The organism is Dactylosporangium sp. CS-033363 (genome assembly GCF_050942475.1).
Lineage (GTDB): Bacteria > Actinomycetota > Actinomycetes > Mycobacteriales > Micromonosporaceae > Dactylosporangium.
Map to the genome: position 1 here is coordinate 1 of NZ_CP192032.1, position 227503 is coordinate 227503.

Sequence of the window (227503 nt, forward strand, 5' to 3'; positions counted from 1 at the left end):
ACGGTGGACACCGACCTCGCAGCGATCTGGAACGCCGCGACGAACCAGCTCGCTGACGGGCTCGACTCGGCGCAGCAGCGTGCGTATCTACGCATGACGCGGCTGCGCGCGATCGTCGAGGACACCGCGCTGCTCTCCGTGCCGGACCCGTACTCGCGCGACATGATCGAGAGCCGCCTGCGCCCGGTCATCACGGAGGCGCTCTCCCGGCTGCTGGGCCGGCCGATCCAGGTGGCCGTGACGGTCCGCCCGCCCGAGGACACGCCGACGCTGCCGGCCCCGTCCGCGTCGCACTGGTCCAACGGCACCATGCGCGAGCCGCTGCCGAACCTCAACAGCGACGACCCGACCGGCGAGCGCCGGATGAGCGAGCTGCGGCCGAACGGCCAGAACGGCCAGAACGAGCACCGCGTGCCGGAACACCGCGGCGTCGCGCAGGTGCCGCAGCAGGACCACGACCGCCTCTTCGACCTCCCCGGCGACATCAAGCCGGCCGACTCGTGGCGCAACGAGCACTCCGGCACCGCCGTCGAGGCCGCCACCGACGCGAGCCGCTACGAGCAGTCGAAGTACGAGCCCTCCAAATACGAGCCCTCCAAATACGAGCCGTCCAAATACGAGCCGTCCAAGTACGAGCAGCAGTACGAACAGCAATACGAGCCGCGCGAGCGCGAGCCGCAGCGCGACGAGCTGCCGCCGCCCCGCCCCTCGACCCCCGGCACGGGCCGCGAGGACCGCCGCGCCCAGACGCCGGGCGGGGACTCCGCGGGAAACCGGCTCAACCCGAAGTACACCTTCGAGACCTTTGTCATCGGTTCCTCGAACCGCTTCGCGCACGCCGCGTCGGTCGCGGTGGCCGAGTCGCCGGCCAAGGCCTACAACCCGCTGTTCATCTACGGCGGCTCCGGGCTGGGCAAGACGCACCTGCTGCACGCCATCGGCCAGTACGCGACCATGCTCGGCAACGCGCGCTTCGTGCGGTACGTGTCGACCGAGGAGTTCACGAACGAGTTCATCAACAGCCTGCGCGACGACAAGACCCAGGCGTTCCAGCGGCGCTACCGCGACGTGGACATCCTCCTGATCGACGACATCCAGTTCCTGGAGACCCGCGAGCGGACCCAGGAGGAGTTCTTCCACACGTTCAACACGCTGCACAACGCGAACAAGCAGATCGTGATCAGCTCCGACCGCTCCCCGCGGCAGCTGGCCACGCTGGAGGACCGGCTCCGCACCCGGTTCGAGTGGGGCCTGCTCGCCGACATCCAGCCGCCGGACCTCGAGACGCGTATCGCCATCCTGCAGAAGAAGGCGGCCCAGGAGCGGCTCTTCGCCCCGCCGGACGTGCTGGAGTTCATCGCGTCGCGGATCGCCTCGTCCATCCGCGAGCTCGAGGGCGCGCTGATCCGGGTCACCGCGTTCGCCAACCTGACCCGCTCCCCGGTCGAGCTGAGCCTGGCCGAGGAGGTGCTGCGGGACTTCATCCCGGACGGCTCCGGCCCGGAGATCACGGCCGACCAGATCATGGCGTCGACGGCGGACTACTTCGGCGTGAGCCTGGAGGACCTGCGCGGGCACAGCCGCTCGCGGGTACTCGTGAACGCCCGCCAGGTGGCCATGTACCTCTGCCGCGAGCTCACCGACCTCTCGCTGCCCCGCATCGGGCAGGCGTTCGGCGGCCGCGACCACACGACCGTCATGCACGCGGACCGCAAGATTCGCCAGCAGATGGCCGAGCGGCGGTCGCTGTACAACCAGATCGCCGAGCTGACGAACCGCATCAAGCAGACGACCTGACACCAGTTATCCCCAGGGAAACCGGTATCCACGGATCTTTCGCACAGGGTGTGGACAGCAAGTTGTCCACACCCTGCTTGCTGTCCTGACCTTGTGGTAGTCGCCAAATGGCCATACGTTATCCACAGTCCGCCCACAGGTTTCCGCAGGTCATCCACAGGCAGTTAGGGTCGCAAGTTCGGTGGGTTGTCCCCAACTTCCACACGCTGTCCACAGAAATCCTGTGGATAACTCCGTTCGTGCCAATTTCGGGGCCGGAGTCACCGAACGGCTACCGATCGCACACAGGCTCCATGCACAGGCTGTGGATAACTCCTGGGGATCCCGTGTGGACGAGCTGTGGACGCATCCGGAGAGTGAGTGGACAACCGACCGAACGTGAGCGGGGTTCGGGCCCTACGATATCCACAGCCACGGGAAAACCCTGGGGATTACCGGTGGACAACCGGTGGACAAACTCTGTGGATAGTCGTTCGTCCACAATCCACAGGGCTGCACACACCGGTTCATGCACAGCTCATCCTCAGTCAGACAAGTGGGTTGACCTGGGAAAAGGGCCGTTTTCCACAGTTTCCACACCACCTACTATTACGAAGTATTTCTCTTTTATAAGGGAGAAAAAACAATCTTCGGTGTGTGGATGGAGGCCGGGCCGCCGGTCTCGGCGGGGTCGGTGCACGATCCGGCTCCGGAGGCCCTAAGGTCGATGAGCGAGTCCAGCACCGGCGACAATCGACCCCACTGCCACGTACGCCCCGGAGCGAAATCCCGGCGGCCGGGGGTCATGGCGCGCACTGAGCGGCGAACATGAAGTACCGATGACGATTGCGGGAGGACCGCGATGAAGTTCCGAGTCGAGCGCGACGCGCTCGCCGATGCCGTTGCCTGGACGGCCAAGAGCCTGCCCAGCCGCCCCTCGGTGCCAGTGCTCGCCGGCGTCCTGCTGCGCGTCGCCGACGGCCGGCTGCAGGTGTCCGGATTCGACTACGAGGTCTCCAGCCAGGTCACCGTCGAGGTGCAGGCCGACGCGGACGGCGCGACGCTCGTCTCCGGCCGCCTCCTCGCCGAGATCACCAAGGCCCTGCCGGCCAAGCCGGTCGACGTCGCCGCCGTCGGTGCGCACGTCGAGATCACCTGCGGCAGCGCGCGCTTCACGCTGCCGACCATGCCGGTCGAGGACTACCCGACCCTGCCGGAGATGCCCGAGTCGGCCGGCACCGTCGAGGCCGCCGTGTTCGCGGGGGCCGTCTCGCAGGTGGCCATCGCCGCTGGCAAGGACGACACGCTGCCGATGCTCACCGGCGTCCGGATCGAGATCGAGGGCAGCAAGCTCACGCTGCTGGCCACCGACCGGTACCGGCTGGCGGTCCGGGAACTCGAGTGGCGCCCGGACGAGCCCGACATGAGCCTGGCCGCCCTGGTGCCGGCCCGCACCCTCGACGACACCGCGAAGACCCTGGGCCCGATCGGCGGCTCCGTGTCCGTCGCGCTGTCCCGCGGCAAGATCGGCGAGGGCATGATCGGGTTCGCCGGTGGCGCCCGGCGTACCACCTCGCGCCTGCTCGACGGCGACTTCCCGAAGGTCCGTGCGCTGCTGCCGGACCACCACAACGCCCAGGCGCGGATTCCGGTCGCCGCCCTCAACGAGGTCGTCCGCCGCGTCGGCCTGGTCGCCGAGCGGCAGACCCCGGTCCGGCTGTCCTTCAGCACCGACGGGCTCGTGGTCGAGGCCAGCGGCAGCGAGGACGCCAAGGCCAGCGAGGCGATGGACTGCCAGTACGAGGGCGAACCGATGACGATCGCCTTCAATCACCAGTATCTGCTGGACGGGCTCAAGGCACTCGACGCGCCCATTGCGGTGTTGTCGTTCACTGACCCGAAGAAGCCTGCGGTCATGTCTCCGGCAAAGGATGATGGAGAAATCGTCCCTGGGTACTGGTACTTGATCATGCCGGTTCGCATCGGCAGCTGATTCGGAGGCACCAAAATGCAGCTCGGTCTCATCGGCCTGGGCCGTATGGGCTTCAACATGCGCGAGCGGCTGCGCGCCGCCGGGCACGAGGTCATCGGCTTCGACCACCACCCCGACGTCACCGACGTTTCCTCGCTCAAGGAACTGGTCGAGAAGCTCGCCGCACCGCGCGTGGTCTGGATCATGGTCCCGGTGCAGTTCACCGAGCCCACGATCGACGAGCTCGCCGGCCTGCTGCAGTCCGGCGACATCGTGATCGACGGCGGCAACTCGCGCTTCAGCAACGACCGGCCGCGGGCCGAGAAGCTGGGGACCAAGGGCATCGGCTACCTCGACGTCGGCGTGTCCGGCGGCATCTGGGGCCGCACGAACGGCTACGCGCTCATGGTGGGCGGCGACAAGCAGTACGTCGACCACTGCATGCCGATCTTCGAGGGCCTCAAGCCCGAGGGCGAGTTCGGGTTCGCGCACGCGGGCGGCCCCGGCGCCGGGCACTACGCGAAGATGGTCCACAACGGCATCGAGTACGGCATGATGCACGCCTTCGCCGAGGGTTACGAGCTGCTCGAGGCCTCGGAGTACGTCGACAACATCCCCGAGGTCATCAAGAGCTGGCGGGCCGGCTCGGTCGTGCAGTCGTGGCTGCTCGACCTGCTCGACCGCGCGCTGGACGAGGACCCGCAGCTTGCCGGGATCAAGGGCTACGCCGACGACACGGGCGAGGGCCGCTGGACGGTCGAGGAGGCCATCCGCCTCGCCGTGCCGATGAACGTCATCGCCGCCTCGCTGTTCGCCCGGTTCGCCTCGCGCCAGGAGGACTCGCCGGCGATGAAGGCCGTCGCCGCGCTGCGCAACCAGTTCGGCGGCCACGCGGTCAAGAAGGACTGAACTTGTACGTCCGGGGCCTGGAGCTCGTCGATTTCCGCAGCTATGAGCGGGTGGTCGTCGAGCTGGGCCCCGGGCCGTGCGTGCTCGTGGGACCCAACGGCGTCGGCAAGACCAACCTCGTCGAGGCCCTCGCCTACGTGGCGACCCTGGAGTCGCACCGGGTCGCCACGGACGCGCCGCTCGTGCGCTTCGGGGCCGCCCGCGCGGTGGTCCGCTGCGCGGTGGTGCACGACGAGCGGGAGCTGCTGATCGAGCTCTCGATCGAGCCCGGCCGCGCCAACAAGGCCCGCCTCGGCCGCTCGCCCGTCACCCGCACGCGGGACATTCTCGGGGCCCTGCGCCTGGTGCTCTTCGCGCCCGAGGACCTCTCGCTGATTCGCGGAGACCCTTCAGAGCGGCGACGGTACCTCGATGAGCTCCTCGTCGCCCGCCAGCCCCGCTTCGCCGGTGTGCGCTCGGACTACGACCGGGTGCTCAAGCAGCGCAACGCCCTGCTGCGCAGCTCGTACCTGGCCCGCAAGACCGGCGGCAGCCGCGGCGGCGACCTGTCCACGCTCGACGTGTGGGACACGCACCTGGCCCGCCACGGCGCGCAGCTGGTGCGGGCCCGGCTCGACCTCGTCGACGCGCTCGCGCCGCACGTCGCCAAGGCGTATGCGGCAGTGAGCGCGAGCCGGTCCGACGCGCGCATCTCGTACACCTCCTCCTTCGCGCTCGGCGAGGACCTCGAGGCGGCCCTGCTCGCCGCGCTGTCCGAGTCCCGCCCGTCCGAGGTCGAGCGGGGCGTCACGCTGGTCGGGCCGCACCGCGACGAGCTCACGCTGACCCTGGGCGAGATGCCGGCCAAGGGGTACGCCAGCCACGGCGAGTCGTGGTCCTACGCGCTCGCGCTCCGGCTGGCCGCCTTCGACCTGCTGCGCGACGACGGCGTGGAGCCCGTCCTGGTGCTCGACGACGTGTTCGCCGAGCTGGACTCCGGCCGCCGGGACCGGCTCGCCGGGCTGGTCGGCGGGGCGAGTCAGGTGATCGTGACCTGCGCGGTGGAGGATGATGTCCCGTCGACGTTGCGCGGGATGCGCTTCGAGGTCGGCGGCGGGGAGGTTCGACGTGTCTGACGACAATCCTGAGCAGTCCGGCCCGGAGCTCGCGCGGGCCGCGGTGGAGGCCGCACTGGCCAAGCACCGGGCGCAGCCGCGCCGCCGGCCGCTGGCGGACGGGCAGCAGCCGCGGCGGCGCGGGGGGTACACCGGACCGGGTCCCGACCCCCGGGATCCCCAGCCCTTCGGCTCCGTGCTCGATCGCCTGGTGAAGCAGCGCGGCTGGGCCCGGCCGACGCGCGAGGCGCGGATCTTCGGCGAGTGGGCCAAGGTCGTCGGCGAGGACATCGCCGCGCACAGCCGGCCGATCAAGCTGGAGGACGGCGAGCTGACCATCGAGGCCGAGTCGACCGCGTGGGCGACGCAGCTGAAGATGCTCGCGACCAAGCTGCTGGCCGGCATCGCGCGTGAGGTCGGTCACAACGTGGTCAAGCGGCTGCACATCCACGGGCCGAGCCAGCCGTCCTGGAGCAACGGGCCGCGGCGCATCCGGGGCCGGGGGCCCCGCGACACGTACGGCTAGAAGTCCGCGTAGACGGCGAACCCGCGGTTGGCGCAGCGCCGGTAGAACTTGGCCAGGACGTCGAGCTCGGCGATGGAGTACGACCACTGGGGCGCGTTGCCGGAGTCGTCCCGCAGCGCGTCCAGCCGGCTCTGCAGCCACCGCAGCTGCTGTTCGGCCAGGCGGGAGCCCTCGAGGGCCTTGCGCAGCACGGCGCTCACCGATTCGAACGTGATCTCGTCGCCGTACTCGCTGTGGCCGTTGACGAACCGCTCCAGCCCGCCGGCGATCCAGGCGCAGTCGTCCGGGCTGATCACCGGATCCTCGTCCTCGGCGGCCGCATCTGTGGCGAAGAGCACGCCGTTGAGTCCGAAGAGGAGGTCGACCAGCTCCGTGTACCCCGTGACGCGTACCGTTCCGGTCTTGGCCACGTGGTCGGCCAGGGCCGACGCGGGCCCGGCGTGCAGCGGCAGCTTCTCGGCCAGGTCGGCGAAGTCGACGAACTCGGCCGGCGCGACCGGGTCGTAGAACCGACCGGTGCGCGGCCACTGCACGGCGACGTTGTCCAGCCCCATCGCGCACCCCTCTGCTGCTTCCACGACGCACCCGCCCCCGCGGCGGGGAACATACGGCACGAACGGCCACTTGCGCGACCCCCGGAGGTTCCAAAAGGCCGATTCAGCGGTGGTACTGCCTGTGCCGCCCGCCACCAGGCGCGAGGACCCCTTCCGCATGGGGGGACCTTCGACCGGCACCGTTCGGGCCGCTACGGCGATTACAGGCCCGTCCCGGTGCGAAATTGTCGCCCGGACACAGTAGGATTGCACTGGCTCAGAGAACAGTCGATCACATCCCGCGTGAGCGTCACAGCGGTGGTCGGCCCGCCGAGGTCAGGGCGCTTGCCAGAGAAGCGCTGGGCCCCGGCGTGCCTGCTTCCGCCCCGGGCACCCACGCACCGACTCCGCACGAGACCCGGGACGCCCCGCGCGTGGCCGGCCAGTGCGAGAAAGCGACCAGAGGGTGGCAGCAAACAAGCCCGAACAGTCCTACGACTCCTCCTCGATCACCGTCCTCGAAGGACTCGAGGCGGTCCGCAAGCGGCCCGGTATGTACATCGGCTCCACCGGCGAGCGCGGACTGCACCACCTCGTGTGGGAGGTCGTGGACAACGCGGTCGACGAGGCCCTGGCCGGATACTGCGACACGATCGAGGTCACGCTGCTCGCCGACGGGGGCGTGCGCGTCGTGGACAACGGCCGCGGCATCCCGGTCGACATGCACCCCAAGGAGAAGCGGCCCACCGTCGAGGTCGTCCTCACCGTCCTGCACGCCGGCGGCAAGTTCGACGGCCAGGCCTACGCGGTCTCCGGCGGTCTGCACGGCGTCGGCATCTCGGTCGTCAACGCGCTGTCGACGCGCATCGACCTGAAGATCTGGAAGGACGGCTACGTCTGGACCCAGACGTACAACAACTCCAAGCCTGAGCCGCTGCAAAAGGGCGAGGAGACCGACCAGACCGGCACCAGCGTCACCTTCTGGCCCGACCCGACGATCTTCGAGACGACCGTGTTCGTCTACGAGACGCTGTACCGGCGCATCCAGGAGTACGCCTTCCTGAACCGCGGCCTGAAGATCCAGCTGCGCGACGAGCGGCCGGACACGCCGGAGGAGAAGAAGGAGGTCGTCTTCTGCTACGAGGGCGGCATCGCCGACTTCGTGCGGCACCTCAACGCCACCAAGACGCCGATCCACCGCACCGTCGTGGAGTTCGGCGCGGAGGGCGAGGGCATCGCGGTCGAGATCGCCATGCAATGGAACGAGTCGTACGGCGAGAGCGTCTACACGTTCGCCAACACGATCAACACGCATGAGGGCGGCACCCACGAGGAGGGCTTCCGCTCCGCGTTGACGTCGGTCGTGAACAAGTACGGAGCGGACAAGAAGTTCCTCAAGGGCGACGAGAAGCTCACCGGTGAGGACATCCGCGAGGGCCTGGCCGCGATCATCTCGGTGAAGCTGGCCAACCCGCAGTTCGAGGGTCAGACCAAGACCAAGCTCGGCAACACCGAGGCGCGCAGCTTCGTGCAGAAGGTGTGCAACGAGTGGCTGGTCGACTGGTTCGACCGCAACCCGGCCGAGGTCAAGACCATCATCACCAAGGCCTCGCAGGCCGCCCGGGCGCGCATCGCCGCCTCGCAGGCGCGCAAGCTGGCCCGGCGCAAGTCGCTGCTCGAGTCCGGTTCGATGCCGGGCAAGCTGGCCGACTGCCAGTCCAACGACCCGCGACTCTGCGAGGTCTTCATCGTCGAGGGCGACTCGGCCGGCGGCTCGGCCAAGCAGGGCCGCGACCCGCGGGTCCAGGCGATCCTGCCGATCCGCGGCAAGATCCTCAACGTGGAGAAGGCGCGCATCGACCGCGTGCTGAAGAACAACGAGGTCCAGGCGCTCATCACGGCGCTCGGCACCGGTATCCACGACGAGTTCGACATCGAGAAGCTGCGGTACCACAAGCTGATCCTGATGGCGGACGCCGACGTCGACGGCCAGCACATCCAGACCCTGCTGCTGACGCTGGTCTTCCGGTTCATGCGCCCCCTGATCGAGCTCGGGCACGTGTATCTGGCGGCGCCCCCGCTGTACAAGATCAAGTGGAACAAGAAGGGCGACGACGCGCAGTACGCGTACACCGACCGGGAGCGCGACGGCCTGATCGAGCTGCGGCAGCGCACCAAGCCCAACGCCAAGCCGGACGACATCCAGCGCTTCAAGGGCCTCGGGGAGATGAACTACCCGGAGCTCTGGGAGACCACGATGAACCCGGAGACCCGGATGCTCCGCCAAGTGACCTTGGACGACGCTGCAACCGCGGACGAGCTCTTCAGCGTCCTCATGGGCGAAGACGTGGAAGCTCGACGCTCGTTCATCCAGCGCAATGCCAAGGACGTCCGGTTCCTCGACATCTGATCCGTGCCGGCTAGAGAAGAAAAGGAATATCAAGCGTGACGGAACCGACTTCCACCTCTGAGAACCCGGAAGAGACTCCGGCCGAGGGTGGGTCTGCGGTCGCCAGCCGTATCGAGCCGGTCGGCATCGAAGTCGAGATGCAGCGTTCGTACCTTGACTACGCGATGAGCGTCATCGTCGGTCGAGCCCTGCCCGACGTGCGTGACGGCCTCAAGCCCGTGCACCGCAAGATCCTCTACGCGATGTTCGACGGCGGCTACCGCCCGGACCGCGGCTACGTGAAGTGCGCGCGAGTCGTCGGCGACGTGATGGGTAACTACCACCCGCACGGCGACGCCTCTATTTACGACGCGCTCGTGCGGATGGCCCAGAGCTGGTCGCTGCGATACCCGCTGATCGACGGCAACGGCAACTTCGGCTCACCCGGCAACGACCCGGCCGCGGCCATGCGGTACACCGAGGCCCGCCTCGACCCGCTGGCCATGGAGATGCTGCGGGACATCGACGAGGAGACCGTCGACTTCGTCCCCAACTACGACGGCCGGGCCCAGGAGCCCACGATCCTGCCGTCGCGTATCCCCAACCTGCTGGTCAACGGCAGCACGGGCATCGCGGTCGGCATGGCGACGAACATCCCGCCGCACAACCTGCGCGAGATCGCGGCCGCGGTGCAGTGGTGCCTCGACCACCCCGACGCGGACGAGGCCGAGACCCTCGACGAGCTGATCACGATCGTCAAGGGCCCGGACTTCCCGACCAAGGGCCTCATCGTGGGTACCGCGGGCATCATCGACGCCTACCGCACGGGTCGCGGTTCGATCCGTATGCGCGCCGTGGTCGAGGTCGAGGAGGACACCCGGGGCCGGACCATCCTCGTGGTGACCGAGCTGCCATATGCGGTAAACCCCGACAACCTGGCCGAGCGGATCGCCGACCTGGTGAAAGAGGGCAAGCTCGCCGGCATCGCCGACATCCGCGAGGAGTCCTCCGGCCGCACCGGCATGCGCCTGGTGATCGTGCTCAAGCGCGACGCCGTCGCCAAGGTGGTGCTCAACAACCTCTACAAGCACACGCAGCTGCAGGAGACGTTCGGCGCCAACATGCTGGCGCTCGTCGACGGCGTGCCCCGCACGCTCAACCTCGCGCAGTTCGTCCGGCACTACGTCGCCCACCAGGTCGACGTCATCGAGCGGCGCACACGGTACCGGCTGCGCAAGGCCGAGGAGCGCGCGCACATCCTGCGCGGCCTGGTCAAGGCCCTCGACATGCTCGACGAGGTGATCGCCCTCATCCGGCGCTCGCCGAGCGCCGAGGAGTCCAAGAACGGCCTGATGAACCTCCTGGAGATCGACGACATCCAGGCCACCGCGATCCTCGACATGCAGCTGCGCCGGCTCGCCGCGTTGGAGCGCCAGCGCATCTTCGACGAGCTGGCGAAGATCGAGATCGAGATCGCGGACTACAAGGACATCCTGGCCAAGCCCGAGCGCGTGCGTCAGATCATTTCGGAGGAACTCGCCGAGATCGTCGCCCGCCGCGGCGACGACCGCCGCACCCAGGTCATCCCGTTCGACGGCGAGGTCTCCATGGAGGACCTCATCGTCCGGGAGGACGTTGTGGTGACGATCACGCGCACCGGCTACGCGAAGCGCACCAAGGTCGACCTGTACCGCTCGCAGAAGCGCGGCGGGAAGGGTGTCTCAGGTGCGACACTCAGGCAGGACGACATCGTCAGCCACTTCTTCGTGTGCTCCACGCACGACTGGATGTTGTTCTTTACGAATAAAGGTCGGGTATACCGGGCAAAGGCCTATGAACTGCCCGAGGCGCAGCGGTCGGCAAAGGGTCAGCACGTCGCCAACCTGCTCGCCTTCCAGCCCGACGAACACATCGCGCAGGTGATCGAGATCCCGAACTACCAGGTTGCGCCGTACCTCGTGCTGGCCACGAAGGACGGCCTGGTGAAGAAGACCAAGCTGGAGGAGTTCGACTCCAACCGCTCGGGCGGCATCATCGGCATCAACCTGCGCGAAGAGGACGAGCTGGTCGGCGCCGCGCTGCTCGGCCCGGAGGACGACCTCCTCCTGGTGAGCAAGCAGGCCCAGGCGATCCGCTTCACCGCCAACGACGAGGCGCTGCGCCCGATGGGCCGCGCGACCTCCGGCGTGATCGGGATGCGCTTCGCCGAGGGCGACGAGTTGCTCGCCATGGAAGTGGTGCGCGAGGGCATGGACCTGGACGTACTGGTGGCCACCGACGGTGGTTTTGCCAAGCGGACTCCCATCGAGGAGTATCCGAGGCAAGGGCGCGGCGGCAAGGGCGTCCTCACCGCTAAAATCACGTCGCGGCGCGGTGGTCTCGTCGGCGCGGTGGTGATCAGCCCGGACGATGAGCTGTTCGCCATCACCTCCAACGGTGGCGTGATCCGGACTCCCGTGAAGCCTGTACGGCGTACGAGGGATCGGAACACAATGGGGGTCAAGCTCATGGACCTTCCTGAGGGTGTGACCATCGTCGCGATCGCCCGCAACGCCGATGAGCCCGACGAACAGGACTAGTTGATGACAGACACACAGGCGAAGTCGGGGACCGCCTCGGCAACCGAAGAGGCCAAGCAGGCCGGAGAGGCTGCCATGACGGGATCTGACTCGGGGGCGCCTGCCGCCGGTGGAGAGCCTGGCTCGGTCAACGGGGCCGGCACGTCCGGCTCCAATTCGCCGGGCTCGGGCTCCGGGAGCTCGTTCGGCTCCGGTTCGGGCGGCTCGTTCGGTTCGGGGAGCTCGTTCGGTTCGGGCGACTCGTTCGGTTCGGGCGACTACACGACCGGGGGGACGCCGAAGTTCACGCGCGCCCCGGGCATGGCCCCGCCGCCGGACTCGCTGACGGTGCCGATCCAGTCGCCGGCCGCCGGCTCGCCGCCACCGGTCTCGATTCCGGGCACGATGGGCAGCACCGCGACGGGCACGGCCAGCGTCTCGGCCATCGCCCGCGCCGCGGTGCGCACGCCCGCCGCGGCCGCGACGCAGGCCATCAACACGCCGACCCCCGCGGTCAGCGGCTCGGCCCGCGTCACCGAGGCCGTGCGCGCCGCCCGCAAGACGGTCAGCTCCGCCGTGGGCCGCGGCCCCCGCCGGGCCCGCCTGCACCTCAAGCGGATCGACCCGTGGTCGGTGATGAAGTTCGCCTTCGCCGTGAGCTTCGTGCTCTTCGTGGTCCTGATCGTCGCCACGTCGGTGCTGTACCTGGCCCTGGACGCGATGGACGTCTTCAAGAGCATCAACAAGCTCCTCGCCGACCTGGTCAGCTCGACCGGCGGCTCGGCCGACAGCACCTTCCGCATCACCGCGAAGGGCGTCATCGGCGGCGCCGCCCTCCTGGGCGTCGTGAACGTGGTCCTCTTCACGGCCCTGGCAACGCTGGGCTCGTTCATCTACAACGTGTGCGCCGACCTGGTCGGCGGCATCGAGCTCACGCTCGCCGAAAAGGACTGACCTGCGGTTATGTCTCCCCTGGCGCAGGCGCGCCGCGCCAGGGGGGAACCGGTTTGAGGCGGGCGCGTGGGGTACGGTAACCTTCTGTTCGCACCGCTCCGGTTCCGCCGGTTCGAGTGGTGTTGTGCTGGGGCTATAGCTCAGTCGGTTAGAGCGCAGAGCTGATAACTCTGAGGTCGCTGGTTCGATTCCAGCTAGCCCCACATGTGGAAAAAGGTGCTTCTGGTGGTCGCCGTCGTCGGAGCCGCCGCCTACGTCGCGAAGCGCGTCAAGTCCGCCAACGAGGAGCGCGCGCTCTGGCACGAGGCGACGACCGCCCCGGACCTGCGCTAGTCTGTAGCCCAGCCCGAGCGGGGGCGTAGCTCAACTGGCAGAGCACCGCCTTTGCAAGGCGGGGGTTAGGGGTTCGAGTCCCCTCGCTTCCACCCCTCATCGGCCGTGGCCTGCGGTTGTGTGCCCGGCAAGATCGCCCGGTAAGCCTCGGGTAAGTCTCAGCTTCTTTTTCGGCGCGCGGCCGCTAGGGCTTCGCCGAAGATTCCGCGCGCCTTGATCCGCTTCGGCCAGAAGCCGACGTAGGTCCCGAGCGTCAGGCTCAGCGACTTGTGCCGGAGCGCCCGCTGTACCTCCTGCGGCTCGGCCCCGTTGGTGATGAGCACGGTGGCGAAGAAGTGCCGTAGCGCGTGGAACCCGGCGTGCTCGATGTTCGGCCAGCCGGCCGCCTCCCGCCACTTGCCCCACTCCCGGGACCAGATTCGATCGGTCAGCGGATTGCCGTGTCGGGAAGTGAACAGCAGCGGCACCGTCCGCCGGACCATTTCGTCGTCCGTGATGTCGGGCAGGTTGATCTCCACCGGCGGAAATTCCGCCACGTGCCAGGCGACGTGCTCCGCCACCAGGGCGTCGAGGTCCACGGTCCCGGAAGAGCCGGCCTTCGGCTCGGTCAGGTAGAACCCGCCGTACTCCTTCGGTGAGTACCGGAGCTGTTGCACGACGTGCAACTCAGCCTCTGCCGGGTCGATGCACCGGGGACCGTCCTCCATCCCCAGCGCCTCACCGAAGCGCAGCCCCTCCCCGGCTCCGAGCCAGCCGGCCGCTCGGTACCTCGGCGGCATGGTGTCCAACATCCGCCATACCTGGTCCGCAGTCGGCACCCACTTCGGAGCCGACGCCATGCCACCGAGCGTCTTCGCGAGCCGGATCCCCTCGCAGGGGTTGTCGTCGCGCTTCTTGTCACGAACCATTGCCGCGCAGATGGCGTCGAGCAGTTCGAAGTACAGCTTGATCGAGGACCGTGCGTGACCGTTCCTGCGCAACGCGCTGAGCCACTCCAGAACGCTGGTCTCCGTGATGTCGCCCAGCGCCTCACCCCCGAACACCGGGATGAGATGGACCTTCAGGTTCGACACCACACGCTCGCGCGTCTCGATTTGCCAGCCCATCTCCCGAGCGAGCCGCCAACGTTCCGCGTACTCGGCGAACGTCGAAGCAGTTGCCGAGAGAACTACACGCTTTGGTGACTGCGGCAGCTCGCCCTTGATCGCCTGACGCTCCCACTCCTCCGCGTCGGTCTTCCGGTGGAACGCCTTGGTCTCCTCCACGCCGCCCGGGTGAACGAACACCGCCCGCCAGCGCTTCCCGCGGCCATACCGCGCGGTCTTCACCTTCTCCTTGTTCGGCCCCAGCTTGGACGAGATCCACAAGTCGTAGACCGGCATGGTCAGGCCGCCTCCTGGTCGCGGAACCACGCCTGCACATCAGCCCGGTCATAGCGCAGGTGCCGGCCGACCTTCCTCGCCCTCGGCCCCTTCCGATGTGACCGCCACTGATACAGCGTCCCTTTGGGCACCCGCAGCAGCGCGGCCACCTCGTCGATCGACATGAACGGTTCCACCTCAGCCCCTCTCCCCGTGATCGCTGGTCGCCTGTTCCGAGGCGGCACCATATTGGGCCGCGCGATCCCGGGCGGCAGTGAGCGCGTTGCGCCACTGGATGCGCTGGGCGAGCGCTTTCAGGAGGCGGTGCCGCATGGGCAGGAGGTCAGGGTCATTGGGCCGGGCGAGTTCCCAGGCGACCGGGGCCGTGGACTCGGGTTCCGGCGCGTCGACGCCGAGCAGCGACCGGACCCACGCCTTCGCGTCGTATCGGTGGTCGGCGAGGGTCTTCCCAGACCAGTCCCGCGAGACGAGAATCCGCCGGCCACCGATGCCGAGGGTCGAGCGCTGGTGGACGCGGCCTTTGCAGTTGCCGGGACGGAGCCGGGCGTGGGCCTTCTTGGGCTGGATGCCGTAGAGCAGCCAGTTCGCGCACCGGTCCGAGCAGGGGGTGATGCGGAGCTCCCGCCAGAACCGTTCGAGGTGGTCCCGCTGGCGGTCAGTGGTGATGGCGTGGCAGTCCGCGGCGGACTTGGTGATGTACTTCGTGATGTAGCCGATTGCTCGCTCAGCGTCTTGGCCGTTCGCGTTGACGCCCTCAGCACGCAGCTGGACGCCAAACCGGATTACGTGCGCCGGTTCGTCCTCGATCGCGTCCAGTGCCTCATCCCAGGTGACCAGCGGCCGACCCGCCACGTCGCACCACGCCTCAGCGTCGGCGTTCCACAGTGGACGGCAGGTCGGTTCCTCGACCTTCGGCCACCACACCTGGTGGTAGGTCGCCGCCGCCACCTCGCGGAGGACCGTGCGGGGGATGGTGCCTCGGATCGCGAAGTGGGCGTGGGGAGCCAGACGACGTTGCGGCTCAACGCATCCGGCGTACTGGACGTTCCAGCCGACGCAGCGGCGCAGGTTCTGCCAGAACCGGTCGAGCAGGCGGGGGAAGGCGATCGCATCCCAGGCCGCCCGTCGATAGTCGTATGTGGACGGATCGACCGGTGAACCGTCAGACCGTACGGCACCGTACGAGTCGAGGGTGACCGTCAGCCACATCGACGGCCGGTACTCGGTGCCGTCCGGGGCGGCGTAGGTGCGGCCGATGGTGCGCGGGTCGACCTTCTGCCGGGGTAGCGCGGGTGCGTCCTGGCGTCGCTTGGTGGTCCGTTGTCGCTTTGGCTCTGCCGGCTTCTGGTGCGCTGGTGCCACGCTGCCCCGCAGTCCTTCGGCCGCGATCGCTTCTTCCACGTTGCGGATCGCGGTGTCGATCTGCTCGACCAGATCCCAGGCGGACGTGCGGACCGCTTCGTCGCGGGCGTGCTCCAGCTGGGCCCGTTCACCGATAAGCCTCCGCTGCCCATCCGTGGCCGGCACAGGACCGGGCGCCGGTTCGTCGGTGCGGTGCCAGCCCTCCCGGATCTGGACCTTGCGCAGCCGACGAGCCCGTTCCGCGCACGGCGGGCATTTGTCGTCCCGGGTGGCGCCGCAGGGCACGTCGATGATCTCGGTTTTGCCGGTCTGCAGGTCGGTGCGGCGCAGCCCGACCGGGCGCAGGCACACCCCGTACTCGGCCGCCATGTCTTTGACGACGTCGGCCGCCAAAGGGATGAGCATCCGGGCGGCGCGCGAGCCGGGCCGGGGCTGCTGCTCCTCGGGTTCGAGGCCGGGCAGTGCGGTGACGGTCACCGGTGCCCACATCCCCGGCAGTGCGTGTCGCGGTTGCCGACCATCAGCGCGGCGACGACGAGGACCAGGGCGATGGTGCCGCAGATGACGAGCCAGTGCGTCATCACCCAGGTCACGAGCAGCCACACGCCCCAGCCGATCCCGCCGACGAGGGCGAGCCCGCCGAGGACGACCGCGACCTGTGCTGCGCGGCGCCGGCCTTTCCGCTCGGGGACGGGCTCGAGGAGTGTCACATCGATAGCGAACCGGCCGTTGCCGAGCGGTTGCGGACGTCCGTAGCGGACGAGGTGTCCCCGGGCGTGGGCCGAGCGCAGGACGTTGGCGAGCTGGTCCGCCGGGCCGGTCAGGTAGTGGTCCACGGGCTGCAGTTCGCCGGTCATCGCACGACTCCTGACGGGATGGCGCCGTTGATGCGGGGCGCCGGTGCGATGACGTGGATTTCCTTGACCGGCAACGGTTCCGGGTCCGCGACGGCGTCCGGGGATGACGGTTTGTGGTCGCTGGACGCGAGCAGCGCGGTGGCCGCCATGACCATCAGCCCGTCGACGGCGGCCGGGCCGAACATCGAGGTGAGGCCGTCTTCGCCGTAGTGGCGGATCAGCGCCGAGAGGTGGCGGTACGAGACCACCGCGGCCACGGCCGCCACGATGAGGACCCCGCCGTACCGGGCCAGCCACCACCATTTCCCCGCCGGCCACTCGGTCCGGATGAGGATTTCCACGGCGACGAACAGGGCGATGGGCCAGAACATCGCTGTCGCGACCGCGCCAACCTCCGGGCTCCAGCCCAGCGGGGCACCGACGGGGGCGACGTAGCAGTGCGCGACGTTCGCAGCGAGCGAGGCGACTCCGCCGAAGATGGTGCCGATGTAGGCCCAGGTGCGACCGTTCATGAGGACCACCCGAAGCCGTCGATGTCCTCGGCGTGGGTGCGGGCGTGGCGGCGACGAGCGGCGTTGATGATGTCGGCCTGGTCGTCGCGGGCGCTGGTGCAGTACGGGCAGGGCAGGTCGGGGTTGCGGTGGGCGGTGTCGGGACAGCGCCGGTGCTGGCGTCGCATGAGAGGGGTCTCCTTCGCGAGCGGGCGGTCAGCGAGGCTTGGGGGTGATCGGGACGCGAATCCAGTCCGGTGGGGTGCCGGTGGAGGCGACCGCTTCGGACAGGCAGCGCCACAGCGCCCACGCCTCGTCCGGGGTCAGGTACATGCGGCGCCGGCCGGGGCCGACCGCGACGTACAGGTCTTCGCCCTCGGTGACTCGGACGGTTACCGGCGAGGTGCCACGCTCGACATCCGGGGCGCGGAGCCGGTAGAAGCGCCTCATGCCGCCGCCTCCCCGCCGAGGAGGTCCGCGAGGCTGTCGGGGAGCAGTGGCCCGGGCCGGTACCGGTGCGACGCAGGTTGCGAGCGGTGCTTCGCAGGTGCCGGGGCCGGTCGCGGTGCTACGACGAGCGGTGCGGCGTACAACTCGGCCATGGCCCGGATCTCGTCGTCGGTGACGTAGCCGAACCGCACCCGCAGCGGCTCCGGCCGGTCATCGAGCACGACGTAACCGATCCCGCGCAGACTCGGGTCTGCCGACAGCTGGTCTGCGAGGGCGCCACGGGCGCGGGAGCCGTCGCCGAGGATGAGGTCGACGTGGTTGCGTTCGTTGACCCGCAAGGCGATCCGGGCCGGGAAGAAGTCCCGCAGTTCCACGACCTCTTTGCGCGGGTCCTGAGTGAACGCGACCGCGAGGACGCCGAGGCCGCCGCCCTGGGTGAGGATCAGGCCGAGCGCGGCCCGGCTGCGGGCCCGCAGGTCCGGGTCCAGCAGCAACGCGACCAGCGCGAGGATTTCGTCCACGACGAGCACGTACAACGGCTCATCCACGGTCGGCGTGTGGAACCGGACGTGGCCCTGCATCCGGGCTTGCCGTTCGCGCATCTTCGCCACGAGCTCTTCGAGCATCTCGACCATGGCAGCCGGGTCGCTGAACTCGTACCGAGCGAACAGTTCACGGCCGAGCGACAGTTCGACGCCGCCCTTGGGGTCGATGCCCCACAGCTGCACCAGCCCTGTCGGAATGCCGGCCACGAGCGCCCGGACGAGCGACCACAGGACCGAGCCTTTCCCCGACCGGGTCGCGCCGACGACCAGCACATGCGTTGCGAGCAGCCGAAGCGCGAACGTCCGCAGGTCTTCACCCAGCCCGAGCGGCAGTCGTTCGAAGTCCGGTTCATCCGCGACCGGGAACGCGGGAACGATGTGCCGCAGCGGGTCACGGCGCGGAAATACCAGCCAGACCAGGCGCGGCCGGTCCCGATCCATCAGGCGCAGCAGGGGCGCCCAGCGGCCCTTTCTGACGGGCGGGGTGGTGCGGCGGCCGGTGTAGACGCGGCACTCGCGGGCGTTGAACGAGTACGCCAGGTTCGCCGAGGCCGCGTGGTACAGGTCCGGGTTCTGCCCGCGCGGCATCCGCAACAGCACCTCGTCCGCCGCAGCGGTGCACCGGACCCGCAGCAGCTTCGGCATGATCCGTGCACCGTCGAACCGCTCGGCGAGCTTGCACAGTGTCAAAGCCTCACGCCAATGCAGCTGGTACAAGCTGATCCGCCGCCACCACGCCAGCAGCGGCAGCAGCACCAACCGCTGACACGAGGGTCGCCAGCGCCACCACCACAGACCGACCGCGCCGGCTACGGCGATGAGGACCAGGACGAGCCAGCCGTGGCGGTACCAGAGCCAGATCCCGCCGAATGCCAGGCTCAGCGAGCACCAGTTGCGCCGGACGATCGGCAGGAGCCGGATTAGCGCGCGGGCCGCGTGCCACGCCAGGACCGGCACGACGACCCAGATCAGCAGCCACCAAGGCAGCGGCACGGACAGCCGCCGGAAGTTGACCAGCGGAGCGTTGTTTTTCACTTCGACCCTCCCCAGGGATCCCGGGGTTCAGCCGGCGGCCGTGAGGGTGGCGAACCGGCCGCGGTTGTCGCGGCGGAAGGCCAGGAATTCGAACGGCATGCCGGTGAACCAGCGGGTGAACCGCCCGGACGCATCACGCGCCACGGGCATCAGCAGCGGCACTTGGTTGGAGCAAGTGCGCAGGTCAGGCTGGAATGGGGAGCGGGATTTGGGCATGATGAAACCCGCCTTCCTCTGCCGCCCAGAAACACATGCCGGGGAAGAAGGGGGCGGTCTGTGTGCCGTCGGAAGCCGGACCGCCCCATCCCTCAAAGGTTGTTCAGGCCGCCGCCGGCAGGATGTCGTCCGCCTCGTGCAGCACCGCGAACACCCGCGCCAGCGCCGGACCGTCGAGGAACACCGCGACGTCGCCGGTCGCCTCGCCGATCTGCAGCCACACGCCCGCGTGTTCGGTCGAGCGGTGCAGCCGCAGCCGGGTACCGCTGCCGACGTGGACGTTCACCGAGACCACGGCGGCGCCGGTGCTCACTTGCTGGCCCTGCCCGCCGCCACCGGCACGCGGAACCCGGTCGCGCGCAGCGAGTAGGTCAGCCGCCCGGTGGTGTCCGGCACGTACGGCGTGACCGTCATGCCCTCGAACTCCACCGGCGAGAACGGCACCGACGACTCCGGTACCGGCCGCACCGGGGCCGTGATCTTCACCGCCACCTCGCGGGAACGGCCGGCGAGGTCGGGGTCCATGTCCATGACCCGTACCGTCCACACCCGCTCACCGGTGAGCTTGTCCACGGCCGGGGTCCGCGAACGGGTCTTCTCGTTGAAGTCCTGCGCCTCGACGATCGAGTCCGGGACCAGCACACAGCCGGCCGGAAACACGTCCTCGAACCGCACCGAAAACCTGGTCCCACCCTTCAGAGCCATTGCGTCTTCGCTCCCTCAAGCCGTCCTGGCTACTTGACTAACCAAGTAAGCCAAGCGTGACATGACCAACATGGCTAGTCAAGTAGGCAGCGAAGATCCTTTATGTGAGCCGGAACCGGGAAGTCAGTTCAACCGCCTCCCGAGCGACGAGGGCATCCACGACGACGAGCGGCCGCCCATCGGCGTCGAGGACGGACAGAAGGATGGACGGCAGGCAGTGTCGGCGGTCCGTGTCGAGGGCGGTCGCCTCGAACAGAGACGGAATACGGGCGCCGACCTGCTCCACCACGTACGTGGCGACGACCGTCCGTCGCCGTTCCAGGTACTGGATCAGGTCGTCGGCCCCGGGCGCGTCGGTGTGCAGCTGCACCTCTTCGGCCAACGGCGCATCGATGTATGCGGAGGTGAGTCCCACCGGCCGACCACTGGCGGGCGTGAGGAGGTACCGCCTCGTCACGAGTTTGATGCCGTGCCGCCGACCTAGGATCGCCGCAATGGCGGGCGGTGCCGCCGTTCGGCCGGACGTCAGCAGCGCGGCATCCGCGAACATGCCGGGCCGCAGCAGGTGCCGAGCACGCCGAGGCAGCGAGGCGAGCGTAGGGGCGGGCCGGCCGAGTACGAACCGTCCTTTGCCTTGCTGGCCTTCAACCCAGCGCTGTTGCCGCAGGTATTCGAGCGCCCGGACCACCGTCGAGCGCGACACCCTGAACTCGCGCACCAGCTGCGCCTCGCTCGGCAGCATCTCGCCGATCGGGTAGGTCCCGTCAGTCATCTGCGCTTGGAGGGTGGAGATGATCGCGGCGTACTTCGGCTGACTGGAATCGGTGGGCACGGTCGGCTACCTCGCGCCGGCGGACACGGCCAGGAGGTGGGACACGTTCGTGACGAGTTCGAGTGCCTGCACCTCAGTCAGGTCGGCGCCCTCGTCCGTGCCGTCCGCGAATTCGAGCAGGAGGTTGGTCGGGCCGTCTTCGAGCATCCATAGCGAGGCCGACACCGCAGTACCGGTGTCGGGATCGTTGGTGCCGTTGACCGACCGCGACCTGTGGATTGCGTACTTGCCGCTCACCCGCCCGACCGGACACCGTTCTCGATCGCACCAGTGCGGGTGAAACACTTCGCTCATCGCAGCCTCCGATCGTCAATTCAAATTTGGCTAGCTTGGCTAGTCAAATATGACGATAGATGGACCACGGATCCCGCACAAGAAACAGGCGGGTGGATATTTCTAGCCTGGCTAGCCAGGTCGTAGGCTGATCGCGTGAACGGCGTAGTCGAGAGTCTCGACGGACTGGACCCGGACGACCCGCGGCCCGCTTCGCAGCAGATTGCGAACGTGCTGCGAGCCGCGATTCTCACGCGCCGATTCCAGCCAGGCGAACGGCTCCCGTCACAGAACGAGCTAGCCGACCGCTACGGCGTCGCCCGCGAGACCGTCAAGGTCGCGTTGCGCGTGCTGCGCGAGGAACGGCTGATTGTGAGCCGCCAGGGGAGCGGCGCGTTCGTTCGCGCGCAGACCGAGCGCCCCGTTGGCCTTCGCCCACACATCGAAGCCGCGTTCGAGCGCCAGCACGTGTCCATCGACTTCGCCGGCTTCTCCAGCGAGACCCTGCACGGCGCGCTCACGGAACCGCTGGACAAGATTCGCGCGGGTCGCCTCACGCCGGAGTCCATTGCCGTGCGCATCCTGGTGCCGGACCACTCTCAGCCGGCCGCCGTTCCGTCTGCGATCGACGGACCGGAGAACGACAAGGCCGTGCGCGACCGCGCCACGAGGATCAGCCGCCGCCACAGCGAGGCGATCGTCGACTCGGTGCGCGAGCTGGGGGAGTTGGGTCTGGTTCGGTCCGCGACTGCCGAGGTGCGCACCCACGGGACCGCCGCCCTGTTCAAGGTCTACGTGCTGAACAACAGCGAAGCGTTCTTCGGCTTCTACCCGGTGGTTCGCCACACGGTGACCATCGCCCAGGAGCCGGTACCCATCTTCGACGTGATGGGCAAGGACATACCGCTGTTCCAGTTCGCCGTAGGCGACGAAGAGGACCTGGCCACGCAGTACGTGCAGCAGGCCCGAGCCTGGTTCGACAGTGTGTGGACCACCATCGCGCATGAGCAGCAGCCGTGACGAAGACGCTTGTGGATGTCGTTCGGACCGCACGCGTGCTGTTGCTGGACTTCGACGGGCCGGTGGCCAACCTCTTCGCCGGCTGCCCGGCCGCAGCCATCAGTGAGCAGCTGCGTGAGCTTGCGGCATCCCAAGGCTACGACTTAGCCGCGAGCGACATGCTGGCACTCCTGCGCGAGGCAGCGTCCCACGGCGACGAGCAGCTGACCCGGCTAATCACCGACGCCGCGCGGGACGCCGAAGCGCAAGCGGCTGAGTCCGCGACGCCGACACCTGGCGTGGTTGACGTCCTGGCAGCAGCGCGCACGTCAGGCCGTCCGGTCGCCATCGCCAGCAACAACGCCACCGAGGCTGTCGAGGCCTACTTGCGCCGCCTGGACCTCGGCGGCGCCGTCGACCTGATTGTGGGCCGGTACGACGGCATGGACCCGGTGCTGCTGAAGCCGCATCCACACCTAGTACGTCGAGCCATTGAGGGCGTAAACGCTAGGCCGGAAAGCCTGCTGTTCGTGGGTGACTCACCCAGTGACATTGAGGCTGGCCGTGCGGCAGGCACGACGACCGTGGGGTACGCCAACAAGCCTGGCAAGCGGGAGCGCTTGAAGGGCGCGGGCGCTGGCTTTGTCATCGGCGACATGAGCGAACTCGCCGACGCCCTGCGCCTGGCGCCTCTATCCATGCGTTGACGTGACTTGCTCCTCCGACCTCCCATCCTTGCCCAGGAGCACCGATGACCGATTGGCTAGCCGTTCCGGACAACGTGGTTGATGGCGTTCGTGAGCGCTGGCCCGATCGTGCCGAACCGTGGTTGTCCACCGCAGGTGAGGCTTTGGCCGAGCTGTGCGCTGAGTTCAACGGCCGCCCCCGCGATGTCCTACACGCTCGATACGGCTATGTCGTAACTGTCGACACCCCCGATGGTGGCCTGGTTATTCGGTCCAGTCCGGACCCTGATGGCCCGATACAGGCCAAGGTTTCGGAGGCGATGGCGGCGCTGAACGTCGCGCCAGCTATCCACCGCGTCGTCGTCACTAAATTAGCCACCTGGACGGTGATGGACGAGATTCAGCCTGGATTGCCATTTGCATTGACAGATCGTTCCGTAGCCGACCTCGAAGCCCTTGCCGCGCCCCTAGCCGTTCTGCGTGACGAGCCGGCACCAATCGTGGGAATGATGTCCCTGGCTTCGTGGATTCGAGGACGGCTCGAGGATGACTACCTGACCGACATGCCCGTCTGGCAGGTTCCGGCATCTGATTCCGAGCGGAGTGCAGCGCTGGATCTACTCGTGGATCTGGACCGCGGTACGGAGATTCGTTTGTGTCACGGTGACGCTTCGACATGGAATCTGCTGCTGTCCAGCGCGAACAGTTGGGTTTTGATCGATCCACGAGGAATCTCCGGCGAGGTGGCGTATGACTTAGCCGTATTAGCGATGAAGGTCAGAGGAAGACATACCGCAGCCGAGGTTTGTCGACGATTCGCGGCCGTGGCTGGGATAGACAGGGAGCGGGTCGTCGCCTGGATGAAGGTTGCGATTGCAGCTCGCGTCTAGGTTGGCTTTGGAAGACGATCCAATTGACCAGAGAACTTGCCTGTCTAGAAGCCTAAGTCAACGATCGACGATTGCTTGTTCGCAAGCTCTTCGGCAAGACGGCTCGGCTGGGCCTTAAACAGAAGGCTAAGAGCGAGCTCTTGCTCATCCTTCGTATCGAGATCGACACTAACGACAAAGCCCGAACGGTCGACGCGCCCCTTAAGTTCACCACGGTTGAGAGTGCTAAAGATAATCGACGCTATCCTCGTGCGCAACGCGTCTACGTCGCTGTTGTCGCGCCACCTGGTCGAAACGTTGAATGTCGCCTGCTTTAATGCATCGGTGGCGTCGATATAGACGCAATCGGGTGTGACCGCTAAACCGATCACATGCATGCAGTAGATGAGCACCCGCTCCGTCAGTAAGCGGAGGCAGTAGTCCTTCTCGTCGGCGTCTTGGTTCTCTGCAGCCGACGGATCATACGGGATAATGTATATGGGTCGGGCTTCGTCCGGGTTGCCTTCGGTTATTAGTCGTCTTCCTCTAATTTCACCAAGCTTCTCCTCGCCTGCACCTCTCGCGACATTGAGCACGGCATAGAGGCCGTCATCCTCGATGGTGAGCCCAATGACAGCTGGCACCGCTGACGGCAATTCGAGCACCCTCAGCTCCTCGGTGAGAGCCTCGAGGGTGCTTAGAAGCCATAGTGCGTCGTCATCAGAGGTGACATAAACAACGAACGCTTCCCCGGGTGAACCAAGCGCATTGTCGGCATCCGCGCAGGCAATCAAGATCTTACGAGCCTGTTTGGCCGTGGACGATGACGTTGTAAAGCCGGAAGCCTTACATTCGAGCACTAGATGGTGGCCATCATTAGCGTTTCGAAACAGCAAGTCAGGAACCGGAGGCTCTGGCGTCAGAGCGGCAGCTTTGAACGACAGCCGAGTTGCTGGTGATACGCCGAGCTTTTTGGCGAGAGCGCGCACCACATAGCCGGCCTTCCCATAGGAAGACTCCGGATTTGACTGGCCGCTATTCGGTTTTAACACCAGCCACAAGCATGCGTTAACTTGAAAAACCGGATCCTTCGTGAGGTCATGAAGCGACACGGTCCACGTCCGGCCGCGGAACAAGGTCCGAGTAGTTTACGCCCCCAACGTACGCTGTCACATTCGGATCGACAAATCGCTGGATATTTGATACCAGCCTGTTGATGGTATTACCGCATGTGCCTTTGGGGAGGACCGCCACAACACGTTGAGGTGTTAGCTCCAGCAACAGCGGCTGCCAAAGGTGTAGATCGATGGCGTTGGCCTGTACCTTACGTTCGCTCAACCAGTTCGGAAAGCCACCGATCCTGAATCTGTTATTTCGCTTATTGAAAAGTGTCATGACCCAGCGGCGGAATGTCGGCTCCGGCAGAGGTTGACCGAAAATAAGCTCCGCTACGGCTCCGTTTAGCTCAAGGTCACCGACGCCATTTGTTGAGTCGGCAAACCAGAGCCGATCTTCGACATCCGCTGTCAGTTGAGAATATACGTCAACAACATATTTGAGTGCGCCGCGGTGGTCCAGGAAAGAGTCGCTCCGATTGGTTATCTTCCCATCAAAATATAGGTCATGACCTCCGCGTGACGCCGCTGGAATGCGGAGATGGGTTATTGAATGTAATGGCGCATACATCTCCTGTAATGGAACCATGCGCGCTGCGATAACATCGAGCTTGTCAACCATCGTGAACCGCGATGTGCGTCGCTCGGAGTCTATGCCATCACTCTCCGACTCTTCGATGTCGAAAAGTGACTCGTGTTCGAAGGTGAGTCTGCCGTACCGTTTACCGGTGTTGACTGAACGCACATAGTCCCAAAGTGCGCCGAATGTCTGAGAAGAGATCCAAAGATGGTCGAGCATGGGGTTAGTCAAGACTGCTTTGCCAACTAGGCCGTCCGACTGGCGCGAAGGAAGCAGTGTATACAAGGCTAGGTATCGACTCCCGAATCGCTCGGCGAGGGCAATTCCCTGTCGCTTGTCATCGACGATTCGGAAAACTGTTTCTTCATCCCCAATTGCCTCGCCGAACAGACCACTTCTCCGAAGAATTCTCTCGAATTCTTCAGGCTCCGCCGAAGGGCCTACCGTTTCCAGAAGGTATGACTTCAAGAGGCCGCCTGGCAATTTCTTTCTAGAGGCGGCGTCGGGAACTTCACTCGTGAACCCATCGAAGAGATCAAAGTACTCTTCCTGGGTCTCTAGATGCGGTATGTACGCATTGCGCGGTGTGGCCATCTGCCCTCCGATCCCGACGCAGCGCGCCTACAGCATCACATGTGGTCATCACCCAGGACATCGTAGCTGCTGTGACTAGTGGAGGGCCATGTCGGATCGCCAGCTGAGAAGCGGCTGAGGACTAGGGCAAGAGGTCGCAGGGAGCGCAGATCGGGCAACCCGAACTGGCGGAGGAATAGGAACCTCGACACGGTCGTCGCAAGGCTGTCCTGCGCGGGTGGTGACCAGCCTTCGCAGCGCGAAGCGCGCTCGGATCATGTCAACGCGAGGCCCCTCGGCGGTATTGCTGGCGATATCGTCGAAGGGGGTATGAACTGCTGAATTTGGCTGTACTAGATCAAGGCGCCTACGGCGCAGCCCGCACGCGGTCACCAGGTCGGTGGGCAAGCGGCGCCCGCGCTCCGCGCCGGCGCCGGAAACCCGCCGGCCGGGAAGCCGCGTACGGGCCACGCCGGGTCCTGGAAGAGCGTCGATCAGGGCCAGACCGTCACCGGTCCAGCAGCTTCGGCCCCATGTCCGTCGGGCGGTCGACCGTTGCTCCCGCGGACACCGGTCGCTGGCGCTCCCTGCCGACTGATCGGTTAGTCGCGCTCTTTGCCTCCGGCGGGGCCTCCAGCCGGGGGCCTCAGGGTTCCGGTGGGCGCCCCTCCGCACCCCCGCCGTCCAGACAAGCCAACGGGCCGACGACGGGGGCCGCCGAGCGTGGTCGCGGAGGTCGCGGTCCGTACTCACGCGGGCAGCCCCCGCCGTCGGCCCGTTCCCCAAAGGGTGGACGACGGGTATACGGAGGGGCTGGAGTGGCTATCGCTGCCGGGAATTGAGCACACCTGGTGTAGGCGCTGCTAGCCTCCCTGCCGGTTTCAGCCGCCGCCGAATCCCATCGCGATCTCGGGCAGCGTCGCGGGCATCGTGCTTGCCCCACGCCGGACGTAGAACCTCGGTTCTTGCAGGCCGCAGGCGTGCCACTGCGTATCGGCAACAACTTCAATCGCCAGAACGTGGCGACCTTCGTGCTCAATCCAACGCATGGCGTAGGGCGGTTCTGGAGTTACGTTGGTCCGGATCGCGTTGGTGATGGCCACGGCGACCTTGTCTCTGTCTGCGGGTGGGATGCCGACGACCGAGCCCTCATCGTTGACTCCTACCAAGATGGTGCCGGAGTTCCAGGACGCGAACGCCGCAACAGTACGCATCGCCTTCCGTCTCGTGGACTCCTCGCGAAGGCTTTCCTTGAACTCCACGTGCTGACCTTCACCACCTGCGATGAGTAGTTCAAGTTCAGCTCCGGGTTGTTCCCACTCTATGGAGTCGTCGCGCGTACCGGGCGTGAGGTCACCGAAGTAGCGGTAGTCGAGCCACCGATCACTCGTCCGCAGGCACAGTATCGTGTGGGCAGGCAAGCTCTCGCGTAGCCGGAACGTCGCTGTGCCTTGCTTGCCGATCGGACGCTGCTCATGCGACGTCGGGCTGGAAAGTTCGATGGATGTTCCTGCAAGGCCACTACCCTTCACGCGCACGACAAGCTTCGTCGGCGTGATCTTTACGCGATGTATCCATGCTTTCTGCTCGTGCCGAACGATCCGCCAGGCCGGCCGGGAGCTCACCATCCGGGAAGCAGCTGCGTCGAAGAAGGCACTTACGGCCGCATCCGCGCTGAGGAAGGTCGGACCATCGCCAACGAGAAGACCTTGCTGAGCGGTTGCGGGCGTTTGGAGGTGGCTAATCCGCCATTCGGTACGTGGCCAGGGAGTCACTAGGTCATGACGGCGCTGCTGGCCCGGAAGGCGCTCGGCGAGCGCGTTGGACGTCGTCTTTGGTGGGAGGACTGTGACTCCGTCGACATCCTCCTGTTTGCCACCCACCAGCAGCGCCGCAATTGGGCCAGGAACCTCGCGTTCGATGTAGAGGTTGCTGGCGTATCGCCAGGTCCGGAATGCCGTCTTCTCTGGGCGGTCGATAACGACCTCACCCCATGCAACTTCCCAGTCCAGGTCGCGGGAGACCAGAGCCAGCCGAAGGGACACGGTTGGAACCTCTGCGATCATGAACGCGAGGTCTGCAACGTCGATGGAATCATGATCGACCACGTGGATCTCCCTTCGAGTCGCTTGCGAACGAGCTTGGCAAGCTGCAGGACGGCCAGGGCCCACGTTTAACAACGAGTAGCAGGTCGAGCATGTTCCCGGACGGAAAGTACAGCAACCGATCGCACCGAGTCCGTCCATGCCGAAGCTGAAACTGTTGTACAGCAACCAATCCGGCTTCACGAACTGCGTCGCCATTAATCCCTTGCCAGTGGACATGAAAGCCGGGTTAGCTCAAGGTGGACCCCACACGGACAACTGGTTCTCGTTCGGGCGCCTCAAGTCTGCCGCCCGACCATAAGGCGCGGTGAGTGTTGGATACGGTTTGAAACACTTAAACGGGCTTACTCGCCCTATTCCTAGGCGCTTTGGATGCCATACGTAGCTAGTCCATATCCGTCGCCCTTGTTGTGGACGGTCGGGTAGACGTCCGTACCGCGAACCTCATATACAGGTAGACCGAAGCTATCGCGCTTGTTGTGGACGGTCGGGTAGACGTCCGTACCGCGAATCTCATATACAGGTAGACCGAAGCTATCGCGCTTGTTGTGGACGGTCGGGTAGACGTCCGTACCGCGAATCTCATATACGGGAAGACCCAAGCTATCGCGCTTGTTGTGGACGGTCGGATACCAGACGGTCATTCTGCATGCCTTCTTCCATTGATGGTGCTAGTGCTTGGGTCGCCGCAGGGTGATCTGAGGTTCGTTGCGGTTACTATCGGATGGCCGCACCGTAGCCCGGAGAGTACTACAGCGCTATGATCTGGTGTTGATGTGTTGAGCTACCGCGAGGTCGTCGTAGTTTCGACCGTTGCCGTTTCGCCTCCGCCGGGGAAACTTAGACTCCGTGCACTGCGACCGAACGGCGATTGCTCGGGTGTGCGCAACCCGGCTTGCTTGGTCGTTATTGAGCACGCCATGCTGGGCTGCTTCGATCATGTCGTAAAAGTCTCACTACAGGAGTGCCGGACCGTGACTCGCTCAAGATCGTCCGGTAAGAATCTGGTAAGCCCGACGATGGCGACTCTCGTCAAACGTTAGCAATCGATGAGAGCGTTCGACCTGGTGGAGCGCGCGATCCGTCGGATTTGGGTGATCTTCAGCTGGCTCGGCGGGTTAGGGGTTCGAGTCCCCTCGCTTCCACCGTCGATGGGCGCACCCTGCTCACAGGGCTGCGCCCTGTTCGCCGTTGCGACGGCGGATTCCCCGCTCGCAGGCTCGCTCCCCCCGTGGGGGGTTCCCACCCCACACCCCCCATGCCTCGGCGTTCGCCATTGGCACTGGATCGCTGGCGCTCCCAGATCTATGGGGGTTGCTCCCCGTGGTGGCTTACCCGCCATCGCGCGCGGGCAGCAGTCGTGACGACGATGTTTGCTGATGTCGGTCCGCGAGTCGCTGAGGCCGTTGTCCTGTTGTGGGCGCTACGACGGCATGGAGCCGTCGCTGTTGGAGCCTGCGCCTTACTCCCTCCGTCACGGGTCCAGGTAGTCCTCGTCGGAGACGCCGGCGATGGCGGCCAGGTCTGCCGCCGGTACGCCCAGTGCTTCGGCGAGGTGTTTGATGAGGTCGGGGTGGGGTCTGCGGCCACTGGAGCGCAATCCGTGGACGGTCGACGTCGACAGGCCTGCTCCTCGGGCCAGGTCGTGCACCGTGTTCTGGCGGTTGGCCATCAAGGCGTGCAGCAGCGGGCCGAACGGATGCGGGTCCGGGAGTCGGGGTTCCACCACGGCAGGTCGTCCAGCAGCTCGTTGAGGAACGGGATCAAGGGCGTCAGGTCGGCCCGCTCCGGGTGCTGGCCGATGCTGGGCCAGTCGGTGAGTGCCGCGAGCACTGCGGGGCTCAGCACCCGGCCGTCGGACTTCATCAGGTGAGTCTCCCTGTGAACCCTCGGCGTCGAGCGCGCCGATCGCCTTGATCGTTAAGAGAATCGTGAGCTGGGTAACAGATCAGCATCGAAGGTCGGGAGGTCTTGGCGATGACGATGCAGACAGTCCGGGATGTGATGACCACCAACGTGGTCTACCTGCCGAGTGAGACCACGCTCGCCGAGGCGGCGCGCACCATGCGCGAGCAGGATATCGGGGATGTGGTCGTGGCGGACGGGCCGGAACTCAGCGGGCTCGTGACGGACCGGGACATCGTTGTGCGCGCGGTTGCCGAGCGGTGCGACCCCGCGGCCACGACGATCGGGGAGATTCTCACCAAGGATCTGGTCACGGTGCGGCCGGAGGACTCGATCCACTCGGCGGCGCTGCTCATGCGGGATCAGGCCGTACGACGGGTGCTGGTCTGCGATGACAACAACGGGCTCGTGGGGATCGTGTCGATCGGTGACCTCGCGGAGGAGATCGATCCCGACTCGGTCCTGGGTGGGATCAGCAAGGCTCAGCCCAACAACTGAAGCAAGGCTCAGCCCAACAACTGAAGCAAGGCTCAGCCCAACAACTGAAGACAGGCTCAGCCCAACAACTGAAGACAGCGCAAAAAGCAACAGCAACAGCACGCGCGCCTTGGCTCAGTCAGAGTCGAGGCGCGCGTGTACGTGCATGTCGTGCCACCCGTCCGCGTGCAGCAGCGACGCCCGCTGGACGCCCTCGAACAAAAAGCCGGCGGCGGCAGCGACGCGGCACGAGGCGGGGTTCTCCACCGAGTGCCGGACCTCGAGCCGGTGCAGGCCCAGCGTTCCGAACGCCCACGTCGACATGGCAGCGAGAGCCCGCGGGGCGATGCGCCGGCCGCGGAAGGCGGGCAGCACCCAGTACGAAACCTCGGCCTGTCCATCGATGAGTTGCAGGGAACGCAGCGAGATCTGTCCCGCCACCTCCTCGCCGTCCGTGGTGATGGCCCAGCCGGCGCGCGATTCGGTGCGCCAATGTTCCGGCCAGGTCGCGAGCCAGGCGGCGGCCTCGTCGTCGGTCATCGCGCGGCAGTGCCAGCGCTGGATGGCCGGGTCGGAGTAGCCGGCGACGACGGCGGGGTGATCGGCCAGCCGCCAGGGGCGCAGGACCAGCCCGTCGTCGGCGGCGAGGGTGGGCTGCGACAGGGCGGCGAGGCTGCCGGGGGCAAGCACGTCCGAGATCAGTTTCGGCACAGCGGGTACGTTAGCAACGTGGAGATGCCTGGCAAGCTGGCCGCGATCGTGGAGGAGTTCGCCTCCGCGCCGCGGGACGTGGTGCTCGAGATGCTGCTGGAATTTTCCGACGCGGTGCCGCCGCTGCCGGCCGAGTTCGCCGAGCACGCGGGCATGGAGCAGGTGCCGGAGTGCCAGACGCCGTTCTTCCTCAAGGCCGAGGTTTCGCAGCAGAAGACCGTTCGCCTGTACTTCGACTGCCCGCCCGAGTCGCCCACGACGCGCGCGTTCGCGGGGATTCTGAGTGAGGGGCTCGAGGGGGCGACGGTCGACGAGGTGCTGGCCGTACCGAATGATCTGTATCAGCGCATGGGACTGGCGCAGGCGATCAGCCCGTTGCGGGTGCGGGGCGGCACGGCGATCCTGGCGCGGCTCAAGCGTCAGGTGTCAGAGGGCTAGCCAGGCCCTCGACGACCGTGGCCCCGGGCAGTGCGGCGAGCACCGAACCGGGCAGCACGATCTTGCTGCCGCGGATGCCGCTGCCGATCACCGCGGCGTCCACGGACGGCACGCGCGCGTCGATGTAGATCGGCCAGTCGGCGGGCAGGCCGATCGGGGTGATGCCGCCGTACTCCATCCCGGAAATGCCCACCGCGTCGTCCATCGGCGCGAAGCTCGCCTTGCGCGTGCCCAGCAGCCGTCGCACGGCTCCGTTCACGTCGGCGCGGGTGGTCGCCAGGATCACGCACGCGGCATAGACGCCGGCCGGCTTGCCCACGACGATCACGCAGTTGGCCGACTGCTCCAGGGTCACGTCATAGGCCGCGCAGAAGGCCGCCGTGTCCGCCAGTTCAGGATCAATTGCCGCCACTTGTACCGTCTGAGCTCCGTCGAGGGCCGCCAGTGCGGCGCGGACGGGCGGGGCGAGCAGCGCGGGCGCGTCGAGCGCCGGCGTGAGATCGAGTTTCAAGATCAGCGTCCGTCGTCCAGGGCCAGGGCCTTCATGAAGATCTCCCCGATCTTGGAGGGGTCGGGGGCGATGAAGACCGCGCCGCCGGTCGCGTCGACGATGCGCTGCATCTCGTTCTGGTTCACCTCGGAGCCGACGCCGATGACGATGATCTGCACCGGCTGGTCCTGGCGCTCGGCCTCGCCCAGCGCGCTGACCAGCGCGTCGAGCGACAGCCCGCTCGGGTCGTTGTTCCGTCCTCCGGTGACCACCACGACCGAGTTGCCGCGCCCGGAGTCCCAGCCCTGCTGCACCTTCTGGTAGGCGGCGAGGATCGTGTCGTACAAGCCGCTCCCGCCCTTGGGGTTCGGCTTGAGGCCTCCGAGCGCGCCGCGTAACTGGTCGCGCTGGGTCGTGAGCGGGCCGATCGGGACCAGTTCCTGGTAGTCGTGGCCGCCGGCCATGGCCGTGGAGAAGCACCACAGCCCGACGGCCCACGAGTCGGGCAACAGGTCCAGGCCACCCTGGGCGGCCTGGACGGCGACCTGCTCCTTGGTCAGCCCGCCGGCGGTGGGCACCGGCGTCTTCATCGCCGCCGACACGTCCACCACCGCGAGCATGCGTGACGGCTGCGTGATCTCGACCCACATCTGCAGGGCCTTGGAGATCACCTGCGGGTCCGGCACCGGGGTGACCTGCCCGCCGGGCGGCGCGCTCGGGCTCAGCGTCATGCCGGTCCCGACCGTGCCGTCGTTGGCGCGCAGCTGGTGCTGGGCCAGGAGATTGCGGAACGAGGCCCCGGTGAGCTGCTGGCGGAACGCGTCGGCGGCGGCCTCGCGGTCCGGGGCCAGCCGGGGCATCGCCGCGTACGGGAAGTCCAGGGCGATCGGGGCCGGATCCGGGTACACCGCGATGAGCGGCACGGCCGGTCCGGCGGCGTTGTAGGCGTGCAGGGCCTGCTCCGACAGCGGCGCCAGGGTCACCGCGGTGGACAGGGTCTTGGGGTCGGCGTCCCGGGGGAAGCGCCCGATCAGGCCGGACTGCTGCTCGGTCTTGCCGGACATCAGCGACTTCACGGCGCCGACGGTGAGCGAGTCGCCCGACGGTCCGAACTGGTCGCGCACGGAGGCCATCGCGACCAGCGTCGAGACGCCGACGGAGTCGCGCTGGGGGTCGACGACCCCGGGTACGACCTGGGAGTTGCCGACGATCTGCTCGAGCACCTGCTTCCAGGTGACCTTGTTCTCCACCCAGCCGAGCTGCTTCGCGGTCGGCTCGGGCACGGCCAGCACGATGGGGCTGCGGGCCAGGGAGGGCGAGGCCAGCGTGACCAGGTCCTCGCGGGCGGCGCGCATGCGCTGGATCCAGATGGACGAGTCGGGGATCCAGACCTGCGGCACCTGCGTCTTGCCGTCGGCCTGGCCCACGCCGGGCACGGTGGCCCCGCTCTCGCCGGCGATGGCCGCGGCGACCTCGCTGGAGGCGACCGGGACCACGTCGACCGAGACACACTCGTCGTTGACGCGCGGCTCGGTCTTGGTCCACCGGGCGGCGACGTCCTTGATGACCGGCGCGATCTCCGGGCTGGCGGCGATGGACAGGCGCACCGTCCCCGCGCAGCCCGCCGTCGACATGGCGCGGTACCCGCCGTAGACGGCACCGATGGCGACGAGGGGAAGGATCATGCCGGCCGCGAGGGCGACGAACCCGTTGCTCCTCAGGTCCGCAGCCCGATGCCGTCCTCTCACAGCTACCAATATTCCCTAGTTAACCGGTTTTTGGGTCACGCGTTCGGCCAATCGTGAAGGTGTTTCGCGGGCGACGAATACGGTCTGCTTTTGTGCGATTACCTTGGGTTGGAAACTCTGTGGGTTTGCTTTAGAGACTCTTAGTAAGCGCGGCGATCAAATTCCGCCGTTGTGCATTCCCACCGTCCGGCCGCCAGGTGCAGGCGACGTCGAGCCCGGCCACGCGCCCGGTCGCGACCAGGCTCTGCACCGCGGCGAGCAGCGCGCTCGCCGTCGGTCCCCCATCGACCGGATACATCAACCCGGGCAGCTCCGCGGGGTCCACCACGTCCAGATCCACGTGGACCAGAAACTTACCGTCCGGGGGTCGAATTGTATTGATGTCGTACCGCGAGAGCCTAGCTCCGGCGAGATATTCGACCTCGGCGGGATCGAGGTCCCGCGCGCCGGCGAGCACCGCCCGTTCCTCGGCCACGGCGCGCAGTCCGAGCCGGGTGGCGATCAGCTCGGGCCGGTACCCGACCAGCAGGCGCAACGGCATCCCGCCGATGTACCCGGACGTCGTCGTCTCCAGCGTCTGCACATCGCCGTGCGCGTCGAACCACACCACCCCGACGTCCTGCCCGGCCCGCTGCAGCCCGGCCACGCTCGCCAGCGAGACCGTGCAGTCGCCGGACACCACGACCGGCTTGTCCGTTGCCGCGACCGCGTCGGCGACGTTGTCGTACAGGGCGGCCAGCCGCGCCCAGATGTCCCCGTCGGGCAGCTGTGCGGTGATGGTGACGTCCGGCTCGGCGGAAAGGTCGGCCTCCAGCCCCACGAGCCGCTCGTCGAGGTGGTACGGCACGAACAGCATGGGCCAGAGATTAGCTCTGTACACAGCTTTATCCACAAGTCCACAGGGGCTGGTGAGAAGTGTGGTGTGGAGCAAAGTCGCTTTCCCCCGTGCAGGGCCCCTGACAGGATGCGAAACGGGCAGAACAACGGGGAGGACAGACACTGTGGGGCAGTGGGCAAGTTTCGTGGCGGTCGGTGACAGTTTCACCGAGGGACTGGACGATCCGCGGCCGGACGGCAAGGGCTACCGCGGCTGGGCTGACCTGGTCGCCGGCGTGCTGGCGGCGGACCAGCCGGACTTCAAGTACGCGAACCTGGCCGTACGCGGCCGCCTCTTCGACAACATCGCCGCCGAGCAGGTCCCCCTGGCCGTCGCCATGAAGCCGGACCTGATCAGCTTCGCCGGCGGCGGCAACGACGCGCTGCGCCGCAACTGGGAACACGACGCGCTGATCGACCGCTTCGACCGGACAATCGCAAAGTTGCGCGCGACGGGCGCCGACCTGGTGATGTTCCGCTGGGCCGACATGACCGGCCGCATGCCGGGCGGCAAGATGCTCCGCCCCCGCGTCGACCTGTTCAACAACGCCATCGAGTCGGTGGGCCAGAAGCACGGCGCGCACGTGGTGAGCCTGTGGGACGACCCGGAGTTCGCGAACCCCCGACTGTGGGGCATCGACCGCCTGCACCTCTCACCGTCCGGCCACAAGCGCGTGGCGGCGCACGTCCTGACCAAGCTGGGCGTCACGTGCGACGCCGATTGGCTGGCGGCGCCGGCGCCGCCGGAGGAGCTGTCCTGGGTCTCCCGCAAGGCCGCGGACGCCATGTGGGCCACACACCACTTGGCCCCATGGGTGAAGCGCCGCCTGACCGGCAAGTCCTCCGGCGACATGGTCACCGCGAAGCGACCGGAGCTGGCCCCACTGACGGACTGACGCTCGGCGAGCTGCTGCTCCACGGGAGGCCGGCGGGCCAGGCAGGTACCAAGCCGGGAGAACGCCCTGACAGCCCCTCACAGCAAGGCGTCCCCGCGTAGCCTCAATATGCCGCGGTCAAGGTGACCAGCGGGGCTTGAAATCCCTGTCAGGCGGGTTCGATTCCCGTGCGGTCCACGGAGCTGGCCCCGTTCTCGACGGGGCCAGCTTCTTGATCTGGTACAGCCAAATTCGGCAACGGGCTGCGCGTCCACTGTGCACACCCGACACGGGAATCCATTCACGGATCGGACGTGGTCCCGCGAGTGGGGGAAATGGCGGGAGAAGGCCAACTGGCCGAACAGCGAGGATGCCGGTTTCCACGCGCTGCGGCACATCGCCGGCCCCCGACCGCGCTACGCGCGACACCGGGCAGGCACGACCGTGCGCAAGGTTCGGCGCGGTCGGGCCAGCATTCGCGATGATGGTCCACACGCTGACGCAGCGCATCGGCGAGGCAGGGGCTTGGCGTGCGAATGATGCCGGCATGACGAGCACCCGAAAGGAACATGGGGCGTAGGTCCTCCGCGGCCGTGCGGGCCGCTGGGCCGTATCCGCGACTGGAGCGGCCCGTCCGGATGTTGCCCGGCCTCTCGCCCCGAGGTGTGGCCGCCGTCGTCCGAATCGGGCGCGAGCGACTCTGGCCCGGCGCCGTCCGTGGAGTGGTCGACGCCTGGGCGGTGTTCCTGCGTGATCCGTACCACCGGCTCTTCGACAACAGCTGCGGGTGTGGCCGGCTCGAGCGCTGCCCCGACCCCGCAGAGCTGCGCTGCCTAGGGATGATGCGCGGAAGTTGAGCCGGCGGCTGAGCATCCTCGACGAGCAATGGTGATCTCGGTGGGCGGGCTAGGGTCGGAACTATGGCTGTTGCATCCGATCCAGCGCCGGATCTCGAGGCGTACGCGCACCCGGAGCGGCTCGTCACCACCGCGTGGCTGGCTGAGCATCTCGGTGACGCCGGGCTCGTCGTGGTCGAGTCCGACGAGGACGTGCTGCTGTACGACACCGGGCACATTCCCGGGGCGATCAAGGTCGACTGGCACACCGAGCTCAACGACCAGGTCACCCGCGACTACCTCGACGCCGAAGGCTTTGCCGCGCTGTGTGGCGCCAAGGGCATCGGCGCCGATGACACGATCGTGTTCTACGGGGACAACTTCAACTGGTGGGCCACCTACGCGCTGTGGGTGTTCTCCCTGTTCGGGCACCGGGACGTGCGCATTCTCGACGGCGGGCGGGCCAAGTGGGTCGCCGAGGGGCGGGACATGACCCGTGAGGCGCCGAAGCGCGAGACCACCGACTACCCGGTGGTGGATCGCGACGACACGCGCATCCGGGCGTTCCGGGAGGACGTGCTCGAGCACATCAAGGCGGGGCGGCCGCTGGTGGATGTGCGGTCGCCGGGGGAGTACTCGGGCGAGCTGCTGCACATGCCGGACTACCCGCAGGAGGGGGCGCTCCGCGGCGGGCACATCCCGGGGGCGGTCAGCAAGCCGTGGAAGCAGGCGGCCCGCGATGACGGGTCGTTCAAGCCGGCCGACGAGCTGCGCAAGATCTACGCGGGCGAACTCAAGCTCAGTACCGACGACGACATCGTGGCGTACTGCCGGATCGGGGAGCGGTCGTCGCACACCTGGTTCGTGCTGACGCACCTGCTGGGCTACGAGCACGTGCGCAACTACGACGGGTCGTGGACCGAGTGGGGCAACCTCGTGCGGGTGCCCGTGGTCAAGGGCACTTCCCCAAAGTAAGCGAAGAGGGGGCCCGCGAGCGGGCCCCCTCCAGCAACAGCTACTCGTCCTCGGGTGGCAGCGAGACCAGGTAGTCGACGACCTCCGAGAACCGGGCGCTCGCCATCGCCACGGTGAGGTCGGCCGCGCCGTAGTACATGCGCAGCTCGTCGCGCGCCTCGTCGTGGACGAGGCCGGTCGGGAAGACCACGTTGGGGACGTCGCCCACCCGTTCGTAGTCGGCGTCCGGGCCGAGGACCCAGCTCGGGGTACGACGGATGACCTTGGTCGGGTCGTCCAGGTCGAGCATGACCAGGCCGACCCGGTAGATCGACGTCGCGACCATCTGCTTCACGCCGTGGTACACCACGAGCCAGCCGTGCGGGGTCTCGATCGGCGGCGGGCCCATGCCGATCCGGGTGGCGTCCCACCAGGGGCCGGAGCGCGACTGCATCACCGGTTCTGGTGTCGTCCAGGAGCGCAGGTCCTTGGACTTGGACAGCCACACGTCGGCCCGGGCGGAGAGCACCGAGACGGGCCGGTGGAAGAGCACGAAGTCGTCGCCGATCCGGCGTGGCAGCAGCGACGCGTTCTTGTCCTCCGGCGGCATGACGACGCCGAGGGACTCGACGGTCTGGAAGTCCTCGGTCCTGGCCAGGGCCACGCAGGGGCCGCCGGGCCCGTACGCCGTGTAGGCGATCACGTAGCCCCCGAGCTCCTCGACGTAGGTGACCCGCGGGTCCTCCACGCCCCAGCAGCTGTGGGCGTCGGTCGGGTCGTCGGCGATGAGCGGCTTGCCCTCGACGACCCAGTCGGTGCGCCCGTTCTTGCTCCGGGCGACGGTCAGGTGGGAGATGCCCCGGCGGTCCTCGATCCGGCAGAGCAGGACCGTGTCGCCGTTGTGCATGGCGGCACCGGGGTTGAAGACACTGTTGATCGGATACGGCCAGTCCCCGGCGCCGAGCAGGGGATTGGTGGGTTCCCGGTGGAACAGCTCCGCATCAAAGTGCATCGGAATGGTCCTCCGTGTTGCGCAGGCGGGGCGGTGAGGCGGTCGCGCTGAAGCCGGCCGACGCCCGCCCGACCACTCGGCCCTTGTTGGTGGGCTTGGTGAGCGTGGTCGTGGGCAGGGAGGTCGGGACCGGAGCCGTGGGCTGCACAGGGTGCGGCAGCGCGGCCAGACCGGCCCTGAGGAGGCTGAGGAGCGCTTGGTAATAGGCTAGCGTGGACTCGGCCCCTTGGTTCCCATTTGGCTCAGTGGCAGACAAACCGTCATGGCAGGCCCCGGTGGCGTCGACGTACATCCGGGCACCGGCCCGGTTGCGCCCGAGGAACCAGGCGTAGGCCCAGCCGGCCAGCCGCGCGTGGTGCGGGTCGGCCGTGTGCTGCCAGGCGTCCACGAGCGCCTCGGTCACCGCGGCGGCGTCCAGCGGCTGCTCGTCGCCGTCGTCGGCCACCCACATCGCCGTGGGCTCGCCCTGGTGGTGCCACTTGTTGCCCACGCAGCGCAGGGTGCCGTCGGCCAGGCCCACGTGCTGGACGTACCAGTCGAGGGCGGCCAGGGCCCGCGTGGCCACGGCGTCGTCCTCCAGCAGGGCCGCGCCCAGGAGCATGGCCTGTGGGAGACGGGCGTTGTCGTACGTCAGTTCCGTCTCGAACCAGCGCCAGGCCGGGTCGGTCGCCGAGGTCTCGGTGAGCGCCTCGTCCAGCCGGGTGAGCAGCGGGGCGGCCTGGTCGGTGCGGCCGGCGCGGGCCAGGCCGATGAGGGCGTACGCCGCGGAGCGCAGCCCGAGGCCGGCCAGTGATTCAGTGCGCGGGCCGAGCTCGTCCAGCAGGGCGGCGGCCGGGCGGCGGATGTCGTCCGGAACCGCCGGGGTGCCGACGAGCACGCCGAGCGCCCACACGGTACGGCCGACGTGATCGCCCATGTGCGGCCAGTCCTGCCAGGTCCCGCCGTAGCTCAGCACGTTGTGCATGGCCCCGGAGGGATCGTAGGCGGCGGTCAGGAACCGGATCGACTGCCGCAGCCAGCGGGTCGCCGCCGCGGTCTGCTTCGTGTCCGTGCCGACCGCGAGCAGGTCGGCCGCGACGATGGCCAGCCGGGCCACGTCGTCGACGCAGTAGCCGGAGGTCGCGTCCGGGTTCGGGCCGCGGGCGAACTGGATGATCCCGATCTCGTCGGTGAGGCGGATGAGGTGATCGAGGTTGAGCGGCGGCGCGGCGGCCGTCGCGTGGCCCGGGCGGGCGGTGGCCGCCTCGGCCTGGCGCACGACGTCGGCGACGAGGTCGGCCTCGCGCGCCGCGACCGCCGGCCAGGGCAGCCAGGACGCGCACGCCTCGGCGACCGCCTTGGCCGCGGCGAGGGCCCGGTTGTCGCTGAGCAGGTCGATGATCTCGGCCGCGAGGGCGGCCCCGTCGCCGATCGGCACCACGCGCCCGGCCCCGCCGGCCAGCATGTCCTCGGCGTAGCTGTACGCCGTGGAGACCGCGGGCAGGCCGGCGCCCAGGGCGAAGGTGAGCGCGCCGGAGCAGATCTGCTCGGGCTGGCGGTACGGCGTCACGAACAGCGTGCTCGCGTGCAGGATCGCGGACAGCTCGTCGAGGGCCAGGAAGGCGTCGACGAAGTGCACGTTGTCGGCCAGGCCGAGCTGGCGGACCTGCTCGTGCAGGCTGTCGCGGTAGATCTCGCCCTCCTGGCGCTTGATCTCCGGGTGGGTGGTGCCGGCCACGATGTACTGCGCGTCCGGATGCTTGCGCACCACCTCGGCGAGCGAGTCGATCGCGATGTCGATGCCCTTGCCCTTGCCCAGCAGCCCGAAGGTCGTGAGCGTCGGCTTGCCCCGCACCTTGTCCAGCAGCTCGCGCAGCTCGGGCCGCAGCGTGGCCACCTCGGGCGGGCGGCGCATCGCGTCCGGGGCGCCGTGCGGGACCACCACGAGCTGGTGGCCGGCGGCGATGCCGGTGCGGATGGCGACGCGGCGCGCGGTCTCGGTGAAGACCGTGACGCGGGCGGCCCGGGCGCACAGGGCGCGCAGCGTGGCGGCCTGGCCGGGCGACGGGTGCGGGAGCACGGTGTGCAGCGTCAGCAGGTACGGGATGCCGCACGCGTTGAGCGCGCGGGTGAGCTCCAGCAGGTGCGAGCCGTCCGGCCCGCCGAAGATCCCGTACTCGTGCTGGATCAGCACGACCTGGACGCCCTCCTCGCGCAGGACGCGGGCCGCCGACGAGTAGTCCTCGATGCGGTCCTGGGTGATGGTGGCGACGACCTCGTCGCCGTAGGTGAGCCCGTCACGGTCGATGGCCACGACGACTGATTCCAGATCGTCGGTGGCGACACCCAGTGCCTCGCGCAGGTCCGCGGTGTAGGTCGCGAGACCGCATTGGCGGGGCAGATAGGTCGACACGATACCGAGTCGATAGGTCGCGGCAGGGTGTGGCATGAGCACATTGTTACCCCGGGCGAGTCCGAAAAACCTTCATTCGCCGGGATGAGGGACCCCCTGGTCGAACGTCCCGCTGCAGCTCATGCCCGATTTCACCCGTGCGGTGTCAGCGACAATGGTCAATCTGTTGCATTTGCCTGCGCAACAGCCTATTGCTCACGTACTGTGACTATGGACTCTGAAACCAATCTGGCAGCGGTTCACGGGCGACGATCCATTCGGCAGGAATGCCACCGGTACCGGTCCGGGCCGCCACGATCCCGCCGGCGATCGCGCACAGCGTGTCGACGTCGCCGCCGGCCAGTACACAGGCCTCCAGCGCCTTCGGGTAGTCCTCCAGATGCCCCGCCGCGACCCACAGCGCGAACGGCACCGTGTCCTGCGCGAGCGCGTGCGAGCCGTTGCCGAGCTCGGCGGCGGCCGCCCGCGGGTCGGTCTCCGGCGCGATCCGGGTGGCCCGGCCGATCCCGTCGCGCACGTCGGACGGCGGCAGGTGGTGCAGCACCAGGCGGAGCAGGCCGGTCGGGCTCGGGTCGGCGGCGGCGTACGCGGCGGCCAGGGCGACCGCGACCGCGCCGGCCACGCCCTCGGGGTGCCGGTGGGTCACCTCGGCCGACAGCACCGCCTGGCGGGCGGCGAGATCCGGATCGGCGGAGAAGAAGGCGCCCAGCGGCGCGACCCGCATCGCGGCCCCGTTGCCGGCCGAACCGCGCCCGGAGAACAGCGCCCCCGCGGCCGAGCGCCACGGCACCCCGTCGGCGATGCTCGTGAGCAACGTGCGAGCGCCGCGGCCGTACCCGCGGTCGGCGCTCCAGCGCCGCGCGAACGCGAGGGCCAGCTGGCCCTGGTCGACCTCGCCGTCGCGATGGAGCGCCTGCAGCAGCGTGCAGGCCATCTCCGTGTCGTCGGTCCAGCGCCACGGCCCGGGCCGAAGGGCGAAGACAGGATCCTGCTGCATCTCGTACGGGGCACCGAGCGCGTCCCCGACGGAGAGGCCGGTCAGGCTCGCGGCGGCGGCGTCACGATTCACCGCCAGAATGTACCGGGCGCACTGAAGTCGATCACCGTGGTGGAAACCGGGGCGGGAAATGTCGTACCCACGCGGTAGGTTGCCCGCGTGGATCGGACGTTCCAAGTAGACCTCCGCGGCATCGTCGACCTGCTCAGCCATCACCTCTACGCGAGCCCCCGGGTCTATGTCCGGGAGCTGCTGCAGAACGCCGTCGACGCGATCACGGCCCGGCGCGCCGCCGACCCGACGGCGCCCGCGGCGATCAGCGTCGAGCCGCCCGACGTGACCGGCGACGGCACGCTGCGGGTCACCGACACCGGCATCGGCCTCACCGAGGACCAGGTGCACCAGTTCCTCGCCACCATCGGGCGCAGCTCGAAGCGGGACGACCTCGGCTTCGCCCGGCACGACTTTCTCGGGCAGTTCGGCATCGGGCTGCTCTCCTGCTTCCTCGTCGCCGACGAGATCCGGGTGCTGACCCGGGCGGAGAACGGGCCGGCCGTGCTGTGGCGCGGCTACGCCGACGGGCGCTACAGCGTCGAGACCGGCGGGCACCACCGCGCCCAGGTCGGCACGACGGTGACGCTCGTGCCGCGCCGCGACGCCGAGGACTGGCTGCAGCGCCGGACCGTGGCCGGGCTGGCGTCGCTCTACGGCTCGCTGCTGCCCTTCCGGGTCGAGGTCGGCGGGGTGCCGATCAGCGGCGAGGGGCTGCCTTGGGCGCCGGGGGGAGCGGCGCGGCGGGAGAGGCTCAGCGAGTACTGCCGAGAGCTCTTCGGCTTTGTGCCCTTCGACGTGATCGACCTGGCGGTGCCGGAATCCGGGCTCACCGGGGTCGCGTTCGTGCTGCCCACGCCGGCCAACCCGGCGGCGCGGGCCGGGCACCGGGTCTATCTCAAGCGGATGCTGCTGGCGGAGGGGGCCGAGGGGGTCCTGCCGCCGTGGGCGTTCTTCGCGCGCGTCGTGATCGACGCCGGCGAGCTGCGCCCGACCGCGAGCCGGGAGGCGCTCTACGAGGACTCGCTGCTGGAGGCGACCCGCGAGGCCCTCGGCGACCAGCTGCGCGGCTGGCTGATGCAGCTGGCCGGGCGCAACCCGCGGCGGCTGGGCGAGTTCCTCGACGTGCACCACCTCGGGGTCAAGGCGCTGGCGCTGCACGACGACGAGATGCTGCGGCTGGTCGACCGCTGGTGGCCGATGGAGACCAACACGGGCCGGATGACGCTCGCGGACTTCCGGGCGCAACACGGCCTGATCCGGTACTCCTCCCAGCTCGACGAGTTCCGCCAGATCGGCGCGGTCGCGGCGGCGCAGGGGCTGCCGCTGGTCAACGCCGGCTACATCTACGACACCGAGATCATCGAGCGGCTCCCGCAGGTCGAGCCGGGCGCGCTGATCGAAAAGGTCGAGCCGGGCGACCTGACCACCGCCTTCGACGCCCTCGAGCCGGAGGTGGAGCTGGCCAAGCGGCCGTTCCTGCAGCTGGCCCAGCGGGCGCTGGACCGCCTCGGCTGCGAGGTGGTGCTGCGGGCCTACGATCCGGCCGCGGTGCCCGCGATGTACCTGACCAGCCGGTCGGCCGCGTTCGCGGCCGAGCTGCGGGCCACCCGCGAGCGGGTCGACGACGTGTGGGCCGACGTGCTCGACGCCCTCGCCCGCACCGACGAGCAGGACCGCTCCCAGCTGGTGCTGAACTACCGCAACCCGCTCGTGCGGCGGGTCACCGAGATCCCCGACGCGGACCTGGTCCGGCTCGCCGTCGAGGGCCTCTACGGCCAGGCCCTGCTGCTGGGTCACCATCCGCTGCGGCCGGCCGACGCCGCGCTGCTCAACGGCTCGTTCCTGGGCCTGCTCAACAAGGCGGTCGGACATGAAGAGTGAAGAGGAGCTGTGGTCGCTGCTCCGCGAGGCGTACCACATGCCCTACGGCGGCGCCCAGATCGCGCTGGTCGAGCAGGTCATGCAGCACGCCGACGCGGGCGGCCACCAGGAGCTGCAGCTGGCCTCGCGGCTGTTCGCGACCACGGCCTACGTGCACGGCGGCGAGACGGCGAAGTCGTTCGTCACGTTCTCGTGGTGCCGCTCGGAGTACGACGCGCACCCGGAGCGCTTCGACGAGCAGGACGAGCACATGCTGCTCTGGCACTTCAAGTACATGGTGAACGGCCTGCTGAAGTTCCCGGCCGTGCCGCTCGGGCGCACCTATGACGTGCTCGACGACATGGAGCGCCGGTTCCGGGCGGGCGGGCACAGCCTGCACGCCGTCTACGCGTACCGCTACCAGGTCGCCGCGCACGTGGGCGACGAGTCGGCCGACGAGTGGTACGCGAAATGGAGCGCCGAGCCCCGCGACCAGAACTCCGACTGCGCCGGCTGCGACCCGGGCGAGAAGGTCGACCACCTGGTCAGCCGGGGCCGCGACGAGGAGGCGGTGGCGATGGCCGCGCCGGTCCTGGCCGGCCGGCTGACCTGCGTCGAGCAGCCGCAGTCGATCCTGACCTCGCTGATGGTGCCCTACGTGCGGACCGGGCGGCTGAGCGAGGCGGCCGACGCGCACCGGCAGGCCTACCGGCGGCTGCGCGGCAACCTCGCCGACATGCAGAGCATCGCCGACCACATCGAGTTCTGCGCGCGGACCGGCAACGAGACCCGCGGGCTGGAGATCGTCCAGCGGCACCTGCCGTGGCTGGAGCGCTCGCCCAACCCGCAGGCGGAGATGTGGTTCGCGGCCGCGTCGGCGCTGCTGCTCGGCCGGCTCGACCCGGCCCTGCCGCTGGGCGCCACGACCGCGGGTGAGCTCGCCGGCCGGCTGGCCGCGCGGGCCCGCGAGTGGGCGGCCAAGTTCGACGAGCGCAACGGCTCCGACGCGATCTCGGCGCGGATCGAGGCGCTGCTGGCCGCGCCGCCGCTGGCCGAGCACCTGCCGCTGAGCGCGGTCGCCCGGCGCACCCAGGCCGCGACCCCGTCCGGCGCGCCCGGGACCGTGCCGGCGGCCGAGCTGCCGACCGAGGCCGGGGCGCTGATGGATCGGGCGTGGGAGCTGTACGACGAGCACCGGGTCGACGCCGTTGAGGCCGCGTTCGCCCGGTTCGACGAGCTGTTCCCGGAGCCGCCGGCCGAGCTGGCCGTGCGCCGCCTCGACGGGCAGGCCCGGCTCACCGCCATCCGCAACGACGGCGGGCCCGACGCCGAGGCCCTGTTCCGGCAGACCGCGGAGCTGCACCGGGCCCTCGGCCACGAGGTCAAGGCCCTGGCCGCGGAGTCCCGCAGCGTGCTGGCCCGCGAGGCCGACGACGACATGCTGGCCGAGCTCGACGCGCTGACCCGGCGCATCGTGGCCCACCCGGACGCCGACCCCGACCTGCGGGCCGAGGCGCGGCTGCGGGCCGAGGGCGCGCTCATGCGGCTGGACCGGCCCGAGGACGCGCTGCTCGCGATCGACGCGGCCCTCGCCGAGCAGCCGGCCAAGCCCACCCTGCTGGCCGAGCTGGCCTCCCGCCGCTCCCGGGCGCTGCTGGTGATGGAGCGCTACGACGAGGCGGTGGTCGCGGCGGAGGACTCGCTGGCGCAGTACGCGGTGCTGGGCACCCCGCCGGCCGCCGGGATCCCGGCCCTGATCCGCGCCCACGCGCTGGGCAACCTGGAGCGCTTCGACGACGCCACGGCCGGCTTCGACCAGGCCCTGGTGCTGGCCTCGGACCGCAGCTACCGGCTCTCGGCGCTGGTCGGCCGGGCCCGCTCCCGGCTGGCCGCCGACCGCGCGACGGACGCCATCGACGACCTGGTCGAGGCGGTGGCCGACCACGTGGCCCACGGCGAGGACCTGCCGGCCGCGCTGCTGCGCTACGACCTGGCCACGGCGTACCACGCGGCGGGCCAGCCGACCGACGCCGCCGAGGCCGCGGAGAGCTCGCTGGACGCCCTGGACCGCGCGGGCGCCCAGGACCAGGCCGACCAGACCCGCTACCTGCTCTCCCGGGTCTACCGCGAGCTGGGCGAGCTCGACCTGGCCCTGGGCCTGCTGGAGACCCTGGCCACCAACCTGGACGGCTTCGACAACCTGCCGGCCCGCGGCCGCATGCTGCAGGAGGCGGGGCAGCTGCTCTACGAGGCCGACCGCGACGGCCAGGCCGCCGAGCGCTTCCTGGCGGCGGCGGACGCGTACCGGGCGGCCCGCGCGGACGGCGCGGACCTGGCGCTGATCCAGGCCGAGATGTACACCCGACGGCTGCGGGCGCTGTCGCTGCGCTGGGCGGGGGAGATCGAGCCCGCGCTGTCGGCCCTGGCCGAGGCCGACGCGCTGGCCGCTTCCCTGGACGGCCTGGCCGACCCGGCCGAGCCCTGGGTGATCTGGCAGCGCGCCATGCTGAACTGCGACGCCGCCCGGATCTACATCGGGGCCGCCCGGCTGGACGAGGCGGCGACCCGCTCGTCGGCCGCGGCGGACGCCCTGCGCTCGATCGGCTCGCTGAGCGACGCGCTGGACGCCGACTTCCTGCACGCGGAGACGCTGATGCGCGCGGGCGACCCGGCGGCGGCCGAGGCGCGGCTCCGGTCGGTGCTGGGCGCGGTGCCGCGGGGGTCGCAGCTGGAGCAGAACTCGGCCTGGATGCTGGCCGAGTCGCTCGAGGCGCAGGGCCGCTCCGAGGAGGCCGAGCAGATCCGGGGGCGCTACCTGGCATGACGCAGGAGCAGCCAGGCTTCTCGGTACCCATTTTTCGCTCGACAGGTCACAAATAGGACGGGTCGTGAGGGGGAGGCGGAGGGTGACCCCGTGTGGAGAACGGCGGCCGGGCGTGCTTAGCTTAACGAGCGTTCAGTGGCAGGCTTGACACGAGGATAGGCTTTTGGCATGACGCTGGAACGGCAAGCCGTACGACCGCCCGCTCAGTCCCGCGGGGCCGGGCCCGCAGGTCAGCAGCCTCGGCGGCGTTCGCGGCGGGACGAGATTCTCGAGATCGCCGTCGGGCTGTTCGCCGCGCGGGGCTATCACGGTGTGTCCATGGACGACATCGGGGCGGCGGCCGGCGTGACCGGGCCGGCGCTGTACCACCACTTCGCCGGCAAGGAGGCCATGCTCGCCGCGGCGCTGATCCCGGTCAGCGAGCAGCTGCTGGCGGGCGGCAAGGCGCACATCGCCGACGCCGGTCAGGACCCCCGGGCCGCGCTCGCCGCGCTGGTCGACTTCCACGTCGAGTTCGCGCTGGCCAATCCGGCCGTCATCGCGCTGCACCTGCACGAGCTCGACCGGCTGCCCGAGGAGCCGCGCCGGCAGATCCGCCGGCTGCAGCGGCTCTACGTCGAGGAGTGGGTCAGCACGCTGACCACGCTGCGCAGCGAGCTCAACGACGGGGAGGCCCGCGTCCTCGCGCACGCCGCGTTCGGTCTCATGAACTCGACGCCGTTCCTCGGCGGCGAGGTCGACCGCACCCGCCGGGCCGAGCTGCTGCGCGCCGCGACCCTCTCAGCGCTGCAGGGATGATCGCGGCGCTACGAAGAAGTGAACGCCGGACGAACCGGCGGCCAAGCTAGGCAGTGATGGCCGTCACCGTGGTGAGCTGGGAAAACAAAGTTATCCACAGGCCCTCAGCATTCCTTTCCACAGAGTTGTCCACAGGAGAAAATCCTCAATGTTGAGGTCGTTGCTCGTTGCCAACCGCGGTGAGATCGCGCGCCGGGTCATCAGGACCGCTCGGCGGCTGAACATCAGGACCATCGCGGTGTACTCCGAGGCCGATGCGCTCCTGCCGTACGTCGCCGAGGCCGACGAGGCCGTGGCCATCGGGCCCGCCAACCCGGTGCAGTCGTACCGCAACACCGAGGCCATCCTCACCGCCGCGAAGTCGACCGGCGCCGAGGCGATCCACCCGGGGTACGGGTTCCTGTCGGAGAACGCCGCCTTCGCCCGCGCGGTTGTGGACAACGGCCTGATCTGGGTCGGCCCCGGCGCCGACGCGATCGCGGCCATGGGCGACAAGATCAACGCGCGCAACCTGATGGCGGCGGCCGGGGTCCCGGTGGCGCCCGGCACGACCGACCCGGCGACCAGTGCCGATGCGGCCCTGCAGGCGGCGGCGGAGATCGGCTTCCCGGTCATGGTCAAGGCGGCGGCCGGCGGCGGGGGCATGGGCATGGCGGTCGCCGACGACGCCGACGGGCTGCGCGCCGAGTACGACAAGGTGCGCGCCTTCGCCGAGCGCATGTTCGGCGACGGTTCCGTGCTGATCGAGCGCTACTTCCCGCGGGTCAGGCACATCGAAGTACAAATTCTGGGGTTGGCCGACGGGCGGGTCGTGGCGCTGGGTGAGCGGGAGTGCTCCGTGCAGCGCCGCAACCAGAAGCTCGTCGAGGAGACCCCCTCACCGGCGCTCACCCCGCAGCAGCGGGCGGACCTGCTCGGCGCGGCCGTGCGGGCCGGGGAGGCGGTCGGCTATCGCAACGCCGGCACCGTCGAGTGCCTGTTCGACCCGACCACCGGCCAGTTCTTCTTCCTGGAGATGAACACGCGGCTGCAGGTCGAGCACCCGATCACCGAGGCCGTCTTCGGCGTCGACCTGGTCGAGCAGCAGCTGCGGGTGGCCTCCGGGCTGGCCCCGACGTTCGACCCGGACGCGCTCACGGTCACCGGGCACGCGATCGAGGTGCGGGTCAACGCCGAGGACCCCAAGCGCTTCCTGCCGGGGCCGGGCGCGATCACGACCTGGACCGAGCCGACGGGCGACGGGGTGCGGGTCGACGCGGGGTACACGAACGGGAACACGGTCACCCCCAGCTACGACTCGCTCATGGCCAAGCTGGTCGTGCACGGCACCGATCGGGCCGATGCCATCGCGCGGCTGCGGCGGGCGGTCGCGGACTTCCAGATCGTCGGGCCGAAGGTGAACCTGCCGTTCTTCACCGAGCTGCTGGACAACCCCGAGTTCCTGTCCGGCGACTACGACACGGGGATCGTGGGCCGCATGCGGGAGGTCAAGCGATGACGTTCCTGTCCATCCGCGAGGTCGGGCCGCGCGACGGCCTGCAGAACGAGGACCCGGTCCCGGCCGACGACAAGGTCCGGCTGCTCGACGCGCTCTCCGGCACCGGGGTCGGCCGGATCGAGGCGGTCTCGTTCGTCCACCCGAAGGCGATCCCGCAGATGGCCGACGCCGGCGAGGTGTGGGAGCGGGCCAAGAAGAACCCCGCCGTCCGGTACAGCGCGCTGGTGCCCAACACCAAGGGCGCCGAACGCGCGCTCGCCGCCGGGTTCACCGAGATCGAGGTCGTCGTCTCCGCGTCCGACACCCACAACCGGCGCAACGTGAACCGGTCCACCGACGAGTCCCTCGACGACATCGCCGGCCTGATCGACCTGCTGCACCGGGGCGGGGCGAGCGCCGAGGTGATCATCGCGACCAGCTTCGGCTGCCCGTTCGAGGGCGACATCGACCCGGCCCGGGTCGCGGGGATCGTCGACCGGGTGGTGGCCGACGGCGCCGACCGGGTCGCGTTCGGCGACACCACCGGGATGGGCACGCCGCGGCGGGTCGAGGACGTGGTCGGGCCGGTCCGCGAGCGCCACCCGGACCTGCCGCTGCTGCTGCACTTCCACAACACCCGCGGTACCGCCCTGGCCAACATCCTCACCGCGCTGCGCCTCGGGGTGACGGAGTTCGACGCCAGCATCGGCGGGCTGGGCGGGTGCCCGTACGCGCCGGGGGCCACCGGGAACGTGGCCACCGAGGAGGTCGTGCACATGCTGCACGACATGGGGTACGAGACCGGAATCGACCTGGGGGAGCTGCTGGAGGCCGGTCGCCTCGCCCAGCAGATCGTGGGCCGGGAGCTGCCGTCGGGGGTCCTGAAAGCGGGCCCGAGAGTCCCGCTGGCAAAAAGCTGAGAATCCACCTCTGAGGCTTGTGTCCGATTCGCCCGGTGTTGTGGCGTGTCCCCGGCCAGGGCGGTTCGTTGCTCAGTACGGAAAGAGTCACATGTGGGGCGTATGCCCGACATGAACCGTACTGAGGGGGTGACATGGCCCGGTCGACCAATGAGCGCAAGGCCGTGTCGCGCTGCGCCAAGTTCGCCGTTCGTGGCCTCATCGTCGCCGGGTTCGCCGGCGTCGCCTGGCTGCTGTCGGCGTCCGCGGCGCACGCCTCTGGTGCGGACGGCTCCGACCGGCCCACGCTGCTCGCCCCGGTGACCAACCTGCTCATCGGCGACGGCGGCGCGCGGCACTCCGGCATGAGCGGCGACCAGCCACAGGTCCTCCAGCACCGGCCGGCCCGGCCTCAACCGGGTCCGGACCACCGCGGTGGGCTGCTGACCAGCACCGTGCTGACGGTGCTGAGCCCGGTGGCGAAGGTCGCCGCACCCGTGACCGGTACGGTCACCGGGGCCGTGACCGGGACCGTTCACCGGACGGTGACACTCACGAAGGCGCCGGTCCAAACCGTGGACCGCGCGGCCCATCCGGCGGCGGCAAACGCGCCGGATGCCAAGCACGCGAGCACCAAGAGGCCGGCAAAGGCCGGCATCACCCGGACCCACCACAAGCGGACGCAGGAGCCGGCCGTCCAGGCCGAGCCGGTCCGCACCGGGTCCACCGGCGACCTGACCGCCGCGGCGACCGGCACCTCCCGTGCCGGCGTCGACTCGGTCACCGCCGCGCGTGCCGCCGACCGCCTCCGCGCCCTGCGGGGCGCCGAGGCACTGGACGGCGCGCACGCCATGCCGGTCGAGGACCGGAACGTTGCGCAGGGTACGCACCACGTGCCCCTGTTGCCCCGCCCGGCGCCCATTCCGGCGCCGCCGGCGGCCGGTCTCGCCCCAGGGGTGCCGAGCTCCGGCTCGGGCCTCAACCACGGGAACGGTGCCGCCGCCGTGCTGCCCGCCGCACCGGCCGGCACGAAGGTGCTGACCTTCCGGCCGGACGCGGTCGAGGACGTCGAATTGCGGCTGCTAACAGCCGAGAAGCCGACAGTCTCACCCGACTGAGGCAGTTCCGGCCAGCCGACGCGATGCGAAGCGGGCCAACGGAACGTCTGCCTCAGGTCCAGCGGACCCGCATCGACCACATCGCGGCATCTGTAACACGCAATACGCACCACACCGGGCGCACGTCGACAGGGCGGAGCCGGTCCGATCCTGCCCGCACGCAGGTTCACGGGCACCGTTCCGCGCCCACTTTTGCAGTACCGATGATCGATATCTACCGAAGGGTCTCACTTCCACATGAAGACGTGGGTTCGTAAGTCGCTCAATGTGGGCGTGCTTTCCGCGGGCTTCCTGCTCGTCTCGGGCGGGGCCGCGCACGCCGACTGGACGACGGGCTACAACGCCGGCCTGCTGAACGGCAACCAGTTCGACACGACGCTGCAGGTGCCCGTCAACGTCTGCGGCAACTCGATCGCCGTGCTCGGCTTCGCCGACGCGAACTGCGGCGGCGGCGCCACCGCGATCAAGACCGAGAGCGCCAGCGCCACCGAGAGCGCCACCACCGAGGACTGGACGTCCGGCTACAACGCCGGCGTGGCCAACGGCAACCAGCTCGACACCACGCTGCAGGTGCCGGTCAACGTGAGTGGCAACGCCATCTCCGTGCTCGGCTTCTCCAGCGCCTCCTCGGCCGGCGGCGCGACCGCGGTCAAGGGCGACATCGCCTCGGACAACGGCCGTGGCCACGACAACGGCGGCTGGGACAACGGCGGCCGTCGTCACCGTCACCACAACGGTGGCGGGGACGGCCAGGGCAACAGCAACGGTGGCGACTACAACGCCGCCCAGAACAACTCGTACCCGGGCGCCAACGCCGCGGGTGACTACACCGAGAGCGCCGCGAACCGCACCGAGGACTGGACCTCGGGCTACAACGCGGGCCTGCTCAACGGCAACCAGTTCGACAGCACCCTGCAGGTGCCGGTCAACCTGTCCGGCAACGCGATCGCGCTGCTGGGCTTCGCGGGCGCGTCCAGCCAGGGCGGCGCGTGGGCGGTCAAGGGCGAGAGCGCCCAGACCGAGAGCGCGACCACCGAGGCGAGCCACACGACCGGTTACAACGCCGGCCTGCTCAACGGCAACCAGCTCGACACCACGCTGCAGCTGCCGATCAACCTCTGCGGCAACTCGATTGCCATCCTCGGCTTCTCGTCCGCCAGCTGCGGCGGCGGCGCGGTCGCCTACAAGGGTGACGGCGGCATGGACAACGGCGGTCGCGGCCACGGCCACGGCCACGACAACGGCGGCTGGGACAACGGCGACGACGACGGCGGCTGGGGCGGTGGCCACGGCCACGGTCACGGCAACGGCAACGGCGACGGGAACGGCAACAGCAACGGCGGCTACGGCGGCCAGGGCAACAGCAACGGTGGCGACGGCTACGGCGGCCAGGGCAACAGCAACGGTGGGTACGGCAACAACAACGCCGCCCCGACCGGTGCCTACGCCAACGCGGCCGGCGACGCCAGCGACACCGGCGCGAACGCCAACAGCAACGCTTCGCACATGCACAAGGCGAGCAAGAAGACGAACAAGTCGATCGACCTCGGCGAGCACGCGAAGACCAAGAACAAGAAGCACCACGACGGCAACGGGGCCGGCCTGGCCGCGGCCAGCGACAACGGCTACGGCGGCGCGCAGGCGGCCGGCGACAACGGCTACGGCGGTGCGCAGGCGGCCGGCGACAACGGCGACGACAACGGTGGCTGGGACAACGGCGACGACAACGGCGGCTGGGACAACGGCGGCCGTCGTCACCACCGTCACCACGACGGCCGGGGCAACGGCAACGGCGGCATGGGCGGCGGCGCGACCGCGGTCCGCGGCGGCTGCGGCGACTGGACCACCGGGTTCAACGCCGGCCTGCTGAACGGCAACCAGTTCGACACCACGCTCCAGGTGCCGGTCAACATCAGCGGCAACGCCGTCTCGCTGCTGGGCTTCTCGCAGGCCCAGAGCTCGGGCGGGGCGCTGGCCTACTCCTGCTGACGCGGTAGCGGTACCCCCTGATCCGCAGGGGGTACCCGGACCGCAAGGCACACGCCGACCCGTGTCCCAAGTTGGTCCGTCGCGAAGTTGGAACTTCACCTCCGCGTCGGCTAACCTGAACGATCGTTAGACATGAACGATCGTTCAGGCGGCCGACGCGGAGGTTGCTCCATGGATGGCGACACCCTCGACCAGGGCCTCGACCAGACGCGCAAGCGCGTCGAGGCCGGCGGCGCGGAGAAGTACCACGCGGCCAACGCCGCGCGGGGCAAGCTGTTCGCCCGCGAGCGGGTGGCCCTGCTGGTCGACGAGGGCTCGTTCGTCGAGGACGGGCTGTTCGCCAACGCGCTGGCCGACGGGCTGCCGGCCGACGGGGTGGTCACCGGCGCGGCGACCGTCGACGGGCGGCCGATCTGCCTCATGGCCAACGACTCCACGGTCAAGGCCGGTTCCTGGGGCGCCCGGACGGTCGAGAAGATCATCCGGATCATCGAGCGGGCCTACGAGTCCGGGGTGCCGATGGTGTACCTCGTCGACTCCGCCGGCGCCCGCATCACCGACCAGGTCGAGCTGTTCCCCGGCCGCCGCGGCGCCGGCAAGATCTTCCACACCCAGGTCCGGGCCAGCGGCAGCATCCCGCAGGCCTGCGCGCTCTTCGGCCCCTCCGCGGCGGGCGGCGCCTACATCCCGGCCTTCTGCGACGTCGTGGCGATGGTCGAGGGCAACGCCTCGATGTACCTCGGATCCGACCGCATGGTCGAGATGGTCACCGGCGAGAAGACCACCCTCGAGGCCATGGGCGGGGCCCGGGTGCACTGCGCCGAGAGCGGCGTCGGGCACTTCCTGTGCAAGACCGAGCAGGACGCGATCGACACGATCCGGCGGTACCTGTCCTACCTCCCGTCGAACTGGACCGCCCAGCCCCCGGCCGCCGAGCCGCGCGCCGAGACCGGCCTGCCCGCGATCCCGGCCAGCGAGCGGCAGGCCTTCGACATGCGCAAGGTCGTCAAGGGCCTGCTCGACGAGGGCTCCTTCTTCGAGATCCAGGCGCTGTGGGCGCGTGAGCTCACCGTCGGCTTCGGCCGCCTCGACGGGCGCGTGGTCGGCGTGGTCGCCAACAACTCGATGTTCAAGGGCGGCGTGCTCTTCGTTGACTCGGCCGACAAGGCCACCCGCTTCGTCCAGCTCTGCGACGCGTTCAACGTGCCGCTGCTGTTCCTGGCCGACGTGCCCGGCTTCATGGTCGGCTCGGCGGTGGAGAAGCAGGGCATCATCCGGCACGGGGCCAAGATGATCACCGCGATCTCCGAGGCCACGGTGCCCAAGATCTGCGTGGTGCTGCGCAAGGCCTACGGCGCCGGGCTCTACGCGATGGCCGGCCCGGGGTTCGAGCCCGACGCCACGATCGCGCTGCCCACCGCCAAGATCGCGGTGATGGGGGCCGAGGCGGCCGTCAACGCGGTCTACGCCAACAAGATCGCCGCGATCGAGGACGAGGCCGAGCGGGCCGCGTTCGTCGCGGACAAGCGCGCCGACTACGAGCGCGACATCGACATCATGCGGCTGGCCAGCGAGCTCGTCATCGACGCCGTCGTGCAGCCGGCGGCGCTGCGGGCCGAGCTGGTGCGCCGCTTCGCCGCGGCCCAGTCCAAGGACCGCACGTTCTCCCGTCGCCGTCACGGCGTGACACCGGTTTAAGGGGCCCTGCCATGGTCGACTTCACCCTGACCGAGGAGCTCGAGGCGCTGCGCGAGAGCGTGCGCGAGTTCGCGCGCGACGCCGTCGCCCCGGTCATCGGCGACTACTACGAGCGCCACGCGTTCCCCTACGACCTGGTCCGGCAGATGGGCAAGATGGGCCTGTTCGGCCTGCCGTTCCCGGAGGAGCACGGCGGGATGGGCGGCGACTACTTCGCGCTGTGCATCGCGCTGGAGGAGCTGGCCCGCGTCGACTCCTCGATCGCGGTCACGCTGGAGGCCGGCATCTCGCTAGGTGCCATGCCCATTTATCGGTACGGCACGCCGGCCCAAAAAGACCGCTGGCTGCCCCGGCTCACCTCCGGCGAGGCCCTCGCCGCGTTCGGCCTGACCGAGCCCGGCGCGGGCAGCGACGCCTCCGGCACCCTGACCCGGGCCGTGCTCGACGAGGCGGCCGGCGAGTGGGTGATCAACGGCTCGAAGGCCTTCATCACCAATTCCGGCACCGACATCACCGCGCTGGTCACGGTCACCGCGGTCACCGGGGTCAACCCCGACGGCAGCAAGGAGCTCTCGGCCATCATCGTGCCGAGCGGGACGCCGGGATTCACCGTCCAGCCCGGCTACTCCAAGGTCGGCTGGTGCGCCTCCGACACCCACGAGCTGAGCTTCGACGACGTGCGGGTGCCGGCCGAGAACCTGCTCGGCGAGCGCGGCCGCGGCTACGCCCAGTTCCTGCGCATCCTCGACGAGGGCCGGGTCGCGTTCGCCGCGCTCGGGGTCGGGCTGGCCCAGGGCTGCGTGGACGAGTCGGTCAGCTACGCCCGGCAGCGGCGCGCGTTCGGCAAGGCGATCGGGGAGTACCAGGCGATCCAGTTCAAGATCGCCGACATGGAGAGCCGGGCCCACACCGCGCGGCTGGCCTACTACGACGCGGCGAGCCGGCTGGTCAACGGGCGCGACTTCAAGCGCCAGGCCGCGATCGCCAAGCTCGCGTCCAGCGACGCCGCGATGGTCAACGCCCGCGAGGCCACGCAGGTGCACGGCGGCTACGGCTTCATGAACGAGACGCCGGTCGGCCGCATGTACCGCGACGCCAAGATCCTGGAGATCGGCGAGGGCACCTCCGAGGTCCAGCGCATGATCATCTCAAGGTCTATGGGGCTCTAGACCGGCCAGGTGTGGACGGGCACGTTTTCGTGCAGGCCTTCGGCGTACCGGCGGAGCATGAGTTGCAGGGCCTCGGGCCGGCTGTGGCCGCGGTCCTCGAGGTCCTGTACGACGCGGATCTGCCAGGCGGCGCCGTTGCGACCGGTGCGGCACCGGCCCTCGATCACGCCCAGCAGGCGGTCGCGGATCGACCCGTCCACGCCGAAGCGGTCCAGTCCGGCTGAGGCCATCGGCAGGAGCTCACCCAGTACCAGATCAGGCACTGGAACTTCGCCCAGGTCGGGCCACCAGACCTGGGCGTCGAGCCCCTCGCGGGCGGCGGTGTGGAAGTTCTCCTCGGCCGCCGAGAACGACATCTGCGTCCACAGTGGCCGGTCCTGCTCGCACAGCTCCCGCACCAGCCCGAAGTAGAAGGCGGCGTTGGCCAGCTGGTCGACGACGGTCGGGCCGGCCGGCAGGCAGCGGTTCTCGACGCGCAGGTGCGGGCGGCCGTTCATGATGTCGTACACCGGCCGGTTCCAGCGATAGATCGTGCCGTTGTGCAGGCGGAGCTCGCCGAGGCGGGGCACGCCGCCGGCCTCCAGCACCGCCACCGGGTCCTCGTCCTCGGTGATCGGCAGCAGCGGCGGGAAGTACCGGACGTTCTCCTCGAACAGGTCGAAGATCGAGGTGATCCAGCGCTCGCCGAACCAGACCCGGGGCCGCACGCCCTGGGCCTTGAGCTCCTCCGGGCGCGTGTCGGTGGCCTGCTCGAACAGCGCGATGCGGGTCTCGGCCCACAGCCGCTTGCCGAACAGGAACGGCGAGTTGGCCCCGACCGCGACCTGCACCCCGGCGATGGCCTGGGACGCGTTCCAGTGCTGGGCGAACGCCTCGGGCGCGACCTGCAGGTGGAACTGCACGCTGGTGCACGCCGACTCGCCGGCGATCGAGTCGGACTGGGCCTCCAGCCGCTCGTGGCCGCGGATGTCGAGCGCGATGTCCTCGCCGCGGGCGTTGATGATCTGGTCGTTGAGCAGCCGGTACCGCGGATCGTCCGACATGTTCGCCAGCACCAGGTGCTCGGGGCGCAGCGTCGGGAGGATGCCGATCAGCACCAGGCGGGCGTCGGACTTGTGGGCCCGCTCGTCGGCGTGCACGAGGCTGGCCAGGACCTCCCGCTCGTACACGTCCAGGCCGTCGCCCTCGATGAGCCGGGGCGCGACGTTGATCTCGAGGTTGAACTGGCCGAGTTCGGTCTGGAACGACGGGTCGGCCAGGTCGGCGAGCACCTCGGCGTTGCGCATGGCGGGCTGCGCGTCCGGGTCGATCAGGTTCACCTCGATCTCCAGTCCGGTCATCGGCCGGTCGGAGTCGAAGCGGAAATCGTTGAGCATCAGTGCGAAGACGTCGAGGCAGCGACGGACCTTGCGTCGGTAGCGAGCGCGGTCCTCACGCGAGAAGGCTCCCCGTGTGACGTCCTGGCCCATGCATGCCCCTCCGGCCTCTTGGACCACCCACGTTAGGAGTAGTCCAGATGTACCGCTAGGGACAAAACGGACAGGATGGCAGCCGAGGGTGAGCGGAACCTTGCAGAGGGTGGGAGATTTCGCCCACCCTCTGCACGATGGCCAAACTCCGGCCTAGCCGTGCAAATCAGGCATACCGGAGGCGATCGCCTCAGGCCTGACGGACGGCCTCGGCGCCGATCTCGATCTTGACCTTCTTGCCGACGAGCACGCCGCCGGTCTCGAGGGCCTGGTTCCACGTGATGCCGAACTCCTCGCGGTCGATCTCGGTCGTCGCGGAGAAGCCGATGACCTCCTGGCCCCACGGGCTCTTGGCGTGGCCCTCGAACTCCACGTCCAGCTCGACCTCGCGGGTCGTGTCGCGGATGGTGAGGTCGCCGACCAGGCGGAACTCGTTGCCGGACAGGCCGACCACGCGCTTGCTCTTGAAGGTCAGGTTCGGCCACTGCTCCACGTGCAGGAAGTCGGGGCTGCGCAGGTGGCCGTCACGGTCGGCGACGCCGGTGTCGATGCTGGCGGCGTCGATGGTGACCTCGACGCTGGACTCCAGCGGGTCCTCGGCGACCACGATGCTGCCGGAGGCGCTCGTGAAGCCGCCGCGCACCTTGCTGACCATCATGTGCCGGGCGACGAAGCTGACCCGGGTGTGCGCCGGGTCGATCTCGAACTTGCCGGCGGTCGGGATGGTCAGACCGTTGTACTCGCGGGTGTTGGCGGGTGCCGTCATGATGACTCCCTCAGTTGTGCGGTGATGAAGAAGATTGCCGCCGCAAATATACACACGGCAGACTCTCGTCCGTCAAGCTCTCTCCTGTTAGACTTCCACCGTGACCGACGAATTGCTGGAAGATCCGCGAATCACCGCCATGGGCCTGTTCGTGGAGGCCTTCACCGGGGTGAACGCGCGGCTCAACGTCCAGCTGGCCGAGCACGGGCTCGGCAACGTCGACTTCGAGGTGCTGGTGCGCCTGGCCCGCTCGCCGGGCGGGGAGTTGCGGATGACCGACCTCGCCGCGCAGACCGGCCTGTCCACGAGCGGCGTGACGCGGGTGGTCGACCGGCTGGAGCGCGACGGGCTGGCCGCGCGCCGCGCGTGCCCGACCGACCGGCGCGGCTCGTTCACCGTGATCAGCGCGGCCGGCCTGGCCAAGATGCGCGAGGTCCTGCCCGGGCATGTGGCGCTCATCGAGCAGTGGTTCACCGGGCGGCTGTCGCCGGAGGAGCTGGAGAGCCTGCTGGGCTCGCTGCGCACGGTCCGCGACGCGGTCCGGCCGGAGGCCACCTCGGGCGTGCCGTCGATGCGCACGGCCGCCTGACGTTCGGAAGGGCGTGCCGTCGATGCGCACGGCCGCCTGAGTCACGCTTTCAGCCTTACCGCTGTCGATGCACCTGGCAAATCGGCTACCGGCAGAACCACCGGCAGGTCCCGGGAGCACCGCCAGTACAAATCCGAAATGTCGGAAATCGTGGGACTGACCAGCGATTAACCTCGCCGGGCACGGGCGAAGTTAGGTGGGCAGGCGTGTCAACGCACCCAGGGGGTCTTCGTCCGTGCCCCCCGCCCGCTCCAGCAGCCGATGCTCCCGCGGCAGCAGCCGCATCCGGGCCCGCTCCCGCAGCCCCGCGAGGTCGGCCAGCGCCCGCTCCCGGACCGGCGACTCGGCCGCGACGGCCAGCCCGACCAGGGCCTCGAGCACGTCGCGAATGTCGTCCCGGCCGGCCAGCAGGTTCGCCGCCGCCTCGAACGCGGCCGCCGCGGCCCGGCGATCCCCGCGCGACAGGGCCAGATAGCCGTTGACCAGCGCGGCCGTGCCGGCGCTGCGGGGGACCGCGGCCAGCTCGGCCAGCACCGCCGAGGCCTCGCCCGGCTGCCCCGCCTCGGCGAAGGCCTGGCCCAGCGTGCCCAGCACCCGCACCCGGTGCGCCGGGTCACCGACCTCGGCGATCGTGGTCGCGGCCCGCCGGGCCAGCGCGATCGCCTCGTCGAAGCGGCCGTCCAGCCGGGCGATCTCGGCCAGGTTGGCGTCGGTCAGCGCGCGCAGCCGCGGGTCGCCGACCTCGGCCGCCCGCCGACCGGCGCCCTCGATCCGCCGCGCCGCCGTGTGCAGGTCGCCGACGAGCACGTCGTGCCACGCGAGGTTGTTCTGCACGACCGCGATCTCGCGCGCCCGCCCGGCCCGCACGGCCACGCCCAGCGCGGCCTCGTTGTGCCGGCGCGCCTCGTCCGTGCCGCCGAGGGCCTGCCAGACCCCGGCCAGCAGGGCCCGCGCGGTCAGCTCGCCGGTCACGTCGCCGCGCGCGACGAGCACCAGCAGGGCCGCCTCGGTCGCGCACAGCTCCTCGAAGCCGCGGCCGTGCGCCGCGGCCAGCATCGCCGCGCCGACCTGGGCCGCGGCCCGGGCCGCGGGGTCGCAGTCCCGCGTGCGGCGATCGTCGAGCAGGCGGCGCAGCAGGTGGTACCCCTCGACGTCCCGCCCCCGCAGCCGGCACCAGCGCGGGATGGCCGCCGCGAGCCGGAGCGCGGTCTCCGGGTCGCGCACCGCGGTGTACCGCAGCGCCGTGCGGATGTCGCTGATCAGGTAGTCCAGCCGCAGCATGGCCGCCGCCCCGCCGGGCCCGGTCAGCTCGGCCGAACTGCGCACGGCGTAGCGGGTGATGACCTCGGCGTGCCGCAGCCGCGCGGCGCGCAGCTCCCCGGCCCCGGCGCAGCGCTCGGCGGCGAAGTCGAAGACCACGTCGAGCAGCCGGAAGCGCAGGTCGCCCGGGCCGCGCACGCTCACCAGCCCGAGCCCGACCAGCCGGTCGAGCACCGCCTCGACGTCCTCCACCACCCCGGCGAGCAGCGCCTCGGCCAGCTCCACCGACCACTTCCCGCGGAACGCGGACAGCCGGCGCAGCGCCGCCTGCTCGTGCGGGGCCAGCAGCTGATAACTGTCCGCGACCGCATCCCGCAGCCGCCGGCCCGCCGGATCCGTGGCGGCAAGATCCAAGATCCTGTTCTGGTACCGCCTGAGCAACTCCGAGAGCTCCAGCACCCTCCCCCGGGCCGCGGCGAGCTCGATGGCCAGCGGCAGCCCGTCGAGCCGGCGGACCAGCTCGGCGATGGTCGGCACCTCGTCGTCGCGGGCCGGCGCGCGGCGCACCGCCCGCAGCCGCTCCACGAACAGCGCGACCGCCGGCACCTCCCGCAGCGCCGCGATGTCCGGCGGCCGCCCGACCGGCACCTCCAGCGGCTGCACCTGCCAGTCCACGACGCCGGGCAGGTCGGCGGCGAGCGGGCGGCGGCTGGTGAGCAGCATGCGTACGGCCGGCACCCGGGCCCGCAGCCAGGCGATCGCCTCCATCGCGGCGCGGGGCGCGCGGTCCACGCCGTCGAGCACGAGCAGGGCGGGCGGGGCGGCGGGGTCGCCGTACCGCTCGATCAGCTCCTCCGCCCGCGCCACCCCGAACACCGCGGCGACGGCGGAGAAGATGTCCCGGGGCTGCGTGATGTCGATGACCGTCACCGAGACGGCGGTCCATCCGCCGGCCGCCGTCTCGTGGGCGACGGCGTGGGCGAGCCCGGTCTTGCCCACCCCGGCCATCCCGATCAGCGCGATGACCTCGGCCGACCGGGCGCCGAGCAGGCCCAGCAGCTCGTTGACGTCGGCGTCCCGGCCGACCAGGGGCGGCATGGTGGGCAGCGGCAGCGGGGTGCGCGCGGCGCCGTCCGGGGCCGGCGGGCGATCGTCGCCGGGTTCCGGCCGCGGTACCGCCCCGGGCCCCGGCCCGTTGCCGGCCCGCCCGCGCCGGGCGACGCTGTCGTGCCCGGCGATCAGGTGCGGCCCGCCGTTCGCCGCGGCCGCCGCCGGCCGGTTGGTCGCCGAGGTGAGGAACGCCTCGCGGTCCGGGCCGGTGAGGTCGAGCGCGTCGGCCAGCAGGGCCAGGGTGTTGCGCTGCGGCCGGGCCACCCGGCCGCGCTCGAGCTCGCGGAGCGTGCGCACGCCGAGCCCGGACCGCGCGGCCAGCTCGTCCTGCGTCAGTCCCCGCGCGAGCCGGTTGGCCCGCAGCGCCGCGGCGAACGCCGCCCCGGCATTGCGCGGATCATGATCCGCAACGGGAGACATGTTGTGGAAGGGTACTGAGCGCGGCGCCGCCGCAGTAGCCGGGCGTCGGAACCACGACCGTTATCAATATTTGATAGAAGCGGGCGCGCGCCGGCGCAGTTTCGGGGCCCACCAGTTCCAGCGGTCGAGCATGCCCATGAGCGCCGGCAGCAGCAGCCCGCGCACGATCGTCACGTCGATCAGGATGGCCACCGCCATGCCGACGCCGATCTCCTTCACCGCGACCAGCCCGCCGGCCGCGAAGCCCAGGAACACGATCCCGATGCAGATCGCGGCGGCGGTGACGACCGGGCCGGACCGGGCGATGCCGCGCAGCACGGCGCGGTCGGTGTCGGGCCGGGCGTCGTACTCCTCCTTGATCCGCGCGAGCAGGAACACCTCGTAGTCCATCGACAGCCCGAAGATGAACACGAACAGCAGGACCGGCGTGGTCAGGTCCAGCCCGCCCCACGAGTCGAAGAAGAGCGGGACCTGGCCCCAGCCCCACTGGAACAGCACGATCAGCACGCCCAGGGTCGCGGCCAGGGTCAGCAGGTTCATGAGCACGGCCTTGATCGGGATGAGCACCGACCGGGTCAGCGCGAACAGCAGCGCCATGGTGACCAGCAGGACCACCAGCGCGGCGGCCGGCAGGCGCCCGGCCAGCGAGGCGCGGTAGTCCACCACCTCGGCCGCCGGGCCGGTCACCCACTTCGGGAACGGGGTGGCCAGCGCCCGGACGCGGCGCACGAGGTCGTAGCCCTCCGAGCCGCCGACGCCGCCCTTCGGGGTCAGGTCGAGGATCGTCCAGCCCGCGGGCACGTCGGCGCGCACGTCCTGGCGCACCAGCTCGGACCGCAGGTCGGCGGCGATGCGGTTCATCAGGTCGCGCACCTCGGCCCGGTCCGCGCCCGCCTGCAGCAGCACCGAGACCGCCGGGGCCGCGTTGTTCTGGAATTTCGCCTCCATGACGTCGTACGCCCGGCGGGCCTCGTTCGAACTCGGCAGCGCCCGGGCGTCGGAGTTGGCCAGGTTGGCCCCGAGCAGCGGCGCCGCGAGCACCAGCAGCGCGACGGTGGCGAGCAGGGCCACCCGCGCCGGTTCCCGCTGGGCCCGCTTCGCCAGCCGGGCCAGCAGCCCGCCCCACCGGACCCGCGCGGCCGGCTTGATCCGATCCCCGGAAAGGGCGATCAGCGCCGGTACCAGCGTCAGCGCGGCCAGCGTCGCCAGCGCCACGACCGCGGCGCCACCCAGCGCGACCGCGGCCAGCAGCGGCTCGGCGAACGCGGTCAGCCCGGCCAGCGTCAGCGTCACCGCGAGGCCCGAGATCACCACTGCGCGGCCGGCCCGGCGCATCGCCACGTCGAGCGCCTCGGCGGGCTCGCGGCGGAGCCGCTCCTCGCGGTACCGGGCCACGATGAGCAGCGAGTAGTCGACCGCCAGGCCGATGCCGAGCAGGGTCACCACGTTGAGCGAGTACTCGCTGACCTTGGTCACGTGGCTCAGCCCGAGCAGGACCAGCAGCGAGCCGGTCACGCTCGCGACCGTCACCGCGATCGGCAGGGCGGCGGCGAGGAAACCGCCGAAGAAGAGGTACAGCGCGACGAGCAGGAACGCGAACGCCACGCTCTCGCCGATGGCCAGGTCGTGCACGGACTGGTCGGCGAACGCACGCTCGGCCAGCTTGGTCCCGCCGACCAGCACGCTCGGCGCCTGGATCTGCTTGAGCCGGTCCCGGACCCGGTCCTCGAGGGCCTCGCGCGGCGCCTCGGCCATTCCCGGGTCGAGCTCGACCCGGACGCTGACGCTGCGGTTGTCCGCCCCGATCCCGCCGCCGACCCCGGTGTAGAGGTCGTTGACCTCCTTGACCCCGGGCATCGCGCGGATCTCGGCGGCCGCCGCGCTCACGGTCGCGATGAGCCGGGGGTCGTACGGCTCGAAGCCCTCGACCACCGCGAAGACCATCGAGCCGCTGGGCGCGAGCTCGTCGATGCGGGCCTGGCCGACGGCGGACTCGCTGTCGGCGCGGTTGGTGCCGGTGGTGGCGAGGCGGTCGAACAGCCCGCCGCCGAACACCGCCCCCGCGATGGTCACAACCAGCCAGAACCCGACGATCGCCCACCGATGCTTCGCGAACACCGGAGTATGCAAGCACGACTCACGTATGGGCGATATCGGCCGTACGCGCGGGCTCGCCTATTCGGACGGTTTGCCCCGTCCGCGGCCCCGTCCGCGCCCGGACTTGTTCGCCGGCGAGTCCTCGGTCTTGGTGTCCTCCGGCCACAGCGGCGCCACCGCCGCGCGGCCGGTCGAGGTGGTCGACGCGGTGCTGCTGCCGGTGCTGGAGGTCGGGACCGGGTCCTCGTCGACGGTGTCCTCGGCGTAGGCGCGCTTGGAGGCGTCGGAGGAGTACGTGCGGCCGGTGGACTCGACGCTGCTCGAGCCGTAGGCCCGCGACGGGGCGTAGGCGTCGGACTCCAGGTCGGTGGCCGAGTCCAGCTCCGGCGCGGCCCCGACGGCGACCGGCTCCTTGGTCCACGCGTCGCTCGCCACGGGCTCGGGGTCCTTGTCGCGGCGGCGGGCGTCGGCCTCGTCGACCTCGGCGAGCGCGGCGGCCCAGTCGGAGTACTCGGCGGCCGAGCGGGCGTCCCGGTCGTCGGCGGCGGCGCGGCGGGCGGCCCGGGCCTGGGCGCGGGAGCCGCGGGGGCCGATGGAGGAGACGATGACCGAGCCGGCCAGGCCCGCCAGCACGGCGTACGGCGCGATGAGGAACGCCGACAGGTGCTGGTCGTGCTCGCCGAGGGCGGGCTCGGAGAGGAAGTAGGCGAGGGCCACCAGCAGCGGCCCCGCGGCGCCGGCCAGGGCCACGCCGACCCGGTTGTCGTTGCGGCGGCCGGCGGGCCAGGCGGCCAGCACCCCGATGACCAGCGCGACCACGATCATCAACAGCGTCCCGGGCAGGTTGATCATGCCGTTGATCCAGGTCGCGTCGGTGAACTGCCAGGTGCCGAGCTGGGCCGCGGTGGTGGTGTCGCCGTCGGAGTGCACGACGTCGGCCACGGCGACCACGGCCAGGGTCCACAGCCAGGCGGACGAGGCGATGATGTTCGCCGCGATGGCCCGGGCGGTGAGTGCCCCGATGGCCATGAGCAGGCCGATGATGATGCCGGCGATCGCGTAGCCGCCGACGGTGAAGTAGGGCGCGGCGTTGTCCGGCCGGGGCAGGCGCGACGGGATGGCGACCAGCGGCACGATGATCAGCGAGCCGACCGCCGCGGCCAGCGCGATGACCACCCGCCAGGCCACCAGCAGGGCCTGCCCGGCGACGCTGTCCGGGTTGGCCGGGACGGGCGCCCCGGTGCCGGCGAGCCGGTCGGCGCAGATCGCCCCGATGACCGTCGAGGACGCGGCGAGCCAGGTCACCCAGGCGAGGCTGCTCACCCAGACGGTGGCGCTGTTGCCGGTCGGCTGCCAGGAGATGATGCCCAGCCCGTAGCCGAGCCCGAGCTGCGCGGCACCGGCGCCGGCCGCTACGCCGATCGCCGTGAATATTGAGGTCGCCCAGCTTCTCGCCGCCATGCCGCGCAGCATAAGCCCAGCGGTCCACCTCGGCGAGTCCTTGTCGTGGGTACGTCAAGACCCCCGCGGGCGAGGAAGGCGGGTGGCCGCACGGCGGCGATCCAGCGGACAAGTCGGACATGGTGGTGAACTGGAGGTATGGCGAACGAGCCCGACGACGAATCCGCGACGCAGCCGTTCCGTCCTTACGACGGGGACACGGATCCGGATGCCACGCGCAGTCGGGGTCCGGCCGACCCCGATGCCACCCGTGTTCAGGGTCCCGCCGACCCGGACGCGACCCGGCAGGTCCGGCCGACGGCCCGCATCGAAGAAGAACAAGGCGGCGACGGTACCCGCATGCAGCCGCCGATCGAGGAGCGCGAGCGATGGTCGGCGCGCGCCGGGGTGCCCGCGCCCGGCGACCCGTCCCTGCGCCGGCCGGCTCCCGAGGAGTGGGTCGAGGAGGAGGACCCGTACCAGGGGCGCTCGTGGCTGATGCCGGTGGTCGTCGGCATCGTCGCGCTGGTCCTGGCGGGGGCGATCGCCGTCGGCCTGTACCTCATCTACCGCGCGACCGCCGACGGCAAGAACGTCCCGGGCGGCATCGAGTCGAGCTCGGCCTCGCCGGTGACCACCTCGGCGGCCCCGAGCGAGGCGCCGCCGCCCTCGGCCCCGCCGTCGTCAGAAGCCCCGCCGAGCGAGCAGCCCGGTCCGGTCGCGATCCCGCCACTGCGGGGCGACTCGCTGGCCGAGGCCACCGTCAAGCTGCAGGGTCTGGGCCTCAACGTGCAGGTCGAGCGGACGCCGGACGACTCGCTGCCGCCGGGCGAGGTGCTCTCCTCCCGCCCGGGCGAGGGCGCGACCGTGCTGCCTGGGGAAACGATCACCCTGTACGTCGCGGTGGAGCCGGCGCCGACGACGACCCGCGCGCAGCCGAGCGCCTCCGCGAGCCGGTGACCCCGGCGCGGAGGCGCGATTGCCGTGCTGAGACCTAACCGACCGGGACCGCGGCGCCGGTGCGCGCGGGGGCGGGAGCGGACGCCGAGCGCTGGTTGCGGGCTACGAAACCCGGCTGCAGGCCCTGTAGCTGCACGAAGATCGAGCGGCGCTCGACGGCGTCGCCCGAGGCGTTGAGCTGGTAGCCGTCCAGCCAGGCCCAGCCGTCGTAGGTCTGCCACTCGTGCACGCGGATCACCCGGAACAGCATGGGCTGCGTGAACTGCACACTCGCGGTCTTCGTCACGCGCAGCACGTCACCGGTCCTCGGTAACACCGTGAACTCCCGTCCGTCGGCTTGTGGGGAAGGTCGGTCCGGGGGCCCTTCGCGGGGGGTTGTCCCGTAACCGCCGATCGGTTCGATCGTTTGTCCTGCGTCCACCGGAGCCGGACCGTTCGTCTTCATGAACAATCCGTGACTCCAGCCACACGGACAGGTTGCACTACTACGATGATCAATGCAACTTGCAACCGGAAGTTTCCACCGCAGGTATGAGTCACAGATTGTTGTGCCGAGTCGCCTTGCGCGGCTTTACGATGTTGCGCTGATCTATACGTAAGTGACTTACGTAGGTCTCGCGGCGTGGAGGTGCGACAACGTGGCAAGTCGACGAGGCAGCCCGACCCTCCGGCGCCGGCAGTTGGGCATGGAGCTGCGCCGGCTGCGCGAGGCCGCCCACGTCACCATCGACCAGGTCGCCGAGCGGCTCGAGTGCTCGGGTTCCAAGATCTCCCGCATCGAGACGGGCCAGACCGGCGTCACCCCGCGCGACGTTCGCGACATGCTCGACATTTACGGCGTCGACCCCGAATACGCCGACCAATTGCTCAAGATCGCCCGAGAGGCGCGGCAGAAGGGTTGGTGGCAGCTGTACGGCGACGTGCTCACGAGTGCCTACGTGGGACTCGAGGCCGCCGCCGACCACATCCGCTCCTACGAGGCGCTCGTCGTACCCGGACTCCTGCAGACCGAGGAGTACGCGCAGGCCATGATCCACGCCGCCCGCCCCGACATCGGCGCCACGGATGTCGAGAAACGCGTGCGTGTCCGAATGGGCCGACAGTCGTTACTCACTCAGGATGACCCGATCGATCTCTGGGTGGTGCTGGACGAAGCCGTTCTGCGCCGCCCGGTCGGTGGGAGGGCGGTCATGCGTCGCCAGCTCGAGCACTTGTGCTTGGCGGCGAGTTGGCCGAACGTGACCCTGCAGGTCCTGCCCTTCTCCGCCGGCTCGCACGCCGGGATGGACGGGGCTTTCACGATGTTGCTGTATGACGAGTCTGCCGCGCAGAACTTCGTGTTCGCGTCGAACGCGGCCGGCGGCCTCTTTCTCGAGAAGGACGACGAGCTTCAGCGCTACGGGTTCATCTTTGACTATCTGCGCGCCAATGCGCTCCGTCCGGACGAGTCAGTGTCGATGTTCGTCAAGCTGACCAAGGAGCTGTAGTGGAGAAAGAAGCCAAGGGCTTCAGCGTCAACCTCGACAATGCCGCGTGGCGCAAAAGTACCCGCAGTGGTCCGTACTCGGACAACTGCGTCGAGGTGGCGTTCGTCGGCGGGGCGGTGGCCCTGCGCGACTCGAAGGACAAGACGGGTCCGGTGCTGCTGTTCACGCCGGAGGAGTGGCTGGCCTTCGTGGGTGGCACGAAGGACGGGGAGTTCGACCTGGCGTGACGCACGCCGGTCCGATCTGCACCGGCCCGTTCCGCGGATTCACCCGCGGGGCGGGCCGGTCGTTCTTTTGGGTCGTTTTTTCGCCTGCTGAATAGTGCCGGTCGCTTTTCGTACCGCTTGCTGTCACTCACACGGGCCAAGCGGGATCGGCGGCGCGCCACGCCGAGCGCGGGCTCGGAGCTTTTTCACAGTGAGCGTCGCCGTTCCAGCAGCAACGTCGTTGTAGGTATGAGTGCCGCGAATCGCACCGATTGCGACACTTCCCCCCGAGTGAGATAAGGCTTCCTACCGTGAACATTGGCCCCGAAAACTTCGGCAACGGATCGTCGAAGACCGACGACCGTTTCTCCGGGCAACTGGGTAGCTACCGTCCGGGCGGGCGCCGGGACGGCATCGGCGACGGGCCGCTCGACGACCTGTCCCCCCGCAACGGCTCGCCGCTGGACCGGGCGTCGATGCCGCTGGACATGACGCCGCCCAAGCTTCCCGAGTCCTCGCTCGTCGCGGACCTCGGCCCGATGACCGGGGGCTCGCTCGGTGGCAGCTCGCTGAGCGGTGGCTCGCTCGGCGGTGGCTCGCTGAGCGGCAGCGGCTCGCTGGGTGGCGGCCCGCTGACCGAGCCGATGTTCGGCCGCGACTCCTGGCTGGACACGCCGACCGGCTCGATGGCCGACCACCCGCTGCTGCGCGGGCTGCTCATGGAGCTTCCACCGAAGGGCACCATGCCGCAGCAGGACTGGCTCGACCGCTGGTTCGAGGCCGCCCGCAGCATCCTGGAGCTCATCTACTCGCAGGAGTCCCGCCAGCTGAAGTAGGGCCGCTCGCGCGCACCAGCTCGTCTATCGACAGGCCGATCACCACCCTGTAGAAACGCAGGGAGGACTCGACCTGGGGAGGTCGGACGGGCTCCGGGGTGCGCCGGCCGCGCGGCTCGGAGCCCGTCGTGATCCGCCCGCCGCGCGCCCTGTGTCGTTCTTCCGGCTTGCTCAATCACGGCCGCGCCGCCCTCGTCCACGGCCCCGCACGGACGGTCGGCCGGTCGGCCGCGGCGGCACCTGGATCGGCGGAAAATCCCAGGTGAAAGCCGCTCAAGAGGGCCGGGCAGCGGCCGATCCAAAGTGGTGTACAAGATCAGTCATATCGGCCGAATGTCCGATTGGTCGTGCCACGTTCGGGCCAGCGGGCGTGTCGCAAAGTTGATGGTCGATCTTGAAATGTCCGCTTAGCTTGGGTCGGAGTTTGCCGCACAACGGGGCAGCGCAAGGAGGAACGACGTGACCGATCTGATCTTCGCCTTCGTCAGCGGCTTCGGCCTGCTGGCCCTGAGCGTCGGCGCTTTCGGCGTGCTGGACGCCTTCCACAAGCGCGGCGTCGGCGAGAGGCGAGTCGACCTGCTGATCGGTCTGTACGCCGTCGGCGTCATCGCGAACATCGTCGCGTACGTGATGCTCGACCGGTGGTACATCGCCGCGCCGCTCGCCCTGATGCTCTGGCCGGCCGAGGCCGCGTTCAGCAAGCGGGGGACGTTCAAGCGCCGGGCCGTCAAGGTGGACGCGATCACCGGGCGGTAGGACCGTTTGGGTGTGACATATCCCAAATTTTGCTGACCGGGCGCCCTAGTGGGCGCCCATCGGCGTTTCCGGGACCGGTTCGAGGCCGCTTCGGGACCGGTTCGAGGCCGCTTCGGGACCGGTTCGAGGCCGCTCTCTCACGTCGGCCTCACGGCGGCCTCAGACCGCGAAGTCCTTCAGGGGCTCCGTCGCGGGGGCCGGCGGGGCCGCGCGCCACACACGGGCCTTCTGAGCGCCCAGGCGGGCCAGGTAGTTCGGGTTGAGCAGGATGTACCGGCGCCAGAGCCGCTTGGGCTCCAGGCCGAGCCGCCACAGCCACTCCAGGGCGTAGCGCTGCATCCAGGCCGGCGGGTTCTTCAGGCCGCCCGCGTGGTAGTCGAACGCCGCCCCGACCGCCAGCATCGGCGCGTCGACCAGGTGCTTCATCGCGTAGACGAAGACCTCCTGGCGCGGGCAGCCCAGGCCGACCATCACCACGCGCGCGCCGGAGGCCTTGATCCGGGCCGCGATCTGCTCCGGCTCGCCCTCGGCCGCCTTGCGGAACTTCGACGGCTCCATCCCGGCGATCTTCAGCGCGGGGAAGCGCTCGTGCAGCTTCGCGGCCAGGCGGTCCAGCGTCTCCTGGGTGGAGCCGTAGAAGTACACCGGAAGGCCTTCTTCGGCGCTGGCGGCGAGCACCTTGAGGGTCAGGTCGGGCCCGTAGACGCGGTCGGCGAGCTGGGCGTGGTGGAGCAGGTTCAGCGCCCACCGCACCGGCTGCCCGTCGGGCGTGACCAGGTCGAACGAGTTGAGCCGGGCGCCGTGGGCCTTGTCCTGCACGCCCGTCATCACGCCGTGCACGGCGAGGGCGGTGACGGCCAGCGGGCGGCCCTCGCGGGCGGCGCTCATGACCTTGTCGACGGCGCTGTCGTAGTCGACGGCGCTGACCTCGACGCCGAGGACGTTCCGCTTGCCTGCGTCAATCACTGCCGATCACTCTCAGGCTTCCGGCGTCCACTTGTCGACGTTGGCCTCGTAGATCTCCTGGCAGATCATGGGCACGTCGTAGACCTGCTTCCAGTCCGGGTAGTCGAGCTGGAAGCGCTCGTTGGAGCCGATCCACCACTGGTGGTCGCCGACCCGGTTGGCCTCGTGGTACTCGGTGCTCATCTCGTTGCCGGTGATCTGCTGGGCCAGCGCGAAGACCTCGAGGTGCGAGGTGTTGGAGTGCCGGCCGCCGCCGAGGTTGTACACCGCGGCCGAGCGCGGGTTGCGGAAGAAGGCCTCGAACGCGGCGACCACGTCGTGCGAGTGGATCGCGTCGCGGACCATCTTGCCCTTGTAGCCGAAGATCTTGTACGTCCGGCGCTCCATGTTGCACCGCATGACGTAGCCGAGGAATCCGTGCAGCTCGGTGGCGGAGTGCGCCGGGCCGGTCAGCGTGCCGCCCCGGAAGCAGGCGGTCTTCATGCCGAAGTAGCGCCCGTACTCCTGCACCATCACGTCCGCGGCCACCTTGGAGGCGCCGAAGACGGAGTGCAGGCAGGCGTCGATCGACATGTCCTCCTTGATGCCGCCCTCGTACTCGTGGCCGGGCTCGATCTCCCACCGGGTCTCGAGCTCGCGCAGCGGCAGGGAGTTGGGGCGGTCGCCGTACACCTTGTTGGTCGAGCAGTGGATGAACGGCGCCTCGATGCAGTGCTCGCGGACGTTCTGCAGCAGGTTGAGGGTGCCGCCGGCGTTGACGTCGAAGTCGGTGAAGGGGTCGCGGACCGCCCAGTCGTGCGACGGCTGGGCCGCGGTGTGCACGACGACCGCGATGTCCTTGCCGTACTTCTTGAAGATGCTCGCGAGCGCGTCCCGGTCGCGGATGTCCACGTCGTGGTGGGTGTACGCCTCGCCGAGGTCACTCGTAAGACGGACCACGTTCCAGGCGGTGGAGGCCTCGGCGCCGAAGAACCGCTTGCGCATGTCGTTGTCGATGCCGACGACGTCCAGCCCAAGCGACGCGAAATGGCGTACGGCTTCCGATCCGATGAGTCCGGCCGACCCGGTGACTAGTGCAACGCTCACGACTCGGCAGCATACCCGTGGCCCGGCGTTCGCCCCTTGTACCCACTGCTGGCCCAGCCTGAGTCAAGATTTTGACCGATGTCCAGCCACCGGCCGGGGGGTTTGGGCGGGCAGAGCCCCCCAATGGGGAGCGAGCTTGCTCGCGCGAGGAATCCCGCCGCTGAACGGCGAAAGCGGCCCCTGCCGATGAGCAGGAGCCGCTTACAGTGGTGGGGAAGGGGGGAGTTGAACCCCCACGCCCTTTCGGGCACACGGACCTGAACCGTGCGCGTCTGCCATTCCGCCACTTCCCCTTGGACCAGTGGAGACGAGCTCCCTCGGTCCGGCGCGTCAGAGCATAACTCAAGCCCCACTCGGCAGAATCACCGGGTAGGCACTAGGCTTCCCTGGGCGCCACGGAAGAGTAGCACGGGCCGACCGGTCAGCCTGCATACGGGCGTGCGACGTCCGGATACCATCATGACCTCGGAACCCGAGGAGGAACCGGTGAGTGTGCTGCAGCGCTTCGAGAAGCGCCTAGAGGGCCTGGTCGAGGGGGCCTTCGCCAAGGTCTTCAAGGGGGTCGTCCACCCCGTGGAGATCCTCAACGCCATGCAACGGGAGGCGGAAGCCCACAAGGCGATTCTGGCCGGCGGGCGCACGCTCGTGCCGAATCGCTACGTGATCGACCTGTCGCCGTACGACCACAGTCGGCTGGCGCCCTATGCCGCCGCGCTCGCCCAGGAGCTGGCCCAGTCGCAGGCCGAGTTCATCGGTGAGCAGGGCTGGACGGTCTACGGCGACGTGATCGTCGAGATCGAGCGGGGCGACGGGCTGGACACCGGCATGTTCCGGGTGACCGCTGAGGTCTACACCGGCGCCGACGTCGCGCCCCCGCCGACCCCGGACCCCTACGGCGGCTACAACCAGCAGGCGGCCGGCGGCTACGGCCCCCCGCCCGGCGGCCCCGGCGGGCCGGCGCGGAACGTCCGACTGGTGTCCGGCGACGGGCGAAGCTACCCTCTGTCGATCGGTTCGACCGTGATCGGCCGGGGCGACCAGGCCAACATGCGGCTCCCAGACGTCGGGATCTCGCGTCGCCACGCGCGGCTCGACTTCGACGGGGCCCAGGTCGTGCTGACGGATCTCGGTTCCACCAACGGCACGATGGTCAACGGTCAGCGCGTCTCTGCCGTCGCGTTGAATCCGGGTGACATGATCCAGCTCGGCACGACCACGCTGACCTACCGCGTGGATGGATGACCGTACTTCACGTAGGCGGATCTGAATGAGCGCGTCGTAGATGGAATTCGTCATCACGGTCGCCCGGTACGGGCTGCTCGTGCTGCTGTGGATCTTCGTGTTCACGGTGGTGGGAGTGATCCGCCGGGACCTGTTCGCTGGCTCGCGTTCGAGCCGGATCGTCGCCGCACCCCGGGGGGTTGGTGCGGTGACGGCTCCCGGCCGTCCGGCGAAGGTGAAGCGGGGCAAGACCGCCAACCAGCTCTTCGTGACCGCCGGCGCGCTGGCGGGAACGCGTATCACCCTCGGTGAGGCGCCGATCACGATCGGCCGCGCCGAGGACTCGACGCTGGTGATCACCGACGACTACGCCTCGTCGAAGCACGCCCGGCTCGTACCGCGCGCCGGCCAGTGGTATCTCGAGGACCTGGGCTCGACCAACGGGACCTACCTCGACAAGACCAAGGTCAGCGCGCCTACCCCCGTCCCCCTCGGCGTGCCGATTCGCATCGGCCGCACTTCTCTCGAGTTACGGCCATGACCCTCACCTTGCGCTATGCGGCACGCAGTGACCGCGGTCTGATCCGAAGCGGAAACCAGGATTCCGTCTACGCCGGACCGCGGCTGCTCGCCGTGGCCGACGGCATGGGCGGCATGGCCGCCGGTGACGTCGCCAGCAACATCGTCATCGCCACCATGGCGCCACTCGACGAGGACGTGCCGGGCAACGCCATGATCGACACCCTGCGGGGTGCCGTCGATCTGGCGAACCAGCAGATCCGGGACGCCGTCGAGGAGAACCCGGCCATGGAGGGCATGGGCACGACCCTGACCGCCATGCTGTTCTCCGGCTCGAAGATGGGCATGGTGCACATCGGCGACTCCCGCGCGTACCTCGTGCGCGACGGCGAGTTCGCCCAGATCACCAAGGACGACACCTACGTCCAGATGCTCGTCGACGAGGGCCGGATCAGCCTCGAGGAGGCCAACAGCCACCCGCAGCGCTCCCTGCTGACCCGGGCGCTGGACGGCCGCGACGCCGATCCCGAGTACTCGGTCCGCCAGGTCAAGACGGGCGACCGGTACCTGCTGTGCAGCGACGGCCTCTCCGGCGTCGTGAGCGCGGAGACGATCGAGTCCACGCTGCGCGAGTACGTCGACCCCGACCAGTGCGCGGGCCGGCTCATCGAGCTCGCCCTGCGCGGCGGCGGCCCCGACAACATCACCGTGATCGTCGCCGACGTCACCGACGAGGACATCGTCGAGGAGCGGCCGATCGTGGGCGGGGCGGCGGCCCAGGACCGCGGCATGGCCACCTCGGCCGACCAGTCGATGTCCTCGGCCCGCGGCGCCGCGCTCTCCGCGCCGCGCCCGCCGGTCCCCGAGGACCCGGCGACCGCGCACCGCAACGCGAATCGCGACGACGACGAGGAGCCGCGCTCCCGCCGCCACCCGGTGCGCACCGCGATCCTCCTCGTGGTCCTGCTGGGCCTGCTCGGCGGCGGTCTCTGGTACGGCTGGAGCGTGACCCAGTCGCGCTACTACGTCGGCGCCACGGACGCCGGCCGGATCGCGATCTTCAAGGGCGTGCCCGGCAAGATCGCCTGGCTGAACCTCTCCGAGGTCTACATGGAGAGCCCGACGCTGACGCTGGACGACCTCACGCCGGCCGCCCAGGGCACCGTCAAGCAGGGCATCCAGGTCGACACGCTGGCCCAGGCGCAGGACAAGCTGTCCCAGCTGGAGGACCCGGACAACCCGAACCGCAAGCAGGCCTGCCCGACGGCGCAACCTTCCGACTCCACCTCGGCGTCTCTTTCCGTGTCGGCCTCCGTGGATCCCAATGCCAGCGCGACGACGCCGGCCCTGGATCCCGCGGTCCCGCCGTCGCCGACCACCGAGCCGTCCTCCACGCCGACCCCGACCCCCGGCGCCAGCTGCTGACGTGTTGAGGCGAAAAGGAAGACAGTCGTGACCGCCACCGCCATCCCGGCTCCGTCGCCCATGGGCGGCGGGGCTGGCAGCTCGTCGCCCGCCCGCCCGCGCACCCGGCGCAACGTCGAACTGGCGCTGCTGATCTTCGTGATCGCGATCCTCGCCATCTACGCGGCGGTGGTCGAGGGCAACGCGATCGGCGAGGTCACGGGGGACTTCTGGGTCCAGACCGCGATCATCGCGATCATCTTCCTGGCCGCCCACGTCGCGGTCCGCTTCCTGGCGCCCTTCGCCGACCCGGTGATCCTGCCGTCGGTGGCGCTCATCAACGGCATCGGCGTGGGCTTCCTGCGCCGGCTCGACCTGGCCACCACCAAGGCGGTCGACCGGCCCGAGCTCAACGTCTTCGGCGGCGACGGCTTCCGCCAGCTCGGCTGGACGGCCGCGGCGGTGGTCGGGGCGATCGCGCTGCTGGCGATCGTGCGCGATCACCGGTCGCTTTCGCGGTACGCCTACACGCTCGGCCTCGTCGGCATCGTGCTGGTCCTGATCCCGGCGGTGCTGCCGGCGAAGTACTCGGCGATCCACGGCGCCAAGCTCTGGATCAAGCTGCCGGGCTTCACGATCCAGCCGGGCGAGTTCGCCAAGATCGCGCTGCTGGTCTTCTTCGCCTATTACCTGGTGCGCAAGCGCGAGGTGCTGTCCCTGGCGAGCAAGCGGTTCCTCGGCATCGACTTCCCGCGCGGGCGCGACCTCGGCCCGGTCGTCGGCGTCTGGCTGATGTCGCTGATGGTCCTCGTGTTCGAGAAGGACCTCGGCACCTCGCTCATGTACTTCGGCCTGTTCGTGGTGACCCTCTACGTCGCCACCGAGCGGGTGTCCTGGCTGATCATCGGTCTCGGGCTGTTCCTCGGCGGCGCGTTCCTGGCGTACTTCCTGGGCAAGACCGTCGGCGGCCCGTTCCTCAACTTCTCCGAGCGCGCGACCACCTGGCTCGACCCGTTCGCGGACGCGGACGACAAGGGCTACCAGTTGGTCCAGTCGCTGCTCGGGCTGGGCACCGGCGGGCTCACCGGCACCGGCCCCGGCGCCGGTCAGCCGACCAAGGTGCCCGAGGTCTGGACGGACTTCATCTTCTCCGGCCTCGGCGAGGAGATCGGCCTCTTCGGGCTCACCGCGCTGCTGGTGACCTACCTGCTGCTGGTCGAGCGCGGCCTGCGCGCGGCCATCAACGTCCGGGACTCGTTCGGCAAGCTGTTCGCCGGTGGCCTGGCGTTCACGCTGGGGTTGCAGGTGTTCGTCATCGTTGGTGGCATCAGCCAGCTCATCCCGCTGACCGGGCAGACCACGCCGTTCCTCTCGGCCGGTGGCTCGTCGCTGGTGGCCAACTGGCTGCTGATCGGCCTGCTGCTGCGCATCTCCGACGCGTCGCGCCGGCCCGCCGGGGGTGCTCCCTCGGCCGGGCTCGGCGGCACGGCGCCCGGCGGGGGCGGCGGCGCTCCGGTCCAGATCAAAGAGATGCCCACGGAGGTCGTGCGATGAACGCCCCGCTGCGCCGGGTCGGGGTCGTGGTCATGGTGCTGTTCGCCATGCTCTTCCTGAACCTGAACTACCGGCAGGTGGTCAAGGCCGACGACTACCGCACCAGCTCGCGCAACGCGCGCGTGCAGTCGACGGAGTACGAGCGGCCCCGCGGCAAGATCGTCGACGACAAGGGCAACGTGCTCGCCGACGCGTCGGTGACCCAGGACTCGCTGAAGTACCTGCGGACGTATCCGCTCAAGGACGAGTACGCCTCGGTCCTGGGCTACAAGCCGGTCAACCTGGGCGCGACCAAGCTCGAGAAGCTCAACAACGACTTCCTGATCGGGACCTCGGACAAGCAGGCGGCCGACCGGATCGCCGGGATGTTCACCGGCAAGGAGCCCGCCGGCGGCAACGTGCTGCTGACCCTGTCCAAGGGCACCCAGGACACCGCCTACCAGGCGCTGGGGACCAACAAGCTCGGCATCAAGAAGGGCGCGGCGATCGCGCTCGACCCGGCCACCGGCAAGATCCTGGCCGAGGTCTCCATGCCCAGCTACGACCCCAACCTGCTCAGCACGCACGACACCAACGCGGCGCTGGCGAACTACAACACCCTCAACAAGGACCCGAACAAGCCGCTGCTGAACCGGGCGACTTCCGAGGTGTACCCGCCGGGCTCGACCTTCAAGATCGTCACGTCGGCCGCGGCGATGTCCGCCGACTCCGGCCTCACGCCCGACTCGGTCGTGCAGGGTGGCGAGTTCTACCAGCCGCCGGAGACCTCGACGTTCCGCATCAAGAACTCGCACGAGGGCATCTGCCCGGACAACATCACGATGAAGCAGGCGCTGACCGTCTCGTGCAACACGGTCTTCGCCCGCATCGGCGTCGAGCGGGTGGGTGCCGACAAGCTCAAGTCGATGGCCCAGGCCTTCGGCTTCGAGCAGGAGCCCCGCCTCATCGAGGACCAGGACAAGAACTACTGCGGCATCGTGGCCAGCCACACCGGCCCCATGACCGCCGGCACCGACAACCGCGTCGACCCGCCCGCCGTTGCTCAGTCGAGCATCGGACAGCGCGAGGTGAAGATGTCGCCGCTGCAAGGCGCCATGATTGCGGCGACGGTTGCCAACGGCGGAAAGCAGATGCAGCCCTACATTGTCGACCGTCTGCAGAACGCCGACCTGTCGATCGCCGACCACACCGAACCGAAGGTCCTGCGCACGCCCATCAACGGCACCGTCGCGCAGGAGCTGCAGACCATGATGTTCAGCGTCGTCACCTCCAACGACGGCACCGGTCGCAGCGCTCGCATCTCCGGTTTGGACGTGGGTGGTAAGACCGGTACGGCGGAGAACGGCGAGGAGTCCGAGGACCACGGCTGGTTCATCGGCTTCGCGCTCAAGGACGGCAAGCCGATCATCTCGGTCGCGGTTTTCCTCGAGAACGCTGGCAAGGGCGGCAGCGGCGAGGCGGCTCGGATTGCCGGTCTGATCATGAAGGCTTACGCGGACGAAAAGGGCATTCGATAATGAGGTGCGCGAGATGTTGAGCGCCGGCACCACCCTCGGCGGCCGATACCGCCTGGACGAACGCATCGCCGGCGGCGGCATGGGCGACGTGTGGCGCGGCACCGACGAGGTGCTCGGCCGCACGGTGGCCATCAAGGTGCTGCTCTCCGCGCTGATGGAGGAGCCCGGCTTCGCCGAGCGGTTCCGCGGCGAGGCCCGCACCATGGCGACGATCAACCACCCCGGCGTCGTGGACATCTACGACTACGGCAGCGAGAACGGCACCGCCTTCCTGATCATGGAGTACGTGGAGGGCGACGCGCTCTCCCGCACCCTGTCCCGGGTCGGCCGGCTGACCCCGGCGCGGGCCATGGCGCTGATCGCCCAGGCCGCCGACGCGCTGCACGCCGCGCACGAGAAGGGCATCGTCCACCGCGACGTCAAGCCCGGCAACCTGCTCGTGCGCCCCAACGGCACGCTGGTGCTCACCGACTTCGGCATCGCCCGTTCCGCCGCCGTCGCGCAGCTCACCGCGGCCGGCTCGGTGCTCGGCACCGCCTCCTACATCTCGCCCGAGCAGGCCTCGGGCGCCCAGGCCACCCCGCTGTCCGACGTGTACGCGCTCGGCGTCGTGGCCTACCAGTGCCTCTCCGGCGCGCGCCCGTTCGAGGGCGAGAACCCGCTCGAGATCGCGATGCGCCACGTCCGCGACATGCCGCCGCCGCTGCCGGCCGACATCCCGCCGCCGGTGGCCCAGCTCGTCGAGCGGGCCATGGCCAAGGACCCGGCCGCCCGCTGGCCCAGTGCCGCCGCGCTGGCCCAGGCCGCCCGGCGCGTCTCGGGGCAGCTCTCCGGCGGCACGGCCACCGGCCCCGCGGTCGCGCCGATGGGCGCCCCGATGGGCCCGCCCGGCTCGCCGGTGGGCCGCAACCCCGTCTCCGGCGGCCCGGTCTCCGGCTCGCCCGTCTCGCCCGGCTACGGCAACCCGCCGATGTCCGGCGCCCCGATGTCCGGCCCGCCCACCTCGGGCGCGGGCGGCACCCGGATCATGCCGGGCGCGGTGCCCGGCGCCGCGGCCGGTGCGGCCGCGGGCCTCGGCGGCCACCAGGCGCGCGGCGCGGCCGGCGTGCCCCCGCCGCCGTCGAACGAGACCGCGACCTTCCTCGGCTCGACCGGCGGCTACCAGGGCGGTTACCAGGGCGGCGGCGGCACCATGGCGCCGGCCAACCCCAACCGGGGCACCTCGGGCGGCGGCAGGAAGAACAACAACCTGATCATCATCGGCGTGGCCGCGGTGGTGCTGCTGGTGCTGGTCGGCGTCGGCGGCCTCTACCTGGCCAACAAGAGCGACGAGCAGAAGCCGAGCGGCGTGGGCGACAACCCCACGACGACCGCGCCGACCCAGGCGGCGACCACCGCCAAGGCGACCGGCAAGCCGGTCAGCGTCTCGTGCAAGCCGCTCGGCCAGACCGGCGAGCAGTTCAAGAAGGAGCTCGAGCGCCGGGGCATGACCGTCAACCTGGTGGCCGAGCCGACCAGGAACGCGTTCCCGAACCAGGTCACCAAGGTCGAGCCGTGCGGCACCAACATCCCGGAGGGCACCACGATCACGGTGACCGTGAACCAGGGCACGGTCGACGACAATGACGACAAGACCAACGCCCCGTCCAACGGTCCCGGCAACACGGCGTCCAACCCGGCGCCGGGTAGCAGTGTGACCTGCGAGAAGCCGAAGATTCTGATCAACGGCGTCTGCGTCGGGTAGTGACCGGCACAACCGTCGGACAAGCTGGAATGTGACCTCGTCGGCAGACGTGGCAAGGTAGATAGTCGATGACCGAAGGACGACACGACATGACCGCCCAGCCACGCCTCCTCGGCGGCCGCTACCAGGTCGGGGAGTTGCTCGGCTATGGCGGAATGGCCGAGGTCCATCGCGGTCGCGACCTGCGGCTCGGCCGGGACGTCGCGATCAAGACGCTGCGCACCGACCTCGCCCGCGACGCCACATTCCAGCTGCGGTTCCGCAGGGAGGCGCAGAACGCCGCCTCCCTGAACCACCCGGCCATCGTCGCCGTCTACGACACCGGCGAGGAGCGCGGCCCGGCGGGCGAGGAACTCCCGTACATCGTCATGGAGTTCGTCAACGGCCGCACCCTCAAAGAGGTGCTGGCGGCCGAGGGCCGGCTGATGCCGCGGCGGGCGCTGGAGATCACGGCGGACATCTGTGCCGCCCTGGAGTTCAGCCACCGGCACGGGATCATCCACCGCGACATCAAGCCGGGCAACGTGATGCTCACGCAGACCGGCCAGGTCAAGGTGATGGACTTCGGCATCGCCCGGGCGCTGGCCAGCGGGGCCACGACGATGACGCAGACGTCGGCGGTGATCGGCACCGCGCAGTACCTCTCCCCGGAGCAGGCCCGCGGCGAGCCCGTCGACGCCCGCAGCGACGTCTACGCGAGCGGCTGCGTGCTGTTCGAGCTGCTCTGCGGCCATCCGCCGTTCGTCGGGGACAACCCGGTCTCCGTCGCGTACCAGCACGTGCGGGAGGACCCGCGCCCGCCGAGCTCGAGCAATCGCGACGTGACGCCCGAGATCGACGCGGTCGTGCTCAAGGCGCTGGCCAAGAACCCGCTCAACCGCTACCAGTCGGCGGGCGAGATGCGGGCCGACGTCATGCGCGCCGCCGCCGGCCGCCCGGTCTCGGCGCCGCCGGTGATGAGCGCGGACGAGATGGCCGCGGTCATGGCCGAGCAGCAGACCACGCAGTACCGCCCGCCGCCCGCCTCGCGCCAGCCGGCCCGGGCCAACCAGCGGCAGAAGCGCAAGAGCTCCACCGGCGTCGTGGTGCTGATCACCGTGCTGACGCTGATGGCGGTGGCCGCGCTGTCGATCGGGCTGTACCTGGCCAACCAGGACCCGGACGTGCGGGTCCCGCAGATCACCGGGCAGAAGCAGTCCGAGGCCGACAACGCCCTGCGCCAGTCCGGCCTGACCGGCGATCCGCGCCCCGGCTCGACGGAGAACTGCCAGGAGGGCGTCGTCACCCTGCAGAACCCGACGCCGGGCGTCCAGGTCAAGTCGGGCTCGCAGGTCGACTACGAGGTCTGTGGCGCGCCCACGCTGGTCAACGTGCCGCAGCTGCAGCACCTGACCAAGCAGGAGGCGGTCGCGCAGCTGCAGACGCTCAAGCTGCAGCCACAGATCCAGGAGCGCGACGGCGTCGAGGCCAAGGACGAGGTCCAGGCCTCCGAGCCGGCGGCCGGCACCCAGGTCAAGCCGAACGCGACGGTCACCATCTTCGTGTCGAAGGGCAACCAGGCGATCATGCCCAACGTGCTGGACAAGAACCCGAACGAGGCGCAGGGCATGCTCCAGCAGGCCGGCTTCACCAGCATCACCACGCAGAACGTGACGACCACGGACGACTCCAAGGTCGGGCTCGTGATCAGCACCAAGCAGGTGGCCGGCAAGACCTACCTCAAGACCGAGCAGATCGTCCTGAGGATCGGCCAGAGCGACAACGCGTCGGCACCGCCGTCCGCGAACCCGAGCAAGAGCGCTGGCGGCTGACGCCACTTGTCAACACCCTGTGGATAACTCGGCAGTTATCCACAGGGTTGTGCACAAGCCCTGCAGGGTGAGGCGCAGCTTTTGTACTAGGCGAAGGCGGCGATCCGCCGCGCCTCCACCTCGGCGACGAGCTCGGGGGCCCGCTCCAACGCGCCGGGCAGCCCGCACACCGCGAGCCAGTTGGCGAGCATCTGGTGACCGCCCTGAGTCAGTACAGACTCGGGGTGGAACTGGACGCCCTCGATGGGCAACTCGCGGTGCCGCATGGCCATCACGACGCCCGACTCGGTGCGGCCGGTCACCTCGATCTCGGGCGGGAGCGTCGACTCGACGACGGCCAGCGAGTGGTAGCGCGTGGCGATGAACGGGTCGGGCAGCCCGGCGAGCACGCCCTGGCCGGTGTGCGAGACGAGCGAGGTCTTGCCGTGCAGCAACTCCGGCGCGCGGGTCACGGTGGCCCCGAAGGCCGCGCCGAAGGCCTGGTGGCCCAGGCAGACGCCGAAGATCGGCACCTGGCCGGCCAGCTCCTCGATCACCGACATGCAGATCCCGGCGCGCTCCGGGGTGCCCGGGCCGGGGGACAGCAGGACGCCGGCCGGGTTCACCGCGGCCACCTCGGCCACGGTGATCTCGTCGTTGCGGCGAACCTCGCACTCGACGCCCAGCTGGCCCAGGTACTGCACCAGGTTGAAGACGAACGAGTCGTAGTTGTCGATGACCAGGACGCGCACGCTGATTCCTTAGCTGGGGAGGACCACCGGGGGAGCCGGGCTCGTCGCGCCCGTCTTGGCCGGCGTCGGTGCCGTCGACGGTGCGGGACTCTCGACCGTGATGTCCGCGCCGGGGTCGTTGGTCTCCACCTGCACGTCGTCGAACGGCAGGATGGGCTCCACGGCCGGGAAGACCTGATACCAGAGCAGCGCGCCGACGCCGAGCGCGAGCACGGTCGAGACGAGCGCCTTGAGCTGCCACTGCTTGAACGGGATGTGACGCCAGAGCCAGGAGTACACGCGCTCAGCCCTTCAGCTCGGCGGGATCGCCGTCGGCGACGGGCTGCGAGCGGGTGAGTTCGGCGTGCACGACGTACCGCTGATAGTTGTTGAACTTGGGGTTGCAGGTGGTCATCGTCAGCATCGCCTTGGTCGGCACCTCGCCCGGCTTGTCGGGCACCGGCGCGACGACCTGCACCGCGGTGGGCAGCACGATCTCGTGGCCGGTGACGGTGTAGACGAACCAGGTCTCGGCCGTCTTGATCACCACCGAGTCGCCCGGCTTGAGCTTGTCGAGGTCCCACCAGATGGCGGGCGTGCGGTGCCCGGCCATCGAGAAGTTGCCGACCTGGCCGGGCAGCGCCGTGTCCGGGTAGTGCCCGGGGGCGTAGCGGATGTCGGCCGGGGTCACGCCCTGCACGACGGCCCACTTCTTGTTCAGCCGCGGGATGTGCACGGAGGCGATGACGGCGCCGTTGGCCGGCTTGACCACGGCGGGCGACGGGCCCGCGCTCGGCCCGACGGTCGGCTGCTGGGCCCACTGCTGCTCGAGTTGGTGGTTCAGCTCGTCCTGGTGGGCGTCGACGATCGCCGACTTGCCCCAGACCTCGTAGCCCGCGAACAGCAGCACGATGAGGCCGAAGGTGATCAGCACCTCGCCCGTGCCGCGGCTGATGGCGCGGGCCACCGAGCCGAACGACGTCCTCGTGTATTCGGAGTACACGCTCCGGTACCCTTCCTCGGTTCGGACCGGGCGCAGCGGTACCACGGTGACGCCCTTGGGCGTCTCGGGTGCGGCCGGCCGGTCGTCGTCCTCGGGGGTGGACGGAGTCGGTGGAAGTTTCGCGGCGGCGGCCGGAGGGACGGCCGCACCGGTGTCACTGAGTTTCGGAATATAGGCCGTTTCGGAGGCGTCCGTGCCGGATTCGGGGAAATCCGGGGTGATTTTCGGGATGATCGCGGTCGCGTCAGCCTCGGCGGGAGCTTGCGCCTGCGGCTCGGCGGGCACGCGCGGCAGGACGGTCGTGGCAGTGTCGTCGGCCTTGGGCTCCGGCGGGAGCCGCGGAATGATGGTCGTGGCGATGTCGTCCTGGTCGAGCGCGCGGTGGCGGGGACGGTGCTCCGTCGGCGACGGGCCGGTCACGACCCGGCCTGCGCGGCGCGTAGGGCGGTCGAACCGTTGTAGGCCGGGGCCGGGACGTCGGCCTGGACCTTGACCTGGTAGCCGAGCCCGAAGGTCTCGGCGGCCTCGCTGAACAACCGGACCCCCTCGGAGGCGTCGAGCGCACGCTGCATCGCCGCCTGATCGCCGATGGCGGCGACCTCGAAGGGTGGCGAGTAGACCTGCCCGTCGAGCAGCAGCGTGTTTCCCACGCAGCGTACCGCGCTCGTCGCGATCACCCGGACGCCCATCAACGTCATCGCCTCCGCGCCGCCGGCCCACAGCGCGTTGACCACCGCCTGCACGTCCTGCTGGTGAACGACCAGGTCATCGGGGGTGGCGCCGGCCGGGCGGGTGCCGTCGGCGCGGCGCGGGGCATCGTTGAGGCTGACCGTCAGGCCGGGTCCGTGCAGGGCGGTCAGCCCGGCGGCGGCCTGCTGGGCGTCGCCCCGCTGCCGCTGCGCGTCGACCTGTCCGTCCGCGCCGGCCTGGGTCTTCTGCTGCTTGTCGATCTCGGCCCGCAGCCGGGCCGACCGATCCCGGGCGTCGGCGATTTCTTTTTTCCGCTCGGCGATGAGGTTGGTCAATTCGGGCCGGCGGTCGTCGCGCAGGTCGGTCCCCTTGGCCGTGGCGGCGCTCAGCGAGAACAGCATCCCGGCCACCAGGAGGATCACCGGAGTCAGCACTGACCAGCCGAAACCCTGCTTCTGTGGGCGGCGTGGCAGCATAGCGCGACCGAGTCGTCGCAGCGCGTGGGTCCATGAGGAGCCGCCTGATGTGTACTCCACCACGACCCCTCCCCGCACGCGCGTGCCGACTTGACTACGCTAGTCGGAGAACATTATTCAGGCCGACGCTGGCGGAGGTGGCGGCGTCACGTGGATAGTGTTGGCCAGACGACCCCTCCAGGAGAGCGCCGTGCCGAAGTCGACAGTTCGTAAGAAGAAGGTCTACACCGCTCCGTCGGAGCTCAGGCCGCAGGAGACTGCGACCGCGAGGCGCCGTCCGAGTCCGGTGTGGGTGCCCGCGCTCGCCGTCGCGCTGGTGGTGATCGGCATCGCCTGGCTCGTGTCGTATTACCTGACCCAGGGCTTCTTCGACGTCAGCTGGCTCTCGACGCTCGCCGATCTGAAGTACTGGAACCTGGCCATCGGCTTCGGGTTCCTGGTCGCTTCGCTCGCCGTGTTCTCCAAGTGGCGCTGATCGATTGACCTGCTCGCCCCCTCGGCCACGCCGAGGGGGCGAACGTGTCAGAACCCCGCGGTGTCATACCGTGAGCTGCGACAAACTTCACGTTACCCATTGGTAACAAGAGGGACTAAGGTCCATCTGGAGTGGTTCCGGCCCGGACCGTGGGAGGCTTCGGCATGGGTGCAGTGCAGATCGTGACGACCTGCGTCGCCGCGGCGATCACCGTCGTGGCGGCGGTCCTCGTCGTGCGGACGGTCCGGCGCATGCTCGCCGTGATCCGGCTGGGTCAGCCCGACCCGACCCGCGGCGACAACAAGGGTCTGCGGCTGCGCACCATGCTCGCCGAGACGCTCGGCCACACCCGCATGCTGCGCTGGACCGTGGTCGGCGCCGCGCACTGGTTCGTCATGATCGCGTTCATCGCGCTGTCGCTGCTGGTGATCGAGGCGTACTTCGAGGTCGTCAAGCCCGGCCTCGGGCTGCCGCTGATCGGCGCCTGGAACATCTACGGGCTGGTCACCGAGTGGATCGGGGTGCTCGGCTTCATCGGCATCCTGGTCCTGATGGGCATCCGGCTGCGGAACCTGCCGAGCAAGCCGGGGCGGCGGTCGCGATTCACGGGTTCGACGATGTGGCAGGCGTACTACGTCGAGTACACCATCCTCGGCGTTCTGCTCTGTGGCTTCTTCATCCGCGGCTTCAAGGCGGCCAACGACGAGCTGGAGTGGCCGGCCTGGGCCGCGCCCGTGAGCCACGCGCTGGGCTCGGTCCTGCCCGCCTGGCCCGCCGCGGTCAGCCTGGTGGCGATGGTGAAGATCATCATCTCGATGGCCTGGGTCATCGTGATCGCCAGCAACGTGACCATGGGCGTGGCCTGGCACCGCTTCCTGGCCTTCTTCAACATCTTCTTCAAGCGCGCCCCGGGCCGGAAGGGCTCCGGCCTCGGCGCCCTGCGCCCGATGACCAGCCAGGGCAAGCCGCTGGACTTCGAGGAGGCCGACCCCGACAAGGACCAGTTCGGCGTCGCGACCGTCGAGCAGTTCAGCTGGAAGGGCATGCTCGACTTCACCACCTGCACCGAGTGCGGGCGGTGCCAGTCGCAGTGCCCGGCCTGGAACACCGGCAAGCCGCTCTCGCCGAAGCTGCTCATCCTCAACCTGCGCGACCACGCCTACGCCAAGGCGCCGTACCTGCTCGCCGGTGAGGACCACTCGAACGTCAACGCGCTGGCGCTGGCGGAGCAGGCGCGGCCGCTCATCGGTACCGCCGAGCAGAACGGCATCATCGACCCCGACGTGCTGTGGTCGTGCACCACCTGCGGCGCGTGCGTCGAGCAGTGCCCGGTGGACATCGAGCACGTGGACCACATCGTCGACATGCGCCGCTATCAGGTGCTGATCGAGTCGAACTTCCCGACCGAGGCCGGCGTGATGCTGCGCAACCTCGAGAACAAGGGCAACCCCTGGGGCGCGGCGCAGTCCACCCGCGACGACTGGACCAAGGGGCTCGGCTTCGAGGTCCCCAACGTGGCCACCGTCGAGGAGGGCGAGTTCGAGTACCTGTTCTGGGTCGGCTGCGCCGGCGCCTTCGAGGACCGGGCCAAGAAGACCACCCGGGCGGTGGCGACGCTGCTGAACGAGGCCGGGGTCAAGTTCGCCATCCTCGGCCAGGGCGAGACCTGCACCGGCGACCCGGCGCGGCGCATCGGCAACGAGTTCGTCTTCCAGATGCTGGCCCAGCAGAACGTCGAGACCCTCAACGAGGCCGGCGTGAAGAAGATCGTGGCGACCTGCCCGCACTGCTTCAACACGCTGTCCAACGAGTACGGGCAGCTCGGCGGGCACTACGAGGTCATCCACCACACGCAGCTGCTGGCTCAGCTCGTCGCGGCCGGCAAGCTCACGCCGGTCCAGCCGCTCGACGGCTCGGTCACCTACCACGACCCCTGCTACCTCGGCCGGCACAACCGGGTCTTCGCCCCGCCGCGCGAGGTGCTGGGCGCCGTGGCCGGCCCGGCCCGCGAGGACTCCGGGCTGGTCGAGATGGACCGGTTCGCGGAGCGCTCGTTCTGCTGCGGCGCCGGCGGCGCGCGCATGTGGATGGAGGAGCGGATCGGCAAGCGGATCAACGTCGAGCGGGTCGAGGAGGCGCTGTCGACCGGCGCCAAGACCGTCGCCGTGGCCTGCCCGTTCTGCCTGACCATGCTCGGCGACGGGGTCACCGGGAAGAAGGCGGCGGGGGCCGCGCCCGAGGAGGTCGAGGTCGTCGACGTGGCGTCCGTGCTGCTCCGGGCGGTGCAGAAGTAGGGCCCTGATCACCGCTGGCCGATGACGTTCATGGCCAGACCGAGCGCGATCAGTACGGCGGCCGCGGTGGCGATGATCCGCAGGCCCTTGAGGCCCTCGGCGATGGCCGCCTTGCGGGCGCCGGGGACGAGCGCCTTGGTGCGCACGTAGTCCAGCCTGGCCCGCTTCGCCTTCGCGCCGGCGTTGCCCACCGCGATGCCGGCCGCGAGCGCGATACACGCGCCGATCAGCGCCGCTCCCATCTCAGTCCCCCTCGATGCTTGCCGTGACCCCCGCTGGCATCAGCATCGGGGCTGCTCAGTGCGCGGCAAAGTCCCCGAAAGAGGGAGGGTGATCTACGTATCTCGATCCTCGGGTGGCTCGTTCTCCACGGTTCGCCGGGGCGGCTTCGGCGGACTTTGGGTTCACGTGGAACAATCGGTGCACACCTGAAGGGATCATCGCGCGAGCGTGTTGACAACACTGTTGCCCCTGCTGGCGTTCGCGCTGCTCACCGCGGCGAACGCAGCCTTCGTGGCCGCCGAGTTCTCCCTCGTCACCGTCGACCGCGCCGAGATCGAGCAGCGGGCGAACGCGGGCGACAAGAAGGCCCGTACCGTCCGCCAGGCCCTCCGCGAGCTGTCGTTCCAGCTCTCCGGCGCCCAGCTCGGCATCACCCTCGCGGGTCTGTTGACGGGCTACCTGGCCGAGCCGGCGCTCTCCCGCCTCTTCGAGCCGGCCCTGCACCCGATCTTCGGCTCGGTGACCGAGACCGCCGCCCACGTGTGCGGCCTGATCGTGGCCACCCTGATCTCGATGCTCTTCGGCGAGCTGGTGCCCAAGAACGCCGCCCTGGCCAAGCCGATGCCGCTGGCCCGCGCCACGGCCGGCCCGCAGCGCGGCTTCTCCAAGTTCTTCTCCTGGCTGATCACGCTGCTCAACGGCACCGCCAACTGGGTCGTGCGGCGCTTCGGCATCGAGCCCCAGGAGGAGCTGGCCAGCGCCCGCTCCCCGGAGGAGCTCGGCCTACTCGCCGCGATCTCGGCCCGGGCCGGCGCGCTGCCCAAGGAGACCGCGGTGCTGCTGCAGCGCACCATCCGCTTCGGCGACAAGCGCGCCGCGGAGGCGATGACCCCGCGGGTCGACGTGGTCTCGCTGCGGGCCGACGCCACCGTGGCCGACCTGCTGGCCACCTCGGTGCAGACCGGCTACAGCCGCTTCCCGATCTACGAGCAGACGCTCGACCAGGTCACCGGGGTCGTCACGGTCACCGACGCGCTCGGCGTGCCGCCGGTGCGCCGCCCCACCACCCGCGTGAGCGCGGTGGCCCGGGAGCCGCTGTTCGTGCCGGAGAGCCTGGACCTCGACGGCGTCCTCGAGGCGCTGCGCAAGGGCAACTCCGACGTGGCGATCGTGGTCGACGAGTACGGCGGCACCGACGGCGTCGTGACCGTCGAGGACCTGGTCGAGGAGCTGGTCGGAGAGATCGCCGACGAGCACGACATCGACGACGAGCCGGCCAGCGCGCACGGCATGCCCGACCTGACCGCCCCCGGCGCCGAGCGGACCGTGCTGGTCGACGGGGTGCTCCGCGAGGACGAGCTGGCCGAGCTCACGGGCTTCCATGTGCCGCCGGGGCCGTACGAGACGCTGGCGGGCTTCCTGATGGCGCGCCTGGGCCGCATCCCGACCGTGGGCGAGACCTGGAACGAGGACGGCTGGGAGTTCACCGTGGTGGAGGTGGAGCGCCGCCGGATCGAGCAGGTCCGCGTGGTGCGCCCGGAGGTGCCCGAGGATGACTGAGCTGCTGATCACGGTCTTCCTGCTGCTCGGCAACGGCTTCTTCGTGGCGGCCGAGTTCTCGCTGATCGCCTCGCGCCGCACGGTCATCGAGCCGATGGCGGCCACCTCCCGCCGCGCGCGGACCGCCCTGCGCGCCATGAACGAGATCCCGCTCATGATCGCCGGGGCCCAGCTGGGCGTGACGATCTGCACGCTGGGCCTGGGCGCGCTGGCCGAGCCGGCGCTGGCCCACGGCCTGCACGGGCCGTTCGAGGCGCTGCACATCCCGGAGAACCTGGTCCACCCGGTCGCCTTCGCCCTGGCCCTGGCGGTCGTGGTGTTCGCGCACACGGTGGCCGGCGAGATGGTGCCCAAGAACCTGACCCTGGCCAACCCCGAGCGGGCGGTGCTGTGGCTCGGGCCGCCGATGTACGCCTTCTGCATGGCCACGAAGCCGCTGCTGGTGGCCATGAAGTGGGCGTCGCGGACGATCCTGTCGCTGTGGCGGATCGAGGCCACCGGCTCCGTGAAGACCGTCTTCACCGCCGAGGAGCTGGCCGGGCTGGCGGCGCAGGCGACGACCGAGGGGCTGCTGGCGCCGGAGGAGCACGCGCGCATCACCGGGGCGCTGGCCCTGTCGCGGCGCACGGCCCGGGACGCGCTGCGGCCGTGGTCGGAGGTGACGACGATCGCCGAGGACGTGTCGCCGGCGTCGCTGGAGGTGCTGGCCACCCGTACCAATCGATCGCGGTTCCCGGTCGTCGAGCGCGCCTCGCGCCGGGTGCTCGGGTTCGTGCACGTCAAGGATGTGCTGGGCTTCGTCGGGCCGCAGCGGCGGGCGCCGATTCCGGCCGACCTGATCCGGCCGCTGGGGATCGTGCCGCCGACGCGGACGCTGGCCGAGCTGCTGCTGGCGATGCGGCGGGAGCGGCAGCACATCGTGCTGGTGAGCGACGGGCGGGTGCCGCTCGGCGTGGTGACCCTTGATGACGTGCTGACCGCTGTGGTCGGCGAGCCGGTGGTCTCGGCTTAGCACTGGCCGTACAAGATGGCGCCTGGCTTTGGGGTTTCCGGGCTTATGAGGAGCTGGGCCTCGACGGTGAAGCCGGCCGCGCGCATCCAGGCCGCCACGCGCTCGGGTGGGCGGACGTGGACGTGGACGCGCATGGGGTGGCCGCCGTAGCCCTCGGTCTTCAGCGTGGTCCGGTCGCCGACGTGGAAGCCGAGCGCCAGGATGCCGCCCGGTCGCAGGACCCGTTTGAGCTGGTCGAGGACGGTGGGGACGAGGTCGTCCGGGATGTGGATCAGCGACCAGAACGCGATCACGCCGGCCATTTCCTTGATGTCGGCTCGGAGGTCGGTCATGTCGCCGACCTCGAAGCGCACGGATGGGTTTTCGCGGCGGGCCAGTTCGATCATGGCGGGGGACAGGTCGATGCCGATCGCGTCCAAGCCGAGCCGGTGCAGGTGGGCGGTCACGTGGCCGGGGCCGCAGCCTATGTCGGCGACGGGCGCTCCCGGGCCCACCAGGTCTGCGAACAGGGCGAGGGCGGCGCGCAGGTACGGGTCTTGTCGTAGCGCGGGGCGCACCAGGTCGGCGTAGCTCTCGGCGACGGTGTCGTACGAGGTGCGGGTGTCCTTCAGCCAGTCCACGCCGCGACCCTAACGGTTGATGCGGTTGCCGTTCGGGCGCGCGCTATGACGGGTTCGGGGCATCATGTCCGGTTATGCGCCGCCCCCGCCGGTTGATGCTGTGTGCCCTTGTCGTGGGCCTCGTCGTCGGCGCCGGGCTGTTGGTGCGGCGTTCTTTCGAGGATCAGGCGGCCTCGCCGTTGACTGGCGCCTCGTTCGGGATGGGGAGCGCGCCGGGCGTGTCGTCGCCGCCGTCGCCATCTGCTGCCGCATCAGGCCATAAGGCCAATTCGGTCCGCTTCACCTTCGACGGCGGACTGGGTGAGCCGGTGGGTGATGCGTCGGGCCGGCTCGGATTGCACACTCGGAAGGCAGAAGGCGGACAGCTATCGGTCGTTCCGCACGATGGCGGACTCGCGGTACGTTTTCCTCCGCGCTGTGAGCATTACGGTGCGGAAAGTTGCGCACGCGCGATCCTGCAGAGCGGACCCGCCGGGTTTCTCAATCCCGGCCGGGGATCCTTTACGTACGGCGCCACGGTGCAGGTTCATCCAAATGAGACTTCCAAGGGCGCCAATGTCGTCCAAAAGGGGTTCTCGGTCGGTGACAGTCAGTTCAAGCTGCAGGTCGACGGGGACGCCGGCCAGCCCAGCTGTGTGATTGTCGGCACACATTCCGACACCATTTACGTGGCCCTGGCATCGCGGTCCGTCGCTGACGGGCGGTGGCACCGGATCGCGTGTTCGCGCGGTAACTCCCTGCTCACCGTGGTTGTCGACGGGGTCGAGGCGGGCCGCGCGAGCATTCCGTCGTCACTGTCCATAGCGAACGAGGATCCGCTCTGTATTGGTGGCAAGGGGACCAGCGCGAACAACGATCAGTTCGTGGGTGCAATCGATGATGTGTTCGTCACTCGAATCGCCTGACCTTCGGGACAAATCGGACAAGAATCGCGCAGGACTTGTACCTGGGAACCCGGCCCCCTTAACGTGAATTCGCGTCGGCTGGATGTCCGCGCCCACCACGGGCGCGCCAGGCGGCACCGCCGAGTCGATTTCGAGCCGGGGACCCAAGCGTTCCATCGGGGTGAATCCGCGCAGTTCGCGCGGTAGGGCGACCTTCCCGCCCGAACCCGTCAGCTAACCCGGTAGGCGGCCATGGAAGAAGGAGTAACTCCTCGGTGGAGACCCATCTGAGGTGGACGGGACGGGCCGGCCGTCTGACCCGGCTCCTCGTCGCCACCCTCGGCGGTCTGACCCTCGCACTCGGCATCACCGGCGGCGCCCACGCGGACCCGACGCCCGGCGAGATCGAGAAGCAGATCGACGACAAGTGGAACACGATCGAGCCGGTCATCGAGCAGCACAACCAGCTCAACGCCGAACTCGCCGCCAACAAGACCAAGCAGAAGCAGCTCGAGGCCCAGATCGCCCCGCTGCGCGCGCAGGTGGACGCCGCCTTCGACAAGGTGAGCGCGTTCGCGGTGCTGCAGTACAAGAACGGGCGCGTCTCGAAGCTCGACGCGATGCTCACCACCGGGTCCCCGGACACGTTCATCGACCAGATGACGCTGCTCAACATGGTGGCCAAGGACGAGCAGGCGCGGATCAAGGACGTCCTCGTCGCCAAGCAGCAGTACGACGCCCAGAAGGGCCCCCTCGACGAGCTGATCGCCAAGCAGGCCGAGCAGGAGGCCGCCCTGGCGAAGCAGCAGACCCAGATCGAGGGCGACATCAAGAACCTGCAGGACATGCGCCTGAAGGCCTACGGCAGCGGCACCGGCACGGGCTCGCTGAAGCCGGTCGCCTGCCCGCAGCAGTACGACGGCTCGCCGGGCAGCAAGGCGGCCCAGATCGGCTGCCAGCAGATCGGCAAGAAGTACGTGTGGGCGACCGAGGGTCCGAACACCTTCGACTGCTCGGGCCTGACCATGTACTCCTGGAAGCAGGTCGGCGTGACCTACCTGCGGCACTACACGATGTGGCAGTACCAGGACACCAAGCGCGTGGCACGAGCCGACCTGCGCGCCGGCGACCTCGTCTTCTTCTACCCCGACAAGCACCACGTCGGGCTGTACGTCGGCAACGGCTGGATGGTGCACGCACCCAATCCCAGCGAGCCGGTGCAGATGAAGAAGATCGACTCGGAGCCGATATCCGGGTACGGCCGGGTGGCTTAACTTTTCAGGGCGGGCCCTTCTGGGCCCGCCCTTTTGTTACTTTGTGGGCCAGGTCCGCCAGTTCTGCCAGGAACGGCTCGGCGTAGGCCCGCGCTGCCCCTGATACCGCGACCCGTACACCGCGGACCCATACGGGTGCTCAGACGGCGAGGACAGCCGGAAAATGCACAGCTGCCCGATCTTCATCCCGGGCCACAGCCGGATCGGCAGGTTCGCCACGTTCGACAGCTCCAGCGTCACGTGCCCGGAGAAACCCGGATCGATGAACCCGGCCGTCGAGTGCGTCAGCAGCCCGAGCCGGCCCAGGCTGGACTTCCCCTCGAGCCGCCCCGCGAGCTGATCCCCGAGCGTGATCACCTCGAGCGTGGACGCGAGCACGAACTCACCCGGGTGCAGGACGAAGGACTCGTTCTCCTCGACCTCCACCATGGACGTCAGATCGTCCTGCTGCACCGCCGGATCGATATGCGTGTACAGATGGTTGTTGAACACCCGAAACCACCGATCGAGCCGCACGTCGATGCTGGACGGCTGGACCAGCGCCTGATCGAACGGCTCGAGGCGCAGCTGGCCGCCTTCGAGCTCCTTGCTGAGGTCACGGTCGGATAGCAGCACCCTCTGAGGTTACGTTGGCCTCATCGGCCGCTCTTGCAGTGGCCTCCAGGGCCTGTTTGATCACTTGGTTGGTGGCGTCTATCTGCGCCGGTGTGAACTGCTCCAAAGCCGCCCTCATGTGTACGCCCAGCGGCGCGAAAAACTCCGCCGCCAGCGCCCGGGCCTTGGGCTGGATGTCGAGGTTGATCCGCCGCCGATCGGTGGGGTCGGGCCGGCGCTCGACGTGCCCGGCCCGTTCGAGGCGCACCAGCAGGGCCGTGGTGGCCGCGGGGCTCAGCGAGAGCCGCCGGGCCAGCTCCCCGGGGGTGAGCGGCTCCTGGTCCTCAGCGGCCCGCCAGATGTGCGCGATGGCGTTCATGTCCGTCCGATGCAGCCCATGCGCCCGCGCGAACACGTCAACGAACCGGTCCGCCTCAACGTTGAACCGCCGCAGCAGGTCGATGAGCTCGTCCGTCACCGCTTCATCTTGCCCCGTTCGGGGAAAACGGCAATGATCGTACAGGTGTTCGAGTAAATTTGGGTTATGGCATCGTGGGCTGACTTCGCCGCCGCCGACCCTTCACTGGCGGCGGCCATCCAAACGCTCGTCTGCCAGTACGGCCCGGGCCTGGGCTACCTGGCAACCGTCCGCCCTGACGGCGGCCCGCGCATCCACCCGGTCTCCCCGGTGATCACCGCTTCCGGCTTGTACTGCTTCGTCCTGCCGTCCCCGAAGCGCCACGACCTGGACCGGGACGGCCGCTACTCCTTGCACAGCTTCCCGTCGGACTCCTCGGACGACGAGGCCTACCTCTCGGGGCGGGCTGTGCTGGTGTCGGATTCAGACCTCGTGGCCCGGTTGGCCCTGCTGATGCGGGCGGCGCCGGGGATCGATTGGAAGCTCTACGAGTTGTCGATCGACCTGGCGATGTACGTCTCACATGGGGGCTCGACGCCTTCTGGCCGCACCGTGTGGAAGGACCGGGCGGGGCATGTTCCACGGGCACGGCATAATGGTCCGTGCGCTGAGGCCGTGGATTCGGTACAGTAGGCGTCGCTCGCGGGTGTAGTTCAATGGCAGAACATCAGCTTCCCAAGCTGACAGTGAGGGTTCGATTCCCTTCACCCGCTCTCTTCCAGCCTGGGGCTCGAGCCCCAGACCCCACGATCGATGGCCCTCGCCGTCGTGGTTGCTACGCACCAAACACCTTCACTGCCTCCCCGCTGGCGCGTCTCCAACGACGAGCAGTCGTCCCTTGGAAACTCTCCGAGCCCGCTCGTCGGTCAATGGCGTGTCTCGCCCATGCTGAGGAACTGCAGATGTGGCTTGACGGGCCGACGTTGTTGAGGCTCTGGCCTGATCTCGTGCTGCCACCGCAGGTTCGACAACTTTGGGAAGCGCACTTCCCCGATCTCGCCACCACGCGGCGGCCTGCTGCCTAGTGATGCACGACAAGGCACCGACGCACCGACGGCTCGCGGAGATCGGACTACGCGCTGGCGGCCAGCATGGGTTCGCTTTGGCCGGCGGTCACGCCGTGGCCGCCCACGGCATCCTGCAGCGCCCAAGCGAGGACGTCGATCTCTTCGCCGACTGGCAGCGACGGGCCGACTTTCCCGCCGCGGTCGAGGTCGTCATCGCCGCCTATATGGCAGCCGGCTACGAGGTTGAGATCGACCATCGTACGGATACCTTCGCCCGGCTCTACCTCACAGACCCGGCAGAGCCAAGCGAGCACCACCGCGTCGAGCTGGTCGCCAACTGGCGCTTGCAGCCGCCGGTACAGATGGACATCGGCCCGGTGCTGCATGCCGACGACGTCATGGCCGGCAAGGTGGACGCGCTCTACAACCGCGCCGCCGCACGCGACTTCCTCGACATCGACGCTGCAATCACGAGCTCCAGGCCGCCCAGCGATCGCTTGACCTGGAGAATCAGGCGTCTGACCTGGGCGACCTGTACGGTTCCCAAGCTGACAGTTAGGGTTCGATTCCCTTCACCCGCTCAATCCCGGGATCCCCCTGTTCGCGCCAGAGCGCGAACAGGGGGATTTCGCATAATCCCTGGGGCCCGAGCCCCAGACCCCACGATCTGTGGTCGCCCTCCGCCGTGGTCGGCCGTACTTGGCCCCTCCAATTGCCAAGGCCAAGCTCAGGACGTGAAGCCAGAGCCGGGCCTTTGATCGTTCCGGGGTCTGGCCGATTTCTCGGGCGATTGACGGGCTACAAGCGTCCGTCGCCAGAACCCCGCGGCAGCATCGTTGGTCGCGGCCCTTTCAGTAGCCGTACTGGCCAGGCTGGTAGCTGCCGCCTTGCATGCGGGTGATGACGCCGAGGCGGTTGTTGGCGTTGATGATGGCGATCAGGGTGACGAGTGCGGCGAGCTGTGCCTCGTCGTAGTGATTGGCGGCGTTTGTCCAGGCTTCGTCGGTGACGCCACCGGAGGAGTCGGCGAGGCGGGTGCCCTGTTCGGACAGTTCGAGGGCGGCGCGTTCGGCGTCGGTGAAGACGGTCGCCTCGCGCCAGGCGGCGACGAGGTTGACACGGGTCGTGTCCTGGCCGGCGGCGAGGAGGTCCTTGCCGTGGACGTCGGTGCAGTGGGCGCAGCCGTTGATCTGGCTGGCGCGCAGCAGCACCAGGTCGCGGGTGACAGCGGGCAGCGTCGACTCCTTGATGAGGACCATGCTGGCCGAGCCGAAGTGCTTCATCGCCTTGGCGACCGTTGGGGTGTCGAGCAGGTTCAGACGAGCGCTCATGATGAGCTCCTCACACGGTGTGGGTGGTGATGCCACCCATCGTGCTTCCGGCCGACAAAGCGGATCAACGGTGAAGATCGCTATGCTGCGGTAAGCCAGAGTTACCGCCGGGGGGTTGCAGTGGAGCTCCGCGACATCGAGATCTTTCTGACGCTGGCCGAGGAGCTGCACTTCGGACGGACCGCCGAGCGGTTGCACCTCACCTCGGCCAGGGTCAGTCAGGCGATCCAGAAACAGGAACGGGCCATCGGCGCCCGGCTGTTCGAGCGCACCAGCCGGGTGGTCCTGCTCACCGCCGCGGGCGAGCGACTCCGCGACGATCTGCTCCCCGCCCACCGGGATCTCAGCGAGGCGATCGAGCGCGCCAAACTTCATGCCCGGGGCAAGCACCACGTCCTGCGCGTGGGGCTGATCCCGGCCAACGTCCGGGAACTACGCCCGTACTTCGACGCCTTCACCGCTCGTCACCCGCACTGCGAACTTCGCCTGCGCCACAACCCCTTCGTGGACGCGTTCGGGCCGTTGCGTCGCGGCGAGATCGACGTTCTGGTCTCCTGGCTTCCGGTTGAGGAGCACGATCTGACCGTCGGCCCCGTGATCTTCACCGAATCGCGAGTCCTCGCGGTGGCGGCCGATCACGCGCTTCTCGGGGCTGTCTCCATGGAGGCGCTTGGAGACCACAGGTACGCCACCGACCCTCACCAGCCCGAATACTGGCAGGACTCCTTTCTTCCCTTCCGCACCCCTCGCGGACGCCCCCTCACCCGGGCCGGCGCCGTCACGACCATGGACGAACTCAACACCCTGATCGGCACGGGAAACAGCGCCGCCCTGCTCGGACGGCACGCCGCCCGCTACTACGCCCGTCCCGACATCTCGTATGTTCCGGTCTCCGACGCCCCGACCCTCCGTTGGGGTCTCGTCTGGCGCCGCGACGCCGAAACCGCCCCCCTCCGCGACTTCGCGCAGACCGTCCAGGCCATCGGCCCCCGCCCCCTCTGACACACCCAATGCCTTGAACGTCTTTCGCCCATCGAGCCCTTGTCGCGCCGGGCGGTTCAACGAACCGGCTCACCATCTGGCTCCGTGCCATTGGCGTGCCATTACGGCAGGCTCAGTGAGGTCGCTCCAGGCCGGTCGATGCCGTGTGGTTGAGCACCTGGCCTGGGAGAGCCGGGCTGATCTGTGCAGTTCCCAAGCTGACAGTGAGGGTTCGATTCCCTTCACCCGCTCCAACGTTCAGACCCTGGTCAGGACATAAGTCCAGCCCAGGGTCTTTCGCGTCCGACCACTCGAAACGCTTGGCGGGCCATCAGGAGACTGTCGGCCTCATCGGGTCGGCAGGCTTGGTCATGACGTGTGGCGCGGGAGTCGCTGCATCTGCGTCGTCCGTCCTGACGACGGCGAACAAGCCAGCGTGAAAGATGCGGACAGCATGCTCGAGGAAACTCGCTCGGAGCTGGGCAGACGTGATTTGTCTGCCGCCGCGACGGTGACACCGTAGTGATACTGCGCGTGGAGGGCCGCCACGGCGCCCCTTCCGGCTGGATGGTGGGGTGGCATACAGGGCGGCCGCCGGGGTTGTAAATCCTGCCGCTTCAGGCCGCGGCTTCGCGATGGGGCCGGAAGGTGATGTCGAGCTCCGCGTCGAGTGCTGCTGCGAGTCGGGTCAGCAGGGGCACGGTGGGTGTGGCACCACCCGACTCCAGGCGTGACAGTTGCGGCTGGGTCATGCCGGCGCGCTCGGCCAACTCGCCCTGGGTGAGTCCGAGTTCGGTGCGTCGGTCGTAGACCATCTGGCCGAGCAGGAGCGATGCCCGGGCCTCCTCGTAGGCGGCGTTGTGCTGCTCGGCGCCGGTGCGCTCCCAGCTAGAGTGGCGTGCCGTCATAGTCCTTCCGCCTTTCCGCTGTGCTTCATTGCCATTTTCGCTCGAAGGTCACGCTGGCCGGCGCGTGTTCCTCGTGGCCTAACTCGCAGGTCTGCTGGGCGGCGACGGCTCGCATGACCTCGGCGCGTTCGACTCGGCGGGACTTGCGGAATACGGTCAGCAGCACCACCCGAGTCTGCGGCGCAAGCCAGTAGCCAATGCGAACGGCCGACCGGTCCAGGTGGAACCGCAACTCACGCGTCTTGCCACCAAGATGGCGCGAGTACGGCTCGCCGAGAGTCTCGGCGTGGTCGGCAAGGATGTCGGCCATCGCCTCGACCTTGGCGTATTCCGTGAGTCGCAAGGTTTCGAGCCAGTCCCGCACCTCTGGCTCCAACTCGATGACTTTCTCCCTCGCCAGACGATATACCGTTCGTGGTATGTCGCCAAGCAGGAGTTCGGCCCATGAGTGGGCCATCAGACCGGGCGAAGTCTGACCGCGCCAGGCCGCCCACCGCCAGTGGCGACCTGCTTCCCTTCACCCGCTGGGGCCCGAGCCCAGACCCCACGTTCCCCGGTGATCGCCGCGAGCGCCGTGCGGGCTGAGACGATGCGCACACCGTTCAGCCGGTTGGCCCTGAACCGCAACCATTTGCGGGCTCGGATCCGTCTTCAGAGGCGGAACTCGGACGTGGGCTGCGGGGGTATGTGGTGAAGCGAAAGAAGCGGGACCCGTTGTGGGCGCGCCTGTCCCTGGTAGGCGGCGCCTTCCTGGTGCTCCTCAGCGGCGGCACGCTAGTAGGCGGCAACCTGTTGCTGCAGCACTACAGCGACCAGATCGCCCACGACGGCGGACTCGGAGAGGCGGCCGCCGCCGGGGCCACCATCGACGGGCCCATCAATCTGCTCCTCGTCGGTATCGACGAGCGGGTCAACAAGGAGGAGATGGGCGCGCGAGCCGACTCGATCATCGTCGCCCACGTGCCGGCCTCGCATGACGCGCTCTACCTGATGTCGATTCCCCGGGATACCAAGGCGGCGATCCCGGCGAACAAGAAGACGAAGTACAACGGGGGCACGGACAAGATCAATGCCGCGTTCCAGTTCGGCTATCAGAACGGCGGCGGGCGGGATGGCGGGCTGGAGCTGCTCGCCAGGACGGTGAGCAATCTGGCCGGCGGCTCGCTGAAGTTCAACGGGGCCGCGATCGTGAACTTTGATGGGTTCAGTGGGCTGGTCAACGCGCTCGGCGGGGTTGACATGTGTGTCGACGAGAAGGTCACGTCGGTCCACACCGGGTGGAACACGAAGACCAAGGCTGAGGGCGTGCCGTACAACTTCAATGCGGACGGCATCCCGACCAGCCTCAAGCCGAACATGCAGCCCATGGTCTACGAGGTCGGCTGCCGGCACTTCGCGGCTTGGGAGGCCCTCGACTACGTGCGGCAGCGGGACAAGCTGGCGAACAACGACGGGGACTACGGCCGGCAGCGGCACCAGCAGCAGTTCATCAAGGCCATGGCCAAGAAGGCGATGAGCGCCGGCGTGCTGGCCAACCCGATCAAGGGGACCGAGGTTCTCGGGCAGGTCGGCAAGGCCGTTTCGTTCTACAACAACAACGTCTCCCTGACCGACTGGATGTTCACGCTCAAGGGCGTCAACCCCGACGGCATGATGACGCTGCGCACGAACAACGGGCAGTTCAAGAGCGAGACCATCAACGGCCAGTCGTTCGAGGTGCTCGATCAGAACGCGCTCGATCTGCTCCAGGCGTTCAGCACGGACAACGTCGGCGCGTTCGTCGCCGGGCACCCGGAGATGGTGGCCAACGACGCCGCCACACCAGCGACCGCCCCATCAAAGAACTAGCGCGTCCGATCGCCCGGCCGCCAGGCGGGACCACTGGGCGATCGGGCGTCCGTCTGGTCGCGCCACATGAAGTACGCGATCAGCTGCCGGCGGCCCTCGAAGACGTCCAGCAGGGGGACGGGGCCGTCGGGGACACGTGGACCTCGAAGTGACTTTGCTCTAAGGAAGGGCGAGCCATATGGTCAAACTCCGGTAAGCGTGCCAGGAGGAACCTGTGGCTGAGATTCGCGTGCGTGCCTTTCCCGTGCACGATCAGGAGGCCCGGGAGCGGTCGGAGGCCGATATGGCCAAATGGATCGAGGCAGGCTATCGGATCGTCGGCACCAACCTTCACGAGCACATGGTCATGCTGATGGTGACGTTCCAGAAGGACTGACGCGGCGCACCCGTCGGCAGGGGAGCGTCAGTTACGACGATGCAACGCCCGCGCCGCCGATTTCCCAGCTCGGGACCTGGGCCTGGGGTTTCACGCCCTGGTATTCGACCAGGACCAGCGCGATGTCGTCGTCCAACCGGCCGCGCACCCAGTCCAGCAGGGCGCTCTCCAGCGATTTCAGACCATCCGCGACGGTACCGTGCCCAAGCAGCCGCTGCGCCCGCTCCGCCGTCGGGAAGAACTGGCCGTCGCGGCGCGCCTCGGCCAGGCCGTCGGTGAAGAACAGCAGGCGGTCGCCGGGCTCCAGGCGTTCGACCCGCGGCTTGACCACCGGCATGAAGCCGAGCGGCGGGGCGTTGGCCGGCGGCTCCAGCGGAATGACCCGCCCGCGGCGCAGCAGCAGCGGGGCCGGGTGGCCGCAGTTCACGATGGTCAGGGTGCCGCCGCGCTCCTCGATCAGCGCCGCCGTCACGAAGTCCTCGTCGCCCAGCGAGCGGGCCACCGCGCGATCCAGGTCGGCCACGATGGCGCGCAGGTCGGCTCGTTCGAAGGCGACGTGGCGGTACGAGCCCAGGACGATGCTGGCCAGGCGGACGGCGTCCAGGCCCTTGCCGCGGACGTCGCCGATGATCATGCGGACGCCGTAGGGGGTGTCCAGCGCCTCGTACAGGTCGCCGCCGATGTCCGCCGCCGCGCTCGCCGAGATGTAGCGGGCCGCGACCGTCAGCGGGCCTACCTGAGGGCCCAGCGGGCGCAGGACGGCACCCTGGGCGACCTGCGCGAGGTGGGACAGCTCGGCGTACCGCGCGATCTGCCGCTGCCGGATCGCTCCCACGGCCGACGCGATGCCGCTGGCGACCACGACGCCGCCGAGGTTGAGCATCAGCACGAGCATGCGGTCGCGGGTGTGCATGAGCTCGATCGAGCAGAAGACGAAGGCGAGCAGGGTCGAGGCGCTGCCGACCGCCAGGACCTCCGGCCACGAGGCGAACGCGGCGGCCAGGAAGGGGGCGGCGGCGAGCAGGCCCACGTAGTCGGCCCGGAACCCGTCGGCGACCTCGGCGGTCAGGACGAGTGCGAGCAGCACGAAGGCCGCGCCGACTCCGGCGCGGGCTTCGGGAAGCAACTGACGTTTCATAGGTCCGGCCAACAGCATGCCACCAACCGACCGCCGGGCCGTTCCATCAAACGGCCGGGTCTGTCTTACTTCAGTACCTCATACTTCGCGTCGATCACGCCGGCGCTCACCGAAGCGATCTTCACGAAGGCGCCCTTGGCGAGGTCGAGACAGCGTCCCGCCACGAAGGGACCCCGATCGTTGATCCGCACATCGACGGATTTGCCGTTGGCCAGGTTCGTGACCCGGACGATCGTGCCGAACTTCAGCGTCTTGTGAGCCGCGGTCAGCCCGTTGGGATCGAAGTTCTCGCCGTTGGCGGTCTTCTGCCCATCAGCGTAGTACGAGACCTCGCAGGTGCCACTGCTCGCCACCTCGGCCGGGGCCTTGGTGGTCGGGCTCTTGGTCGGGGTCTTGGACTTGCTCGGCGTCTTCGACGGCGTCGGCGACGCGGAAGTGCTGGTCAGGCCCGATTCGACGCCCTGGGCGGGGTCCAGGCTGGGCTGCGCCGAGGGCGACGGGCGCTCACCGCGGTCGGCCCGGTCCTGCGGGCTGCGCTGGGCGTCGACCGCGGCGGCGGACTTCGGGTCGTCGCCGCCCATGTTCATGGTCGCCACCGCGCCACCGACGAGCGCGACGACGGCTGCGACCCCGGCGATCATTGGGATGAGGTGACGGCGACTGACAAGAGAATGTCGGCCGGACAACGTCTGCACCCTTCGTCGACAGCAAGGCCGTGACGCAACGTATCGGCCCCTCCTGGCGGCCAGTCAAACCGAAGAGTCTTTCATGTGGTGATTTGCCCGCATACTTCTGACCGTTCGGCCGACCCGCCAAGGAGCCGATCGGCCGAACCCGGCAGCGTTATGCGCGAACCGCCGCAACCACGGCTTCGGCGGCGGTTTCGGCGGGGAGTTCCGTTTTGTCGCCGGTCTTGCGGTCGCGCAGCTCGACCACGCCGTCGGCCAGGCGCTTGCCGACCACCACGATCGTCGGCACGCCGATGAGCTCGGAGTCGTTGAACTTCACGCCCGGCGAGACGTCCTTGCGGTCGTCGAGCAGCACGGTCAGCCCGGCCGCCTCGAGGTCGGCGGCGAGCTTGGCCGCGCCGTCGCGGATCTCCTCGGTCTTGCCCGCCGCGACCACGTGCACGTCGGCCGGGGCCAGCTCGCGGGGCCAGCACAGGCCGCGCTCGTCGGCCGTCTGCTCGGCGACCACGGCGACCGCGCGGGTCACCCCGATGCCGTAGGAGCCCATGGTCACGACCTGCGACTTGCCGTTCTGGTCGAGCACGGAGAGACCGAGGGCCTGCGCGTACTTCCGGCCGAGCTGGAAGATGTGCCCGATCTCGATGCCGCGGGCCTGCTCGAGCCGGCCGCCGTCGACCGGGCAGATGTCGCCGTCGACGATCTTGACCGCCTCGATGGTGCCGTCGGGGGTGAAGTCCCGGCCGGCGACGAGGTGCATGACGTGCTTGCCGGGCTCGTCGGCGCCCGTGATCCAGGCGGTGCCGTCGACCACGCGGGGGTCCACGAGGTACCGGATGCCCGACGAGTTCTTCTCGCCCAGCACACCGGGCCCGATGTACCCCTTGACCAGCGCCGGATGCTGCGCGAACTCGGCCTCGGTCATCGGCGTGACCTCGGCCGGCGACACGACGGCCTCGACGCGGCGCAGGTCGACCTCGCGGTCCCCGGGCACGCCGACGGCCAGCGGCTCGCGCTTCCCGCTGGGCAGGGTCAGCATCAGCATGACGTTCTTGAGCGTGTCGCCCGCGGTCCAGGCCCGGTCCGCGCGCCTGAGGTCCTCGCGCGCGTTGAACAGGTCGACCAGCGTCTCGATCGTCGGCGTCTCGGGCGTGTCGGCGACCTGGGCCGCCGGCTGGCCCTCGATGGGCAGGGCGGCGGGCGGAGGCGTCACGACCGCCTCGACGTTGGCCGCGTAGTCGCCGTTCACGCAGCGCACGAACGTGTCCTCGCCGATCTCGCAGTTGGCGAGGAACTCCTCCGAGGCGCTGCCGCCCATCGCGCCGCTCATCGCGGAGCAGATGACGTAGTCCAGGCCGAGCCGGTCGAAGATCTTGATGTAGGCCTCGCGGTGCCGCCCGTACGCGGCGCGCAGGCCGTCGTCGTCGACGTCGAAGGAGTAGGAGTCCTTCATGACGAACTCGCGGCCGCGCAGGATGCCGGCGCGCGGACGGGCCTCGTCGCGGAACTTCGACTGGATTTGGTACAGCGTGAGCGGCAGATCCTTGTACGAGGAGTACAGGTCCTTCACGGTGAGCGTGAACATCTCCTCGTGCGTGGGGCCGAGCAGGTAGTCGCCCTGGCGCCGGTCCTTGAGGCGGAAGAGGTTCGCGCCGTACTCGGTCCAGCGCCCGGTCGCCTCGTAGGGCTCGCGGGGCAGCAGGGCGGGGAACACCAGCTCCTGGCCGCCCATCGCGTCCATCTCCTCGCGGATCACCCGCTCGATGTTGCGCAGCACCCGCAGGCCCATCGGCAGCATGGTGAAGATGCCCGGCGCGACGCGTCGCACGTATCCGGCGCGGACCAGCAGCCGGTGGCTGGTCACCTCGGCGTCGGCGGGATCCTCGCGCAGTGTCCGCAGGAACAGCGAGGACATCTTCAGGACCATCTGAGTCCACCTTCTTGTGGCCGTTTCCGTCACATTGGACGATACCGAACCTGTCTTCCTGGTTTTCCTCCCTGTCACGCACTGGAGTCGCACCCGGCTTCCACCCGCCCCGCGGCCGGGCGCGCCGATCTCCGGTCCATGCGCCGACTCCTCGCCACCCTGCTGGCCGCCACCGCCGCCGTCCTGGCCGCTGCGACTCCCGCGGCCGCCGCCACGCCTGCGCACTGGCGGCCCACCGTCGGGCTGACCTGGCAGATGCAGTTTTCCGGCAAGCTCGACACAAGCATCCAGGCCCAGGTGTACGACATCGACGGCGCCGACTCCACGCGAGCCCAGGTGGCGGCGCTGCACAAGCAGGGCCGGAAGGTCGTCTGCTACGTGGACGCCGGCTCGTACGAGAACTGGCGCGCCGACGCCGCCAAGTTCCCGGCCGCGGTGCGCGGCAAGGCGCTGGACGGCTGGCCCGGCGAGCAGTGGCTGGACGTGCGCAACTGGGCCGCCCTGCGCCCGATCCTCGCCGCGCGCTTCGCCGACTGCGCGGCCAAGGGCTTCGACGCGGTCGACCCGGACAACATGGACGGCTACAGCAACGACTCCGGCTTCCCGCTGACCGCGGCCGACCAGCTCACGTTCAACCGCCGGGTGGCCGACCTCGCGCACTCCCTCGGCCTGGCGGTCGGCCTCAAGAACGACCTGGACCAGGTCAAGGCGCTCCAGCCGGCGTTCGACTTCGCGGTGAACGAGTCCTGCCGGCAGTACGCCGAGTGCGGGCAGCTCACCCCGTTCATCGCGGCCGGCAAGCCGGTCTTCCACGTCGAGTACAGCGCGGCGCAGTGCCCGACCCCGGCTACGCTGCGTTTCAGCAATATCCGCAAGCGGGTGAACCTGGACGCCTACCGCGCCGCCTGCTAGCGCTCTGAGCTGGGAATTCTTGACCTGTCATACCCCTCGCCTACACTGCACCGGGTGAGATTCCGGGTGCCGGCCAAGGCCGTCGACACGTTGGTGATGCTGGGTTATGTCCTCGGCGCCATGTACGTGCTGGGCCGCCTGTGGGTGGATCCCAACGGGCGCTACCTGACGCTGAACTTCCAGGACAGCTTCACGTTCGAGTGGTTCCTGACCCACGCGACCGAGCTGTTCGCGCACGGCGAGACGCCGTTCTTCTCCGACGACGTGAACTCGCCGCTCGGCGTGAACCTGATGGCGAACACGTCGGTGCTGACCCTCGCGCTGCCGCTGACCCCGGTGACGCTCTGGCTCGGCGCCGGCGTGACCTTCGCGCTGATCTCCACCCTGGCCCTGGCCGGCACCGCCATCGCCTGGTACTGGGTGCTCACCCGCCACTTCGGCCGCTCGCGCCTCGCCGCCGCGGTCGGCGCCGCCTTCCTGGGCTTCGCGCCGGCCATGATGTCGCAGATCGCCGGCCACCCGAACATCGCCGGGCAGTACTTCATCCCGCTGATCATCGCCGCCGTCTTCCGGATGCGGCACCCGGGCCACGTGTGGCGGCAGGGCGCCTGGCTCGCCGTGCTCGTCGTCCTGCAGGCCGGCATCAACGAGGAGATGCTGTTCTTCACGGCGATGGCGCTGTTCGTGTTCATCCTGTCCTACGTGCCGTGGAAGCAGCTGCCCGGCTTCGCCAAGGTGATGCTGCCCAAGTGCGGCGTGACGCTGCTGGTCGCCGGGGCGGTGCTGGCCTACCCGCTGTACTTCCAGTTCTTCGGCCCGCAGCACTACAGCGGCCTGGACGACGGGGTGCGCGGCATCAACCTGGACGCGACCTCGTACGTCACGTTCGGCCGCTACTCGATCGCCGGCGACGTCGACACCGCGGCGACGCTGAACAAGGGCAACGCCAGCGAGGAGAACAGCTTCTTCGGCTGGCCGCTCGCCCTGTTCCTGGTGGCCGGCGCGGTCGCGCTGTGGCGCAACCGGCTCTCCCGGGCACTGTTCACCACCGCCTTCGTCTTCGCGGTCTTCTCGCTGGGCGACGTGATCCGCTTCAACGGCATCGACCGCACCAACTTCCACGGCCCCTGGAAGTGGATCGCCAAGCTGCCGCTGTTCGACTCGGTGGTGCCGACCCGGCTCGGCCTGATCGTCACCGTCTGCGTCGGCGTCGGCATCGCGCTGCTGGTCGACAAGCTGGTGGTCGAGAAGCTGCGGCCGGCCGAGGTTCCGGCCGAGGTCCCGGCGCCCGCGACCGAGGTGCCCGCGCGGGAACCCGAGCCCGCGCTGGTCGGTTCCGGCGGGTCGGGCGACGCGCCGATCGGCGGCGACGAGCCCGAGTCCCCGGAGCCGCCGCGCCCGCCCGCCCGCACCGGCGGCGAACAACGCAGCCCGCGGACCGCGCTGATCTGGGGCGTCGCCCTGCTGGCCGCGCTCATCCCGCTGTTCCCGACCCCGCAGCCGGCCAACGGCCGCCCGAAGCTGCCCGCCCTGTTCACCAACGGCAACTGGCGCACCGAGCTGCCCCCGAACCCGGTGGTGGCCCCGCTGCCGGGCGGCTGGGTCGACAACATCAAGATGATGCGCTGGTCGACCGAGACGAACTTCGAGGTCAAGCTGACCGGCGGCTACTTCCTCGGCCCGAACGACACCAACCCGGACGACAAGTTCGCGCACTTCGGCCCCGGCTACCGCGACACGGTCATCTTCCTGAACACGGTCGCCGCGATGAAGACGTCGCCGGCCGTGACCGAGACCCAGCGCGCCGCCATCCGGGCCGACATCAAGCACTGGAAGGCCACCACGCTGGTCATGCCGGTCGGGTACGCGAACGAGAAGGTCCTGCGCGAGACGATCGACAAGCTCGTCGCGCCGGACGCGGCCCCCTACCGAATCGTCGGCGGGGTCTACCTGTGGGACGTCCGCTCGATCAGCGGCACCGGCTGAGCACCAGCTCCGCGGCTCGGCGGGGATGCATCTCCGGGATCCAGTGGCGCACGCCGCGCAGGATTTCGAAGGTGTACTCCCCGTCGACCCACTGACCGCACCGGCGCGCCAGGCGCTCCGTGACGTATTCGTCCCCGTCGCCCCACGCGAAGAGCGTCGGCACCGGCACGCGCGGGGTGGGCGTGCGGGGTTTGGCGAGGATTGCGCGGTACCAGTGCAGGGCTCGGCGGTTTTCGGCGAAGGCGTATCGGTGCGCGTGCTCCGGCCCGAGCCCGCTGGCCAGGAGCCGGCGTTCGAGGAACCGGGGCGTCAGGATCAGCTCGGGCAGCACCGGTAGCTGGAAGAACCCGATGTAGGCCGACCGGCGCAGCTGCTGCGCGCCGGCGTTGGCCCAGGCCGCGGGGTGCGGCACCGAGAACGCGGTCAGCGTCCGGACGCGCCGCGGGTGCCGGCCGGCGACGTGGAACGCGAGCGCCGAACCCCAGTCGTGCCCGGCCAGATCGAACCGGTCCACCCCGGCCTCGTCCGCGAGCGCGAGCACATCGGTGGCGAGGACTTCCAGGGTGTACCGGCGCCGCTGTTTGGGTCTTGCGAGCTCGGCATAGCCGCGCAGTTCCGGCACGAGCACCCGCCGGCCGGCCGCGACGAGCTCGCGGGCGACGCCGGACCAGGCCGCGCGGTCCTGCGGAAAGCCGTGCAGCAGGATGATCGCGGGCGCCGCCGGGTCGCCGAGATCGTCGACCTCGAACTCGAGCCCGTCGTTGCGGAACCGCTCGATCATCCCGCCATTCAAGCATCAGTCCAGCGCGGTCATGAACGACCAGAAGCCGCCCTCGGGGTCGCGCACGCTGTATTCGCGCACGCCGTAGGGCATGTCCTCGGGCGGGTAGACGATCGCGGCCCCGGCGCCGGCGACCCGGGCGTGGTGCGCGTCGACGTCGTCCACCATCACCGACACACCCGCGGTGGCGACCCCCACGGTCCGCGGCGAGGCGAGGCCGAACCGCTCCGACACCCGGTGCAGCCAGATCACCCCGTCGCCGGCCTCCACTTCGGCATGAAAGACGGTTCCGTCGGTACCCCGCTCGAGGCGACCGGCGCCGAGCCCGAACACTTCCACGAGGTACCGGTGCATGCCTTCCAGGTCTTCATAGACCAACCCGATGATCCGGCGTTGGATCGTCCCCTGCAGCATGGTCATCTCCTCCACGGTCTTGAGCATTGCCTGCGCGTCCAGCGGCCCGTCCACCCCGAGCGTGTCGACCATCCCCTGCAGCCCCGACCGCAGCCGATGCGCCGCGGCGACCTGCCGATCCACCTCGTCGAGGTGCCGGTGGACGGCCGCGCCCAGGCTCCAGGCGGGATCGTCGAGCGCCCGGGCGATCTGCTCCAGGGGCACGCCGAGGCGGCGGAGGAGGCAGATGCGGTACAGGCGCTGGATGTCCTCGCTGTTGTAGAGGCGGTGCCCGCCGGAGCTGCGCTGCCCGGGGCTGAGCAGGCCGATCTCGTCGTAGTAGTGCAGCGTGCGGACCGTGAGGCCGGTGGCCCTGGCCAGTTCCCCGACGCGCATCGCTTGCTCGCTTCCTGCCACGCCTCCTGACGCTATTGCCTGACGTGCCGTGAGGTTCAAGGGTGCTCTTGCGCAAATCGGTTTGGAATGCAAACCTATTGGCATGACTTCAGATGCGGTGCCGGCCGGCGGCGACCCCCGCCGGGTCCTGGCCGACGTACGCGAAATGGCCCGCCGGGTCCGCCTGGCCCAGCGGGTGACCTGGCTGCCGCTGCTGCTCCTGGGCCTGGTCACCCTCGGGGCGATCCTGGTCTACCGGTTCAGCCACCCCGTCCTGAGCGACTGCCGGACCGTTGCGGACGGCCAGATCTGCAAGGCCTGGTTCCGGGCGGCCCAGATCTACTGGCTGTCCGCCCTGGTCCTGGCCTACCTGGCGATCGCCGCCGGCTACATGCTCGTGGCGCGCTCGCGGGGCCTGGGCGCCCGCGTGCGCCCGTACGTCCTCACCGGCCTGGGCCTGCTGGTCCTGTCGGCCGCCGCGTCCGCGACCTGGGGCGCGCTCGGCTCCCCGGGCTTCCCCGACGAGGCCCCGTCGCCGTTCGTCCAGTTCCTGTTCCGCGTGGTCGACCCGGCGGGCATCATCGGCCTGGCCCTGCTGGTGCTGGCCTGGCTGGAACGGCACGTTGCGCTGCTGGCCTTCACGCTGGTGTACCTGGTGGTCGTACTCGTCCCGATCAACTTCGGCTGGGGCGAGGGCTGGGGTCCGAACTGGCAGTTCGCACCCCAACTCGTCATCAACGGCGGTCTGCTCCTGCTGGGCGCGCTCGGTTTCGCCGTCGCCGGGCGGCGGTCCCGATGACTTCTGATCCGCACCCGGTGACAGGCCTGGACGACGTGGTCCACCAGCGGGTCCGCCTGGGCATCCTGACCATCGCCCACGAGGCCCGCCGCGTCGAGTTCGGCTTCCTGCGCACCCAGCTGGCCCTGACCGCCGGCAACCTCTCCCAGCACCTCGGCGTCCTGGAGTCGGCCGGCCTGGTCGAGGTCGAGAAGGGCTACGAGGGCAAGCGCGGCCGGACCTGGATCATCCTGACCGCGGCCGGGAACACCGCGCTGGCCGAGGAGATCGGACGCCTGAAGCAGCTCATCGCCCGCTTCGAACCCCCGGAGGACCGATGATCACCCGTCGCTCGCTGCTCGCCGCCGGCGCCCTGCTCCCCGTCGTGCTCGCCCCCGGCCCGGCCTGGGGCGCCACGACTCCGCGGCTGACCCTGCCCGCTCCGACCGGGCGGTACAAGATCGGCACCTCGTCCTTCCGGCTGATCGACCGGTCCCGCCGCCGGGAGCTGATGAGCCAGATCTGGTACCCCGCGACGGTCACTCGCCAGCCGGCCGCCCCGTGGATGCGCGAGGCCCCGCTGCAGGCCCTGCTGTCATCCGCGGGCTTCGACCCCGCCACATCTCCGGTGACGTCGGCCCATGAGGACGCGCCACCCCTGCGTTCCCTGGGCCCGATGCCGATCATCCTGTACTCCCACGGTGCCGGCGGCCACCGCTCGGAGGCGACGATCGTGGTGCAGGAGTTGGCGAGCCACGGGTACGCGGTGCTCGCCGTGGACCACACCGGCGACGCGTACACCGAGTTCCCCGACGGCCGCCTGAGCGTTCCGGCCGGCTCCTCCACCCCGTGGGACCACGCCTTCGACATGCTCTTCGTGCTGGACCGGCTCGCGCAGCTGCCGCTGCCCCTGAACCTTCGGCGCATCGGCATGTTCGGCTGGTCCAAGGGCGCGACCGCCACGGCCCTGGTCATGAACTCCGACCGGCGCGTGCGGGCGGGCCTGAGCCTCGACGGCCCGATGGAGTCCCAGCCGCGGCCGGCCTCCATCGACCGGCCGTTCATGCTGATGACGGCGGAGTACACCCGCGACGCCCCCGACTCGCCCGTCGCCGATTTCTGGGCATTGCTGCGCGGATGGCGGCGCGACCTCCGGGTCGAGGGCGCGCCGCACTCGGGGTTCGTCGACCATCAGTGGCTGATTCCCCAGCTGGGCCTGGACGAGGAGGAGCTCGCGGGCTGGATCGGCACGCTCGACCCGGCCCGCGCCGTGCGCATGCAGCAGGTGTACCCGCTGGCCTTCTTCGACCAGCACCTGCGCCTTTAGCGAGTATCTGCGCCTTCAGCGGATCGGCGACCGGCGTCGACTCACAGGCGGTCGAGGGCGGCTTCGAGCGCCGGCGCGTCGAAGCTGCCCATCGGCATGGTCGCGGTGAGGCGGTAGGTCTCCCGGCCGTTCGCGTCGAACAGCAGCGTGCCGCTGTGTTGCATGACCAGGGTTCGGTTCAGGCCCACGGACCGGTGTGCGACCACCCCGTCCGAGGACACGACGGTGAGGCCGCCCGCGATCCGGCGCACCTTGGCAGCCTCGGCCGGGCCACCCGGCACCACCACGGCGCCGGCCACGCCGCGGGTGGCGAGGCCCAGGTTGTCCAGGCTCTTCACGTGGCGCAGGCACACCGGGCAGTTCGCGGCCCGGATGAAGTACAGGACCAGGCCCTTGCCGTCGCCCCGCAGTCCGTCGATGTCGATGCTCATGACCCACTCCTTCAGTAGGTAACTCGGTTACCATCATTAGATACGTAACCGAGTTACCCAGTCAAGGATTGAGTAGGGTTTTGGCATGACCGCTGAGCCGGATCTGGACCTGGGCGTGCTGCTGGCCGCCGCCTGCGAGCGCATCGTGCGCGAGATCCTGGGCGCGGCCGCGGCGGCCGGGTATCCGCACCTCACCCCGTCGCAGTCGCTCGCCGTGCTCTTCATCGGCGACGGCCTGGACACGGTCACCCAGCTGGCCGAGCGCCTGGGCATGACGACGCAGGCGATCAGCAAGATCTGCGCCACGCTCGCCGTGGAGGGCCTGCTGGAACGCCAGCCGAACGAGGTCGACGCGCGCAGCCGCCGCCTGGCCCTCACCCCGTCCGGCGCCAAGGCCGTCGAACGCATGCGCGAGGCCGGCGCCGCCGCGGAGCGGTCCTGGATCGACCTCGTGGGGGCCGAGACGCTCGCCGTCGTCAAGCACGCGCTGGCCGCGTTCGCCTTCGCGCCGCGTACCGGATCCGCGAGCCCTGTTCGGATTCGCTTCTCCTGAGCCGCATAATGCGCGCGTGCGCAATCGATTCGTGGCCGGTCTCACGACGACGTTCGTGGCGGCCGGTCTCGTCTTGCTGTCGGGCGTTCACCCCGCCGCCGCGGCAGCCCCCGTCGAGCTCCTCTACGCCACCGCCGTCAATATGCCGACGACGTTCATCGTCGATCCGGCGCTCGGCAAGTACGTCAGCACCACCGAGGCCGGGAGCGGGGCCGGCGAGGTGGCCATCGCCTCCGACGCCGGAATCGCCGTCATCGCGGACACGACCAACAATGCCGTTGTCGTGGCCGGGCTCAGCCGCGGCGCCATTCAGCGCCGGATTCCCGTCGGCCGATCCCCGCGCGGGGTCGCGATCGCGCCCGACCGCCGGCACGCCTATGTCGTCAACTACGGCGACAACTCGGTCTCCGTCATCGACCTCGGCACCTTCGCCGTCACCGCGACCATTGCCGTCGGCCGCGGTCCCGAAGACGTTGCCATAACCCCGAACAACCGTCGCTTGTACGTCACGACGGTCGACGGCATCAGCGTGCTCGACGCCACCACCAACACCGTCGCCGGCACCGTTCCCGCCGGACGGAACCCGGGCGGCGTGGCGGTCACCCCGGACGGCAGGCACGCCTACGTCGTCAACCGGGCGGCGAGCACGGTGTCGGTCCTCGACACCGCGACGGACACCGTCACGGCCACCGTGGGCGTGGGCACGTCGCCGCAGTTCGTGGACGTCACGCCGGACGGCGCGCGGGCCTACGTCACCAACGGGAACGACCGCACCGTGTCGGTGCTCGACACCGCCACCAACGCCGTCGTCTCGACCATTCCGCTCGGCTTCAGCCCGGTCGCCGTCGCCATCGCGCCGGACGGCAGGCGCGTCTATGTTTCAGGATCCGACGGTACCGTGGCGACGATCGACGCCGCCGCAAGCGCCGTGACGTCCTCGTTCGTCGCGTGGGGCGGCGGCTTCGGCCTCGGGCTGGCGGTCGGTACGGTGAACCCGGTCGCGCCCGTCGCGAGCCTCACCCTGAACCCGGTCGTCGACCTCGGCGCCTTCAACAGCGACACCTCGGGCTCGCTGCCGGGCACCGGGGGCTTCGCGAAGTCCACCTGGGACTTCGGCGACGGCATCGTCGAGACGGTCGCGGGCTGGAACAACGGCCACATCTACCGGCACGGCGGCCACTACACCGTGACGCTCACCATCACCGACCACTACGGCGCCTCCAGCACCGTCACCCGGCAGATCTCGGCCTACCCCAAGCTCAGGCCGATCTCGCTGCTGGGGAGCAACCTTCGGTACGTCACCGCGGACGCCGGTGGCAGCCAGCCCCTGGTCTCCAACCGCACCGCCGTCGGCGGCACCTGGGAGCGCTTCGACCTCGTCGACGTGGGCGGCGATGTCGGCCTGCGCTCGCTCGCCAACGGCAAGTACGTGACGGTCGACCCGTCCACGGGCCGCCTGACCGCGAACGGCACGGACGCCGACGCCTTCGAGATGGTGCCCATCGACCACGGCGCCTTCGGGCTGCGTTCCCGGCGCACCGGCAAGTACCTCAGCAGCAACAACGGCGCCGCCCCGCTGACCGCCGACCGCACCGGGATCGGCGCGTGGGAACGCTTCTACCAGCTGACCGGCGAGCTCAGCGCGAACAACCGCGTCCGCGCCCTGGTCAACAACCGGTACGTCAGCGCGGAGAACGGCGGTACCAAGCCGCTGATCGCCAACCGCGACGCGACCGGCTCCTGGGAGCAGTTCGACCTCATCGACGCGGGCGACGGCTGGGTGGCGCTGTTCTCCCACGCCAACTACCAGTTCGTCACCGCGGAGGCGGGCGGCAACCAGCCGCTGATCGCCAACCGGGCGACCGTCGGCGACTGGGAGCGGTTCAGGGTCGACCACAAGATGTACATCAACGGCGACCTGCTGCTGGCCGGCGCGAACGGCAAGTACGTCAGCGCCGAGGCGGGCGGCAACCAGCCGCTCATCGCCAACCGCACGACGCCGGGCGCGTGGGAGCAGTTCTTCGTGTCCTGATGGCAGGGTCCGCTTCTCCAGCGGACCCTGCCACTTTTTCTTCTACCGGTTGAACTTCTCCCAGGCGCCGATCGACGTGCGGTTCGCGATCAGCGGGGAGTTGCCGCCGTTCTCGGCCGTGACGTACCGGCCGTTGGCGTTCGCCTGCAGGCTCATGCTGCCGTCGGCGTTGGTGATGACCTTGAACTTCTCCCACGCGCCGATGGTGGCCCGATTGGCGATGAGCGGCTGGTTGCCGCCCGCCTCCGCGGTCACGAAGAGCCCGTTGGCGCGCGAGTAGAGCGCGACCCAGCCGCCGCCCGCGTCGACCAGGTCGAACTGCTCCCAGGAGCCGATCGCGGTGCGGTTGGCGATGAGCGGCTTGGCACCGCCGTTGTCGGCGCTGACGTACCGGCCGTTGATCTGCGCCTTCAGGGAGACGGTGGCGTTGGCCGCGTCGACCGGGCTGAACTCCTCCCACGGGCCGATCGAGGCGCGGTCGGCGGTCATCTGGCTGCCGCCGTTGCTGCTCAGGTACTTCCCGTTGACCGACGAGCGCAGGCTGACCGTACCGTCGGCGTTGTTCGTGATCGTGAACCACGTGTCGAGGTCGTTCGTCGACGGCTCCCAGGCACCCACGACGTTCGACCCGGCGGGCACGTCCGGGCCGACGAGCACCCGGAAGTACTGGCCGTTGACGCGGGACCGCAGCGCGTACGTCTCGGTGGCGACCTCCACGACCTCGAACAGCTCCGAGGCGCCGATAGCGGGCTGGTACGCCCGCATCTGCATGTTGCCGCCCTCGGTGGCGCTGACGTACCGGTTGCTCTCGTGCGCCAGCAGCGCGAACGTCCGCTTCGCCGGCCACAGCGAGATGAACTGCTGGTCGCTGCCGCTGAAGCCGTTCACGTCGACGGCCGTGACCGAGATCGAGTACGTCCCCGGCGTCGCGTAGTGGTGCGCGGCAACGGGCGACGCCTGCGTCACCGCGCTGGTCGAGTCACCGAAGTCGAAGCGGTACGTGGCGATGGGCACGTACCCGAGAATCGTGTGCGACGCGTCGACCGTGACCGAGTTGCCGGCCTGGTCCGCCGCGACGGTCACGAGCGGGCTCGGCCCCGGGACGATCTCGGAGTTCCCGCGGTCGGCGTAGGTGACCGGCCCGGCGCCGGTGTTGGGCTGCGCCGGGTTGTCCTCGCGCGGCTTCCCGGAGGAGTCGGTGCTCTGGTACCCGGGCGCGGCCGAGTTCGCCGAGTCCTCGATGTGCGCCTGGTCGACGTTGTCGGTGTCGTGCGCGCCCTGCCCGGAGGCGGCCCGGAACCCGGCGAGCGCCAGTGGGCCGTTCCACCAGTACTGCCCGGAGACGGCGTTGTAGTCGACCACCGTGCTTCCGGCCGCCGCGTCGTACAGCCCGATCGCGGGCACCTTGGCCCCGCCCGGCACGCAGGCGTCGCCGCTGACGACGTTGTTCTGCACCGACACGCCACTGGAGGCGCCGGCCACGCGGATGCCCCCGAGGCAGTTGAAGTCGAGCGAGTTGTTGGTGATCGCGGTGCCGGTGGCCCCGTCGTTGAGAATCCCGACCCCGTTACTGATCACCACGTAGCTGTTGGCGACCGTGTTGCCCGCCGCCCCGGCCCGCACCGCGATGCCCGCGACGGCCCCGCCGCTGACCCGGCTGTTGACGACCGTGTTGCTGGACCCGGCGACGTCGATCCCGGCACTGCCGGCCGCGGTGCCGAGGCTGACGTGCAGCCCCTTGAACAGGGTCCGGGACGTGCCGGCATCCACCGCGACCCCGGCCGCCGTCGAGTAGCCCCCGACCTCGACCCCGTTGAGCACGGAGTCCGTCACGCCGGAGAGCTTGATCGCCGGTACCGTCGCCTGGCTCGCCATGGACGCGCCGCCGTCGACGATCGAGACCCGCGCACTGTTGCTGATCGCGAACGCCGGCGCACTCGCGACGTTCTGCACGTCGATGCCGATGATGGCCACGTCATGCTGCCCGTCGACGGTGAACCCGGCGTTGGGCCCGGACACCCGCGCGTTCCCGGATGCCTGCAGGACGACGCCGGACTTGTTGACGTTGACGCGCTCGTTGAACACCCCGGTGATCTGCGCCGTCTGCCCATCGCCCAGTTTCGCGACGGCAGCGGTGATCGTGCAGAAGGGCCTGCTCTGACTGCCTTCGCCAGCATCCGAGCAGGCGGCACTACCGGTGTTGTCGACGTACAACGGGGTGGTTGCTGCGTATGCGGCGCCGGCCCCCGCGACCAGCCCCACACCGGCGGCCACCACGACAATCGTGAGGCCGGAAAGCACAGACTTACCCACGCTGCTCCTCGTGAAGGGCACTCGGCGGGATTCATAAGCCGCTGATAGTGCAGCGGCGCGCGCCGATTATGCGCGGCCCATCGACCCCGAACAACCCCGTTACAGCCGAGCGGCGCCTTACCCGGCGCGGCCGCTCTGGGCTATACGTCGACCATCTGCCGCAGCACGGTCTTCACTGCCGAAACCTCGTCGTCGGTGAGCACCCAGGCCGGCCGCTGCCCCTGCAGCCGCGACCGGGCGATCGTCCGCAGTTGCTCGGTGACGACGAACCCGGTTGGACGATCAGCGGGGTGTACCGAAACGCGGTGCAGCCAACCCGGGCGCTCCCGCGTCGTTACCGGCAGCACACTCACCAGCGCCTCCCCGGTCAGCCGGAGATGGAACGCGCTGGAGACCACCAGCACGGGACGGCGTCCTGCCTGCTCGCGGCCTTCGGTCGGATCGAGGTCGGCCCACCAGACCTGCCACGGCCGGATGACGGTCACGCAGCCTCGTCCCAAGGGTCGGCCGTAGGCGCGGAGGACCTGTCCTCGTGGTCGGCGTCGGCTGCGTACTCTGCCCAACCCTCGGGATCGTTCGCCCGGTATGCGTCAAGGGCGGCGATGGCCTTCATCTGCCAGTGCTCGGCCAACAGCCGACGGATCGCCTCGTCCGCCGAGGCGCCACCGAGGTCTTCGCCGGCGACACGGGTCAGCTCGTCGCGCGTGGACTCGTCCACGCGAATCATCACGCTACCCATTCCCCAACGATAGCTGTTCGACGACACCAACGTCTACGTCACCGTATACAAGCCTGTATGCGCCGATGGAGCGCGGTGTCGGCGGGCTGGCGGCGATAACCCGGATACGTGGCGGCCCGGTGCGGGGCACCGGGCCGAGACGTCGGTCTGCCGCCCGTCGACCAGGCGCGGTCGTAAGGGCGTGGGCGGAGTGGAGGGAGCTAGAGCGCCTCGATCTCCACGCCGCGCTGGCGGGGGATCAGGCGGCGCATCGGGGCGCGGTGGCGGCCCGTGTAGAAGCGGGGGTACTTCGGGGCGAAGAGCGTGCCCATGAGACGGACGATCATCGCGGCGGCCCTCCTTCTGACTGGGAGTAACCGGTCAACGACTGCGTCACCCGGGGGTGACGGCGTGTCTGCTACTCAACTGCTCCTCATGGGTACTCACTCACCTTTTCTGTGGTCATGTTCACTCGCAGGGGCCACTGTTCCTCGTTACTAGCGAGTAATAAGATGGCTGTTACCGGCTGGTAACCCCAGTCGGCCATGCTTTTCCGCACCAGCGGCGCGATCACAGAGACGGGGGCCACTCCGCGATGACCCATTACAAGAGCAACCTGCGGGACCTCGAGTTCAACCTCTTCGAGGTGTTCGGGGTGGACCGGGTTCTGGGGCAGGGCCCCTACGGCGACATCGACGTGGACACCGCCAAGGACATTCTGGGCGAGGTCGACCGGCTGGCCCGTGAGGACCTGGCCGCGAGCTACGTCGACGGGGACCGCAATCCGCCCGTCTACGACCCGGCGACGTTCTCGGTGACCATGCCCGAGAAGTTCAAGCAGTCCTACAGCGCCTTCATGGCGGCCGAGTTCTGGCGGCTCGACCTGCCGAGCGAGCTCGACGGGACGGCGGCGCCCCGCGCGCTGTGGTGGTCCCTGGCCGAGCTGGTGCTGGGGTCCAACGCGCCGATCTGGATGTACGCCTCCGGGCCCTCGTTCGCCAACACGCTGCGGATCGAAGGTACCGAGGAGCAGAAGAAGTGGGCCAAGCTCTTCGTCGAGAAGCAGTGGGGCTCCACGATGGTGCTGACCGAGCCGGACGCCGGCTCCGACGTCGGCGCGGGCCGGACCAAGGCGGTGCCGCAGGCTGACGGGTCCTGGCACATCGAGGGCGTCAAGCGCTTCATCACCAGCGCCGAGCACGACATGGCCGAGAACATCGTGCACTACGTGCTGGCGCGGCCGGTCGACACGCCCGGGGCCGGTGGGCCGGGGACCAAGGGGCTCTCGCTCTTCGTGGTGCCGAAGTTCCACTTCGACGGGGACAGCGGCGAGCTCAAGGACCGCAACGGCGTCTTCGTGACCAACGTCGAGCACAAGATGGGGCTCAAGGTCTCCACGACGTGCGAGGTGACGTTCGGCGGGCACGGCGTTCCGGCCAAGGGCTGGCTGCTCGGCGACGTGCACGAGGGCATCCGGCAGATGTTCCTGATCATCGAGTACGCCCGGATGATGGTCGGCACCAAGGCCATCGCGACGCTGTCGACGGGGTACCTCAACGCGCTCGAGTACGCCAAGAGCCGCGTGCAGGGTGCCGACCTGGTGTCCACGGACAAGGCGGCCCCGCGGGTCGCGATCATCAACCACCCGGACGTGCGGCGCTCGCTGCTGATGCAGAAGTCGTACGCCGAGGGGCTGCGCGCGCTGGTCTGCTACACGGCGACCTGGCAGGACAAGGTGGCGCTGGCCGAGGCGGCCGGCGACGAGAAGGCGTCCAAGATCGCGAAGCGGGTCAACGACCTGCTGCTGCCGCTGGTCAAGGGGGTCGGCTCCGAGCGCGCGTACGAGCTGCTGGGCCACGAGTCGCTGCAGACCTTCGGCGGATCGGGCTTCCTGCAGGACTACCCGCTCGAGCAGTACGTGCGCGACTCGAAGATCGACACGCTGTACGAGGGTACGACCGCGATTCAGAGCCTCGACCTGGTGTTCCGCAAGATCGTGCGGGACCAGGGGAAGGCGCTGCTCACGGTGGCGGCCGAGATCCAGCAGTTCCTGGAGTCCGAGGGCGGCAACGGGCAGCTCAAGGTCGAGCGGGCCGCACTTGGCAAGGGCCTTGCGGAGGTACAGCAGATCCTCGGCATCTTCACCGGCTGGCTCGGCGAGGCGCAGGGCGGCGACCCGCAGGCGCTGTACAAGGTCGGCCTCAACAGCCGGCGCTTCCTGCTCGACCTCGGCGACATCGTGGTCGGCTGGCTCCTGCAGCGGCAGGCCGAGGTGGCCCTGAAGGCGCTGGCCAGCGACGTGTCCCCGGCCGACAAGGCGTTCTACGAGGGCAAGGTGGCGGCGGCCAAGTTCTTCGCGCACGAGGTGCTCCCGCGCGTCGGCGCCGACCGCCGGGTCATCGAGTCGACGACGCTGGACGCGATGCAGCTGTCCGAGGACAGCTTCTAAAGAGCTGGGGAGGGCAACGGCGCCCTCCCCAATCTTTCAGCCGCGGGCCGTGTGTTCCGAAACGAGCGGCGCGTCGGCCAGGCTTGCCCACGTGCCCTCGAACCGGTGCACCGCGATCCCGGAAGTGGCCATACCCCGGTCGGCAAGCGCGTTCGGCGCCAGCTCGTGCGACACGTCGGAGATCGTCGGGTTGTGCCCGACCAGCAGCAGGGTCGCCACGTCCGCGCCGACCTGGCGGATCAGGTCCAGCGTGTCGAAGGCCGGCCCGGTGTAGATGCGGTGCTCGAACAGCGCCGGCGCCTCGACCCCGGTGTCGGCGAGCGTCTCGCGGGTGCGGACGGCGGTCGAGCACAGTACCGCGTCGGCTTGCAGGTTTTGCTCCTTGAGCCAGGCCCCGGCGGCGGCCGCGTCGCGGTGCCCGCGCGCGGTGAGCGGCCGCTCGATGTCGGTGGCGTAGTCGTCCGGGTCGGCCGCCTTGGCGTGCCGGAGAAGGATGAGCGTGCGCACGGTCATGCGCACAAGCCTGCCCGATTGAAGAACGTCGTGCGTGGGTAACCCGGACCACAGACAGTTACCCAACATTCGGCTCGGGAGGCCTTCGATGGGTATCGGCGGAAGCATCCTTTTGATCGTCGTCGGTGCGATCATGACGTTCGGACTGGACGACACGGACGTCGGGCCGTTCAACCTGGACACGATCGGCTGGATCCTCCAGCTCGCCGGGCTCGTCGGCCTGGTCCTGACCCTGTACTTCTGGAACTCGCGCCGTCGCACGGTGGTCTCAGCGGCCCCGCCGCCGCCCCCGCCGGCCGCCGGCACCGTGATTCCGCCCTCGGCCGACGAGGTCATCGAGCGGCGCACGCGCCGCTACTGAGCACAACAAAACGGCCCGGCGGGAGATGATCTCCCGCCGGGCCATTAGCGCATGTATCAGCGGTCGAACGACTCCCACGCCCCGACAGCGGTCCTGTTGGCGATGAGCGGGGAGTTGCCGCCGTTGTCGGCGGTGACGTACTTGCCGTTGACGCTCGCCTGCAGCGCGGTACTCCCGTCGGCGTTCTTCACGATTTTGAACTTCTCCCACGCGCCGATGGTGGTGCGGTTGGCGATCAGCGCCGCGTTCCCGCCGTTCTCCGCGGTCACGAACCGGCCGTTGGCGTGCGAGTACAGCCCGACGTAGCCGTTGCCCGCATCCACCAGGTCGAACGTCTCCCACTGGCCGGTCGCGGTCCGGTTGGCGATGAGCGGGGAGTTCCCGCCGTTGTCGGCGGTCACAAAGCGACCGTTGGCGTGCGCGTGCAGCGTGACGTTCGCGCCGGCCTGGTCGACCACGCCGAACTGCTCCCACGGCCCGACCGCGGTCCGGTCCGCGGCCAGGATGCGACCGTTGCCGCTGTTGCCGCTGACGTAGCCGAGCGTGAAGACCGACCGCAGGCTGACGCCGGCGTCGGCGTTGGTGACGAGGTCGAACATGGCCGTCTCGTCCGTGACGAGCCCGTCGGCCGCCAGGTACTGCGACGAGCCCCGCACGTGGACGTACTGCCCGTTGACCCGCGACCGCAGCGCCACGTGCCCGTTGCCGGGGTCCACCACGTCGAAGAGCGCGGCGGCGGTGCCGTTGACGGTCAGGGCGTCGTAGCCGGAGGTTCCGCCGCTGACGAAGCCGGCGTTGTTCTCGCGGCCGAGCAGCGCGATCGTGCGCACCGCGGGCCAGACCGACACGCCCGCAGTGTTGCTGCCGGTGTACCCGTGGGAGTCCGTCGCCGTGACCGTGACCGTGTAGGTGCCGGGCTTGGCGTAGTGGTGCGACGCGACCGCCGAGGCCTGGCTCGCGGCGGGGGTGCCGTCGCCGAAGTCGAACGAGTAGGACGTGATCGGCAGGTAGCCGGGGATGGTGCCCGACGCGTCCGCGGTGACCGTGCTCGCGGCCTGGTCCGCCCGCAGTGCCACCGCTGCCTGGGGCCGGCGGACGATCTCGAAGGCGCCGCGGTCGGAGTACGGGACCGGGCCGGCCCCGGTGTTCGCCAGGCCGGGGTTGTCCTCGCGCGGGTTGCCGTCGTGGTCGGTGCTCTGCCAGCCGGGCGCGGCCGAGTTCGCCGCGTCCTCCCGGTCGGCGGTGTAGGCGGTCTCGCGGTCGTGGGCGCCCTGACCGGACGCCGTACGGAAGGCCGGGAGCCCCATCGCGGTGCCGTTCCACAGATAGGCGTCCGGGGACCCGGGGGCGCCGCCGTGGTAGACGTTGTTGTAGTCGATCACCGTGCTGCCCACCGCGCCGCCGGAGATCGCGAACTCGGCCCCGCCCGAGTTCGTGCAGTACTGGCTGTTGAGCCAGCCCAGGTTGTTGATCATGTCGTTGTTCTGCACGGACACGCCGGTGGACGGGCCGGCCACGCGAATGCCGGCCACGCAGTTGTCCTGGACCGTGTTGTTCGTGATCGCCGTGCCGCGGGCGCCGGTGCTGTCGATGCCCGCGTCGGTGTTCCCGAACACGTTGTTGTTCGCGATGACGTTGTCGGCCGCCCCGGCCCCGACGGCGATCCCGATGGCGTTGGCCTGGACGTCGGTGCTGATCACGCTGTTGCCCGAGCCGAGGATCTCGATGCCGCGGCTGCCCGGCGCCATCCCGCCGGCCGCCCGCGCCCGCTCGATGCGCACGCCGGACGTGGCCGCGTCGAGCGCGATGCCGACGGTCGACTTGGAGCCGCCCGCGATCACGCCCGACAGCGTCGAGGCGGTCACGCCCTTGAGCGTGATGGCCGGGATCGCCGCCGCCGCGGCCGTCTGCACGCGGAGGCCCTGCAGGGTGATCCGCGCCGAGTTGCTGACGGCGTAGCCGGGACCGGTGGTCGCGTTGATGACGCTGATGTCGGAGATCACGATGTCGTGCTGTCCGTCGATGGTGAACCCGACGTCCGGCCCGCCCTGAAGCCGGCCGATGGGGTGCCCCGGCGTCCGATCGCCCTTGATGGTGATGGGGTTTCCGCTGGTACCGGACCTGCTGATCGTCACGTGCTCGTTGAACGCCCCGCCGACGAGGAGGGTCTGGCCCGCCGACACCGCCGCAACCCCGGCGGCCAGGGTGCAGAAGGGCTGGGCCTGCGTTCCGGAGCCGCCGTCGGAGCAGTTGGCGGCGACATCGTTGTTGACGTAGAGCACCGGCACGTCCGCATGCGCGGTCCCGGCGACCGCGAACACCGCGGCGCCGGTGGTGGCCAGCACGGTGAGGATGGCGCGTTTAGCCACGGTCGAATTCCTCCCACGGGCCGATGGCGGTCCGGTTGGCGATGAGGGGTGCGTTGCCGCCGTTGTCGGCGGTGACGTACTTGCCGTTGATTCCCGCCTGCAGCGAGGTACTGCCGTCGGCGTTCTTGATGACCTTGAACTTCTCCCACGCGCCGATTGCGGTGCGGTTGGCGATCAGGGCCGCGTTGCCGCCGTTCTCCGCGGTCACGTACTTGCCGTTGGCGTGCGAGTAGAGCGCCACCCAGCCGTTGCCCGCGTCCACCAGGTCGAAGGTCTCCCACTGGCCGGTCGCGGTGCGGTTGGCGATGAGCGGGGCGTTGCCGCCGTTGTCCGCCGTCACGAACCTGGTGTTGGCGTGCGCGCGCAGGGTCACGGTCGCGTTGCCGGCGTCGATCAGGTGGAACTTCTCCCACGGCCCGACGGCGGCGCGGTCGGCGGTCAGCACCTTGCCGCTGTTGCTGCTGACGTACGCGTTGGTCCCCGCCGACAGGAGGGCCACGCTGCCGTCCGGCTGCGGCTGGAACACGAACGAGGAGCTGTTGCCGTAGCCGAGCGTCGCATCGGAGGCGCGGGCCGCGAGCTGCGTGTCGGTGGCGCTGAGGTTGGCGACGTAGCGGCCGTTGACCTTGGAGCGCAGCGCCACGCAGCAGGAGCCGTCGGCGGTGACCAGTTCGAACAGCTCGCCGGGGCCGACGGTCGTGCTGCCCGCGCGCAGCGGCTGGTTGCCGTCGGCGCCGGCGCTGACGTAGGTGCCGTTGTCGGCCAGGATGGCGACCGTCCGGCTCGCGGGCCACAGCGACACGGGCGCGATGGTCCGCGCGTCGGGGTACTGGCCGTTGGTGTCGGTGACCTTGACGTACACCTCGAAATAGCCCGGCCGCTCGTAGTGGTGGCTCGCGATCGGCGCGGTCTGTGTGACGACCGGCGTGCCGTCGCCCCAGTCGAAGCTGTAGGAGGCGATCGGCACCCACCCGGGCGTGGAGGCCGACGCGTCCACGGTGGCCGTCATCGTGCTCAGGTCGGACCGGGCCGCCGCCTTCCCGTCCGGGCCCTTGACCGTCTCCAGCGCGCCGCGGTCGGCGTAGCTGACGGGGCCGGCGCCGGTGTTCGGGCGGTCCGGGTTGTCCTCGCGCTGCCGGCCGGCCTTGTCGGTGGGCTGATAGCCGGGCGCGGCCGAGTTCGCCGAGTCCTGCTGGGTCGTCGCGTACGGCCCCTCGAGGTCGTGCGCGGCCTGACCCGAGGCCGTGCGGAAGGCGTCCAGGCCCAGGGCCGTGCCGTTCCACGAGTACGTCCCCGCGGCCGGCACCCCGTCCGGGGCGTGGGCGACGCTGTTGTAGTCGACCACGGTGGTGCCGGCGGCGCCGTCGAAGAGGCCGATCTCGGCCGTGCCCTTCGGCGCGGTGCCGCAGTCGATGGTGGTGGCGGCGCCGTTGAACGCCACGACGTTGTTCTGCACCGAGACGCCGGAGGAGGCGCCGGCCACGCGGATCCCCATGGCGCAGTTGTTCAGCAGGTTGTTGTTGGTGATGGCGGTGCCGGTCGCGCCGTCGTTGTCGATGCCGATCCCGCGGCTGCCGGCGACCTGGTTGTTGATCAGCGCGTTGCCGGTCGTCCCCGGTGCGACGACGATCCCGCCCGAAAGGGTCTGGGAGCCGAGGATCGTGTTGTGCGAGCCGAGGATCTCGATGCTGCGCGTGCCGGCCACGGCCGCCGCCCGCATCGTCGAGGACTTCACCACGACGCCGGACGTGGCGGCGTCGAGGGTGAGGGCGGTGGGCGTGCCGAGCCCCGCGCCGAAGACGCTGGTCAGCGTCGAGTCGGTCACGCCGGCCAGCCGGACGACCGGGACGGTGGCGGTGTTCGTGAGCGTGAGGGTGAGGTTGTCGACGGCGATCCGGGTGGAGTCGCGCATGGCGAGCGCGGGCGCGTCGACCACGTTGTTGACATAGAAGTGGCTGATGGCGACGTCGTGCTGGCCGTCGACGGTGAACCCGGCGCCCGGTCCGTTCAGCATCGGCATCGGCAGGCCGAACCCCTGCACCGTGATGCCGGACTTGGCGATGGTGACGTGTTCGCTGTACGTACCGGTGACGTTCACCTTCTGGCCCGGCGCGGCCGCGGCGATGCCGGCGGCGATGGTGCAGTACGGCTGGGTCTGGGTGCCGGCGCCCGCGTCGGAGCAGCCGGCGGCGTTGTTGACGTAGCGGTCGGGGGTGTCCGCATTTGCAGGTCCGGCCCCCGCGACCAGAGCTGCACCGGCAACGATCGAGACGATCGCGAGGCCGGATAGGGGGAATCTGCCCACGCTGTTCCTCCGCACGAAGCGACGGATGATCGAGATTGGCGCGGGCAGATTATTGCGGAAGGGTCAGACGCTTACCACCCCGTTTGGATCAACGCGCATAAAGCGCGAAATAGATCGCAATGTGGTGGCAGATGGCGGCCACGAGCGTGCAGGCGTGGAAGAACTCGTGGTGGCCGAAGACGGTCGGCCAGGGGTTGGGGCGGCGCAGCGCGTAGAAGACCGCGCCCACCGTGTAGAAGGCGCCGCCGGCCAGGGTCAGCACCAGCGCGGCGACGCCGCCGGTGTGCAGGATGTCGGGCAGGACGGCGACGGCGACCCAGCCCAGCGCGATGTACAGCGGCGCCGACAGCCACCGGTACCGGCTCATCGCGGTGAACTGCTTCGAGGCCACGCCGAGCACCGCGCCGGTCCACACCGTGGCCAGGATCGCGATCCGGGTGTTGCCGCCGAGCAGCAGGACGCTGAACGGCGTGTACGTGCCGGCGATGAACACAAAGATCATCGAGTGGTCGAGGCGCCGCATGACCTTGTAGCCGCGCTCGGACCAGACGCGGCGGTGGTACAGCGCGCTGGTGCCGAACAGGGCGACGACGGTGAGGCTGTAGATCGCGCAGCTCACGAACGGGCCCCAGCCAGGGCGGGCGGCGGCCAGCGAGCACAGCACGATGCCGCAGATCACGGCCACGACCGCCGCGTAGGCGTGCAACCAGCCGCGCATCCGCGGCTTGCCGAGGTCGACCGGGCGCAGACGGGTTTCGGATGTCACGGTCACGCCTCCAGGTTACGGTACCGTAGGTTACTCGCAAGTAGCAGCGATGTGACGTCTATCGTGACGAGGTGCAACTTCGCCCGGTCGGCGCCGACGCGCTGTTGATAGAGGTCGACTCCCCGCTGGACTGGTTCGCCGCGCTCGACGCCGAGCGGGCGGCCGGCCGGCTGCCGGTGATCGACATCGTGCCTGGTGCGCGCACGGTCCTGCTGGACGGGGTGGCCGATCCGGCGGGGCTCGCGGCCCGGCTGTCCGGCTGGCAATTCGATCCCGCTTCGGTACCCCCAGCGCCCCCACTGACCGTCGACGTCCACTTCGACGGGGTGGACCTGCCGTTCGTCGCCGAGCTGGCCGGGCTGGACATCGACGGCGTGGTGGACGTGCTCACGGGCACGGAGCTCACGGTCGCATTCTGCGGGTTCGCGCCGGGGTTCGCGTACCTCGCCGGCCTGCCCTGGAACGTCCCGCGCCTCGGCACCCCGCGCACCCGCGTGCCGGCCGGCTCGGTCGCGCTGGCCGCCGAGTTCGCCGGCATCTACCCCACGCCGTCGCCGGGCGGCTGGCGGATCGTCGGGCACAGCACCGCCGAGCTGTTCGACGTGGCCCGCACGCCGCCCGCGCTGATGACGCCGGGCCGCACCGTGCGGTTCCGGGCCGCGTGAGCGCCGGGCTGCGGGTCGAGAGCGCGGGCCCGCTCACGACGGTGCAGGATCTCGGCCGGCCCGGGTACGCGCACCTCGGCGTGCCCCGCTCCGGCGCGCTCGACCGCCCCGCGCTGGAGCTCGGCAACCGCCTGGTCGGCAACCCGGCGGGCGCGGCCGGGCTGGAGATCCTGCTCGGGCCGTTCGCGGCGGTCGCGAGCCGGGCCGGGACCGTGGCGCTCACCGGGGCCGCGGCGCCGCTGCGGGTCGGCGGGCGGCCGGCCCCGCTCAATGCGCCGGTGCCGGTGCGGGCCGGAGAGCGGATCGAGGTCGGGCGGGCCGTTTTCGGGCTTCGGGTGTACCTCACGATCTCCGGCGGTGTCGCGCCCGAACCCGTGCTGGGAAGCCGGTCCACGGACACGCTGTCGCTCCTCGGGCCGGCCGTGCTGCGGGACGGGGACCGGCTCCCGCTCGGCCCCGCGTCCGGCGCACCGTCCTCAGTGGACGTGGCGCCCCGGGCCGCGCTCGGCGGGCCGATCGCGCTGCGGATCGCGTGGGGGCCGCGGAACGACCGGTTCGCGGATGCGGGATTGCTGGGCACCGGGGAGTACAAGATCCGCAGTGAAAGCAACCGGGTGGGGGCCAGGCTGGACGGTCCGGCGCTGACCCGCGCGGACGCCGGCGAACTGCCCAGCGAGGGGATCGTGCTCGGGGCGGTGCAGGTGCCGGCGGACGGGCACCCGCTGGTGTTCCTGGCCGACCACCCCACCACGGGCGGCTATCCGGTGGTCGCGGTCGTGCACCCCGCCGATCTGCCGCTGCTCGCCCAGGCCCGGCCGGGGGATAGCGTTCGTTTCTGTGGACCTCAACAGTGACCTCGGCGAGGGCTTCGGCGTCTGGCGCCTCGGCGACGACGACGCCCTGCTGACCATCGTGACCAGCGCGAACGTCGCCTGCGGCTTCCACGCGGGCGATCCGCCGACCATGCGGCGGGTGAGCTCGCTCGCCGGGGAGCGGGGCGTGCGGGTGGGCGCGCAGGTGAGCTACCGCGACCTCGCGGGCTTCGGCCGGCGCCGGATCGACGTGCCGGGGGCCGAGCTGGTGGACGAGCTGCGGTACCAGATCGGGGCTCTCGGCGCGTTCGGGCCGGTCGCCTACGTCAAGCCGCACGGCGCGCTCTACAACACGGCGGCCGTCGATCCCGGGCACGCGTCGGCGGTGGTCATGGCGGCCGCCCTGTGCGGTGAGCTGCCGGTGCTGTGCCAGCCGGGCTCGGTGCTGGCCGGGCTGGCGGCCGAGCGCGGGCTGCGGGTGGTGGCGGAGGGGTTCGCCGACCGCGGGTACCTGCCGGACGGGCGGCTCGTCCCGCGCTCCGAGCCGGGCGCGCTCGTCACCGACGTGGCCGCGGTGACCGCCCGGGCCGTGCGGATGGCGGTCGACGGCGTGGTGGAGGCGGTCGACGGGACGGTGATCCCGATGCCGATCGAGTCGCTGTGCGTGCACGGCGACACCCCGGGAGCGGTCGACATGGCCCGCGCGGTGCGGGCCGCCCTCACCGACGCCGGGGTGCCCGTGGCGGCCTTCGTTTAGGCGTCGTCCATGCCCCGCAGGATCAGGGGCAGGCGGGTCGCGCCGTCGGCGACCACGCGGATCGGCACGCCCCAGTCCTGGCGGGTCAGGTGACACGCGGGGAACTCGGCGTCGATGTCGCAGGTGGCGGCCTGGGCGACCACTTGCAGTACACCGGAAGCGACGTCGGGGGAGAGGACCAGGCGGCGGCGCAGGTCCGTGGTCACGCCCGCGCCCTCGAGCAGCAGCTCCGGCGGCGAGGCGGAGACCTCGAGCCGGGTCGACGGGCCGAACTGCTCGTCGAGCTTCTGGCCGGGCGCGGGCTCGAAGATCAGGTCGAGCGCGACCTCGCCGGGGGCCAGCATGGTCGGCGGGCGCTCGGTGCGGTGGCGTACGCCGGAGACGTCGATGCCGGCCGCGGCGAGCGTGCCCGCGCCCAGGCGGACCAGGCGGTGCGCGCCGGACTCGACCACGACGATGTCGCCGCCGGCGGTCAGCACCAGGTCGCTCGGCTCGGACAGGCCGTCGAGGACGGTGGAGACGCGCCCGTCGGCGAGCCGGCGTACGGCGCCGTTGTACGTGTCCGCCACCAGCACGCTGCCGTCGGCCAGCGCCAGCACGCCCAGCGGGTGCTGCAGCAGCGCCTGGCCGGCCGGGCCGTCGACGTGGCCGAAGTCGAACAGGCCCTGGCCGACCGCGGTGTGCATGGCGCCGTCCTCGATCCAGCGCAGGGCCGAGGACTCGCTGTCGGCGATCCACAGCCGGCGTCCGTCGGGCGAGGCGGACAGGCCGGACGGCTGGGCCATCCAGACCTCGTGCAGCGGGCCGTCCTTGAGCGCCTCGACGGTGGTCCCGGCGTACATGCCGGCCGTGCGCTTGATCGGGTCGAACCACCACAGCTGGTGGATGCCGGCCATGGCGATCACGACGCGGTCGTCGTACCAGGCGACGTCCCACGGCGAGGACAGGTCCACGACCAGCGAGTCGTGCTGGTCGAAGTCGACGGTGCCGCGCCACTGCTTCCCGCTGCCGGCGACCGTGCTGACCTCGCCGGTGCGCAGGTTCAGCCCGCGCAGCAGGTGGTTGACGGTGTCGGCGACGACGACGTCATAGCCCGCGATCTCGGCCGCGTGCGGCGGGAGCAGGCACAACCCGCCCGGCTCGGAGAACTCGGGCTCGGTGCCGTCCTTGCGCCCGCGCTTGCCGGTCCCGAACCTCCGCACCAGCGTCTCGTTGGCGGCGTCGAGCTCGACGATCGACTGATGCGTGGAGTCGGAGACCAGGAAGTGCCCGTCCGGCAGCGCCAGCGCCTTGCCGGGAAACCGCAAAAGCGTCAGATCACTGTTTTGTACCGCATGTGCCGCGTTCCCTCGCCGCAGCGTCCCCTTGGCCTCGTGTGTGGCGATCAGGTCCTCGATCAGCTTGGCCAGCCCCTCGGCATGGCCCTCGCCGGCCATGTTGGCCACGACGTAGCCCTCGGGGTCGACGACCGTGAGGGTGGGCCAGGCCTTCGCGGCGTACTGCTGCCACATGCCCAGCTCCGGGTCGTCCAGCACCGGGTGGTCGACGCCGTAGCGCTCGACGGCCTGGGCGAGCGCGTCCGGGTCCTTCTCGTGCTCGAACTTCGGGCTGTGTACGCCGATCGTCACCAGGACGTCGCCGAAGCGCTCCTCGAGCGGGCGCAGCTCGTCGAGGACGTGCAGGCAGTTGATGCAGCAGAAGGTCCAGAAGTCGAGCAGCACGATCTTGCCGCGCAGGTCTTCCTTGAGGCTGAGCGGCTGCGTGTTGAGCCAGCCGCGGCCCTTGAGCTCCGGCGCGCGGACGCGGACGTTCTTTTCGGACATTTCGCCTATTTCTGGCTAGCTGGGCGGAGGCAGAGGACCTGGTCCTTCTCGCCCTTGTGCTGGAGCACGACGTACGGCTGACTGGCGTCCGAGCAGCTCTCCGGCTTGTCCACCTTCGAGACGATCTTGAACGCGTCCTTGCTGGAGCAGTCGACCCCGCTGGCGGTGTCCCCGTCCTGCTTGACACAGGAGTTGACCGCGAAACTGGTCCCGCCGGCCCCGGTGATCTTCACGATGATCGCGGTCCCGGCGACGGCGACGAGGAAGACGGCGGCCACGATGAGCAGCCCGACGAGCAGGCCGCGCTTGCTCTTGACCGGCGGCTCGGGCGTCGGGATCGGCTCCCCGTCGACGCCGTACGTCTCGGGCGGGTTCTCGCCGGGCATGGTGACGAGGTCGCTGTACCTGGGCGCCCCGGAGCTGGGGAACTGGCCGGTCGCGGGCGGGGCGGAGGTCTGGTACGTGCCGCCTGCGGCGGGCGGCGCCGACGCTTGATAGAGCCCGGCCCCGCTGACGGGCGCGGCTCCGGCGGGCGCCCCGCTGAACGGCTGCGCGGGGAAGGGCGGCGCACTGGAGGGCGCTTCATTTCCGAACGGCGGCGCGCTGGACGGCTGCGTTCCGTAGGTCTGCGGCCCGGCTTGGCTCCCGTACGGCGCGGCTTCGTTTCCGAACGGCGGGGCGCTGGAGGGCTGGGTCCCGTAGGTCTGTGGCCCGGCCTGGCTCCCGAAGGCCGCGGCGTCGTTCCCGAACGGCGGCGCGCTGGACGGTTGGCTTCCGTATGGCGCGGCGTCATTCCCGAACGGCGGGGCGCTGGAGGGCTGGGTCCCGTAGGTCTGGGCGCCGGCCTGGTTTCCGTATGGCTGGGCGCCGGCTTCGTTGCCGAACGGGGGCGCGCTCGACGGCTGCGTTCCGAACGGCGGGGCGGAGGTGGGGGTGACCTGGGCGCGGGCGCCGTACGTGCGCGGGCCGGGCTCGGGCGGGATCTGACCGAGGTTGACCGGTGCGGGCACCTCGGGCGCGGGCGGGACCTGGGCGCTGCCGCTCGGAACCTGCGCGCTGCCCGTGGGGACCTGAGCCGAGCCGGTAGGAACTTGCGCGGAGCCGGTCGGGACGTGCGCTGAACCGGTCGGCACCTGCGCGGAGCCCGTGGGGACCTGCGCGGAGCCCGTGGGGACCTGCGCGGAGCCCGTGGGGACCTGGGCTGAGCCGGTCGGGACCTGGGCGCTGCCGGTCGGTACCTGGGCCGATCCGGTGGGAACCTGAGCCGATCCGGTGGGAACCTGCGCGCTGCCGGTGGAGGCGGCGCCGGAGGTGGGCACGCGGGGACTGGTCGGGATGCGCACCGGACCGGACTCACCGAGAGCACCGGCACCCGACGAGGGCGCAGCCGACGGCGGCGCGGGGGCCCAGGGGCTCGCTTCGGCGGCGGGCTCGTCCTGATCCCCGGAGCCCTGACCGGCGGGCATGAAGCCGGGGAAGCTGCCGGCCGGTCCGGGGATGGGGGCGTTCTGGCTGGAACTCTGCCCGTACGTGGCGGGCTGGCCATACGTCGCCGGAACGCTCGCCGACCCGTAGGTGGTGGGCACGCTGGCCGATCCGCGCGGCACGCTGGCCGACCCGCTCGCACCCGACCCACCGGGCGGCGCCGACGTGGGCTGAGCGGGACCGCCGGAGCTGGGCCAGACCGGCGGCGTCGCACCCGGGAACGGTCCGGCGGCATCGGCGGCACCCGCCTGCTGCGGCACGGACGCCGATCCGGTGGGCGATCCAGGAACCGAGGCAGACCCGGCCGCCCCGCCGAACGCGGGCGGGCCGGACACCGACGCCGACCCGGTGGGCGCGCCGGAAACGGAGGCGGACCCGGTCGGCGCGCCGTAAGAGGGCTGACCCGACGTGGGGCCGTATGCGGGCGGCGGAACAGAGGCCGAGCCAGGACCGTACTCGGATGGCGGACCGGATACAGAACCGGACGCGGCACCGTATGCAGGCGGCCCTGAGGCAGGTGAACCGTAGGCGGGCGGCGCCGAGGCGGGTCCTCCCGTGGGCGAGCCGTAAGCGGGCGGGCCTGAGGCGGGTCCGCCAGTAGGTGAGCCGTAGGCGGGCGGCGGTGGGACGGACGCGGAGCCTGCTGCCGGCGCGCCGGGGCCGTAGGTGGCCGGGGCGGGGGAGCTCGACGCGGAGCCGTAGGTGGCGGGGCCGGGGCCGTACTCGGACGGGGGGCCGGAGACGGAGCCAGCAGCGGCGCCGTAAGCGGGGGGCGGTGGGACGGAGGCGGTGCCGTAGGTCTGCGGGGCCGGGTTGCCGTAGTTGGGTGGGGCCGTGGGGCCCGACGGCGGGAAGGGGCCGGGGCGGTCGGCGTCTTCCGGGGAGGGGGCCGGCGGAGGGGAGGACGGCACGGGGACCGAGGCCTTGGCGCGGACGGCCGGGGGGCGGCCGGGCGGTGGGGGCGTGCTCGACGCAGCCTCGTCCGGCTGCTCGGACGGGTGCTGATCGGACGTCATGCGTGCCTCCTGTTGGTCAGACCCCGACCGTAGTCGAACGGGGTGTGACATCCCAGTGCCAGGTACCGAGGTTCGTCGGTTCGGATGTCAGCAAACCAGTAGTGGGCAACGAACGCGCAACCGCCCCGGTCCGGGGAGGGTCGGACCGGGGCGGTTCGGGCGGTGCGGGGTGGTGTCCTGGCTAACTGCGGTTGATCATGGCGTAGAGCTCATCGCGGAGGGCGGCGGAGGGGTTCTTGGCGATGGCGCGCTCGATGGCGTCCATGCGGCGGGCGGCGTTGCGGCGGGCCTTGATGCGCTCGAACAGGGTGCTCACGGCGGGCTCCTTGGGGAGTGTGTAAGGGATGTACTTGGTTCACATCCATTACACGCCCAAAGCGAGATCCAGAGCCAGCGAATACTAGGTGACGCGGCCCACGCGCCGATGATTCGTAGGCTTGCATCCTGCGTAAACGCCCTGTTCGTCGGCCATGTGACAGTGGGAGGGCTCCCGCGCGGGAGCCACCGCGCGCGGATTGGCCTGCACAAAGCAGCGGCCCCGGCGCCGGAGCGCGGGGGCCGCTGTGCGAAGCAAAACGCAGGTCAGCTCCAGGCGAGCAGGGCGCCCTCGGGGTCCTCCAGGAACGCGCCGATGTCGCGCAGGAACTTCGAGCCCAGTTCGCCGTCGATGATGCGGTGATCGAACGACAGGCCCAGCGTGGTCACGTGCCGGATCTTGATCTTGCCCTTGTGAACCCAGGGCTGCTCGCGTACCGCGCCGAAGCACAGGATCGCCGATTCGCCCGGCGGCAGGATCGGGGTGCCGGTGTCGACGCCGAAGACGCCGACGCTCGTGATCGTGAAGGTGCCGCCGGTCATGTCGGACGGCGGGGTCTTGCCCTCGCGGGCGGTGCCGACCAGGGCGGTCATCGCGTCCGCGAGCTCGCGGGTGGTCAGGTCCTGGGCGTCCTTGATGTTCGGCACGATCAGGCCGCGCTGGGTGGCGGCCGCGATCCCCAGGTTGACGTAGTGCTTGACCACGATCGCGTCGCCGGCCCAGGTCGAGTTGACCATCGGGTACCGGCGCAGCGCCAGCAGGCACGCCTTCGCCACGATCAGCAGCGGCGAGATCCGCGCGTCCTTCCAGTCGCGGTGCGCCTTGAGCCGCTCGATCGCCTTCATCGAGCGGGTCATGTCGACCGTCAGGAACTCGGTCACGTGCGGGGCCGTGAACGCGCTGGCCACCATGTTCTCGGCGGTCAGCTTGCGCACGCCCTTGACCGGGATGCGCTCCTCGCGCTCGCCCGGGGCCCGGGCCGGGGCGGCGGCCGCGGCGGCCGACGGTGCCCCGGCGCCGGCCTGGGCGCTCAGCACGTCGTCGCGGCTGATCGAGCCCGAGGGGCCGGTGCCGGTGATCGTGGTCAGGTCGACGCCGAGGTCCCGGGCCAGCTTGCGGACCGGGGGCTTGGCGAGCACCGAACCGCTGCGGGCCGGAGCCGGGGTCAGCGCCGCCGGTACCGCGGGCGCGGGCTCGGCCACCGGTGCCGGCGGGGCGGGTTCCGGCGTGGTCGATGCAGGCACATCCGGTACAACTGCGGCGTTTGAAGAAACCCGGGGACGGCGCTTGGCGGCGGTCGTGCGAGGGCCGTAGCCCACGAGGACCGCGGTGCGGCCGCCGGGCGCGGGACCGCCGATCAGGCCGGGCTCCACCGGGCCCTCGCCCGCCACTTCGACCGCGGCCAGCGACGCGGCCGAGGGCTGGGGCAGGTCGGCGGGCAGGTCGCCCGCGCCGGGATCGGTGTCGATGGCGATGATCGGCGAGCCGACCTCGACCATGGTGCCCTCGGGGTGGTGGATCTTGACGACCTTGCCGGCCCACTTCGCCGGGATCTCGACGGCGGCCTTGGCCGTCTCCACCTCGACGATCGGCTGGTTGAGGATGATCGTGTCGCCCTCGGCCACCAGCCACTTGAGGATCTCGCCCTCGGTGAGGCCCTCGCCCAGGTCGGGCAGGTTGAACTCCTTGACCCTGGTCATCTGCGCGCGGCCCCCTAGAACCCGAACGAGCGGTCGACGGCGTCGAGCACCCGGTCGAGGTCCGGAAGGTACTCCTCCTCCAGGCGCGCGGCCGGGTAGGGGGTGTCGAAGCCGGTGACGCGCAGGACCGGGGCCTCGAGGGAGTAGAAGCACTCCTCCGTGATCCGGGCCGAGACCTCCGAGCCGAGGCCCAGGTTGCCGGGCGCCTCGTGGACGACGACGGCGCGGCCGGTGCGGCGCACCGAGTCGTACACCGGCTTCATGTCCAGCGGGGAGAGCGTGCGCAGGTCGATGACCTCGAGCGAGCGCCCGTCCTCCTCGGCCGCGGTGGCGGCGTCCAGCGCGGTGCGCACCATCGGGCCGTAGGCGATCACGGTGACGTCGGTGCCGGCCCGGGCGACGCGCGAGGCGTGCAGCGGCAGGCTGGCCGAGTCGACGTTGACCTCGCCCTTCTCCCAGTAGCGGCGCTTGGGCTCCATGAACACGATCGGGTCGTCGGACTCGATCGACTGCTGCATCATCCAGTACGCGTCGTCGGGGGTCGCGCAGGAGACGACCTTCAGCCCGGCGGTGTGGGCGAAGTAGGCCTCGGGGGACTCCGAGTGGTGCTCGACCGCGCCGATGCCGCCGCCGAACGGGATGCGGATGACGATCGGCAGGCTGAGCCGGCCGCCCGAGCGGTAGTGCATCTTCGCGACCTGCGAGACGATCTGGTCGTACGCGGGGTACACGAAGCCGTCGAACTGGATCTCGCAGACCGGCCGGTAGCCGCGGATGGCCAGGCCCACCGCGGTGCCGATGATGCCGGACTCGGCCAGCGGGGTGTCGATCACCCGGTCCTCGCCGAAGTCCTTCTGCAGCCCGTCGGTGATGCGGAAGACGCCGCCCAGCTTGCCGACGTCCTCGCCCATGATCAGGACCTTGTCGTCGCGCTCCATGGCGCGGCGCAGCCCGGTGTTGAGCGCCTTGCCGATCGAGAGGTTCTCGGTGGCGGCCATCAGTGCCCACTCCCCTCGAAGGACGCGAGGTACTTGGCGAACTGTTCCTTCTGCTGCGCGAGCTCTTCGGAGCCGTGCGGGTACACGTGATCGAACAGCGTCATCGGATCGGGATCCGGCATGGAGAGCACCCGCTCCCGCAGGCTGACCGCGGCCACCCGGGCCTCCTCGTCGACGGCGTCGAAGTAGTCGTCCTTCGCCATCTTCTGCTTGGTCAGGAACCCGCGGAGCCGCTTGATCGGATCCTTGGCCTGCCAGGCCTCGACCTCGCTCGCGATGCGGTAGCGGGTCGGGTCGTCGGAGGTGGTGTGCGCACCCATGCGGTACGTGTACGCCTCGATCAGCGACGGGCCCTGGCCGTGCCGGGCGTCGTCCAGCGCCTTGCGGGTGACCGCATAGCAGGCGAGCACGTCGTTGCCGTCCACCCGCAGGCCGGGGAAGCCGAAGCCGCTGGCCCGGTGGTACAGCGGAACGCGGGTCTGGCGCTCCAGGGGCTCGGAGATCGCGTACTGGTTGTTCTGGCAGAAGAACACCAGCGGCGCGTTGAAGACCGACGCCCAGATGAAGGCCTCGTTGACGTCGCCCTGGCTGGTGGCGCCGTCGCCGAAGTACGCGATGACCGCCTCGCCGTCGTCGGAGCCGACCTTGCCGTCCTTGGTGATGCCCATGGCGTAGCCGGTCGCGTGCAGCGTCTGCGCGCCGATGACGATCGTGTACATGTTGAACTTGCACTCGTTGGGGTCCCAGGCACCCTGGTCGACCCCGCGGAAGAGGCTCAGCGGCATGATCGGGTCGATGCCGCGGGTGTAGAGCACGCCGTGCTCGCGGTAGGTCGGGAACGCCATGTCCTGCGCGCGCAGGGCCCGGCCGGAGCCGACCTGGGCCGCCTCCTGGCCCAGCAGGCTCGCCCAGATGCCCAGCTCGCCCTGGCGCTGCAGCGCGGTGGCCTCGGCGTCGAGCTTCCTGACCACGACGAGGTCGTGGTAGAGCGAGCGGTACTCCTCGTCGGTGAAGTCGACCGTGTAGTCGGGGTGTTCGACTCGGTCGCCCTCGGGGGTGAGCAGCTGCACGAACGCGGGTTCCGGCGCGGCCCGTGTCCCTGACGCCCGGGCCTTGACTTCGCCCTTCGCCATCCGTTTTCTCCCTGTCGTCTCTCGCGTCGGCAGCGGGGGTTGACCCTGCCGCGCGGCGGGGGTGTCTGCCACGCGGCGACCCGGTGGGGTCGGCGCGCCGCGTTGGACATGACGGGCAGTCATGTCCGGGAGCCGACCCCGGGGCTCTGCCTCGCAGGGTATGCGGAGGCTACGGCCCCGTTGCCGGTGTGTGTCCAGCATCGCAGAAGGCGTGTGGATCGACACTATGGAGTCCTGCTAACTCCGTGTCTTTGCCGGGTTGCGTGCAGTTAGTCCGATTGACCCCGCTAGGTTTGGAGTTCTGGTGTCTTCGGACGTGCGACATCACCGGCTGTTCTCGCCCAACCGGCGGCCGTTGCTGATCTCCGCGCTGCTTGTCCTGCTCACGTCGGTGCCGACCATGATCGTCGTGGTCGCCGGCAGCGCCACCCTGGACAGCGCGCCGCAGACCCGGGCCCCCATCGTCGCCGCACCGCAGCCGGGGCCGGGCGTGCTGAGCTCCGGACCGACGTCGGGTCTGCACGCCTCGGGGCCGGCGGCCCGGCACTCGCTCGGCGCCGTGCCGACCGCACCTCAGCCACCATTACGCCCTCATGTCGCGCCGCGGGCGTCCCACGACTCGGGTGGTTCAGGCGGCGGGGGTACTCCGAGCAGGACCCGCCGGCCCGCGGAAGTCTCGCCACCCGGCGTGCTTTCGCCTCCTGCGGAGGAGGGCCCGCCGATCCAGGATCGGGCGTGGCCGGGGTGGGACGACAACATCAAAGAAACGGGTATCCATCAGGGTCGGTCGATCGGACATTTCCGGTCGGCCGATTCGGCGTCGGGGAGGCTACCGTCCGGCTCGCGTGTTCGAGTTGCGCGTCACGACCGCCCATGCCGTGGCGAACGGCTTGCATGGCCACTGCGGGCACCCCGCGGTGCAGCCCTTGGCGTGCCGGCCGGCCAGGGGCTGGTGGCGCTCGACGCGGCGGCGGGCATCGGTGATGGCGTGGTCGTAGATGACGGACATTGATGCTCCTCAGACGCCCTGCACCGCGGGCGCCGTCCAGAGCAGGCGCGCGGCGTAGAGCTGCTGTGCCGTGGCCAGCGCGGCCTCGGCGGAACGGAACACGGCGATCTCGGTCTGCCCGTTGCTCAGGCGCCAGGTCAGCACTGCCTGGTCGGGCAGCTCGTGCCCCCAGGCGACAACCTGCGGATGATCGTCATCGAGTGGATCAGCGACAATGCCGAAGAGCCGTGGCGCGCCTTCGAGCAGCAGCGTATCGTCCTCGAACACCGCTGATCTCCCTCCGGCCGAGGTGCGATCCGACGCGTCCAGAATGCACGTGCAGGTTTCCCGCGGCAATACGGACTTGCGAAGTTGAGTAGAGCAAGGCAATCGCTTACCCAACCCGCGCTTGCGCAGTACCCCGGTAACGGACACACTCGTCTTGAGTAATGGAGGTGAGCGGTGTCCAGCGCCCACAGCCCCACGTTCCCCCGATTCCAGTTGGGCAAGCAACTTCGCGAGTTGCGCGAGAAGGCCCGGCTCACCACGGAGGACGTCGGCCTGCAACTGGACTGCTCGCCGAGCACCATCAGCCGGATGGAAGGCGGCAAGGTCGGAATCCGGCGCAGCACGCTGGAGCGCCTGCTCGAGATTTACGAAGTTACTGATCAAGAACAGATCGACACATTGGTCGTACTCGCGCGGCAGGGCAAGACGCGGGGCTGGTTCGCCCGCTACGGCGATCTGCCGTCGAGCTACTCCCGCTACATCGGGCTCGAGTCCAGCGCGATCGAGATGCGTGACTACGAGGCGCTCGTGGTGCCGGGGATGCTCCAGACCGAGGAGTACACCCGCGCCCTGCTGGCCGCCTCGCCCGGTGAGTCGGAGGACGCCGTCGAGGCGCACGTGAAGGCGCGCCGCGACCGGCAGAACCTGCTCAGCCGCACTGAAGCACCCCTGCAGCTCATAGCGGTCCTCGATGAGAGCGTCATCCGGCGCAGCATCGGCGGGCCTGACGTCATGCGGTCGCAGCTCAAGCACCTGGCCGACATGGGCCGGGCGAGAAACGTGACGGTCCAGATCCTGCCCTTCTCCGGAGGGGCATATGCCGGCATGGCTGGATCGTTCGCGATTCTCAAGTTCCAAGATGCACCAAGCGTCGTGTACGCCGAGGCCATGACCGGCGACATCTACCCGGCCGCCGATGATGTCCAGCGGTACGCCGACGTGTTCGAGAATCTGCGAGCTGCCGCGCTCAGCCCGTTGGAGTCGATCAACATGATCGAGGATTCTGCGAACTGAGTTCGGCCTTGACCCGAAGGAGTGCGCAGATGGCTGCGCTGAACGAGCAGTGGCACAAGCCCACACGAAGCGGTAACAACGGACAGTGCGTCGAAGCGCGGTTCGTCGACGGCGTCGTCGAGGTCCGCAACTCCAACTCCCCCGACGCGGGCTCGGTGCTTTTCACCCGCGCGGAATGGGACACCTTCATCGCCGCGGTCGACCAGGACGGCGAATTCCGCCTTCCGTAACGTGATCTCCCGCCCTTCTGTCGGGGCGGTGGCACCAGGTGCAAGGAAAACAGCGAAGGGACGACCCCCGACCGGGTCGTCCCTTCGTCGTAGCTGCGAGCCATTTTTGATGTTAACGCAAGGGCCCTACCAGGGACATCTCGTGATGTGCGGTCCGCGCGATGCAGCAAAAGTGGCGAATCGGGCCGGGTAGCAATCCTGCGATGTGGGTGTCGCGATCCGGCCCGGGTGCTTTCCCGGACCGGGTAGCAATCCTGCGATGTGGGTGTCGCGATCCGGCCCGGCGGAGTAACTATGAGTTATGAGCACTCAGGTGTCGTCGGCGACGCAGGTGTCCGCGCTCACGATCCGGTCGTACCGTCCGACCGACCATCGCGAGTGCCGCCAGCTCTGGGCCGAGATGACCGCGGCTGACGCGGGTCTCTACGGGGCCACGTCCGACGACGACTCCGGGGCGGCCTTCGAGGAGTACCTCACCCGGCTGGATCTTTCCGGGATGTGGGTGGCCTCTGATGTCGGCGGCGGGGTCGTCGGGATGGTGGGTCTCCTGCTGGACGGGCGCGGGGGTGAGGTCGAGCCGCTGGTGGTCTCGTCGTCCCGGCGGGGCGAGGGGATCGGGCGGACGCTTCTCTCCCACGTGGCTGATCAGGGGCGGCGGCGGGGGCTCGGGCGGTTGAGCATCTCGCCTTCGGCTCGGAATCTTGATGCGATTCGGTGCTTGCATGCGGCCGGGTATGACGCGCTGGCTCGGCTGACGTTGTCGATCGATCTGCAGTCTTCCCGGGAGTCGGTGTTCCGGGACGGGGTCGATTTGTATGACCTTCGGTTTCGTTACTGACGCTCTCTGTATATAGATATGTCGGGCGCTGCGCGCCACGACATATCTCCTATATCATCATTTTTTGGGGTTCGTCCGTTTTGGGCGACTATGCCGATGTGGTTGCCCGGTTTTCGTAACGTTCGCAAGGCCTGTGGACAGCGGCGGGGTGGTTATCCACAGGCGAAAACTCGGTCTTCCGGGGCGGGGCGGGCGGGACGAGGCTCGTGGGCATGGCTTCCCGAATGCGCCTGCGCGGACCCGTCGAACTCCTCTCGGCCATGCCCTACCTGCTGGGCTTCCACCCCACCGACAGCCTGGTCGCGCTCGGCCTGCGCGGCAGCGGGCTGCACCTGCAGCTGCGCGGCGACCTGCCCCACGACCACGACGCCGCGGTGGTGCTGGCAGACCACTACGGCCGGCTGTTCCGCCGCAACGGCATAGACGGCGCCCTGCTGGTGGGCTACGGACCGCCGGCGCGAGCGGAGCCCTTCCTCGAGGCCGTACAGGCGGCGATGACGGCCCGGGGCATCACCATCCTGGACGTGCTGCGAACGCACGAGGGCCGCTTCTGGTCGCTGCTGTGCATGATCCCGGGCTGCTGTCCGGCGGAGGGCCGCCCGTTCGACCCGTCCACCACGGTCATCGCGGCCGAGGCGACCCTCGCGGGGATGGTCGCCCTGCCCTCGCGAGGGGCGGTGGCGGCCTCGTTCGCCGGCCCGGTCGGCCCGGCCCTGGTGGCCATGGAGGAGGCGGGCAACCGATCCAACCTGCGCATGATCAGGCTCGTTACAGGCCAGGACCCGTCTCGTGTACGCGCAGCCGCCGTCGCCGCCGGCCGCGCCGCCCTCGAAGCGGCGCTCACCACCTACGGCGCGGGCGGACGCCTGACCGACGACGAGATCGCGTGGCTACAGGTGCTCCTGCTGATCGTGGACTTCCGAGACCGCGCGTGGGAGCGATTGGACCGCGACACACGCAACGGCTCGACGACGGAGGGCCACCTGCGGCTGTGGACCGACATGGTGCGCCGCTGCGAGCCGGCGGCCTGCGCGCCTTCGGCGGTGCTGCTGTCCTACCTGTCCTGGCGGCTCGGGAACGGGTTGCACGCGACGCTGGCCTTGGACCGCGCGTTAGACGCCGACCCGGGGTACTCGGCGGCCGGCCTGATGGCCGAAATCCTGGGGCGGGGGTTGTCGCCGGAGCAGGTACCGCCGATCGGACGGTCCCGCCGAAGGCGCCGCAAGCCCCGCCGGGTTTCGGCGCGGGCCTTGACCTTCGCCCACACCGGCACGCCCCCGACTGCCGCTACAGGTGACGGCGCGACCTCGGCCGATGGCGCGAACGGCTCGAACGCCGGCCCGGCGGGCGGCATCGGCGGTTCGAGCCTCGGCGCGGCGCGCGGTGTCGGCGGTTCGAGCCTCGGCGCGGCGGGCGGTGTCGGCGGTTCGAGCGTTGGGGCGGCGGGCGGTGTCGGCGGTCCGAGCGTTGGGGCGGCGGGCGGTGTCGGCGGTCCGAGCGTTGGGGCGGCGCGCGGTGTCGGCGGTCCGAGCGTTGGGGCGGCGGGCGGTGTCGGCGGTCCGAGCGTTGGGGCGGCGCGCGGTGTCGGCGGTCCGAGCCTCGGCGCGGGACCTTCGGGCGGCTCGAGCGTCGGTCCGGGCGGTCCGAACGTCGGCACGGGACCTTCGGGCGGTGCTGGCGGTGCGGGCAGCGGTGCTGGCGGTGCGGGCAGCGGAGCGGGCGGTGCGGGTGTCGGCGCAGGAGCCTCGGGCGGTGCGAGCGTCGGTTCGAGTGTTGGGCGTGGGGCGGGGCCTCGCTCCCGAATGCGGCCCCGATCGCGAGCAGGCGTCTGTTCCATGGCGGACGGCGCGGAGTCGTTGGCCGACGGTGTCGAGGGGCAACCGACGTGAGCTGACGAGGTGAGCGCTCCAGACGCGGGCGACGGGCTGGTCGAGGGGCGGCGGGCGCGGGCTGACGAGGTGAGCGCTTCAGAGGCGGCGCGACGGACTGATCGAAGGGCAACCGACGTGGGCTGACGAGGTGAGCGCTCCAGAGGCGGGGCGACGGGCTGATCGAGGGGTGGCGGGGCGTGGGCTGACGAGGCGTGGTCGGCCCACGTCACCCGGCGTGCGATGAAGGAACGGCGGCTCGAGCTGACGAGGGGGAGGGCCTTCGGCATCGGCTGATGAGGTGCGGCGGTGAGCTCGGCGGGCGGCCAGCGCGTGGACTGACCAGGTGCCGTGGCGGGTGACGCCGGCGGGGCGGAGGTTGGTTCACGTGAAACGGTCGGGCTCGTTGAGGACGGCAGGCGCGGGCCGATGCCGCGCGGCGGAGTGCTCGGCGGGCAGCGCCGACGTGGGACCTTGCGCGGCGTGGGACCTTGCGCGGCGTGGGACCTTGCGCGGCGTGGGACCTTGCGCGGCGTGGGACCTTGCGCGGCGTGGGACCTTGCGCGCGTTGGGCTTGCATGGGCGTGGGACCTTGCGCGGCGGGGGGCTTGCGAGGGCGTGGCCTGACTAGGCGTCGGCTCGCGGGGTGTGGCCTGACGCGGTGTGGCTTGCGCGGTGGGGCCGGTCGGACGGAGGGCTGGGGGGGGGTGGGTTGGTGCGGCTAGTGGTGTGCGGGAAGGGGTGGGACGCCGGTCAGGCGGTGGGCGGCGGCGTAGACGTTGAAGGTTGGGCCGCGTAGGAAGCCGATCAAGGTCAGGCCGGCCTCGGTGGCCAGGTCCACGGCGAGGGTGCTGGGGGCGGACACCGCGGCGAGCAGGGGGATGCCGGCCATCCAGGCCTTTTGGCAGAGTTCGAAGCTGGCTCGGCCGCTGACCATCAGGAGGTGGTTGGAGAGGGGGAGGCGTTCCTGGCGTACGGCCCAGCCGATGACCTTGTCGACCGCGTTGTGGCGGCCGATGTCCTCGCGTAGGCAGACCAGGTCGCCGTCCGGGGTGAACAGGCCGGCGGCGTGTAGGCCGCCTGTTGTTTCGAAGGCTCGTTGGCGTTTGCGTAGGGCGTCCGGCAAGGCGGACACGACCTCCGGTGTGACGGTCAGGGGGTCGGCGGCGACGTTGAAGGGTGAGCGGGTGCGGACTGCGTCGATGCTGGCTTTGCCGCATACGCCGCAGGAGGACGTGGTGTAGAAGTTGCGGGCGGCCGCCTGCGTGAGCGGGACGGGTACGTCGGGGCTCAGGCGGATGTCCACCACGTTGTACGTGTTCGGCTCCTCGTCGCCGGCGCACAACTTGGCGGTCACCACGTCCGAAGCCTTCCGGATGACGCCCTCGGTCAGCAGGAAACCGATGGCCAGGTCCAGGTCGTCGCCGGGGGTGCGCATGGTTACCGCCAGCGGGGAACCGTCTACGCGGATCTCCAGGGGTTCCTCGGCCGCGAGGGTGTCCGGGGCCAGGCGGGCCTCGACCTGGACGGAAGTCGCGACGGCCGAGGTGGGCTCAGGGGCGGGCAAGTGGACGCGGACTATGGTGCGGCGTTGCGTTACGCGGCCCATGTGGGCGGCCCCCTTGGCTGAGCGGCGGTGGCGTTTCGGGGTTCTCGTCCGACGGTAAGTTCTCGTTGTGCTTGAGGGGAACGTACCGCTGGCTGCGGTGATTTTGGCCGGTGGCCGGGCGGCCCGGCTCGGGGGGCGGGACAAGCCGATGGTCGCCGTCGGTGGGGTGCCCATGCTGGTGCGGGTCGTGAACGCCGTGCGTGAAGTGGGGGCCTCGCCCGTCGTTGTGGTCGGGCCCGATCGTGAAGGGCTGCCGCCCGGGATCACGGTTGTACGAGAAGAGCCAGCCGGGGGAGGGCCCGTGGCGGCGGCCGCCGTCGGAGTGGCCGCGGTGGCGGAAAACGAGAAGGTCGCGCTGCTGGCGTCTGATTTGCCGCTTTTGTCGGCAGAGGCGATTCGCGTACTCCTGCGTGGGCTCGGGGCGAAAGACGGGGCACTGTTTGTCGATGGGGAAGGGCGGCGGCAACTGCTCTGCGGGGTCTGGCGAGTCCGGGCGCTGCGGCGGGCCATCCAGCAGTTCGGGGAGCCCGGCGGCGGGTCGCTGCGGCGGCTGCTGCAGCACCTCGAGGTCAATGAGGTGCGGTGGGAGGGGGAGCGGGCGCCGTACGTGGACTGCGATACCGAAGAGGACCTGGGCAAGGCGAGAAGGGCAGTGCAGTGAGCGAGAACGTGCTCGGGGAGTGGCTGGCGCAAGCGGCAGAGGCGTTGGGGGTCGACGCGCCCGACGACGGGGTGCGGGACGCCGTGCTCGATCTTGCTAGAGACGTGGCGCACAACGTGGCGAGACCCGGGGCGCCGCTCACGGCGTTTCTGCTCGGGGTGGCGGTTGGGCAGGGGGCGGATGTGCAGGCCACCAGTGCCGAGTTGAGTCGGCTGGCCACCCGCGCCGAGTGAGCGATCGACTCTGGATAGGGTGAGGGCGCGGGAGAGGGAGGCGATCATGGCTGGTGAGTCCGGCAATGCGCTGTTCGACGACGAGGACCCGGCGGGTGGCAACCTCAAGGAGAAGGTGGCCGAGGCCTGGCGGGAGTTTGCGCGGCAACTGGTGGACGGGCTGCGCGGGCTCGAACCGGGAACCACGCTCGACGTGACGCTCGATCCAACGGCCTCCGGGACCGGGGACGCGGTGTACTCGGTGCAGGTCACCGGGGAAGAGGACGATCAGCTTGCGGCCACGGCCGTCAGCAATGCCGATCTGCCTCCGGCGTACCGGCTCGACCGTACCGTCATCGCGGAAATCGTGGCATTGGGCTGGTCGCCGCCCGGAGTTGTGCCGGGGTCGGGCGAGTCGTTCGGGCTGCGGGTCGGCAAGGGCGAGGCGCAGCAGCTGAGCCGGCTGATCACGCGCACGCTGCGGGACAGCTATGGGGCGCCGCATCCCGCGTTTTTGACGTACTTGGCGCATGACGCCGAGGGGCGGGTCGCGCCGGTGCCGGCGCTCGGGGTGGCGCGGTCGATCGCCTCGATCGCGGACGCGGACGGCGACGGGGTCGTCGACGTGGTGCGGGCCGGTGCGGGGAGCCTCGCCGAGCTGGCCGACCAGACCGAGGACCTGCCGCTGTACGACAAGGTGACGACCGTCGTCGCGAAGCTCATGAAGACCACGCCCGAGGAGTTGCCGATCGATCCCGACGGGGACATCGGCATCCGGTCGGGGTCGGCGATGGTGTTCGTGCGGGTGCGCGACAACCCGCCGCTGGTCGACGTGTTCTCGCCGATCCTCACCGAGGTGGAGCCGACCGAGCGGCTCTACGTGAAGCTCTCGGAGCTGACCAACCGGATGCCGATCGGCCGCCTGTACTGCACGAACGACACCGTGTGGGCCAGCGTTCCGGTCTTCGGGCGCGACTTCCAGGCCACCCACCTCATGCTCGCCGTGCAGGTGATGACCGGGCTCGCGGACGAGCTGGACGACCGCCTGCACGGCGAGTTCGGCGGCAAGCGCTTCTTCGGCGAGGGCGACAAGCCGAAGCAGACGCAGGCGATCGCCGGCGAGAGCGAACGAACCGGGATGTATCTGTAAGCGAAGCTAGTCGAGCTGGATCCACGCCTGCTGGGCGAGCGTCGCGAGATCGTTCGCCTGCAGGCCGTGGTTGGAGACGGTCCACAGCGTGCCGCCGATCACCAGCGACCTGGTGATGTAGCTGTACTGCCCCGGGTGCACGATCGAGCCCGCCTTCGTGACCTGGTTGTCGTGGACCGTCAGCACCAGGGCGGCCGGCTGCTGACCGTTCATTGGCAGTACCAAGGAACCCGTCGCGGGCCAGAAGAGGAAGGCGTGCGGGTCGAATTCGGCCTCCGAGCCGGTGCCGGGGACCTGGAACTGGGCCAGCCGGGCCGGTTCGGCGAGATTGTGCACGTCGAACAGGGAGACCTGCAGGCCCTGCACCCGCCCCTGCTGGCTGGCCTCCTGGCCGACGCCGAGCAGCCGGCCGTCGCCTGCGGGGTGCAGGTAGGCCGAGTAGCCGGTGATCTTGAGTTCGCCCAGGACGCGGGGGGCGGCGGGGTTGCTCAGGTCGAGCGTGTAGAGCGGGTCGGTCTGCTTGAAGGTGACGACGTACCCCGTGGTGCCGATGAAGCGCACCGAGTAGATCCGCTCGCCCTTGCCCAGGCCGCCGACCTTGCCGGCCTCGGCGAGCGCGCCGCCGCGCTGTTCGAGCACGTACACGGTCGAGGCGTCGTTCGCGGTCGTCGCGACCCGCAGGCGGCCGTCCCACTCGGACAGCGCGTACTGGTTGATCAGCCAGCCCGGGACCTCGCCGGCCGCCACGTACCTGGGCTTGGCGGTACCCGCGATCGTGAACTTGAACAGCTGGGTCTTCGGGTCCGGCGCCGGGCCGGCCCGCTTGACCATCACGCCGGGGGACGTGCGCCAGCGCTGGTCGTTCGCGACGTACAGGCTGGGGCCGTTGGCGTAGACGGTGCCGCCGTCGGCCGCGACCGTGACGGGGTCGCCGGAGCCGAGGCCGGCCGCGCCGAGGTCGAAGCTGGTCACGGTGAGCAGCGAGGTTCCCGAATACGTCTCCGGCAGCTGTACCGCACCGCAGCCGACCTGCCCGTCGGTCTTCCTGCCCGCGGCGTCGGTCGAGCTGTACCGCGGCAGCCAGGCCTCGACGGGCGCGGCCGCGATCACGGCCCGGTTGGCCGCCACCCGCTCGTCGTCGCTCTTGGTCTGCCGGCCCTTGACCGAGTCCGGGAACTCGATGCGCGGCGCGGAGCGGATCACGACCCGGGCCATGGTGCCGACCTGGCGGGCGTCGACGAAGGCGCCGTCGATGCGGTACGAGCCGAGGATCTTGGGAGCTCCGGCGAGGTCGACGAGGGTCAGCAGCACCCCGCCGCCGGCCCGCGGGTCGGAGTAGTCGTAGCCGATCACCAGCGCGCGGTCGCCTGACAGCAGCAGCTGGCTGGCGCCGACGGCCCCCTTGTCGGCCGCACTGGCGTCGCCGAGCGCGAGGGTGCCGCTGATCTTGCGGGTGGCGGCGTCGATCACGACCAGGCTGCCGACGGTGAGGGTGACGATCCGCTTGCCGTCGGTCTTGACGAAGTCGGGCTCGTCGACGCCGGCCTCGTGCGTGTTGGTGCCCGAAAAGTCCTTTTCGGCGCCGGACCCGGCGGCGGGCACCGCGGACTTCGCATCCGGGACGGCCCCGTTGAGCGTCGTCCGCATGCCGCCGGGAAGGTTGCCGAACCCCCACGGGCCGACGGCCTCGGCGGCCGCCGTGCGCAGGCCCTTGAGCAACTCCCCACAGTCGTCGTACGCGACGAGCTTCAGAGAAGGTGCAGCCGACGAAGACGACACACCCGATAAATCGGACTCGACGGTACATCCAGTAAGAGCCAGGCAAATAGCGCTCAGCACAAGAGCGGCGCGTCTCATGGCTCTACGACGGCGCCGGCCCGCCCACGGTTCCCGGGTCCGCCGCGATTCGTGGCGCGAGCGTCTCCACCAGCCGCGACAGCACGATCATGCTCCGCGTCGAGGTCACGAACGGCTCGGCCCGCAGCTTCTCCAGCGCCTCCTCGAGCCCGGCCATGTCCATGGCGCGCAGGTGGACGAGCGCGTCCGCCTCACCCGAGATGGTGTACGCCCCGACGACCGCCGGATGCCGCTGCGCCGCCGCCTTGAGCTGGGCCGGCGAGGTGCGCCCGGTGCAGAAGAGCTCGACGAACGCCTCGGTGGTCCAGCCGACCGCGCCCGGGTCGATCATGGCCGTATAGCCGCGGATCACTCCGCTGGATCGGAGCCGGTCGACGCGCCGTTTGACGGCCGGGGCGGACAGTGCCACCCGGTCGCCGATGTCGGCATACGATGAGCGGGCGTCCTCCTGCAGCAGCGCAATGATTCGCTGGTCGATCGGGTCGAGACGCAATGAATCCCCTCTCGAAAGCAACTTTTCTCGCTACTTTGTGAAACACGGCGACTCTACCGTTTGATCTCGTGACGCGGTCGTATCTCATGTCGCCACCCGAGCACTTCGTGGTGGAATACGCGATCAATCCCTGGATGGACACCACCGCCCCGGTCGACACCGAGCTGGCCGTGAAGCAGTGGGAGGGCCTGCGCGAGGCGCTGGTCCGCCTGGGCCACGAGGTGCACGTCCTGGCGCCGGAGATCGGCCTGCCGGACATGGTCTACGCGGCCAACGGCGCGTTCTCGGTCGACGGCGTCGTCTACGGCGCGAAGTTCAAGTACCCGCAGCGCAGCGCCGAGGCGGACGCGCACCGGCGGTTCTACGACACGCTCGGCTGGCGGTACGTGATGCCGTCGGAGACCAACGAGGGCGAGGGTGACTTCACCTATCTGCCCGCGGCGCACGGCGGCCTGGTGCTCGCCGGGCACGGCTTCCGGACCGAGGTCGCCGCGCACGCGGAGGCCCAGGAGGCGCTCGGCCGGCCGGTGGTCTCGCTGCGCCTGGTCGATCCGCGCATGTACCACCTCGACGTGGCGCTGCAGCCGCTCGACGACGCCAACGTCGTGTACTACCCGGGGGCCTTCTCCGAGTCGTCGCGGCGGGTGCTCGCCCAGCTCTTCCCGGACGCGGTGGTGGCTACCGAGGAGGACGCGCTCGCGTTCGGCCTCAACCTCGTCTCCGACGGGCGCAATGTGGTGCTCAACAGCGAGGCCACCGGGCTGGCGGCACGGCTGCGCGAGGCCGGGTACGTCCCCGTCCCGGTCGAGCTGAGCGAGCTCAAGAAGGGCGGCGGCAGCGTGAAGTGCTGCATCGCCGAACTGCGGGCCTGAAGCCCGGCTTCACAACACCGTAAAACCGGGCTCCAGCATCAGGACGCGCCGGGCGCGGGTGCGTTGGTCATCAGGCCCGGCGGCGTCATCGGCGTGTCGGGTGAGGGCTGTTCGCTGGTCGTGTCGGCCCCGCGCACGACGACCCACTTCGCGGTCCACGTGGTCGCGGTGGCCGAGCCGGCCGTGCCCGCGACGGTCACCTGCATGCCCGGCTGAATGCCGTTGGTCTGCAGCGTGTGCCGCTTGTCGTACACCTTCAGGTCGGCCGGCAGCTGCCAGGAGCGCGTGAAGCCGTCCGACGAGCGGACCGTCGCCGTCGTCCGGGTCACCGTCGTCGCCTCGCCGTTCTGCAGCGCGACGCGGACCGGGCCGTCCTTCGTCTCCACGGTCCCCTCGCCGTGCAGCACGTTCTTGAGCATGTCGTGGTGCTGCCCGTGCCGGGGCGGGCCGGCTGAGCCGGGCGCGCTGGGCTCGGGCGTGGGCTGCGCCGTCGCGGTCGCGGGGGGCAGGGTGCCGATCACGGTCAGCACCGCCGCGCTGCAGAGCAGGCCTATCCGCGAGCGTTTCATCGGGGTACCTCCTCGGAGTCTGGCCGAGTAGGTTGGCTACCTCGGATCCCGCGCCGCAAACCTGACATATGGGGTGCCGAGTGTGCGGAACCCGTCGCCGGGGCGCTCGTGGCCGTCCGTCGAGTGGCCGAGGGCGTCGGCCGGGTCCTGGCACATGAGCACGTGCGAGGCCTGCGCCCCCAGCGCCGCGATGGGCCAGAACAGCAGGTGGACGAGCAGCCCCAGGATCTTGATGGCGATCACGTCGCCGACGCGGTGGCCGGTGTACTCGTGGCGGTACCAGCTGAGCACGAGCTGCCGGTAGCGCAGCCGGGCGACGTCGGCGCCGTCACGGTCGACGACGGGACCGTGCTCGTAGCCGACGCCGCGCACGATCACCGTGATGGCCCGCAGATTGAGCAGCCGGCGCACCGGCACCGACAGGACGGTGACCACGCCGCCGAGCCACCAGCCGGGCTGGTCCAGCCGGGTCAGCAGCAGGAACAGGACGATGTGCAGGACCGCGAGCGGCACCCCGACCCAGCGCAGCGCGACGCCCTGCGTGAAGATCCCGACCGGATCGGTGCCGACCCGCCGCAGCCGCTGCCAGAAGAGCACCTGGACCAGCAGGATGCCGAGCGACGCGCCGGCGCCGCTGAGCCCGAGGACCACCCACCAGGTGTGCATAGACCGCCATCATGACACGGACCGCAACGGGAAGGTGACCGTGAATTTCGCGCCGCCCTCGGGCGCGTGCCCGGCGTCGATGTGCGCACCGAGCCGGTGCGAGAGCTTGGCGGCCAGGGCCAGCCCGAGCCCGCTGCCGACCTTGCGCACGCCCTGATAGCGCCGCGACAGGGCGCCCCGCTCGAACGCCACCGCAAGGTCCTCGTCCGTGAAGCCCGGGCCGCCGTCCCGCACCTCGATTCGGGCCGCCGACGGTCCCGTGTGCAAAGCCAAAACCAGAGGAGCCTGCTCCGGTACCACCCGAAGGGCGTTTTCCAGCAGCCCGTCCAGGATCTGCCGGATCCGCCCGGGGTCCGTGATCACCGGCACCGCGAACGGCGGCAGCTCGGTGCGCAGGACCAGCCCGGCCGCGGCGACCCGCCCGCCCCACGCCTCGGCGGTCGTGGCGAGCAGCTGCGTGAGGTCCACCTCGACGACCTCGATCGGCAGGTCGGCCGCCTCCAGCCGGGCCAGCACGAGCAGGTCGGCGATCAGCCGGTCGAGCCGCTCGGCCTCGTCGAGCACGGTCTGCCCGGCCCGCTGGGCGCCCTCCGCGCCGACCACCCCGTCGGCCAGCGCCTCGGCGTACCCGCGGATCGTGGTCAGCGGCGTGCGCAGCTCGTGCGAGACGGACAGCAGGAACTCCCGCTCCCGCCCCTCGCTGGTGGCCAGCGCGGCGGTCAGCCCGTTCACGGCGTGCGCGAGCTCGGCGACCTCGGTCGGCCCGTCGGGCGCGATCCGCACCGTGCGGTCCCCGGCGCTCAGCCGCTTCGCCGCCGTCGCCACGGTGCGGATCGGCCGCGAGATCCGCCGCGCGAGCAGCGGCCCGGCGATGAGCCCGGCCGCGAGCCCGGCCAGCAGCGCGATCCAGAGCTGCCCGGCGAAGCGCGCCAGGGCCCCGCCCGGCGGCTGCTCGGCCAGCACGACCCCGTTGCCGTCCTTGCCGATCGCCCGCCCGGCCACGAGCCGGATCGTCCCGCCGACGACCGCCCGCCGCACGTCGACGTTCTGGCCGGCCGCGATCAGCTTGACCACGCCGGGCGGCAGGCCCTCGCGGTCGGGCTTTCCGGCGCGGATGAGGTACACGTCGATGCCCTGATCGGCCAGCCGCTTGGCCACGGTCGCCTCGTCGGCGGGGTTGCGCGGGGTGTTGGTGAAGCGGGGGCGCATCAGCTCGGCGGTGAGCTTGGTGTCGTCCGCGAGCCGCTCGCGGGCGGCCTTGTTGGCCTGGGTGGCGGTCAGCGGAATGCCGACGGCCGCGGTGACGAGCACCGACATCACCGCCACGACGCAGGTGACGAGCGCGGTGCGGGCGGCCAGGCTCTTAAGCATCGGCGGTGTACCCGACGCCGCGGACGGTCCGGATCACGGAGGCCGCCTCGCCGAGCTTGCCGCGGACCTGGGCGACGTGGACGTCGACGGTACGGGTGCCGCTGTGCGCGGCGTACCCCCAGACCGACCCCAGCAGCTCCTCGCGCGTGAACACCCGCCCCGGCCGCCCCATCAGGTGCGCCAGCAGGGAGAACTCGGTGGACGTGAGCGTCACGGGGGCGCCGTCGACGCGGCACTCCCGGCGCGCGGGGTCGATGCTGATCGGCCCGACGGTGCGCACCTGCTCGACGTCCGGCGGCCCCTGCGTGCGGCGCAGCACGGCCTTCACGCGCGAGACCAGTTCCCGCGGGCTGAACGGCTTGGTGATGTAGTCGTCCCCGCCGAGCTCGAGCCCGAGGATGCGATCGACCTCGTCGTCGCGGGCGGTCAGGAACAGCACCGGGGTCCAGTCCCCGGCCTCGCGCAGCCGCCGGCAGACCTCGGTCCCGTCCATGCCGGGCAGCGCGATGTCGAGCACGCAGGCCACCGGCCGGAGCTTCCGCGCGGCCGCGAGCCCGCCGGGCCCGTCGTGCTCGACGTGCACCCCGAAGCCCTCGCGGGCGAGGTACATCCGCAGCAGGTCGGCGATCGGCTTCTCGTCCTCGACGACGACCACGAGGCCCTTGCCCTGATCCACCGCCCCATTCTGCCGGTTCGGGGGCTCCGCCACTGTTCGAGAGATGTTTGGGACCGCCCGATCGCGGCTATGAGTCAGAGCGATCGGCCCACTTGAAGCGGCAGCCAGCGCCCGCTTTGAGTCGGGCCGATCCACTGCCGTTCATCGATGCACTAGGCGAGCCGGAGCTCCGCGCGCGGCTTGGCCGTCGCGGCCGCCGGGGCCTTGGCGGTGGCCGCGCGGGCGGGCTCGATGACGCCCCACGGCGTGCGGAACGCCTGCTTCAGGGCCTCGTCCAGTCGCCACATCTCGGCCTTCGAGCCGAGGCGGATCCAGAAGTTCTCGCGTACCCCGTCGATGGCCGTCACGCCGAGCTGGATGCCGGCCCGGGCGGGCTCCGGGGTCCAGGCGACGTCGGCCAGCTGGTGCAGGTCGGCGTTGAGGTGCAGGGAGACGCGGCGCAGCACCGCGGACTCGCTCGTCACCACGAGGCGGTTGCGGGTCAGCATCAGCACGTTGCGACGGCTGCGATCGGTGGTGCAGCGCGCGATCACGGCGACCGCGTCGCGGTCCCCGGCGCAGTGGCGCAGCACCTGGACGTGGCGCGCGACGGTGGCGCCCGGCAGCTTGGCCAGCGCGGTGGCCGGCAGGAACGTCCGAGAGAAGGTGTCCAGCGCTTCCATACCGTGCGCAACGACCGGCCACCGGCACCGACACGCGAAATGAGCGCCGATCTCGCGGTCGCGGCGTCCGGACACTCCCACGATGTCCGGAACGACCGTTTGTGACCGCGAGACCGGCGCACAGCGGGTGCGACGCCGACGCACCCTTGAATTGAAGTCAGGCGGGTCGACCCGCTCGGCCGAAAGCCGGGCGCAGTGACTCGGCGACAAGGGGTCGTCGAGTCCGGCGATCGGCCGAGCGGGTGGTCAGAGGGTCAGGACGCGGCCGGGGCCGGCTTCAGCGGCGCGCAGGCCTGCACGGCCGCCGCGACCTTCGGGTCCGAGGTGTCGAGCTGGTCGACCGAGCCGGTGACGGTCACGTTGTGCTCGGACAGGCAGTTGCGGTACGCCGCGTCCCGTCCGTTGCCACCGTTCCCGCCGCCGCGGTTGCCGAAGTTGCCGCCGCTGGGGAAGGCGGTCGGGCGCAGCGACTCGCACGCCTTCTGGGCCTTCTCCCAGGTCTGCTGGTCCACGCCGTTCGGCGCCGCGGTGCCGCCGAAGAAGCCGCCGCCGCCACCGTTGCGGAAGCCCGCGCTGCCGGACGGGCGCGGCTCGCCCGAGGGGCGGGCCTGGCCGGACGGGCGCGCGGTCGGCATGCCCGAGGGGCGCGCGGTGGGCCGGCTGGACGCGTTGAACTGCGGGAGGTCGACGCCGTTGTTGCGCAGGCACGTCTGGTAGTCCGTGCCGCCCGACGCGCCCGCGGCGGCCGGTGCAGTGTCGTCGGAGGAGCCGCAGGCGGCGGCGAAGAACGCCACCGCGGCGAGCGCCAGGGCGGCGCCGCCGATCCGCTTGTTCATCACCCGTGTGATGGAACGTCGCCAAGCTCGGTACGAAGTCGACCGAACCTCAAAGTTCCCTCATAGCGGCTCTCCCAGCCAACTTTGAGGTCGGCCCGAGCTATCCGGGAGGGAGACCGGCTGAACTACGTTCCCATGAAGGTCTGGTGGCTGGCCGGAGGGGTCGCCGTGCTCGCGGCCGCGGCCGTGACGACCGTCGTGCTCACGAGTCACGACGAGAAGGCTCCGGTGCAGGTCAGCACCGCGAAAGTGAGTCGCGGGGCGGTGCGCAGCACGGTGTCCGCGTCGGGCACGGTGCAGGCCCAGGCCACCCGCAGCCTCGGCTTCACCACCAGCGGCACGCTCACCGAGCTCAACGTCAAGGCCGGCGACACGGTGGCCGAGGGCGCGGTCCTGGCGAAGATCGACGCCTCGTCGGCCCAGGACGCGGTCGACCAGGCCACGGAGAGCGTCTCCAACGCCCAGGACTCGCTGGACAAGGCCGAGACCGCGCACGACACGGCACTGGCGTTGCCCACGTCCAACCCCACGACCGCGGCGGCCAACCCGTCCTCGTCCGCGCGGGCGGGCGGCGGCACCGGCAGTGGCGGTGGCACCGGCGGACAAACTGGACAAACAACCCAGGGTGGCACGCAGCAGAACGCCGCACAGACCCGCGCCAACCAGGTGCAGCAGACCAGCGACAACCTGATGAGCGCCCAACAGCGGCTCAACAACGCCAAGCTCAGCCTGACCCAGGCCCAGACCAAGCTGGCCGGCACGGTGATCACCGCGCCGGTCGGCGGCAAGATCCTCGCGGTCAGCGGCTCGGTCGGCAGCCAGTCCGGCTCGAACGTCATCACGCTCGCCGGCACCGGCGACGCCGTCGTCAAGGCCCAGTTCACCGAGGCCGAGGTGGCCGCGCTCAAGGTCGGCCAGACCTCGTCGATCACGCTGCCGGACAACGCCACCGAGAAGTACGCCGGCAAGGTCCTGCAGATCGACCCGGCCGGCACGGTGTCGAACCGCCTGGTGCGGTACGCCGCCCTGATCTCCTTCGACAAGGTGCCCGACACGCTGCTGTACGGGCAGAGCGCTACTGTCGCTGTAGTCACCGCGTCCGTGGACGACGTCCTGTCCGTTCCCTCGACCGCCGTGCACGACGGGTTCGTCACCGTCCGCGTCAACGGCAAGGACGAGCGGCGGTCCGTCGAGACGGGGCTGCGCGGCGACGTCAACACCGAGATCAAGAGCGGACTTGCCCAAGGCGACGAGATCCTGACGGCGGGTCAGTGACGATGGAGCCGATGCCGATCAGCGCCGTGCAGGCGACCGAACGCCAGCCCAAGGTCCTCGTGGTCGACGACGAGGCCAGCATCCGCGCCCTGTTGTCGGCCACGTTGCGGCTGACCGGGTTCGAGGTGCGCGTGGCCTCCGGCGGCAACGAGGCCCTGGCCGCCGCCGCGGAGTACGCGCCGGATCTGGTCGTCCTCGACGTCATGATGCCCGACCTGGACGGCTTCGAGGTCGCCCAGCGGCTGCGCACCAGCGGCCGGCCGGTGCCGGTGCTGTTCCTGACCGCGCGCGACTCGGTCGAGGACCGCATCTCCGGGCTGACCGTCGGGGCCGACGACTACGTGGCCAAGCCGTTCAGCCTCGAGGAGGTCGTGCTGCGGATCCGCGCGATCCTGCGCCGCAGCCTGGGTGAGCAGCAGCAGCTCGTCGACGGCGGCGTCCTGCGCTACGCCGACCTGGAGATGGACGAGGACGCCCACGAGGTGCGCCGGGGCGGCAACCGCGTCGACCTGTCCCCGACCGAGTTCAATCTGCTCCGGTACCTGCTGACGAACGCCGGTCGCGTGGTGTCCAAGGCGCAGATCCTGGACCGCGTCTGGAACTACGACTTCGGCGGCGACGGACGCATCGTGGAGAGCTACGTCTACTACCTGCGCCGCAAGATCGACAAGTGGGATCCGCCGCTGATCCACACCGTGCGCGGCGTCGGGTACGCGCTGAGACTGCCGAGAACCGAGGCGTGAACCTGCGGCCGTGGCGGCACTGGACGGTCCGGACCCGGATCGTCGTCTCGGTCGTGTCCATCGCCGCGGTCGCCCTGATCACCGCGAACGTGATCGGGGTGCTGTTCCTCAACTGGTACCTCATGGATCGCGTCGACCAGCAGCTCGCCGGTCCGTTTCGGGGCAGCCGTCCACCGAACAACACGACCCAGAACAAGCGCCCCGAGGGCCAGTTCTCGCCCGGCCCGGACTTCCAGATCTACCGCTTCGACTCGACCGGCAAGCTCGACAGTACGGGCGAGACGCCGCTGGTCGACCCGAAGCTGTTCGGCGACATCCCGGCCCGGGCACAGGACGGCCGGCCGTTCACCGTGGACACTCCGGGCGCGCAGTGGCGGGTGCGGGTCTTCCCGGCGACCTGGAACAGCTCGGCGGGGGGCTACGGGGCGTTCGCGATCTCGCTCAAGGACGTGGCGGCGACGCGCGACCAGATGGTGCAGTACACGTCGGGGGTCAGTCTCTTTCTGCTCGTGCTGACCGGCGTGGCGACCGCGGCCCTGGTGCGGGTCGGCCTGGCCCCGCTGACGCGCATGGAGGAGGCGGCGGCCGACATCGCCGGCGGCAACCTGTCGCGGCGCATCGACGACGCCGACGCGCACACCGAGTCGGGCCGGCTGGGCATCGCGCTCAACACGATGATGACCCGGATCGAGGGCGCGGTCGACGAGAGCGCGGCGTCGGAGCGGCGGCTGCGGCAGTTCCTGGCCGACGCCGCGCACGAGCTGCGCACGCCGCTGACCAGCGTGCAGGGGTTCGCCGAGCTGTACCGGCGCGGCGGCGCCCCGCCCGGCCCGGCCCTCGACGAGGCGATGGAGTGCATCGAGCTCGAGGTCGGCCGGATGCGCCTGCTCGTCAACGACCTGCTCACGCTGGCCCGCCTCGACGAGGAGCGCCCGCTGCAGCAGCACCCGGTCGACCTGCTCGCCGTCGCCGCCGACACGGTCCGCGACGCGCACGTGCGGGTGCCGACCCGGTTCGTGCAGCTCGCCGCGCTGGACGAGCGCTCGGCCACGTTCGAGCCGATCACGGTGGAGGGCGACGAGGCCCGGCTGCGCCAGGTGATCGCCAACCTGGTCAGCAACGCGCTGCAGCACACGCCGGAGGACACCCGCATCGTGGTCCGGGTCGGGCGCGCCGGGCCGCCGAAGATGCTGCCGATCGCGACCGTCGGGGCGGCCCTGCCCGAGGGGACGGCGCTGGGCTGCATCGAGGTCAGCGACACGGGCCCGGGGATGAAGCCGGAGGACGCGGTTCGCGTGTTCGAGCGGCTGTACCGCGCCGAGGGCTCCCGCTCCCGCCGGACCGGCGGCGCCGGCCTCGGCCTGTCGATCGTCGCCTCGATCGTGCAGGCGCACGGCGGCCGCGTCGAGCTGTGGACCGCGCCGGGCCAGGGCGCGACGTTCCGGGTCCTGCTGCCGGCTCTCGATCTTCCCGACGACTTTGCCGACATCGATTTGGACGAATCGGCGGAAATGCCCGCAACCGGATTCCGAGGCAACTCCGAGGTTCGCTGAGGTTTGCTCCGAGCGACCTCGCTCAGGATTCCCCTCATGCGTTTGTCGCTGCCTTCCTTGGGCAAGCCACGGCTCAACTCCGTGACCCTCGTGAACTCCGTGCTCGTGCTCGCCGCGGTGGGCGGGGCGTTCTGGGCGTACCAGATCGTCAGCGGGCCGGCCGCGAGCGCCGACACGGGACAGAGCACCACCCGGACCCGGCTCGTGGCGGTCACCCAGGGCACGGTCTCCCAGACGGTCTCCGCGACCGGCTCGGTGGCCAGCGCCGCCACCGCGAACGCCAACTTCACCGCCTCGGGCACGGTCACCGAGGTCGACGTGAAGGTCGGCGACGTGGTCACCAAGGGCCAGACGCTGGCCAAGGTCGACCCGACCGCGGCCCAGGCCGCGCTGGACACCGCGAAGGCGAACCTGACCGCGGCCAAGGCGGCGCTGACCCGCGACGAGAACAACAGCGCGGACGACGCCACCATCGCGTCGGCCGAGGCGCAGGTGGCGACCGCGCAGGCCAACGTGACGTCGGCCCAGGCCACGGTCAACGGGACGGTGCTCACCGCGCCGATCGCCGGGACGGTCACCGCGGTCAGTGGCGCGGTCGGCTCGTCCTCCGGCGGATCGTCCTCTTCCAGCGGTTCTGGTGGCGGCGGTACCGGCACGACGAGCTCCAGTTCGAGCTCGTCCAGTTCGGGCAGCGGCTTCGTACAACTGGCGGATCTTTCGAAGCTGCAGGTGAACGCCAGCTTCGCCGAGGCGGACGCGACCAAGCTCAAGGCCGGTCAGACCGCCAACATCACCTGGAGCGCGCTGTCCGGCACGCGGGCCACGGGCAAGGTCGCGACCATCTCACCGACCGCCACGACCAGCAACAACGTGAACTCCTACGCGGTGGCGATCTCGCTCGACTCGCTGCCCGAAGGGGTCCGGCTGGGGCAGAGCACGACCGCGGTGGTCACGATCGCCGAGGCCCAGAACGCGCTGCGCATCCCGAGCACCGCCCTGCGCACGGCCGGCGGCCAGCGCACGGTGCAGGTCTCGGTGAACGGCGCGACCGAGGAGCGCCAGGTCGAGGTGGGCATCACCGGCGGCGGCTTCGTCGAGGTCAAGTCCGGCCTGCAGGCGGGCGAGCAGGTCGTGATCACCACCACGACGACCAGCTCGACCACCGGCACCAACAACCAGCAGCAGTTCCCGGGCCTCACGGGTGGCGGCGGGAACTTCGGCGGCGGCGGTGGCAACTTCGGCGGCGGCGGTGCCGGCCGCGGGGGGAACTGACATGACGCTCACCGAGACGCCAGTCGCCACGAAGCCGGTCCTCGACATCCAGGACGTCAAGAAGATCTACGGGCAGGGCGAGACCGAGGTGCACGCGCTGCGGGGCGTGTCGCTGACCGTCGAGCGCGGCGACTACATCGCGATCATGGGCTCGTCGGGCTCCGGCAAGTCGACGCTCATGAACATCCTGGGCTGCCTGGACATCCCGACGACGGGGCAGTACCTGCTCGACGGGGTCGACGTCAGCCGGCTCAACGACCGCCAGCTCGCCCTGGTGCGCAACCGGCGGATCGGCTTCGTGTTCCAGTCGTTCAACCTGATCGCCCGTACGACGGCGCTGGCCAACGTGGAGCTCCCGCTCGCGTACGCCGGGGTCAAGGCGGCCGAGCGCCGCCGCCGCGCCCGCGCCGCCCTGGCCATGGTCGGCCTGGCCGATCGCGAGGACCACGAGCCCAACCAGCTCTCCGGCGGCCAGCAGCAGCGCGTCGCGGTGGCCCGGGCGCTGGTCACGGCGCCGGCCCTGGTGCTCGCCGACGAGCCGACGGGCAACCTCGACACCCAGTCCACCAACGACGTGCTCGGCGTCTTCGACCGGCTCAACCGGTCGGGCCGCACCATCGTGCTGATCACTCACGAGCCGGACGTCGCCGAGCACGCCAAGCGGCTGATCCGGCTGGTCGACGGACGCATCGTCCAGGATGTGCGGCAGAAGTGAACATCTTCGAGACCATCCGCTTCGCGCTGCGCGCGATCACCGCCAACAAGCTGCGCTCCAGCCTCACCGTGCTGGGCATCCTGATCGGCGTCGCGGCGGTCATCCTGCTCGTGGCGGTCGGCAACGGCTCCGCCCAGGCGGTGCAGAACCAGATCGAGTCGCTGGGCACCAACACGCTCACCGTGACGGCCGGAGCCGGCGGCGGCGCGCGCGGGGCGGCCTCGACCCAGAACACCGCGCTGAACATGGACCTCGTCCCGGCCCTGGAGAACAAGGACGACGCCCCGCACGTGAAGAGCGTCTCGCCCGTGGTGAGCGGCTCGCAGGCGGCGACCTACGAGGGCACGGACCACACCATCACGCAGTTCGTGGGTACCTATCCCGGCTACGTGGCGGCGTCGAACTTCAAGCTCGCCAAGGGCGCCCTCTTCACCGACGACGACGTCAAGGACTCGCGCAAGGTGGTGGTGCTCGGCTCGACCGTCGCCGAGGAGCTCTTCGGCACCGTCGACCCGCTCTCCAAGCAGATCACCGTGTCGGGCAAGCTCTTCACGGTCATCGGGGTGCTCGCGGCGAAGGGCGGCAGCGGCTTCAACGACCCGAACGACGTGGCCATGGCGCCGGTGAGCGCGGTGCAGGAGTCGCTGACCGGGTACGGCTCGCTCAACCAGCTCCTCGTCCAGGCCACCTCCCCGGACGCGGTGAGCGAGGCGCAGTCCGAGATCACCGCGATCCTCAACGAGAAGCTGAACGTGAGCGGGACGTCGTCGACTTCGGCGTACCGGATCCTGAACCAGTCACAGCTGCTGGAGACCCGCGCCAACACGGCGGAGACCTTCACCCTGCTCCTCGGCGCGGTGGCCGGCATCAGCCTGCTGGTCGGCGGCATCGGCATCACGAACATCATGATGGTGACGGTCACCGAGCGGACCCGGGAAATCGGCATCCGCAAGGCCCTGGGCGCGCCCAAGCGCACCATCCTCACCCAGTTCCTGGTCGAGGCGACGGTGCTGTCGCTCATCGGCGGCCTGCTCGGCGTGGCCGCGGCGGTGATCGGCAGCCAGTTCACCATCGTGAGCATCAAGCCCGTCATCGTGCCCAGCTCGGTCGCGCTGGCCCTCGGCTTCTCGGTCGCGATCGGCCTGTTCTTCGGCAGCTACCCGGCCTCGCGGGCGGCGGGCCTGCGGCCGATCGAGGCGCTTCGGTACGAGTAAGTCCTTCTTTCCCGCGCGGGTCGGTCCCGGTTGCGGTGCCAAACCCCCCGCGGGCATCGCAACCTGGTCCCATCCGCACGGCTTCTTCGCTGAGGAGTATTCGTGAGTCACGCCGCTTCGCCCTTTCGCCGTCCGGATGCTTTGCCCTATGAGCCCTCTTCTGATGACACTGAGCTCCTGCCGCTTGTCACTTCGGATGATGAACCGGATTTGCTCGCCGAGCCGCCGCTGGACGACGACCTGAACGAGCGCATCGCCAAGGCCGCCCCGCGCCGCTTGGCCAACCGCGCCACGTACGCGCTGGCCGGCGTGGCCCTGCTGGTGGTCGGCTTCGTAGGCGGCGCCCAGGTCCAGAAGAGCTACGGCACCGCACCCGCCGCGTCGGGCCCGGCCGGTGGCGCCAACCCGGCCGCGTTGGCCAGCGCCTTCGCGGGCCGCGGCAACTTCGGCGGCGGCCAGGGCACCGGCGGCGGCACCGGCACTGGCACCGGGAACGGCGGCACCGGTGCGGGCGCCCGCAGTGGCGTCACGGGCACGGTCAAGCTGGTCGACGGCACCACGGTGTACGTGGAGACCGCCGACGGCCAGACGGTGATCGTGAAGACGAGCGACAAGACCACGGTCTCCGCCCCGGGCGCCCTGAAGGACCTGACGGCGGGCTCGACGGTCACCGTCCAGGGCCAGTCCGCTGACGGCTCCGTGACAGCAACCTCGATCACCAAGACCAAGTAGCTACCCTCGGGCGGCGTGGAGCCCGCCTACCAGGAAACCGTCCGCCGCCTGATGTTCTACGACTTCCCCTGGGACGTCCGCATGGCGGGCCGGCTCATGATCTGGCACCTGTACGCCTGGCCGCCGACCGCCGTGGTCGTGGGCTCGACGTCGAGCCTGTTCACCCGCTCCGAGGTCACGTCGCTGACCTTCGGCGACCTGGTTGAGCACGGCCTGGATTCGCCGCGGGGCCGCGAGATTCTGCGCTTCGTGAACCGGGGCCATCGCGGTGGTCTGGTGACGGCGGAGCACAACCGCTTCGCCCTGGTCGCCCTGCCGGTGACGCTGATCCGCTGGCTGGACTCGTACGGCCACCGCCCGTTGACCGCTGTCGAGCGCGCGGCGCTGTTCACCTTCTACGCGGAGTTGGGCCGGCGCATGGGCGTCCGCGACTTCCCCGCGGACCCATTCGACTATCTGGCCGCTCGCGAGTCGGAGTTCGCCTTCTCCGACGCGGGCCGCCTGTGCAGCGAACGCACGCTGGCAATGGCCCGCGAACGGGTGCATGCCTGGCTGCGCTGGCTGGTCCGCCCCGTCATCGGCACCCTGTTGATGCCCGGGGTCCGTTCGGCGGTGGGCCTGCCGCCACCCCCTGCCGCCGTCCGAGCGCTGGTGGCTGCCGTGCTACGGGTGCGGCGCCTGGTCGTGCGCTGCCTACCGGCGCGCACGACCCCGACCACTCCCCGAACCCGCCGGCCGGGGACGCTGCGTCAGACGCCGGCGTAGGAGTGCAGGCCGTTGGCGACCAGGTTGACGCCGAAGAGGTTGATCAGCATGGTTGCCCAGCCGACCACGGCGATCCACGACGTGACCCGCCGCGAGATGCTCGGGGTCGAGCGGGCGTGGAGGTAGCAGGCGTACACGACCCAGGCGATGAAGGACCAGATCTCCTTCGGGTCCCAGTTCCAGTAGCGGCCCCAGGCGGCTTCCGCCCAGATCGCGCCCGAGATGACGCCGAAGGTCCAGATCGGGAAGGCGAAGGCGTGGACGCGGAACGTGACGCGCTCCAGCACGGCCGGGTCCGGGAGGCGCTCGCCCAGGGAGTACGGGAAGCGGGTCTTGCCGGCGTCGTAGCCCATGCGGATCAGGTGCATCGCGGCGGCGACGAAGCCGACCAGGAAGATGCCCGAGGCGGTCGAGGCCGCGCCCACGTGGATGACCAGCCAGTACGAGTGCAGGGCGGGCACCAGGGGGCCGACCGGGACGTACAGGCTCATGCCCGCGACCGACAGCAGGATCGCCGCCACCAGAGTGACGAACAGGCCCAGGTGGCGCAGGTGGGACCAGCGGGCCATGACGACCAGCCAGGCGGTCATCCCGACCGCGGTGGCCATCATCACGAACTCGTACATGTTGCCCCAGGGGGCGCGGTCCGCGGCGATGCCCCGGGTCACCAGGGCGCCTACGTGGGCCAGGTAGCCGAGGAGCATCAGGGCGATCGCGGCTATGCCGGCCCTGCGGGCGCCCTTGGAAGGTGCGGCGGCAACCGCCTCGGACGGGATGTCCGAAATGTCGGACCCACCGCCAACGAGCGCGGGCTGGCGCACCGCCTGGCGGGCCACGACGCCGCGGCCGCCGAAGGCGTACTCGATGGCGTACGCCATCATCGCCAGCACGTAGCAAAAGATCGTGACGACCAACAGCTGGTTCGACAACCCGCCCATCACACAACCTCCTCGACGTTGTCAGTCTGCGCCACCTGCTCCGGCACCGAAGCAGTGGGGGCAGCCGCGCGCACCAGATCGGCGAATTCCTCGGCGAAACCGGGGTGGTCGCTGCGCGGCAGGCCGCCCGCCGTGATGCCGGTCGGGGCGATGCGGAAGAAGACCCGGCGGCGCTTGCCGGTCAGCGAGCCGAGCAGGCCGGCCAGCAGGGCGATCGCCCCGCCCAGCACGATCGGCTGGCCCGGGTCGTGGCGGACCGAGATGCTGATCCACTGGGCGGTGCCGACGAACTGCACGGAGGTGCCGTCGGGGAGCTTGCCCGTCTCGCCGGGCTTGAGCATCAGGGGGTCGCCGAACTTCTCGAGGCGGCCGGCGTCGATCTGGCGCGTGTCGAGGGTGTACACCGACAGCGGGGCGCCGGCGTCGAAGCCGAGCACACCGCGGTACGGCTGCAGCATGAGTCTTGGATCGTTCTCGGCCGGGAAGGCGCTGGAGTTGACCGACGGGTCGGCCGGGACGGTCGGCAGGTAGATGCCGGAGAAGCCGATCTGCGCCTTGTCGTCGCGGGTGCCGGTCTGCGGGTTGATGTTCACGTCCGGGAACGTCGACACGCCCTGGCTGGTGAGCAGGCCGTCCTGGGGGAGGAACGAGGAGACGTCCTCGGAGACCTTCCCGTACTTGTCGGTGTAGCGCAGGATCGGCGCGTAGCCGTGGCCCAGCAGCGAGACGTTCGCCCCGTCGAGCCGCAGCGGGTCGTTGACCTGCAGGAGCTGCTCGCCCGACGTGCCGTTCTGGGTCACGTTGACGTCCGCTTTGTACGTCACCGGCTGGCCGTTGTCGAGGTAGGTCGCGTTGAACTTGTCCAGCCGCAGGCAGAAGCGGGGCAGGTCGTTCTCGCCGACCTGGGCGCCCAGCGCGTGCTCGTCGTAGTTCAGCAGCGTGTTGCAGAAGGCGAAGTCGTCGCCCTGGACCAGGATGCGGTTGCCGTGCCAGCCGAACCACGAGCCGTACGCGACGCCGAAGAGCAGCGAGAGCAGGGCGAAGTGGAAGACCAGGTTGCCGGTCTCCTTCAGGTAGCCCTTCTCGGCCGAGATCTCGATGACGTCGCCGTCCCGGCGCACCGCGGTGCGGAAGCGGCGCTTGCGCAGCATGGCGCGGATGCGGTCGGCGTCGGCGGGGGCGCCGGACTCGGAGAGCGTGGCGTGCTGCGGCAGCCGCTCAAAACGTGCCGGAGCCTTCGGGGGTACCTTCACCAGCGCCGAAATATGCCCGCGGAACCGGGGCACGAGGCAGCCGACCAGCGAGACGAACAGCAGCAGGTAGATCGCCGAGAACCAGGGCGAGCCGTACACGTCGAAGAACGAGAGCCGGTCGAGCGTCGGCCCCCACTGCCGGTGCGTGTCGAGGTAGGTCTCGACCTTCTCCGGCGACACGTTGCGCTGCGGCAGCACCGAGCCCGGGATCGCGGCCACGGCCAGCAGGAACAGCAGGACGAGGGCCGTGCGCATGCTGGTCAGCTGGCGCCAGGCGCGGCGGGCCACGGACACGGTGGTGTGGTAGACCCAGCGCATCAGATCGGCACCGTTCCGGCCGGGCCGATGTTGGCCTGCAGGGCGGTCATGAGGGAGCTCCAGACGCCGGTGACCAGGGCGAGGCCGATCAGCACGAGCAGGCCCCCGCCGATGCGGGTGACCCATTGACTGTTGCGGCGGATGAACTTCACGACCCCGATGAGCCGCTGGAAGCCCAGCCCCATGGCGATGAAGGGGATGCCGATGCCCAGCGAGTACGCGACCGCGAGCGTGATCGCGCGGGCCTGCGAGCCGCTGGTGGAGCCGAGCGCGATCATGGCGCCCAGGGTGGGGCCGGTGCACGGGGCCCAGGACAGCGCGAAGACGACGCCGAGGACCGGGGCGCCGACCAGGCCCGCCGACGGGAGCCGCTGGATCCGCCATTGCCGCTCCAGGCCCGGGACCAGGCCGATGAACGCCAGGCCGAGCACGATCACGGCCGCGCCGACGATCACCTCGATCAGCCGGCGGTGCACGACCAGCGTCATCGCGGCCCGGGTGGCCAGGATGATCAGGCCGATGAAGACCGCGGAGAAGCCGGCGATGAACAGCCCGACGCCGGCCAGCACCCTGCCGCGCCGCTTGCCCGAGTCCAGGTCGGCCCCGGCCAGCCCGGTGACGTACGACAGGTAGCCCGGCACCAGCGGCAGGATGCACGGCGACAGGAAGCTGACCAGCCCGGCCAGCGCCGCCACGCCGACGGCGAGCAGCAGGGGGCCGCTTTCCGCGACCGTGCCGGCGTCCATGTCAGGCCTGCTCGGCCAGCAGGTCGCGGACGATCGGCTCCAGCAGGGCCTGGTCGACCTCGGAGCGCATGACCGCGGCGATCCGGCCGGCCTTGTCGACCACCAGCGTGGCCGGGATCGAGTTCGGCGGCACGTCGAAGTTCAGGGCGAGCGCGGCGGAGGGGTCGAAGATGCTGCCGTACGTCGGCTTGACGTCGGACAGGTAGGCCTCGGCCTTGCCGCGCTGGTCGCGCACATTGACGCCGATGAACGTGACGCCGTCGGCCTTGGTCGCCGCGAGCACCTTCTCCAGCTCGGGCGCCTCGGAGCGGCACGGCGGGCAGTAGGAGGCCCAGAAGTTCACGACCACCACCTGGCCCTTGTGCTGGGCCAGCTCGAACCGGCCCGAGCCGTCCATCAGCTCGCCGCCCATCGTGGGGGCGGCGACCCGGTCGGCCACCGCGATCTTGCGGCTGCCGAGGGCATTCTTGGGTGTACTGCTACTGCACGCCGCCAGCGCGAGCACCAGCATCAGCACCAGGGCGCGCCGCATCTCAGGCACCCTTGGCGTTGCGGGCCGAGGCGGACAGGGCGATCAGGTGCGCGGCCGGCTCGCTGTACGCGATCCCGACGATCTTGGTGTCCTCGAAGTGGAAGCTGGTGAGGCTGGCCAGCTGGCACTCGCGGCGCCGCGGGTCGTGCCACAGCCGCTTCTTCTCCACGCTGCGGCGCAGCGTCCAGATGGGCAGCTGGTGCGAGACGCACACGGCCTCGTGCCCCTCGGCCGCCTCGCGGGCGGCGAGCAGCGCCTGGTACATCCGGCCCGCGATCACGTTGTACGGCTCGCCCCACGAGGGGGTCACCGGGTCGCGCAGCACCCACCAGTTGCGCGGGTCCTTGAGCGAGCCGTCGCCCACCCCGACCCGCTTGCCCTCGAAGAAGTTCGCGCTCTCGATCAGCCGCTCGTCGACCGCGACCGGCAGCCCGAGCTGCTCGGCGAACGGCTCGGCGGTCTGCTGCGCGCGCTCCAGCGGGCTGGCGACCAGGTGCGTGATGTCGCGCCCGGCCAGCGACTCGGCCGCGGCCTTGGCCATCTGCACGCCGAGTTCGGACAGCCGGTAGCCGGGCAGCCGGCCGTAGAGGATCTTGTCCGGGTTGTAGACCTCGCCGTGGCGCAGCACGTGGACGATGGTTTTCACGCCGCCACCACCTGCGCCGCCGCCCGGGCCGCGTGCGGCAGGGCCGCCTCGAGCACGCCCAGCGCCTCGTCGTCGATCGCGGTGGAGACGAACCAGGACTCGTACGCGCTCGGCGGCAGGTAGACGCCCCGCTCGAGCATCGCGTGGAAGAAGGCCCGGAACGCGGCCACGTCCTGAGTCTGCGCCTCGGCGAACGAGTGCACCGGCCGGTCCGTGAAGAAGATCGAGAACATGTTGCCGGCGGTGGACAGCACGTGCGGTACACCGGCGGAACCAAGGGCGTCGGAGGCCAGCTTCGAGATCGTCGCGGCCGTCGCGTCCAGGCGCGCGTAGACCTCGGGGGTCGCGAGGCGCAGCGTGGTCAGGCCCGCCGCGCAGGCCAGCGGGTTTCCGGAGAGGGTCCCGGCCTGGTACACCGGTCCGGCCGGGGCCAGCCGCGCCATGATCTCGGCCCGCCCGCCGAACGCCGCGGCCGGCATGCCACCGCCCATGACCTTGCCGAAGGTGTACAGGTCCGCGTCCACCGGCTCCAGCCCGGCCCAGCCGCCGCGGCTGACCCGGAAGCCGGTCATGACCTCGTCCAGGATCAGCAGGGCACCGTGGCGGTGCGCGAGCTCCGCGAGCCGCGCGTTGAACCCGTCGCGGGGCGCGACCACGCCCATGTTCCCGGCCGCGGCCTCGGTGATCACGGCGGCGATCTGGTCGCCGTGCGCCTCGAAGGCGGCCTCGAGCGCGGGGACGTCGTTGTACGGCAGCACGAGCGTGTCGCCCGCCGCCGCCCCGGTGACGCCCGGCGAGTCCGGCAGCGCCAGCGTGGCCACCCCGGACCCGGCCGCGACCAGCAGCGCGTCGACGTGCCCGTGGTAGCAGCCGGCGAACTTGACCACCTTCGGCCGGCCGGTGAACCCGCGCGCGAGGCGCAGGGCGCTCATCGTGGCCTCGGTGCCGGAGTTGACCAGGCGGACCTGGTCGACCGCGGTCCGGGCGACGATCTCCTCGGCCAGGTCGACCTCGCCCGGGGTCGGGGTGCCGAAGCTGGTGCCACGGGCGGCGGCCGCGGTGATCGCGGCGACGACCTCGGGGTGGGCGTGGCCGAGGATCAGCGGCCCCCACGAGCAGACGAGGTCCAGGTAGCGCCGGCCGTCGGCGTCGGTGAGCCAGCAGCCGGAGCCGCCGACGATGAAGCGCGGGGTGCCCCCGACCGCCCGGAAGGCCCGGACAGGTGAATTCACCCCACCCGGCACGATGGCCCGGGCGCGGTCGAACAGGGTCTGCGAGGCCGGTGCGTCGCCCGCGTACGGGCCGAGACCGGCGGTGTCAATATCGGTCACAGCCTGCCCATTCTGACAGCCGTTCACGAACGGCGGCGCGCGACCCTCGGCGCCGTGTGCCCGACACCACTGTGGCCGCTGATCAGATATACCCTGGTGTCGTGGATCGCCCCGATCTCTCCGTCGCCGTGCGCCGAGCACCGAGCGAGACCGTCGTGTCGCTGACCGGCGAGATCGACATGTCGACCGTCCCCCGGCTGGCCGCGGCGGTCGATGAGGTGCTCAACGAGCCGCCGGCCCGCGTGGTGCTCGACATGGCGGGCGTCACATTCTGTGACTCGCAGGGCCTGGGCACGCTCGTGGTGCTCAGCCGCAAGGCCGCGCTCGCGCAGAGCTACCTGGTGCTGGTGAACGTGGGCGCGTTCCTGATCCGGGTGCTGGACATCACCGGGCTGCGCAACGCGCTCATGATCCAAGAGGTCTAGAGCTTCGCCCTGGCCTTCGCCAGCGCCGCCATCGCCTTCTCGACCTGCTCCCGGCCCAGCTCGCCGTCGGCCGCCAGGCCGCCCTTGAGCAGGGCGGTCGCCTCGTCCACGGCCACCCCGACCGCGCGCAGTTCGGCATCGCGCCGCCGGACGAGCTCCGACTGGGCCGCCAGCTGCTGGGTCATCGTCCACAGTTCGACGAAGACGGAGACCTTGGCGCGCAGTACCCACGGGTCGAACGGCTTGGTGAGGTAGTCCACCGCGCCGGCCGCATAGCCGCGCAGGGCCAGGTGCGAGTCCCGGTCGGCGGCCGTCAGGAAGATGATCGGCACATGCCGGGTCTTCTCCCGGCGCTTGATGTGCCGGGCCGTCTCGAACCCATCCATGGTCGGCATTTGGGCATCGAGCAGGATGAGCGCGAAGTCGTCCACGAGCAGCCGCTTCAGCGCGTCCTCGCCGCTGTCGGCGCCGACCGTCTGGACCGGCAGGCCCTGCAGGATCGCCTCGAGGGCGAGCAGGTTGTCCCGCCGGTCGTCCACGAGCAGCACCTTGGCGGGCCGATCCGGTCCAGTCACCAAAGCAATCTATACCTGGTTAGACCGCCCTGCCTTCTCCGTTCACCCAGGCTGCCATCACATCGAGCAACTCGTCGAGGTCGACCGGCTTGGTGATGTAGTCGCTGGCCCCGGCGGCCAGCGAGGACTCCCGGTCGCCGGGCATCGCCTTGGCGGTCAGGAACACCACCGGCAGCTCGGCGAAGCGCCGGTTGCGCCGGATCGCTCGGGTCGTCTCGTTGCCGTCCAGGTCGGGCATCATCGCGTCCATCAGCACGATGTCGACGTCCGGGTGCTCGGAGAGGATGCGGACCCCGTCGGAGCCGTTGTCGGCGTACAGCACCGTCATCCCGTGCAGCTCCAGCGCGCTGGTGAGCGCGAAGACGTTGCGCACGTCGTCGTCGACGATGAGCACCGTGGCCCCGTCGAGCTCGTGGGCGGCGGCGGTCGAGCGGCGCTCGGCCGAGGGCACCGAGCGCAGCATCGGCGGCGCGGCGGGCAACGGCCGGTTGACCGGCAGCGCCGGCGGCTGCATCGGCAGGGCCGGCAGCGCCGGGTGCAGGGCGGGCGTGACCTCGGTGGCGATGACGTCCGGGAGGTACAGCGTGAACGTCGCCCCGTGCCCGACCTCGGAGGTGACCCCGATCGCGCCGCCGAGCAGGCGGGCCAGCTCGCGGCTGATCGACAGCCCGAGGCCGGTTCCGCCGTACTTCCGGCTGGTCGTCCCGTCCGCCTGCTGGAACGCCTCGAAGATGAGGGCCACCTTGTCGTCCGAGATGCCGATGCCGGTGTCGGAGACGGCGAACTGGATCACCCGGCGGGCCCCGGCCAGTGTCGGCGCGGTGAAGTCCAGGCCGGCCGGCGCGACGCCGATGTGCAGCGTCACCCCGCCGTGGTCGGTGAACTTGACCGCGTTGGAGACCAGGTTGCGCAGGATCTGCTGGAGCCGCTGGGGGTCGGTGACGATCGCCGGCGGCAGCGCCATGTCGGCCACCACCGTGAACTCCAGGCCCTTGTCCTCGGCCTGCGGGGCGAACGCCTGCTCGACGTAGGCCCGGATCTCCTCGAACGAGACCTCGCCCGGCTCGACGTCCATCCGGCCCGCCTCGATCTTGGACAGGTCGAGGATGTCGTCGATGAGCGCCAGCAGGTCGGAGCCGGCGTTGTGGATCGTCGCCGCGAACTCGATCTGCCGGGCGGTCAGGTTGGTGTCCGGGTTGTCGGCCAGCAGGCGGGACAGCAGCAGCATCGAGTTGAGCGGCGTCCGCAGCTCGTGGCTCATGTTGGCCAGGAACTCCGACTTGTACTGCGAGGCCTGCGCCAGCTGCTGCGCCTTCTCCTCCAGGCCGAGCCGGGCCATCTCGATCTCGCGGTTCTGCTTCTCGATGTTGCCCTTCTGCTCCGACAGCAGCGTCGCCTTCTCCTCCAGCTCGGCGTTGGTGCGCTGCAGCTCCGCCGACTGGTCCTGCAGCTCCTCGGTGAGCCGCTGGGACTGGGAGAGCAGCTCCTCCGTGCGCCGGTTGGCCAGGATCGTCTTGAGCGCCACGCCGATGGTGACCACCAGCCGGTCGAGGAAGGACAGGTGCAGCTCGCTGAACGGCGACACGGTCCCGAACTCGATCACGCCCAGCGGCTCGCCCTCGAAGAGCACCGGCAGCACGACCAGATCGGCCGGCGCGGTCTCGGTGACGCCGGAGCGCACCCGCATCCGGGCGGCGGGGTCGGCCTGCACGCGGATCGCCCGGCGGGACAGCGACGCCTGGCCGATCAGGCCCTCGCCGGGGGCGAAGCTGATGTCAGTGCCGGGGGCCACGTACCCGTACGACGCCTCCAGCCGCAGCCGCAGCCCGCTGTCCGGGTCGGCGCCCGACAGGAAGAACGCCCCGATCTGGGCGTCGACCAGCGGGGTCACCTCGGCCATGATCATGCGGCAGACCTCGCCGAGGTCGCGCTGGCCCTGCAGCAGGCCGCCGACCCGGGCCAGGTTGGAGTCCAGCCAGCCCTGCTCGGCGTTCTTCTTCGTGGTCTCGCGCAGGGTGACGATCATCTGGTTGATGTTGTCCTTGAGCTCGGCCACCTCGCCGAGCGCCTCGACCGCGATCCGCTGGGTCAGGTCGCCGCGGGTCACCGCCGTTGACACCTGGGAGATGGCGCGCAGCTGGGTGGTCAGCGTCGAGGCGAGCTGGTTCACGTTCTCGGTCAGGTCCCGCCAGGTGCCGGAGACGCCCTTCACCTGGGCCTGACCGCCGAGCTTGCCCTCCGAGCCGACCTCGCGGGCCACCCGGGTGACCTCGTCGGCGAACGAGGAGAGCTGGTCGACCATCGTGTTGACGGTGCTCTTGAGCTCCAGGATCTCGCCGTGCGCGTCGACCGTGATCTTCTGCGACAGGTCGCCCTTGGCCACTGCGGTGGTGACCTGGGCGATGTTGCGGACCTGGCTGGTCAGGTTGGACGCCATCGAGTTCACGTTGTCGGTGAGGTCGCGCCAGGTGCCGGAGACGCCCTTCACCTGCGCCTGGCCGCCCAGCTTGCCCTCGGTGCCGACCTCGCGGGCGACCCGCGTGACCTCGTCGGCGAACGACGAGAGCTGGCCGACCATCGTGTTGACGGTGGACTTCAGGGCCAGGATCTCGCCCTGGGCGTCGACGGTGATCTTCTGCGAGAGGTCGCCGCGGGCCACGGCCGTCGCGACCTGCGAGATGTTGCGGACCTGGGCCGTGAGGTTCGAGGCCATGAAGTTCACGTTGTCGGTCAGGTCGCGCCACGTGCCGGCGACCCCGCGGACCTGCGCCTGGCCGCCGAGCTTGCCCTCGGTGCCGACCTCGCGGGCGACGCGGGTCACCTCGTCGGCGAACGAGGAGAGCTGGTCGACCATGGTGTTGACCGTGCTCTTGAGCTCCAGGATCTCGCCGCGGGCGTCGACCGTGATCTTCTGCGAGAGGTCGCCCCGGGCCACGGCCGTGGCGACCTGGGCGATGTTGCGGACCTGGCTGGTGAGGTTCGAGGCCATGAAGTTCACGTTGTCGGTGAGGTCGCGCCAGGTGCCGGCGACGCCGGTGACCTGGGCCTGGCCGCCGAGCTTGCCTTCCGTGCCGACCTCGCGGGCGACGCGGGTCACCTCGTCGGCGAACGAGGAGAGCTGGTCGACCATCGTGTTGACGGTCGATTTCAGCTCCAGGATCTCGCCGCGGGCGTCGACGGTGATCTTCTGCGACAGGTCGCCCCGGGCCACGGCCGTGGACACCTGGGCGATGTTGCGGACCTGGCTGGTGAGGTTCGAGGCCATGAAGTTGACGCTGTCGGTGAGGTCGCGCCAGGTGCCGGCGACGCCGGTGACCTGGGCCTGGCCGCCCAGCTTGCCCTCGGTGCCGACCTCGCGGGCCACCCGGGTCACCTCGTCGGCGAACGACGAGAGCTGGTCCACCATCGTGTTCACGGTGTCCTTGAGCTCCAGGATCTCGCCCTGGGCGGCCACCGTGATCTTCTGCGACAGGTCGCCCCGGGCCACGGCGGTGGCGACCTGGGCGATGTTGCGGACCTGGCTGGTCAGGTTGGACGCCATCGAGTTGACGTTGTCCGTGAGGTCCTTCCAGGTGCCGGCCACGCCCGGCACCTCGGCCTGGCCGCCGAGGTTGCCCTCGGTGCCGACCTCGCGGGCCACCCGGGTCACCTGCTCGGCGAAGATCCGCAGCGTGTCGACGAGCGAGTTGATCGTCTCGGACAGCTCGGCGATCTCGCCCTTGGCGCTCACCGTGATCTTCTGCGACAGGTCGCCGCGGGCCACCGCCGTCGCCGCCGTGGAGATCGACCGCACCTGGCCGGTGAGGTTGGCGGCCATCGAGTTCACCGAGTCGGTGAGGTCGCGCCAGGTGCCGGCGACGCCGGTGACCTGGGCCTGGCCGCCGAGCTTGCCTTCCGTGCCGACCTCGCGGGCCACGCGGGTCACCTCGTCGGCGAAGGACGAGAGCTGGTCGACCATCGTGTTGACCGTACGGCCGATGGTCAGGAACTCGCCGCGCAGCGGCCGCCCGTCGATCTCCAGCGCCAGCTTCTGGGACAGGTCGCCCTCGGCCACGGCCACGATCACGCGGGCGATCTCCGTGGTCGGGCGGCCAAGATCGTCGATGAGGGAGTTCACCGCGTGGACGCGGTCGAGCCAGGCCCCCTCGAAGCCCTCCTCGTCGAGCCGCTCGGTCATCCGGCCCTCGCGGCCGACGACCCGGCTGATGCGCAGCAGCTCGCGCGTCTGGTGCTGGTTGATCTCGGCGAGCCGGTTGAAGCGCTCGACGACCTCGCCCGGCAGTCCGTCGCGACGGGTCAATCTGATCTTCAGGTCGCCGGACAGCAACCGGTCCAGCGCCCCGGACAGCTCCTCGAGGAGCATCGTCTCCGGACTCTTCTGGGTGACTTCGTCGACTGTGGTCATGGCGTCTCCACCGGTCTCGGGGGCAGGCGGTGTCCACCCATCGTCGTCCTTCAGGTTGGATTGTTACCACCGTTCAGTGGAGACTGCGATATGTGACAACCCAGACCGTCCGGAGGCTCAGGCTCCCGGCCGACCATAGCTCTCCCGGTCTGGCCCGCGAGGCGATCCGGACGATCGCGCACGAACGGGACCTCCTCCCCGTCCTCGACGAGGCCCTCCTCCTCGTCACCGAGCTCACGACCAACAGCGTCGTGCACGCCGGCACCGAGTTCGACCTGGAGATCACGGTCGGCGACGGCTCGATCACGGTCGCCGTGCTCGACTTCCGCCCGGGCACCATCGCACCGAGCTTTCCCGAGACCACCGGCGAGCTTCCCGAGCGCGGGCGCGGCCTGCTCCTCGTCGAGCAGCTTGCCACGGCTTGGGGCACGCTGCACTTCAACGGGGGCAAGGGCGTCTGGTTCCGGCTCGACGTGACCCCGCAGGAGCGCCCCGATGTGCCGAGTTTCGACCTGCCCTCGGCGGTCGACGCGCTGATCTGGTCCGGCCGCGGCGCCTCGCTGGAGGAGCTGGCCGAGGAGCTGCTGCAGCGGCTGTGCCGGGCCATCGGGGCCCAGGGCGCCGCGCTGACCGTGGACGAGGGCGAGGGGCCGCACACGGTCTCCGCGTACGGCCGCCTGGGCGAGAGTGTGGACACCGGTCGAAGGGTGCCGCTGCGCGTGACCCGCCCGTGGCGCGCCGAGCTGCTCGTGGCCGGCGGGGGGTCCAGCCCGTACGCGCGGCCGCTGACCGCCCTGGCCGCCGACCGGCTCACGCTGCTGGTCGAGAACCACCGCCTGCGCCGCGCCGACGCCGAGCGCCGGACCTGGCTGACCTTCCTGGCCGACGCCAGCGAGCTGCTCGCCCAGTCCCTCGACGTCGAGCTCACGCTGGCCCTGATCCCGCGGCTGGTCGTGCCGCGGCTCGGCCAGTGGTGCGCGATCCACTCCGCCGACGCGGGCGGCGAGCTGCGCCTGGCCGCCGCCACGCACGCCGACGAGTCCAAGGTCGCCGATCTCCTCGACGCGCTGGCCCAGGCCGCCCCGCAGCTCAAGGAGGCGATGGGAACCGACGCGGTGGTACCGCTGGGAGCCCCCCTGGAGGGCTACATCGTCGCGCTGATCGCCCGCAACCAGCACCTCGGCACCCTGGCCGTCGGCGGCAGCGGGGACACCTGGCAGCGCGCCGAGGAGGTGGCCGTCGTCGAGGACGTGGCCCGCCGCGCCGCGCTCGCCATCGACAACGCCAACATCCACGCGGAGCGCCGGCGCGTCGCGCAGACCCTGCAGCGCTCGCTGCTGCCGCCCCAGCTGCCCAGGGCCGAGGGGATCGAGTTCGGCGCCGAGTACGTGCCCACCGGCGAGGGCGTCGAGGTCGGCGGCGACTTCTACGACGTGCTCCCGCTGTCCGGCCGGCGCTGGCTCGTCGTGGTGGGCGACGTCTCCGGCAAGGGCGTGCAGGCGGCGACCGTGACCGGGCTCGTCCGCGACGTGACCCGGGTGCTGGTCCGCGACGGGCGGCCGCTGCCCGAGGTGCTGCTGCGCCTCAACGAGACCCTGCTCGAGCGCGGCGGCGGGCGGTTCTGCACCCTCTGCCTGGCCCAGATCCTGCGCCGCCAGGACGGCCGCCTCGACGTGACGCTCCATCTCGCCGGGCACGATCAGCCGGTTCTGCTGCGCGCAGACGGTTCCACCGAACTCGTCGGCGCCTGTGGTACCGCGCTGGGCCTCCTCGACACCATCAACACCCCGCGCACGCAGGTCCTGCTCGACCCGGGCGACACGCTGATCTTCTTCACCGACGGGGTGACCGAGCGGCGCCGGGGCATCGACCTGTTCGGCGTGGAGCGGCTGCGCGAGGAGGCGGCGCTGCTCAACGGCTTCCCGGCCGACGTGGTGGCGGCCCGGCTGCGCGCGCGGACGCTGAGCTTCTCGCCGGAGGTGCCGCGGGACGACATCGCGATCTTCGCGGTCCGCAACGACTCTTAGGCTCTATGCCACCCAGCCGGCGTGCAGGAAGTGGGCGGCGAGCACGCCCTGAGTCGTCAGGAAGACGGCGAGCACCGTGCGGTCGACCCAGGGGCGCCTTCCCAGGACGCCGAGCGCCATGAACGCCGGGAACACCTCCAGCCCGATCCGCGACGCCGAGTAGAGCGGATACGGGATATCCGTCGTGTACCGGCTGGGAAAGCTCACCATGAACGCCAGCAGCGCGATCCCCAGCAGCGGGAAGAGCGCCTGGCTGCGGGTCCGCCAGGTCAGCAGCAGCGCGCCGAGGACCAGGACGGTCGCGAGTTCGAGGACGTTGTGGGTCCAGAGCTCGGTGAAGTGCGGGCCGGCGCGCCTGAACGCGTCGATCGGCGCCTGCCAGGGCCAGGCGAGGTGGCGGCCCCAGTGCTCGGCCTGGGTGTGCGAGAACGCGAGCGGGTCGCGGTACGCGAGCTGATTGACCACCATGACCGCGGCCAGGCCCAGCGGAATGCCGATTAATGCGGATATTTCGGACCAACGCTTGGGTCGCTTGCGGAGGTACTCGAACACGAACGCGCCGACGAGCAGGATGCCGGCCGAGCGCGTGGCCGCGGCCAGCCCGCCGAGCAGGCCGGCGGCCCACCAGTGGTGGCGGCGCAGGCAGTACACGGTGGCGAGCAGCAGGGCGATGAACAGGCCCTCGTTGTAGGCCGCGCTCAGGAAGAAGCCGGTCGGGAACGCCACGAGGTAGAAGGTCGCCCGGCCGGCGGCCTTGGGGCCGAGTTCCAGATCCGTCAGCCGGTACAGCACGATCAGCGCCGCCAGCAGCGCGGCGTTGGCGACCACGAGCGCCGCGAGCCACGACTTCCCGAGACAGAGCGGCGTGGCGAGTTTGATCAGCAGCGGGTACAGCGGAAAGAACGCGGCCGGCGAGGCGTCCGGGGTCGGCTGGTAGCCGTGGTCGGCGATGGCGATGAACCACTTCGAGTCCCACTGGGCCGCCCACAGGTAGGCGACGTGGCCGATCGACTTGCCCGGGCCGGGGTCGCCGATCCACGCGAAGATCGAGATCGCGGCGAGGCCGGCGCGGCTGGCGGCGAACACCCCGAGGCCGACGATCGCCGCCCGCCGCCACGGGCGATCGACCGGTTCGATCGGAATCGGCGGACTGACCGTTCGCGGCGGCGTTTCAGTGTTCGGCGGCGTTCCGGTTGTCGGCGGAGGCGCTTGCACGCGCGGGAGTTCGCTAGTCGCGGTGTCCACTGGCGGCTCGGATTCTGGCCAGATCGACGGCGACGTCGGCCGGGCGGGCGTTCAGGTCGTAGTTGCTCAGCAGATGCAGGTTGTCGCCGGTGTCGATCTCCAGCAGCTCGCTGCGCAGCCCGGCGCGGGTCCGGGTCTCCAGCCGCACCCGCTCGATCTCGGGCCACGTCAGCCGGCGATGCCCCGCGTAGCCGGACACCACCGTCACGCCCTGCGGGTCCGCGGCCAGGCGGACCGGCGCCAGGAGGTCGCGCAGGGCGTAGGCCCCGGCGACGACCGCCGCGACGATGGCCGCGGTCAGGGCCGCCCGGTCCTCGGCGAAGAAGACCGCCGCGAGCACCAGGACGACCGCCACCGCGCACTTGAGGGCGGCGAAGCCCGGCGACACCCGCCACCGCATGGTCGTCGGCGCGGGGCCGGACGGCTCATCGGCGGCGGGCTGCTCGGAGAAGGCACCGCTGCGCATCTGCACACCCCTACGATTACGCGACCCAGCCGCCCCGCACGAAGTAAGCGGCCAGAATCGCCTGCAGCATGAAGAAGAGGGCGACCACGATCCGATCGACCCACGGCCGCGCCCCGATGCGCGCCAGGATCATGAACGCCGGAAAGACCTCGAGCCCGAACCGCGACGCCGAGTACAGCGGATACGGCAGGTGCGACGAGGGAAAACTGATCATGAGCAGGGTCAGCCCGATCCCGACCAGGGGCAGCACCCACTGGTCGCGGCGCAGCTTCCACGGCCCGACGAAACACAGCACGAGCGCCGCGATGCACATCAGCGCCGTCGCCAGCTCGAGCAGGTTGTGCACCCACAGGTCGCTGAACCCGAACCGCAGCCCGTGGCTGGTGACCAGCGACTTGCCGCCCCGCAGCACGGGCATCCAGGGCCAGTCCAGGTGCCGGCCCCAGTACCGCTGCGCCTTGAGGAACGCGAACGGCTCCCCGTACGCGTTGATCGAGAACGCCGCCACGCCCGCCACGCCGACCGGGATGAGCAGGATCGCCAGCGCGCTTCGCTTGAGCCGGAACCGGTTGACCCGCACGTACTCCCACACGAACGCCCCGGCCAGCAGGATCCCGGCCGACCGCGTGAACACCGCGAGCCCGCCGAACGCCCCGGCCCACCACCAGTGCTGCTGGCGCAGGCAGTACAGCGTGGCCAGCATCAGCCCGATGAACAGGCCCTCGTTGTAGGCGGCGGTCAGGAAGAACGCGGTCGGGAACGCCACCAGGTAGAACACCGTCCGCCCGGCGATCACCCGGTCGAACTCGCGCTCGGTCAGCCGGTACAGCACGACCAGCGCCCCGAACGCCGCCAGGTTCGCCACGAGCAGCGCGGCGACCCAGGGCTTGCCGAAGCAGATCGGCGTCAGCCCGCGGATCAGCATCGGGTACATCGGGAAGAACGCGGCCGGCGCCTTGTCCGGCTCCGGGTAGTAGCCCCGCTGCGCGATGTCCACGAACCACTTGGAGTCCCACTGCGACGCCCACTGCGCGGCCAGGTAGGTCGCGGTCACGTTGGGCCGCTTCTCCCCGATCCACGCGAACGCCGTCACCACCGCCAGCGCGATCTTGCTGGCCGCGAAGATGCCGAACCCGACGAGCAACGCCCGCCGCCACGGCCGATCGCCCGCTGTCTGGCTGCCGACCTCGCCGCTCCCAGTCGCCGGTCCAGCCGCCGCCGCAGTCCCGGACCCGGCCGCGCGATCCGCCACGGCGGTCGTGTCGTCGGCGGTCGCGCGTGTGCGCGCGGCGGTGGCGTCCGGTCCAGCCGCCGCCGCTGTTCCGGTGGCGTCGCCGTCCGCCGCCGCGGTCCCTGGCCCGGCCGCGCGATCCGCCACGGCGGTCGTGTCGTCGGCGGTCGCGCGTGTGCGCGCGGCGGCGGTGTCCCCGGCGGTCGGGCGTGCGTCCGCGGCCGGCGGGCGTGCGTTCGCGTCCGCGGCCGGCGCGTCCGCGGTCGCTTTGCCCGCGCCGCGGTCTCCGGGGTCGTCGGCGTCCATCTGCGGCATCGTAGAGGCGCTCATCCCTACGGCCGCAGCCCGCCGCGGATCACCAGGTCGAGCAGGGCGAACACGAACAGGGCGATCCCCACGAAGCCGTTGGCCGTGAAGAACGCGCGGTTGACCCGGGACAGGTCGGTCGGGCGGACGATCGCGTGCTCGTAGACGAACGCGACCGCGGTCACCGCGAGGCCGATCCACCAGAGCCAGCCCAGGTGGACCAGCTGGCCGAACCAGACGAACAGGGCGAACGTCACGACGTGGGCGATGGTGGACAGGCGGAGCGCGAACGGTACGCCGAAGCGGGCCGGCACCGAGTGCACGCCGATCTCGCGGTCGATCTCGGTGTCCTGGCAGGCGTAGATCAGGTCGAAGCCGCCGATCCACAGGCCGACCGCGACGCCGAGGACCCAGGCCGGGCCGGAGCCGCGCAGGTCGCCGGTGATCGCCAGCCAGGCGCCGACCGGCCCGACCAGCTGCGCGATGCCCAGGATGGCGTGCGGCCAGTTGGTGAAGCGCTTGCCGTACGGGTACACGATCAACGGCACGACGGCCAGCGGGGCCAGGGCCAGGCAGAGCGGGTTGAGCAGGGCCGCGGCGCCGAGGAACACGACGATGGCGACCAGCGCGCCGGTCCACGCCGTGCGCACGCTCACCGCGCCGGTCACGAGCTCGCGCTTGGCCGTGCGCGGGTTCCGGGCGTCGATCTGCCGGTCGATGATCCGGTTGGCGGCCATGGCGAAGGTGCGGGCGCCGACCATGGCGATCGTCACCAGCAGCAGGTCGAGCCAGCCGACGTGCGGGTGCTCGCCGCCGGTGGTGGTCATCACGGTCAGGGCGGCCAGGTAGGCGAACGGCAGCGCGAACACCGAGTGCTCGATCGCGACCAGCCGCAGGAACGCCTTGACCCGGCTCGGGGGTGCCTCAGCAGTGAGTGTCACTTGAATCCGTACTCTCTCCAGCGCTTGTCCACCCGCGCCACGACCTCGGGCGACATGACCATCTCTTCCGGCCAGCCGCGATGGTAGCCCTCGGCCGCCGTCTTCCGCGTGGCGTCCAGCCCCGCCTTGCCGCCCCAGAACTGCTGGTAGGACGAGTGGTCGAGGTGGTCGACCGGGCCCTCGGTCAGCAGCAGGTCGTGCTTGTAGTCGACGTTGCCGAAGGCGCGGAACGCGACCTCGGCGTAGTCGTGGACGTCGCAGTCCTCGTCGACGACCACGATCAGCTTGGCCAGCGACAGCAGGTGGGCGCCCCAGACGGCGCTCATGACCTTCTGCGCGTGCTTCGGGTACCGCTTGCGGATCGACACGATCACGCAGTTGTGGAACACCCCGGCGGCCGGCAGGTCGTAGTCCACGATGTCCGGAATGAGCAGCTTGAGCAGCGGCAGGAAGATCCGCTCGGTCGCCTTGCCCAGGCCGTGGTCCTCCTGCGGCGGCTTCGACGTGATGATCGAGTGGTAGATCGGCTGCTTGCGCGTGGTCATGCAGGTCACGTGCAGCACCGGGAAGTCCTCGACCGGGGTGTAGAAGCCGGTGTGGTCGCCGAACGGGCCCTCGGGCAGCCGTTCGCCGGGCTCGAGGTAGCCCTCCAGCACGATCTGCGCGTTGGCCGGCACCTGCAGCGGCACCGTGAGGCAGTCGACCATCTCGACGCGCTCGCCGCGCAGGAAGCCCGCGAACAGGTACTCGTCGATGTCGGACGGCAGCGGGGCGCTCGCCGTGTAGCAGACCACGGGGTCGGCGCCGATCGCGACCGCCACGGGGAGCCGCTGGCCGAGCCGCTCCGCGACCGCGTGATGCGCCGTGGAGTCCTTGTGGATCTGCCAGTGCATCCCGATCGTGTTGTGGCTGTGCTGCTGCAGACGGTACAAGCCGAGGTTTCTCTTGCCTGTCTCCGGATGCCTCGTGTGCGTCAGGCCGAAGTTGTGGTAGATGCCGCCATCGTCCGGCCAGACCTGCAGGCCCGGCAGGAGGTTGAGGTCGACCTGGTCGTCCTTGTAGACGACCTCCTGGCAGGGCGCGCTCTTGACGTGCTTGGGCGGAACCGACTTGAGCTGCATGAGCTTGCCGATGCCGTCGCGGATGCCGGCCCAGCCGACCGGCAGCTCGGGCTTGACCAGCTCCCCGATGCGCGCCCCGACCTCGTCGAGGCTCTCGACGCCGAGGGCCATGGCGGTGCGCCGCTCGGTGCCGAACAGGTTGATGGCCACCGGCATGTCGCCCCTGGTCGGCCGGTCGAAGAGCAGGGCGGGGCCGCCGGCCCGCACGGTGCGGGTGACGATCTCGCTGATCTCCAGGTGCGGGTCGACCGGCGCGGCCACCCGATGCAGCTCGCCCGCCTTCTGCAGGGCAGCCAGGAAGTCGTTGAGGTCTGCATAGGGAAATCCGCGAGCCATGCCTGCATCCTGCCAACCGGGTACGACATTTTCTGCAGCACCCTCGCCCGGTGTGACCGTGGCAGAGTTGATCCGTGGATCAGCGCAGGCCGTGGGTGGTCGGAGTCTCCGGGGCGTCGGGCACGCCGTACGCGGCGGCCGTGATCCGGGCGTTGTTCGACGCCGGCGAGGCCGTCGACCTCGTGGTGTCGCGCGCGGCTCGGCTCACGATCCTCGACGAGACCGGTGTGTCCTTCCGTGACGCGCACTGGAAGGACGACCTCGCCGCGTGGCTCGACCGGCCGCTGGATGCCGCCGACGTCGCCTACTGGCCGGCCGGCGATCTGGCCGCCGGTCCGAGCAGTGGTTCATACCCGGCCAAGGGCATGATGGTGGTGCCGGCGAGCACGGCCGCATGTGCCGGCATCGCCATCGGACTTTCCAAGGACCTCCTTCAGCGCGCCGCCGAGGTGAACCTCAAGGAACGCCGCCCGGTCGTGGTCGTGCCACGCGAGACCCCGGTGACCCGCAGTCACCTGGAGCACCTCATCGCACTACACGACGCGGGTGCGGTGATCCTGCCCGCGAGCCCCGGCTTCTATGCCGCCGGCGCCGCGGCCACGGCCGCTCAACTGGTCGATTTCGTCGCCGGCAAAGTTCTCGACGCCGTCGCCGTATCGCACAGCCTGTTCACTCGTTGGTCGGGTGAGCTCGGCCATTCCCGTTAGAGGTGTCATCAAGCGCGTCGTCCCCTTCGAGCAACGCCCTCACCTCGGATTCCCGGAACCGCCGGTGTCCCCCCGGGGTTCGGATACTGCTGATACGGCCGGCCGCGGCCCAACGCGTCACCGTCTTCGGATCGACGCGAAACAAGGCAGCGACCTCACCGGGCGTCAGCAGACGATCTCCCGTCTCCACGGCCCCTCCTTTACCCTGGGTGGCTCGCCGGGCTCGCGCACCCCCATGCTGCGAAGCTGAAAGCGCGAGTCATCCTGGGATGTACGCCCATTACAGCACCGCTCACGTGCCGTGTCCGGGAAACGAGGAAAACGCACTTCTGGGTATTTAGCTGTGTTAAAAGACGGACCGTTAGGCTTGTCCCGATGGATGCGATCGATCGACAGCTCATCGACCTTCTCCGGGACAACGCCCGCCTTCCATACGCGGAGCTCGCCCGCAAGGTCGGACTCTCCGCCCCGGCCGTGCACGAACGCGTCGGCAAGCTCGAATCCTCCGGCGTCATCCGCGGGTACCGCGCCGAGGTCGAGCCCGAGACGCTGGGACTTCCGCTCACCGCGGTGATCGGCATCGTGCAGGACAGCAGCGGCGACACCGATTCCGTTCTCGAGGCCCTGCGCGAGCGCGAGGAGATCGAGTCGTGCTACTTCATGGCGGGTGAGGAATCGTTTCTCTGCAAGGCGCGGGTGAAAACCATCGGCGACCTGGAACAGCTCATCGTCGACCTGAATCGGGTGAAGGGCGTGGCCCGCACACGCACTACCGTCGCGCTTTCCACGAAATGGGAAGGACGGATCCGGCCGGCCGGCTGAACCGTTCACGCGAGGGTCGCCAGCCCCGCATATTCCGCGACGTAACCGTCCTCGGTGAGGTCGATGTCGGCGGTGAAGTTCTCCGACCGGTACCGCACCCGCCGCGGCGCCAGCACCTCGTACGACTGCTCGTAGGGCAGCACGGCCAGGCTCGGCAGCAGCACCCACGCCGCCTCGATGTCGACCTTGGTGCCCGGCTCGGCCCGGTGCAGCCCCAGGCGGCGGATGGGCAGCGTGTTGGTGAGCGGGGAGTTGTACAGGTCGATGTCGAGGACGGCGTGCAGCCGGTCGGGGTCCTCGATGCCCGAGAACGGCGCGGCGGGCAGCACCCGCTCCAGGTCGCCCTGCTCGCTGGTGGTCACCCGCCAGCGCCCGGCGGCCCGCTCCATCCGCAGGGTCCGCAGCCAGCCCGCGCCCTCGACGGCCAGCTCCAGGCGGGTGCTCGCCCACGATTCGTCCGTGTGCAGTTCATAGCGGCAGGTGTACAACGCGTTGTCGGCGGCGAACGCCACCCCCTTGGCACGCAGGCCCCGCCTGTCGTCCAGGGTGACGAACTCGCCGCCGACGGTGTCGGTCCGTTGCCAGGCGAACGCCCGTGGTAGCACGGTCATCCCCGGACCGTACTCGACGGGGGACGATCGTGCGCCCCCCGTCACGCACCGTCATCGATTGCGGGGCGGCCGCCGGTCGTTGGTCCGCCGCCGCGGCCCGCCCGCGTGGTGGTTCGGGCTCGCGTTGTGCGTGATGCGCACCGGCACGCCGCTGGGCTGACGAGCGCCGGTGACCTCGGCCAGGGCCGCGTCGCCCGCGCGGACGCGCAGCTCGTTGGGGGTGACGCCGGCCTTGGCCAGCAGCGCCTGGGCCCGCCGCCGCTGCCGCGGCAGCACCAGCGTGACGACCGTCCCGGCGGCCCCGGCGCGCGCCGTGCGGCCCGCCCGGTGCAGGTAGTCCTTCTGGTCCCGGGGGAGATCGACGTGTACGACCAGGGAAACGTCGTCGATGTGAATGCCACGGGCCGCCACATCGGTCGCGACCAGCACGTCGACCGTGCCCTCGCGGAACTCGGCGAGCGTGCGGGTGCGCACCCGCTGGGTCTTCCCGCCGTGCAGCGCACCGGCCCGGACGCCGACCCGCGCGAACTGGTCGACCAGCTCGTCGACGGCCATCTGGGTCTTCACGAACAGGATCGTGCGGCCCTTGCGCGCGGCGATGGACGCGGCGATCGCGAACTTGTCGTGCGGCGGGACCAGCAGCACGTGGTGGTCCATCGACCCCACGGAGGCGGTCGGCGGCTCGATCGAGTGCGTGACCGGGTCGGTCAGGAACTTGTTGACCAGCGCGTCGACGTCCTTGTCCAGCGTGGCCGAGAACAGCAGCCGCTGCCCGGTCGCCGGGGTCTGGCCCAGCAGCTCGGTGACCTCGGGCAGGAAGCCCATGTCGGCCATCTGGTCGGCCTCGTCGAGCACGGTGATCTCGACCGCGTCGAGGCGGCAGGCGCCCCGCTTGATCAGATCGCCGAGCCGGCCCGGGGTTGCCACGAGCACGTCGACACCGCGCTCCAGGGACCAGATCTGCCGGTCGTACGGCACGCCGCCGACGGCCGTCTTGCAGAACAGGTTCAGCGCCTTGGCCAGCGGGGTCAGCGCGTCGTTGACCTGCATGGCGAGCTCGCGGGTGGGCACCAGGACGAGCGCCTTCGGGGCGTGCGGCCGCGAACGGCCGGACTCGGCGAGCCGGGCGAGCATCGGCAGGCCGAACGCGAGCGTCTTTCCCGATCCGGTACGGCCGCGACCGAGCACGTCGCGGCGGGCGAGCACATCCGGGATGGTCGCCGTCTGGATCGGGAACGGTTCGGTGATGCCCTCTTTCGCCAGCGCCCGCACGAGGCGGGTGGGCAGTCCGAGACCGTCGAAGCCAGGCTCCTCGGGCGTCTCGGGCTTCTCGTCGGCAAAGAGGGACGGGTACGTGCTGGGGTCAGCGAGCAGCAAGGAGCTGGGACCTTCCGATTGGAGAACGGTTAAGAGTATCCGATCTCGCCGGGAAGGTCCCAGTCGCCGTGTCGCGCCTCACTTCGGGGTGGACACCCCGCCGAAGACGCCGTCGATGAAGTTGTGGGCCAGCGTCACGGCGAAGTAGCCGCCGACCAGGAGTACCACCACCATCACACCGATGATGAGGAACACCCGGCCGTTGCCGGACTTGCGTGGCTCCTCGTCGTCGTCATCCGACTCCGCGGTGCCTTGACTCAGGATGTGCCCGGTCAGTGAGCCGGAGTTCTCGAGCGGACTACCTCCGCCGGTCGACGGGAGGGGCAGCGGCGAGGCGCCGTCCTTCCCGCCGTAAACGGTTCCGGCGGAGGCCCGCTCCTGGCGAGCCCACGTTCCGTAGCTGGTCTTTGCTTCGGCCTCTTCGGCCTTTGCCTCGGGCGCTTCGGACTTCTCGTCGTCCGCGTCATCCTCGGCTAATTCGCCCTCCTCATCGGGCGGCGGGATGGCTGGGGGCTGCCCGTGCTCCGGCCCGTGCTGCGAGGGCGCACCGCTGGACGGATAGACGTTGCCGGGCGCGCGGTTGGCCGGCGGCGGATAGCCCCCGCTGCCTGGCCAATTCTGCTGTTGTACCTCATGTTCGTCGCTCTCCGTTCCAGGCGCACCCGGCACCGGCGGCGGCGCCCAGGCGGGCGGCGCGGATTGGGGCTGATTCCAGCCTTGCTGCGGCTGGCCGTACTGCTGCGGTTGCTGCCCGTACTGCGGCTGGCCGCCGTACTGCTGCGGCTGCGCTCCGTACTGGGGTGGCTGGCCTCCGTGCTGCGGGGGCTGGCCACCGTGCTGCGGCGGCTGGCCTCCGTACTGGGGCGGCTGTCCGTATGGCTGGGGCGGCGGGTTCCAGCCGGGCTGCTGGGCCGGGGGAGCCGACTGCGGCGGACTCCAACCGGGCTGCTGCGCGGGCGGTCCCGACTGGGGCGGGTTCCAGCCTTGCTGCGCGGGGGGCGCGGACTGGGGCTGGTTCCAGCCTGGTTGGGGCTGGCCGTACTGCTGTGGCTGCTGGCCGTACGGCTGCGGGGGTTGCTGTTGCCCTTGCCACGGCTGCGGCTGCCCGGGTTGCCAGCCTTGGACGGGCGGCTGTCCGGGTTGCTGCCAGCCCTGCTGCTGCGGGTGCTGAACATGCGGCGGCTGCCCGTATGGCGGTTGCCCGTGCGGAGGCTGGCCGTGCGGCGGTTGCCCGTGCTGTGGCTGGCCGTGCGGCGGCTGGACGTGCTGTTGAGGGTGCGGTGGCTGCCAGCCGGGCTGTCCGGGCGGCGGCTGCTGTCCCTGCCACGGTTGCGGCTGAGGCTGAGGCTGCCCAGGCGGCGGCCCCCAGCTCTGCTGCCCGGGGAGCGGCGCAACGTACCCGGGCCGGTTCCACCCCTGCTGCACAGCCGGCGGCACAGGCGGCGGCTGCTCGGCGGAGGCCTCGTTGTGCCCCCACGGATGCTCAGCCGACGGCGTCGTGTACGCGGGCGCCGAATCACCCTTCGGCTCCGGCTCGCCGTCCCCCTTGGGCAGCGGCGGCGGCTCCTCGGAAACCAGGAACGGCGAACTCGACACCGGCGGCGGCGTGTTGGACTGCCCACCCCCGAACGGCGGCTGCGGGGTGGAGTCGGGGACGCCGTACGACTGCCCGGGACCAGGCCCGAAGGAGGACGCCGGTTGGGCGTCGGGCAGCCCGTAGGCCGGCCCACCCGACGAGGGCGCGCCGGCCCCACCGAACGATGGGCCGGGCTGCGAGTCGGGGACGCCGTAGGACGGTGCGCCGGATGACGGTGCGGCTGCTCCGCCGAACGACGGCGCGGGCTGCCCGTAGGCCGGCCCGCCCGATGACGGGGCGCTGCTGCCACCGAAGGGCGCGGCCGGGTTCGAGTCCGGAACACCGTAGGCCGGGGCATCGGGCAGCGGAGGCGGCCCGAAGGTCGGCGGCGCGGGTGGTTCCGGAGGCGTCGGCAGCCCGGGAGCGCCTGGCGTGCCGGGAGCGCTAGGCGTGCCGGGAGCCCCGGGAATGCCAGGCGCTTGGAACGGCCCAGGCGAGAACGGCGACGGTCCCGGGAACGGCGGCTGCGGTCCGGGCTGCGGGAACGGCGGCGGCCCAGGCTGCGGCGTCGGCTCGGGCTGGGGGATCGGCTCGGGTGCCGGCGCAGGCGGGTACGGCGTAGGAATCGGCTCCGGCGCAGGAGCCGGCGGGAACGGCGTCGGCTCCGGCTGCGGTACCGGCTCCGGGCTCGGGAACGGCGAGGGCGTCGGCCCCGGAATCGGCTCCTGAGGCTCATCCTCGGACGGCGAGTCGGCTCCACCGGACTGAGCACTCCAGGACGCCCCACTCCACGACGGCGCGGGCGAGTCGCTCTGGTTGCCGACCTGAGGGTTCCACGGATCGGCGGGGGCACTGCTCGGCCCACCACTCCACGACCCAACTCCGGCCCCGGCGGGCGAGTCACTCCGCTCCCCGGACTGCCCACCACTCCACGGGTCAGCGGGTGCGTTGGCCCCGGGCTGCCCACTACTCCATGGGTCAGCGGGCGCGTTGGTCCCGGCACCGGACTGCAGGCTCCAAGGGTCGGCCGGCGCGTTGGACTGCGCGCCGCCCCACGAACCACCGGGCGCGTCGGCAGCAGCGGCGGGCTGGGAACCCCAAGAACCACCGGGCGCGTCGGCGCCCGCGGCGGGCTGGGAACCCCACGAACCACCGGGCGCGTCGGCAGCAGCGGCGGGCTGGGAATCCCAAGAACCACCGGGCGCGTCGGCGCCAGCGGCGGGCTGGGAACCCCACGAACCGCCGGGCGCGTCGGCTCCGGACGGGGCGTTCCACGAACCACCAGATGCGCCGCCACCCACGCCAGGTGCGGCGAGCGAGGAACCGGCGTCGGACTGGGCGCTCCACGAGTTGGCCGGTGCGTCGGCACCGGCTGCGGCGCCGGCGTTGGCGTCGGGTTGTGCGCCCCACGAGTTGGCGGGTGCTTCGGCGCCGGCCTGGGCGGCGGGGGAGGGTGCGTCGGTGGTTGAGGCGCCACCGCGGTACACGGTGGGGGTCGCCCCACGCGCCGCCTGGGCCGCCTCCTCTGCGCTGACCGTGTGCAGGCCCGGCACGGAGGCACTGGCCCGCGCGGCCGCGATTGCAGCCCCGCCGACGGCTGCGGCACCGGCCAACCCGGCGCCGGCGAGCAGGGCGTCCGAGCCACTGCCGGCCGGCACGTCCGAGCCGCTGCGACCGGCGAGCGGTACGCCGGAGTCGCTGCTGCCCACGAGCGGTGCATCGGAACCGCTGCCGCCCGCGAACGCTGCGCCTGGGTCGCTGCTGCTCACGACTGGTGCGTTGGAACCGCTGCCGCCCGCGAACGCTGCGCCTGGGTCGCTGCTGCCCACGAGCGGTGCATCGGAATCGCCGCTGCCTGCGAACGGTGCCTCGGAATCGCCGCTGCTCACGAGCGGTGCGTCGGCGCTGGGCCCACCCGAGACTGGTGCGTCCACACCAGGCCCACCAGAGACCGGTGCGTCGGCGGCGCGGGCATCGCCTAGGTGTGCGTCGGCGTTGCTGTAGCTCGATGACGGCGCATCCGCGCTACTGGCGAATGGGGCGTCGGACCCGCTGTAGCCGGAGGGCGCGTCCGAGCTGTTTCCGACGGCGAACTGTGGGTCGGAAGCGCTGCCAACATCGGCTCGCGAGGCGTCGACGCTGTCGCCGAGCGGGTCGCTGGCGCCCGAGAACGGTGAGTCGTCGGACGGCGCGTCGGCGGGTTCCGAGGTTGCGGGGACCTGCGGCGGGCGCTGAGCGGCGAAGGGGTGGATGACGGACCCGGGCTCGTACGCGGAGGCCGACGAACCACTCACCTGCCCGAACGCGGACTCACTGGGCGATCCGTAGGAAGGCGCGGGCTCACCGGGCGGGTTGTACGACGACGCCGGCTCGCTGGCCTGGCCGTATGCCGACGCTGGCTCGCCGGGCGCCGGGTAGGACTGGCCCGCGTCGCTCGACTGGCCGTATGCGGGCGAGTAGGGCTGAGCCGACTCGTTCGCCTGGCCGTATGCCCGAGCCGGGTCGTTGGACGGGCTGTAGGCGGGCGGGTCGTACGACGGGGCCGGGTCGCTCGCCTGACCGTATGCCGGCGCGGGCTCGCTGGGCTGGCCATAGGACGGTGCCGAGTCGCCGGGCGTGCCGTACGACAACCCTGATTCACCAGGCGTGCTGTACGACGAGCCCGAGTCACCGGGCGTGCTGTAGGCCGAGCCCGAGTCACCGGGCGTGCTGTACGACGAGCCCGAGTCACCGGGCGTGCTGTACGACGAGCCCGAGTCGCCGGGCGTGCTGTAGGCCGAGCCCGAGTCACCGGGCGTGCTGTACGACGAGCCCGAGTCGCCGGGCGTGCTGTACGACGAGCCCGAGTCGCTCAGGGGGTTGTAGGACGGGGCGGGGTCGGACTGCGGGGTGTACGCGGGCGGGTCATAAGACGGAGCGCCGTAGCTCGAGGAAGCCGCAGGCGCCTGGTCGGCCGCCGGCTCGGGAGCCTTCCACGGGCGGGCGAAGGCATCCCACGAGGACTCCGGCGGGCTCTGCGGAGTACGCCGCCGGCTGGGAAGCGGTGGGGGCTCGTCGCCGGCCGGCGGGGACGACTGGGCGTCCGCGGTCGCGTAGGAGGGCTCGTCCGAGGACGAGGGAGAGGACGAGGGAGAGGGAGAGGACGCAGCGTACGAGGCGGGTTCGTCCGATCCCGTCGCTTGCCCAAGGGGGTCGCCCGAGGAGTAGGTGGTGGCTCGGTAGGTGCCGGGCTCTCGGCGTACCTCGTCGGGGGCGTAGGAGCCCTCCGGGGCCGTGATGCCTGCCACACTCGCTCGGCCGACGATGGACGGAGTGCCCGGGATGTCCGAAGAGTTCGGCTCGTCGGCCGCCGGGGCGAAGCCCTCCAGCGGGGTCGGGGCGAAGGGTGGGGCCAGGCCGTCCGAGGGCTCGTCCGCCGCTCGCGGTTCCGGGGCCGATGGAGGCGGCGGCGTCGGGTCGGTCGGGCGCGGGCCATAGACGTCCGGCGAGGGGGTCAAACTCGGCAGCTGGAACGCCGGCGGCTCATCCAAGGAAGAAGGAGCAGCCGGGGTGTCGACCGCGGCTACCGACGAGACCGGAGACGGGGCAGGAGCCGCGTCCGAGGTGTCGCCGAACGCCGCCATCATCGCGGCCAGCTCCGGGTCGTCGTCCTCCGAGGCAGCCGAAGAAGGCCCGCCGTCGAACGGGCTGGCGCCCGGCCAGAGCGCCCCCGCCACCGGCGTCGGAGGAAGTTCGAAGGCCGAATCCGGCACATCCTCCTCGGACGCCTCGGCCGGAAGGGATGCGCCCACCGGTGGGGGCGGCGGCAGCGGTGGCAGGTCAGCGCCGTCCGCCGGTGCGCCGCTCGTCGGGGCCGGGTCGCCGAACGAAGGAGCGCTGCGCGCCGCCTCGCCGCGTGTGCCGTCCCGCGTCTCCCGATCGTCCATTGCTGCCTCCATGAAGCGGGCATCATTGCGTGCCCGACGGGCTCCCCCGTCCGTCGGTCAACGGGTCCACGGTGCCACATCGAGTCACGCAGTGCTGGATCGGAGTGGGTCGGATTCTCGATCACCGGCGGGCAACGAAGGAGAAAAACCTCAGCCCGAAGCGCTCGCCGACGTCGTGGCCTGCGTGCTCGCCCCGGCCGCCGCGGACGACTCCACGACCGCCGGGGAGGACGACTGCGGGTTGGCCGAAGGACGGGGCGGCGTCTTGGAAGGCGACTCAGACGGCGAGGAGGACGGCGACGGCGGGATCGAGGTCGGCGGCAGCGTCGACGGCGACGGCGAGCCGCCCTTCGTCGGGGTCGGCGACACGTAGTCGGACGGCGACGGGCTGCCCGTGTTGCCGGGGTTGGCCGGCGGCGGGGCGGTCGTCGTCTGGCCCGGGGCCGGCACCGCGTCGAAGATCCGGGTGGCGCCGAACAGGCGCGACCAGCGGACCTCCGCGATCTTGACCTTCTGGCCGCTCGTCGGGGCGTTGACCATCTTGCCGCCGCCGATGTAGATGCCCATGTGGTAGATCGAGCGCCAGTCGCCCATGTTGGTGGCGAAGTACACCAGGTCGCCGGGGAGCAGCTGGTCGCCCGGGCTGTTCACGGTGGGGCGGATGGCGTGCGTGCCGTGGTACATGTCGGCGGCGACGCGCGGGACGGTGACGCCCACCTTGCCGTACGCCCAGTAGGCCAGGCCGGAGCAGTCGAACGTGTCGGGGCCCTCGTCGCCCCAGACGTACCAGGCGACGTTGACCTTGCTCATCGCGTAGGTCAGGGCCTGGCGGGCCCGCGGGTCGGCCTGCATGCCGTTGATGATCGGGTTGTCGACCAGGTTGGGGCTCAGCGCCTGCTCGGCGGCGTCCTGCTCGGCCTCGAGCTGGAGCACGAGCTGGTCGTTCTGCGCCCGCATGGTGACGTACTCGGTGTTCTTCGCCTGGAACTCGGTGTCGATCGGCGTGTAGGTGTTCTGCGCCGTCTGCATCGCGGTCTGGGCGTCCTGCAGCTCCTGGCGCGCGGCCGACTCGGCCTCCTGGGCGCGCAGCAGGTCGCGGGCCGCCTCCTCGCCGCCCGGCTGGCCGCCGAGGCCCGGCGCGAGCAGGCCGAACTGGTGCAGGTCGTTCGCGTACCCGTTGAGCGGCCCGAGCTGCTGCGCCCGCTTGTACGCCTCGGCCGCGGCGTCGTCGGCCTTCTGCTTCTGCTCCTGGACGCGCTGGCCCGCCTCGGTGAGCTTGACCTCGGCGTCGGCGAGCGCGTTGCGGGCGGTGTCGAGATCCGTCGACGCGCGGTTGCGTTTCTCGCCGAGCTGGGCGACGGTCAGCTCGAGCTGCGCCAGTTCAGCGGCCTTGGGGCCGCGGTTCGCGTCGGTGGTGGTGGCCGGCGGGGCGGCCGTCGCGCCGGTGGCGTTGGGCATGACGAGCTGGCCCGAGGCGATCGGCCGGGAGCCGGTGTCGGGAACGTCACCGCTCGGGTCCGCGTACGCCGGCCGCGCGATCAGGGAGCACAGCATGGTGCACACCACGATCGCGGCCTTGACCGGCCGCGAGGGCCGGAAGCGAATCCGTGGCCGCCGTTCGACAGCCGGATCGACCCGCACGACATCGACAGGCGTCGAGGCCGAATCCGGATACGCCGCCCGCAGTACCAGGCCGTTCATCGCCACCGTCCCCAGTCGGTTCGCCCCGCCAATGGTCGATCGTCACCGATCGATCAGTCGGTCTGCCGCCCGACCGTGTTTCATGACACTTTTTCTTACCGCACGAAGGCGACATGCGTCGAGTGGTGATCAATGTCAGGTTCAACAGGGGCGGGTGAATGCGGGGGTAACGGACGCCCCGACGTACGCTGGCAGCCGTGGATGCTGGTTTGAAGCGCGAACTCGAAGCCAAGGTCACCGCGGGTGAGCGGCTGAGCCGGGAGGACGGCGTCGCACTCTACGAGAGCGACGACCTCGTCTGGCTGGGTGGGCTGGCCCACCAGGTGCGCACCGAGAAAAACGGCGACCGGGTGATGTTCAACGTCAACCGGCACCTGAACCTGACGAACGTCTGCTCCGCCAGCTGCGCGTACTGCTCGTTCCAGCGCAAACCGGGCGAGAAGGACGCGTACACCATGCGCATCCACGAGGCCGTCGCCAAGGCCAAGGAGATGGAGGACGAGCAGCTCACCGAGCTGCACATCGTCAACGGGCTGCACCCGACGCTGCCGTGGAAGTACTACCCGAAGGTCCTGCGGGAGCTCAAGGGCGCGCTGCCGAACGTCAAGCTCAAGGCGTTCACCGCGACCGAGATCCAGTGGTTCGAGAAGATCTCCGGCCTGCCCGCCGACGAGATCTTCGACGAGCTGATCGACGCCGGCCTGGAGTCGCTGACCGGCGGCGGCGCGGAGATCTTCGACTGGGAGGTCCGCCAGCACATCGTGGATCACGCCACGCACTGGGAGGACTGGTCGCGCATCCACCGGCTGGCCCACAGCAAGGGGCTGCGCACGCCGTCGACCATGCTGTACGGCCACATCGAGGAGCCCCGCCACCGCGTGGACCACGTCATGCGGCTGCGCGAGCTGCAGGACGAGACCGGCGGCTTCACCGTGTTCATCCCGCTGCGCTACCAGCACGACTTCGTCGACTCGGCGGACGGCAAGATCCGCAACAAGCTGCAGGCCCGCACCAAGATGGCCTCGCCGGCCGAGAGCCTCAAGACGTTCGCGGTGTCGCGGCTGATGTTCGACAACGTCCCGCACGTCAAGTGCTTCTGGGTCATGCACGGCCTGTCGGTCGCGCAGCTGTCGCTGAACTTCGGCGTGGACGACCTGGACGGCTCGGTGGTCGAGTACAAGATCACGCACGACGCCGACAGCTACGGCACGCCGAACACCATGCACCGCGAGGACCTGCTGCACCTCATCTGGGACGCGGGCTTCCAGCCGGTCGAGCGCAACACGAAGTACGAGATCGTCAAGGAGTACGACAAGCCGACCCCGCTGGCGGAGCGCCGCTCCGAGCCCCAGCAGGTCTGGGCCTGACGTTACGCTGGGTGCACCATGTCGCCGTTTCTGAAGTACACGCTGGCCCGGTTCGGGCTGTTCGTCGTCGCCGCGCTCGTGATGCTGGTCCTGCCGCTGGACATCGACCTGCTGCTCAAGCTCATGATCGCCGTCCTGGTCTCCGCCATCCTGGCGTTCTTCCTGCTCAAGGGGCTGCGCGAGCAGGCCTCGGTGCAGGCCGTGGGCATCGCGGGGAAGCGCACGGAAAAGCGCGATCGCCTGCGTGCCGCCCTCAACGGGGATGATGATGGGGGTGAAAGCGCCACCAAAACGGACTAAACCCACTTAAGCCTTGGATGGCGCTCGGTCATTCAAGGGGGGCTTGATGGGTCGCAGGTTCGTGGTGGCGCTAGCGGTGGTCGGAGTGGTGGCTGCGGCGGCCGCCCCGGCGCACGCTGGTCCGATTTATCCGCAAAATTCGGGACAATACCGCGTCGAAGGCACGAAAAACCTTCAAGATCGAAACCGCGTCGCCGGTACCGGAGCAAGCATCGACAGCATCGCCGGCGACTCGGTCGCGGTGACGGCCACGCCCGGCGAGGCCATGCGGATCGCCAAGCTCGGCTACAAGGTCGTGCGCACCGAGACCGAGGCCTTCCCGGCCGCCGACTCGGGGTACCACGACTACGCCGAGATGCAGGCCGAGCTCGACAAGGCGGCCAAGGCGCACCCGAAGATCATGCAGAAGCTCAGCCTCGGCAAGTCGTACGAGGGCCGGGACATGCCGCTGATCAAGATCTCGGACAACGTGGCCAAGGACGAGAACGAGCCGGAGATCCTCTACGACGCGCACCAGCACGCGCGCGAGCACCTGACCGTGGAGATGGCGCTGTACCTCGTCAAGCTCTTCACGGACGGCTACGGCAAGGACGCGCGGATCACGAACCTGGTCGACAGCCGCGAGATCTGGATCGTGCCGGACATGAACCCGGACGGCGGCGAGTACGACCTCACCGGCGGGAAGTACCACAACTGGCGCAAGAACCGGCAGCCCGTCGGCAGCGGCTACAAGGGCGTGGACCTCAACCGGAACTGGTCGTACAAGTTCGCCTGCTGTGACGGGTCCTCGCCGGTGGTGTCGTCGGAGACCTACCACGGCCCGCAGGCGTTCAGCGCCACCGAGACCCAGCGGCTGCGCGACTTCGTCCTGAGCCGGCGGATCGGCGGCGTGCAGCAGATCAAGGCGGCCATCGATTTCCACACGTACTCCGAGCTGGTGCTCTGGCCGTACGGGTACACGATGAACAGCACCGCACCCGGGCTCGGCGCCGACGCGCAGAAGACGTTCGCCGCGCTCGGCCGCACGTTCGCCAAGAGCAACGGCTACACCGCCGAGCAGTCCAGCAGCCTGTACATCACCGACGGCTCGATCATCGACTGGCTCTGGGCCACGCAGGGCGTCTGGGCGTTCACGTTCGAGATGTACCCGAACTCGCCGAGCAAGGGCGGCTTCTACCCACCGGCGAGCGTGATCACCGCCCAGACGGCCCGCAACAAGGACGCGAGCCTCACCCTGGCCGAGTACGCCGACTGCACGTACAAGATCATCGGTAAGGCTCAGCTCTGCTCTACAGCATCCAGTCCTCGGTGAACTCGATCACCGCGAAGTGCCCGCCGGTCGGATCGGCCAGCCGGGCGTAGAAGCCGGCCGACGCCGGTTCGACCCCACGGGCCACCGAGCCGCCGAGCTCGGTGGCCCGTTCGCATGCGGCGGCCGCGCTGTCGACCATGAAGCAGACCGTCCAGTGATCGGGCACGCCCGGCGGGAACCGGCCGTCGATCGGCACCAGGCCGCCGACGGTGTCGTTGTGGTGGTGCAGCTCGAAGTACGGCTGGCCCTCGCTGTCGGCCTCGACCGTGTGCCAGCCGAAGACCTCCTTGTAGAAGGCGCCGGTGCGGTCGAGGTCGTGGGTGGCCAGCTCGTACCAGCAGATCGCCCCCGGCTCGAAGGAGACCTGGGCGCCGACGAACCGGCTGCGCAGCCACGTGCCGAAGAGTGCCCCGCCGGGATCGGCGAGGACCGCGGCGGTACCGAGATCGCGCACACTGGCCGGCGCGACCCGCACGGCGCCGCCGGAGCGCACGACGGCGTCCGCGGTCCCGGCCGGATCATCGGTGGAGATCGAGATCATCCAGGCCGCGTTGCGGTCCGGGCGCCCGGCGCGCAGGCCGGCCGCGGCCCGCCCACCCAGCGTGAAGTGTCCGTCGTCGTTGCGGCTCCAGCCGAACAGGTCCCCGTAGAACCGCTCGGCCCGGGCCGGATCAGGGCTGACCAGCTCCGCCCAGCACGGCGTGCCCGGTGCATAACCCCGCACTCGCATTTGCCTGTCCTCCGCTCGTCGTGCAGACCGCGATCCTGCCACCCCTGCCCCGCGTCACGACAGCCCCTGGAGCGCGTCTGGCAAGGGGTGCGAATGTAGGACATCGAGCCGGGAAACGGCACGGGTCAGCACCACGAACAACCGGTTGAGCCCACGTGACTCGGCGGCGACGATGTCGGCCGGCTCCACCACGATCACGTGGTCGTACTCGAGGCCCTTGGCGAGGCTCGCGGGCAGTACCGTCACCCTGGCGCCGGCGTCGGGATCGGCCGGATCGGCGAGGTCGACCCCGCCCTCGCGCAGCGCCGCGACCAGCCCGTCGACCGCCGTGTCGGCCGCGATCACGCCGACCGAGCCGGGGAATTCGAGCGCGGAGCGCGCTGCCGCCACGACCGCAAGTGCAACCGCCGCGGTTGTACTGACTGTGAGCGCGCCATCCGTGCGCAGCGAACGCGCCTCCGGGACGTCGACCCCGAGGGCCGGCAGCAGCCGGTTGGCCAGCGCCACCACGGCCGCGGGGACCCGGAAGCCGGTGGTCAGCGGCACCACCCGGGCCTCGGGCTTGCCCAGGTGGCCCAGCAGCACCCGCCAGTCCCGCGCGGCCCACGGCGCCGTGCCCTGCGCCAGGTCGCCGAGCAGCGTGATCGACCCGTGCTCGCTGCGCCGGGCGATGACCCGGGCCTGCATCGGCGAGAGATCCTGGGCCTCGTCGACGACCACGTGCCCGAACGAGGCGACCCGGTCGATCAGTCCCGCGGCCTCGTCGATGAGCACCGCGTCGGCCGTGCTCCAGCGGGCCGATTTTGCGGTCTTGGGCGGCTTTGCCCAGGTGAGGGCGGCCTGCTCGGCCTCGTCCAGCAGCTCGTCGGCCGGGTCGAGCAGGACCTCGAACACCAGCTGCTCGGGCGTCACGGCGGGCCAGACGTGATCGAGCACCGCGGTCACGGGCGCCGCCCTGCCCATCCGCCGCTGCCAGCCCTCGCTCGGCGAGTCCCCGCGGCGCGCCTCGGACTGCAACATCAGCAGGTTCACGATCCGCGCCCGCACCCGCTCGCGCCCGATCCCGTACGGCGGCGCCTCCCGCCGCACATCGTCGACGATCCGCCGGACCTGCTCGACCGAGATCCTCCAGCGATACGACCCGTCGGAGACCGTCACCGGCTCCTCGGGCCGCTGGATCTTGCTGAGCAGCCGTCGTTGCAGTACCAGAGCCATCTTTTCGTGGTTTTTGATCTCGGCCGCTTCCGCGGAGTCCGTCGCGCGGACGGGCGTGCTCAGGAGCCCGTCGATCGTGGACTGGCGGACCTCGAGCTCCCCGAGCGTCGGCAGCACGCTGGCGATGTAGTGCAGGAACGCCGAGTTGGGCCCCACGATCAACACCCCGGCGCGCCGCAGCCGCTCCCGGTGCAAGTAGAGGAGGTAGGCCGCCCGATGCAGCCCGACGGCGGTCTTCCCGGTCCCGGGCGCCCCCTGGACGCAGATCGACTCGTCGAGCTCCGCCCGCACCAGCGCGTCCTGCTCGGGCTGGATCGTGGCGACGATGTCGCGCATCGGCCCGACGCGCGGCCGCTCGATCTCGTCGAGCAGGATCTGGCTGGTCCCCTGCTCCTCGCCCTTCTTGAGATGCTCGTCCTCGAAGCTGGTGAGCTCGCCCTTGACGAACCCGAACCGCCGCCGCACGTCGACGTCCTGCGGATCGACCGCGCTGGCCTGGTAGAACCGCCGGCTGAGCGGCGCCCGCCAGTCGAGCACCATCGGCTCCCCGACGGCGTCGGTCACGTGCCGCCGCCCCACGTGGTACTGGTGTTCCTCGATGTCCAACCGCCCGAAGAACAGCGGCGTATCGGGATTGTCGGCGAGATCGGCAATCCGCCGCGCGAGCGCCCGCCCGAGCGTCTCGGCCGCGAACGGGTCGCCGGCCACCTGGTCCCCGGTGGCAAACAGGTCCTCGGCACGCTCGCGCATGCGCTTCAGCGCCTGCCGCGACGCGTCGAGATGCGCTCGCTCGGTGGCAAGCTCGGTTTCGAGTGCGGGCACGGTGATCCTCTTGGAGGTCGCATTCGGCTCGCTCGCGTATCCGGGGTCTTGTGCTCCACCCGGCGCGTGGGACGTCCGCTGCGGTGCTACACAACCGCGGCCGTCAAGCGGCCATTCACCCTACGCCACTTGACTGACCCAGCAACCGAATTACCCGCCGCCACGGGCTGACGCCTTAGGGCCACACATGCGACGATGCGACGGGAGGTGCGCGCCATGCCCGTGCTCGGACACTTCGTCGCCAAGGACGGCGAGACGCTGATCGCGGACGGCCCGTTCCCGATCGAGATAAATCCCGGCACGCTGTTGCGCCGCTCGTAGAAAACCGGAGTCAGCGCCATGTCGTTGCGCAGAGCGCAGGTTAAGGATATTGTTAACTCGGGAAGGGGGCCGGTGGAGTGGGAGATCCTGATGACCGGGCAGGTCGAGGAGTTTCTCGACGCGCTCCACGCCGCTGACCGCGACTCGCATCGCCTGGTCAACCAGGCCATCCTCGTGCTGGAGCGCAATGGTCCGGGCGAGGGGCGGCCGCTCGTCGACAGCATCGCCGGCTCGCGGTTGACCAACCTCAAGGAGCTGCGGCCGCCGTCGAGCGGGCGCAGCGAGATCAGGATCCTGTTCGTCTTCGATCCCTGGCGCGCCGCCATCCTGCTCGTGGCGGGGGACAAGTCGGGTCAGTGGACACAGTGGTACGCCGGGGCCATCCCGGAGGCGGAGCAGCGGTACGCCACATACTTGAAGGAGCGCGAGAAGGAGATCGGCGATGAGCGGCGTTAAGCGGTGGCGGGACACCGATCACCTGGAGCGTGCGGTCGAGGCAGCCGGCGGGCCCGAGGCGTTCGACGCCGCGGTCGGGGCGATGCTCGACGAGGCCCGCGGCTGGCGGCTGGCCGAGCTGCGCAAGCGGCGCGAGATGACGCAGGAGCAGGTCGCCACGCGGATGGGCGTCTCCGTGGCCCGGGTCTCGCAGATCGAGGCCGGCAGTGTCTCCACGCAGGATGTGCTCGCCCGGTACATCGAGGCGCTCGGCGGCACGCTGAAGCTCATCGCCGACTTCGGCGACGAGCAGCTCAAGGTCGCCTGAACGCGAGCCGGAGGTCAGCCCATCAGGGCGCGGAGTTCGGGGATGACCTCGATGGCCAGGATCATGCCGCCCGTGGGGTCGAGGACTGAGCAGGCCTGGCCGATGCCCGCGTCGACCGGGCCCGCCAGGACGCGGCCGCCCAGGTCGGTGGCGCGGGTCATGAAGCCGGCACAGTCGTCGATCGAGAAGATGGTGCGCCAGTGGTGCGGGGTGCCGGGCGGGTAGTTCTCGTCCATGATGCTCAGGCCGCCCACGACGCGGTTGTTGGAGATCCATTCGTGGTACTCGTGGATCGTGTCCGGCGAGGTGCCCTCCTGGTCGAGCCAGCCGAAGACCTTGCCGTAGAAGGCGGCTGAAGCCGGGACGTCGCGGGTTACCACCTCGCTCCAGCAGACGGAGCCCGGTTCGTCGTGGATCTGGGCGCCGGCGAAGCGGATTTTCTGCCAGACGCCGAAGACCGCGCCGGCCGGGTCGGCGAAGAGGGCGGCCCGGCCTCTGGTGGCGATGTCCGTCGGGGGCAGCAGGACCCTGCCGCCGGCCGCCACGACCTCCTGGGCGGTGGCCTCCGGGTCGTCCACGGCGATGTACGTCATCCAGGCCGCGCGCTCCGACGGGGTCGGGGCCACGCCGGCCACGACCAGGTCGCGCAGGTGGAACAGGGTCGTGCCGTCCTCGGCCGCGCTCGTGGTCCAGCCGAAGAGGCCGGCGTAGAACGCGGCCGCGGTGGACGGGGCGGGGCTGGTCAGCAGCGACCAGCAGGGGGTGGCGGCGGCATAGCCTCGTACTCGCACCGAGCGAGGATAAACAAAACGTCAGACGTACTAGATCATCTGAAAGGGTCAATGCTGTGTGAGTAGCTGCTTGGTCACTTCGCGGCAGGTTTTGACGCCGTAGTCCTTGCCCAGGGAACTCGGGTAGTGGGCCATGATCCCCAGGGTCCAGCCGTCGCCGATGGCCATGCAGGCGATGTGCCACTGGCCGTCGTCGCGGGCCAGCCAGCCGTTCTTGATGGCGGTGGTCTTCTGCACGTCGGCCGGCAGGACCTCGATCGGGCCGAAGCGGCCCGGGCCGCGGACGTTGCGCATCTCGTTGAGCAGCCAGTCGGTCCACTTCGGGCCGGCCGCGCGGCCGTCGCCGATGCACTTGGCCAGGCGGGCCACGTCGCGGGCGGACATCTGGGTCAGGCTCCAGGAGTTCTGGGTGCCCTTGGTCTCGGTCAGGCCGCAGAGCGAGATCATGCGCTTGATCGAGTTCAGATTGCCGTTCTCCACGTGGTACTTGAACGTGTTCTCGGTCTCCGAGTCGCGAATCATGCGGCTCAGTTCGTTCATGGCGGTGCTACTGGGCTGCTTCTTGGCCTCGGCCTGGCGGCGCAGCCAGTCCGCCGCCACCCACGCCTTGGCCATCGAGGCCGTGTCACTGGTCGTGTACGGCGTGCTCCCGTACAGCTTGTCGGCCTTGAGGTCGTAGTACGCCCACGACCAGAAGCCCTTGACCGTCACGCTGACCGGCTGGGTGGGCGTGAACAGCGGGCCGCTCGGCGCCGGGCTGGGGGCGGCGCTCGCGCTCGGGGACTCGGCCGGGGTGTCACTGGCGCCGGCGACCGGCACGTGGCTGCTCTGGACCTGGGGCTTGTCCGAGGTCGAGCAGCCGGTCGCCGCAAGCACGGCGAGCAGCGCGAACACAGCGAGGGGGCGTCGCATCAGATGAGGGTAGCGGCTGTGAGAATCGCCGCCCCGCCCGTGTGCCGCGCCGGCGTTGGGGCACGATGGGTGTTGTGCCTGCACTGCAGCGGCCCCGCGTCGGCCACATCCAGTTCCTGAACTGCCTGCCCATCTACTGGGGCCTGATGCGGTCCGGGGCGCTGATCGACGTCGATCTGTTCAAGGACTCGCCGGAGCGGCTCAACGCCGCCCTGGTCGCGGGCGATCTGGATATCGGGCCGATCTCGCTCGTGGAGTACCTCCGCAATGCCGAGGATCTGCTCCTGCTTCCTGACCTCGCGGTGGGCAGCGACGGCCCCGTGCTGTCGGTGAACCTGGTCTCGACGGTCCCGCTGGAGCGGCTCGACGGCCGGCGGGTGGCCCTGGGCGCGACGTCGCGCACCGGCGTGATGCTGGCGCAGATGTACCTCGAGTCGCACGTCGGGGTCCGCCCGGAGTACTTCAACAGCCCGCCCGACCTGGCCCGCATGCTCGACGAGGCCGACGCCGCCGTGATCATCGGCGACGTGGCCCTGCGCGCGATGCACGAGGCGCCGCGGCAGGGCTGGCAGGTCACCGACCTCGGGCAGGCCTGGCGCACGTGGACCGGGCTGCCGATGGTCTTCGCCGCCTGGGCCGTCCGCCGGGACTTCGCCGCCGCGCATCCGGGCCTGGTCAAGGACGTGCACGAGGCGTTCCTGCGCTCGCGGGAGCTGTGCCTGACCGAGCTGGACGACGTCGCGGAGGCGGCGGCGCGCTGGGAGAACCTCTCGGCGGCCGACCTGGCCACGTACTTCCGGGCGCTCGACTTCTCCCTCGGCGACCGCCAGGTGGCGGGCGTCCGCGAGTTCGCCCGCCGCGCGGCCGAGCGGGGCGCCGTGCCGCCGCTGCCGCCGGGCGGGCCCGCGTTCTTCCAGGGCTGACACGCCGCCGCTGGGCGAAAAGTCCCTTTCGCGAAAAGTCGGGCACTCCGTGCCACGACTTTTCGGACTTATCGCCTGTCGGGGTATAAATCCGGAAATGTCGCGGCCGGAGGCCCGACATTTCACGGAAGGCAAAGACATCAGGCCTGAAGCTGCTTCGTGACGCTCGAGCAGATGTTCTCCCCGTACGCCTGCCCCTTCGAGGACGGGTACACGGTCAGCACGCTCAACACCCAGTCGGTCCCGATCGCCATGCAGTTCACGTGCCACTTGCCGTCGCTGCGGGCGATCCACCCGTTCTTCACCGCCGTACCCGCCTGGTCGGCAGCGGGCAGCGCCGGCGTGATGCCGAACTTCTGGTCCTTCGCGACGTTGCGCATCTCGTTGAGCAGCCAGTCCGTCCACTTCGGGCCGGCCGCCCGCCCGTCGCCGATGCAGGCGCCCATGCGCGCCGCGTCCCGGGCTGAGACCAGGGTCGAGGCCCAGTCGATGTACGCCTTCGAGTCCGTCAAGCCGCAGGTCTGCACGAGGCGGGTGATGCTGGCGGACTTGCCGTCGAGGCCCCAGAAGTACGAGGCGGCGTTGTTGTCGCTGTTGCGGATCATCTCGCTGAGCTCGGCCAGGTTGGACTTGCTCGGGTTGGGGTTGCGGCGCAGGTAGTCCGAGGCCAGCCAGGCCTTGATCATCGAGGCGGTGCGCTGGGCGGTGTTCGCGTTGTCGGAGCCGGCCATCGCGCCCGTGCGGCGGTCCAGGACGGTCCAGGACCAGAAGCCGGTGGCGTCGACGGTGACCTTGGCCGGGTGCAGGAGGGCCTGGGGCAGGGCGGGGGCCGTCGGGGCGGCGGGGGCGGCCTTGCGGGTCGGGGCCTCGCTGGCCGCCGGGCTCTCGCCGGCCACGGCCGCGGGCGCGGCGGTGTCGGAGCTGACGCCGAGCAGGTCGCTGCCCCAGACGAACGGTACGCCGACGAGCAGCGCCGCCACGAGCAGCACGAACACGGTCAGTCCGACACGCTGGCGCATGAGTCGGTGGTCCCTCCCTGGCGGCCGTCGCCCTGATTCCATCGACCGCCGGTCATGAACAGATGTTCCCTGCGTTAACACGCTGTAAGCGATCGGAAAGTTCACCCGGCGTGAGGTATTGCCGGGGACAGTCTCCCGTCCAACGGGCAAGCCCGCAGCTTGGACGCGCTCAAAAGTCCCTGGTAGTTGGCTCGACGTGATGTGACACCTTCTTGCCGGAACTGTCGGTTGCTGTAACACTGGACGTGTGTACGGCAACGACTTCGGCCCGCTCCTAGAGCAGGTGGACAGCGCTGAGCGGGACCTTCGCGCGAATTCCGAACGAGCGCTCGGTCAAGAACGCGACCAGAGCGGGGACCAGAACGCGTACTTCGATGCGCTCCTGGCGGCCGACCAGAAGATCGAGCCGCGGGACTGGATGCCGGACGCGTACCGCAAGACGCTGATCCGGCAGATCGCCCAGCACGCGCACTCGGAGATCATCGGGATGCAGCCCGAGGGCAACTGGATCTCGCGCGCGCCGTCGCTCAAGCGCAAGGCGATCCTGCTGGCCAAGGTGCAGGACGAGGCCGGGCACGGGCTGTACCTCTATGCGGCCGCCGAGACGCTCGGCATCTCCCGCGAGGAGCTGGTCGAGATGCTGGTCGAGGGCCGCCAGAAGTACAGCTCGATCTTCAACTACCCCACGCTGACCTGGGCCGACATCGGCGCCATCGGCTGGCTGGTGGACGGCGCGGCGATCGTGAACCAGGTCCCGCTGTGCCGCTGCTCCTACGGGCCCTACGCGCGGGCCATGATCCGCATCTGCAAGGAGGAGTCGTTCCACCAGCGGCAGGGGTACGAGATCCTGCACACGCTGGCCACCGGCACCCCGGGGCAGAAGGCGATGGCCCAGGACGCGATCGACCGGTGGTGGTACCCGTCGCTGGCGATGTTCGGCCCGCCCGACGGCGACTCGACCCACTCCGAGCGGTCGATGGCCTGGAAGATCAAGCGCTTCTCCAACGACGAGCTGCGCCAGCGCTTCGTGGACATGTGCGTCCAGCAGGCCGAGATCCTCGGACTCAAGCTGCCCGACCCGGACCTGAAGTGGAACGAGGAGGAGCGGCGGCACGAGTACACCCAGCCCGACTACGACGAGCTCATGCGCGTCATCAAGGGCGAGGGCCCCTGCAACCGCCAGCGCATGGAGCACCGCCGCCGCGCCTACGAGGACGGCGCGTGGGTCCGCGAGGCGGCCCGCGCATATGCCAAAAAGACGGAGAAGCAACATGTCTGAGCCGCTCTGGGAGGTCTTCGTCAGGCCGCGCCGCGGGCTGTCGCACCAGCACGTCGGGTCCCTGCACGCGCCCGACGCCCCGATGGCGCTGCGCAACGCGCGGGACGTCTACACCCGCCGGCAGGAGGGCGTCTCGATCTGGGTCGTCCCGGCCGGCGCGATCACCGCGAGCAGCCCCGACGAGAAGGACGCGTTCTTCGAGCCGGCCGCCGACAAGGTGTACCGCCACCCGACCTTCTACGCCGTCCCGGAAGGCGCGGAGCACATATGAGCGCCACCCCCACCGCCCTCGAACTCGGCGACGACGCGCTCATCGCGGCGCAGCGCCTCGCCGAGTGGTGCTCCCGCGCGCCCGAGATGGAGGAGGACATCGCGCTGGCCAACATCGCCCTCGACCAGCTGGGCGCGGCGCGCCTGTTCCTCACCTACGCCGGCGAGGAACTGCACAAGAGCGAGGACGATCTCGCGTACCTCCGCGACGACCGCCAGTTCCGCAACGCGCTGCTGGTCGAGCTGGACAACGGCGACTTCGCGGTGACCATCGGCAAGCTGCTCTTCCTGGCCGTCTACCAGCGGCTGCGCTACGAACAGCTGGCCGGCGGCGGCGACGAGCGGCTGGCGCGGATCGCGGCCAAGGCGCGCAAGGAGTCCGAGTACCACGCCGAGCACGCCACGCTGTGGACCGTCCGCCTCGGCGACGGCACCGAGGAGTCGCACCGGCGGATGCAGGCGGCGGTCGACGCGCTGTGGCCGTACACCCACGAGCTCTTCGAGGGCGACGCCGCGAGCCTCAAGGCCGCCTGGTCGACCGAGGTCGAGACGACGCTGGCGAAGGCCACGCTCCGGCGGCCCGGGGACGGGTGGGCGCCGTCCGGCGGGCGTCAGGGAGTACACACGGAGGCTCTTTCCAAACTGCTGGCCGAGATGCAGGTGCTGCATCGCGCACACCCCGGGGCGACCTGGTGAGCGCGCGGGCGACGGCGGGCGCGGTGCTCGACCCGGAGCTGCGCGTCGTGACCATCGAGGAGCTGGGCATCCTGCGCGACGTCGCCGAGCGGGACGGGCGGGTGACGGTGACGATCACGCCGACCTACTCCGGCTGCCCGGCCATGGACGTCATCCGGGCCGACATCGCCGCCGCGCTGCATGCCGACGGGTACGCCGACGTGCGCGTCGACACCACGCTGGCCGAGCCGTGGACGACGGACTGGATCACCCCCGCGGGCCGCGAGAAGCTGGCCGCGGCGGGCATCGCACCCCCGTCGACCAGGGCGGCGGTGACCCTGACCCTGACCGTGCGCTGCCCGGCGTGCGGATCGCCGGAGACCGAGGAGCTGTCCCGGTTCGGCGCCACCGCGTGCAAGTCGCTCTGGCGCTGCCGGGCGTGTCGTGAACCGTTCGAGCGCGTGAAAACGATCTGAGGACATGAGCGTCTCCGAGATTCGGCGGCCTTTGAAGCGCCGGCCCATGTTCCACCGTCTCGCTGTCGTCGACGTCGAGCGGCTGACCGAGGACGCCGTCGCGGTGACCTTCGACGTGCCCCGCGAGCTGCGCGAGACCTTCGCGTTCCGGGCCGGCCAGCACCTCACCGTGCGCCGGCACGACGAGTCGGGGCAGGAGATCCGCCGCTCGTACTCGATCTGTTCCACCCCCGCGCACCTGCGCGACGAGGGCGAGCTGCGGGTCGGCATCAAGCGGGTCGTCGGCGGGGCCTTCTCGACCTACGCGCTGTCCGGCCTCGCGCCCGGTGACGAGGTCGACGTGCTGCCGCCGCTCGGGCACTTCACCACCGCGTTCGACCCCGGCCGGGCCCGGCACTACGCGGCGATCGCGGCCGGCTCCGGGATCACGCCGGTGCTGTCGCTGGCCGCCACTGCGCTGGAGACCGAGCCCGAGAGCAGGGTCACCGTGATGTACGGCAACCGCGCCGCCGCCTCGGTCATGTTCGCCGAGGAGCTGGCCGACCTCAAGGACCGCCATCGCGAGCGGCTGCACGTGATGCACGTGCTCTCCCGCGAGGCACAGGAGTCCCCGCTGCTCTCGGGCCGGCTCGACGAGGCGCGGATCGGTGCCGTCCTCGACGCGCTGCTGCCGGCCGGGACTGTCGACGAGTGGTTCCTCTGCGGGCCGCACGGCATGGTGCTGGACGCCCGGGTCGCATTGTCGGCGCGGGGGGTGGTCGATTCGGCGGTACACACGGAACTCTTTCACGTCGATGACGCCCCGCCCGTCGCACGCCCGGCCGCGGCTCCGGCCGACGACCAGGAGAAGGCCGAGGTCGGGATCGTCCTGGACGGACGCGCGACCACCTTCACCATGGCCCACGACGAGCGGGTGCTGGACGCGGCGCTGCGGGCGCGGCCGGAGCTGCCGTACGCGTGCAAGGGCGGCGTCTGCTCGACCTGCCGGGCCAAGGTCGTCGAGGGCCGGGTCGAGATGGCCCGCAATTTCGCGCTCGAACCCGACGAGCTCGCCGCCGGATATGTCCTGACCTGTCAAGCCATGCCGATCACGGACCGTGTCGTGGTTGACTTCGACGCATGACGCGGGTCACACCCTGGGGGCCACCCATCCGGCCCGGCGGGGGCTCCGAATGAGCGACATGAGACCGGAACAGGAGCTGCCGACGCAGCGGCTCGTGGCGGTCCCGACGCCAGCGCAGCGCCCGCCGGACGCGGACGACCTGCTGGCCCGGGTGGCCCGCGGCGACGAGCGGGCCTTCGCCGCGCTCTACGACCTGGTGTCCGCGCGCGTGTTCGGCCTGATCCGCCGCGTGCTGCGCGACCCCGCCCAGTCCGAGGAGGTCGCCCAGGAGGTGATGGTCGAGGTCTGGCGCAGCGCCGGGCGCTTCGACGCGGCCCGCGGATCGGGCACCGCGTGGATCTTCACCATCGCCCACCGCCGGGCCGTCGACCGGGTCCGCTCCGAGCAGGCCGGCGCCGAGCGGGTCCGCCGGGTCGCCGCGGCCAGCGCCGAGACCCCCTACGACGACGTGGTCGAGGCCGCGACCGCCCGGCTGGAGCAGCAGCAGGTGCGCCGCTGCCTCGACGGCCTGACCGAGCTGCAGCGCGAGGCGATCACGCTGGCCTACTACGGCGGCAACAGCTATCGCGAGGTCGCCGATCTCCTCAGTACCGCCCTGCCGACCATCAAGACCCGCATGCGCGACGGCCTGATCCGGATGCGCGACTGCCTGGGGGTGACGGTCTGATGACCACGGCTGACATCCACGCCCTCGTCGGCGCGTACGCCCTCGACGCCGTCGACGACCTCGAGCGCGCCGCGTTCGAACGGCACCTGCGCGACTGCCCGGACTGCTCGGTCGAGGTGGCCGAGCTGCGCGAGACCGCGGCCTGGCTGACCCACCCGGTCGCCGAGGCCGCGCCGCCGAGCCTGCGGGATTCGGTACTCGCCCAGATCGCCAACACCCCGCAGGAGCGCAGGCAGACATTCAAGAGCCCGCGCCGCGAGTCCGTGCGGTGGCGGGCCTGGGTCGCCTCGTCCGCCGCGGCCGTGCTGTTCGCGGCCGGCGTGGGCGGCGGCACCTGGGCCCTGACCCGCCAGCACTACGCCGAGCAGACCTCGCAGATCGACGCGGTGCTCGCGGCCGCCGACGCCCACCTGGTCACCCAGGAGGTCGAGGGCGGCCGGATCACCATGATCGTCTCCCCGTCGCGGGACGCCGGGGTGGCCGTGCTGTCCGACCTGCGCAAGCCCGACGGCTCGTACCAGCTGTGGATGGTCGACTCCGGCTACCGCGCGGTCGGCCTGACCGACCAGGGCAGCGGCCGCTTCTACATCAAGGGCCTGGCCCCGGTCTTCGGCGTGAGCAAGGAGCCGAAGGGCGGGTCGAAGAACGGCACGCCGACCGAGATCGTCGGCAAGCTAGATATTCGCTAGCTCCGCCATGTCGTCCGCGGTGGGCTCCCAGGCCGCCGCGGCGACGTTGGCGACGACCTGCTCGGCCCTGGTCGCGCCGGCGATCACGCTGGCCACCGCCGGCTTGGCGGCGAGCCCACCGATCGCCACCGTGAGCGGGTCGATGCCCCGCGCCTGCGCGAACGCCGCCAGGGCCTCGATGCGGTCCCAGGGCGCGTCGGCGAGGAAGCGCTCCATGCCCTCGCGGGCCAGCCGGGTGCCGGCCGGCGGGGCGTCGCCGCGGCGGTACTTGCCGGTCAGCAGCCCCATCTCCAGCGGGAAGAACGGCAGCAGGCCGAGGCCGAAGCGCTCCAGGGCAGGCACGAGCTCGGCCTCGACGCCCCGGTTGAGCAGGGAGTAGCGGTTCTGGGCGCTGACGAACGGGGTCAGGTGCCGGGTCTCGGCCGTCCAGGCCGCGTCGGCCGTCTGCCAGCCGGAAAAGTTGGAGTGGCCGATGTAGCGCACCTTGCCCGACCGGACCAGGTCGTCCAGCGCGGCCAGGGTCTCCTCGATCGGGGTGGCGGGGTCGGGTTCGTGCAGCTGGTACAGGTCGATGTGGTCGGTCTGCAGCCGGCGCAGCGAGGACTCGGCCGCCCGCACGATGTAGCGGCGGCTGCCCCGCGCGCCCCAGTCGGCGCCGTGCAGCCCGCGGGCGTTCATGCCGAACTTGGTGGCCACGATCACGTCGTCGCGGTGCTTGCCCAGGGCGGCGCCGAGCGCCTCCTCGGACGCGCCGGGCGTGGCGCCGTAGATGTCGGCCGTGTCGAACAGGGTGATGCCGTGGTCCAGGGCCGCCGCGACGACCTCCGTGCTGCTCGCGGCGTCGATCCGGCCGAACTGGTTGCAGCCGATGCCGACGACGGAGACGGTGAGCCCGGAGCGCCCGAGGCGCCGGTAACGCATATCAGTCACTCTCGTGATACTAGGCACGGCTGCTCGACGGCCCGGGCGAGCTAGGTAGTCTCTGGGGTGTGACTGCTCCGGTGATCAGCGAAATTCTGCAGCGTGCCGCCGACGGCGGGCGGATCGGCCCGGACGAGGCGCTCCTGCTCTACACGGACGCGCCCTTCCACGCGCTGGGCGAGGCCGCCGATACCGTGCGCCGCCGTCGCTACCCGGACAACATCGTCACCTACATCATCGACCGCAACATCAACTACACCAACGTATGCGTCACGGCCTGCAAGTTCTGCGCCTTCTACCGGGCGCCGAAGCACAGCGAGGGCTGGACCCACGGCACCGAGGAGATCCTGCGCCGCTGCGCGGAGGCGGTCGACCTCGGCGCGACGCAGGTGATGCTGCAGGGCGGGCACCACCCCGACTACGGCGTGGAGTACTACGAGGAGCTCTTCTCCGCCGTCCACGAGGCGTTCCCGGGGCTGGTCATCCACTCGATCGGCCCGTCCGAGGTGCTGCACATGGCCAAGGTCTCCGGCGTCTCGATCGAGGAGGCGATCACCCGCATCAAGGCGGCGGGCCTGGCCTCCATCGCCGGGGCCGGCGCGGAGATGCTGCCCGAGCGGCCGCGCAAGGCGATCGCGCCGCTCAAGGAGTCCGGCGAGCGCTGGCTGGAGGTCATGGCGGTCGCGCACCGCCTCGGCGTCTCCTCCACCGCGACGATGATGATGGGCACCGGCGAGACCAACGCCGAGCGCATCGAACACCTGCGGCTCATCCGCGACGTGCAGGACCTGGCCGTGGCCAACGGGTACTCCGTGGAGGCCGACCTCGCCGGCACCGTCGGCGGGTTCCGCTCCTTCATCCCGTGGACCTACCAGCCGGAGAACAACCACCTCAAGGGGCGCACGCAGGCGACCAGCCTGGAGTACCTGCGGCTGGTGGCGGTGGCCCGGCTGTTCTTCGACAACATCCCGCACCTGCAGTCGTCGTGGCTCACCACCGGCAAGGACGTCGGGCAGGTCTCGCTGCACCTCGGCGTGGACGACCTGGGCTCGATCATGCTGGAGGAGAACGTGATCTCCTCCGCCGGCGCCCGGCACCGCTCGCGGCTGACCGAGCTGGTGCAGATGATCCGCGGCGCGGACCGCATCCCGGCGCAGCGCGACACGCAGTACCGGCACATGAATGTGCACTGGACCGAGGCGGACGACCCGACCGACGACCGCGTGCAGTCGCACTTCTCGTCGATCGCCATTCCCGGCGGCGGTACCGGCCGCAGCCTGCCCCTGACGCCGGTGACCTCATGACGCGCGCCTCGCTGGACAAGGAGCCGCACGAGGTCGCCGCCATGTTCGACGGCGTGGCCCGCCGCTACGACGTCACCAACACGGTGCTGTCGGGCGGCCGCGACCGCATGTGGCGCCGGGAGACCCGGCTGGCCCTGGGCCTCAAGCCGGGCGAGCACGTGCTCGACCTGGGCGCCGGCACTGGCGTGTCGACCCTGGAACTGGGCCGCTCGGGCGCGTTCGCGGTGGGCGCCGACATCTCCGTCGGCATGCTCCAGGCCGGCCGGGCCAAGCGCCCCGAGGTCCCGCTGCTGGCGGCGGACGCCCTGCACCTGCCCTTCGCCGACGCCACCTTCGACGCGGTGACGATCTCCTTTGCCCTGCGCAACATCGCCGACACCGACGCTGCGCTGGCCGAGATGGCCCGCGTGACGAAGCCGGGCGGCCGCCTGGTCATCTGCGAGTTCTCGACCCCGACCTGGCGCCCGTTCCGCGCCGTCTACCAGGGCTACCTGGTCGGCGCCATCCCGCCGATCGCCAAGCGCGTCTCGAGCAACCCCGACGCCTACGTCTACCTGGCGGAGTCCATCAAGGCCTGGCCCGACCAGGAGGGCCTGTCGGCCCGGATCGCGGCCAACGGCTGGCGCAAGGTCGCCTGGCGCAACCTGACCGGCGGCGTCGTGGCGCTGCACCGCGGCTTCCGTATCTGAGTTGTGTTTTATCCGATAAGTCGGGCGCTGCGCGCCGCGACTTATCGGATTTATGCCGCGCTGGGCGAAATATTCGGCATGCGATAAAAAGAAGCAGCCGTTACGGGCAATCGCCGTGCGCTCACGTTCTGTCGCCGTACAAGCTGGCACAGTGGATCACGAAGTGCGCGTCGGGCGGACCGGTGGAGCGCCCACCCGGCCGGGTGAAAAATTAGGGTCGCCTTACCGACAGCGGTGCACTTCACGGTTCTAGACTGCACCTCAGGCGACTTTGTGAAGACTTTCACGAGCGAAGAAATGACCGCGAAGTAACACCAACGGAGCGGGAAGCTGAACGGGCAGGGAGGTATGACGGCTGTGACCGACACCGGGAAAGATGCGGATGTCATTGTCGTCGGCGCCGGGCCGGGCGGATCGTCCGCGGCGTTCCACCTCGCCCGGCACGGGCACAAGGTGCTGGTGCTGGAGAAGACCGAGTTCCCGCGCGAGAAGGTGTGCGGCGACGGCCTGACCCCGCGCGCGGTCAAGCAGCTGATCAAGATGGGCATCGACACCACCGAGGAGAAGGGCTGGCTGCGCAACCGCGGCCTGCGCGTCATCGGTGGCGGCGTCCGGCTGGAGCTGGACTGGCCCGACCTCGCGAGCTTCCCGGACTACGGGCTGACCCGCACCCGCATGGACTTCGACCACATGCTGATCACCGCCGCGACCGACGCCGGCGCCGAGCTGCGCAGCGGCACGACGGTCAACGGGCCGATTCTCGACCGCACCGGCCGCGTCGTCGGCGTGACCGCGGTCGGGCCGGACAAGGAGCCGCGGGAGTACCGCGCCCCGCTGGTCATCGCGGCCGACGGCGTGTCGGGGCGGTTCGCCCTGGCCCTCGGCATCGCCAAGCGGGACGACCGGCCGATGGGCGTGGCCGTCCGGCAGTACTTCCGCAGCGAGACGCGGCACGACGACGACTACCTCGAGTCGTGGCTGGAGCTGCGCAGCCGGGAGTCGGGCGACAAGCTGCTGCCGGGCTACGGCTGGATCTTCGGCCTCGGCGACGGCCGCGTGAACGTCGGCCTGGGCGTGCTCAACAGCAGCGTCGCCTACGGCAAGACGAACTACAAGAACCTGCTGGCCGACTGGCTGGACAACACCCCGGCCGACTGGGGCCTGTCCGACCCGGCCAACGCCGACGGCAAGGCGCAGGGCGCCGCGCTGCCGATGGGCTTCAACCGGGTGCCGCACTACACCCGGGGCGTGCTCCTCGTCGGCGACACCGGCGGCATGGTCAACCCCTTCAACGGCGAGGGGATCGCCTACGCCATGGAGTCCGGCGAGCTGGCGGCGGAGATCGCCGTCCAGGCGCTGGCCCGCCCGCAGGGCACCGCGCGCGAGCGCGTGCTCGCCAACTACCCGACCGAGCTCAAGGCCCGCTACGGCGGGTACTACCGGCTCGGGAACGTGTTCGTGAAGCTCATCGGCAACCCGCAGGTCATGCGGATCGCCACCAAGCACGGCATGCCCCACCCGACCCTCATGCGGTTCGTGCTGAAGCTCCTCGCCAACCTCACGGACCCGCGAGGTGGAGACGCGATGGACCGCGTGATCAACGCCATGACCCGACTGGCCCCGGCCGCCTGAGGACGGGCCAGGCGGGTAAGCCTGAGCAAAACCTGAGCAAAATCCCGAGAAACACCCGCGCAACCAGCACCACCAGCACCCCAAACATGCTGGCCAAGGCCGCATTTGGGGTGCCCCGGACGAAGCCGTCCAGGCATCACCGAATAGTGTTAAACCGCATACAGCTTGAGTGGTCCCCGGAGCCGACCGCCCCGCGGGCTCGCCGAAAGGACGGAGCAGCACGATGTCGCTCGCGCCGTACGTACCGATTCTGGGGCTCTTCGCCCTGGCCGCCCTCTTCGCGTTGTTCTCGGTGGGGGTCGCGCCCTTCGTGGGACCGCGCCGGTTCAACCGGGCGAAGCTCGACGCCTACGAGTGCGGCATCGAGCCGACGCCGCAGCCAGTCGGCGGCGGCCGCTTCCCGGTCAAGTTCTATCTGACCGCGATGCTGTTCATCGTCTTCGACATCGAGATCATCTTCCTGTACCCGTGGGCCGTGAACTTCGACGCGCTCGGCCTGTTCGGGTTCGTGGAGATGGTGCTGTTCATCGTCACCGTGTTCGTCGCGTTCGCCTACGTCTGGCGCCGCGGCGGGCTGGATTGGGACTGAGCCATGGGCATCGAGGAAAAGGTACCGACCGGCGTCCTGCTGACGACCGTCGAGAAGCTGGTCAACTGGTCTCGCAAGGCGAGCTTCTGGCCGGCCACCTTCGGTCTGGCCTGCTGCGCGATCGAGATGATGGCGACCGGCGCCGCGCGTTACGACCTGGCGCGCTTCGGCATGGAGGTCTTCCGGGCCAGCCCCCGCCAGGCCGATCTGATGATCGTGGCCGGCCGGGTGAGCCAGAAGATGGCCCCGGTGCTGCGCCAGATCTACGACCAGATGCCGGAGCCCAAGTGGGTGCTCTCGATGGGCGTCTGCGCCTCCAGCGGCGGCATGTTCAACAACTACGCGATCGTCCAGGGCGTCGACCACGTCGTGCCCGTGGACATGTACCTGCCGGGCTGCCCGCCGCGGCCGGAGATGCTCATCGACGCCATCCTGCGCCTGCACGACAAGGTCATGGCCGAGCCGCTGGGTGACCGGCGCCGCCGCATGATCGAGGCCCGGGTCGAGCGCGACGGCGCGCCGGTGGTGGCCCCGGGCGCGATGCCGTCGAGCTACCGCTTCGACAAGGCCAAGCGCGCCGAGTGGCTCAAGGCCGCCGAGTCGGGCCGCGAGGAGCAGCTGCGCATCCAGAAGTGGATGGAAGAGCGGGCCGATCTCGCGAATCAGGCTGGCGGAGGCAACAAGTGACTGACGCGAACGTAGAGCCGGTCGGCGCCCAGCTGGGTGCCGCCGCGCAGACCCCGCCGTCGTCGGCCGCCGGGCGCGGCATGTTCGGCGTGCACGGCACCGGCGACACGTCGGGCTTCGGCGGCCTGCGCCGCCGGCGCGCGGTCGAGCTGGACTCGCCGCGGCCGTTCGGCGGGGAGCACGACGAGGTCGTCGACGCGCTGGAGGAGGCCTACCCGGGCTTCGACGACGCGATCGAGCGGATCGTGGTCGACCGGGGCGAGCTGACCCTGCACATCGTGCCGGAGCGCATCGCCGAGGTCTGCCAGTCGCTGCGGGACGATCCCGCGCTGCGCTACGAGCTGTGCTCCTCGGTGTCCGGTGTGGACTACCTCGGCTCCGACGGCCGTCGGCTGCACGCGGTGTACCACCTGACCTCGATGACGTTCCGCCGCCGGATCCGCCTCGAGGCGGCCGTGACCGTCGAGGACCCGCACCTGCCGAGCGTCACCCAGGTGTACCCGACCGCCGACTGGCAGGAGCGGGAGACCTACGACATGTTCGGCATCGTCTTCGACGGCCACCCGAACCTGACCCGGATTCTCATGCCGGACGACTGGGAGGGCTTCCCGCAGCGGAAGGACTACCCGCTCGGCGGCGTGCCGGTCGAGTACAAGGGTGCGGAGATCCCGCCGCCGGACCAGCGGAGGAGTTACCAGTGAGCACCGATTACGCGTCAGCTCGCGAGACCACCGAGGGCAAGGTCTTCACCGTCACCGGCGGGGACTGGGACACGGTCGTCAACGAGGCCGGGGCCGAAGAGCGCATCGTCGTCAACATGGGCCCCCAGCACCCGTCCACCCACGGGGTGCTGCGCCTGGTGCTCGAGCTCGAGGGCGAGACGGTCACCGAGGCGAGGACCGTCATCGGGTACCTCCACACGGGCATCGAGAAGAACCTGGAGTTCCGCAACTGGACCCAGGGCACCACGTTCGTGACCCGCATGGACTACCTGGCCCCGATGTTCAACGAGACGGGCTACTGCCTCGCGGTCGAGAAGCTGCTCGGCATCGAGGACCAGATCACCGACCGCGCCAAGACGATCCGCGTGCTCATGATGGAGCTCAACCGGATCTCCTCCCACCTGGTCTGGCTCGCCACGACCGGCATGGAGCTCGGCGCGCTGTCGATGATGATCTACGGCTTCCGCGAGCGCGAGTACATCCTCGACATCTTCGAGCTCGCCTCCGGCCTGCGGATGAACCACGCGTACATCCGCCCGGGCGGCCTGGCGCAGGACCTGCCGGACGAGGCCGCGGTGAAGATCCGCGAGATGCTCGACTGGATGCCCAAGCGCATCGACATGTACGAGGACCTGCTCTCGGGCAACACGATCTGGCGCGAGCGCACGCAGGGCGTCGCGGTGCTGGACGTGACCGGCTGCTTGGCCCTGGGCATCACCGGGCCGGTGCTGCGCTCGGCCGGGCTGGGCTGGGACCTGCGCAAGCAGCAGCCGTACGCCGGCTACGAGACCTACGACTTCGAGGTCCCGACCGAGAACACCGCCGACGCGTGGGGCCGCTACCAGGTGCGCCTCAACGAGATGCGCCAGTCACTGCGGATCGTCCAGCAGGCGATGGACCGGCTGGAGCCGGGCCCGATCATGATCGCCGACAAGAAGATCTCGTGGCCGGCCCAGCTCGCGGTCGGCGGCGACGGCCTCGGCAACTCGCTGGAGCACGTCGCGAAGATCATGGGCCAGTCGATGGAGGCCCTGATCCACCACTTCAAGCTGGTGACCGAGGGCTTCCGGGTGCCGCCCGGCCAGGTGTACGTCCCGATCGAGGCCCCCCGCGGCGAGCTCGGCGTGCACGCGATCTCGGACGGTGGCACGCGCCCGTTCCGGGTGCACTACCGCGAGCCCAGCTTCGTCAACCTGCAGGCGATCCCGGCGATGGCGGAGGGTGGCCTGCTGGCCGACGTCATCGTGGGCGGCGCCTCGCTCGACCCCGTCATGGGTGGGTGTGATCGTTAATGGTGTTCAGTGAGCTCACGCGCGAACGTGCGCGTCAGATCATCGCGCGCTACCCGGAAGGCCGCTCGCGCTCGGCCCTGCTGCCGCTGCTGCACCTCGTGCAGTCGGAGGAGGGCTTCGTCTCCCCGGACGGCATCGCGTTCTGCGCCGAGACCCTGGGCATCACCAAGGCCCAGGTCGGCGCGGTGGCGACCTTCTACACCATGTACAAGCGCAAGCCGACCGGCGACTGGCTGGTGAGCGTCTGCACCAACACGATGTGCGGCGTGCTCGGCGGCGACAAGGCGTACCAGGCCCTGAGCGACTATCTCGGGGTCGGGCACGACGAGACGACGTCCGACGGCAAGATCACCCTCGAGCACGCCGAGTGCCTCGCCGCCTGCGACTACGCGCCGGTGATGACGGTCAACTACGAGTTCTTCGACGGGGTCACCGACGACACCGCCCTGACGCTGGTCAAGCAGCTGCAGAACGGCGAGCGCCCGGCCCCGAGCCGCGGCACCCGGCTGTGCACGCTGAAGGAGATGGCGGTCCAGCTGGCGGGCTTCGCCGACGACCGCGGCGACGAGGTCATCGCCGACGGACCCGCCGGTGAGCCGACGCTCGCGGGCAACCGGCTCGCCGAGCGCTTCGCGATCTCGGTGCCGGGCTTCGACCCGGACACCCCGATCGCCAAGAAGGAAGACGCGGCCAAGAAGGACGAGCCCAAGCCGCCCGCGTCGGCGCCGAAGCCGGCGTCGGACGCGAAGCCGGCGGGCGACGGGCCGATGCCGCAGAAGGAGGCGAAGGCCTGATGGCCGAGTACCAGCCCGCGCAGGAGTCGCTGTCGAAGCTCACGCCGGTGCTCACCAAGCGCTGGCTGTCGCCGGACGCGTGGAAGCTCGACGTGTACGAGCGGCTCGACGGCTACACCGGTCTGCGCAAGGCGCTCAAGGCCCACCCGGACGACCTGATCCAGCTGATCAAGGACTCCGGGCTGCGCGGCCGCGGCGGCGCCGGCTTCCCGACCGGCATGAAGTGGGGCTTCATCCCGCAGAACGACGGCAAGCCGCACTACCTCGTGGTCAACGCCGACGAGGGCGAGCCGGGCACCTGCAAGGACCTGCCGCTGATGATGGCCGACCCGCACGCGCTGGTCGAGGGCGTCATCATCGCCTCCTACGCGATCCGGGCCAACTTCGCCGCGATCTACATCCGCGGCGAGGCGGTGCACGCGGCGCGGCGGCTGCGGGCGGCGGTCGAGCAGGCCTACGCCAAGGGCTACCTCGGCGCCAACATCCTCGGCAGCGGCTTCGACCTGGACCTGGTCGTGCACAGCGGGGCCGGGGCCTACATTTGCGGCGAGGAGACGGCGCTGCTGGACTCGCTGGAGGGGTACCGCGGCCAGCCCCGGCTGCGCCCGCCCTTCCCGGCGACCCACGGGCTCTACGCCTCCCCGACCGTCGTGAACAACGTCGAGACGATCGCCAGCGTGCCGTACATCGTGCTGGGTGGCTCGGCCTGGTTCCGCAGCATGGGGACCGAGAAGTCGCCGGGCCCGAAGATCTACTCGATCTCGGGGCGGGTCAACAATCCCGGCCAGTTCGAGTGCGGCCTCGGCGTCACGCTGCGGCAGCTCATCGACCTGGCCGGTGGCATGCAGGACGGCCACCAGCTCAAGTTCTGGACGCCGGGCGGCTCCTCCACGCCGATGCTGACCGACGAGCACCTCGACACCCCGATGGACTTCGAGGGCATGATGAGCGTCGGCACGATGCTCGGCACCACGGCCGTCCAGGTCTTCTCCGACCAGGACGACATCGTCTACGCGACGTACCGCTGGATCGCCTTCTACCACCACGAGTCCTGCGGCAAGTGCACGCCGTGCCGCGAGGGCAACTACTGGATGGTGCGCATCCTGCACCGCATCCTGGCCGGCCAGGGCACGCACCAGGACCTCGACACCCTCCTGGACGCCTGCGACAACCTGCTGGGCCGCTCGTTCTGCGCGCTCGGCGACGGCGCGACCAGCCCGGTGACGTCCTCGATCAAGTACTTCAAGCAGGACTACCTCGACTACATCGAGGGCCGCAAGGCGCCGATGTTCCACGGCGAGCTGGTAGGAGCCCACTGATGACCGACGTGGTTCCCAAGGTCGAGACCGTCAAGCTGACGATCGACGGCATCGAGGTCGAGGCGCCCAAGGGTGCGCTCGTCATCCGGGCCGCCGAGCAGGTGGGCATCTCCATCCCGCGGTTCTGCGACCACCCGCTGCTCGCCCCGGCCGGCGCCTGCCGCCAGTGCCTGGTCGACGTCGAGGGCCAGCGCAAGCCGGTCGCCTCGTGCACCCAGCCGGTGGCCGAGGGCATGGTGGTGAAGACCCAGATGACCTCCGAAGTCGCCAAGAAGGCGCAGGAGGGCATCATGGAGTTCCTCCTGATCAACCACCCGCTCGACTGCCCGGTCTGCGACAAGGGCGGCGAGTGCCCGCTGCAGAACCAGGCGATGAGCAACGGCCAGTCCGAGTCGCGGTTCGTCGAGCACAAGCGGGAGTACCCCAAGCCGCTGCCGATCAGCACGCAGGTGCTGCTCGACCGCGAGCGGTGCGTGCTCTGCCAGCGCTGCACCCGCTTCTCCGACGAGATCGCGGGCGACAAGTTCATCGACCTGATGGAGCGCTCGAGCAACGAGCAGATCGGCGTGTTCCGCGGCGATCCCGACTCGCCCGAGGACGACGCCCCGTTCAACAGCTACTTCTCCGGCAACACGGTGCAGATCTGCCCGGTCGGGGCGCTCACCAGCTCGCAGTACCGATTCCGCTCCCGCCCCTTCGACCTGGTGTCGACGCCCAACACGTGCGAGCACTGCGCCGCGGGCTGCGACCAGCGGGCGGACCACCGCCGCGGCAAGGTCATGCGGCGCCTGGCCGGCGACGACCCGGCGGTGAACGAGGAGTGGAACTGTGACAAGGGGCGCTTCGCGTTCCAGTACGTCACCGCCACCGACCGCCTGACCACGCCGATGGTGCGCGACAAGAAGACCGGCGAGCTGCGCACGGCCAGCTGGCCCGAGGCGCTCACGGTGGCGGCCGAGGGGCTCGCCGCCGCCAAGGACAACGGCGGCGTCGGCGTCCTGGCGGGCGGACGGCTCACGGTCGAGGACGCGTACGCCTACGCGAAGTTCGCGCGGGTCGCCCTCGGTACCAACGACATCGACTTCCGCGCCCGGCCGCTCTCGGCGGAGGAGACCGAGTTCCTCGGCTCGCACGTCGTCGGGCGGGCGGACGTCACCTACGCGGACATCGAGCGGGCCTCCGCGGTGGTCTTCGCCGGGCTGGAGCCCGAGGAGGAGTGCCCGATCATCTTCCTGCGGGCCCGCAAGGTGTACCTCAAGCGGGCCCTGCCGAGCTTCGCTGTCGCCCCGTTCGTGACCCGCGGGTTCGCCAAGATGGGCACCACGGTCCTGCTCACCGCGCCGGGCGGCGAGGCGGAGGTGCTCGGGCAGTCCGAGCAGCTGCGCGACGCGCTGTCGGGCGAGGGCGCGATCCTCTTCGTCGGAGAGCGCCTGGCGAGCGTCCCCGGCGGCCTGTCCGCCGCCGCGCGCCTGGCCGAGTCCACCGGCGCCCGTCTCGCCTGGGTCCCGCGCCGCGCGGGTGACCGGGGCGCGGTCGAGGCCGGCGTGCTGCCGACCCTGCTGCCCGGCGGCCGCCAGGTCTTCGACCCGGCCGCGCGCAGCGAGGTGGCCACCGCATGGCAGCTCGACGCGGGTGTCCTGCCCAGCGCCTCCGGCCGCGACACCGACGGCATCATCGCCGCGGCGCGCGAGGGCCGGCTCGGTGCGCTGGTCGTCGGCGCCGTGGACCCGGCGGACCTCGCCGACCCGGCCGCCGCCGAGGACGCCCTGGACAAGGTGGGCTTCCTGGTCAGCCTGGAGCTGCGGATGAGCGCCGTCGCCAAGCGCGCCGACGTCGTCCTGCCGATCGCTCCGGCCGCCGAGAAGTCCGGCTCGTACGTGAACTGGGAGGGCCGGGTCCGCCCGTTCGGCACCGTGCTCAAGACGCAGGCCATGACCGACGCCCGGGTGCTCGACACGCTGGGCCGCGAGCTCGGCGTGCAGCTGGGCGTGGGCGACGTGGAGGCGGTCCGCGCGCAGCTCGCCGCGCTGGCCCAGCTGCCGCTGCCGGGCACGGTCTCGGTCGGCACCGTCGGCGGAGTCTCCGCAGGTGGCAACCCGAGCCTGGTCCGCGGTACCGCTCCCGACGTGGCTCCGGGCACGCCCGCGAGCCCGGCGAGCGGCCAGGCGATCCTCGCCTCCTGGCACCACCTGATCGACGGCGGCTCGCTGCAGGACGGTGACGGCCACCTGGCCGGGACCGCCCGCCCCGCCGTGGTCCGGATCTCCAAGAGCACCGCGGCCGACCTCGGCGTGGTGGACGGGGACGCGGTGACGGTCGGCACCGAGCGGGGCGCGATCACCCTGCCGGCGCTCGTCACCGACATGGTCGACGGGGTCGTGTGGATTCCGACGAACTCACCGGGCTCGACCCTGCGCCGCACGCTCGGCGTGACGGAGGGCGCGCTGGTCGAGATCAGCACTGGGGGTACCGCAAGATGACATCCGCTGCAGGCAGCCTCGACCAGTTCGGCCACGACACCTGGTGGCTGGTGCTCGCCAAGGTCATCGTGATCTTCGCGTTCCTGGTCGTCATGACGCTCTTCGCCATCTGGTACGAGCGCCGGGTGGTGGCCCGGATGCAGGTCCGCCCGGGCCCGAACCGCAACGGCCCATTCGGTCTGCTCCAGTCGCTGGCCGACGGTCTCAAGCTGGCGTTCAAGGAAGACATCATGCCGCGCCTGGCGGACAAGGTGGTCTTCTTCTTCGCGCCGGTGATCTCGACGGTCTGCGCGTTCACCGCGTTCTCGGTCATCCCGTTCGGTCCCGTGGTCTCGGTCTTCGGCAACCACACGCCGCTGCAGCTGACCGACATCCCGGTGGCCGTTCTGCTGGTACTGGCCTGCTCCTCCATGGGCATCTACGGCATCGTGCTCGGCGGCTGGGCCTCGGGCTCGACCTACCCGCTGCTCGGCGGCCTGCGCTCGAGCGCCCAGATGATCTCCTACGAGGTCGCCATGGGCCTGTCGATCGTCTCGGTCTTCCTGGTCTCCGGCTCGATGTCGACCTCGGAGATCGTGGCGGCCCAGGCGAGCAACGGCACCGCCGACGTCTTCGGCATGACCTGGCACCTGCCGGCCTGGTACGGCATCCTGCTCATCCCGAGCTTCCTGATCTACTTCACCGCCGCGGTCGGCGAGACCAACCGGGCCCCGTTCGACCTTCCCGAGGCCGAGTCGGAGCTGGTCGGCGGCTTCCACACCGAGTACTCGTCGCTGAAGTTCGCGCTGTTCTTCCTGGCCGAGTACATCAACATGGTCACCGTCTCGGGCCTGTGCACGACGCTGTTCCTCGGCGGCTGGCGCGCCCCGTGGCCGATCTCGATCTGGGACGGCGCGAACCACGGGTGGTGGCCGGTGCTGTGGTTCACCATCAAGGTGCTGCTGCTGCTGTTCGTCTTCGTGTGGCTGCGCGGCACGCTGCCCCGGCTGCGCTACGACCAGTTCATGCGCTTCGGCTGGAAGGTGCTCATCCCGGCCAACCTGGTCTGGATCCTGGCCCTGTCCGGCATCCGGGTGCTGCAGAACGGCGGCATCAGCACGGGCGCCCGCACCGGCGTGATCATCGGGATCGTCGCCCTGGTGGTGCTGGTCCTGGCGCTGGTCGCCCTGCAGCGCAGCCGCAAGACCGCGGTCGAGCTGCCGCAGGCGCACCCGGGCGGACGCGTCGGCGGTACCAACGGCTTCCCGTTGCCGCCCTTGAACCTCGAGGTGCCGCCCAGCCCGCGGGCCAAGCGCGTGATCGTCGAGCGGGAAACCGTCCCGACCGGCAAGGAGAGCTGACGTGTCTATTGGTGGAACCCTGAAGGGGTTCGGGGTCACCTTCTCGCACATGTTCAAGAAGGTGGTCACCGAGGAGTACCCGGAGCAGCGCAAGCCGCCGGCTCCGCGGTACCACGGCCGGCACATTCTCAACCGCTGGCCGGACGGGCTCGAGAAGTGCATCGGCTGCGAGCTGTGCGCGTGGGCCTGCCCGGCGGACGCGATCTTCGTCGAGGGCGCGGACAACACCGAGGACGAGCGCTTCTCGCCCGGTGAGCGCTACGCCCAGACGTACCAGATCAACTACGCCCGCTGCATCTTCTGCGGGCTGTGCATCGAGGCCTGCCCGACCCGCTCGCTGACCATGAGCAACGAGTACGAGCTGGCCCGCGACAACCGCCGCGACCTGATCTTCACCAAGGAGCAGCTGCTCGCGCCGCTGCTGCCCGGGATGGAGCGCCCGCCGCACGACATGCGCCTGGGCGACTCCGAGAAGGACTACTACGTCGGGGCGCTGGAGAACCCGGGCACCTCGGCCGGGGCCGAGCACTACAAGGGGGTCCACTCGTGACCGGAACCCTGGCGCTGCAGACCCTCGCCGCGGCGGGAGACGTGAAGGGCGGCGAGGCCGTCGCCTTCTGGATCCTCGCCCCGATCGCCGTCCTCGGCGCGATCGGCATGGTCTGGGCCCGCAACGCCGTGCACTCGGCGCTGTCGCTGGTCATCACGATGCTCTGCCTGGGCGTGTTCTACATCCTGCAGGCCGGCCCGTTCATCGGCATGGTGCAGATCATCGTCTACACCGGCGCGATCATGATGCTGTTCCTGTTCGTGCTCATGCTGGTCGGCCGCGACTCGTCCGACTCGCTGATCGAGACGCTGCGCGGGCAGCGGATGGCGGCCAGCGTGCTCGGCGTCGGGCTGGCGCTGCTGCTGGGGATCGGGCTGTACCGGGCGCTCGGCGACTCGGACCCGAAGGGCCTGGTCGACGCGAACGCGGCCGGCAACGTGGTGGGCATCTCCCGCCTGCTCTTCACCAAGTACGTGTGGGTCTTCGAAATCACGTCCGCGCTGCTGATCACGGCGGCGGTCGGCGCGATGATCCTGGCCCACGTGGAGAAGCGCAAGGAAGAGAAGATCAGCCAGCCGGAGCGCATGGTGGCGCGCTTCCGCCCGGGCAACTACCCGGCGCCGAAGCCCGGCCCCGGTGTCTTCGCCGGCTCGGACTCGGTGGCGACCCCGGCGCGGCTGCCCGACGGCACGCCGGCCGACCGCAGCATCTCCAAGATCCTCCCGACCCGGGAGTTGACGTCCGCGGACGTCGCACCGAAGGGGACCGAGAAGTGACTCCGACGTACTACATCGTCCTCGCGGCGATCCTGTTCACGATCGGCGCGATGGGCGTGCTCATCCGCCGGAACGCGATCGTGCTGTTCATGTGCATCGAGTTGATGCTGAACGCGGCCAACCTCGCGCTGGTCACGTTCAGCCGGATCAACGGCACGCTCGACGGGCAGATCATGGCGTTCTTCGTCATGGTCGTGGCGGCGGCGGAAGTCGTCGTCGGCCTGGCGATCATCATGTCGATCTTCCGGACTCGGCGCTCGGCCAGCGTCGACGACGCGAACCTGCTGAAGTACTAAGGAGCGGGTGGTGGAACATATCGCCTACTCGGCGGCGACCGGGTGGCTGGGCTCGTTCTGGCTGCTTCCGGTGATCCCGCTGGCCAGCGCGGCGATCCTGCTGTTGCTCGGCAAGCGGGCCGACCGCTGGGGTCACTGGCTCGGCGTGCTGAGCGTCGCGGCCTCGTTCGTGCTCGGCCTGACGTACTTCTTCACCCTGCGCGGGCTGGAGAACCGGTCCGGGGTCGAGATCACGCTGTGGGACTACATCCACGTCGGGGACTTCCACGTCGACATGGGCCTGCTCTTCGACCCGTTGTCGGCGATGTTCGTCCTGCTCATCACCGGCGTCGGCTCCCTGATCCACCTCTACGCGGTGGGCTACATGGAGCACGACCCGGGCCGGCGCAAGTTCTTCGGGTACTTCAACCTGTTCATCGCGGCGATGCTGTTGCTGGTCCTCGGCAACAACTACGTGATGCTCTACTTCGGCTGGGAGGGCGTCGGTCTCGCCTCCTACCTGCTGATCTCCTTCTGGTACCTGCGCCCGAGCGCGGCGACCGCCGGTAAGAAGGCGTTCCTGATGAACCGCGTCGGTGACGCGGGCTTCGCGATCGCCATCTTCATGATGTTCGCCTACCTCGGCACCGTGGACTACGACGAGGTGTTCAACAGCGTCAGCGGCCTGGGCCAGGGCACGGTGCTGATGATGGCGCTGCTGCTCCTGCTCGGCGCGGCCGGCAAGTCCGGCCAGTTCCCGCTGCAGGCCTGGCTCCCCGACGCGATGGAGGGCCCGACCCCGGTCTCGGCCCTGATCCACGCGGCCACGATGGTGACCGCGGGCGTGTACCTCGTCGCCCGCTCCCACCCGATCTTCAACGCCTCGCCCGACGCGCAGACCGTGGTGGTCGCCGTCGGCGCGCTGACGCTGCTGATCGGCTGCATCATCGGCTGCGCCAAGGACGACATCAAGCGGGTGCTGGCCTGGTCGACGGTGTCGCAGATCGGGTACATGTTCCTGGGCGTCGGGCTCGGCGGCGGCGCGTACGCGCTGGCCCTGATCCACCTGCTCGCGCACGGCTTCTTCAAGGCCGGCATGTTCCTCGGCGCGGGCTCGGTCATGCACGGGATGCACGACCAGACGGACATCCGCCGCTTTGGCAACTTGCGCAAGTACATGCCGATCACCTGGATCACGTTCGGTCTCGGCTGGCTCGCGATCATCGGCTTCCCGGGTCTGTCGGGCTTCTTCTCCAAGGAGCCGATCATCGCGGCGGCCTTCGAGCGCGAGGGCTGGACGGCCTGGCTCTTCGGCGGGGCGGCGCTGCTCGGCGCGGGCCTGACCGCGTTCTACATGACCCGGCTGTTCTGGCTGACCTTCCACGGCCCGGAGCGCTGGACCGACGACATCAAGAAGCCGCACGAGTCGCCGGCCGTGATGACGATTCCGCTGATCCTGCTCGCGGTCGGCTCGGTGTTCGCCGGCTGGCTGCTGTCGACCTCGGTGCCGGACTGGCTCACGCCGACCTTCGGCAACGAGCCGGCCGAGCACGAGCCGGTGCTGTCGCACACGCTGATCACGATCCTGTCGCTCGTGTTCACCTTCGTCGGTGCGGGCCTGGCGATCGCGCTGTTCAACCGGGGCACCGCTCTCGCCGAAGAGCCGGCCAACCCGCTGGTCACCGCCGCCCGCCGCAACCTCTACACCGACTCGTTCAACGAGATCGTGTTCGAGGCGCCGGGCCGCTACCTGACCCGCGCCCTGGTCTACCTCGACAACCGCGGCATCGACGGGCTGGTCAACGGCCTGGCCGCGGGGGTCGGCGGCGGATCGGGCCGACTACGCCGGGCCCAGACCGGGTTCGTGCGCTCCTACGCCCTGTCCATCCTCGGAGGAGCGGTGCTCGTGGTGGCCGCCACGCTTGCGGTGAGGTTCGGATGAGCCACTTCCCCTACCTGACCGTCCTCACGGCCGCGCCGCTCGTCGGCGCGGCGGGGGTCGCGCTGCTGCCCAAGGACAAGCCGACGCTGGCCAAGCAGGCCGCGCTGGCCTGGTCGGTCGTGATCCTGGCGCTGACCGTGGGCCTGTGGACGCAGTTCAAGCCGGACGGCGACCGCTTCCAGCTCAAGGACTCCTGGACCTGGATTCCCCAGTGGGGCGCCAAGTTCACCTTCGCCGTGGACGGCATCGCGCTGGTCATGATCGCGCTGATCGCCCTGCTCGTGCCGCTGGTCATTCTGGCCTCCTGGCACGACGCGGAGACCAGCAAGCGCTCGGTCCCGGCGTACTTCGCGCTCCTGCTCGCCCTCGAATGCACGATGATCGGCGTCTTCGCCGCCCAGGACGTGTTCCTGTTCTACGTGTTCTTCGAGGTCATGCTCGTGCCGATGTACTTCCTGATCGGCTCCTACGGCGGGAAGAACAAGCAGTACGCGGCGGTGAAGTTCTTCCTGTACTCGCTGCTCGGCGGTCTGTTCATGCTCGCCGCGCTGGTCGGCCTGTGGGTGCTCGGCGGTCAGACGTTCGACTGGCAGACGCTGGTCAACGCCGACTTCTCGACCAACACCGAGCGCTGGCTGTTCCTCGGGTTCTTCGTCGCCTTCGCGATCAAGGCGCCGTTCTTCCCGTTCCACACGTGGCTGCCCGACGCCGGTGGGGCCGCTCCCGCCGGGGCGGCCGCGCTGCTGGTCGGCGTGCTGGACAAGGTCGGCACGTTCGGGATTCTGCGGTACTGCATCCCGCTCTTCCCGAACGCCTCGAAGGACTTCGCCTGGCTGGGGCTCACGCTTGCGCTCGTCGGCATCATCTACGGCGCGCTCGTGGCGATCGGCCAGAAGGACCTCAAGCGCCTGGTCTCGTACACCTCGATCGCGCACTTCGGCTTCATCGGCGTCGGCATCTTCGCCTTCACCACGCAGGCCGGCACGGGCGCGGTGCTGTACATGGTCAACCACGGCCTCGCGACCGGCCTGCTCTTCCTGGTCGTCGGCATGCTGGTGGCCCGCCGGGGCAGCGCCCTGGTGACCGACTTCGGCGGCGCCGGCAAGATGATGCCGGTGCTGGCGGGCGTCTTCTTCATCGCCGGTCTCGCCTCGCTGGCGCTGCCCGGCACCTCGCCCTTCGTCTCCGAGTTCCTGGTGCTCATCGGCACGTTCACGGTGAACAAGACGGTCGCGGTCATCGCTACCGCCGGCATCATCCTGGCGGCCGGGTACGTGCTCTGGATGATCCAGCGCACCACCCAGGGCACTCCGAACCCGAAGCTGGCCGAGATCAAGGCCATGGGCCGTGACCTGTCCGTCCGTGAGGCGGTCGTCGTCGCGCCGTTGATCGCGCTGATCCTGCTGCTTGGCTTCTACCCCAAGCCGCTGACCGACGTGATCAACCCGGCGGTGAAGGCGACCATGCAGGACGTCGGCAAGACCGACCCGAAAGCCACCGTGGGTACCGTGGAGGCCGGCAAGTGAACGACAAACTCCAACTGCCGCACCTGGATTACGCGGCGCTCTCGCCGATGCTGATCCTCTTCGGCGTCGCCTGCGTCGGGGTCCTCGTCGAGGGCTTCGTGCCCAAGCGGGTGCGGCACAGCGTCCAGCTCACCCTGGCGCTGCTCGGCTCGGTCGCGGCGCTGGTCATGGTGATCCGGCAGGGCAACACGCCGGTGATCACGGCCGCCACCTCGGTCGCCGTGGACCGCCCCGGCCTGTTCCTCTCGGGCGCGATCATCGTGCTCGGCATCGTCGCGCTGCTGCTGATCGGCGAGCGCACGCTGGAGCCGGGCGGCGCGTTCGTGGCCCAGGCCGCGGTCACGGCGAACACCGACAAGGACCGTGAGCAGGCGCAGCGCACCGGCGGGGCGACCGAGGTCTTCCCGCTGGCCATGTTCGCCCTGGGCGGCATGCTGCTGTTCACCACCGCGAACGACCTGCTGACCATGTTCGTCGCGCTCGAGGTCTTCTCGCTGCCGCTGTACCTGCTCTGCGCGCTGGCCCGCCGCCGGCGGCTGCTGTCGCAGGAGGCCGCGATGAAGTACTTCCTGCTCGGCTCGTTCGCCTCGGCGTTCTTCCTGTTCGGCATCGCGCTGGTCTACGGCTACGCGGGCCAGGTCGACTTCCACGCGATCGACGCGGCCATCCAGGCCGGCGGCAAGAACGACATCCTGCTGTACGTCGGGCTGGCCATGCTCGCCATCGGCCTGCTCTTCAAGGCCGCGGCGGTGCCGTTCCACGTGTGGACGCCGGACGTCTACCAGGGCGCGCCGACCCCGATCACCGCGCTCATGGCCGCCTGCACCAAGGTCGCCGCGTTCGGCGGGCTGCTCCGCCTGGTCTACGTGGGCTTCCACCGGACCGAGTGGACGATCCAGCCGGTGCTCGGCACGATCGCGGTGCTGACGATGATCATCGGCGCGATCCTGGCGGTCACCCAGACCGACATCAAGCGCCTGCTGGCCTACTCGTCGATCGCCAACGCGGGCTACCTGCTCATCGGCGTCATCTCGCTCAACGAGAAGGGCCTCTCGAGCTCGCTGTTCTACCTCGTGGCGTACGGCTTCACCGTTCTCGCCGCGTTCGGTGTCGTCACCCTGGTGCGCGACGCCGACGGCGAGGCCACCCACCTGTCGCGCTGGGCGGGGCTGGGGAAGCGCTCGCCGCTGTACGCCTCGCTGTTCACCTTCATCCTGCTGGCCTTCGCCGGTCTGCCGCTGACCAGCGGTTTCACCGCCAAGGTGGGCGTGTTCGCGGCCGGTGTGGACGGGCATCAGACCTGGCTGGTGATCGCCGGCGTGGTGAGCTCCGCCATCCTCGCCTTCCCTTACCTGCGGGTCGTCGTCATGATGTGGCTGTCCGAGCCGGGCGAGACCACTCCGGCCGTGTCCATCCCGGGCGCCATGACGGCGGCGGCGCTGGTCATCGGGACCGTCGCCACGCTGGTCCTGGGCGTCGCGCCCGGGGCACTGCTCGAGGTCACCCAGAGCGCGGGCAAGTTCCTCGGCTAGCCTGTACCTAGTCAAACTCGACGGTGACGTCCCCCGTGGCCTGCCACGTGGGGACGTCCCTGTATCGGGCGTCGGAAGTTCGTATGGCATCGTTGGAGCTGTGGTGAGTACGGGAACCGTGCAGTCGAGTGCCGCGGTCGGCTTGACAATTGCCGATCCGGAGCTGGAGCGCAACGTGTCGGCGATCCTGCGGGACGTCGAGGCGGTGCTGATCGACTCCGTGCACAGCGCCAACCCGATGGTCACCGAGGCGGCCCGGCACCTGGTCGACGCGGGTGGCAAGCGGGTGCGCCCGCTGCTGGTGGGCCTGGCGGCGCAGTTCGGCGACCCGACTTCGCGCGACGTGGTCATCGCCGGCGCGGTGGTCGAGCTGACCCACCTGGCCACCCTGTACCACGACGACGTCATGGACGAGGCCCAGGTGCGCCGCGGCGCGCCCAGCGCCAATTCCCGCTGGGGCAACGCCCTGGCCATCCTGGTGGGCGACTACCTCTTCTCGCGCGCCGCCGACCTGGCCGCCGAGCTGGGTGTCGACGCCGTGAAGATCCAGGCGAGCACGTTCTCGCGGCTGGTGCACGGCCAGATCGACGAGACGGCCGGCCCGCTGGACGGCGAGGACGCCATCCGCCACTACCTGCGGGTCCTGGAGCACAAGACCGGCTCGCTGATCTCCACCAGCGCCCGGTTCGGCGCGATGTTCGGCGGCTGCCCGCCGGAGCAGGTCGAGGCGCTGGCCCGGTTCGCCGAGACCTTCGGCATCGCCTTCCAGCTCTCCGACGACCTGATCGACATCGCCAGCGACGCGACGGAGTCGGGCAAGACGCCCGGCACCGATCTGCGCGAGGGCGTGCCGACGCTGCCGGTGCTGTACGCGCTGGCCTCCCCGGACGACGACGCCGCCTCGGTGCGGCTGCGGGAGATCCTGGCGGCCGGCCCGGTGACCGACGACGCCCTGCACGCGGAGGCCCTCGGGCTGCTGCGCGACTCGGCGGCGCTCAAGCAGGCCCGGGAGACGGTGCGGGGATACTGCGACGCCGCCCGGGACGCCCTGGCGGTGCTGCCGGACGTGCCGGCGCGCCGGGCCCTCGAGTCGCTGTGCGACTTCATCGCGGACCGCACCAACTGACGCTCTTCTGCCTTTGGCGCTGGTCGATGGGCTGACGCCTGGTTTCGTGCTGCCCCTTTCGGGTTCTTGTTCGCAGAGTGCACGTTGCTCAAAGCCAGGTGTCGCAGTACCCGGGCCGACGACGTGTCGCGATCGCATGATGACGCCCCGAAGTGGCGTGTGCGCAGTTTGACGCTAAGTACTCACTAATGGACCACTTACTTACT

Annotated in this window: 212 protein-coding genes, 4 tRNA genes, 3 pseudogenes and 1 riboswitch; of the genes and pseudogenes, 115 read left to right on the forward strand and 104 right to left on the reverse strand. The window is 70.1% G+C overall.

The window, feature by feature from the left end; genetic code table 11:
• The first annotated feature begins 3 nt into the window (after window positions 1-3).
• The 5 genes from dnaA (at window position 4) to ACQPZ4_RS00025 (ending at window position 6277) form a co-directional block, all read left to right on the forward strand.
• Entirely contained in the window at window positions 4-1797 is a 1794-nt protein-coding gene (gene dnaA / locus ACQPZ4_RS00005; RefSeq protein ID WP_433054186.1) for a chromosomal replication initiator protein DnaA, read from the forward strand.
• A gap of 841 nt (window positions 1798-2638) precedes the next feature.
• A complete protein-coding gene (gene dnaN, locus ACQPZ4_RS00010) occupies window positions 2639-3769 on the forward strand; it encodes a DNA polymerase III subunit beta (RefSeq protein WP_433054189.1) in 1131 nt (376 codons plus the stop codon).
• Between the two features lie 15 nt (window positions 3770-3784).
• Window positions 3785-4657, forward strand: a complete 873-nt coding sequence (gnd, locus tag ACQPZ4_RS00015; protein ID WP_433054192.1) for a phosphogluconate dehydrogenase (NAD(+)-dependent, decarboxylating) — start codon at window positions 3785-3787, stop codon at window positions 4655-4657.
• Between the two features lie 2 nt (window positions 4658-4659).
• Window positions 4660-5772 (forward strand): DNA replication/repair protein RecF, encoded by a 1113-nt coding sequence (recF, locus tag ACQPZ4_RS00020; RefSeq protein ID WP_433054195.1) that lies wholly within the window; start codon window positions 4660-4662, stop codon window positions 5770-5772.
• Window positions 5708-6277 (forward strand): DUF721 domain-containing protein, encoded by a 570-nt coding sequence (locus ACQPZ4_RS00025; RefSeq protein ID WP_433054198.1) that lies wholly within the window; start codon window positions 5708-5710, stop codon window positions 6275-6277. Before recF ends, ACQPZ4_RS00025 begins: the two co-directional genes overlap by 65 nt.
• Here the strand turns inward: ACQPZ4_RS00025 and ACQPZ4_RS00030 are convergent.
• Window positions 6274-6831 (reverse strand): hypothetical protein, encoded by a 558-nt coding sequence (locus tag ACQPZ4_RS00030; protein WP_433054201.1) that lies wholly within the window; start codon window positions 6829-6831, stop codon window positions 6274-6276. The genes ACQPZ4_RS00025 and ACQPZ4_RS00030 overlap by 4 nt on opposite strands.
• 424 nt (window positions 6832-7255) lie before the next feature.
• Between ACQPZ4_RS00030 and gyrB the strand changes: the two genes are divergently transcribed.
• From gyrB to ACQPZ4_RS00060, 6 genes are all read left to right on the forward strand, one after another.
• Complete coding sequence (gyrB, locus tag ACQPZ4_RS00035; protein WP_433054204.1) at window positions 7256-9220, forward strand: DNA topoisomerase (ATP-hydrolyzing) subunit B; 1965 nt, start codon at window positions 7256-7258, stop codon at window positions 9218-9220.
• Window positions 9221-9255: 35 nt separating this feature from the next.
• Window positions 9256-11778, forward strand: a complete 2523-nt coding sequence (gene gyrA / locus ACQPZ4_RS00040; protein ID WP_433054207.1) for a DNA gyrase subunit A — start codon at window positions 9256-9258, stop codon at window positions 11776-11778.
• 75 nt (window positions 11779-11853) lie between these two features.
• Window positions 11854-12711 carry a DUF3566 domain-containing protein gene (locus ACQPZ4_RS00045; RefSeq protein WP_433054210.1) on the forward strand — a complete coding sequence of 286 codons (858 nt, stop codon included), beginning with the start codon at window positions 11854-11856 and terminating at the stop codon, window positions 12709-12711.
• Between the two features lie 129 nt (window positions 12712-12840).
• Window positions 12841-12914: transfer RNA gene (locus ACQPZ4_RS00050), tRNA-Ile, on the forward strand.
• A gap of 1 nt (window position 12915) precedes the next feature.
• Window positions 12916-13044: a DLW-39 family protein gene (locus ACQPZ4_RS00055; RefSeq protein WP_360368069.1), complete on the forward strand. Its 129-nt coding sequence runs from the start codon at window positions 12916-12918 to the stop codon at window positions 13042-13044.
• Between the two features lie 19 nt (window positions 13045-13063).
• Window positions 13064-13136 (forward strand) — tRNA-Ala (locus ACQPZ4_RS00060).
• A 66-nt stretch (window positions 13137-13202) separates the two neighbouring features.
• On the opposite strand, the gene ACQPZ4_RS00065 is transcribed toward ACQPZ4_RS00060, so the two are convergent.
• The 13 genes from ACQPZ4_RS00065 to ACQPZ4_RS00125 form a co-directional block, all read right to left on the reverse strand.
• Complete coding sequence (locus tag ACQPZ4_RS00065) at window positions 13203-14426, reverse strand: tyrosine-type recombinase/integrase (protein WP_433054214.1); 1224 nt, start codon at window positions 14424-14426, stop codon at window positions 13203-13205.
• Between the two features lie 2 nt (window positions 14427-14428).
• Entirely contained in the window at window positions 14429-14590 is a 162-nt protein-coding gene (locus ACQPZ4_RS00070) for a helix-turn-helix transcriptional regulator (RefSeq protein WP_433054216.1), read from the reverse strand.
• A 13-nt stretch (window positions 14591-14603) separates the two neighbouring features.
• Complete coding sequence (locus ACQPZ4_RS00075; RefSeq protein ID WP_433054218.1) at window positions 14604-16265, reverse strand: replication initiator; 1662 nt, start codon at window positions 16263-16265, stop codon at window positions 14604-14606.
• Window positions 16262-16645 (reverse strand): hypothetical protein, encoded by a 384-nt coding sequence (locus tag ACQPZ4_RS00080; RefSeq protein ID WP_433054221.1) that lies wholly within the window; start codon window positions 16643-16645, stop codon window positions 16262-16264. Before ACQPZ4_RS00080 ends, ACQPZ4_RS00075 begins: the two co-directional genes overlap by 4 nt.
• The gene (locus ACQPZ4_RS00085) at window positions 16642-17157 is read right to left on the reverse strand and encodes a DUF2637 domain-containing protein (RefSeq protein WP_433054224.1); all 516 of its coding nucleotides are present in this window, start codon (window positions 17155-17157) and stop codon (window positions 16642-16644) included. The genes ACQPZ4_RS00080 and ACQPZ4_RS00085 overlap by 4 nt, the downstream gene beginning before the upstream one ends.
• A complete protein-coding gene (locus ACQPZ4_RS00090; RefSeq protein WP_433054227.1) occupies window positions 17154-17324 on the reverse strand; it encodes a hypothetical protein in 171 nt (56 codons plus the stop codon). Before ACQPZ4_RS00090 ends, ACQPZ4_RS00085 begins: the two co-directional genes overlap by 4 nt.
• A gap of 28 nt (window positions 17325-17352) precedes the next feature.
• Window positions 17353-17586, reverse strand: a complete 234-nt coding sequence (locus tag ACQPZ4_RS00095; protein WP_433054230.1) for a spread protein — start codon at window positions 17584-17586, stop codon at window positions 17353-17355.
• Window positions 17583-19166 (reverse strand): FtsK/SpoIIIE domain-containing protein, encoded by a 1584-nt coding sequence (locus ACQPZ4_RS00100; RefSeq protein ID WP_433054233.1) that lies wholly within the window; start codon window positions 19164-19166, stop codon window positions 17583-17585. The genes ACQPZ4_RS00095 and ACQPZ4_RS00100 overlap by 4 nt, the downstream gene beginning before the upstream one ends.
• Window positions 19167-19193: 27 nt before the next feature.
• Complete coding sequence (locus ACQPZ4_RS00105; RefSeq protein WP_433054235.1) at window positions 19194-19328, reverse strand: hypothetical protein; 135 nt, start codon at window positions 19326-19328, stop codon at window positions 19194-19196.
• A 157-nt stretch (window positions 19329-19485) separates the two neighbouring features.
• Window positions 19486-19695: a hypothetical protein gene (locus tag ACQPZ4_RS00110; protein WP_433054238.1), complete on the reverse strand. Its 210-nt coding sequence runs from the start codon at window positions 19693-19695 to the stop codon at window positions 19486-19488.
• Entirely contained in the window at window positions 19692-20087 is a 396-nt protein-coding gene (locus ACQPZ4_RS00115) for a transcriptional regulator (protein WP_433054241.1), read from the reverse strand. The genes ACQPZ4_RS00110 and ACQPZ4_RS00115 overlap by 4 nt, the downstream gene beginning before the upstream one ends.
• A gap of 100 nt (window positions 20088-20187) precedes the next feature.
• Window positions 20188-20919, reverse strand: a complete 732-nt coding sequence (locus tag ACQPZ4_RS00120) for a GntR family transcriptional regulator (protein WP_433054244.1) — start codon at window positions 20917-20919, stop codon at window positions 20188-20190.
• Window positions 20920-20925: 6 nt separating this feature from the next.
• Complete coding sequence (locus tag ACQPZ4_RS00125) at window positions 20926-21156, reverse strand: hypothetical protein (RefSeq protein WP_433054247.1); 231 nt, start codon at window positions 21154-21156, stop codon at window positions 20926-20928.
• A gap of 192 nt (window positions 21157-21348) precedes the next feature.
• Here ACQPZ4_RS00125 and ACQPZ4_RS00130 point away from each other — a divergent pair, with 192 nt between their 5' ends.
• The 3 genes from ACQPZ4_RS00130 to ACQPZ4_RS00140 are packed head-to-tail and all read left to right on the forward strand — an operon-like array spanning window position 21349 to window position 23767.
• Window positions 21349-22212: a GntR family transcriptional regulator gene (locus ACQPZ4_RS00130; RefSeq protein ID WP_433054250.1), complete on the forward strand. Its 864-nt coding sequence runs from the start codon at window positions 21349-21351 to the stop codon at window positions 22210-22212.
• Complete coding sequence (locus ACQPZ4_RS00135) at window positions 22209-22898, forward strand: HAD family hydrolase (protein ID WP_433054253.1); 690 nt, start codon at window positions 22209-22211, stop codon at window positions 22896-22898. Before ACQPZ4_RS00130 ends, ACQPZ4_RS00135 begins: the two co-directional genes overlap by 4 nt.
• A 44-nt stretch (window positions 22899-22942) precedes the next feature.
• Window positions 22943-23767, forward strand: a complete 825-nt coding sequence (locus ACQPZ4_RS00140; RefSeq protein ID WP_433054256.1) for an aminoglycoside phosphotransferase family protein — start codon at window positions 22943-22945, stop codon at window positions 23765-23767.
• Between the two features lie 44 nt (window positions 23768-23811).
• Here ACQPZ4_RS00140 and ACQPZ4_RS00145 read toward each other — a convergent pair whose 3' ends face one another.
• The 6 genes from ACQPZ4_RS00145 to ACQPZ4_RS00170 all read right to left on the reverse strand — a co-directional run bounded on the left by ACQPZ4_RS00145 (window position 23812) and on the right by ACQPZ4_RS00170 (window position 29985).
• Complete coding sequence (locus ACQPZ4_RS00145; RefSeq protein ID WP_433054259.1) at window positions 23812-24858, reverse strand: hypothetical protein; 1047 nt, start codon at window positions 24856-24858, stop codon at window positions 23812-23814.
• Window positions 24845-26035, reverse strand: a complete 1191-nt coding sequence (locus ACQPZ4_RS00150) for a hypothetical protein (RefSeq protein ID WP_433054262.1) — start codon at window positions 26033-26035, stop codon at window positions 24845-24847. Before ACQPZ4_RS00150 ends, ACQPZ4_RS00145 begins: the two co-directional genes overlap by 14 nt.
• A gap of 860 nt (window positions 26036-26895) precedes the next feature.
• Window positions 26896-28338, reverse strand: coding sequence for an AlbA family DNA-binding domain-containing protein (locus tag ACQPZ4_RS00155; RefSeq protein ID WP_433054265.1), 1443 nt, complete (start codon window positions 28336-28338; stop codon window positions 26896-26898).
• 140 nt (window positions 28339-28478) lie between these two features.
• A complete protein-coding gene (locus ACQPZ4_RS00160) occupies window positions 28479-28763 on the reverse strand; it encodes a hypothetical protein (protein ID WP_433054269.1) in 285 nt (94 codons plus the stop codon).
• Between the two features lie 830 nt (window positions 28764-29593).
• Window positions 29594-29845, reverse strand: a complete 252-nt coding sequence (locus ACQPZ4_RS00165; RefSeq protein WP_433054272.1) for a helix-turn-helix domain-containing protein — start codon at window positions 29843-29845, stop codon at window positions 29594-29596.
• Window positions 29791-29985, reverse strand: coding sequence for a hypothetical protein (locus tag ACQPZ4_RS00170; RefSeq protein ID WP_433054275.1), 195 nt, complete (start codon window positions 29983-29985; stop codon window positions 29791-29793). Before ACQPZ4_RS00170 ends, ACQPZ4_RS00165 begins: the two co-directional genes overlap by 55 nt.
• A gap of 111 nt (window positions 29986-30096) precedes the next feature.
• On the opposite strand from ACQPZ4_RS00170, the gene ACQPZ4_RS00175 reads away from it, so the two are divergent.
• Window positions 30097-30522: a CBS domain-containing protein gene (locus ACQPZ4_RS00175; protein ID WP_433054278.1), complete on the forward strand. Its 426-nt coding sequence runs from the start codon at window positions 30097-30099 to the stop codon at window positions 30520-30522.
• 114 nt (window positions 30523-30636) lie between these two features.
• Here the strand turns inward: ACQPZ4_RS00175 and ACQPZ4_RS00180 are convergent, their stop codons facing one another.
• On the reverse strand, window positions 30637-31212 hold the full coding sequence (locus ACQPZ4_RS00180; RefSeq protein ID WP_433054281.1) for a GNAT family N-acetyltransferase: 576 nt from the start codon (window positions 31210-31212) through the stop codon (window positions 30637-30639).
• 24 nt (window positions 31213-31236) lie between these two features.
• Between ACQPZ4_RS00180 and ACQPZ4_RS00185 the strand changes: the two genes are divergently transcribed.
• The gene (locus ACQPZ4_RS00185) at window positions 31237-31650 is read left to right on the forward strand and encodes a SufE family protein (RefSeq protein WP_433067121.1); all 414 of its coding nucleotides are present in this window, start codon (window positions 31237-31239) and stop codon (window positions 31648-31650) included.
• On the opposite strand, the gene ACQPZ4_RS00190 is transcribed toward ACQPZ4_RS00185, so the two are convergent.
• From ACQPZ4_RS00190 to ACQPZ4_RS00200, 3 genes are all read right to left on the reverse strand, one after another.
• On the reverse strand, window positions 31625-32167 hold the full coding sequence (locus ACQPZ4_RS00190; RefSeq protein ID WP_433067123.1) for a YbaK/EbsC family protein: 543 nt from the start codon (window positions 32165-32167) through the stop codon (window positions 31625-31627). The two genes, ACQPZ4_RS00185 and ACQPZ4_RS00190, sit on opposite strands and share 26 nt — an antisense overlap.
• Window positions 32164-33888 carry a substrate-binding domain-containing protein gene (locus tag ACQPZ4_RS00195; protein WP_433054284.1) on the reverse strand — a complete coding sequence of 575 codons (1725 nt, stop codon included), beginning with the start codon at window positions 33886-33888 and terminating at the stop codon, window positions 32164-32166. The genes ACQPZ4_RS00190 and ACQPZ4_RS00195 overlap by 4 nt, the downstream gene beginning before the upstream one ends.
• Before the next feature lie 130 nt (window positions 33889-34018).
• Window positions 34019-34744, reverse strand: a complete 726-nt coding sequence (locus tag ACQPZ4_RS00200) for an arginase family protein (RefSeq protein ID WP_433054287.1) — start codon at window positions 34742-34744, stop codon at window positions 34019-34021.
• Between the two features lie 145 nt (window positions 34745-34889).
• On the opposite strand from ACQPZ4_RS00200, the gene ACQPZ4_RS00205 reads away from it, so the two are divergent.
• Window positions 34890-35660: an SGNH/GDSL hydrolase family protein gene (locus tag ACQPZ4_RS00205; protein WP_433054290.1), complete on the forward strand. Its 771-nt coding sequence runs from the start codon at window positions 34890-34892 to the stop codon at window positions 35658-35660.
• Between the two features lie 899 nt (window positions 35661-36559).
• A complete protein-coding gene (locus tag ACQPZ4_RS00210; RefSeq protein WP_433054293.1) occupies window positions 36560-37450 on the forward strand; it encodes a sulfurtransferase in 891 nt (296 codons plus the stop codon).
• A gap of 40 nt (window positions 37451-37490) precedes the next feature.
• On the opposite strand, the gene ACQPZ4_RS00215 is transcribed toward ACQPZ4_RS00210, so the two are convergent.
• The 3 genes from ACQPZ4_RS00215 to ACQPZ4_RS00225 form a co-directional block, all read right to left on the reverse strand.
• A complete protein-coding gene (locus ACQPZ4_RS00215; protein WP_433054296.1) occupies window positions 37491-38441 on the reverse strand; it encodes a hypothetical protein in 951 nt (316 codons plus the stop codon).
• Window positions 38431-40833 (reverse strand): glycosyltransferase, encoded by a 2403-nt coding sequence (locus ACQPZ4_RS00220; protein ID WP_433054299.1) that lies wholly within the window; start codon window positions 40831-40833, stop codon window positions 38431-38433. Before ACQPZ4_RS00220 ends, ACQPZ4_RS00215 begins: the two co-directional genes overlap by 11 nt.
• 208 nt (window positions 40834-41041) lie before the next feature.
• Entirely contained in the window at window positions 41042-41911 is an 870-nt protein-coding gene (locus tag ACQPZ4_RS00225) for an ADP-ribosylglycohydrolase family protein (protein WP_433067126.1), read from the reverse strand.
• A 78-nt stretch (window positions 41912-41989) separates the two neighbouring features.
• Here ACQPZ4_RS00225 and ACQPZ4_RS00230 point away from each other — a divergent pair, with 78 nt between their 5' ends.
• The 9 genes from ACQPZ4_RS00230 (at window position 41990) to ACQPZ4_RS00270 (ending at window position 55716) form a co-directional block, all read left to right on the forward strand.
• Window positions 41990-43765 (forward strand): HSP90 family protein, encoded by a 1776-nt coding sequence (locus ACQPZ4_RS00230; protein ID WP_433054302.1) that lies wholly within the window; start codon window positions 41990-41992, stop codon window positions 43763-43765.
• Entirely contained in the window at window positions 43755-46568 is a 2814-nt protein-coding gene (locus ACQPZ4_RS00235; RefSeq protein WP_433054305.1) for a hypothetical protein, read from the forward strand. The genes ACQPZ4_RS00230 and ACQPZ4_RS00235 overlap by 11 nt, the downstream gene beginning before the upstream one ends.
• Window positions 46569-46736: 168 nt before the next feature.
• Entirely contained in the window at window positions 46737-47366 is a 630-nt protein-coding gene (locus ACQPZ4_RS00240) for a TetR/AcrR family transcriptional regulator (protein ID WP_433054308.1), read from the forward strand.
• 148 nt (window positions 47367-47514) lie between these two features.
• Complete coding sequence (locus ACQPZ4_RS00245; RefSeq protein ID WP_433054311.1) at window positions 47515-48864, forward strand: acetyl-CoA carboxylase biotin carboxylase subunit; 1350 nt, start codon at window positions 47515-47517, stop codon at window positions 48862-48864.
• Complete coding sequence (locus ACQPZ4_RS00250) at window positions 48861-49763, forward strand: hydroxymethylglutaryl-CoA lyase (protein ID WP_433054314.1); 903 nt, start codon at window positions 48861-48863, stop codon at window positions 49761-49763. Before ACQPZ4_RS00245 ends, ACQPZ4_RS00250 begins: the two co-directional genes overlap by 4 nt.
• A gap of 134 nt (window positions 49764-49897) precedes the next feature.
• Window positions 49898-50860 (forward strand): hypothetical protein, encoded by a 963-nt coding sequence (locus tag ACQPZ4_RS00255; RefSeq protein ID WP_433054317.1) that lies wholly within the window; start codon window positions 49898-49900, stop codon window positions 50858-50860.
• A 237-nt stretch (window positions 50861-51097) separates the two neighbouring features.
• Window positions 51098-52849: a chaplin family protein gene (locus ACQPZ4_RS00260; protein ID WP_433054320.1), complete on the forward strand. Its 1752-nt coding sequence runs from the start codon at window positions 51098-51100 to the stop codon at window positions 52847-52849.
• A gap of 171 nt (window positions 52850-53020) precedes the next feature.
• Entirely contained in the window at window positions 53021-54547 is a 1527-nt protein-coding gene (locus ACQPZ4_RS00265; RefSeq protein WP_433054323.1) for an acyl-CoA carboxylase subunit beta, read from the forward strand.
• Between the two features lie 11 nt (window positions 54548-54558).
• On the forward strand, window positions 54559-55716 hold the full coding sequence (locus tag ACQPZ4_RS00270) for an acyl-CoA dehydrogenase family protein (protein WP_433054326.1): 1158 nt from the start codon (window positions 54559-54561) through the stop codon (window positions 55714-55716).
• Here the strand turns inward: ACQPZ4_RS00270 and ACQPZ4_RS00275 are convergent.
• Both ACQPZ4_RS00275 and ACQPZ4_RS00280 read right to left on the reverse strand, forming a co-directional pair.
• Window positions 55713-57185, reverse strand: coding sequence for a glutamate--cysteine ligase (locus ACQPZ4_RS00275; protein ID WP_433054329.1), 1473 nt, complete (start codon window positions 57183-57185; stop codon window positions 55713-55715). The genes ACQPZ4_RS00270 and ACQPZ4_RS00275 overlap by 4 nt on opposite strands.
• A gap of 190 nt (window positions 57186-57375) precedes the next feature.
• Entirely contained in the window at window positions 57376-57951 is a 576-nt protein-coding gene (locus ACQPZ4_RS00280; RefSeq protein WP_433054332.1) for a YceI family protein, read from the reverse strand.
• A gap of 100 nt (window positions 57952-58051) precedes the next feature.
• On the opposite strand from ACQPZ4_RS00280, the gene ACQPZ4_RS00285 reads away from it, so the two are divergent.
• Window positions 58052-58540: a MarR family winged helix-turn-helix transcriptional regulator gene (locus ACQPZ4_RS00285; protein ID WP_433054335.1), complete on the forward strand. Its 489-nt coding sequence runs from the start codon at window positions 58052-58054 to the stop codon at window positions 58538-58540.
• Between the two features lie 192 nt (window positions 58541-58732).
• On the opposite strand, the gene ACQPZ4_RS00290 is transcribed toward ACQPZ4_RS00285, so the two are convergent.
• The 3 genes from ACQPZ4_RS00290 to ACQPZ4_RS00300 form a co-directional block, all read right to left on the reverse strand.
• A complete protein-coding gene (locus ACQPZ4_RS00290) occupies window positions 58733-61330 on the reverse strand; it encodes an ATP-binding protein (RefSeq protein WP_433054338.1) in 2598 nt (865 codons plus the stop codon).
• 63 nt (window positions 61331-61393) lie between these two features.
• A complete protein-coding gene (locus ACQPZ4_RS00295; RefSeq protein WP_433054341.1) occupies window positions 61394-63448 on the reverse strand; it encodes an MMPL family transporter in 2055 nt (684 codons plus the stop codon).
• Window positions 63449-63505: 57 nt separating this feature from the next.
• Window positions 63506-64888 carry a hypothetical protein gene (locus tag ACQPZ4_RS00300; RefSeq protein WP_433054344.1) on the reverse strand — a complete coding sequence of 461 codons (1383 nt, stop codon included), beginning with the start codon at window positions 64886-64888 and terminating at the stop codon, window positions 63506-63508.
• Between the two features lie 339 nt (window positions 64889-65227).
• On the opposite strand from ACQPZ4_RS00300, the gene ACQPZ4_RS00305 reads away from it, so the two are divergent.
• On the forward strand, window positions 65228-65827 hold the full coding sequence (locus ACQPZ4_RS00305) for a PASTA domain-containing protein (RefSeq protein ID WP_433054347.1): 600 nt from the start codon (window positions 65228-65230) through the stop codon (window positions 65825-65827).
• A gap of 34 nt (window positions 65828-65861) precedes the next feature.
• Here ACQPZ4_RS00305 and ACQPZ4_RS00310 read toward each other — a convergent pair whose 3' ends face one another.
• Complete coding sequence (locus ACQPZ4_RS00310; RefSeq protein ID WP_433054350.1) at window positions 65862-66143, reverse strand: hypothetical protein; 282 nt, start codon at window positions 66141-66143, stop codon at window positions 65862-65864.
• Between the two features lie 370 nt (window positions 66144-66513).
• On the opposite strand from ACQPZ4_RS00310, the gene ACQPZ4_RS00315 reads away from it, so the two are divergent.
• From ACQPZ4_RS00315 to ACQPZ4_RS00330, 4 genes are all read left to right on the forward strand, one after another.
• Entirely contained in the window at window positions 66514-67314 is an 801-nt protein-coding gene (locus ACQPZ4_RS00315) for a helix-turn-helix domain-containing protein (protein WP_433054353.1), read from the forward strand.
• Entirely contained in the window at window positions 67314-67541 is a 228-nt protein-coding gene (locus tag ACQPZ4_RS00320) for a DUF397 domain-containing protein (RefSeq protein WP_433054356.1), read from the forward strand. Before ACQPZ4_RS00315 ends, ACQPZ4_RS00320 begins: the two co-directional genes overlap by 1 nt.
• Before the next feature lie 290 nt (window positions 67542-67831).
• The gene (locus tag ACQPZ4_RS00325; RefSeq protein WP_433054359.1) at window positions 67832-68356 is read left to right on the forward strand and encodes a hypothetical protein; all 525 of its coding nucleotides are present in this window, start codon (window positions 67832-67834) and stop codon (window positions 68354-68356) included.
• Window positions 68357-68815: 459 nt separating this feature from the next.
• Window positions 68816-69112 (forward strand): hypothetical protein, encoded by a 297-nt coding sequence (locus ACQPZ4_RS00330; protein WP_433054362.1) that lies wholly within the window; start codon window positions 68816-68818, stop codon window positions 69110-69112.
• Window positions 69113-69271: 159 nt separating this feature from the next.
• Here the strand turns inward: ACQPZ4_RS00330 and ACQPZ4_RS00335 are convergent, their stop codons facing one another.
• The 3 genes from ACQPZ4_RS00335 to ACQPZ4_RS00345 all read right to left on the reverse strand — a co-directional run bounded on the left by ACQPZ4_RS00335 (window position 69272) and on the right by ACQPZ4_RS00345 (window position 71457).
• Window positions 69272-70078, reverse strand: a complete 807-nt coding sequence (locus ACQPZ4_RS00335) for a WecB/TagA/CpsF family glycosyltransferase (protein ID WP_433054365.1) — start codon at window positions 70076-70078, stop codon at window positions 69272-69274.
• Window positions 70079-70090: 12 nt separating this feature from the next.
• A complete protein-coding gene (locus ACQPZ4_RS00340) occupies window positions 70091-71164 on the reverse strand; it encodes an NAD-dependent epimerase/dehydratase family protein (RefSeq protein ID WP_433054368.1) in 1074 nt (357 codons plus the stop codon).
• Window positions 71165-71371: 207 nt separating this feature from the next.
• Window positions 71372-71457 (reverse strand) — tRNA-Leu (locus ACQPZ4_RS00345).
• Window positions 71458-71623: 166 nt separating this feature from the next.
• Here ACQPZ4_RS00345 and ACQPZ4_RS00350 point away from each other — a divergent pair.
• From ACQPZ4_RS00350 to pknB, 7 genes are all read left to right on the forward strand, one after another.
• On the forward strand, window positions 71624-72406 hold the full coding sequence (locus ACQPZ4_RS00350; RefSeq protein WP_433054371.1) for an FhaA domain-containing protein: 783 nt from the start codon (window positions 71624-71626) through the stop codon (window positions 72404-72406).
• 40 nt (window positions 72407-72446) lie between these two features.
• A complete protein-coding gene (locus ACQPZ4_RS00355; RefSeq protein WP_433054374.1) occupies window positions 72447-72926 on the forward strand; it encodes an FHA domain-containing protein FhaB/FipA in 480 nt (159 codons plus the stop codon).
• Window positions 72923-74329, forward strand: coding sequence for a protein phosphatase 2C domain-containing protein (locus ACQPZ4_RS00360; RefSeq protein WP_433054377.1), 1407 nt, complete (start codon window positions 72923-72925; stop codon window positions 74327-74329). The genes ACQPZ4_RS00355 and ACQPZ4_RS00360 overlap by 4 nt, the downstream gene beginning before the upstream one ends.
• 60 nt (window positions 74330-74389) lie before the next feature.
• Entirely contained in the window at window positions 74390-75862 is a 1473-nt protein-coding gene (locus tag ACQPZ4_RS00365; RefSeq protein WP_433067129.1) for an FtsW/RodA/SpoVE family cell cycle protein, read from the forward strand.
• Entirely contained in the window at window positions 75859-77379 is a 1521-nt protein-coding gene (locus ACQPZ4_RS00370) for a peptidoglycan D,D-transpeptidase FtsI family protein (RefSeq protein ID WP_433054380.1), read from the forward strand. Before ACQPZ4_RS00365 ends, ACQPZ4_RS00370 begins: the two co-directional genes overlap by 4 nt.
• 13 nt (window positions 77380-77392) lie before the next feature.
• Window positions 77393-79123: a serine/threonine-protein kinase gene (locus ACQPZ4_RS00375; RefSeq protein ID WP_433067132.1), complete on the forward strand. Its 1731-nt coding sequence runs from the start codon at window positions 77393-77395 to the stop codon at window positions 79121-79123.
• 89 nt (window positions 79124-79212) lie between these two features.
• The gene (gene pknB, locus ACQPZ4_RS00380; RefSeq protein WP_433067134.1) at window positions 79213-80934 is read left to right on the forward strand and encodes a Stk1 family PASTA domain-containing Ser/Thr kinase; all 1722 of its coding nucleotides are present in this window, start codon (window positions 79213-79215) and stop codon (window positions 80932-80934) included.
• Between the two features lie 86 nt (window positions 80935-81020).
• Here pknB and ACQPZ4_RS00385 read toward each other — a convergent pair whose 3' ends face one another.
• The 4 genes from ACQPZ4_RS00385 to ACQPZ4_RS00400 are packed head-to-tail and all read right to left on the reverse strand — an operon-like array spanning window position 81021 to window position 83873.
• Window positions 81021-81665 carry an aminodeoxychorismate/anthranilate synthase component II gene (locus tag ACQPZ4_RS00385; protein ID WP_433054383.1) on the reverse strand — a complete coding sequence of 215 codons (645 nt, stop codon included), beginning with the start codon at window positions 81663-81665 and terminating at the stop codon, window positions 81021-81023.
• A 9-nt stretch (window positions 81666-81674) separates the two neighbouring features.
• Window positions 81675-81944, reverse strand: coding sequence for a hypothetical protein (locus ACQPZ4_RS00390; RefSeq protein ID WP_433054386.1), 270 nt, complete (start codon window positions 81942-81944; stop codon window positions 81675-81677).
• Window positions 81945-81948: 4 nt separating this feature from the next.
• Window positions 81949-83067: a class E sortase gene (locus ACQPZ4_RS00395; RefSeq protein WP_433054389.1), complete on the reverse strand. Its 1119-nt coding sequence runs from the start codon at window positions 83065-83067 to the stop codon at window positions 81949-81951.
• Window positions 83064-83873: a DUF881 domain-containing protein gene (locus tag ACQPZ4_RS00400; RefSeq protein WP_433067137.1), complete on the reverse strand. Its 810-nt coding sequence runs from the start codon at window positions 83871-83873 to the stop codon at window positions 83064-83066. Before ACQPZ4_RS00400 ends, ACQPZ4_RS00395 begins: the two co-directional genes overlap by 4 nt.
• 130 nt (window positions 83874-84003) lie before the next feature.
• On the opposite strand from ACQPZ4_RS00400, the gene ACQPZ4_RS00405 reads away from it, so the two are divergent.
• Window positions 84004-84288, forward strand: coding sequence for a cell division protein CrgA (locus ACQPZ4_RS00405; RefSeq protein WP_433054392.1), 285 nt, complete (start codon window positions 84004-84006; stop codon window positions 84286-84288).
• A gap of 164 nt (window positions 84289-84452) precedes the next feature.
• The gene (locus ACQPZ4_RS00410; protein ID WP_433054395.1) at window positions 84453-86582 is read left to right on the forward strand and encodes a (Fe-S)-binding protein; all 2130 of its coding nucleotides are present in this window, start codon (window positions 84453-84455) and stop codon (window positions 86580-86582) included.
• A gap of 8 nt (window positions 86583-86590) precedes the next feature.
• On the opposite strand, the gene ACQPZ4_RS00415 is transcribed toward ACQPZ4_RS00410, so the two are convergent.
• A complete protein-coding gene (locus tag ACQPZ4_RS00415; protein WP_433054398.1) occupies window positions 86591-86824 on the reverse strand; it encodes a hypothetical protein in 234 nt (77 codons plus the stop codon).
• A 211-nt stretch (window positions 86825-87035) separates the two neighbouring features.
• Between ACQPZ4_RS00415 and ACQPZ4_RS00420 the strand changes: the two genes are divergently transcribed.
• The gene (locus ACQPZ4_RS00420; protein WP_433067139.1) at window positions 87036-88364 is read left to right on the forward strand and encodes a hemolysin family protein; all 1329 of its coding nucleotides are present in this window, start codon (window positions 87036-87038) and stop codon (window positions 88362-88364) included.
• Entirely contained in the window at window positions 88357-89376 is a 1020-nt protein-coding gene (locus tag ACQPZ4_RS00425) for a hemolysin family protein (RefSeq protein WP_433054401.1), read from the forward strand. Before ACQPZ4_RS00420 ends, ACQPZ4_RS00425 begins: the two co-directional genes overlap by 8 nt.
• On the opposite strand, the gene ACQPZ4_RS00430 is transcribed toward ACQPZ4_RS00425, so the two are convergent.
• Entirely contained in the window at window positions 89373-89996 is a 624-nt protein-coding gene (locus ACQPZ4_RS00430) for a class I SAM-dependent DNA methyltransferase (RefSeq protein WP_433054404.1), read from the reverse strand. The two genes, ACQPZ4_RS00425 and ACQPZ4_RS00430, sit on opposite strands and share 4 nt — an antisense overlap.
• A gap of 113 nt (window positions 89997-90109) precedes the next feature.
• Here ACQPZ4_RS00430 and ACQPZ4_RS00435 point away from each other — a divergent pair, with 113 nt between their 5' ends.
• Window positions 90110-90901 carry a LamG-like jellyroll fold domain-containing protein gene (locus tag ACQPZ4_RS00435; RefSeq protein WP_433054407.1) on the forward strand — a complete coding sequence of 264 codons (792 nt, stop codon included), beginning with the start codon at window positions 90110-90112 and terminating at the stop codon, window positions 90899-90901.
• A gap of 107 nt (window positions 90902-91008) precedes the next feature.
• Window positions 91009-91144: riboswitch (cyclic di-AMP (ydaO/yuaA leader) on the forward strand.
• A gap of 11 nt (window positions 91145-91155) precedes the next feature.
• Window positions 91156-92154, forward strand: coding sequence for an NlpC/P60 family protein (locus ACQPZ4_RS00440; protein WP_433054410.1), 999 nt, complete (start codon window positions 91156-91158; stop codon window positions 92152-92154).
• Window positions 92155-92190: 36 nt separating this feature from the next.
• Here the strand turns inward: ACQPZ4_RS00440 and dcd are convergent, their stop codons facing one another.
• On the reverse strand, window positions 92191-92769 hold the full coding sequence (dcd, locus tag ACQPZ4_RS00445) for a dCTP deaminase (RefSeq protein ID WP_433054413.1): 579 nt from the start codon (window positions 92767-92769) through the stop codon (window positions 92191-92193).
• Window positions 92750-93226 carry a MarR family winged helix-turn-helix transcriptional regulator gene (locus ACQPZ4_RS00450; protein ID WP_433054416.1) on the reverse strand — a complete coding sequence of 159 codons (477 nt, stop codon included), beginning with the start codon at window positions 93224-93226 and terminating at the stop codon, window positions 92750-92752. Before ACQPZ4_RS00450 ends, dcd begins: the two co-directional genes overlap by 20 nt.
• A 66-nt stretch (window positions 93227-93292) precedes the next feature.
• Here ACQPZ4_RS00450 and ACQPZ4_RS00455 point away from each other — a divergent pair, with 66 nt between their 5' ends.
• From ACQPZ4_RS00455 to ACQPZ4_RS00465, 3 genes are all read left to right on the forward strand, one after another.
• A complete protein-coding gene (locus ACQPZ4_RS00455) occupies window positions 93293-93799 on the forward strand; it encodes a pyridoxamine 5'-phosphate oxidase family protein (protein WP_433054419.1) in 507 nt (168 codons plus the stop codon).
• A 9-nt stretch (window positions 93800-93808) separates the two neighbouring features.
• A tRNA-Gly gene (locus tag ACQPZ4_RS00460) sits at window positions 93809-93879 on the forward strand.
• Window positions 93880-94193: 314 nt separating this feature from the next.
• On the forward strand, window positions 94194-94931 hold the full coding sequence (locus ACQPZ4_RS00465) for a nucleotidyl transferase AbiEii/AbiGii toxin family protein (RefSeq protein ID WP_433054422.1): 738 nt from the start codon (window positions 94194-94196) through the stop codon (window positions 94929-94931).
• A 93-nt stretch (window positions 94932-95024) separates the two neighbouring features.
• On the opposite strand, the gene ACQPZ4_RS00470 is transcribed toward ACQPZ4_RS00465, so the two are convergent.
• Window positions 95025-95504: a carboxymuconolactone decarboxylase family protein gene (locus ACQPZ4_RS00470; protein ID WP_433054425.1), complete on the reverse strand. Its 480-nt coding sequence runs from the start codon at window positions 95502-95504 to the stop codon at window positions 95025-95027.
• A 120-nt stretch (window positions 95505-95624) separates the two neighbouring features.
• Here ACQPZ4_RS00470 and ACQPZ4_RS00475 point away from each other — a divergent pair, with 120 nt between their 5' ends.
• A complete protein-coding gene (locus ACQPZ4_RS00475; RefSeq protein WP_433054428.1) occupies window positions 95625-96506 on the forward strand; it encodes a LysR family transcriptional regulator in 882 nt (293 codons plus the stop codon).
• Window positions 96507-97102: 596 nt separating this feature from the next.
• On the opposite strand, the gene ACQPZ4_RS00480 is transcribed toward ACQPZ4_RS00475, so the two are convergent.
• Window positions 97103-97393: a helix-turn-helix domain-containing protein gene (locus tag ACQPZ4_RS00480; RefSeq protein ID WP_433054431.1), complete on the reverse strand. Its 291-nt coding sequence runs from the start codon at window positions 97391-97393 to the stop codon at window positions 97103-97105.
• 25 nt (window positions 97394-97418) lie between these two features.
• The gene (locus ACQPZ4_RS00485) at window positions 97419-97757 is read right to left on the reverse strand and encodes a type II toxin-antitoxin system RelE/ParE family toxin (RefSeq protein ID WP_433054434.1); all 339 of its coding nucleotides are present in this window, start codon (window positions 97755-97757) and stop codon (window positions 97419-97421) included.
• A 326-nt stretch (window positions 97758-98083) separates the two neighbouring features.
• Here ACQPZ4_RS00485 and ACQPZ4_RS00490 point away from each other — a divergent pair, with 326 nt between their 5' ends.
• Complete coding sequence (locus tag ACQPZ4_RS00490; RefSeq protein ID WP_433054437.1) at window positions 98084-99241, forward strand: LCP family protein; 1158 nt, start codon at window positions 98084-98086, stop codon at window positions 99239-99241.
• 214 nt (window positions 99242-99455) lie between these two features.
• On the forward strand, window positions 99456-99617 hold the full coding sequence (locus ACQPZ4_RS00495) for a hypothetical protein (RefSeq protein WP_433054440.1): 162 nt from the start codon (window positions 99456-99458) through the stop codon (window positions 99615-99617).
• A 31-nt stretch (window positions 99618-99648) separates the two neighbouring features.
• Here ACQPZ4_RS00495 and ACQPZ4_RS00500 read toward each other — a convergent pair.
• From ACQPZ4_RS00500 to ACQPZ4_RS00515, 4 genes and pseudogenes are all read right to left on the reverse strand, one after another.
• Window positions 99649-100446, reverse strand: a pseudogene (locus ACQPZ4_RS00500) (PP2C family protein-serine/threonine phosphatase); the annotation flags it as partial.
• 128 nt (window positions 100447-100574) lie between these two features.
• Window positions 100575-100773, reverse strand: a pseudogene (locus tag ACQPZ4_RS00505) (serine/threonine-protein phosphatase); the annotation flags it as partial.
• Between the two features lie 47 nt (window positions 100774-100820).
• Window positions 100821-101450, reverse strand: a complete 630-nt coding sequence (locus ACQPZ4_RS00510) for a septal ring lytic transglycosylase RlpA family protein (protein ID WP_433054443.1) — start codon at window positions 101448-101450, stop codon at window positions 100821-100823.
• Window positions 101451-101598: 148 nt separating this feature from the next.
• Window positions 101599-103368 carry a proline--tRNA ligase gene (locus ACQPZ4_RS00515; protein ID WP_433054446.1) on the reverse strand — a complete coding sequence of 590 codons (1770 nt, stop codon included), beginning with the start codon at window positions 103366-103368 and terminating at the stop codon, window positions 101599-101601.
• Window positions 103369-103506: 138 nt separating this feature from the next.
• Here ACQPZ4_RS00515 and ACQPZ4_RS00520 point away from each other — a divergent pair, with 138 nt between their 5' ends.
• Window positions 103507-104280: an endo alpha-1,4 polygalactosaminidase gene (locus tag ACQPZ4_RS00520; protein ID WP_433054449.1), complete on the forward strand. Its 774-nt coding sequence runs from the start codon at window positions 103507-103509 to the stop codon at window positions 104278-104280.
• A gap of 54 nt (window positions 104281-104334) precedes the next feature.
• Window positions 104335-106266, forward strand: a complete 1932-nt coding sequence (locus ACQPZ4_RS00525) for a hypothetical protein (protein ID WP_433054452.1) — start codon at window positions 104335-104337, stop codon at window positions 106264-106266.
• Here the strand turns inward: ACQPZ4_RS00525 and ACQPZ4_RS00530 are convergent.
• Together ACQPZ4_RS00530 and ACQPZ4_RS00535 are read right to left on the reverse strand one after the other, a co-directional pair.
• The gene (locus tag ACQPZ4_RS00530; RefSeq protein WP_433054455.1) at window positions 106250-107047 is read right to left on the reverse strand and encodes an alpha/beta fold hydrolase; all 798 of its coding nucleotides are present in this window, start codon (window positions 107045-107047) and stop codon (window positions 106250-106252) included. The genes ACQPZ4_RS00525 and ACQPZ4_RS00530 overlap by 17 nt on opposite strands.
• Window positions 107048-107062: 15 nt before the next feature.
• Window positions 107063-107836 (reverse strand): MerR family transcriptional regulator, encoded by a 774-nt coding sequence (locus tag ACQPZ4_RS00535; protein WP_433054457.1) that lies wholly within the window; start codon window positions 107834-107836, stop codon window positions 107063-107065.
• 103 nt (window positions 107837-107939) lie between these two features.
• On the opposite strand from ACQPZ4_RS00535, the gene ACQPZ4_RS00540 reads away from it, so the two are divergent.
• From ACQPZ4_RS00540 to ACQPZ4_RS00550, 3 genes are read left to right on the forward strand one after another with little or no spacing between them, the layout of a single operon-like run.
• Window positions 107940-108635 carry a hypothetical protein gene (locus ACQPZ4_RS00540; RefSeq protein ID WP_433054460.1) on the forward strand — a complete coding sequence of 232 codons (696 nt, stop codon included), beginning with the start codon at window positions 107940-107942 and terminating at the stop codon, window positions 108633-108635.
• On the forward strand, window positions 108632-108955 hold the full coding sequence (locus ACQPZ4_RS00545) for a transcriptional regulator (protein ID WP_433054463.1): 324 nt from the start codon (window positions 108632-108634) through the stop codon (window positions 108953-108955). Before ACQPZ4_RS00540 ends, ACQPZ4_RS00545 begins: the two co-directional genes overlap by 4 nt.
• Window positions 108952-109941, forward strand: coding sequence for an alpha/beta hydrolase family protein (locus ACQPZ4_RS00550; protein WP_433054466.1), 990 nt, complete (start codon window positions 108952-108954; stop codon window positions 109939-109941). Before ACQPZ4_RS00545 ends, ACQPZ4_RS00550 begins: the two co-directional genes overlap by 4 nt.
• Before the next feature lie 41 nt (window positions 109942-109982).
• Here the strand turns inward: ACQPZ4_RS00550 and ACQPZ4_RS00555 are convergent, their stop codons facing one another.
• The gene (locus ACQPZ4_RS00555) at window positions 109983-110372 is read right to left on the reverse strand and encodes a hypothetical protein (protein ID WP_433054469.1); all 390 of its coding nucleotides are present in this window, start codon (window positions 110370-110372) and stop codon (window positions 109983-109985) included.
• An 85-nt stretch (window positions 110373-110457) separates the two neighbouring features.
• Here ACQPZ4_RS00555 and ACQPZ4_RS00560 point away from each other — a divergent pair, with 85 nt between their 5' ends.
• Together ACQPZ4_RS00560 and ACQPZ4_RS00565 are read left to right on the forward strand one after the other, a co-directional pair.
• Entirely contained in the window at window positions 110458-110925 is a 468-nt protein-coding gene (locus tag ACQPZ4_RS00560) for a MarR family winged helix-turn-helix transcriptional regulator (protein WP_433054472.1), read from the forward strand.
• 16 nt (window positions 110926-110941) lie between these two features.
• A complete protein-coding gene (locus tag ACQPZ4_RS00565; RefSeq protein ID WP_433054475.1) occupies window positions 110942-112957 on the forward strand; it encodes a PKD domain-containing protein in 2016 nt (671 codons plus the stop codon).
• A 42-nt stretch (window positions 112958-112999) separates the two neighbouring features.
• Here the strand turns inward: ACQPZ4_RS00565 and ACQPZ4_RS00570 are convergent, their stop codons facing one another.
• The 4 genes from ACQPZ4_RS00570 to ACQPZ4_RS00585 form a co-directional block, all read right to left on the reverse strand.
• Window positions 113000-115231 carry a PKD domain-containing protein gene (locus tag ACQPZ4_RS00570; RefSeq protein ID WP_433054478.1) on the reverse strand — a complete coding sequence of 744 codons (2232 nt, stop codon included), beginning with the start codon at window positions 115229-115231 and terminating at the stop codon, window positions 113000-113002.
• Between the two features lie 179 nt (window positions 115232-115410).
• Window positions 115411-115755 carry a type II toxin-antitoxin system PemK/MazF family toxin gene (locus ACQPZ4_RS00575; RefSeq protein WP_433054481.1) on the reverse strand — a complete coding sequence of 115 codons (345 nt, stop codon included), beginning with the start codon at window positions 115753-115755 and terminating at the stop codon, window positions 115411-115413.
• Window positions 115752-116009, reverse strand: a complete 258-nt coding sequence (locus ACQPZ4_RS00580; protein ID WP_433054484.1) for a hypothetical protein — start codon at window positions 116007-116009, stop codon at window positions 115752-115754. Before ACQPZ4_RS00580 ends, ACQPZ4_RS00575 begins: the two co-directional genes overlap by 4 nt.
• A gap of 200 nt (window positions 116010-116209) precedes the next feature.
• Entirely contained in the window at window positions 116210-116335 is a 126-nt protein-coding gene (locus ACQPZ4_RS00585) for a hypothetical protein (protein WP_433054487.1), read from the reverse strand.
• A gap of 248 nt (window positions 116336-116583) precedes the next feature.
• Between ACQPZ4_RS00585 and ACQPZ4_RS00590 the strand changes: the two genes are divergently transcribed.
• Complete coding sequence (locus ACQPZ4_RS00590; protein WP_433054490.1) at window positions 116584-118437, forward strand: acyl-CoA dehydrogenase; 1854 nt, start codon at window positions 116584-116586, stop codon at window positions 118435-118437.
• 36 nt (window positions 118438-118473) lie between these two features.
• On the opposite strand, the gene ACQPZ4_RS00595 is transcribed toward ACQPZ4_RS00590, so the two are convergent.
• A complete protein-coding gene (locus ACQPZ4_RS00595) occupies window positions 118474-118950 on the reverse strand; it encodes a SixA phosphatase family protein (protein WP_433054493.1) in 477 nt (158 codons plus the stop codon).
• 133 nt (window positions 118951-119083) lie between these two features.
• Here ACQPZ4_RS00595 and ACQPZ4_RS00600 point away from each other — a divergent pair, with 133 nt between their 5' ends.
• The gene (locus tag ACQPZ4_RS00600) at window positions 119084-119311 is read left to right on the forward strand and encodes a DUF6458 family protein (protein WP_433054496.1); all 228 of its coding nucleotides are present in this window, start codon (window positions 119084-119086) and stop codon (window positions 119309-119311) included.
• 56 nt (window positions 119312-119367) lie between these two features.
• Here ACQPZ4_RS00600 and ACQPZ4_RS00605 read toward each other — a convergent pair whose 3' ends face one another.
• The 3 genes from ACQPZ4_RS00605 to trhA all read right to left on the reverse strand — a co-directional run bounded on the left by ACQPZ4_RS00605 (window position 119368) and on the right by trhA (window position 124703).
• A complete protein-coding gene (locus ACQPZ4_RS00605) occupies window positions 119368-121680 on the reverse strand; it encodes a PKD domain-containing protein (protein WP_433054499.1) in 2313 nt (770 codons plus the stop codon).
• Complete coding sequence (locus ACQPZ4_RS00610) at window positions 121673-123985, reverse strand: PKD domain-containing protein (protein WP_433054502.1); 2313 nt, start codon at window positions 123983-123985, stop codon at window positions 121673-121675. Before ACQPZ4_RS00610 ends, ACQPZ4_RS00605 begins: the two co-directional genes overlap by 8 nt.
• Window positions 123986-124073: 88 nt before the next feature.
• Window positions 124074-124703, reverse strand: a complete 630-nt coding sequence (trhA, locus tag ACQPZ4_RS00615; protein WP_433066089.1) for a PAQR family membrane homeostasis protein TrhA — start codon at window positions 124701-124703, stop codon at window positions 124074-124076.
• A 119-nt stretch (window positions 124704-124822) separates the two neighbouring features.
• Here trhA and ACQPZ4_RS00620 point away from each other — a divergent pair, with 119 nt between their 5' ends.
• The 3 genes from ACQPZ4_RS00620 to ACQPZ4_RS00630 are packed head-to-tail and all read left to right on the forward strand — an operon-like array spanning window position 124823 to window position 126985.
• Entirely contained in the window at window positions 124823-125416 is a 594-nt protein-coding gene (locus ACQPZ4_RS00620; protein ID WP_433054504.1) for a 5-oxoprolinase subunit B family protein, read from the forward strand.
• The gene (locus ACQPZ4_RS00625; protein WP_433054507.1) at window positions 125413-126270 is read left to right on the forward strand and encodes a biotin-dependent carboxyltransferase family protein; all 858 of its coding nucleotides are present in this window, start codon (window positions 125413-125415) and stop codon (window positions 126268-126270) included. Before ACQPZ4_RS00620 ends, ACQPZ4_RS00625 begins: the two co-directional genes overlap by 4 nt.
• Window positions 126254-126985, forward strand: a complete 732-nt coding sequence (locus tag ACQPZ4_RS00630) for a LamB/YcsF family protein (protein WP_433054510.1) — start codon at window positions 126254-126256, stop codon at window positions 126983-126985. Before ACQPZ4_RS00625 ends, ACQPZ4_RS00630 begins: the two co-directional genes overlap by 17 nt.
• Here ACQPZ4_RS00630 and ACQPZ4_RS00635 read toward each other — a convergent pair.
• The 9 genes from ACQPZ4_RS00635 to ACQPZ4_RS00675 all read right to left on the reverse strand — a co-directional run bounded on the left by ACQPZ4_RS00635 (window position 126982) and on the right by ACQPZ4_RS00675 (window position 136732).
• Window positions 126982-128808, reverse strand: a complete 1827-nt coding sequence (locus tag ACQPZ4_RS00635) for an NHL domain-containing thioredoxin family protein (protein WP_433054513.1) — start codon at window positions 128806-128808, stop codon at window positions 126982-126984. The genes ACQPZ4_RS00630 and ACQPZ4_RS00635 overlap by 4 nt on opposite strands.
• 5 nt (window positions 128809-128813) lie before the next feature.
• Entirely contained in the window at window positions 128814-130394 is a 1581-nt protein-coding gene (locus ACQPZ4_RS00640; protein ID WP_433054516.1) for an LppU/SCO3897 family protein, read from the reverse strand.
• Window positions 130395-131490: 1096 nt separating this feature from the next.
• A complete protein-coding gene (locus ACQPZ4_RS00645) occupies window positions 131491-131625 on the reverse strand; it encodes a hypothetical protein (protein ID WP_433054519.1) in 135 nt (44 codons plus the stop codon).
• Between the two features lie 266 nt (window positions 131626-131891).
• Window positions 131892-133325, reverse strand: a complete 1434-nt coding sequence (locus ACQPZ4_RS00650; RefSeq protein ID WP_433054522.1) for a dihydrolipoamide acetyltransferase family protein — start codon at window positions 133323-133325, stop codon at window positions 131892-131894.
• Between the two features lie 14 nt (window positions 133326-133339).
• Window positions 133340-134323: an alpha-ketoacid dehydrogenase subunit beta gene (locus ACQPZ4_RS00655; protein ID WP_433054525.1), complete on the reverse strand. Its 984-nt coding sequence runs from the start codon at window positions 134321-134323 to the stop codon at window positions 133340-133342.
• A complete protein-coding gene (pdhA, locus tag ACQPZ4_RS00660; protein ID WP_433054528.1) occupies window positions 134323-135456 on the reverse strand; it encodes a pyruvate dehydrogenase (acetyl-transferring) E1 component subunit alpha in 1134 nt (377 codons plus the stop codon). The genes ACQPZ4_RS00655 and pdhA overlap by 1 nt, the downstream gene beginning before the upstream one ends.
• A gap of 324 nt (window positions 135457-135780) precedes the next feature.
• Window positions 135781-135918 (reverse strand): hypothetical protein, encoded by a 138-nt coding sequence (locus ACQPZ4_RS00665; RefSeq protein WP_433054531.1) that lies wholly within the window; start codon window positions 135916-135918, stop codon window positions 135781-135783.
• A 367-nt stretch (window positions 135919-136285) separates the two neighbouring features.
• A complete protein-coding gene (locus tag ACQPZ4_RS00670) occupies window positions 136286-136465 on the reverse strand; it encodes a hypothetical protein (protein WP_433054534.1) in 180 nt (59 codons plus the stop codon).
• Between the two features lie 9 nt (window positions 136466-136474).
• Complete coding sequence (locus ACQPZ4_RS00675; protein ID WP_433054537.1) at window positions 136475-136732, reverse strand: hypothetical protein; 258 nt, start codon at window positions 136730-136732, stop codon at window positions 136475-136477.
• 174 nt (window positions 136733-136906) lie between these two features.
• Between ACQPZ4_RS00675 and ACQPZ4_RS00680 the strand changes: the two genes are divergently transcribed.
• The 4 genes from ACQPZ4_RS00680 (at window position 136907) to ACQPZ4_RS00695 (ending at window position 140703) form a co-directional block, all read left to right on the forward strand.
• Window positions 136907-137746, forward strand: coding sequence for a helix-turn-helix domain-containing protein (locus ACQPZ4_RS00680; protein WP_433054540.1), 840 nt, complete (start codon window positions 136907-136909; stop codon window positions 137744-137746).
• A gap of 29 nt (window positions 137747-137775) precedes the next feature.
• On the forward strand, window positions 137776-137976 hold the full coding sequence (locus ACQPZ4_RS00685; protein ID WP_433054543.1) for a DUF397 domain-containing protein: 201 nt from the start codon (window positions 137776-137778) through the stop codon (window positions 137974-137976).
• Window positions 137977-138277: 301 nt separating this feature from the next.
• Window positions 138278-138814 (forward strand): GNAT family N-acetyltransferase, encoded by a 537-nt coding sequence (locus ACQPZ4_RS00690; protein ID WP_433054546.1) that lies wholly within the window; start codon window positions 138278-138280, stop codon window positions 138812-138814.
• Between the two features lie 212 nt (window positions 138815-139026).
• Entirely contained in the window at window positions 139027-140703 is a 1677-nt protein-coding gene (locus ACQPZ4_RS00695; protein ID WP_433054549.1) for a DUF4192 domain-containing protein, read from the forward strand.
• A 700-nt stretch (window positions 140704-141403) separates the two neighbouring features.
• On the opposite strand, the gene fdhD is transcribed toward ACQPZ4_RS00695, so the two are convergent.
• Window positions 141404-142291 (reverse strand): formate dehydrogenase accessory sulfurtransferase FdhD, encoded by an 888-nt coding sequence (fdhD, locus tag ACQPZ4_RS00700; protein ID WP_433054552.1) that lies wholly within the window; start codon window positions 142289-142291, stop codon window positions 141404-141406.
• A 97-nt stretch (window positions 142292-142388) separates the two neighbouring features.
• Here fdhD and mobA point away from each other — a divergent pair, with 97 nt between their 5' ends.
• From mobA to ACQPZ4_RS00715, 3 genes are read left to right on the forward strand one after another with little or no spacing between them, the layout of a single operon-like run.
• Window positions 142389-142952 (forward strand): molybdenum cofactor guanylyltransferase, encoded by a 564-nt coding sequence (gene mobA / locus ACQPZ4_RS00705; protein WP_433066092.1) that lies wholly within the window; start codon window positions 142389-142391, stop codon window positions 142950-142952.
• On the forward strand, window positions 142949-143185 hold the full coding sequence (locus tag ACQPZ4_RS00710) for a DUF6457 domain-containing protein (protein WP_433054555.1): 237 nt from the start codon (window positions 142949-142951) through the stop codon (window positions 143183-143185). Before mobA ends, ACQPZ4_RS00710 begins: the two co-directional genes overlap by 4 nt.
• A 46-nt stretch (window positions 143186-143231) precedes the next feature.
• Complete coding sequence (locus tag ACQPZ4_RS00715) at window positions 143232-144314, forward strand: T3SS (YopN, CesT) and YbjN peptide-binding chaperone 1 (protein ID WP_433054558.1); 1083 nt, start codon at window positions 143232-143234, stop codon at window positions 144312-144314.
• A gap of 6 nt (window positions 144315-144320) precedes the next feature.
• Here ACQPZ4_RS00715 and ACQPZ4_RS00720 read toward each other — a convergent pair whose 3' ends face one another.
• Together ACQPZ4_RS00720 and ACQPZ4_RS00725 are read right to left on the reverse strand one after the other, a co-directional pair.
• Window positions 144321-146093, reverse strand: coding sequence for a beta-propeller domain-containing protein (locus ACQPZ4_RS00720; protein WP_433054561.1), 1773 nt, complete (start codon window positions 146091-146093; stop codon window positions 144321-144323).
• Window positions 146094-146175: 82 nt separating this feature from the next.
• Entirely contained in the window at window positions 146176-146664 is a 489-nt protein-coding gene (locus tag ACQPZ4_RS00725) for an Lrp/AsnC family transcriptional regulator (protein WP_433054564.1), read from the reverse strand.
• A gap of 86 nt (window positions 146665-146750) precedes the next feature.
• Here ACQPZ4_RS00725 and ddaH point away from each other — a divergent pair, with 86 nt between their 5' ends.
• Window positions 146751-147536, forward strand: a complete 786-nt coding sequence (gene ddaH / locus ACQPZ4_RS00730; RefSeq protein WP_433066094.1) for a dimethylargininase — start codon at window positions 146751-146753, stop codon at window positions 147534-147536.
• A gap of 38 nt (window positions 147537-147574) precedes the next feature.
• On the opposite strand, the gene ACQPZ4_RS00735 is transcribed toward ddaH, so the two are convergent.
• The 6 genes from ACQPZ4_RS00735 to ACQPZ4_RS00760 form a co-directional block, all read right to left on the reverse strand.
• Complete coding sequence (locus ACQPZ4_RS00735; protein ID WP_433054567.1) at window positions 147575-148105, reverse strand: hypothetical protein; 531 nt, start codon at window positions 148103-148105, stop codon at window positions 147575-147577.
• Window positions 148106-148141: 36 nt separating this feature from the next.
• Entirely contained in the window at window positions 148142-148771 is a 630-nt protein-coding gene (locus tag ACQPZ4_RS00740) for a hypothetical protein (protein ID WP_433054570.1), read from the reverse strand.
• Window positions 148772-148780: 9 nt separating this feature from the next.
• Window positions 148781-150142 carry a sensor histidine kinase gene (locus tag ACQPZ4_RS00745; protein WP_433054573.1) on the reverse strand — a complete coding sequence of 454 codons (1362 nt, stop codon included), beginning with the start codon at window positions 150140-150142 and terminating at the stop codon, window positions 148781-148783.
• On the reverse strand, window positions 150135-150752 hold the full coding sequence (locus tag ACQPZ4_RS00750) for a response regulator transcription factor (RefSeq protein WP_433066096.1): 618 nt from the start codon (window positions 150750-150752) through the stop codon (window positions 150135-150137). Before ACQPZ4_RS00750 ends, ACQPZ4_RS00745 begins: the two co-directional genes overlap by 8 nt.
• Window positions 150753-150970: 218 nt before the next feature.
• Window positions 150971-151480, reverse strand: a complete 510-nt coding sequence (locus ACQPZ4_RS00755; protein WP_433054576.1) for a hypothetical protein — start codon at window positions 151478-151480, stop codon at window positions 150971-150973.
• Window positions 151481-151734: 254 nt separating this feature from the next.
• Window positions 151735-152316, reverse strand: coding sequence for a hypothetical protein (locus ACQPZ4_RS00760; protein WP_433054579.1), 582 nt, complete (start codon window positions 152314-152316; stop codon window positions 151735-151737).
• Between the two features lie 135 nt (window positions 152317-152451).
• Between ACQPZ4_RS00760 and ACQPZ4_RS00765 the strand changes: the two genes are divergently transcribed.
• The 8 genes from ACQPZ4_RS00765 (at window position 152452) to ACQPZ4_RS00800 (ending at window position 160585) form a co-directional block, all read left to right on the forward strand.
• Complete coding sequence (locus tag ACQPZ4_RS00765; RefSeq protein WP_433054582.1) at window positions 152452-153591, forward strand: efflux RND transporter periplasmic adaptor subunit; 1140 nt, start codon at window positions 152452-152454, stop codon at window positions 153589-153591.
• 11 nt (window positions 153592-153602) lie between these two features.
• Window positions 153603-154334, forward strand: coding sequence for a response regulator transcription factor (locus ACQPZ4_RS00770; RefSeq protein ID WP_433054585.1), 732 nt, complete (start codon window positions 153603-153605; stop codon window positions 154332-154334).
• Window positions 154331-155887, forward strand: coding sequence for a sensor histidine kinase (locus ACQPZ4_RS00775; protein ID WP_433054588.1), 1557 nt, complete (start codon window positions 154331-154333; stop codon window positions 155885-155887). The genes ACQPZ4_RS00770 and ACQPZ4_RS00775 overlap by 4 nt, the downstream gene beginning before the upstream one ends.
• Window positions 155888-155923: 36 nt before the next feature.
• Entirely contained in the window at window positions 155924-157159 is a 1236-nt protein-coding gene (locus tag ACQPZ4_RS00780; protein ID WP_433054591.1) for an efflux RND transporter periplasmic adaptor subunit, read from the forward strand.
• Window position 157160: 1 nt separating this feature from the next.
• Entirely contained in the window at window positions 157161-157874 is a 714-nt protein-coding gene (locus ACQPZ4_RS00785; protein ID WP_433054594.1) for an ABC transporter ATP-binding protein, read from the forward strand.
• Window positions 157871-159088, forward strand: coding sequence for an ABC transporter permease (locus ACQPZ4_RS00790; protein ID WP_433054597.1), 1218 nt, complete (start codon window positions 157871-157873; stop codon window positions 159086-159088). Before ACQPZ4_RS00785 ends, ACQPZ4_RS00790 begins: the two co-directional genes overlap by 4 nt.
• Window positions 159089-159298: 210 nt before the next feature.
• Window positions 159299-159820, forward strand: coding sequence for a hypothetical protein (locus ACQPZ4_RS00795; RefSeq protein WP_433054600.1), 522 nt, complete (start codon window positions 159299-159301; stop codon window positions 159818-159820).
• 15 nt (window positions 159821-159835) lie between these two features.
• Window positions 159836-160585 (forward strand): oxygenase MpaB family protein, encoded by a 750-nt coding sequence (locus ACQPZ4_RS00800; protein WP_433054603.1) that lies wholly within the window; start codon window positions 159836-159838, stop codon window positions 160583-160585.
• Here the strand turns inward: ACQPZ4_RS00800 and ccsB are convergent.
• From ccsB to hemL, 6 genes are read right to left on the reverse strand one after another with little or no spacing between them, the layout of a single operon-like run.
• On the reverse strand, window positions 160570-161523 hold the full coding sequence (ccsB, locus tag ACQPZ4_RS00805; protein ID WP_433054606.1) for a c-type cytochrome biogenesis protein CcsB: 954 nt from the start codon (window positions 161521-161523) through the stop codon (window positions 160570-160572). The two genes, ACQPZ4_RS00800 and ccsB, sit on opposite strands and share 16 nt — an antisense overlap.
• On the reverse strand, window positions 161523-163157 hold the full coding sequence (gene resB, locus ACQPZ4_RS00810; protein WP_433066099.1) for a cytochrome c biogenesis protein ResB: 1635 nt from the start codon (window positions 163155-163157) through the stop codon (window positions 161523-161525). The genes ccsB and resB overlap by 1 nt, the downstream gene beginning before the upstream one ends.
• Window positions 163094-163840, reverse strand: a complete 747-nt coding sequence (locus ACQPZ4_RS00815) for a cytochrome c biogenesis CcdA family protein (RefSeq protein WP_433054609.1) — start codon at window positions 163838-163840, stop codon at window positions 163094-163096. Before ACQPZ4_RS00815 ends, resB begins: the two co-directional genes overlap by 64 nt.
• Window position 163841: 1 nt before the next feature.
• A complete protein-coding gene (locus ACQPZ4_RS00820) occupies window positions 163842-164372 on the reverse strand; it encodes a TlpA family protein disulfide reductase (protein WP_433054612.1) in 531 nt (176 codons plus the stop codon).
• Between the two features lies 1 nt (window position 164373).
• A complete protein-coding gene (locus tag ACQPZ4_RS00825) occupies window positions 164374-165009 on the reverse strand; it encodes a histidine phosphatase family protein (RefSeq protein ID WP_433066102.1) in 636 nt (211 codons plus the stop codon).
• 5 nt (window positions 165010-165014) lie between these two features.
• Window positions 165015-166349 (reverse strand): glutamate-1-semialdehyde 2,1-aminomutase, encoded by a 1335-nt coding sequence (gene hemL, locus ACQPZ4_RS00830; protein ID WP_433054615.1) that lies wholly within the window; start codon window positions 166347-166349, stop codon window positions 165015-165017.
• Between the two features lie 101 nt (window positions 166350-166450).
• On the opposite strand from hemL, the gene ACQPZ4_RS00835 reads away from it, so the two are divergent.
• The gene (locus ACQPZ4_RS00835; protein ID WP_433054618.1) at window positions 166451-166774 is read left to right on the forward strand and encodes an STAS domain-containing protein; all 324 of its coding nucleotides are present in this window, start codon (window positions 166451-166453) and stop codon (window positions 166772-166774) included.
• On the opposite strand, the gene ACQPZ4_RS00840 is transcribed toward ACQPZ4_RS00835, so the two are convergent.
• Complete coding sequence (locus ACQPZ4_RS00840; protein ID WP_433054621.1) at window positions 166771-167349, reverse strand: response regulator; 579 nt, start codon at window positions 167347-167349, stop codon at window positions 166771-166773. The two genes, ACQPZ4_RS00835 and ACQPZ4_RS00840, sit on opposite strands and share 4 nt — an antisense overlap.
• A gap of 19 nt (window positions 167350-167368) precedes the next feature.
• The gene (locus ACQPZ4_RS00845; protein ID WP_433054624.1) at window positions 167369-171754 is read right to left on the reverse strand and encodes a HAMP domain-containing protein; all 4386 of its coding nucleotides are present in this window, start codon (window positions 171752-171754) and stop codon (window positions 167369-167371) included.
• A gap of 92 nt (window positions 171755-171846) precedes the next feature.
• Here ACQPZ4_RS00845 and ACQPZ4_RS00850 point away from each other — a divergent pair, with 92 nt between their 5' ends.
• Entirely contained in the window at window positions 171847-173781 is a 1935-nt protein-coding gene (locus tag ACQPZ4_RS00850; RefSeq protein WP_433054627.1) for a SpoIIE family protein phosphatase, read from the forward strand.
• Between the two features lie 3 nt (window positions 173782-173784).
• Here the strand turns inward: ACQPZ4_RS00850 and ACQPZ4_RS00855 are convergent, their stop codons facing one another.
• From ACQPZ4_RS00855 to ACQPZ4_RS00875, 5 genes are read right to left on the reverse strand one after another with little or no spacing between them, the layout of a single operon-like run.
• Window positions 173785-175026 carry a mannosyltransferase family protein gene (locus ACQPZ4_RS00855; protein WP_433054630.1) on the reverse strand — a complete coding sequence of 414 codons (1242 nt, stop codon included), beginning with the start codon at window positions 175024-175026 and terminating at the stop codon, window positions 173785-173787.
• Entirely contained in the window at window positions 175010-175492 is a 483-nt protein-coding gene (locus tag ACQPZ4_RS00860) for a PH domain-containing protein (protein WP_433054634.1), read from the reverse strand. Before ACQPZ4_RS00860 ends, ACQPZ4_RS00855 begins: the two co-directional genes overlap by 17 nt.
• Window positions 175493-175508: 16 nt before the next feature.
• On the reverse strand, window positions 175509-177029 hold the full coding sequence (locus ACQPZ4_RS00865) for a glycosyltransferase family 39 protein (protein WP_433054637.1): 1521 nt from the start codon (window positions 177027-177029) through the stop codon (window positions 175509-175511).
• Between the two features lie 26 nt (window positions 177030-177055).
• Window positions 177056-177970, reverse strand: coding sequence for a menaquinone biosynthesis prenyltransferase MqnP (gene mqnP / locus ACQPZ4_RS00870; RefSeq protein WP_433054640.1), 915 nt, complete (start codon window positions 177968-177970; stop codon window positions 177056-177058).
• Window positions 177967-179427, reverse strand: coding sequence for a menaquinone biosynthesis decarboxylase (locus tag ACQPZ4_RS00875; RefSeq protein ID WP_433054643.1), 1461 nt, complete (start codon window positions 179425-179427; stop codon window positions 177967-177969). The genes mqnP and ACQPZ4_RS00875 overlap by 4 nt, the downstream gene beginning before the upstream one ends.
• A 74-nt stretch (window positions 179428-179501) precedes the next feature.
• Here ACQPZ4_RS00875 and ACQPZ4_RS00880 point away from each other — a divergent pair, with 74 nt between their 5' ends.
• Window positions 179502-180134, forward strand: a complete 633-nt coding sequence (locus ACQPZ4_RS00880) for a UbiX family flavin prenyltransferase (RefSeq protein WP_433054646.1) — start codon at window positions 179502-179504, stop codon at window positions 180132-180134.
• Here the strand turns inward: ACQPZ4_RS00880 and ACQPZ4_RS00885 are convergent.
• Window positions 180097-180324, reverse strand: coding sequence for a BldC family transcriptional regulator (locus ACQPZ4_RS00885; protein ID WP_350610253.1), 228 nt, complete (start codon window positions 180322-180324; stop codon window positions 180097-180099). The two genes, ACQPZ4_RS00880 and ACQPZ4_RS00885, sit on opposite strands and share 38 nt — an antisense overlap.
• Window positions 180325-180509: 185 nt before the next feature.
• On the opposite strand from ACQPZ4_RS00885, the gene ACQPZ4_RS00890 reads away from it, so the two are divergent.
• Entirely contained in the window at window positions 180510-180956 is a 447-nt protein-coding gene (locus tag ACQPZ4_RS00890; protein ID WP_433054649.1) for an Lrp/AsnC family transcriptional regulator, read from the forward strand.
• A 5-nt stretch (window positions 180957-180961) separates the two neighbouring features.
• Here the strand turns inward: ACQPZ4_RS00890 and ACQPZ4_RS00895 are convergent, their stop codons facing one another.
• The 4 genes and pseudogenes from ACQPZ4_RS00895 to ACQPZ4_RS00910 all read right to left on the reverse strand — a co-directional run bounded on the left by ACQPZ4_RS00895 (window position 180962) and on the right by ACQPZ4_RS00910 (window position 190147).
• The gene (locus ACQPZ4_RS00895) at window positions 180962-181567 is read right to left on the reverse strand and encodes a putative glycolipid-binding domain-containing protein (protein WP_433054652.1); all 606 of its coding nucleotides are present in this window, start codon (window positions 181565-181567) and stop codon (window positions 180962-180964) included.
• A gap of 63 nt (window positions 181568-181630) precedes the next feature.
• Window positions 181631-182941: pseudogene (locus tag ACQPZ4_RS00900) on the reverse strand (DEAD/DEAH box helicase); the annotation flags it as partial.
• Window positions 182942-183022: 81 nt separating this feature from the next.
• Entirely contained in the window at window positions 183023-183613 is a 591-nt protein-coding gene (locus tag ACQPZ4_RS00905; RefSeq protein ID WP_433054654.1) for a hypothetical protein, read from the reverse strand.
• A gap of 4983 nt (window positions 183614-188596) precedes the next feature.
• Window positions 188597-190147, reverse strand: coding sequence for an NlpC/P60 family protein (locus ACQPZ4_RS00910; RefSeq protein ID WP_433054657.1), 1551 nt, complete (start codon window positions 190145-190147; stop codon window positions 188597-188599).
• Window positions 190148-190344: 197 nt separating this feature from the next.
• Between ACQPZ4_RS00910 and mqnE the strand changes: the two genes are divergently transcribed.
• The 3 genes from mqnE (at window position 190345) to ACQPZ4_RS00925 (ending at window position 193126) form a co-directional block, all read left to right on the forward strand.
• On the forward strand, window positions 190345-191514 hold the full coding sequence (gene mqnE / locus ACQPZ4_RS00915) for an aminofutalosine synthase MqnE (RefSeq protein WP_433054660.1): 1170 nt from the start codon (window positions 190345-190347) through the stop codon (window positions 191512-191514).
• Between the two features lie 18 nt (window positions 191515-191532).
• Window positions 191533-191814 carry a DUF4229 domain-containing protein gene (locus tag ACQPZ4_RS00920; protein ID WP_433054663.1) on the forward strand — a complete coding sequence of 94 codons (282 nt, stop codon included), beginning with the start codon at window positions 191533-191535 and terminating at the stop codon, window positions 191812-191814.
• Between the two features lie 241 nt (window positions 191815-192055).
• Window positions 192056-193126 (forward strand): M14 family metallopeptidase, encoded by a 1071-nt coding sequence (locus tag ACQPZ4_RS00925; RefSeq protein ID WP_433054667.1) that lies wholly within the window; start codon window positions 192056-192058, stop codon window positions 193124-193126.
• Here ACQPZ4_RS00925 and ACQPZ4_RS00930 read toward each other — a convergent pair.
• Together ACQPZ4_RS00930 and ACQPZ4_RS00935 are read right to left on the reverse strand one after the other, a co-directional pair.
• The gene (locus tag ACQPZ4_RS00930; protein ID WP_433054670.1) at window positions 193104-193856 is read right to left on the reverse strand and encodes a VOC family protein; all 753 of its coding nucleotides are present in this window, start codon (window positions 193854-193856) and stop codon (window positions 193104-193106) included. The genes ACQPZ4_RS00925 and ACQPZ4_RS00930 overlap by 23 nt on opposite strands.
• Window positions 193857-193910: 54 nt before the next feature.
• On the reverse strand, window positions 193911-195899 hold the full coding sequence (locus tag ACQPZ4_RS00935) for a HelD family protein (protein ID WP_433066105.1): 1989 nt from the start codon (window positions 195897-195899) through the stop codon (window positions 193911-193913).
• A 405-nt stretch (window positions 195900-196304) separates the two neighbouring features.
• Here ACQPZ4_RS00935 and ACQPZ4_RS00940 point away from each other — a divergent pair, with 405 nt between their 5' ends.
• Both ACQPZ4_RS00940 and ACQPZ4_RS00945 read left to right on the forward strand, forming a co-directional pair.
• Window positions 196305-196670: a type II toxin-antitoxin system RelE/ParE family toxin gene (locus tag ACQPZ4_RS00940; protein ID WP_433066108.1), complete on the forward strand. Its 366-nt coding sequence runs from the start codon at window positions 196305-196307 to the stop codon at window positions 196668-196670.
• On the forward strand, window positions 196657-196977 hold the full coding sequence (locus ACQPZ4_RS00945) for a helix-turn-helix domain-containing protein (protein ID WP_433054673.1): 321 nt from the start codon (window positions 196657-196659) through the stop codon (window positions 196975-196977). The genes ACQPZ4_RS00940 and ACQPZ4_RS00945 overlap by 14 nt, the downstream gene beginning before the upstream one ends.
• 14 nt (window positions 196978-196991) lie before the next feature.
• On the opposite strand, the gene ACQPZ4_RS00950 is transcribed toward ACQPZ4_RS00945, so the two are convergent.
• Window positions 196992-197768: a VOC family protein gene (locus ACQPZ4_RS00950; RefSeq protein ID WP_433054676.1), complete on the reverse strand. Its 777-nt coding sequence runs from the start codon at window positions 197766-197768 to the stop codon at window positions 196992-196994.
• A gap of 48 nt (window positions 197769-197816) precedes the next feature.
• Window positions 197817-198680: a hypothetical protein gene (locus ACQPZ4_RS00955; RefSeq protein ID WP_433054679.1), complete on the reverse strand. Its 864-nt coding sequence runs from the start codon at window positions 198678-198680 to the stop codon at window positions 197817-197819.
• 74 nt (window positions 198681-198754) lie between these two features.
• Here ACQPZ4_RS00955 and ACQPZ4_RS00960 point away from each other — a divergent pair, with 74 nt between their 5' ends.
• Window positions 198755-199603, forward strand: coding sequence for a menaquinone biosynthetic enzyme MqnA/MqnD family protein (locus tag ACQPZ4_RS00960; protein WP_433054682.1), 849 nt, complete (start codon window positions 198755-198757; stop codon window positions 199601-199603).
• Between the two features lie 140 nt (window positions 199604-199743).
• Here the strand turns inward: ACQPZ4_RS00960 and ACQPZ4_RS00965 are convergent, their stop codons facing one another.
• Window positions 199744-200622: a hypothetical protein gene (locus ACQPZ4_RS00965; protein ID WP_433054685.1), complete on the reverse strand. Its 879-nt coding sequence runs from the start codon at window positions 200620-200622 to the stop codon at window positions 199744-199746.
• Window positions 200623-200869: 247 nt separating this feature from the next.
• On the opposite strand from ACQPZ4_RS00965, the gene paaA reads away from it, so the two are divergent.
• Genes paaA through ACQPZ4_RS01000 form a run of 7 tightly spaced genes read left to right on the forward strand, consistent with a single transcriptional unit; the run spans window position 200870 to window position 205801 of the window.
• On the forward strand, window positions 200870-201901 hold the full coding sequence (gene paaA, locus ACQPZ4_RS00970) for a 1,2-phenylacetyl-CoA epoxidase subunit PaaA (protein ID WP_433054688.1): 1032 nt from the start codon (window positions 200870-200872) through the stop codon (window positions 201899-201901).
• A complete protein-coding gene (paaB, locus tag ACQPZ4_RS00975) occupies window positions 201894-202172 on the forward strand; it encodes a 1,2-phenylacetyl-CoA epoxidase subunit PaaB (RefSeq protein WP_433054691.1) in 279 nt (92 codons plus the stop codon). Before paaA ends, paaB begins: the two co-directional genes overlap by 8 nt.
• Window positions 202169-202867 (forward strand): 1,2-phenylacetyl-CoA epoxidase subunit PaaC, encoded by a 699-nt coding sequence (gene paaC / locus ACQPZ4_RS00980; protein ID WP_433054694.1) that lies wholly within the window; start codon window positions 202169-202171, stop codon window positions 202865-202867. The genes paaB and paaC overlap by 4 nt, the downstream gene beginning before the upstream one ends.
• A complete protein-coding gene (gene paaD, locus ACQPZ4_RS00985; protein ID WP_433066110.1) occupies window positions 202861-203322 on the forward strand; it encodes a 1,2-phenylacetyl-CoA epoxidase subunit PaaD in 462 nt (153 codons plus the stop codon). The genes paaC and paaD overlap by 7 nt, the downstream gene beginning before the upstream one ends.
• Before the next feature lie 4 nt (window positions 203323-203326).
• Window positions 203327-204445, forward strand: coding sequence for a 1,2-phenylacetyl-CoA epoxidase subunit PaaE (paaE, locus tag ACQPZ4_RS00990; RefSeq protein WP_433054697.1), 1119 nt, complete (start codon window positions 203327-203329; stop codon window positions 204443-204445).
• Window positions 204446-204503: 58 nt separating this feature from the next.
• Window positions 204504-205112, forward strand: coding sequence for a sigma-70 family RNA polymerase sigma factor (locus tag ACQPZ4_RS00995; RefSeq protein ID WP_433054700.1), 609 nt, complete (start codon window positions 204504-204506; stop codon window positions 205110-205112).
• Window positions 205112-205801, forward strand: a complete 690-nt coding sequence (locus tag ACQPZ4_RS01000) for an anti-sigma factor (RefSeq protein WP_433054703.1) — start codon at window positions 205112-205114, stop codon at window positions 205799-205801. Before ACQPZ4_RS00995 ends, ACQPZ4_RS01000 begins: the two co-directional genes overlap by 1 nt.
• Here the strand turns inward: ACQPZ4_RS01000 and ACQPZ4_RS01005 are convergent.
• Window positions 205787-206740 (reverse strand): aldo/keto reductase, encoded by a 954-nt coding sequence (locus tag ACQPZ4_RS01005; protein WP_433066113.1) that lies wholly within the window; start codon window positions 206738-206740, stop codon window positions 205787-205789. The genes ACQPZ4_RS01000 and ACQPZ4_RS01005 overlap by 15 nt on opposite strands.
• Before the next feature lie 50 nt (window positions 206741-206790).
• Between ACQPZ4_RS01005 and mqnC the strand changes: the two genes are divergently transcribed.
• The 18 genes from mqnC (at window position 206791) to ACQPZ4_RS01095 (ending at window position 227297) form a co-directional block, all read left to right on the forward strand.
• Window positions 206791-208026 carry a cyclic dehypoxanthinyl futalosine synthase gene (mqnC, locus tag ACQPZ4_RS01010; RefSeq protein WP_433054706.1) on the forward strand — a complete coding sequence of 412 codons (1236 nt, stop codon included), beginning with the start codon at window positions 206791-206793 and terminating at the stop codon, window positions 208024-208026.
• On the forward strand, window positions 208023-208715 hold the full coding sequence (locus ACQPZ4_RS01015; protein WP_433054709.1) for a demethylmenaquinone methyltransferase: 693 nt from the start codon (window positions 208023-208025) through the stop codon (window positions 208713-208715). The genes mqnC and ACQPZ4_RS01015 overlap by 4 nt, the downstream gene beginning before the upstream one ends.
• A gap of 348 nt (window positions 208716-209063) precedes the next feature.
• Complete coding sequence (locus ACQPZ4_RS01020) at window positions 209064-210347, forward strand: geranylgeranyl reductase family protein (protein WP_433054712.1); 1284 nt, start codon at window positions 209064-209066, stop codon at window positions 210345-210347.
• A gap of 223 nt (window positions 210348-210570) precedes the next feature.
• Entirely contained in the window at window positions 210571-210936 is a 366-nt protein-coding gene (locus ACQPZ4_RS01025; RefSeq protein WP_433054715.1) for an NADH-quinone oxidoreductase subunit A, read from the forward strand.
• A 3-nt stretch (window positions 210937-210939) separates the two neighbouring features.
• Window positions 210940-211623, forward strand: coding sequence for a NuoB/complex I 20 kDa subunit family protein (locus ACQPZ4_RS01030; protein WP_433054718.1), 684 nt, complete (start codon window positions 210940-210942; stop codon window positions 211621-211623).
• On the forward strand, window positions 211620-212324 hold the full coding sequence (locus tag ACQPZ4_RS01035; protein ID WP_433054721.1) for an NADH-quinone oxidoreductase subunit C: 705 nt from the start codon (window positions 211620-211622) through the stop codon (window positions 212322-212324). Before ACQPZ4_RS01030 ends, ACQPZ4_RS01035 begins: the two co-directional genes overlap by 4 nt.
• Entirely contained in the window at window positions 212321-213637 is a 1317-nt protein-coding gene (locus tag ACQPZ4_RS01040; protein WP_433054724.1) for an NADH-quinone oxidoreductase subunit D, read from the forward strand. The genes ACQPZ4_RS01035 and ACQPZ4_RS01040 overlap by 4 nt, the downstream gene beginning before the upstream one ends.
• Complete coding sequence (gene nuoE / locus ACQPZ4_RS01045) at window positions 213637-214431, forward strand: NADH-quinone oxidoreductase subunit NuoE (protein WP_433054727.1); 795 nt, start codon at window positions 213637-213639, stop codon at window positions 214429-214431. The genes ACQPZ4_RS01040 and nuoE overlap by 1 nt, the downstream gene beginning before the upstream one ends.
• Window positions 214431-215750, forward strand: coding sequence for an NADH-quinone oxidoreductase subunit NuoF (nuoF, locus tag ACQPZ4_RS01050; protein WP_433054730.1), 1320 nt, complete (start codon window positions 214431-214433; stop codon window positions 215748-215750). Before nuoE ends, nuoF begins: the two co-directional genes overlap by 1 nt.
• Complete coding sequence (locus tag ACQPZ4_RS01055) at window positions 215750-218230, forward strand: NADH-quinone oxidoreductase subunit G (protein ID WP_433054733.1); 2481 nt, start codon at window positions 215750-215752, stop codon at window positions 218228-218230. The genes nuoF and ACQPZ4_RS01055 overlap by 1 nt, the downstream gene beginning before the upstream one ends.
• On the forward strand, window positions 218227-219570 hold the full coding sequence (nuoH, locus tag ACQPZ4_RS01060) for an NADH-quinone oxidoreductase subunit NuoH (RefSeq protein ID WP_433054736.1): 1344 nt from the start codon (window positions 218227-218229) through the stop codon (window positions 219568-219570). Before ACQPZ4_RS01055 ends, nuoH begins: the two co-directional genes overlap by 4 nt.
• Before the next feature lie 49 nt (window positions 219571-219619).
• Window positions 219620-220120 (forward strand): NADH-quinone oxidoreductase subunit NuoI, encoded by a 501-nt coding sequence (nuoI, locus tag ACQPZ4_RS01065; RefSeq protein ID WP_433066116.1) that lies wholly within the window; start codon window positions 219620-219622, stop codon window positions 220118-220120.
• 8 nt (window positions 220121-220128) lie between these two features.
• A complete protein-coding gene (locus ACQPZ4_RS01070; protein WP_433066118.1) occupies window positions 220129-220896 on the forward strand; it encodes an NADH-quinone oxidoreductase subunit J in 768 nt (255 codons plus the stop codon).
• A gap of 50 nt (window positions 220897-220946) precedes the next feature.
• Window positions 220947-221192 carry an NADH-quinone oxidoreductase subunit NuoK gene (gene nuoK, locus ACQPZ4_RS01075; protein WP_433066121.1) on the forward strand — a complete coding sequence of 82 codons (246 nt, stop codon included), beginning with the start codon at window positions 220947-220949 and terminating at the stop codon, window positions 221190-221192.
• A 10-nt stretch (window positions 221193-221202) separates the two neighbouring features.
• Window positions 221203-223113: an NADH-quinone oxidoreductase subunit L gene (nuoL, locus tag ACQPZ4_RS01080; protein WP_433054739.1), complete on the forward strand. Its 1911-nt coding sequence runs from the start codon at window positions 221203-221205 to the stop codon at window positions 223111-223113.
• Window positions 223110-224639 (forward strand): NADH-quinone oxidoreductase subunit M, encoded by a 1530-nt coding sequence (locus tag ACQPZ4_RS01085; protein WP_433054742.1) that lies wholly within the window; start codon window positions 223110-223112, stop codon window positions 224637-224639. The genes nuoL and ACQPZ4_RS01085 overlap by 4 nt, the downstream gene beginning before the upstream one ends.
• A gap of 47 nt (window positions 224640-224686) precedes the next feature.
• Window positions 224687-226171 carry an NADH-quinone oxidoreductase subunit NuoN gene (gene nuoN, locus ACQPZ4_RS01090; protein ID WP_433066124.1) on the forward strand — a complete coding sequence of 495 codons (1485 nt, stop codon included), beginning with the start codon at window positions 224687-224689 and terminating at the stop codon, window positions 226169-226171.
• 103 nt (window positions 226172-226274) lie between these two features.
• On the forward strand, window positions 226275-227297 hold the full coding sequence (locus tag ACQPZ4_RS01095; RefSeq protein WP_433054745.1) for a polyprenyl synthetase family protein: 1023 nt from the start codon (window positions 226275-226277) through the stop codon (window positions 227295-227297).
• The last annotated feature ends 206 nt before the right edge of the window (window positions 227298-227503 follow it).

Coding starts and splice junctions, on each gene's coding strand:
- pknB (WP_433067134.1), top strand. CDS start 79,213: ATGACCGCCCAGCCACGCCTCCTCGGCGGCCGCTACCAGGTCGGGGAG.
- ACQPZ4_RS00910 (WP_433054657.1), bottom strand. CDS start 190,147: ATGAACGGCCTGGTACTGCGGGCGGCGTATCCGGATTCGGCCTCGACG.
- ACQPZ4_RS00365 (WP_433067129.1), top strand. CDS start 74,390: ATGGGCGGCGGGGCTGGCAGCTCGTCGCCCGCCCGCCCGCGCACCCGG.
- ACQPZ4_RS00780 (WP_433054591.1), top strand. CDS start 155,924: ATGCGTTTGTCGCTGCCTTCCTTGGGCAAGCCACGGCTCAACTCCGTG.
- ACQPZ4_RS00945 (WP_433054673.1), top strand. CDS start 196,657: ATGAGCGGCGTTAAGCGGTGGCGGGACACCGATCACCTGGAGCGTGCG.
- ACQPZ4_RS00820 (WP_433054612.1), bottom strand. CDS start 164,372: ATGCGGCGCGCCCTGGTGCTGATGCTGGTGCTCGCGCTGGCGGCGTGC.
- ACQPZ4_RS00920 (WP_433054663.1), top strand. CDS start 191,533: ATGTCGCCGTTTCTGAAGTACACGCTGGCCCGGTTCGGGCTGTTCGTC.
- ACQPZ4_RS00560 (WP_433054472.1), top strand. CDS start 110,458: ATGACCGCTGAGCCGGATCTGGACCTGGGCGTGCTGCTGGCCGCCGCC.
- ACQPZ4_RS00540 (WP_433054460.1), top strand. CDS start 107,940: ATGACTTCAGATGCGGTGCCGGCCGGCGGCGACCCCCGCCGGGTCCTG.
- ACQPZ4_RS00815 (WP_433054609.1), bottom strand. CDS start 163,840: ATGGACGCCGGCACGGTCGCGGAAAGCGGCCCCCTGCTGCTCGCCGTC.
- ACQPZ4_RS00545 (WP_433054463.1), top strand. CDS start 108,632: ATGACTTCTGATCCGCACCCGGTGACAGGCCTGGACGACGTGGTCCAC.
- ACQPZ4_RS00530 (WP_433054455.1), bottom strand. CDS start 107,047: ATGATCGAGCGGTTCCGCAACGACGGGCTCGAGTTCGAGGTCGACGAT.
- ACQPZ4_RS00065 (WP_433054214.1), bottom strand. CDS start 14,426: ATGCCGGTCTACGACTTGTGGATCTCGTCCAAGCTGGGGCCGAACAAG.
- ACQPZ4_RS00200 (WP_433054287.1), bottom strand. CDS start 34,744: ATGCTGTTCGTGCCGTACCACCTCGACGAGCGGCTCGTGGGGCTGGAG.
- ACQPZ4_RS00305 (WP_433054347.1), top strand. CDS start 65,228: ATGCAGCCGCCGATCGAGGAGCGCGAGCGATGGTCGGCGCGCGCCGGG.
- ACQPZ4_RS00070 (WP_433054216.1), bottom strand. CDS start 14,590: ATGTCGATCGACGAGGTGGCCGCGCTGCTGCGGGTGCCCAAAGGGACG.
- ACQPZ4_RS00300 (WP_433054344.1), bottom strand. CDS start 64,888: ATGGCGGCGAGAAGCTGGGCGACCTCAATATTCACGGCGATCGGCGTA.
- ACQPZ4_RS01025 (WP_433054715.1), top strand. CDS start 210,571: ATGTCGCTCGCGCCGTACGTACCGATTCTGGGGCTCTTCGCCCTGGCC.
- nuoF (WP_433054730.1), top strand. CDS start 214,431: ATGGCCGAGTACCAGCCCGCGCAGGAGTCGCTGTCGAAGCTCACGCCG.
- ACQPZ4_RS00595 (WP_433054493.1), bottom strand. CDS start 118,950: ATGACCGTGCGCACGCTCATCCTTCTCCGGCACGCCAAGGCGGCCGAC.
- ddaH (WP_433066094.1), top strand. CDS start 146,751: ATGTCGCCACCCGAGCACTTCGTGGTGGAATACGCGATCAATCCCTGG.
- ACQPZ4_RS00045 (WP_433054210.1), top strand. CDS start 11,854: ATGACGGGATCTGACTCGGGGGCGCCTGCCGCCGGTGGAGAGCCTGGC.
- ACQPZ4_RS00175 (WP_433054278.1), top strand. CDS start 30,097: ATGACGATGCAGACAGTCCGGGATGTGATGACCACCAACGTGGTCTAC.
- ACQPZ4_RS00765 (WP_433054582.1), top strand. CDS start 152,452: ATGAAGGTCTGGTGGCTGGCCGGAGGGGTCGCCGTGCTCGCGGCCGCG.
- ACQPZ4_RS00690 (WP_433054546.1), top strand. CDS start 138,278: ATGAGCACTCAGGTGTCGTCGGCGACGCAGGTGTCCGCGCTCACGATC.
- ACQPZ4_RS00275 (WP_433054329.1), bottom strand. CDS start 57,185: ATGGGCCAGGACGTCACACGGGGAGCCTTCTCGCGTGAGGACCGCGCT.
- paaC (WP_433054694.1), top strand. CDS start 202,169: ATGAGCGCCACCCCCACCGCCCTCGAACTCGGCGACGACGCGCTCATC.
- ACQPZ4_RS00155 (WP_433054265.1), bottom strand. CDS start 28,338: ATGTCCACTGGCAAGGGATTAATGGCGACGCAGTTCGTGAAGCCGGAT.
- ACQPZ4_RS00965 (WP_433054685.1), bottom strand. CDS start 200,622: ATGCGCCAGCGTGTCGGACTGACCGTGTTCGTGCTGCTCGTGGCGGCG.
- ACQPZ4_RS00425 (WP_433054401.1), top strand. CDS start 88,357: ATGACTGAGCTGCTGATCACGGTCTTCCTGCTGCTCGGCAACGGCTTC.
- ACQPZ4_RS01000 (WP_433054703.1), top strand. CDS start 205,112: ATGACCACGGCTGACATCCACGCCCTCGTCGGCGCGTACGCCCTCGAC.
- ACQPZ4_RS00770 (WP_433054585.1), top strand. CDS start 153,603: ATGCCGATCAGCGCCGTGCAGGCGACCGAACGCCAGCCCAAGGTCCTC.
- ACQPZ4_RS00600 (WP_433054496.1), top strand. CDS start 119,084: ATGACGTTCGGACTGGACGACACGGACGTCGGGCCGTTCAACCTGGAC.
- ACQPZ4_RS01055 (WP_433054733.1), top strand. CDS start 215,750: ATGACCGACGTGGTTCCCAAGGTCGAGACCGTCAAGCTGACGATCGAC.
- ACQPZ4_RS00235 (WP_433054305.1), top strand. CDS start 43,755: ATGAAGAGTGAAGAGGAGCTGTGGTCGCTGCTCCGCGAGGCGTACCAC.
- ACQPZ4_RS00470 (WP_433054425.1), bottom strand. CDS start 95,504: ATGAGCGCTCGTCTGAACCTGCTCGACACCCCAACGGTCGCCAAGGCG.
- ACQPZ4_RS00740 (WP_433054570.1), bottom strand. CDS start 148,771: ATGCACACCTGGTGGGTGGTCCTCGGGCTCAGCGGCGCCGGCGCGTCG.
- ACQPZ4_RS00745 (WP_433054573.1), bottom strand. CDS start 150,142: ATGCTTAAGAGCCTGGCCGCCCGCACCGCGCTCGTCACCTGCGTCGTG.
- nuoN (WP_433066124.1), top strand. CDS start 224,687: ATGCTGATCCTCTTCGGCGTCGCCTGCGTCGGGGTCCTCGTCGAGGGC.
- ACQPZ4_RS00210 (WP_433054293.1), top strand. CDS start 36,560: ATGGCTGTTGCATCCGATCCAGCGCCGGATCTCGAGGCGTACGCGCAC.
- paaE (WP_433054697.1), top strand. CDS start 203,327: ATGAGCGTCTCCGAGATTCGGCGGCCTTTGAAGCGCCGGCCCATGTTC.
- nuoE (WP_433054727.1), top strand. CDS start 213,637: ATGGTGTTCAGTGAGCTCACGCGCGAACGTGCGCGTCAGATCATCGCG.
- ACQPZ4_RS00670 (WP_433054534.1), bottom strand. CDS start 136,465: ATGTCCGTCATCTACGACCACGCCATCACCGATGCCCGCCGCCGCGTC.
- ACQPZ4_RS00290 (WP_433054338.1), bottom strand. CDS start 61,330: ATGTCTCCCGTTGCGGATCATGATCCGCGCAATGCCGGGGCGGCGTTC.
- ACQPZ4_RS00635 (WP_433054513.1), bottom strand. CDS start 128,808: ATGTCCGAAAAGAACGTCCGCGTCCGCGCGCCGGAGCTCAAGGGCCGC.
- ACQPZ4_RS00515 (WP_433054446.1), bottom strand. CDS start 103,368: ATGGTCCTGAAGATGTCCTCGCTGTTCCTGCGGACACTGCGCGAGGAT.
- ACQPZ4_RS00955 (WP_433054679.1), bottom strand. CDS start 198,680: ATGCGACGCCCCCTCGCTGTGTTCGCGCTGCTCGCCGTGCTTGCGGCG.
- ACQPZ4_RS00160 (WP_433054269.1), bottom strand. CDS start 28,763: ATGACCGTCTGGTATCCGACCGTCCACAACAAGCGCGATAGCTTGGGT.
- paaB (WP_433054691.1), top strand. CDS start 201,894: ATGTCTGAGCCGCTCTGGGAGGTCTTCGTCAGGCCGCGCCGCGGGCTG.
- ACQPZ4_RS00755 (WP_433054576.1), bottom strand. CDS start 151,480: ATGGAAGCGCTGGACACCTTCTCTCGGACGTTCCTGCCGGCCACCGCG.
- ACQPZ4_RS00370 (WP_433054380.1), top strand. CDS start 75,859: ATGAACGCCCCGCTGCGCCGGGTCGGGGTCGTGGTCATGGTGCTGTTC.
- ACQPZ4_RS00185 (WP_433067121.1), top strand. CDS start 31,237: ATGCCTGGCAAGCTGGCCGCGATCGTGGAGGAGTTCGCCTCCGCGCCG.
- ACQPZ4_RS00715 (WP_433054558.1), top strand. CDS start 143,232: ATGGCTGGTGAGTCCGGCAATGCGCTGTTCGACGACGAGGACCCGGCG.
- ACQPZ4_RS00030 (WP_433054201.1), bottom strand. CDS start 6,831: ATGGGGCTGGACAACGTCGCCGTGCAGTGGCCGCGCACCGGTCGGTTC.
- ACQPZ4_RS00760 (WP_433054579.1), bottom strand. CDS start 152,316: ATGAACAAGCGGATCGGCGGCGCCGCCCTGGCGCTCGCCGCGGTGGCG.
- nuoK (WP_433066121.1), top strand. CDS start 220,947: ATGGGCGTGCTCATCCGCCGGAACGCGATCGTGCTGTTCATGTGCATC.
- ACQPZ4_RS00650 (WP_433054522.1), bottom strand. CDS start 133,325: ATGACCAGGGTCAAGGAGTTCAACCTGCCCGACCTGGGCGAGGGCCTC.
- ACQPZ4_RS00520 (WP_433054449.1), top strand. CDS start 103,507: ATGCGCCGACTCCTCGCCACCCTGCTGGCCGCCACCGCCGCCGTCCTG.
- ACQPZ4_RS00695 (WP_433054549.1), top strand. CDS start 139,027: ATGGCTTCCCGAATGCGCCTGCGCGGACCCGTCGAACTCCTCTCGGCC.
- ACQPZ4_RS00465 (WP_433054422.1), top strand. CDS start 94,194: ATGCACGACAAGGCACCGACGCACCGACGGCTCGCGGAGATCGGACTA.
- ACQPZ4_RS00845 (WP_433054624.1), bottom strand. CDS start 171,754: ATGACCACAGTCGACGAAGTCACCCAGAAGAGTCCGGAGACGATGCTC.
- ACQPZ4_RS00995 (WP_433054700.1), top strand. CDS start 204,504: ATGAGACCGGAACAGGAGCTGCCGACGCAGCGGCTCGTGGCGGTCCCG.
- ACQPZ4_RS00455 (WP_433054419.1), top strand. CDS start 93,293: ATGGCATCGTGGGCTGACTTCGCCGCCGCCGACCCTTCACTGGCGGCG.
- ACQPZ4_RS00150 (WP_433054262.1), bottom strand. CDS start 26,035: ATGGCCACACCGCGCAATGCGTACATACCGCATCTAGAGACCCAGGAA.
- fdhD (WP_433054552.1), bottom strand. CDS start 142,291: ATGGGCCGCGTAACGCAACGCCGCACCATAGTCCGCGTCCACTTGCCC.
- ACQPZ4_RS00215 (WP_433054296.1), bottom strand. CDS start 38,441: ATGCACTTTGATGCGGAGCTGTTCCACCGGGAACCCACCAATCCCCTG.
- ccsB (WP_433054606.1), bottom strand. CDS start 161,523: ATGGGCGGGTTGTCGAACCAGCTGTTGGTCGTCACGATCTTTTGCTAC.
- ACQPZ4_RS00685 (WP_433054543.1), top strand. CDS start 137,776: ATGGCTGCGCTGAACGAGCAGTGGCACAAGCCCACACGAAGCGGTAAC.
- ACQPZ4_RS01085 (WP_433054742.1), top strand. CDS start 223,110: ATGAGCCACTTCCCCTACCTGACCGTCCTCACGGCCGCGCCGCTCGTC.
- ACQPZ4_RS00095 (WP_433054230.1), bottom strand. CDS start 17,586: ATGAGGCGCTTCTACCGGCTCCGCGCCCCGGATGTCGAGCGTGGCACC.
- ACQPZ4_RS00115 (WP_433054241.1), bottom strand. CDS start 20,087: ATGGCTCTGAAGGGTGGGACCAGGTTTTCGGTGCGGTTCGAGGACGTG.
- pdhA (WP_433054528.1), bottom strand. CDS start 135,456: ATGGCGAAGGGCGAAGTCAAGGCCCGGGCGTCAGGGACACGGGCCGCG.
- nuoH (WP_433054736.1), top strand. CDS start 218,227: ATGACATCCGCTGCAGGCAGCCTCGACCAGTTCGGCCACGACACCTGG.
- ACQPZ4_RS00865 (WP_433054637.1), bottom strand. CDS start 177,029: ATGGACGCCGACGACCCCGGAGACCGCGGCGCGGGCAAAGCGACCGCG.
- ACQPZ4_RS00080 (WP_433054221.1), bottom strand. CDS start 16,645: ATGACCGGCGAACTGCAGCCCGTGGACCACTACCTGACCGGCCCGGCG.
- ACQPZ4_RS00055 (WP_360368069.1), top strand. CDS start 12,916: ATGTGGAAAAAGGTGCTTCTGGTGGTCGCCGTCGTCGGAGCCGCCGCC.
- ACQPZ4_RS00580 (WP_433054484.1), bottom strand. CDS start 116,009: ATGGGTAGCGTGATGATTCGCGTGGACGAGTCCACGCGCGACGAGCTG.
- ACQPZ4_RS00890 (WP_433054649.1), top strand. CDS start 180,510: ATGGATGCGATCGATCGACAGCTCATCGACCTTCTCCGGGACAACGCC.
- ACQPZ4_RS00085 (WP_433054224.1), bottom strand. CDS start 17,157: ATGAACGGTCGCACCTGGGCCTACATCGGCACCATCTTCGGCGGAGTC.
- ACQPZ4_RS00550 (WP_433054466.1), top strand. CDS start 108,952: ATGATCACCCGTCGCTCGCTGCTCGCCGCCGGCGCCCTGCTCCCCGTC.
- ACQPZ4_RS01015 (WP_433054709.1), top strand. CDS start 208,023: ATGACGCGCGCCTCGCTGGACAAGGAGCCGCACGAGGTCGCCGCCATG.
- ACQPZ4_RS00555 (WP_433054469.1), bottom strand. CDS start 110,372: ATGAGCATCGACATCGACGGACTGCGGGGCGACGGCAAGGGCCTGGTC.
- ACQPZ4_RS00245 (WP_433054311.1), top strand. CDS start 47,515: ATGTTGAGGTCGTTGCTCGTTGCCAACCGCGGTGAGATCGCGCGCCGG.
- ACQPZ4_RS00480 (WP_433054431.1), bottom strand. CDS start 97,393: ATGACGGCACGCCACTCTAGCTGGGAGCGCACCGGCGCCGAGCAGCAC.
- ACQPZ4_RS00585 (WP_433054487.1), bottom strand. CDS start 116,335: ATGATCGTCCGTCTCATGGGCACGCTCTTCGCCCCGAAGTACCCCCGC.
- ACQPZ4_RS00090 (WP_433054227.1), bottom strand. CDS start 17,324: ATGCGACGCCAGCACCGGCGCTGTCCCGACACCGCCCACCGCAACCCC.
- ACQPZ4_RS00940 (WP_433066108.1), top strand. CDS start 196,305: ATGACCGGGCAGGTCGAGGAGTTTCTCGACGCGCTCCACGCCGCTGAC.
- ACQPZ4_RS00930 (WP_433054670.1), bottom strand. CDS start 193,856: ATGCGAGTGCGGGGTTATGCACCGGGCACGCCGTGCTGGGCGGAGCTG.
- ACQPZ4_RS00785 (WP_433054594.1), top strand. CDS start 157,161: ATGACGCTCACCGAGACGCCAGTCGCCACGAAGCCGGTCCTCGACATC.
- ACQPZ4_RS00590 (WP_433054490.1), top strand. CDS start 116,584: ATGACCCATTACAAGAGCAACCTGCGGGACCTCGAGTTCAACCTCTTC.
- ACQPZ4_RS00350 (WP_433054371.1), top strand. CDS start 71,624: ATGACCTCGGAACCCGAGGAGGAACCGGTGAGTGTGCTGCAGCGCTTC.
- ACQPZ4_RS00355 (WP_433054374.1), top strand. CDS start 72,447: ATGGAATTCGTCATCACGGTCGCCCGGTACGGGCTGCTCGTGCTGCTG.
- ACQPZ4_RS00025 (WP_433054198.1), top strand. CDS start 5,708: ATGTCCCGTCGACGTTGCGCGGGATGCGCTTCGAGGTCGGCGGCGGGG.
- ACQPZ4_RS01020 (WP_433054712.1), top strand. CDS start 209,064: ATGACGGCTGTGACCGACACCGGGAAAGATGCGGATGTCATTGTCGTC.
- ACQPZ4_RS00735 (WP_433054567.1), bottom strand. CDS start 148,105: ATGAAACGCTCGCGGATAGGCCTGCTCTGCAGCGCGGCGGTGCTGACC.
- trhA (WP_433066089.1), bottom strand. CDS start 124,703: ATGCGCGGCTGGTTGCACGCCTACGCGGCGGTCGTGGCCGTGATCTGC.
- ACQPZ4_RS00535 (WP_433054457.1), bottom strand. CDS start 107,836: ATGCGCGTCGGGGAACTGGCCAGGGCCACCGGCCTCACGGTCCGCACG.
- ACQPZ4_RS00315 (WP_433054353.1), top strand. CDS start 66,514: ATGGAGCTGCGCCGGCTGCGCGAGGCCGCCCACGTCACCATCGACCAG.
- ACQPZ4_RS00860 (WP_433054634.1), bottom strand. CDS start 175,492: ATGCGCAGCGGTGCCTTCTCCGAGCAGCCCGCCGCCGATGAGCCGTCC.
- gnd (WP_433054192.1), top strand. CDS start 3,785: ATGCAGCTCGGTCTCATCGGCCTGGGCCGTATGGGCTTCAACATGCGC.
- ACQPZ4_RS00260 (WP_433054320.1), top strand. CDS start 51,098: ATGAAGACGTGGGTTCGTAAGTCGCTCAATGTGGGCGTGCTTTCCGCG.
- ACQPZ4_RS00410 (WP_433054395.1), top strand. CDS start 84,453: ATGGGTGCAGTGCAGATCGTGACGACCTGCGTCGCCGCGGCGATCACC.
- ACQPZ4_RS00895 (WP_433054652.1), bottom strand. CDS start 181,567: ATGACCGTGCTACCACGGGCGTTCGCCTGGCAACGGACCGACACCGTC.
- ACQPZ4_RS00255 (WP_433054317.1), top strand. CDS start 49,898: ATGGCCCGGTCGACCAATGAGCGCAAGGCCGTGTCGCGCTGCGCCAAG.
- ACQPZ4_RS00250 (WP_433054314.1), top strand. CDS start 48,861: ATGACGTTCCTGTCCATCCGCGAGGTCGGGCCGCGCGACGGCCTGCAG.
- ACQPZ4_RS00280 (WP_433054332.1), bottom strand. CDS start 57,951: ATGACGGCACCCGCCAACACCCGCGAGTACAACGGTCTGACCATCCCG.
- ACQPZ4_RS00360 (WP_433054377.1), top strand. CDS start 72,923: ATGACCCTCACCTTGCGCTATGCGGCACGCAGTGACCGCGGTCTGATC.
- ACQPZ4_RS00170 (WP_433054275.1), bottom strand. CDS start 29,985: ATGAAGTCCGACGGCCGGGTGCTGAGCCCCGCAGTGCTCGCGGCACTC.
- ACQPZ4_RS00140 (WP_433054256.1), top strand. CDS start 22,943: ATGACCGATTGGCTAGCCGTTCCGGACAACGTGGTTGATGGCGTTCGT.
- ACQPZ4_RS00655 (WP_433054525.1), bottom strand. CDS start 134,323: ATGGCCGCCACCGAGAACCTCTCGATCGGCAAGGCGCTCAACACCGGG.
- dnaN (WP_433054189.1), top strand. CDS start 2,639: ATGAAGTTCCGAGTCGAGCGCGACGCGCTCGCCGATGCCGTTGCCTGG.
- ACQPZ4_RS00415 (WP_433054398.1), bottom strand. CDS start 86,824: ATGGGAGCGGCGCTGATCGGCGCGTGTATCGCGCTCGCGGCCGGCATC.
- nuoI (WP_433066116.1), top strand. CDS start 219,620: ATGTTCAAGAAGGTGGTCACCGAGGAGTACCCGGAGCAGCGCAAGCCG.
- ACQPZ4_RS00265 (WP_433054323.1), top strand. CDS start 53,021: ATGGATGGCGACACCCTCGACCAGGGCCTCGACCAGACGCGCAAGCGC.
- ACQPZ4_RS00750 (WP_433066096.1), bottom strand. CDS start 150,752: ATGTACCTCGCCCGCGAGGGCTTCGGGGTGCACGTCGAGCACGACGGG.
- ACQPZ4_RS00665 (WP_433054531.1), bottom strand. CDS start 135,918: ATGGGGGCCCGGGTCTGCGGCGCGCTGTCCAGGGTGGCGCTGCCGGCG.
- ACQPZ4_RS01030 (WP_433054718.1), top strand. CDS start 210,940: ATGGGCATCGAGGAAAAGGTACCGACCGGCGTCCTGCTGACGACCGTC.
- ACQPZ4_RS00240 (WP_433054308.1), top strand. CDS start 46,737: ATGACGCTGGAACGGCAAGCCGTACGACCGCCCGCTCAGTCCCGCGGG.
- ACQPZ4_RS00270 (WP_433054326.1), top strand. CDS start 54,559: ATGGTCGACTTCACCCTGACCGAGGAGCTCGAGGCGCTGCGCGAGAGC.
- ACQPZ4_RS00875 (WP_433054643.1), bottom strand. CDS start 179,427: ATGGCTCGCGGATTTCCCTATGCAGACCTCAACGACTTCCTGGCTGCC.
- ACQPZ4_RS00375 (WP_433067132.1), top strand. CDS start 77,393: ATGTTGAGCGCCGGCACCACCCTCGGCGGCCGATACCGCCTGGACGAA.